273 protein-coding genes and 4 pseudogenes (2 of these 277 only partly in view) are annotated in these 215396 nt (G+C 69.8%); 104 read left to right on the top strand and 173 right to left on the bottom strand.

Translation table 11 applies throughout. The features are described from left to right. Both ACZ31C_RS15800 and ACZ31C_RS15795 read left to right on the top strand, forming a co-directional pair. Nucleotides 1–505, top strand: partial view of a DedA family protein gene (locus ACZ31C_RS15800; RefSeq protein WP_465795900.1) — the final stretch only. It extends 866 nt beyond the left edge of the window; 505 of the gene's 1371 nt are visible here — the last part of the coding sequence; its start codon lies off the left edge, out of view; it ends in the stop codon at nucleotides 503–505. A 102-nt stretch (nucleotides 506–607) separates the two neighbouring features. Next, nucleotides 608–1498, top strand: coding sequence for a transglycosylase SLT domain-containing protein (locus tag ACZ31C_RS15795; protein ID WP_465795899.1), 891 nt, complete (start codon nucleotides 608–610; stop codon nucleotides 1496–1498). On the opposite strand, the gene ACZ31C_RS15790 is transcribed toward ACZ31C_RS15795, so the two are convergent. After that, the gene (locus ACZ31C_RS15790) at nucleotides 1444–3573 is read right to left on the bottom strand and encodes an MMPL family transporter (RefSeq protein WP_465795898.1); all 2130 of its coding nucleotides are present in this window, start codon (nucleotides 3571–3573) and stop codon (nucleotides 1444–1446) included. The genes ACZ31C_RS15795 and ACZ31C_RS15790 overlap by 55 nt on opposite strands. 189 nt (nucleotides 3574–3762) lie before the next feature. Between ACZ31C_RS15790 and ACZ31C_RS15785 the strand changes: the two genes are divergently transcribed. From ACZ31C_RS15785 to ACZ31C_RS15775, 3 genes are all read left to right on the top strand, one after another. Next, a complete protein-coding gene (locus ACZ31C_RS15785) occupies nucleotides 3763–4278 on the top strand; it encodes a MarR family winged helix-turn-helix transcriptional regulator (RefSeq protein ID WP_396743300.1) in 516 nt (171 codons plus the stop codon). A 4-nt stretch (nucleotides 4279–4282) separates the two neighbouring features. Continuing rightward, nucleotides 4283–5950, top strand: a complete 1668-nt coding sequence (locus tag ACZ31C_RS15780; RefSeq protein WP_465795897.1) for a CocE/NonD family hydrolase — start codon at nucleotides 4283–4285, stop codon at nucleotides 5948–5950. A 164-nt stretch (nucleotides 5951–6114) separates the two neighbouring features. Then, a complete protein-coding gene (locus ACZ31C_RS15775; protein ID WP_465795896.1) occupies nucleotides 6115–7011 on the top strand; it encodes a hypothetical protein in 897 nt (298 codons plus the stop codon). A 64-nt stretch (nucleotides 7012–7075) separates the two neighbouring features. On the opposite strand, the gene ACZ31C_RS15770 is transcribed toward ACZ31C_RS15775, so the two are convergent. Beyond that, entirely contained in the window at nucleotides 7076–7279 is a 204-nt protein-coding gene (locus ACZ31C_RS15770; protein ID WP_111219891.1) for a cold-shock protein, read from the bottom strand. Nucleotides 7280–7516: 237 nt separating this feature from the next. Between ACZ31C_RS15770 and ACZ31C_RS15765 the strand changes: the two genes are divergently transcribed. Next, the gene (locus ACZ31C_RS15765; RefSeq protein WP_396742854.1) at nucleotides 7517–8125 is read left to right on the top strand and encodes a DedA family protein; all 609 of its coding nucleotides are present in this window, start codon (nucleotides 7517–7519) and stop codon (nucleotides 8123–8125) included. Between the two features lie 61 nt (nucleotides 8126–8186). Here ACZ31C_RS15765 and ACZ31C_RS15760 read toward each other — a convergent pair. Further along, nucleotides 8187–8375 (bottom strand): annotated as a pseudogene (locus ACZ31C_RS15760) (MBL fold metallo-hydrolase); the annotation flags it as partial. A gap of 33 nt (nucleotides 8376–8408) precedes the next feature. On the opposite strand from ACZ31C_RS15760, the gene ACZ31C_RS15755 reads away from it, so the two are divergent. Further along, nucleotides 8409–9917 (top strand): recombinase family protein, encoded by a 1509-nt coding sequence (locus ACZ31C_RS15755; protein ID WP_465795895.1) that lies wholly within the window; start codon nucleotides 8409–8411, stop codon nucleotides 9915–9917. Here ACZ31C_RS15755 and ACZ31C_RS15750 read toward each other — a convergent pair. From ACZ31C_RS15750 to ACZ31C_RS15605, 30 genes are all read right to left on the bottom strand, one after another. Continuing rightward, on the bottom strand, nucleotides 9914–10468 hold the full coding sequence (locus tag ACZ31C_RS15750) for a hypothetical protein (RefSeq protein WP_465795894.1): 555 nt from the start codon (nucleotides 10466–10468) through the stop codon (nucleotides 9914–9916). The two genes, ACZ31C_RS15755 and ACZ31C_RS15750, sit on opposite strands and share 4 nt — an antisense overlap. 51 nt (nucleotides 10469–10519) lie before the next feature. After that, on the bottom strand, nucleotides 10520–11329 hold the full coding sequence (locus ACZ31C_RS15745) for a hypothetical protein (RefSeq protein WP_465795893.1): 810 nt from the start codon (nucleotides 11327–11329) through the stop codon (nucleotides 10520–10522). Between the two features lie 329 nt (nucleotides 11330–11658). Beyond that, nucleotides 11659–12084 (bottom strand): GntR family transcriptional regulator, encoded by a 426-nt coding sequence (locus tag ACZ31C_RS15740; RefSeq protein ID WP_465795892.1) that lies wholly within the window; start codon nucleotides 12082–12084, stop codon nucleotides 11659–11661. Between the two features lie 202 nt (nucleotides 12085–12286). Next, nucleotides 12287–12649, bottom strand: coding sequence for an HIT family protein (locus tag ACZ31C_RS15735; protein WP_465795891.1), 363 nt, complete (start codon nucleotides 12647–12649; stop codon nucleotides 12287–12289). Next, a complete protein-coding gene (locus ACZ31C_RS15730; protein ID WP_465795890.1) occupies nucleotides 12646–13035 on the bottom strand; it encodes a DUF7736 domain-containing protein in 390 nt (129 codons plus the stop codon). Before ACZ31C_RS15730 ends, ACZ31C_RS15735 begins: the two co-directional genes overlap by 4 nt. A 56-nt stretch (nucleotides 13036–13091) precedes the next feature. Then, nucleotides 13092–13352 carry a hypothetical protein gene (locus tag ACZ31C_RS15725; protein ID WP_465795889.1) on the bottom strand — a complete coding sequence of 87 codons (261 nt, stop codon included), beginning with the start codon at nucleotides 13350–13352 and terminating at the stop codon, nucleotides 13092–13094. Between the two features lie 24 nt (nucleotides 13353–13376). Next, nucleotides 13377–13727 carry a hypothetical protein gene (locus tag ACZ31C_RS15720; protein ID WP_465795888.1) on the bottom strand — a complete coding sequence of 117 codons (351 nt, stop codon included), beginning with the start codon at nucleotides 13725–13727 and terminating at the stop codon, nucleotides 13377–13379. A gap of 76 nt (nucleotides 13728–13803) precedes the next feature. Next, the gene (locus tag ACZ31C_RS15715) at nucleotides 13804–14313 is read right to left on the bottom strand and encodes a hypothetical protein (RefSeq protein ID WP_465795887.1); all 510 of its coding nucleotides are present in this window, start codon (nucleotides 14311–14313) and stop codon (nucleotides 13804–13806) included. Beyond that, on the bottom strand, nucleotides 14310–14678 hold the full coding sequence (locus ACZ31C_RS15710; RefSeq protein WP_465795886.1) for a hypothetical protein: 369 nt from the start codon (nucleotides 14676–14678) through the stop codon (nucleotides 14310–14312). The genes ACZ31C_RS15715 and ACZ31C_RS15710 overlap by 4 nt, the downstream gene beginning before the upstream one ends. A 16-nt stretch (nucleotides 14679–14694) precedes the next feature. Then, the gene (locus ACZ31C_RS15705) at nucleotides 14695–14904 is read right to left on the bottom strand and encodes a hypothetical protein (protein ID WP_465795885.1); all 210 of its coding nucleotides are present in this window, start codon (nucleotides 14902–14904) and stop codon (nucleotides 14695–14697) included. 206 nt (nucleotides 14905–15110) lie between these two features. Continuing rightward, nucleotides 15111–15386: a hypothetical protein gene (locus tag ACZ31C_RS15700; protein WP_465795884.1), complete on the bottom strand. Its 276-nt coding sequence runs from the start codon at nucleotides 15384–15386 to the stop codon at nucleotides 15111–15113. Nucleotides 15387–16138: 752 nt separating this feature from the next. Continuing rightward, on the bottom strand, nucleotides 16139–16468 hold the full coding sequence (locus ACZ31C_RS15695; protein WP_465795883.1) for a DUF433 domain-containing protein: 330 nt from the start codon (nucleotides 16466–16468) through the stop codon (nucleotides 16139–16141). Nucleotides 16469–16493: 25 nt separating this feature from the next. Beyond that, on the bottom strand, nucleotides 16494–16892 hold the full coding sequence (locus ACZ31C_RS15690) for a hypothetical protein (protein WP_465795882.1): 399 nt from the start codon (nucleotides 16890–16892) through the stop codon (nucleotides 16494–16496). Between the two features lie 14 nt (nucleotides 16893–16906). Beyond that, on the bottom strand, nucleotides 16907–17197 hold the full coding sequence (locus ACZ31C_RS15685; protein ID WP_465795881.1) for a hypothetical protein: 291 nt from the start codon (nucleotides 17195–17197) through the stop codon (nucleotides 16907–16909). Further along, entirely contained in the window at nucleotides 17190–17732 is a 543-nt protein-coding gene (locus ACZ31C_RS15680; protein ID WP_465795880.1) for a Panacea domain-containing protein, read from the bottom strand. The genes ACZ31C_RS15685 and ACZ31C_RS15680 overlap by 8 nt, the downstream gene beginning before the upstream one ends. A 4-nt stretch (nucleotides 17733–17736) precedes the next feature. Then, the gene (locus tag ACZ31C_RS15675) at nucleotides 17737–17994 is read right to left on the bottom strand and encodes a hypothetical protein (protein WP_465795879.1); all 258 of its coding nucleotides are present in this window, start codon (nucleotides 17992–17994) and stop codon (nucleotides 17737–17739) included. A gap of 83 nt (nucleotides 17995–18077) precedes the next feature. Further along, the gene (locus tag ACZ31C_RS15670; RefSeq protein ID WP_465795878.1) at nucleotides 18078–18545 is read right to left on the bottom strand and encodes a hypothetical protein; all 468 of its coding nucleotides are present in this window, start codon (nucleotides 18543–18545) and stop codon (nucleotides 18078–18080) included. Nucleotides 18546–18588: 43 nt separating this feature from the next. Continuing rightward, nucleotides 18589–18996, bottom strand: coding sequence for a hypothetical protein (locus tag ACZ31C_RS15665; RefSeq protein WP_465795877.1), 408 nt, complete (start codon nucleotides 18994–18996; stop codon nucleotides 18589–18591). Between the two features lie 417 nt (nucleotides 18997–19413). After that, complete coding sequence (locus tag ACZ31C_RS15660; RefSeq protein ID WP_465795876.1) at nucleotides 19414–19737, bottom strand: hypothetical protein; 324 nt, start codon at nucleotides 19735–19737, stop codon at nucleotides 19414–19416. Between the two features lie 8 nt (nucleotides 19738–19745). Further along, complete coding sequence (locus ACZ31C_RS15655) at nucleotides 19746–19991, bottom strand: hypothetical protein (RefSeq protein WP_465795875.1); 246 nt, start codon at nucleotides 19989–19991, stop codon at nucleotides 19746–19748. Next, nucleotides 19988–20179: a hypothetical protein gene (locus tag ACZ31C_RS15650; protein ID WP_465795874.1), complete on the bottom strand. Its 192-nt coding sequence runs from the start codon at nucleotides 20177–20179 to the stop codon at nucleotides 19988–19990. The genes ACZ31C_RS15655 and ACZ31C_RS15650 overlap by 4 nt, the downstream gene beginning before the upstream one ends. Continuing rightward, on the bottom strand, nucleotides 20176–20625 hold the full coding sequence (locus tag ACZ31C_RS15645) for a hypothetical protein (RefSeq protein ID WP_465795873.1): 450 nt from the start codon (nucleotides 20623–20625) through the stop codon (nucleotides 20176–20178). The genes ACZ31C_RS15650 and ACZ31C_RS15645 overlap by 4 nt, the downstream gene beginning before the upstream one ends. Further along, nucleotides 20622–20891 (bottom strand): hypothetical protein, encoded by a 270-nt coding sequence (locus ACZ31C_RS15640; RefSeq protein WP_465795872.1) that lies wholly within the window; start codon nucleotides 20889–20891, stop codon nucleotides 20622–20624. The genes ACZ31C_RS15645 and ACZ31C_RS15640 overlap by 4 nt, the downstream gene beginning before the upstream one ends. Continuing rightward, nucleotides 20888–21256: a hypothetical protein gene (locus tag ACZ31C_RS15635; protein ID WP_465795871.1), complete on the bottom strand. Its 369-nt coding sequence runs from the start codon at nucleotides 21254–21256 to the stop codon at nucleotides 20888–20890. Before ACZ31C_RS15635 ends, ACZ31C_RS15640 begins: the two co-directional genes overlap by 4 nt. Further along, on the bottom strand, nucleotides 21253–21582 hold the full coding sequence (locus ACZ31C_RS15630; RefSeq protein ID WP_465795870.1) for an early set domain-containing protein: 330 nt from the start codon (nucleotides 21580–21582) through the stop codon (nucleotides 21253–21255). Before ACZ31C_RS15630 ends, ACZ31C_RS15635 begins: the two co-directional genes overlap by 4 nt. Before the next feature lie 25 nt (nucleotides 21583–21607). Continuing rightward, the gene (locus ACZ31C_RS15625; protein WP_465795869.1) at nucleotides 21608–21805 is read right to left on the bottom strand and encodes a hypothetical protein; all 198 of its coding nucleotides are present in this window, start codon (nucleotides 21803–21805) and stop codon (nucleotides 21608–21610) included. Continuing rightward, entirely contained in the window at nucleotides 21802–22755 is a 954-nt protein-coding gene (locus ACZ31C_RS15620; RefSeq protein ID WP_465795868.1) for a hypothetical protein, read from the bottom strand. Before ACZ31C_RS15620 ends, ACZ31C_RS15625 begins: the two co-directional genes overlap by 4 nt. A gap of 84 nt (nucleotides 22756–22839) precedes the next feature. Then, nucleotides 22840–23430, bottom strand: a complete 591-nt coding sequence (locus ACZ31C_RS15615; RefSeq protein WP_465795867.1) for a PDDEXK family nuclease — start codon at nucleotides 23428–23430, stop codon at nucleotides 22840–22842. Between the two features lie 8 nt (nucleotides 23431–23438). Continuing rightward, nucleotides 23439–24788, bottom strand: coding sequence for a hypothetical protein (locus tag ACZ31C_RS15610; RefSeq protein WP_465795866.1), 1350 nt, complete (start codon nucleotides 24786–24788; stop codon nucleotides 23439–23441). Nucleotides 24789–24921: 133 nt separating this feature from the next. Continuing rightward, complete coding sequence (locus tag ACZ31C_RS15605) at nucleotides 24922–25182, bottom strand: hypothetical protein (RefSeq protein WP_465795865.1); 261 nt, start codon at nucleotides 25180–25182, stop codon at nucleotides 24922–24924. 133 nt (nucleotides 25183–25315) lie between these two features. Here ACZ31C_RS15605 and ACZ31C_RS15600 point away from each other — a divergent pair, with 133 nt between their 5' ends. The 15 genes from ACZ31C_RS15600 to ACZ31C_RS15530 all read left to right on the top strand — a co-directional run bounded on the left by ACZ31C_RS15600 (nucleotide 25316) and on the right by ACZ31C_RS15530 (nucleotide 29610). Further along, nucleotides 25316–25807 carry a hypothetical protein gene (locus ACZ31C_RS15600; RefSeq protein WP_465795864.1) on the top strand — a complete coding sequence of 164 codons (492 nt, stop codon included), beginning with the start codon at nucleotides 25316–25318 and terminating at the stop codon, nucleotides 25805–25807. Continuing rightward, nucleotides 25804–26088: a hypothetical protein gene (locus ACZ31C_RS15595; protein ID WP_465795863.1), complete on the top strand. Its 285-nt coding sequence runs from the start codon at nucleotides 25804–25806 to the stop codon at nucleotides 26086–26088. The genes ACZ31C_RS15600 and ACZ31C_RS15595 overlap by 4 nt, the downstream gene beginning before the upstream one ends. Next, the gene (locus tag ACZ31C_RS15590; RefSeq protein ID WP_465795862.1) at nucleotides 26088–26411 is read left to right on the top strand and encodes a hypothetical protein; all 324 of its coding nucleotides are present in this window, start codon (nucleotides 26088–26090) and stop codon (nucleotides 26409–26411) included. Before ACZ31C_RS15595 ends, ACZ31C_RS15590 begins: the two co-directional genes overlap by 1 nt. Next, nucleotides 26411–26710 (top strand): hypothetical protein, encoded by a 300-nt coding sequence (locus ACZ31C_RS15585; protein ID WP_465795861.1) that lies wholly within the window; start codon nucleotides 26411–26413, stop codon nucleotides 26708–26710. The genes ACZ31C_RS15590 and ACZ31C_RS15585 overlap by 1 nt, the downstream gene beginning before the upstream one ends. A 133-nt stretch (nucleotides 26711–26843) precedes the next feature. After that, a complete protein-coding gene (locus ACZ31C_RS15580; RefSeq protein WP_465795860.1) occupies nucleotides 26844–26999 on the top strand; it encodes a hypothetical protein in 156 nt (51 codons plus the stop codon). 1 nt (nucleotide 27000) lies between these two features. Beyond that, entirely contained in the window at nucleotides 27001–27141 is a 141-nt protein-coding gene (locus ACZ31C_RS15575; protein ID WP_465795859.1) for a hypothetical protein, read from the top strand. A gap of 97 nt (nucleotides 27142–27238) precedes the next feature. Then, nucleotides 27239–27412, top strand: coding sequence for a hypothetical protein (locus tag ACZ31C_RS15570; protein WP_465795858.1), 174 nt, complete (start codon nucleotides 27239–27241; stop codon nucleotides 27410–27412). Nucleotides 27413–27502: 90 nt separating this feature from the next. Beyond that, the gene (locus ACZ31C_RS15565) at nucleotides 27503–27703 is read left to right on the top strand and encodes a hypothetical protein (protein ID WP_465795857.1); all 201 of its coding nucleotides are present in this window, start codon (nucleotides 27503–27505) and stop codon (nucleotides 27701–27703) included. Next, nucleotides 27703–28002: a hypothetical protein gene (locus ACZ31C_RS15560; RefSeq protein WP_465795856.1), complete on the top strand. Its 300-nt coding sequence runs from the start codon at nucleotides 27703–27705 to the stop codon at nucleotides 28000–28002. The genes ACZ31C_RS15565 and ACZ31C_RS15560 overlap by 1 nt, the downstream gene beginning before the upstream one ends. Next, nucleotides 27999–28253 carry a hypothetical protein gene (locus ACZ31C_RS15555; RefSeq protein ID WP_465795855.1) on the top strand — a complete coding sequence of 85 codons (255 nt, stop codon included), beginning with the start codon at nucleotides 27999–28001 and terminating at the stop codon, nucleotides 28251–28253. Before ACZ31C_RS15560 ends, ACZ31C_RS15555 begins: the two co-directional genes overlap by 4 nt. A gap of 95 nt (nucleotides 28254–28348) precedes the next feature. Next, on the top strand, nucleotides 28349–28480 hold the full coding sequence (locus ACZ31C_RS15550; protein WP_465795854.1) for a hypothetical protein: 132 nt from the start codon (nucleotides 28349–28351) through the stop codon (nucleotides 28478–28480). Nucleotides 28481–28606: 126 nt separating this feature from the next. Continuing rightward, nucleotides 28607–28777 (top strand): hypothetical protein, encoded by a 171-nt coding sequence (locus tag ACZ31C_RS15545; RefSeq protein ID WP_465795853.1) that lies wholly within the window; start codon nucleotides 28607–28609, stop codon nucleotides 28775–28777. Then, complete coding sequence (locus ACZ31C_RS15540; protein WP_465795852.1) at nucleotides 28774–28932, top strand: hypothetical protein; 159 nt, start codon at nucleotides 28774–28776, stop codon at nucleotides 28930–28932. The genes ACZ31C_RS15545 and ACZ31C_RS15540 overlap by 4 nt, the downstream gene beginning before the upstream one ends. A 151-nt stretch (nucleotides 28933–29083) precedes the next feature. Further along, complete coding sequence (locus ACZ31C_RS15535; RefSeq protein ID WP_465795851.1) at nucleotides 29084–29377, top strand: hypothetical protein; 294 nt, start codon at nucleotides 29084–29086, stop codon at nucleotides 29375–29377. Next, entirely contained in the window at nucleotides 29374–29610 is a 237-nt protein-coding gene (locus ACZ31C_RS15530) for a hypothetical protein (RefSeq protein ID WP_465795850.1), read from the top strand. Before ACZ31C_RS15535 ends, ACZ31C_RS15530 begins: the two co-directional genes overlap by 4 nt. Here the strand turns inward: ACZ31C_RS15530 and ACZ31C_RS15525 are convergent. Further along, nucleotides 29607–29837 carry a hypothetical protein gene (locus ACZ31C_RS15525; protein WP_465795849.1) on the bottom strand — a complete coding sequence of 77 codons (231 nt, stop codon included), beginning with the start codon at nucleotides 29835–29837 and terminating at the stop codon, nucleotides 29607–29609. The genes ACZ31C_RS15530 and ACZ31C_RS15525 overlap by 4 nt on opposite strands. 79 nt (nucleotides 29838–29916) lie before the next feature. Here ACZ31C_RS15525 and ACZ31C_RS15520 point away from each other — a divergent pair, with 79 nt between their 5' ends. The 10 genes from ACZ31C_RS15520 to ACZ31C_RS15475 all read left to right on the top strand — a co-directional run bounded on the left by ACZ31C_RS15520 (nucleotide 29917) and on the right by ACZ31C_RS15475 (nucleotide 33530). Beyond that, entirely contained in the window at nucleotides 29917–30228 is a 312-nt protein-coding gene (locus ACZ31C_RS15520; protein ID WP_465795848.1) for a hypothetical protein, read from the top strand. A gap of 30 nt (nucleotides 30229–30258) precedes the next feature. After that, nucleotides 30259–30489 (top strand): hypothetical protein, encoded by a 231-nt coding sequence (locus ACZ31C_RS15515; protein ID WP_465795847.1) that lies wholly within the window; start codon nucleotides 30259–30261, stop codon nucleotides 30487–30489. Nucleotides 30490–30588: 99 nt separating this feature from the next. Continuing rightward, a complete protein-coding gene (locus tag ACZ31C_RS15510; protein ID WP_465795846.1) occupies nucleotides 30589–30858 on the top strand; it encodes a hypothetical protein in 270 nt (89 codons plus the stop codon). A gap of 20 nt (nucleotides 30859–30878) precedes the next feature. After that, a complete protein-coding gene (locus ACZ31C_RS15505) occupies nucleotides 30879–31109 on the top strand; it encodes a hypothetical protein (protein WP_465795845.1) in 231 nt (76 codons plus the stop codon). A 21-nt stretch (nucleotides 31110–31130) separates the two neighbouring features. After that, a complete protein-coding gene (locus ACZ31C_RS15500) occupies nucleotides 31131–31346 on the top strand; it encodes a hypothetical protein (RefSeq protein ID WP_465795844.1) in 216 nt (71 codons plus the stop codon). A 96-nt stretch (nucleotides 31347–31442) separates the two neighbouring features. Next, nucleotides 31443–31577, top strand: a complete 135-nt coding sequence (locus ACZ31C_RS15495) for a hypothetical protein (RefSeq protein WP_465795843.1) — start codon at nucleotides 31443–31445, stop codon at nucleotides 31575–31577. Beyond that, nucleotides 31577–32194 carry a hypothetical protein gene (locus ACZ31C_RS15490; protein WP_465795842.1) on the top strand — a complete coding sequence of 206 codons (618 nt, stop codon included), beginning with the start codon at nucleotides 31577–31579 and terminating at the stop codon, nucleotides 32192–32194. Before ACZ31C_RS15495 ends, ACZ31C_RS15490 begins: the two co-directional genes overlap by 1 nt. 30 nt (nucleotides 32195–32224) lie before the next feature. After that, nucleotides 32225–32506 carry a hypothetical protein gene (locus ACZ31C_RS15485; RefSeq protein ID WP_465795841.1) on the top strand — a complete coding sequence of 94 codons (282 nt, stop codon included), beginning with the start codon at nucleotides 32225–32227 and terminating at the stop codon, nucleotides 32504–32506. A gap of 1 nt (nucleotide 32507) precedes the next feature. Beyond that, on the top strand, nucleotides 32508–33194 hold the full coding sequence (locus ACZ31C_RS15480; protein ID WP_465795840.1) for a hypothetical protein: 687 nt from the start codon (nucleotides 32508–32510) through the stop codon (nucleotides 33192–33194). An 84-nt stretch (nucleotides 33195–33278) separates the two neighbouring features. Continuing rightward, the gene (locus ACZ31C_RS15475) at nucleotides 33279–33530 is read left to right on the top strand and encodes a hypothetical protein (RefSeq protein WP_465795839.1); all 252 of its coding nucleotides are present in this window, start codon (nucleotides 33279–33281) and stop codon (nucleotides 33528–33530) included. 749 nt (nucleotides 33531–34279) lie between these two features. Here ACZ31C_RS15475 and ACZ31C_RS15470 read toward each other — a convergent pair. The 3 genes from ACZ31C_RS15470 to ACZ31C_RS15460 all read right to left on the bottom strand — a co-directional run bounded on the left by ACZ31C_RS15470 (nucleotide 34280) and on the right by ACZ31C_RS15460 (nucleotide 35788). Next, a complete protein-coding gene (locus ACZ31C_RS15470) occupies nucleotides 34280–34723 on the bottom strand; it encodes a DUF2690 domain-containing protein (RefSeq protein ID WP_465795838.1) in 444 nt (147 codons plus the stop codon). 268 nt (nucleotides 34724–34991) lie between these two features. Further along, nucleotides 34992–35189, bottom strand: coding sequence for a hypothetical protein (locus ACZ31C_RS15465; protein ID WP_465795837.1), 198 nt, complete (start codon nucleotides 35187–35189; stop codon nucleotides 34992–34994). A gap of 92 nt (nucleotides 35190–35281) precedes the next feature. Beyond that, complete coding sequence (locus ACZ31C_RS15460) at nucleotides 35282–35788, bottom strand: hypothetical protein (protein ID WP_465795836.1); 507 nt, start codon at nucleotides 35786–35788, stop codon at nucleotides 35282–35284. Between the two features lie 73 nt (nucleotides 35789–35861). On the opposite strand from ACZ31C_RS15460, the gene ACZ31C_RS15455 reads away from it, so the two are divergent. Next, a complete protein-coding gene (locus ACZ31C_RS15455) occupies nucleotides 35862–36719 on the top strand; it encodes a hypothetical protein (protein WP_465795835.1) in 858 nt (285 codons plus the stop codon). 114 nt (nucleotides 36720–36833) lie between these two features. Here ACZ31C_RS15455 and ACZ31C_RS15450 read toward each other — a convergent pair whose 3' ends face one another. Further along, on the bottom strand, nucleotides 36834–37985 hold the full coding sequence (locus ACZ31C_RS15450; protein WP_465795834.1) for a helix-turn-helix domain-containing protein: 1152 nt from the start codon (nucleotides 37983–37985) through the stop codon (nucleotides 36834–36836). Between the two features lie 63 nt (nucleotides 37986–38048). Beyond that, complete coding sequence (locus tag ACZ31C_RS15445; RefSeq protein ID WP_465795833.1) at nucleotides 38049–38312, bottom strand: hypothetical protein; 264 nt, start codon at nucleotides 38310–38312, stop codon at nucleotides 38049–38051. On the opposite strand from ACZ31C_RS15445, the gene ACZ31C_RS15440 reads away from it, so the two are divergent. From ACZ31C_RS15440 to ACZ31C_RS15395, 10 genes are all read left to right on the top strand, one after another. Next, nucleotides 38284–40134 carry a hypothetical protein gene (locus ACZ31C_RS15440; protein WP_465795832.1) on the top strand — a complete coding sequence of 617 codons (1851 nt, stop codon included), beginning with the start codon at nucleotides 38284–38286 and terminating at the stop codon, nucleotides 40132–40134. The genes ACZ31C_RS15445 and ACZ31C_RS15440 overlap by 29 nt on opposite strands. Further along, entirely contained in the window at nucleotides 40127–40357 is a 231-nt protein-coding gene (locus ACZ31C_RS15435) for a hypothetical protein (protein WP_465795831.1), read from the top strand. Before ACZ31C_RS15440 ends, ACZ31C_RS15435 begins: the two co-directional genes overlap by 8 nt. Nucleotides 40358–40360: 3 nt before the next feature. After that, nucleotides 40361–40654, top strand: coding sequence for a hypothetical protein (locus ACZ31C_RS15430; protein ID WP_465795830.1), 294 nt, complete (start codon nucleotides 40361–40363; stop codon nucleotides 40652–40654). Nucleotides 40655–40685: 31 nt separating this feature from the next. Further along, complete coding sequence (locus ACZ31C_RS15425) at nucleotides 40686–40943, top strand: hypothetical protein (RefSeq protein ID WP_465795829.1); 258 nt, start codon at nucleotides 40686–40688, stop codon at nucleotides 40941–40943. Between the two features lies 1 nt (nucleotide 40944). Further along, nucleotides 40945–41157: a hypothetical protein gene (locus ACZ31C_RS15420; protein WP_465795828.1), complete on the top strand. Its 213-nt coding sequence runs from the start codon at nucleotides 40945–40947 to the stop codon at nucleotides 41155–41157. A gap of 251 nt (nucleotides 41158–41408) precedes the next feature. Further along, complete coding sequence (locus tag ACZ31C_RS15415) at nucleotides 41409–41576, top strand: hypothetical protein (protein ID WP_465795827.1); 168 nt, start codon at nucleotides 41409–41411, stop codon at nucleotides 41574–41576. A 21-nt stretch (nucleotides 41577–41597) separates the two neighbouring features. After that, nucleotides 41598–41978 (top strand): hypothetical protein, encoded by a 381-nt coding sequence (locus ACZ31C_RS15410; RefSeq protein WP_465795826.1) that lies wholly within the window; start codon nucleotides 41598–41600, stop codon nucleotides 41976–41978. 3 nt (nucleotides 41979–41981) lie between these two features. Further along, complete coding sequence (locus tag ACZ31C_RS15405; RefSeq protein ID WP_465795825.1) at nucleotides 41982–43757, top strand: hypothetical protein; 1776 nt, start codon at nucleotides 41982–41984, stop codon at nucleotides 43755–43757. A 190-nt stretch (nucleotides 43758–43947) separates the two neighbouring features. Further along, nucleotides 43948–46299, top strand: a complete 2352-nt coding sequence (locus tag ACZ31C_RS15400; protein WP_465795824.1) for a P-loop NTPase family protein — start codon at nucleotides 43948–43950, stop codon at nucleotides 46297–46299. Continuing rightward, nucleotides 46292–46996 (top strand): hypothetical protein, encoded by a 705-nt coding sequence (locus ACZ31C_RS15395; RefSeq protein ID WP_465795823.1) that lies wholly within the window; start codon nucleotides 46292–46294, stop codon nucleotides 46994–46996. The genes ACZ31C_RS15400 and ACZ31C_RS15395 overlap by 8 nt, the downstream gene beginning before the upstream one ends. A gap of 72 nt (nucleotides 46997–47068) precedes the next feature. Here ACZ31C_RS15395 and ACZ31C_RS15390 read toward each other — a convergent pair whose 3' ends face one another. Continuing rightward, on the bottom strand, nucleotides 47069–47338 hold the full coding sequence (locus ACZ31C_RS15390; protein ID WP_465795822.1) for a hypothetical protein: 270 nt from the start codon (nucleotides 47336–47338) through the stop codon (nucleotides 47069–47071). Nucleotides 47339–47450: 112 nt separating this feature from the next. On the opposite strand from ACZ31C_RS15390, the gene ACZ31C_RS15385 reads away from it, so the two are divergent. Beyond that, nucleotides 47451–47726, top strand: a complete 276-nt coding sequence (locus ACZ31C_RS15385) for a hypothetical protein (protein ID WP_465795821.1) — start codon at nucleotides 47451–47453, stop codon at nucleotides 47724–47726. Nucleotides 47727–47787: 61 nt separating this feature from the next. Here ACZ31C_RS15385 and ACZ31C_RS15380 read toward each other — a convergent pair whose 3' ends face one another. From ACZ31C_RS15380 to ACZ31C_RS15370, 3 genes and pseudogenes are all read right to left on the bottom strand, one after another. Further along, on the bottom strand, nucleotides 47788–48339 hold the full coding sequence (locus ACZ31C_RS15380; protein ID WP_465795820.1) for a GNAT family N-acetyltransferase: 552 nt from the start codon (nucleotides 48337–48339) through the stop codon (nucleotides 47788–47790). 10 nt (nucleotides 48340–48349) lie between these two features. Beyond that, entirely contained in the window at nucleotides 48350–49321 is a 972-nt protein-coding gene (locus ACZ31C_RS15375) for a hypothetical protein (RefSeq protein WP_465795953.1), read from the bottom strand. 63 nt (nucleotides 49322–49384) lie between these two features. Then, nucleotides 49385–49567 (bottom strand): annotated as a pseudogene (locus ACZ31C_RS15370) (helix-turn-helix domain-containing protein); the annotation flags it as partial. 312 nt (nucleotides 49568–49879) lie between these two features. On the opposite strand from ACZ31C_RS15370, the gene ACZ31C_RS15365 reads away from it, so the two are divergent. The 7 genes from ACZ31C_RS15365 to ACZ31C_RS15335 all read left to right on the top strand — a co-directional run bounded on the left by ACZ31C_RS15365 (nucleotide 49880) and on the right by ACZ31C_RS15335 (nucleotide 52841). Further along, nucleotides 49880–50137 (top strand): hypothetical protein, encoded by a 258-nt coding sequence (locus tag ACZ31C_RS15365; protein ID WP_465795819.1) that lies wholly within the window; start codon nucleotides 49880–49882, stop codon nucleotides 50135–50137. A gap of 237 nt (nucleotides 50138–50374) precedes the next feature. After that, a complete protein-coding gene (locus ACZ31C_RS15360) occupies nucleotides 50375–50575 on the top strand; it encodes a DUF397 domain-containing protein (RefSeq protein ID WP_465795818.1) in 201 nt (66 codons plus the stop codon). Nucleotides 50576–50702: 127 nt separating this feature from the next. Further along, complete coding sequence (locus ACZ31C_RS15355) at nucleotides 50703–51275, top strand: type II toxin-antitoxin system Phd/YefM family antitoxin (protein ID WP_465795817.1); 573 nt, start codon at nucleotides 50703–50705, stop codon at nucleotides 51273–51275. A 3-nt stretch (nucleotides 51276–51278) separates the two neighbouring features. Further along, nucleotides 51279–51494: a hypothetical protein gene (locus ACZ31C_RS15350; protein ID WP_465795816.1), complete on the top strand. Its 216-nt coding sequence runs from the start codon at nucleotides 51279–51281 to the stop codon at nucleotides 51492–51494. 121 nt (nucleotides 51495–51615) lie between these two features. After that, nucleotides 51616–51837 (top strand): hypothetical protein, encoded by a 222-nt coding sequence (locus ACZ31C_RS15345; RefSeq protein WP_465795815.1) that lies wholly within the window; start codon nucleotides 51616–51618, stop codon nucleotides 51835–51837. A 34-nt stretch (nucleotides 51838–51871) separates the two neighbouring features. Further along, nucleotides 51872–52441, top strand: a complete 570-nt coding sequence (locus tag ACZ31C_RS15340) for a hypothetical protein (RefSeq protein WP_465795814.1) — start codon at nucleotides 51872–51874, stop codon at nucleotides 52439–52441. Next, complete coding sequence (locus tag ACZ31C_RS15335) at nucleotides 52377–52841, top strand: hypothetical protein (RefSeq protein WP_465795813.1); 465 nt, start codon at nucleotides 52377–52379, stop codon at nucleotides 52839–52841. Before ACZ31C_RS15340 ends, ACZ31C_RS15335 begins: the two co-directional genes overlap by 65 nt. Before the next feature lie 166 nt (nucleotides 52842–53007). On the opposite strand, the gene ACZ31C_RS15330 is transcribed toward ACZ31C_RS15335, so the two are convergent. Next, nucleotides 53008–53490 carry a helix-turn-helix domain-containing protein gene (locus ACZ31C_RS15330; protein ID WP_465795812.1) on the bottom strand — a complete coding sequence of 161 codons (483 nt, stop codon included), beginning with the start codon at nucleotides 53488–53490 and terminating at the stop codon, nucleotides 53008–53010. Nucleotides 53491–53588: 98 nt separating this feature from the next. On the opposite strand from ACZ31C_RS15330, the gene ACZ31C_RS15325 reads away from it, so the two are divergent. Continuing rightward, nucleotides 53589–54359, top strand: coding sequence for a MerR family transcriptional regulator (locus ACZ31C_RS15325; protein WP_465795811.1), 771 nt, complete (start codon nucleotides 53589–53591; stop codon nucleotides 54357–54359). Between the two features lie 672 nt (nucleotides 54360–55031). On the opposite strand, the gene ACZ31C_RS15320 is transcribed toward ACZ31C_RS15325, so the two are convergent. From ACZ31C_RS15320 to ACZ31C_RS15310, 3 genes are read right to left on the bottom strand one after another with little or no spacing between them, the layout of a single operon-like run. Next, on the bottom strand, nucleotides 55032–55178 hold the full coding sequence (locus tag ACZ31C_RS15320; RefSeq protein WP_465795810.1) for a hypothetical protein: 147 nt from the start codon (nucleotides 55176–55178) through the stop codon (nucleotides 55032–55034). Between the two features lies 1 nt (nucleotide 55179). Continuing rightward, entirely contained in the window at nucleotides 55180–55596 is a 417-nt protein-coding gene (locus ACZ31C_RS15315; RefSeq protein ID WP_465795809.1) for a hypothetical protein, read from the bottom strand. A 2-nt stretch (nucleotides 55597–55598) separates the two neighbouring features. Next, on the bottom strand, nucleotides 55599–55865 hold the full coding sequence (locus ACZ31C_RS15310) for a hypothetical protein (RefSeq protein WP_465795808.1): 267 nt from the start codon (nucleotides 55863–55865) through the stop codon (nucleotides 55599–55601). A gap of 91 nt (nucleotides 55866–55956) precedes the next feature. On the opposite strand from ACZ31C_RS15310, the gene ACZ31C_RS15305 reads away from it, so the two are divergent. Beyond that, nucleotides 55957–56238: a hypothetical protein gene (locus tag ACZ31C_RS15305; protein WP_465795807.1), complete on the top strand. Its 282-nt coding sequence runs from the start codon at nucleotides 55957–55959 to the stop codon at nucleotides 56236–56238. Here the strand turns inward: ACZ31C_RS15305 and ACZ31C_RS15300 are convergent. From ACZ31C_RS15300 to ACZ31C_RS15030, 55 genes and pseudogenes are all read right to left on the bottom strand, one after another. Further along, complete coding sequence (locus ACZ31C_RS15300) at nucleotides 56235–56630, bottom strand: hypothetical protein (protein WP_465795806.1); 396 nt, start codon at nucleotides 56628–56630, stop codon at nucleotides 56235–56237. The two genes, ACZ31C_RS15305 and ACZ31C_RS15300, sit on opposite strands and share 4 nt — an antisense overlap. Next, on the bottom strand, nucleotides 56630–57088 hold the full coding sequence (locus ACZ31C_RS15295; protein WP_465795805.1) for a hypothetical protein: 459 nt from the start codon (nucleotides 57086–57088) through the stop codon (nucleotides 56630–56632). The genes ACZ31C_RS15300 and ACZ31C_RS15295 overlap by 1 nt, the downstream gene beginning before the upstream one ends. A gap of 1 nt (nucleotide 57089) precedes the next feature. Beyond that, entirely contained in the window at nucleotides 57090–58121 is a 1032-nt protein-coding gene (locus ACZ31C_RS15290; protein ID WP_465795804.1) for a peptidoglycan-binding domain-containing protein, read from the bottom strand. After that, on the bottom strand, nucleotides 58118–58375 hold the full coding sequence (locus tag ACZ31C_RS15285; protein WP_465795803.1) for a hypothetical protein: 258 nt from the start codon (nucleotides 58373–58375) through the stop codon (nucleotides 58118–58120). Before ACZ31C_RS15285 ends, ACZ31C_RS15290 begins: the two co-directional genes overlap by 4 nt. Nucleotides 58376–58436: 61 nt before the next feature. Continuing rightward, entirely contained in the window at nucleotides 58437–60374 is a 1938-nt protein-coding gene (locus ACZ31C_RS15280; RefSeq protein WP_465795802.1) for an alkaline phosphatase D family protein, read from the bottom strand. Nucleotides 60375–60416: 42 nt separating this feature from the next. Then, entirely contained in the window at nucleotides 60417–61097 is a 681-nt protein-coding gene (locus tag ACZ31C_RS15275) for a hypothetical protein (RefSeq protein ID WP_465795801.1), read from the bottom strand. Nucleotides 61098–61107: 10 nt separating this feature from the next. Continuing rightward, nucleotides 61108–62055: a hypothetical protein gene (locus tag ACZ31C_RS15270; protein WP_465795800.1), complete on the bottom strand. Its 948-nt coding sequence runs from the start codon at nucleotides 62053–62055 to the stop codon at nucleotides 61108–61110. Nucleotides 62056–62073: 18 nt separating this feature from the next. Next, the gene (locus tag ACZ31C_RS15265) at nucleotides 62074–63264 is read right to left on the bottom strand and encodes a Gp37-like protein (protein ID WP_465795799.1); all 1191 of its coding nucleotides are present in this window, start codon (nucleotides 63262–63264) and stop codon (nucleotides 62074–62076) included. 1 nt (nucleotide 63265) lies between these two features. Beyond that, nucleotides 63266–64111, bottom strand: coding sequence for a phage distal tail protein (locus ACZ31C_RS15260; protein WP_465795798.1), 846 nt, complete (start codon nucleotides 64109–64111; stop codon nucleotides 63266–63268). A gap of 158 nt (nucleotides 64112–64269) precedes the next feature. Continuing rightward, complete coding sequence (locus ACZ31C_RS15255) at nucleotides 64270–68148, bottom strand: hypothetical protein (protein WP_465795797.1); 3879 nt, start codon at nucleotides 68146–68148, stop codon at nucleotides 64270–64272. 27 nt (nucleotides 68149–68175) lie between these two features. Then, on the bottom strand, nucleotides 68176–68577 hold the full coding sequence (locus tag ACZ31C_RS15250; protein ID WP_465795796.1) for a hypothetical protein: 402 nt from the start codon (nucleotides 68575–68577) through the stop codon (nucleotides 68176–68178). Nucleotides 68578–68609: 32 nt separating this feature from the next. Beyond that, the gene (locus tag ACZ31C_RS15245; RefSeq protein ID WP_465795795.1) at nucleotides 68610–69167 is read right to left on the bottom strand and encodes a hypothetical protein; all 558 of its coding nucleotides are present in this window, start codon (nucleotides 69165–69167) and stop codon (nucleotides 68610–68612) included. A 109-nt stretch (nucleotides 69168–69276) separates the two neighbouring features. Continuing rightward, nucleotides 69277–69792, bottom strand: a complete 516-nt coding sequence (locus tag ACZ31C_RS15240) for a phage tail tube protein (protein ID WP_465795794.1) — start codon at nucleotides 69790–69792, stop codon at nucleotides 69277–69279. Then, entirely contained in the window at nucleotides 69789–70118 is a 330-nt protein-coding gene (locus tag ACZ31C_RS15235) for a hypothetical protein (RefSeq protein WP_465795793.1), read from the bottom strand. The genes ACZ31C_RS15240 and ACZ31C_RS15235 overlap by 4 nt, the downstream gene beginning before the upstream one ends. Nucleotides 70119–70129: 11 nt before the next feature. Continuing rightward, nucleotides 70130–70582: a hypothetical protein gene (locus ACZ31C_RS15230; protein WP_465795792.1), complete on the bottom strand. Its 453-nt coding sequence runs from the start codon at nucleotides 70580–70582 to the stop codon at nucleotides 70130–70132. 21 nt (nucleotides 70583–70603) lie between these two features. Next, the gene (locus tag ACZ31C_RS15225) at nucleotides 70604–70975 is read right to left on the bottom strand and encodes an HK97-gp10 family putative phage morphogenesis protein (RefSeq protein ID WP_465795791.1); all 372 of its coding nucleotides are present in this window, start codon (nucleotides 70973–70975) and stop codon (nucleotides 70604–70606) included. Next, nucleotides 70975–71412, bottom strand: coding sequence for a DUF6093 family protein (locus tag ACZ31C_RS15220; protein ID WP_465795790.1), 438 nt, complete (start codon nucleotides 71410–71412; stop codon nucleotides 70975–70977). The genes ACZ31C_RS15225 and ACZ31C_RS15220 overlap by 1 nt, the downstream gene beginning before the upstream one ends. 4 nt (nucleotides 71413–71416) lie before the next feature. Beyond that, entirely contained in the window at nucleotides 71417–72052 is a 636-nt protein-coding gene (locus tag ACZ31C_RS15215) for a hypothetical protein (protein WP_465795789.1), read from the bottom strand. Beyond that, entirely contained in the window at nucleotides 72049–73485 is a 1437-nt protein-coding gene (locus ACZ31C_RS15210; protein ID WP_465795788.1) for a hypothetical protein, read from the bottom strand. The genes ACZ31C_RS15215 and ACZ31C_RS15210 overlap by 4 nt, the downstream gene beginning before the upstream one ends. A gap of 26 nt (nucleotides 73486–73511) precedes the next feature. Next, entirely contained in the window at nucleotides 73512–73898 is a 387-nt protein-coding gene (locus ACZ31C_RS15205) for a phage tail fiber protein (RefSeq protein WP_465795787.1), read from the bottom strand. 224 nt (nucleotides 73899–74122) lie between these two features. After that, a complete protein-coding gene (locus tag ACZ31C_RS15200) occupies nucleotides 74123–74419 on the bottom strand; it encodes a hypothetical protein (protein ID WP_465795786.1) in 297 nt (98 codons plus the stop codon). 80 nt (nucleotides 74420–74499) lie between these two features. Next, a complete protein-coding gene (locus ACZ31C_RS15195; protein WP_465795785.1) occupies nucleotides 74500–74766 on the bottom strand; it encodes a hypothetical protein in 267 nt (88 codons plus the stop codon). 339 nt (nucleotides 74767–75105) lie between these two features. Continuing rightward, entirely contained in the window at nucleotides 75106–75498 is a 393-nt protein-coding gene (locus ACZ31C_RS15190) for a hypothetical protein (protein WP_465795784.1), read from the bottom strand. Nucleotides 75499–75584: 86 nt separating this feature from the next. Next, complete coding sequence (locus ACZ31C_RS15185) at nucleotides 75585–76823, bottom strand: phage major capsid protein (protein ID WP_465795783.1); 1239 nt, start codon at nucleotides 76821–76823, stop codon at nucleotides 75585–75587. Nucleotides 76824–76837: 14 nt separating this feature from the next. Next, nucleotides 76838–77194 carry a DUF2190 family protein gene (locus ACZ31C_RS15180; protein ID WP_465795782.1) on the bottom strand — a complete coding sequence of 119 codons (357 nt, stop codon included), beginning with the start codon at nucleotides 77192–77194 and terminating at the stop codon, nucleotides 76838–76840. A 2-nt stretch (nucleotides 77195–77196) separates the two neighbouring features. Beyond that, nucleotides 77197–79155, bottom strand: a complete 1959-nt coding sequence (locus ACZ31C_RS15175) for a hypothetical protein (protein WP_465795781.1) — start codon at nucleotides 79153–79155, stop codon at nucleotides 77197–77199. Between the two features lie 7 nt (nucleotides 79156–79162). Then, a complete protein-coding gene (locus tag ACZ31C_RS15170; RefSeq protein WP_465795780.1) occupies nucleotides 79163–80224 on the bottom strand; it encodes a hypothetical protein in 1062 nt (353 codons plus the stop codon). Between the two features lie 206 nt (nucleotides 80225–80430). Further along, nucleotides 80431–80754, bottom strand: a complete 324-nt coding sequence (locus ACZ31C_RS15165; RefSeq protein WP_465795779.1) for a hypothetical protein — start codon at nucleotides 80752–80754, stop codon at nucleotides 80431–80433. Between the two features lie 79 nt (nucleotides 80755–80833). Further along, nucleotides 80834–82540 (bottom strand): hypothetical protein, encoded by a 1707-nt coding sequence (locus ACZ31C_RS15160; RefSeq protein WP_465795778.1) that lies wholly within the window; start codon nucleotides 82538–82540, stop codon nucleotides 80834–80836. A 30-nt stretch (nucleotides 82541–82570) separates the two neighbouring features. After that, nucleotides 82571–84097 (bottom strand): phage terminase large subunit, encoded by a 1527-nt coding sequence (terL, locus tag ACZ31C_RS15155; RefSeq protein WP_465795777.1) that lies wholly within the window; start codon nucleotides 84095–84097, stop codon nucleotides 82571–82573. Between the two features lie 69 nt (nucleotides 84098–84166). Next, on the bottom strand, nucleotides 84167–84787 hold the full coding sequence (locus ACZ31C_RS15150; protein ID WP_465795776.1) for a hypothetical protein: 621 nt from the start codon (nucleotides 84785–84787) through the stop codon (nucleotides 84167–84169). A gap of 34 nt (nucleotides 84788–84821) precedes the next feature. Beyond that, nucleotides 84822–85046: a hypothetical protein gene (locus ACZ31C_RS15145; protein WP_465795775.1), complete on the bottom strand. Its 225-nt coding sequence runs from the start codon at nucleotides 85044–85046 to the stop codon at nucleotides 84822–84824. A 177-nt stretch (nucleotides 85047–85223) separates the two neighbouring features. Continuing rightward, nucleotides 85224–85478 carry a hypothetical protein gene (locus tag ACZ31C_RS15140; RefSeq protein ID WP_465795774.1) on the bottom strand — a complete coding sequence of 85 codons (255 nt, stop codon included), beginning with the start codon at nucleotides 85476–85478 and terminating at the stop codon, nucleotides 85224–85226. Between the two features lie 127 nt (nucleotides 85479–85605). Beyond that, entirely contained in the window at nucleotides 85606–86334 is a 729-nt protein-coding gene (locus ACZ31C_RS15135) for a hypothetical protein (protein ID WP_465795773.1), read from the bottom strand. A gap of 216 nt (nucleotides 86335–86550) precedes the next feature. After that, nucleotides 86551–87138 (bottom strand): hypothetical protein, encoded by a 588-nt coding sequence (locus ACZ31C_RS15130; RefSeq protein ID WP_465795772.1) that lies wholly within the window; start codon nucleotides 87136–87138, stop codon nucleotides 86551–86553. A gap of 58 nt (nucleotides 87139–87196) precedes the next feature. After that, nucleotides 87197–87424 carry a hypothetical protein gene (locus ACZ31C_RS15125; RefSeq protein ID WP_465795771.1) on the bottom strand — a complete coding sequence of 76 codons (228 nt, stop codon included), beginning with the start codon at nucleotides 87422–87424 and terminating at the stop codon, nucleotides 87197–87199. Then, nucleotides 87424–88266, bottom strand: a complete 843-nt coding sequence (locus ACZ31C_RS15120; protein ID WP_465795770.1) for a hypothetical protein — start codon at nucleotides 88264–88266, stop codon at nucleotides 87424–87426. Before ACZ31C_RS15120 ends, ACZ31C_RS15125 begins: the two co-directional genes overlap by 1 nt. Continuing rightward, a complete protein-coding gene (locus ACZ31C_RS15115) occupies nucleotides 88263–88553 on the bottom strand; it encodes a hypothetical protein (RefSeq protein ID WP_465795769.1) in 291 nt (96 codons plus the stop codon). The genes ACZ31C_RS15120 and ACZ31C_RS15115 overlap by 4 nt, the downstream gene beginning before the upstream one ends. After that, nucleotides 88550–88951, bottom strand: coding sequence for a DUF6221 family protein (locus ACZ31C_RS15110; protein WP_465795768.1), 402 nt, complete (start codon nucleotides 88949–88951; stop codon nucleotides 88550–88552). Before ACZ31C_RS15110 ends, ACZ31C_RS15115 begins: the two co-directional genes overlap by 4 nt. Further along, nucleotides 88948–89139 (bottom strand): hypothetical protein, encoded by a 192-nt coding sequence (locus ACZ31C_RS15105; protein WP_465795767.1) that lies wholly within the window; start codon nucleotides 89137–89139, stop codon nucleotides 88948–88950. The genes ACZ31C_RS15110 and ACZ31C_RS15105 overlap by 4 nt, the downstream gene beginning before the upstream one ends. A 293-nt stretch (nucleotides 89140–89432) precedes the next feature. Further along, nucleotides 89433–89564: a hypothetical protein gene (locus tag ACZ31C_RS15100; RefSeq protein WP_465795766.1), complete on the bottom strand. Its 132-nt coding sequence runs from the start codon at nucleotides 89562–89564 to the stop codon at nucleotides 89433–89435. Further along, a complete protein-coding gene (locus ACZ31C_RS15095) occupies nucleotides 89561–90199 on the bottom strand; it encodes a hypothetical protein (RefSeq protein ID WP_465795765.1) in 639 nt (212 codons plus the stop codon). The genes ACZ31C_RS15100 and ACZ31C_RS15095 overlap by 4 nt, the downstream gene beginning before the upstream one ends. Beyond that, on the bottom strand, nucleotides 90196–90663 hold the full coding sequence (locus tag ACZ31C_RS15090) for a hypothetical protein (RefSeq protein ID WP_465795764.1): 468 nt from the start codon (nucleotides 90661–90663) through the stop codon (nucleotides 90196–90198). Before ACZ31C_RS15090 ends, ACZ31C_RS15095 begins: the two co-directional genes overlap by 4 nt. Before the next feature lie 10 nt (nucleotides 90664–90673). Next, nucleotides 90674–91276: a hypothetical protein gene (locus ACZ31C_RS15085; protein ID WP_465795763.1), complete on the bottom strand. Its 603-nt coding sequence runs from the start codon at nucleotides 91274–91276 to the stop codon at nucleotides 90674–90676. After that, entirely contained in the window at nucleotides 91273–92316 is a 1044-nt protein-coding gene (locus ACZ31C_RS15080; RefSeq protein ID WP_465795762.1) for a hypothetical protein, read from the bottom strand. The genes ACZ31C_RS15085 and ACZ31C_RS15080 overlap by 4 nt, the downstream gene beginning before the upstream one ends. Then, nucleotides 92309–92809 carry a hypothetical protein gene (locus ACZ31C_RS15075; protein ID WP_465795761.1) on the bottom strand — a complete coding sequence of 167 codons (501 nt, stop codon included), beginning with the start codon at nucleotides 92807–92809 and terminating at the stop codon, nucleotides 92309–92311. The genes ACZ31C_RS15080 and ACZ31C_RS15075 overlap by 8 nt, the downstream gene beginning before the upstream one ends. Further along, a complete protein-coding gene (locus tag ACZ31C_RS15070; protein ID WP_465795760.1) occupies nucleotides 92806–93051 on the bottom strand; it encodes a hypothetical protein in 246 nt (81 codons plus the stop codon). The genes ACZ31C_RS15075 and ACZ31C_RS15070 overlap by 4 nt, the downstream gene beginning before the upstream one ends. After that, nucleotides 93044–93364, bottom strand: a complete 321-nt coding sequence (locus ACZ31C_RS15065) for a hypothetical protein (RefSeq protein ID WP_465795759.1) — start codon at nucleotides 93362–93364, stop codon at nucleotides 93044–93046. Before ACZ31C_RS15065 ends, ACZ31C_RS15070 begins: the two co-directional genes overlap by 8 nt. Further along, nucleotides 93361–93528, bottom strand: coding sequence for a hypothetical protein (locus ACZ31C_RS15060; protein WP_465795758.1), 168 nt, complete (start codon nucleotides 93526–93528; stop codon nucleotides 93361–93363). The genes ACZ31C_RS15065 and ACZ31C_RS15060 overlap by 4 nt, the downstream gene beginning before the upstream one ends. Nucleotides 93529–93618: 90 nt before the next feature. Further along, nucleotides 93619–94554 carry a replicative DNA helicase gene (locus ACZ31C_RS15055; protein WP_465795952.1) on the bottom strand — a complete coding sequence of 312 codons (936 nt, stop codon included), beginning with the start codon at nucleotides 94552–94554 and terminating at the stop codon, nucleotides 93619–93621. 69 nt (nucleotides 94555–94623) lie between these two features. Then, nucleotides 94624–94917: pseudogene (locus ACZ31C_RS15050) on the bottom strand (DnaB-like helicase N-terminal domain-containing protein); the annotation flags it as partial. Between the two features lie 71 nt (nucleotides 94918–94988). Then, entirely contained in the window at nucleotides 94989–96053 is a 1065-nt protein-coding gene (locus ACZ31C_RS15045; RefSeq protein ID WP_465795757.1) for a hypothetical protein, read from the bottom strand. Beyond that, nucleotides 96050–96352 carry a hypothetical protein gene (locus ACZ31C_RS15040; protein ID WP_465795756.1) on the bottom strand — a complete coding sequence of 101 codons (303 nt, stop codon included), beginning with the start codon at nucleotides 96350–96352 and terminating at the stop codon, nucleotides 96050–96052. Before ACZ31C_RS15040 ends, ACZ31C_RS15045 begins: the two co-directional genes overlap by 4 nt. Beyond that, on the bottom strand, nucleotides 96349–96768 hold the full coding sequence (locus ACZ31C_RS15035; RefSeq protein WP_465795755.1) for a hypothetical protein: 420 nt from the start codon (nucleotides 96766–96768) through the stop codon (nucleotides 96349–96351). Before ACZ31C_RS15035 ends, ACZ31C_RS15040 begins: the two co-directional genes overlap by 4 nt. Continuing rightward, nucleotides 96765–97247 carry a hypothetical protein gene (locus ACZ31C_RS15030; RefSeq protein ID WP_465795754.1) on the bottom strand — a complete coding sequence of 161 codons (483 nt, stop codon included), beginning with the start codon at nucleotides 97245–97247 and terminating at the stop codon, nucleotides 96765–96767. Before ACZ31C_RS15030 ends, ACZ31C_RS15035 begins: the two co-directional genes overlap by 4 nt. Before the next feature lie 115 nt (nucleotides 97248–97362). Between ACZ31C_RS15030 and ACZ31C_RS15025 the strand changes: the two genes are divergently transcribed. Further along, nucleotides 97363–97620, top strand: coding sequence for a helix-turn-helix transcriptional regulator (locus ACZ31C_RS15025; protein WP_465795753.1), 258 nt, complete (start codon nucleotides 97363–97365; stop codon nucleotides 97618–97620). A 153-nt stretch (nucleotides 97621–97773) separates the two neighbouring features. Here ACZ31C_RS15025 and ACZ31C_RS15020 read toward each other — a convergent pair whose 3' ends face one another. The 23 genes from ACZ31C_RS15020 to ACZ31C_RS14910 form a co-directional block, all read right to left on the bottom strand. Next, a complete protein-coding gene (locus tag ACZ31C_RS15020) occupies nucleotides 97774–98619 on the bottom strand; it encodes a hypothetical protein (RefSeq protein WP_465795752.1) in 846 nt (281 codons plus the stop codon). Then, nucleotides 98619–99761 (bottom strand): DNA polymerase III subunit beta, encoded by a 1143-nt coding sequence (dnaN, locus tag ACZ31C_RS15015; RefSeq protein WP_465795751.1) that lies wholly within the window; start codon nucleotides 99759–99761, stop codon nucleotides 98619–98621. The genes ACZ31C_RS15020 and dnaN overlap by 1 nt, the downstream gene beginning before the upstream one ends. Then, the gene (gene dcd / locus ACZ31C_RS15010) at nucleotides 99758–100357 is read right to left on the bottom strand and encodes a dCTP deaminase (RefSeq protein WP_465795750.1); all 600 of its coding nucleotides are present in this window, start codon (nucleotides 100355–100357) and stop codon (nucleotides 99758–99760) included. The genes dnaN and dcd overlap by 4 nt, the downstream gene beginning before the upstream one ends. Continuing rightward, a complete protein-coding gene (thyX, locus tag ACZ31C_RS15005) occupies nucleotides 100357–101064 on the bottom strand; it encodes an FAD-dependent thymidylate synthase (RefSeq protein ID WP_465795749.1) in 708 nt (235 codons plus the stop codon). Before thyX ends, dcd begins: the two co-directional genes overlap by 1 nt. Continuing rightward, complete coding sequence (locus tag ACZ31C_RS15000) at nucleotides 101061–101531, bottom strand: hypothetical protein (RefSeq protein WP_465795748.1); 471 nt, start codon at nucleotides 101529–101531, stop codon at nucleotides 101061–101063. The genes thyX and ACZ31C_RS15000 overlap by 4 nt, the downstream gene beginning before the upstream one ends. Continuing rightward, entirely contained in the window at nucleotides 101531–101797 is a 267-nt protein-coding gene (locus ACZ31C_RS14995; protein WP_465795747.1) for a hypothetical protein, read from the bottom strand. Before ACZ31C_RS14995 ends, ACZ31C_RS15000 begins: the two co-directional genes overlap by 1 nt. A 59-nt stretch (nucleotides 101798–101856) precedes the next feature. Then, the gene (locus tag ACZ31C_RS14990; RefSeq protein ID WP_465795746.1) at nucleotides 101857–102132 is read right to left on the bottom strand and encodes a WhiB family transcriptional regulator; all 276 of its coding nucleotides are present in this window, start codon (nucleotides 102130–102132) and stop codon (nucleotides 101857–101859) included. Nucleotides 102133–102152: 20 nt separating this feature from the next. Further along, the gene (locus ACZ31C_RS14985) at nucleotides 102153–102515 is read right to left on the bottom strand and encodes a DUF4326 domain-containing protein (protein WP_465795745.1); all 363 of its coding nucleotides are present in this window, start codon (nucleotides 102513–102515) and stop codon (nucleotides 102153–102155) included. Beyond that, nucleotides 102512–102838, bottom strand: coding sequence for a hypothetical protein (locus ACZ31C_RS14980; RefSeq protein ID WP_465795744.1), 327 nt, complete (start codon nucleotides 102836–102838; stop codon nucleotides 102512–102514). Before ACZ31C_RS14980 ends, ACZ31C_RS14985 begins: the two co-directional genes overlap by 4 nt. Continuing rightward, complete coding sequence (locus tag ACZ31C_RS14975) at nucleotides 102835–103407, bottom strand: hypothetical protein (RefSeq protein ID WP_465795743.1); 573 nt, start codon at nucleotides 103405–103407, stop codon at nucleotides 102835–102837. The genes ACZ31C_RS14980 and ACZ31C_RS14975 overlap by 4 nt, the downstream gene beginning before the upstream one ends. Further along, nucleotides 103404–103595 (bottom strand): hypothetical protein, encoded by a 192-nt coding sequence (locus ACZ31C_RS14970; protein ID WP_465795742.1) that lies wholly within the window; start codon nucleotides 103593–103595, stop codon nucleotides 103404–103406. Before ACZ31C_RS14970 ends, ACZ31C_RS14975 begins: the two co-directional genes overlap by 4 nt. Further along, the gene (locus ACZ31C_RS14965; protein WP_465795741.1) at nucleotides 103588–104109 is read right to left on the bottom strand and encodes a hypothetical protein; all 522 of its coding nucleotides are present in this window, start codon (nucleotides 104107–104109) and stop codon (nucleotides 103588–103590) included. Before ACZ31C_RS14965 ends, ACZ31C_RS14970 begins: the two co-directional genes overlap by 8 nt. Next, nucleotides 104106–104576, bottom strand: coding sequence for an ASCH domain-containing protein (locus ACZ31C_RS14960; protein ID WP_465795740.1), 471 nt, complete (start codon nucleotides 104574–104576; stop codon nucleotides 104106–104108). Before ACZ31C_RS14960 ends, ACZ31C_RS14965 begins: the two co-directional genes overlap by 4 nt. After that, on the bottom strand, nucleotides 104573–104785 hold the full coding sequence (locus tag ACZ31C_RS14955; RefSeq protein WP_465795739.1) for a hypothetical protein: 213 nt from the start codon (nucleotides 104783–104785) through the stop codon (nucleotides 104573–104575). Before ACZ31C_RS14955 ends, ACZ31C_RS14960 begins: the two co-directional genes overlap by 4 nt. Continuing rightward, the gene (locus tag ACZ31C_RS14950) at nucleotides 104782–105042 is read right to left on the bottom strand and encodes a hypothetical protein (RefSeq protein WP_465795738.1); all 261 of its coding nucleotides are present in this window, start codon (nucleotides 105040–105042) and stop codon (nucleotides 104782–104784) included. The genes ACZ31C_RS14955 and ACZ31C_RS14950 overlap by 4 nt, the downstream gene beginning before the upstream one ends. Continuing rightward, a complete protein-coding gene (locus ACZ31C_RS14945; protein WP_465795737.1) occupies nucleotides 105039–105416 on the bottom strand; it encodes a hypothetical protein in 378 nt (125 codons plus the stop codon). Before ACZ31C_RS14945 ends, ACZ31C_RS14950 begins: the two co-directional genes overlap by 4 nt. Further along, a complete protein-coding gene (locus ACZ31C_RS14940; protein ID WP_465795736.1) occupies nucleotides 105413–105901 on the bottom strand; it encodes a hypothetical protein in 489 nt (162 codons plus the stop codon). Before ACZ31C_RS14940 ends, ACZ31C_RS14945 begins: the two co-directional genes overlap by 4 nt. A gap of 259 nt (nucleotides 105902–106160) precedes the next feature. Next, on the bottom strand, nucleotides 106161–106415 hold the full coding sequence (locus ACZ31C_RS14935; protein ID WP_465795735.1) for a hypothetical protein: 255 nt from the start codon (nucleotides 106413–106415) through the stop codon (nucleotides 106161–106163). Continuing rightward, a complete protein-coding gene (locus ACZ31C_RS14930) occupies nucleotides 106412–106771 on the bottom strand; it encodes a hypothetical protein (RefSeq protein WP_465795734.1) in 360 nt (119 codons plus the stop codon). The genes ACZ31C_RS14935 and ACZ31C_RS14930 overlap by 4 nt, the downstream gene beginning before the upstream one ends. Beyond that, nucleotides 106771–107556, bottom strand: a complete 786-nt coding sequence (locus tag ACZ31C_RS14925) for a hypothetical protein (protein WP_465795733.1) — start codon at nucleotides 107554–107556, stop codon at nucleotides 106771–106773. The genes ACZ31C_RS14930 and ACZ31C_RS14925 overlap by 1 nt, the downstream gene beginning before the upstream one ends. Nucleotides 107557–107697: 141 nt before the next feature. Then, nucleotides 107698–107931: a hypothetical protein gene (locus ACZ31C_RS14920; RefSeq protein WP_465795732.1), complete on the bottom strand. Its 234-nt coding sequence runs from the start codon at nucleotides 107929–107931 to the stop codon at nucleotides 107698–107700. Continuing rightward, the gene (locus ACZ31C_RS14915; RefSeq protein WP_465795731.1) at nucleotides 107928–108191 is read right to left on the bottom strand and encodes a hypothetical protein; all 264 of its coding nucleotides are present in this window, start codon (nucleotides 108189–108191) and stop codon (nucleotides 107928–107930) included. Before ACZ31C_RS14915 ends, ACZ31C_RS14920 begins: the two co-directional genes overlap by 4 nt. Then, the gene (locus tag ACZ31C_RS14910) at nucleotides 108188–108571 is read right to left on the bottom strand and encodes a hypothetical protein (RefSeq protein ID WP_465795730.1); all 384 of its coding nucleotides are present in this window, start codon (nucleotides 108569–108571) and stop codon (nucleotides 108188–108190) included. The genes ACZ31C_RS14915 and ACZ31C_RS14910 overlap by 4 nt, the downstream gene beginning before the upstream one ends. A gap of 219 nt (nucleotides 108572–108790) precedes the next feature. Here ACZ31C_RS14910 and ACZ31C_RS14905 point away from each other — a divergent pair, with 219 nt between their 5' ends. Further along, nucleotides 108791–108982 carry a hypothetical protein gene (locus ACZ31C_RS14905; protein WP_465795729.1) on the top strand — a complete coding sequence of 64 codons (192 nt, stop codon included), beginning with the start codon at nucleotides 108791–108793 and terminating at the stop codon, nucleotides 108980–108982. Here ACZ31C_RS14905 and ACZ31C_RS14900 read toward each other — a convergent pair whose 3' ends face one another. The 13 genes from ACZ31C_RS14900 to ACZ31C_RS14840 form a co-directional block, all read right to left on the bottom strand. Continuing rightward, nucleotides 108983–109252 carry a hypothetical protein gene (locus ACZ31C_RS14900; protein WP_465795728.1) on the bottom strand — a complete coding sequence of 90 codons (270 nt, stop codon included), beginning with the start codon at nucleotides 109250–109252 and terminating at the stop codon, nucleotides 108983–108985. Continuing rightward, nucleotides 109249–109533: a hypothetical protein gene (locus tag ACZ31C_RS14895; protein WP_465795727.1), complete on the bottom strand. Its 285-nt coding sequence runs from the start codon at nucleotides 109531–109533 to the stop codon at nucleotides 109249–109251. Before ACZ31C_RS14895 ends, ACZ31C_RS14900 begins: the two co-directional genes overlap by 4 nt. Next, entirely contained in the window at nucleotides 109517–109747 is a 231-nt protein-coding gene (locus tag ACZ31C_RS14890) for a hypothetical protein (RefSeq protein WP_465795726.1), read from the bottom strand. The genes ACZ31C_RS14895 and ACZ31C_RS14890 overlap by 17 nt, the downstream gene beginning before the upstream one ends. Further along, nucleotides 109744–110241, bottom strand: coding sequence for a hypothetical protein (locus tag ACZ31C_RS14885; protein ID WP_465795725.1), 498 nt, complete (start codon nucleotides 110239–110241; stop codon nucleotides 109744–109746). Before ACZ31C_RS14885 ends, ACZ31C_RS14890 begins: the two co-directional genes overlap by 4 nt. After that, on the bottom strand, nucleotides 110238–110516 hold the full coding sequence (locus ACZ31C_RS14880) for a hypothetical protein (protein WP_465795724.1): 279 nt from the start codon (nucleotides 110514–110516) through the stop codon (nucleotides 110238–110240). The genes ACZ31C_RS14885 and ACZ31C_RS14880 overlap by 4 nt, the downstream gene beginning before the upstream one ends. Nucleotides 110517–110559: 43 nt before the next feature. Beyond that, nucleotides 110560–110928 carry a hypothetical protein gene (locus ACZ31C_RS14875; RefSeq protein ID WP_465795723.1) on the bottom strand — a complete coding sequence of 123 codons (369 nt, stop codon included), beginning with the start codon at nucleotides 110926–110928 and terminating at the stop codon, nucleotides 110560–110562. A gap of 172 nt (nucleotides 110929–111100) precedes the next feature. Next, nucleotides 111101–111886 carry a DNA-methyltransferase gene (locus tag ACZ31C_RS14870; RefSeq protein ID WP_465795722.1) on the bottom strand — a complete coding sequence of 262 codons (786 nt, stop codon included), beginning with the start codon at nucleotides 111884–111886 and terminating at the stop codon, nucleotides 111101–111103. Then, entirely contained in the window at nucleotides 111883–112086 is a 204-nt protein-coding gene (locus ACZ31C_RS14865; protein WP_465795721.1) for a hypothetical protein, read from the bottom strand. The genes ACZ31C_RS14870 and ACZ31C_RS14865 overlap by 4 nt, the downstream gene beginning before the upstream one ends. Continuing rightward, nucleotides 112083–113237 (bottom strand): DNA cytosine methyltransferase, encoded by a 1155-nt coding sequence (locus ACZ31C_RS14860; protein ID WP_465795720.1) that lies wholly within the window; start codon nucleotides 113235–113237, stop codon nucleotides 112083–112085. Before ACZ31C_RS14860 ends, ACZ31C_RS14865 begins: the two co-directional genes overlap by 4 nt. Continuing rightward, complete coding sequence (locus ACZ31C_RS14855; protein WP_465795719.1) at nucleotides 113234–113497, bottom strand: hypothetical protein; 264 nt, start codon at nucleotides 113495–113497, stop codon at nucleotides 113234–113236. The genes ACZ31C_RS14860 and ACZ31C_RS14855 overlap by 4 nt, the downstream gene beginning before the upstream one ends. A gap of 80 nt (nucleotides 113498–113577) precedes the next feature. Beyond that, nucleotides 113578–113769: a hypothetical protein gene (locus tag ACZ31C_RS14850; protein WP_465795718.1), complete on the bottom strand. Its 192-nt coding sequence runs from the start codon at nucleotides 113767–113769 to the stop codon at nucleotides 113578–113580. Beyond that, on the bottom strand, nucleotides 113766–113966 hold the full coding sequence (locus tag ACZ31C_RS14845; RefSeq protein WP_465795717.1) for a hypothetical protein: 201 nt from the start codon (nucleotides 113964–113966) through the stop codon (nucleotides 113766–113768). The genes ACZ31C_RS14850 and ACZ31C_RS14845 overlap by 4 nt, the downstream gene beginning before the upstream one ends. Continuing rightward, nucleotides 113966–114475 (bottom strand): hypothetical protein, encoded by a 510-nt coding sequence (locus ACZ31C_RS14840; protein WP_465795716.1) that lies wholly within the window; start codon nucleotides 114473–114475, stop codon nucleotides 113966–113968. The genes ACZ31C_RS14845 and ACZ31C_RS14840 overlap by 1 nt, the downstream gene beginning before the upstream one ends. Before the next feature lie 206 nt (nucleotides 114476–114681). Here ACZ31C_RS14840 and ACZ31C_RS14835 point away from each other — a divergent pair, with 206 nt between their 5' ends. Then, nucleotides 114682–115101 carry a helix-turn-helix domain-containing protein gene (locus ACZ31C_RS14835; RefSeq protein ID WP_465795715.1) on the top strand — a complete coding sequence of 140 codons (420 nt, stop codon included), beginning with the start codon at nucleotides 114682–114684 and terminating at the stop codon, nucleotides 115099–115101. 12 nt (nucleotides 115102–115113) lie between these two features. Here ACZ31C_RS14835 and ACZ31C_RS14830 read toward each other — a convergent pair whose 3' ends face one another. Both ACZ31C_RS14830 and ACZ31C_RS14825 read right to left on the bottom strand, forming a co-directional pair. Beyond that, entirely contained in the window at nucleotides 115114–115764 is a 651-nt protein-coding gene (locus ACZ31C_RS14830; RefSeq protein WP_465795714.1) for an MBL fold metallo-hydrolase, read from the bottom strand. Between the two features lie 7 nt (nucleotides 115765–115771). Beyond that, nucleotides 115772–116488: a maleylpyruvate isomerase family mycothiol-dependent enzyme gene (locus tag ACZ31C_RS14825; RefSeq protein WP_465795713.1), complete on the bottom strand. Its 717-nt coding sequence runs from the start codon at nucleotides 116486–116488 to the stop codon at nucleotides 115772–115774. A gap of 121 nt (nucleotides 116489–116609) precedes the next feature. Here ACZ31C_RS14825 and rsgA point away from each other — a divergent pair, with 121 nt between their 5' ends. The 3 genes from rsgA to ACZ31C_RS14810 all read left to right on the top strand — a co-directional run bounded on the left by rsgA (nucleotide 116610) and on the right by ACZ31C_RS14810 (nucleotide 121390). Next, nucleotides 116610–117635, top strand: coding sequence for a ribosome small subunit-dependent GTPase A (rsgA, locus tag ACZ31C_RS14820; RefSeq protein WP_465795712.1), 1026 nt, complete (start codon nucleotides 116610–116612; stop codon nucleotides 117633–117635). A 131-nt stretch (nucleotides 117636–117766) separates the two neighbouring features. Continuing rightward, nucleotides 117767–120748, top strand: coding sequence for an excinuclease ABC subunit UvrA (gene uvrA / locus ACZ31C_RS14815; RefSeq protein ID WP_465795711.1), 2982 nt, complete (start codon nucleotides 117767–117769; stop codon nucleotides 120746–120748). Between the two features lie 156 nt (nucleotides 120749–120904). Then, nucleotides 120905–121390 (top strand): Rieske (2Fe-2S) protein, encoded by a 486-nt coding sequence (locus ACZ31C_RS14810; RefSeq protein ID WP_396742869.1) that lies wholly within the window; start codon nucleotides 120905–120907, stop codon nucleotides 121388–121390. A gap of 60 nt (nucleotides 121391–121450) precedes the next feature. Here ACZ31C_RS14810 and ACZ31C_RS14805 read toward each other — a convergent pair whose 3' ends face one another. Beyond that, nucleotides 121451–124705, bottom strand: a complete 3255-nt coding sequence (locus tag ACZ31C_RS14805; protein WP_465795710.1) for a penicillin acylase family protein — start codon at nucleotides 124703–124705, stop codon at nucleotides 121451–121453. Between the two features lie 195 nt (nucleotides 124706–124900). Here ACZ31C_RS14805 and uvrC point away from each other — a divergent pair, with 195 nt between their 5' ends. Beyond that, a complete protein-coding gene (uvrC, locus tag ACZ31C_RS14800; protein ID WP_465795709.1) occupies nucleotides 124901–126949 on the top strand; it encodes an excinuclease ABC subunit UvrC in 2049 nt (682 codons plus the stop codon). A 450-nt stretch (nucleotides 126950–127399) separates the two neighbouring features. On the opposite strand, the gene recQ is transcribed toward uvrC, so the two are convergent. Together recQ and ACZ31C_RS14790 are read right to left on the bottom strand one after the other, a co-directional pair. Then, nucleotides 127400–129280: a DNA helicase RecQ gene (recQ, locus tag ACZ31C_RS14795; RefSeq protein ID WP_465795708.1), complete on the bottom strand. Its 1881-nt coding sequence runs from the start codon at nucleotides 129278–129280 to the stop codon at nucleotides 127400–127402. 181 nt (nucleotides 129281–129461) lie between these two features. Further along, on the bottom strand, nucleotides 129462–130115 hold the full coding sequence (locus ACZ31C_RS14790) for a hypothetical protein (protein WP_465795707.1): 654 nt from the start codon (nucleotides 130113–130115) through the stop codon (nucleotides 129462–129464). Between the two features lie 291 nt (nucleotides 130116–130406). Between ACZ31C_RS14790 and rapZ the strand changes: the two genes are divergently transcribed. The 8 genes from rapZ (at nucleotide 130407) to ACZ31C_RS14750 (ending at nucleotide 137466) form a co-directional block, all read left to right on the top strand. Further along, entirely contained in the window at nucleotides 130407–131282 is an 876-nt protein-coding gene (gene rapZ / locus ACZ31C_RS14785) for an RNase adapter RapZ (RefSeq protein ID WP_396743303.1), read from the top strand. Continuing rightward, nucleotides 131279–132256 (top strand): gluconeogenesis factor YvcK family protein, encoded by a 978-nt coding sequence (locus ACZ31C_RS14780; RefSeq protein WP_465795706.1) that lies wholly within the window; start codon nucleotides 131279–131281, stop codon nucleotides 132254–132256. Before rapZ ends, ACZ31C_RS14780 begins: the two co-directional genes overlap by 4 nt. A 54-nt stretch (nucleotides 132257–132310) precedes the next feature. Next, nucleotides 132311–133291 (top strand): DNA-binding protein WhiA, encoded by a 981-nt coding sequence (whiA, locus tag ACZ31C_RS14775; RefSeq protein WP_350696532.1) that lies wholly within the window; start codon nucleotides 132311–132313, stop codon nucleotides 133289–133291. Nucleotides 133292–133624: 333 nt separating this feature from the next. Beyond that, nucleotides 133625–134629, top strand: coding sequence for a type I glyceraldehyde-3-phosphate dehydrogenase (gap, locus tag ACZ31C_RS14770; protein ID WP_350696533.1), 1005 nt, complete (start codon nucleotides 133625–133627; stop codon nucleotides 134627–134629). Next, nucleotides 134626–135834 (top strand): phosphoglycerate kinase, encoded by a 1209-nt coding sequence (locus tag ACZ31C_RS14765; protein WP_465795705.1) that lies wholly within the window; start codon nucleotides 134626–134628, stop codon nucleotides 135832–135834. The genes gap and ACZ31C_RS14765 overlap by 4 nt, the downstream gene beginning before the upstream one ends. Nucleotides 135835–135837: 3 nt before the next feature. Continuing rightward, nucleotides 135838–136629, top strand: coding sequence for a triose-phosphate isomerase (gene tpiA / locus ACZ31C_RS14760; protein ID WP_350696535.1), 792 nt, complete (start codon nucleotides 135838–135840; stop codon nucleotides 136627–136629). Nucleotides 136630–136724: 95 nt separating this feature from the next. After that, nucleotides 136725–136985, top strand: a complete 261-nt coding sequence (gene secG, locus ACZ31C_RS14755) for a preprotein translocase subunit SecG (RefSeq protein ID WP_131052175.1) — start codon at nucleotides 136725–136727, stop codon at nucleotides 136983–136985. A gap of 136 nt (nucleotides 136986–137121) precedes the next feature. After that, a complete protein-coding gene (locus ACZ31C_RS14750) occupies nucleotides 137122–137466 on the top strand; it encodes an RNA polymerase-binding protein RbpA (protein WP_465795704.1) in 345 nt (114 codons plus the stop codon). A gap of 101 nt (nucleotides 137467–137567) precedes the next feature. Here the strand turns inward: ACZ31C_RS14750 and pgl are convergent, their stop codons facing one another. The 6 genes from pgl to tkt are packed head-to-tail and all read right to left on the bottom strand — an operon-like array spanning nucleotide 137568 to nucleotide 145993. Further along, entirely contained in the window at nucleotides 137568–138332 is a 765-nt protein-coding gene (pgl, locus tag ACZ31C_RS14745; protein WP_465795703.1) for a 6-phosphogluconolactonase, read from the bottom strand. Nucleotides 138333–138388: 56 nt separating this feature from the next. Then, nucleotides 138389–139405 carry a glucose-6-phosphate dehydrogenase assembly protein OpcA gene (locus ACZ31C_RS14740; RefSeq protein ID WP_396742906.1) on the bottom strand — a complete coding sequence of 339 codons (1017 nt, stop codon included), beginning with the start codon at nucleotides 139403–139405 and terminating at the stop codon, nucleotides 138389–138391. A 31-nt stretch (nucleotides 139406–139436) separates the two neighbouring features. Further along, nucleotides 139437–140951, bottom strand: coding sequence for a glucose-6-phosphate dehydrogenase (gene zwf / locus ACZ31C_RS14735; RefSeq protein ID WP_465795702.1), 1515 nt, complete (start codon nucleotides 140949–140951; stop codon nucleotides 139437–139439). Between the two features lie 37 nt (nucleotides 140952–140988). Beyond that, the gene (locus ACZ31C_RS14730) at nucleotides 140989–142611 is read right to left on the bottom strand and encodes a glucose-6-phosphate isomerase (RefSeq protein ID WP_465795701.1); all 1623 of its coding nucleotides are present in this window, start codon (nucleotides 142609–142611) and stop codon (nucleotides 140989–140991) included. 48 nt (nucleotides 142612–142659) lie between these two features. Further along, nucleotides 142660–143841: a transaldolase gene (tal, locus tag ACZ31C_RS14725; protein WP_465795700.1), complete on the bottom strand. Its 1182-nt coding sequence runs from the start codon at nucleotides 143839–143841 to the stop codon at nucleotides 142660–142662. A gap of 13 nt (nucleotides 143842–143854) precedes the next feature. After that, a complete protein-coding gene (gene tkt / locus ACZ31C_RS14720) occupies nucleotides 143855–145993 on the bottom strand; it encodes a transketolase (protein ID WP_465795699.1) in 2139 nt (712 codons plus the stop codon). A 268-nt stretch (nucleotides 145994–146261) separates the two neighbouring features. On the opposite strand from tkt, the gene ACZ31C_RS14715 reads away from it, so the two are divergent. The 3 genes from ACZ31C_RS14715 to ACZ31C_RS14705 all read left to right on the top strand — a co-directional run bounded on the left by ACZ31C_RS14715 (nucleotide 146262) and on the right by ACZ31C_RS14705 (nucleotide 148798). Beyond that, complete coding sequence (locus ACZ31C_RS14715; protein ID WP_396742921.1) at nucleotides 146262–147218, top strand: heme o synthase; 957 nt, start codon at nucleotides 146262–146264, stop codon at nucleotides 147216–147218. A 300-nt stretch (nucleotides 147219–147518) separates the two neighbouring features. Beyond that, a complete protein-coding gene (locus ACZ31C_RS14710; protein WP_396742924.1) occupies nucleotides 147519–147854 on the top strand; it encodes a hypothetical protein in 336 nt (111 codons plus the stop codon). Between the two features lie 32 nt (nucleotides 147855–147886). Next, nucleotides 147887–148798, top strand: coding sequence for an ATP-grasp domain-containing protein (locus ACZ31C_RS14705; protein WP_465795698.1), 912 nt, complete (start codon nucleotides 147887–147889; stop codon nucleotides 148796–148798). A 50-nt stretch (nucleotides 148799–148848) separates the two neighbouring features. Here ACZ31C_RS14705 and ACZ31C_RS14700 read toward each other — a convergent pair whose 3' ends face one another. After that, complete coding sequence (locus ACZ31C_RS14700) at nucleotides 148849–149820, bottom strand: COX15/CtaA family protein (RefSeq protein WP_465795697.1); 972 nt, start codon at nucleotides 149818–149820, stop codon at nucleotides 148849–148851. A 98-nt stretch (nucleotides 149821–149918) separates the two neighbouring features. Between ACZ31C_RS14700 and ACZ31C_RS14695 the strand changes: the two genes are divergently transcribed. From ACZ31C_RS14695 to ACZ31C_RS14660, 8 genes are all read left to right on the top strand, one after another. Then, a complete protein-coding gene (locus tag ACZ31C_RS14695) occupies nucleotides 149919–150713 on the top strand; it encodes a helix-turn-helix transcriptional regulator (protein WP_465795696.1) in 795 nt (264 codons plus the stop codon). Next, nucleotides 150710–152140, top strand: a complete 1431-nt coding sequence (gene sufB / locus ACZ31C_RS14690) for a Fe-S cluster assembly protein SufB (protein WP_117227176.1) — start codon at nucleotides 150710–150712, stop codon at nucleotides 152138–152140. The genes ACZ31C_RS14695 and sufB overlap by 4 nt, the downstream gene beginning before the upstream one ends. An 81-nt stretch (nucleotides 152141–152221) precedes the next feature. Beyond that, entirely contained in the window at nucleotides 152222–153367 is a 1146-nt protein-coding gene (sufD, locus tag ACZ31C_RS14685; protein WP_465795695.1) for a Fe-S cluster assembly protein SufD, read from the top strand. Further along, nucleotides 153367–153693 carry a non-heme iron oxygenase ferredoxin subunit gene (locus tag ACZ31C_RS14680; RefSeq protein ID WP_465795694.1) on the top strand — a complete coding sequence of 109 codons (327 nt, stop codon included), beginning with the start codon at nucleotides 153367–153369 and terminating at the stop codon, nucleotides 153691–153693. Before sufD ends, ACZ31C_RS14680 begins: the two co-directional genes overlap by 1 nt. Continuing rightward, on the top strand, nucleotides 153693–154466 hold the full coding sequence (gene sufC, locus ACZ31C_RS14675) for a Fe-S cluster assembly ATPase SufC (RefSeq protein WP_131054272.1): 774 nt from the start codon (nucleotides 153693–153695) through the stop codon (nucleotides 154464–154466). The genes ACZ31C_RS14680 and sufC overlap by 1 nt, the downstream gene beginning before the upstream one ends. A 25-nt stretch (nucleotides 154467–154491) precedes the next feature. Beyond that, nucleotides 154492–155796 carry a cysteine desulfurase gene (locus tag ACZ31C_RS14670; protein ID WP_465795693.1) on the top strand — a complete coding sequence of 435 codons (1305 nt, stop codon included), beginning with the start codon at nucleotides 154492–154494 and terminating at the stop codon, nucleotides 155794–155796. Between the two features lie 39 nt (nucleotides 155797–155835). Beyond that, nucleotides 155836–156312: a Fe-S cluster assembly sulfur transfer protein SufU gene (gene sufU, locus ACZ31C_RS14665; RefSeq protein ID WP_396692822.1), complete on the top strand. Its 477-nt coding sequence runs from the start codon at nucleotides 155836–155838 to the stop codon at nucleotides 156310–156312. After that, nucleotides 156309–156710, top strand: a complete 402-nt coding sequence (locus ACZ31C_RS14660) for a metal-sulfur cluster assembly factor (protein ID WP_465795691.1) — start codon at nucleotides 156309–156311, stop codon at nucleotides 156708–156710. Before sufU ends, ACZ31C_RS14660 begins: the two co-directional genes overlap by 4 nt. Nucleotides 156711–156848: 138 nt before the next feature. Here the strand turns inward: ACZ31C_RS14660 and ACZ31C_RS14655 are convergent, their stop codons facing one another. Then, the gene (locus tag ACZ31C_RS14655; protein WP_465795690.1) at nucleotides 156849–158717 is read right to left on the bottom strand and encodes a S8 family peptidase; all 1869 of its coding nucleotides are present in this window, start codon (nucleotides 158715–158717) and stop codon (nucleotides 156849–156851) included. A gap of 569 nt (nucleotides 158718–159286) precedes the next feature. Here ACZ31C_RS14655 and ACZ31C_RS14650 point away from each other — a divergent pair. The 3 genes from ACZ31C_RS14650 (at nucleotide 159287) to ACZ31C_RS14640 (ending at nucleotide 164935) form a co-directional block, all read left to right on the top strand. Then, nucleotides 159287–159967, top strand: coding sequence for a LysE family transporter (locus ACZ31C_RS14650; protein WP_465795689.1), 681 nt, complete (start codon nucleotides 159287–159289; stop codon nucleotides 159965–159967). 314 nt (nucleotides 159968–160281) lie between these two features. Further along, the gene (locus ACZ31C_RS14645) at nucleotides 160282–163887 is read left to right on the top strand and encodes a M12 family metallo-peptidase (protein WP_465795688.1); all 3606 of its coding nucleotides are present in this window, start codon (nucleotides 160282–160284) and stop codon (nucleotides 163885–163887) included. A 172-nt stretch (nucleotides 163888–164059) separates the two neighbouring features. After that, a complete protein-coding gene (locus ACZ31C_RS14640; protein WP_465795687.1) occupies nucleotides 164060–164935 on the top strand; it encodes a sulfurtransferase in 876 nt (291 codons plus the stop codon). Between the two features lie 99 nt (nucleotides 164936–165034). Here ACZ31C_RS14640 and ACZ31C_RS14635 read toward each other — a convergent pair whose 3' ends face one another. The 7 genes from ACZ31C_RS14635 to ACZ31C_RS14605 are packed head-to-tail and all read right to left on the bottom strand — an operon-like array spanning nucleotide 165035 to nucleotide 171421. Then, a complete protein-coding gene (locus ACZ31C_RS14635) occupies nucleotides 165035–166519 on the bottom strand; it encodes a mannitol dehydrogenase family protein (protein ID WP_465795686.1) in 1485 nt (494 codons plus the stop codon). Continuing rightward, nucleotides 166516–167451, bottom strand: a complete 936-nt coding sequence (locus ACZ31C_RS14630; protein ID WP_465795685.1) for a PfkB family carbohydrate kinase — start codon at nucleotides 167449–167451, stop codon at nucleotides 166516–166518. The genes ACZ31C_RS14635 and ACZ31C_RS14630 overlap by 4 nt, the downstream gene beginning before the upstream one ends. Next, entirely contained in the window at nucleotides 167448–167999 is a 552-nt protein-coding gene (locus ACZ31C_RS14625) for an SIS domain-containing protein (protein ID WP_465795684.1), read from the bottom strand. Before ACZ31C_RS14625 ends, ACZ31C_RS14630 begins: the two co-directional genes overlap by 4 nt. Next, the gene (locus ACZ31C_RS14620) at nucleotides 167957–168604 is read right to left on the bottom strand and encodes an orotidine 5'-phosphate decarboxylase / HUMPS family protein (RefSeq protein ID WP_465795683.1); all 648 of its coding nucleotides are present in this window, start codon (nucleotides 168602–168604) and stop codon (nucleotides 167957–167959) included. Before ACZ31C_RS14620 ends, ACZ31C_RS14625 begins: the two co-directional genes overlap by 43 nt. 3 nt (nucleotides 168605–168607) lie before the next feature. Beyond that, entirely contained in the window at nucleotides 168608–169378 is a 771-nt protein-coding gene (locus ACZ31C_RS14615; protein ID WP_465795682.1) for an ATP-binding cassette domain-containing protein, read from the bottom strand. Then, nucleotides 169371–170396 carry an ABC transporter permease gene (locus tag ACZ31C_RS14610; protein WP_465795681.1) on the bottom strand — a complete coding sequence of 342 codons (1026 nt, stop codon included), beginning with the start codon at nucleotides 170394–170396 and terminating at the stop codon, nucleotides 169371–169373. The genes ACZ31C_RS14615 and ACZ31C_RS14610 overlap by 8 nt, the downstream gene beginning before the upstream one ends. A gap of 38 nt (nucleotides 170397–170434) precedes the next feature. Beyond that, nucleotides 170435–171421, bottom strand: a complete 987-nt coding sequence (locus tag ACZ31C_RS14605) for an ABC transporter substrate-binding protein (RefSeq protein ID WP_465795680.1) — start codon at nucleotides 171419–171421, stop codon at nucleotides 170435–170437. Nucleotides 171422–171694: 273 nt separating this feature from the next. On the opposite strand from ACZ31C_RS14605, the gene ACZ31C_RS14600 reads away from it, so the two are divergent. The 3 genes from ACZ31C_RS14600 to ACZ31C_RS14590 all read left to right on the top strand — a co-directional run bounded on the left by ACZ31C_RS14600 (nucleotide 171695) and on the right by ACZ31C_RS14590 (nucleotide 174100). Next, entirely contained in the window at nucleotides 171695–172741 is a 1047-nt protein-coding gene (locus ACZ31C_RS14600; RefSeq protein ID WP_465795679.1) for a LacI family DNA-binding transcriptional regulator, read from the top strand. After that, complete coding sequence (locus tag ACZ31C_RS14595) at nucleotides 172722–173369, top strand: nucleoside/nucleotide kinase family protein (RefSeq protein ID WP_465795678.1); 648 nt, start codon at nucleotides 172722–172724, stop codon at nucleotides 173367–173369. The genes ACZ31C_RS14600 and ACZ31C_RS14595 overlap by 20 nt, the downstream gene beginning before the upstream one ends. A gap of 68 nt (nucleotides 173370–173437) precedes the next feature. Further along, complete coding sequence (locus ACZ31C_RS14590; RefSeq protein WP_465795677.1) at nucleotides 173438–174100, top strand: acVLRF1 family peptidyl-tRNA hydrolase; 663 nt, start codon at nucleotides 173438–173440, stop codon at nucleotides 174098–174100. Between the two features lie 79 nt (nucleotides 174101–174179). On the opposite strand, the gene ypfJ is transcribed toward ACZ31C_RS14590, so the two are convergent. Then, nucleotides 174180–175088 carry a KPN_02809 family neutral zinc metallopeptidase gene (ypfJ, locus tag ACZ31C_RS14585; protein WP_465795676.1) on the bottom strand — a complete coding sequence of 303 codons (909 nt, stop codon included), beginning with the start codon at nucleotides 175086–175088 and terminating at the stop codon, nucleotides 174180–174182. 231 nt (nucleotides 175089–175319) lie between these two features. Between ypfJ and ACZ31C_RS14580 the strand changes: the two genes are divergently transcribed. After that, the gene (locus ACZ31C_RS14580; protein WP_465795951.1) at nucleotides 175320–176924 is read left to right on the top strand and encodes an ABC-F family ATP-binding cassette domain-containing protein; all 1605 of its coding nucleotides are present in this window, start codon (nucleotides 175320–175322) and stop codon (nucleotides 176922–176924) included. 73 nt (nucleotides 176925–176997) lie between these two features. Here the strand turns inward: ACZ31C_RS14580 and ACZ31C_RS14575 are convergent, their stop codons facing one another. Next, nucleotides 176998–177285 carry a cadmium resistance transporter gene (locus ACZ31C_RS14575; protein WP_465795675.1) on the bottom strand — a complete coding sequence of 96 codons (288 nt, stop codon included), beginning with the start codon at nucleotides 177283–177285 and terminating at the stop codon, nucleotides 176998–177000. Nucleotides 177286–177657: 372 nt separating this feature from the next. Between ACZ31C_RS14575 and ACZ31C_RS14570 the strand changes: the two genes are divergently transcribed. The 3 genes from ACZ31C_RS14570 to ACZ31C_RS14560 all read left to right on the top strand — a co-directional run bounded on the left by ACZ31C_RS14570 (nucleotide 177658) and on the right by ACZ31C_RS14560 (nucleotide 180786). Then, the gene (locus ACZ31C_RS14570) at nucleotides 177658–177885 is read left to right on the top strand and encodes a helix-turn-helix domain-containing protein (protein ID WP_007072022.1); all 228 of its coding nucleotides are present in this window, start codon (nucleotides 177658–177660) and stop codon (nucleotides 177883–177885) included. Between the two features lie 46 nt (nucleotides 177886–177931). Then, nucleotides 177932–178699: an enoyl-CoA hydratase/isomerase family protein gene (locus tag ACZ31C_RS14565; RefSeq protein ID WP_396742991.1), complete on the top strand. Its 768-nt coding sequence runs from the start codon at nucleotides 177932–177934 to the stop codon at nucleotides 178697–178699. 110 nt (nucleotides 178700–178809) lie between these two features. Next, nucleotides 178810–180786: an ABC transporter ATP-binding protein gene (locus ACZ31C_RS14560; RefSeq protein WP_396743309.1), complete on the top strand. Its 1977-nt coding sequence runs from the start codon at nucleotides 178810–178812 to the stop codon at nucleotides 180784–180786. Between the two features lie 6 nt (nucleotides 180787–180792). On the opposite strand, the gene mug is transcribed toward ACZ31C_RS14560, so the two are convergent. From mug to ACZ31C_RS14530, 6 genes are all read right to left on the bottom strand, one after another. Further along, a complete protein-coding gene (gene mug, locus ACZ31C_RS14555; RefSeq protein WP_465795674.1) occupies nucleotides 180793–181350 on the bottom strand; it encodes a G/U mismatch-specific DNA glycosylase in 558 nt (185 codons plus the stop codon). A 146-nt stretch (nucleotides 181351–181496) separates the two neighbouring features. Next, complete coding sequence (locus ACZ31C_RS14550) at nucleotides 181497–182258, bottom strand: SDR family oxidoreductase (RefSeq protein ID WP_465795673.1); 762 nt, start codon at nucleotides 182256–182258, stop codon at nucleotides 181497–181499. A 119-nt stretch (nucleotides 182259–182377) separates the two neighbouring features. Continuing rightward, nucleotides 182378–182845 (bottom strand): SCO6045 C-terminal-like domain-containing protein, encoded by a 468-nt coding sequence (locus ACZ31C_RS14545; RefSeq protein WP_465795672.1) that lies wholly within the window; start codon nucleotides 182843–182845, stop codon nucleotides 182378–182380. Continuing rightward, nucleotides 182842–183657: an MbnB/TglH/ChrH family RiPP precursor modification enzyme gene (locus ACZ31C_RS14540; protein WP_465795671.1), complete on the bottom strand. Its 816-nt coding sequence runs from the start codon at nucleotides 183655–183657 to the stop codon at nucleotides 182842–182844. The genes ACZ31C_RS14545 and ACZ31C_RS14540 overlap by 4 nt, the downstream gene beginning before the upstream one ends. Next, nucleotides 183654–184577, bottom strand: a complete 924-nt coding sequence (locus tag ACZ31C_RS14535) for a TIGR04222 domain-containing membrane protein (RefSeq protein WP_465795670.1) — start codon at nucleotides 184575–184577, stop codon at nucleotides 183654–183656. Before ACZ31C_RS14535 ends, ACZ31C_RS14540 begins: the two co-directional genes overlap by 4 nt. Before the next feature lie 102 nt (nucleotides 184578–184679). Beyond that, the gene (locus ACZ31C_RS14530; RefSeq protein WP_350696601.1) at nucleotides 184680–185252 is read right to left on the bottom strand and encodes a TetR/AcrR family transcriptional regulator; all 573 of its coding nucleotides are present in this window, start codon (nucleotides 185250–185252) and stop codon (nucleotides 184680–184682) included. A gap of 147 nt (nucleotides 185253–185399) precedes the next feature. Here ACZ31C_RS14530 and ACZ31C_RS14525 point away from each other — a divergent pair, with 147 nt between their 5' ends. Together ACZ31C_RS14525 and ACZ31C_RS14520 are read left to right on the top strand one after the other, a co-directional pair. Then, entirely contained in the window at nucleotides 185400–186074 is a 675-nt protein-coding gene (locus tag ACZ31C_RS14525; protein ID WP_350696602.1) for an HAD family hydrolase, read from the top strand. A gap of 158 nt (nucleotides 186075–186232) precedes the next feature. Continuing rightward, nucleotides 186233–187159 carry an RIO1 family regulatory kinase/ATPase domain-containing protein gene (locus ACZ31C_RS14520; protein ID WP_465795669.1) on the top strand — a complete coding sequence of 309 codons (927 nt, stop codon included), beginning with the start codon at nucleotides 186233–186235 and terminating at the stop codon, nucleotides 187157–187159. 82 nt (nucleotides 187160–187241) lie between these two features. On the opposite strand, the gene ACZ31C_RS14515 is transcribed toward ACZ31C_RS14520, so the two are convergent. Further along, on the bottom strand, nucleotides 187242–187490 hold the full coding sequence (locus ACZ31C_RS14515; protein WP_350696606.1) for a DUF2630 family protein: 249 nt from the start codon (nucleotides 187488–187490) through the stop codon (nucleotides 187242–187244). Between the two features lie 481 nt (nucleotides 187491–187971). On the opposite strand from ACZ31C_RS14515, the gene ACZ31C_RS14510 reads away from it, so the two are divergent. From ACZ31C_RS14510 to ACZ31C_RS14480, 7 genes are all read left to right on the top strand, one after another. Beyond that, entirely contained in the window at nucleotides 187972–189309 is a 1338-nt protein-coding gene (locus ACZ31C_RS14510; RefSeq protein WP_465795950.1) for a cytochrome P450, read from the top strand. A gap of 41 nt (nucleotides 189310–189350) precedes the next feature. Then, nucleotides 189351–190208, top strand: coding sequence for a terpene synthase family protein (locus ACZ31C_RS14505; RefSeq protein WP_465795949.1), 858 nt, complete (start codon nucleotides 189351–189353; stop codon nucleotides 190206–190208). Beyond that, a complete protein-coding gene (locus ACZ31C_RS14500) occupies nucleotides 190205–191827 on the top strand; it encodes a prenyltransferase/squalene oxidase repeat-containing protein (protein ID WP_465795668.1) in 1623 nt (540 codons plus the stop codon). Before ACZ31C_RS14505 ends, ACZ31C_RS14500 begins: the two co-directional genes overlap by 4 nt. Before the next feature lie 95 nt (nucleotides 191828–191922). After that, nucleotides 191923–194433 (top strand): sensor histidine kinase, encoded by a 2511-nt coding sequence (locus ACZ31C_RS14495; protein WP_465795667.1) that lies wholly within the window; start codon nucleotides 191923–191925, stop codon nucleotides 194431–194433. Nucleotides 194434–194480: 47 nt separating this feature from the next. Then, entirely contained in the window at nucleotides 194481–194942 is a 462-nt protein-coding gene (locus ACZ31C_RS14490; RefSeq protein ID WP_350696613.1) for a roadblock/LC7 domain-containing protein, read from the top strand. Between the two features lie 4 nt (nucleotides 194943–194946). Continuing rightward, nucleotides 194947–195333, top strand: coding sequence for a DUF742 domain-containing protein (locus tag ACZ31C_RS14485; protein ID WP_350696614.1), 387 nt, complete (start codon nucleotides 194947–194949; stop codon nucleotides 195331–195333). Further along, a complete protein-coding gene (locus ACZ31C_RS14480) occupies nucleotides 195314–195919 on the top strand; it encodes a GTP-binding protein (RefSeq protein ID WP_396743019.1) in 606 nt (201 codons plus the stop codon). The genes ACZ31C_RS14485 and ACZ31C_RS14480 overlap by 20 nt, the downstream gene beginning before the upstream one ends. 81 nt (nucleotides 195920–196000) lie before the next feature. Here ACZ31C_RS14480 and ACZ31C_RS14475 read toward each other — a convergent pair whose 3' ends face one another. Both ACZ31C_RS14475 and ACZ31C_RS14470 read right to left on the bottom strand, forming a co-directional pair. Continuing rightward, entirely contained in the window at nucleotides 196001–198856 is a 2856-nt protein-coding gene (locus ACZ31C_RS14475; protein WP_465795666.1) for an aconitate hydratase, read from the bottom strand. A 323-nt stretch (nucleotides 198857–199179) separates the two neighbouring features. Beyond that, the gene (locus ACZ31C_RS14470; protein WP_465795665.1) at nucleotides 199180–199839 is read right to left on the bottom strand and encodes a C39 family peptidase; all 660 of its coding nucleotides are present in this window, start codon (nucleotides 199837–199839) and stop codon (nucleotides 199180–199182) included. A gap of 426 nt (nucleotides 199840–200265) precedes the next feature. Here ACZ31C_RS14470 and ACZ31C_RS14465 point away from each other — a divergent pair, with 426 nt between their 5' ends. Continuing rightward, nucleotides 200266–201939, top strand: coding sequence for a right-handed parallel beta-helix repeat-containing protein (locus ACZ31C_RS14465; protein WP_465795664.1), 1674 nt, complete (start codon nucleotides 200266–200268; stop codon nucleotides 201937–201939). A gap of 8 nt (nucleotides 201940–201947) precedes the next feature. Here ACZ31C_RS14465 and ACZ31C_RS14460 read toward each other — a convergent pair whose 3' ends face one another. Then, entirely contained in the window at nucleotides 201948–202148 is a 201-nt protein-coding gene (locus ACZ31C_RS14460; RefSeq protein WP_350696808.1) for a hypothetical protein, read from the bottom strand. Between ACZ31C_RS14460 and ACZ31C_RS14455 the strand changes: the two genes are divergently transcribed. From ACZ31C_RS14455 to pulA, 5 genes and pseudogenes are all read left to right on the top strand, one after another. Then, the gene (locus tag ACZ31C_RS14455) at nucleotides 202147–202821 is read left to right on the top strand and encodes a hypothetical protein (RefSeq protein WP_396743031.1); all 675 of its coding nucleotides are present in this window, start codon (nucleotides 202147–202149) and stop codon (nucleotides 202819–202821) included. The genes ACZ31C_RS14460 and ACZ31C_RS14455 overlap by 2 nt on opposite strands. Nucleotides 202822–202858: 37 nt before the next feature. Further along, nucleotides 202859–203248, top strand: coding sequence for a hypothetical protein (locus ACZ31C_RS14450; protein ID WP_465795663.1), 390 nt, complete (start codon nucleotides 202859–202861; stop codon nucleotides 203246–203248). Between the two features lie 199 nt (nucleotides 203249–203447). Further along, nucleotides 203448–204116, top strand: a complete 669-nt coding sequence (locus tag ACZ31C_RS14445; RefSeq protein WP_465795662.1) for a hypothetical protein — start codon at nucleotides 203448–203450, stop codon at nucleotides 204114–204116. A gap of 173 nt (nucleotides 204117–204289) precedes the next feature. Further along, a complete protein-coding gene (locus ACZ31C_RS14440) occupies nucleotides 204290–204925 on the top strand; it encodes a cellulose binding domain-containing protein (protein ID WP_465795661.1) in 636 nt (211 codons plus the stop codon). Nucleotides 204926–205069: 144 nt separating this feature from the next. Then, nucleotides 205070–210566 (top strand): annotated as a pseudogene (gene pulA / locus ACZ31C_RS14435) (pullulanase-type alpha-1,6-glucosidase). Between the two features lie 73 nt (nucleotides 210567–210639). Here the strand turns inward: pulA and ACZ31C_RS14430 are convergent. The 3 genes from ACZ31C_RS14430 to ACZ31C_RS14420 form a co-directional block, all read right to left on the bottom strand. After that, nucleotides 210640–212322 (bottom strand): hypothetical protein, encoded by a 1683-nt coding sequence (locus tag ACZ31C_RS14430; RefSeq protein ID WP_465795660.1) that lies wholly within the window; start codon nucleotides 212320–212322, stop codon nucleotides 210640–210642. Nucleotides 212323–212635: 313 nt separating this feature from the next. After that, nucleotides 212636–214369: a right-handed parallel beta-helix repeat-containing protein gene (locus ACZ31C_RS14425; RefSeq protein ID WP_465795659.1), complete on the bottom strand. Its 1734-nt coding sequence runs from the start codon at nucleotides 214367–214369 to the stop codon at nucleotides 212636–212638. 290 nt (nucleotides 214370–214659) lie between these two features. Next, nucleotides 214660–215396, bottom strand: partial view of an aminopeptidase P family protein gene (locus ACZ31C_RS14420; protein WP_465795658.1) — the 3' portion only. It continues 745 nt past the right edge of the window; 737 of the gene's 1482 nt are visible here — the last part of the coding sequence; the start codon falls outside the window, past its right edge — the gene reads right to left on this strand; the stop codon is at nucleotides 214660–214662.

The raw sequence follows: 215396 nt of genomic DNA, 5'->3' as shown, positions 1-215396 counted from the left end.
GCCGGACGCGGTGGAGGCGACGCAGGCGGCGGTGTCGGTGCTGCGCGGCTCGTCGCTGATCGTGGTGGTCGCGGTGGTGGCGCTGGTGCAGGCGTGGCGGCACCGGCCGTGGCAGGCGGACCTGCTCAGTGTGGTCGGCACGGTCGGCGCGTTCGTGCCGTTGGTGGTGCTGGCGGTGGTGGCCGACCTGGCCGCCGGAGGTCGGACGGTGCTGTTCTCCACGCAGAACGTGGTGGTCACCGCCAGTCTGTGCACGCTGGCCTGGTTGCTGTCGCGGGGGGCGCGGTGGCCGTTGGCGGTGGCGGCCTGGACGGTCGCGGCGGTCGGGGTGGTCGCCATCGGCGGGGCGCGGCTCTATCTGGGGATGAGCACGGCCAGCGGGACGGTGGGCGCGGTGTTGCTGGGCGCGGCGTGGCCGGCGGTGTTCATGGTGGCGTGGGCCACTCGGGACCGGGCGGTGACCGCCGGGTCGCGGGGCGATCCGGGCTACGGCTCGGCGGTGTAGCCGAGAGGGGGGTTGACCTGGGCGGGGTGGATGTGCGGGCCCCGAATCACGACCTGTGGCTGTTAGGGTGCGGCGGGCTCGTCACTGCCGAAGGGGGTCGACATGGGACGGAGCGTCACCAGGCTGGGCGCCGCGCTGCTCGCCGGAGTGTTGTTGGCGACCGGGGGAGGTTGCGCCAGAGTGGACGCTCCCGCGACGGAGGTGCCCGCGCCGGTCGCGTTCCCGGCGGAGGCGGCGGATCCGACGCCGGCCACCGAGTCGGAGGCGCCGGACGAGGCCAGTCCCACGCCGAAGGCGGTCCAGTCGATGGGGGCCGCGCCCCGGTCCGCTGCCGCGCCGTCGCCGACGGCGAGCGTGCGGCCGACACCGCGACGGAGCGCCCCGGCACCCCGGGCGGTGCCGAAGCCGCCGACGGAGACCAACGTGCCGCCGAAGCCGCCGAAGCCCGCGCCCAGTGGCTGCCGGCCCACGTACAAGGGCGAGCAGGCCAGCCGGGCGCAGGCCAAGGCGGCGCTGACCGACGCGGCAGGCCGGACCTACTGGCCGACCTCCGCGCCGGACATCCGTGTCCCGCTGAACCTGATGATGGCGACCGCCTGGCAGGAGAGCGGGTGGCAGTCCAACATCGTCGCCTGCGACGAGGGCATCGGCCTGATGCAGGTGATGCCGGACACCGCGACCTGGATGAACCAGCGGTTCGGGCAGAGCTACGACGTGTGGGACTACCGGGACAACGCCTACCTCGGCGGCACCTATCTGGCGTGGCTCACCAAGTACATCGGCGACATGTACTTCGACGCCGACTACCGGCTGGACGCGAGCCTGTGCACCTCGGGCGTACTGGACTCCTGTCTGCTCAACGCGGTGATCGCCGCGTACAACTTCGGTCACGGGGCGGTGGCCCGGCCGGGAGAGCCGTTGGCGATCCCCAATCCGGGTTACGTGCGCAACGTGCGGGCGCTCATGTCGGAGTGCGTCTGCCTGGGGTTCTGATCGCGGGTGATCCGGCCCGGCCACCAGAACTTCTCGCCGAGCAGGAACGCCAGCGCCGGCACGACGACCGTGCGGACGAGCAGGGTGTCCAGCAGGACGCCGAGGCAGACGATGATGCCGATCTGGGTCAGCGTGATCAGTGGCAGCACGCCGAGCAGCGCGAAGACGGCGGCGAGCAGGATGCCGGCGCTGGTGATGACGCCGCCGGTGGCGCGGAGCGCGGAGAGCATGCCCTCGCGGGTGCCGGTGGCGCGGGCGTCCTCCCGAGCCCGGGTGACCAGGAAGATGTTGTAGTCCACGCCGAGCGCGACGAGGAAGACGAAGGCCAGCAGCGGCACCGTGGTGTCCAGTGCCGGGAAGCCCAGGACGTGGTCGAAGAGCAGCCACGCGCCGCCGAGGCTGGCGAAGTACGAGGCGACCACGGTGACCACCAGCAGCACCGGCGCGATGATGCCGCGCAGCAGCAGGACGAGCACGGCGCCGACCAGCAGCAGGATCAGCGGCAGGATCACCCGTAGGTCCCGGTTGTCGGCGGCGGCGGAGTCGTAGTCGCCGGCGAGGCTACCGCCCACCAGGGCACCCGAGACGTCGTCGACGCCGGCCGGGGCCGGGGGCGCCGAGTCGGGTACGGCGGCGACGGCGTCGCGCAGCGCGGCCAGGGTGCGGTTCGCAGCGGCGGTGCCGGGTTCGGCGTCGAGGACGACGTCGATCTGGGCGACGGCCTCTCCGGCGGGGCCGGGTCGGGCGGAGGCGACCCCGTCGACGGTGGAGGCGGCCTCGGTGACGGCCGGTACGGCGCCCGGGTTGGTCATCACGGCGACGGGTTGAGTGGTGCCGGCGGGGAAGGCGCGGCCGAGAGTCTGCGCGCCGGCCACCGCCTCCGGCTCGACCCGGAACTGCTCGGTCTCGGACAGGCCGGTGCGCAGGCCCAGTCCGCCCAGGGCGAGCGCGGCCAGCAGCAGGGTGGCCAGTGCCGCGACGGGCACCGGGCGGCGGATCACGGCGGCGCCGAGGCGGCCCCAGATCCGGCCCTCGCGGCCGACGCTGCCGACCTCGGGCACCAGCGGCCAGAACAGGCGGCGGCCGCCGAGCACCAGGGCGGCGGGCAGCACCAGCAGCGCCGAGGCCATCGCGAGCAGGATGCCGGTGGCGCAGGCCACGGCGAGGGCACGGTTGAGTTCCCGTTCGCTGAGCAGCAGCGTGAGTACGCCGAGCATGACGGTGCCGCCGCTGGCCAGGATCGGTTCGGCGGTGCGGCGCAGGGCCTTGCGCATCGCGACGAAGCGGTCCTCCTCGCGGCGCAGTTCCTCGCGGTAGCGGGCGATGAGCAGCAGGGCGTAGTTGGTGGCGGCACCGAAGACGAGGACGCTGGCGATGCCGGTGACGGCGCCACCGGCGAAGTTGATGCCGACCGCCGGGATGATGGTGTCCAGGGCGCGCAGGGTGATCTGTTCGGTGGCCGCCACGATGGTCAGCGGGACCAGCCAGAGCAGCGGGCTGCGGTAGGTGACCAGCAGCAGGACCGCGACGACGGCGGCGGTGAAGGCCAGCAGGGTGAGGTCGGCGCCCTCGAAGACCTTGGTGAGGTCGGCGGTGAAGGCGGGCCCGCCGGTGACCTCGACGGTCAGCTCCCCGGGCAGTGCGGTGAGTGCCTCGCGCAGCTCGGCCACCTGTGCGGTGACCGCGTCCTGGCCGCCGGCGGTGGACATCGGCACGACGACCAGGGCGACCGTGCCGTCGGGGGAGACCTGGAGCGGGACGACCTGGCCGCCGACGGCGACCTCGCTGAGCCCGGTGGTGCCGTTGGTGATCGCGGCCCGGTCGGCGTCGGTCAGCGGGGCGTCGTCGTCGCGGCTGACCACGACCACGGCGGCGGCGACGTCGCTCTGGGGTAGTTCGTCCTGGAGTAGCTCGACCTGGGTCGACTCCCAGCTCTCGGACAGCCCGGTGGCGGAGACCGGTGCCGGGTTGTCGGGGGTGGGCAGGGCGAAGACGATCGCGCCGAAGACGACCGTCAGTAGAACGGTGAGCCAGGCTGCGCGGCGGCTACGCGCGACGCGGGTTAACACGGACATCCGTAAGGGCCCCTCGAAACAGGTCTCTCGACAGCCAGATATCTAGACAGTCGAGAGTTTTACCCATCAAGATAGATGTGGCAACTACTGGCGGGGTGAGAATCTCGACATCGGTGGGGAACGTCCGGCTGGGTATGCTCCGACGCGGGCGTTCGGGAGGGGAAGCGGCGCGACGTGGCGGCTCAGGGGATGTACCGGCGGCGGGATACCCGCCGGGACCTGCTGATCGCCGAGATCACCGCGGAGTTGCGCCGTTACGGCGTGGACGCCCAGCACGTGGGGCACGCCTTCGCCGGGCAGCACGGCCTCAACGTCACCGACCTGCAGGCGCTGATCGCGGTGATGGACGCCGAGCTGGCCGATGCGCCGATCACGCCCGGGCGGCTCGGCGAACACCTCGGCATCTCCTCCGGATCGGTCACCGCCCTGATCGACCGGCTGGAACGGGGCGGGCACATCCGGCGCGACCGCGATCCCACCGACCGGCGCAAGATCCTGCTGCGCTACGCCGACCGTGGCGCCGCGCTGGCGATGGACTTCTTCCGACCGCTGGGCGAGCGCACCGACCGGGTGATGAGCGGCTTCCGCGACGACGAGCTGGAGGTGGTGTACCGCTTCATCTCGGCCATGGGCACGTCGCTGCGGGAACACCGGGACACGGTCCGCGGCGCCCGACCCGAGTCGCCCCGACGCCGGACGGACTGAGCCGATGTGGGATCGGCTGACGTCGGCGCTCGTCGGGGCCGCGCTGCGACTGCCGCCGGCGCGTACCCGTCGGGTCACCGTCACCCGGGACATTCCGGTGCGGGCCCGCGACGGGGTGATCCTGCGCACCGACCACTACCGCCCCGACCTGGCGGACGCGGCCACCGTGCTGATCCGTACCCCGTACGGGCGGGGCGGGCCGATGCGGCTGCTCTGCCGGCTCGCCGCCGAGCGTGGATTCCACGTGGTCATCCAGTCCTGCCGGGGCACCTTCGGTTCCGGCGGGTCCTTCGACCCGTTCGTGTTCGAGCGCGACGACGGGCTGGACACCCTCGACTGGCTGCGCCGCCAGCCCTGGTGGCGTGGTGCGTTCGGCATGTTCGGCGCGAGCTATCAGGGTTTCGTGCAGTGGGCGCTGGCCGCCGACGCGGGTCCGGAGCTGCGGGCGATGGTCGCCGTGGCCACCGCCTCCACCACCCGCGACTCCACCTACGCGGGTGAGTCGTTCGCCCTGGACACGGTGCTGACCTGGGTGGAGCTGCTCCAGGCGCAGACCGTGCCGTGGCTGGCCCGGCAGTGGGAGCTCAAACGGGGTCAACCCCGGCTGGCCGCCGCCCTGGCGCACCTGCCGCTGGTCGAGGCGGACCGGATCGCCACCGGGGTCACCGTGCCGTTCTTCCAGCAGTGGCTGGAGCACCACACCCCGCAGGCCGACTACTGGCGTACCCGGGTCTTCGACGACCGGCTCGACCGGGTGCGGGCCCCGGTGGCGATGGTCAGCGGGTGCCACGACATCTTCCTGCCCGCCCAGTTGCGCGACTACGCGGCCCTGCGCGCCACCGGCGCCCGGCCGAGGCTGGTGGTGGGGCCGTGGACCCACGGCAGTCCCGGCCTGTTCGTGGCCGCGCTGCGCGAGGGGTTGGGCTGGCTCGACGAGCACCTCAACGACCGCAGCGCCGAGCCGGTCGGCGGCGCGCCGGTGCGGGTGCACCTGGGCGGTGCTGGTGGCGGCTGGCGTGACCTGCCCGACTGGCCACCACCGGCCCGGGCCGTCCGGTGGCACCTGCACCCGGGCTTCGCGCTGCGCACCTCGGCGCCGGTGCCGTCAGCGCCGGACGGCTTCTGGTACGACCCGGCCGACCCGACGCCCTCGCTGGGCGGCCCGCTGCTGGTGGCCCAGCGCGCCGGGCCGTTCGACAACCGTCCGGTCGAGGCCCGTCCCGACGTGCTGACCTTCACCACCGACCCGCTGACGTACGCGGTCGAGGTGATCGGTCCGGTGCGGGCGGAGATCCACCTGCGGAGCGAGCTGGCCCACCTGGACGTCTTCGTGCGACTGTGCGACGTGGACCGGCGGGGCCGTTCCTGGAACGTGTGCGACGGGCTGGTACGCGTCGACCCGCAACGGTTCCGGCCGGACGCCACCGGCGCGGTCGCGGTGCCGGTGGAGATGTGGCCGGCCGCCCACCGCTTCGCCCCCGGGCACCGGTTGCGGTTGCAGGTCTCCGGCGGGGCCCATCCCCGGTACGCGCGCAACCCGGGCACCGGTGAACCACTCGGCGCTGCCATCACTCTCCGTGGTGGACGCCGGGAGATCATCCACGACCCGGAGCATCCGTCCGCAGTGGTCCTATCGGTCGTCCACTCTGCCTCACAGCCTTCTCCAAGCTGAAACAAAGCGGCTCTGAGCTGGGCATTCGTCCAGAAGTGGGGCTATGGTGGGAGTACGCCCGGCGCTGTGCAACCACTGGCCGGGAGCGCTTGTGCAGCCTTCCTACCGCGCACGCGGTGTCACTGCCGTGCCCGGCCCCCGACGAATCAGCAGAGGGGGGAACCATGACGCGGGCACCGGCGAACCTGATGGCCGTCCGCAGCTTGCTGCTCAAGCACCTCAACCGCGATCCGAACCGGGTACGCGACGAGGACCTGGAACCCAACGAGGTCGGCATCGTCGGCGACGCCAACCACCGCGGGGGGTACCACACCGGATCGGACCGAGTCGTCGCGAACGACTACTCGGTGGTCGAGTCACCCCGGGACCGCAACGGTCTGACCCTGGACGCGGCCGCGCTGGACGTGGGCATGTTCCGGGTCAGCAGCGGCGGTCGCCACCACGACCTGGCCACGTTCTCGACCTGGTGTGTGGCCCAGTGCGCCGCCAACACGGCGGACACCCGGGACATCCGCGAGATCATCTACTCACCGGACGGCAAGGTGGTGCGGCGGTGGGACCGACTGGGGCGGCGCAGCACCGGCGACCGTTCCCACCTGTGGCACACCCACTTCAGCTTCTTCCGAGACTCGATCAAGGCGGGACGTGACCAGACGCCGCTGTTCCGCCGCTACCTGACCACCATCGGACTCATCACGCCCGAGCAGGAGGAGATGGACATGACCCCCGAGGAGCACAACTGGCTCAAGACCGTTCACCGCAACCTCACCGTCCTGGACGGGCGCAACCCGATCGGGCAGACGTACACCCGCACGACCATGGGTGAGGACCACACCGACCCGAAGTTCAAGGTCGGGCACCCGACGCTGCGGAGCCTGGGCGCGCAGTTGACCGCGTTGCAGACGGCGGTGGAGTCGTTGGCCAACCGCGACTTCACCGACGAGCAGGCGATCATCACCGGCGTGTTGGCCGGGCTCACCCCCGAGGAGATCGCGGCGGCGATCCCGCCGACCGTGGCCGAGCAGGTCGTGCAGGAACTGGGCCGGCGGCTGGCCGCCTGAGGCGAGGCACCGGTGCACGTGAGGCGGCGGCCGGTCGTGCCGGCCGCCGCCACCCCGGCACGGGTCACATCGGTCGGACGTTGTCCGCCTGCGGCCCCTTCTGCCCCTGGGTCACGTCGAACTCGACCTTCTGGCCCTCGGTCAGCTCCCGGTAGCCACTGCTCGCGATGGCCGAGTAGTGGACGAAGACGTCTGGGCCTCCACCATCCTGTTCGATGAAGCCGAAGCCCTTTTCCGAGTTGAACCACTTTACGGTGCCGGTTGCCATGCGTCTCTCTCCCTGTTCCAGGCGGGCGACCGCCGGCTCCACGCCGGTGGCCGCCCGATACCTTCCCGACAGTAACCGGTGAATAGCGGATTTGCGGGGCGAAGCGCCTCAGGGAGTCGTCGGCGGGGCGATCCAGGCGGTGGAGAACCGGATCAGGGATGACCCGGAGCACACCAGCCGCAGTGTGGGGAGGAATCCTGATGTCCACACCCAGGGTCAGGCAATAGCGTACGGGGCATGGCGAACCAGCTGGCCCAGGTCGGAGAACTTCCCGTCGCCCTGTTGATGGCGGTGCTCGGGGTGGTCATGCTCTTCGACGCGGTCCCGCTGTTCGGTGTCCTCGTCCCCGGCGACGTGGCGATCCTCGCCGCCGTGGCGGTCGGCAGCCCGACCACGGGGCTGGCGACCTTCGTCGCCGTGGTCACCGGATGCCTCGCCGGATGGTCGCTGACTTTCCTCGTCGGCCGGCGGTGGGGCGCGGACCTGCGTCGCAGCCGCTTCGGTGGCTGGGTCGGGGAGAGCCGCTGGGCCACCGCGGAGGTCATCCTGCGTCGCAACGGCGGCCGGCTGGTGCTGGTCGCCCCGTTCCTGCCGGTGTTCAATGCGCTGCTGCCGCTGGCGGCCGGCGGCCTGAACATGTCGTATCCGCGCTTCCTCGGCTTCGCCTCGCTCGGCGCGGGCGCGTGGGCCGGGCTCTATCTGGCGGTGGGCACCGCGTCGCGCTCGCTGGTCGGGCTGCTGCCCGGTGGCGCCAGCCCGATGCTGGTCACCATGGTCGGCGGCCTCCTGCTGGCCGCCCTGGTGCTGGTCGGCGTGCGGCGCCGGCTGCGCGAGGTCACACCCTGAGCTGCGGACACCGGTCCGGATTCGACGACTGCGCATCGCACCCGGACCGGCGTCGGCGGGTTCACCAGCCCCGGGCGCGCCACTCCGCCAGGTGCGGGCGTTCCGCGCCGAGCGTCGAGTCCCGGCCGTGGCCCGGATAGAACCAGGTCTCGTCCGGCAGCCGGTCGAACAGCTTGTGCTCCACATCGTCGATGAGCGCCGCGAACCGCTCCGGGTCCTGGTCGGTGTTCCCGACACCACCCGGGAATAGCGGGGGCACTCAGAGTGCATTACTCTCCCACCCGTGGCGGCATTCGAGGACTACCTGTACGCGCGCATCAGCCAAGACGAACTGGGCTTGGAAAAAGGGGTCACCCGGCAGCTACGGGAAGCCCGCGACTATTCGGAGAAGACCGGCGGAACAGTGGCCGGCGAATACTCCGACAACGACATTTCCGCCACCAAAGCCCCGCCCCGGCCCGGCTTCGACGGGCTCATGGCCGCCGTCACCGCCCCCAACCTGGACGGGGTGCAGCGCCGCATCGTGCTCGTGCACACCTCCCGGCTGTGGCGTAACCGGGTCGAACGGGCCCACGGCATCGAACTGGGCGGCCGACACGCCCTCATCGTTCGGCCAGTCAACGGTGTCGAACTGGACCTGCGGACCGCGCAGGGGCGGATGCTGGCGGAGATGCTGGGCGCCCAGGACACGGGCGAGTCTGAGACGAAAGCGGAACGCATCCAGTCGGCGGCCCGTGAACGCGCCGAGGAAGGCCGCGCCAACGCGTACGTGCTGTACGGCTGGCGGCGCGTGTACGAGCACGACAACCGGGGGCGGGTCATCGGATCCCGCGATGAGGAAGACCCAGAGCAAGCCGACGTGGTGCGCGACATTGTGAAACGGCTCCTGGCTGGCGACACACTCCTGGGTATCACCGACGATCTGAACCGGCGGGGTGTGCCTGCCCCGCGTGCAGGGTGGGTCCGGAAGGGGCGTGCGAACGGTCAAACCCCGGACGGGCAGCGGTGGGGCAAGACGAGCGTGAAGAAGGTGGCGGTGCGGCCCGCAAACATCGGGTTGCGGATCTTTCACCGGGGTCGCCCGGATGAGCAGATGCTGCCCGCTAGGTGGCCCAGCATCGTCGACCCGGACGATCATGAGCGGGTGGTGGCGCTGCTGTCGGACCCGGCACGCGGGCAGCTCAAACCGGCAGCCCGGTCGCATCTGCTGACGTGGGGGATTGGCGAGTGCGGTGTGTGCGGGGCGCACCTGCGGACGTCGTGGAAAGGCAACCAGAAGTTTGGGCAGAAGCAGCTTCTGTACCTGTGTGAGCGACGCGGCTGCGTGGGCCGTAACGAGGCGTCCGTGGATGCGCGAGTGGATGCGGTGATGGTGGCCCTGCTGTCCCGCCCGGACGTGCTCGGCTTGTTGGAGGGGTCACAGTCGAGGCAGGTGGAGTTGCTGTCGCGGGCGGAGGCGTTGCGGGCACGCATGGCATCGGCTGCGGCGGCGTTCGCGGAGGGCGAGATGACCGCCGAGCAAGTGCGGATCATCAACGGCCGCCTGCGCCCGCAGATTGAGGCGGCGGAAGCGGAAGCCCGGCAGCATCAGCCGTCGCCGCATCTGTCGCTGGTGGTGGCGTCGGTGGGGGAGCAGGCAGCGCAGCGGTGGGCCGGGTACACGGTGACGCAGAAGCGGGCGATCATGGAGGCGTTCGGGGTGCGGGTCATCATCGACCGGGCAAAGAAAGGTCCGGGGTTTGATCCACAGTCTGTGCGGATCATTCCCCGGACCTCGGATGCTGCTGTCTAGCCGCTGCGTTTTCCTGTCCCTGGCCGTTGCGGTAACTGGATCACTGATCCGTCGCTGCCGTCGCCTCGGTCGCCAGCAGAGCGGATGCCCCACTCGTCGCGGGCGTCGTCGGCCTTCCCCGCCCAGTAGCGTTGCCGGTCGGCGCGGTCCCGGGCGGCGAAGATCCGCTCGACCGTCTGGGTGATGATTTCTGGCTGGGCGGTGACGGCGTCCCGGATTGCCTTGATGATCAGATCGTTGCGGTAGGCGTCGATCTGGTCTTGTGCGGCGGTGCGGGCCAGGTCGCCGCGTACCCGCATGTAGCCGACGACGAGGGCGACGCTGACGAGCACGAGCACGCCGAAGGTCATGGCGTGTACGCCGAGGGCGACTCCCATGCCGGCGCGGTGGCGGCTGGTGACGGCGTGGATGGTGAAGGCCGCGACGTCGAATGTGGTGAGGACTGCGGCGGTTGTGGCGGCGGCGGCCATCCCTCGTGGGGGTGTGGCAATGGCGCGTGCGTTGAGCAGTTTCTCGATGTGCTGGGTTTGCTTGTCTTCGAGGCTGGTCATTGGGGTTCTCCCGTGAGGCTGGTGGTCGGTCGGCGTGGGTGCGCGGGCCGGTCAGCCTGACGGGGGTTGTGGTGGTGGCGTTCTGCCTCCGGGTCTCTGGTCGGTGCTGGGGGTGGCGGTGCTGCGGTCTCGGCGGGTGCTGCTGCTGTCGGCGCCGATTCCGTCCAGGGTTTGGATGTTGCTGGCGGCGGCTGGTGCGCGGTTGCAGTCGCCGAGGTCGGGACCGTCGACCGGTTCCGGCTGCCCGCCGACGGCGGTTGCGGTGCGGGCGGCACGGATGGTGTCGGGCCGCTCAACCTGTGCGCGCGGTTTCGCGGCCGGCGGGGTGGCGGTGATGGTGAGGTGTGGGGCGCCCGAGCTGGTTGCACGTGGGGGTTGCTCGGCCAGCTCGGGCGCCGTTTTGGGGCCGCTGCCGTAGGCGGGCGGCGGGGTGGTGTCGACCGGGTCGGCGGGTGTGTCGACGTCGACCGGGTCTGCCGGTTCGGCGGGGACGTCCGGCGTGGTGTCGGGGGCCGGCAGGTCGGTGACCGTGTCTAGCGCCCCGTCGGTGATGTCGGTGACCTGGTCGACGGCATCTCCGACGATGGGCAGCGGCTCCACGACCTTGTCCACCGTGTCGGTGACGGTGTCGACGGTGCCGCCCACTGTCTTGTCCACGGTGTCTGTCACTGCTTTGACGGTGTCGCGGACGGGTGTGGGCCGGTCGGCGGCTGGACTGCCGGTGACGGTGTCGACGATGGTGCTGATGGTGCCGCCGGCTGGTTCGGTGTCGTCGGCTCGGGCGGGCTGGTCTGCGCCGATGGCTATGGCGGTGCCGGCGATACCGGCGGCGGCGTAGAGGAGTAGGCGGGTGAGGCGCATTGATCGGTCCCCCCATGGATCGACGCGGATGCGTTACCTGCTGTTCACGTTCTGGGATGCTTTACATTGGCTGATTGTTGCCAGTGGGCGAATCCCGTGTAGGTGTGTAGTGGGCTGGCCTGCTGTCGGCGTTCGATCGCCTGTTCGGTTGACCCCTGTTTGGGGGTCATGCCCCGCTTTGGGCGCAGACCATCGACCGGCTTGATCAATGGGCCGGGTTGAGTATCCGACCGTGCACGCCATCGACGCAGCGAGCAACTTCTACTTGTCACGACATGCGGGATCTGCAAAGTTCCCGGCAACCCGTAGCCTCTGGCGAGGATCGCTCGTTAACCTGCGCCGACGGCAGGGCCGGGCAGAAACCACCGATCCCCCGGCAGTAGCTCCGGCTCGACGGCATCAGTCCGCCACACCACCCACACCGGGATGCCCTCATCAACGTGCACGTTCATGCGTAGCCGGTCGGGGGCGGTGGGGGTGCGGCATTCGATCCTGACCGCGTCGGTGAGGTCGATGGGCTGCTTCTCGAAAACGCGCCGCACCCGCGTAGCCTGCCCCTGCCGTGTGACAACGAGCCCTTCGCTGCGCAAGGTTGCTACCGCCGCACGCACGAGGGTGCGGGACACGGGGTGGGTTTCTTGCAGGTAGCGGTCTGCGGGGAAGGCGCTGCCGGGTTTGAGCTGGCCTTCGAGGATTTGGGCGCGCAGCAGGTCGGCCAGCTCGTGTGAGCTGATCGGCGGCTGCGGGCGGACCACATCCGGTAGTCAACGGCAGGGCTTGGGTGGTGTTGTCGGCCACCATGTCACGACAAGTTGATGACAGTCGATGTGCTGTGGATGTGTTGCGGCCCGCACCGACGGGGTGGGTGCGGGCCGCTGTGGGTGCGCCTCGTCTGGGGGGATTGGCGGGGCGCGGGGTTGATTCTACGCCTGTCGATTGCTGTCCGTGATCCTGGCGTCACTTCACGGCAGGCTGCCCGTGTCGATCGCTGGCATCCGAATGCCACGGCAGCGCCAGCCCGTCGCCCTGCGTTCGAGGCGCGATGTGCCAGTGCAGGTGCATCACGCTCTGCGTCGCGGCAGCCCCAACGTTGGCGATCAGGTTGCACGGGTGTGGGGCAATCTCGGCTGCCCGCGCCACCGTCGCGGCCGTGACCTCGGGCCGTTCCAGGGCGTCCCGCACATGCGCAGCCGGAATGACGAGCACATGCCCGTCCACGACCGGGCCGAGCGGCACGATCGCCACGGCGTCAGGCCAGCGGCGTACGACGGCGGCCGGGCTCGTCCCGTCCACGATCCGGCAGAACACGCAGTCGCTCACGGGCCGTCCTCGCTGGGGACCACCACGGGAACGACGATGCCGCCCGGCTTCATCATCTGCATCTCGGTGATCGGGTCGATGCGGGTGTGGTCGTTGGCCGCCAGCGGGGTCACCTCGCGGTGCGTGCCGTACTGGTCTGTCTGCTCGGCGAGCCAACGCCAGATGTGCGCCTCGTCGTTGAACTCGGCGGGCGGCACGATCGCGGCTAGGTCGGGATGTTGGCGTGCCAGTTCCGGCTTGCACTCTTCGGCGGCTCGGGGAAGTTGGTGGGTGAACAGGTTGTCGCCGGTCATGTGGTTGAGGATGCGGTACACGCCGTCGATGTGGTCGGGGGAGACGAGGCGGCCGGTGGTGATGGTCAGGATGTCGCCGAGGTGAAATCGCATCGGTCGGTCCTCTCGGGTTGGGCGGCCCGGGACGGACGCCCCGGGCCGACAGCGGGTCAGTGCGATTCGGCCTCGTGGTCGAGTGCAGCGGCCACCAGCTCGGCGAGCGTCAGCCCGGTCTGGTCGCCTTCCAGGTCTCGGGCGATCACTCCGAGGTGGCCCGCGACGTCGCCGTGCTGGCGGGGGCAGAGCCACGCGATGACCGGCTTGTCGCGGTGCGCCATGTAGGTGATGACCTTGTACTCGTCGAGCAGGCCGGGGGTGTCGTCGTCGCCGAGGAGGTGGTGGCGCTGCTCGGCGGTGAGGGTGTCGGGCATGGTGCTCTCCTTCGGTCGGGTCGGTCAGCTGGTCCAGCGGGTGACCGGGAACGCGCCCGGCGTAGACGGGTCGGCGCTGCTCAGGTGCCAGTCGGCGTCGCTCGGCCCGGTGTTGACCACCCAGATGTGCGACATAGCGTCAGTGACGTCGGCGAGGGTGGAGAACGCGAACGGGTAGCGCTCGCCGTAGAACTCCCGGGCGTGCCTGCGTAGCGCGGCGACCATCCGGTGCGTGCCGACGTGGCCGAGGGCGATCACGTCGCCGTCCTCGCCGATGTCGGCCATCGGGACGCCGTAGTAGGTGCCGAGCATGTCGAGCGGAGGCGTGGTGCCGATGGGCAGGTCCCAGGGTGCGGGTGCGGTGATCGTGGGCATGGTGTTCTCCTTCGGGGGTCGGTCTGGTCGGCTACCGCTCGCCCCGGACACCGGTTCCGGAACGGCGGTACGCAGGTCAGGCCGTGCGGGCGTGCTCCCACGCCGCGTCGTCGTCCACGAACGGCTCCGGTGGCAGCGGCTCCACGAAGGTGCGGCCCCGGTCGTAGTGCGGGATCGAGTCGCCGCCCCGACGCGGCACCAGAACCCGCTCCCACGCCTGATGCTGGTCCCCGCGCTTGTCGTAGTAGTAGCCGTCGTCGTCCGAATCCTCGTCGTCGTCCGTCGAGTTGGGGCCAGTGATGCCCAGCTCCTTCATGTCGGCGTCGCTGAGGTCGCTGTAGGTGCACTCCACCGACGCGGTCACCTCGTAGGCGTCGGGGTGGTCGAGGTGGCTGTAGGCGGCGCGGATCTCGTCGAGGCAGGCGACCATGCGCTGCTGCCAGTCGACGGGCATGGACTGCATGAGCGCGCGGGGGAGCACGAGGTAGTTGGAGTAGGTCAGCTCGAACCAGGCGTGGACGGGGCCGTCGAGGCGTGCGTTCTGCTCATCGGCGGAGATGGCGGGTGCGGTCTGGGTGTCGGTCATGCGTTGCCTTCGATCGGCTTGGGTCGAGTGAGAGACGCGATTGTGTTGAGCGCCCTGAACAGGCTGGCGATGTCGTCGGGCGTCATGGCCGCCAACTGCTCGACAGTGACCCGCCGGTTGAAGCTCAACCCGACCACCGGGTCTGGGTGATCGGCAGGCTTGCGCTCGCGGCGCTGCACGGCGGGACGTTCGGCGAGAGGCGTTATCCGGGCCAACAGGGCGGCGGCGCGCGTCCGATACGAGTCCCGCGCCAACTCCGATCCGGCACTGTCAGGCCAGTCGAATACGTCGGATCCCTCGAAGTAGGCGAGGTTGCTTGCGGCGCGCTCGATGCGGTTGTCGGGATGGTCTGCGGCGTCGGTCATGTGGTTCCCCTTCGGATCAGGCGGTGGCACGCAGGTGCGGGGGCCACGTCCGGTAGCGGTCGAACAGGGCCTGGTCGACCGGCGCTTCCAGCAGCTCGTTGGCCTTGTCGACGGTCAGGCCGTTCGCGGTCAGACCGGCAAGAGCGCGCTCGTGGGTGAAGTGGCCGGATGCGTGGTGCACGACGATGGACTCATTGCACTCGCCGAGCAGGTCGGACAGGAACATGGGCGGCTCCGTTCGGTCAGTTGGTGGGTTCGCTGGTTGTGCTGATCGGGTCGCGAACGAAGAAGTTCTTCGTGGCTCGCCACTGCAACCAGACCTCGTGGTCTGGGTTCCGTCGGGCGTGACGGCGTCCTCGCGCACTCAGGTCACTCACGGCGGGAGATGTGATGTCTCCGCAGGTGCCGCAGACGAGCTTGTGATCGATCTCGTCAACAGCCGTGACGATGCGAACCAACTGTCAGTCCTCCGGGTCGCAGATCGTGCAGTCGACAGCCGCCGTCGTTGGATGGGCGATGCACACCATCAGCGTTTCGATCGACGGCCGGGCTGGTGCGTGGGCGGCAAGGATGCCGGTCCATGGCCGTGTAGCCGTGCGGGTCGGTGGAGGTGTCCACGTATTCGGCGAACGCGCTGTCGACGAACACGGCGTAGCGGGTGCCAGCCGCGCCGCAGGCGTCCTGATGAGCGAAAGGCTGCCGACTCATCGGTACCTCCACTTACACAGGGCCAAAGTCGGCCGGGTAAGAGTTCGTCGTGGGCGAATCCGGACCGGCCCACGGCTGTCCGGCGTCTGCCAGCTCTGGCCTCCCAGCCAGTCGGGGTGCCCCACTACGTCGAGCTGCGTACCGGCTGGTAGCAGTCCCCAGGTTCGGCTCCATCGGGCGCCGACGACCGTGACCGTCAGGCCGGTCACGAAGCGGCTATGCCGCTTGATGCGGACGGGAAGTCGCCACTGGCCGGGGCGGGCGGATGTCCGCCAGAGCTTGTTTTTCACACCGCCTCCCTAGACGATTAAAGTGGATGCCACTTATGGTATCGCAGGGAGGTGAGAAGTGGAAGCCACAACATGGCAGACTGATCCGATGTCAGACCGACACCGCGATCCCGGCGTCACCGCACGCCCACCGCAAGAGGTAAAAGACGCTGCTATCAGCACACTTGCGGCCCAGGGGTGGACAGTGTCGGACGCGGTCATCGCCGCACTTGCCTGGATCATCAGCGATCCACATGGCGCGTTAGCGCAGCTCTCGCCGCATCGGCCACCACCCAAGAAGACCGGCCGCCCCCGCAAGCGGCGAGACGACTCGGCTCCCGACTAGCTCTGGACGCGACGAAGCCCGACACCGTGATGGTGTCGGGCTTCGTTCACGCTGGACGGCCCGCAGGCTGGGCGAGTCAAACGCTCAGCGCGGGCCGCACATCGACTATAAGCGTGCCGTCAAAACAGCAAGAGCAGCTACGCCACGCGGTCTCGGGCCGGCGGGTCAGGGATCGTGTCAATGGGGGCCGCCTGGTCGCGGCCGGCGAGCTTCACCCACCCACCCAACGTCGGATGCGCCAGCTCAGCCCACGCCTTCCACCGCCTGCGGTATTCGCCCTGCGAGCCCTCAAACCAGCAGCACAGCAGCACCTCATGCCGGGTCATGCCGTAGTCGTCGGCAACAACCTGAACAGGCTCGCCGGCCCATACTGCCCCGGCAACGTGAACGGTGCCGACACCACGAATGTGCGGGCGACCCCACGCCACAGCCGGGTCGACCAGGATGACGGGACGGGTGCTGCTCACACCGCTAGTGTGTCACCGGCCGCCGTCAAAGCAGTGACCCGAAAATCTCGGCCCCGTCGGTGCACACGATCCTGACTCCGCCCGGCTTCGAGCTGCCACCCCACTGGGCGTACGTTTCGACGCTCTTGACGCCGTCGTGGCCGGCGCCGGTAATGGCTTGGGCGAGCGCGTCAGCCCACTCAGCCGGCGTGCGCGGCGATGCTTCCACCACGGGCGCAGACACGGGACTGTCATCCCAGTCGCGCGGGATCGACTTCGGGTCGCCGAGGATCGTGCCGCCCTGCACAAGCTGCAACCGCACCTGGCCGATGCTCAGGCCGACAGGTTTCGGTCCCCCGCCAGGCGACCAGCGGACCACCTGACCGGCCCACGGCTGCGATGCGAGGACGGCGGCTATCCAGCCCTCCGCGTAGCGAACCTTCACCAACTACACCCCCGTCAGGTCGGCAACGACAACGGCATGATCGATTTGCAGGACACGGTGCGCGTCGACTCTTCGACCATGTACGAGCACACCATCACAGTCTCATCCCGCAACGACAGCGGCACATGCCCCCACCACAGGTTCGGGAAGCCGTCCTCGCGCTTCACACCTTGGTAGGGGTCTTCGAAGCGGGACAGCACCCACGCCGTAACCAGGTTGATCAAATCCTGGTCGGGGTTTTCGGTGGTGATCCACAGGTCAAGGTGCTGTTCGAAGTTGCGGAGCTGCCAGAGGGCGTCAGACACCGCTGCTGATTCTCGCCCGCAGGGACTCGATGCTGTCCACCTCGACGGGCTGGTGGGTGGCGGCGGCCTCGATCAGCCAGTTGCGGACCTGCGCAGTGTCGAGTGGCGGGCCGTCTGCGGCTGCGCCGTCGGTTTGGAAGTAGCCCTTGATCCAGTCGCGGCGGATGGGGGCGCTGCCGCCGGGTGCGCGGGTGGCGTCGGCCCACTGCCACGGGGTTTCGCTGTGGGTGAGCCGTTCAAGGTCGTTGCCGGTGAGTTTGCCGTACCGGGACACCACGTAGCCGATCGTGTTCAGTTCGGCTTCCCCAAGACCCACGTCGATGGCGGGGATATTGCCGTCGCGTTCCTGCCGCCACAGAGTGCCGACAACTGGGCCCATGTCCCAGGCGGAGATCGTCTCGTCGAACAGGGGCCGGTCGAATGCGGCTAGGTGGTGGCCTTGGCAGTAGTAGAGCAGTTTGTGCAGCTTTTTGGTGCCCAGGCCGGGTAGCCGGCGGCGAAGTTCGGCGGCGATGGTGTGGGCGGATGCGGGCATGGTGTCAGTCTACGGCCGGGTGCGACATCAGGCAGCCGTCGAAACGGCCACAGTTAGGGTCGGTGACGGGCTGTGACCTGCGATTTTTCGGAGGCGTTTGCGGCCACACCAGCACCACGTGCACCACCGGCTCCCCGGCGGCGTTCTTGCGCTTGCGGCGGGCAGCTTGGCGGGCGCGACGCAGAACGGTGCCTCGCTGCTGCTGCCACAGCCAGCCGGGCACGAGGTACGAGAATTCGTCGGCGTCGCTCGCGGTAGCCATACGCCCATTGTGCCGTCACTGAACGTCACACGTCTATGTGGTTGTGGTGCGCCGCTGCGACAGGCCGCGCCGTGCAAACGACCTCAGTCGTCCGGCCTCAACCCGCTTTCGGCCCGCACCGCCCGGTCGACGCCATCCGCAGCCTCCTGTAGCCGCACCAGCGCCCCACAGTCCGGCATCACCGGATTGGTCGGATCCACGTGCTCGCTGATGTACCAGTCGAGGTGCCTCACCGCGTCCAGGTACTCCTGCCACGCCCGCCGCGTCTTCGCATCACAGAGCAGGCGCACCCTGGCGTCGACTGTCGCCAAATCCTGCGGCGGACCGTAGCCGACCGGATCGTGCTCGTCGGCCCCATTGTCGATGCGGTCGATTCGGCGCCGCGACCTGGCGAGGTGCAGGAACATGTCGGTGTGCACGGCGAGGCGGGCGTTGTGGAGGAGCGCGTCCTGCTGGTTGCGGCGTTGCAGTCTGGCGCTGAGGTAGGCGCCGAGGGTGGTGCCGCCGAGGGTGCCGGCAATCGCCAGGGCGGTTGATATGTCCGGGTTCACCGACTCATGGTGGCAGCCCGACGCCAGCACACCTAACGACAGATCAGCGCTGGATCCGCATCGTCCGCACCTGCACGCCCGGCCGAACCAAGGTCGTGTCGCCGACCTGAAACCAGCCGCCCCACATGCCGCCACCGTGATACTCGCCCATGCACGAGCAGTCGCAGTCGTCGCCGGCAGCTTCCCGGCAGCGGGTGTCGCAGCGTTGCGTGGTCGAAAACTCGACCTCGGCGTCGACCTGCCCGAACCGGTCCAGCAGATGCTCAACGAGGGTGTTGAAGTGGTTGCGGGCGATCAACCACTGCCGAGACGGCTTGTCGTAGATGGGTTGGATGCGGGCGCCCAAGGTGGCGTGCAGCCAGGCCCGGTTGGAGCCGCCTTCGTACGGCATCCACAGGCGCATTCGGGCGGGTTTCAGCGGCCGGTAGATGGTGGGGGTACGACCGGGCATGGGTGGGCTCCTCACAGGCCAGGGGGGAGGGGTTGCGGGCCTTATGCGCCAGCAGGCTGCCGGGTGTTCACGGTCGGATTGTTTCGGCCCCTAGGAAGTTTCGTCCGCAGGCGCACCGGTAGCCGTCCCACTCGCGATCCCAAGACGTGAAGTGCAGTCCGACACGGCAGGCGAACCGGCGCATCCTCGCCACCAGGCCAGGTGGTCGGACGGGTTCACCTTCGCGGGACAACGGCCGGTGCAGGTGGGGCTTGGCGCAGCACACGTCCCAGCCGGAATGATCTGGGCAGCATTCGACGTCACCGGAGGTGGGGCAGTAGTAGGGGCGGCAGCCGTTCTCGGTGCGTAGCTGTTCGGCGCGGACGAGCGCCCGAAGGATCTCGGCGTCTTCGTTGGTGTGGCGGGTGGGTGTCTCGGTCATTCCTCGTCTGCCTTCCGGTGGGGGTCGTTGCGAAGGACAACTGCCCGACGCTCGATGGGCGCGGGGTCGTCCGGATCGGGCGCGGCAATCAGGACGGCATCGACGCCGGAGGGCAGCGCGGTAGAGGTGACGATCTGAATCAGCGGTGCTCCGTTGGTGTTCCGCACGATGCCGCCCGGATCTACGGTCATGCCGGGAGTCTCGGGTGGCGGCGCCTCGTAGACCACGCCGCCGACGATGGCGCGGGCAGGCTTGACGCGGACGGACATCGGACTGTCGACCGACTGCTCGATGAGACGGCGGATAGGGGAGTCGGACACTTCGCCTCCTAGATGGTGAACACGTCTTCGTCGCCCAACATGCCGTGCGACCACCGCTGGTACAGGCGGTCAACGACCGGGGTGGGCAGGGCGGTGGTGGTGATGACGATCGCGTCCTCGTCTGATCCGGTGTTGGCCTGCTCGATGTGCAGTGTGCCGCCGGATAGTTCGTGTACGAAGCGGGCGAGCTGGTTGAGGTCGGGTTGCTGCCGGTAGTCCCAGGAGAGGATCGCGGCGCGCTGACGCCCTGTCATCGGGCGGCCTCTGCACGCAGCCGGTCGACCTCGCGCTGATGGTCGGCGGCAATCGACTGGAAGTACCGGTGCGCGGCTGCTGCTGCCGCGCGTCGGCGGCGGTGCAGCACACTCGCGGTGACGACCGAGCCGATCGCCAGCCCAGCGATGAGTGTGTAGGCAAGAGCAGCCAACATCCAGGTGGTCATCGGGTTTCCTCCATCGAATCGGGTGCACGCATCTCGGCGGCGTCGAGGGCGGCGTTGACTGCCGCCCGGAACGACTCGACGCGGGCATGAGACGCCGTGTCCCCGTCGATATGCCGCTCACGTGCGTCGGCAGTCACATACTCGTCCAGGGGGTAGGGGAACTTGGTGACGCAGTAGGCGCGGGCTGCCGCCAGGATCAGCTTCTCCCGTTCCACCACCTTGGGGTGCTGTTCGGCGACGTGTTCGTGGGCGGCGTCTTCCACAACGGGTTCGCTGCCGGTGGTGCGCCAGGCGCATTCCTGGTCGCTGTTGCCGTCGGTGCAGATGGCTTCGTACCAGCCTTCGCGGACGCTGTCGGTGTCTTCGTGGATGAGGACGAGGTCTTCTACGGCGTGACTGACAGCCCAGTAGGTGTAACGGGCCAACGGTGCGGCGGTGTCGCTCACAGGTGCCTCCGCTCGGGCTTGTCGTGCGGGTTCAGGATCCGCCCCAGCTCGGCCCACTCCAACGCCTTCGCGTGGTGGGTGACGCGTAGTTCGGTGACCTCGAAGTCGCGTTGCAGCCGGTCGCAGACGGCGGCCAGGTCGGTGTTGCACGCCCACGAGGTGGCTACGTCGCCGATTCGGGTGATGGTCCAGGTGGGTTCGTTGTCGCAGATTTCGCAGCGGAACGCGTAGCCGTGGCCGCGCTTCGCGGTGGTCGGGTCGGTCATGGTGTCCTCCGGGTGGTTGGGTTAGTTCGGGGTGTGGCGTTCTCCGGCTCGGGAGTCGGGGAGGTCGGGTTAGCGGCCACCCAGCGGGTGTGCGCCGCCTCCAACTCGTCGGCGAGACCGCGCTCATCGGCGCACACCCGCCGCAGGTACTCCTCGCGCGTCAGGTTCAGCACGCGGCAGGTGACGGCGGCTGCCACATCGTCACGCACCTCCGTGTCAGTCCAACCCCACGACTTGGCGGTGCCAGCAACAGACGGGTCGGCTTCGAGGATGGCCGCAAGGATGCGGCGGTCGATGTCGGGCAGGCCGACGTAGTGGAGTGCTTCCTGCGCGCCGGTGATGTCGTCCGGGTCAACGGCGGTCACTGCTGGCCCTCCGTCTCGGGGCAGGTGCACACCGATCGCGGCGAACGGCCCGTGAGCATCGCTCGTGCCGGCGGGTGCGTTTGGCCGGGCTCCGGCTGTACCACCACAGTGAGGGTGCCGTCATCATCGCGGGTCAGGTCGTAGTCGACGCCGGGCATGTCCAGTTCGGCGCGTAGTCGGTCGGCGCGAACATGCTGGTTGGGTTCGGCGGCGATGCTGTGGATGGTGGCGCGCCGGCTGGGGGTAGAGAGCAGGAAGGCGATGTCGGCGGCTTGGGTGTGTGCCCGGCCGTGGGGAGTGGTGTAGTCGATCAGCAGATTGGTCATAGCTACCTCCGGTTCGCTGGTTGGGTCAGCCGCGTGAGACGGCCGGTGCGGTCAGGGTTCGGGCCAGTGGAAGCGCCAGCAACACGGCAGCCGAGGCGCGTTCACGGTCCCACCCGTACAGGCCGGACGTGACCAGCACTGTCACCGCATCTGATGGCCCGTACTCGGCAACCACCAGGGCAGCCGTTTCAATGTCGTCGGCGGGAACGTCGATGGCGGTCACTGCTGGCCCTCCGTCCACGGGGAACCGTGCGAGACGGCGGCAACAACCGCATCCTTGCGGGCAACAACACCTGTGCCCTGGCAATGCCAGCACGGGGCCGGCGTCAACGCCTCCGTGATCGTGTCCAGGATCGACGCCAACTCGGCATCCCAACGCGCCTTCGCATCGGCCCGGTTACGGCCCGAGATCACATCCGGCACCTGCACCGACACCTCAAGCCGCTTCGTCTCCGTCACAGTCCGACCACGCTTCAACTTCTGCCCGTTACGGCCCGTGTCCCGCACAAACCGGGTGGTGTGCGGCTCGTACGCAACCTCCGTCGACACCCGAACCACTGTCGGCCGTTCCCGATCGATGCGGGCACCATCCAGGAAACCGGAGCCCACCACCGGCAACGCACCGGCCGCGTCGGCGACAGCCTGCCGGAACCCTTCCAGGTGGCCGGGAAACAGGTGATGCAGGGCGTGGTGCTGCCGCAGCTCGTCACGCAGGTTCGGCACCCACCGCAGACCATCCTCAGGCGGCGGTGCGCCCGCGTCATCGGCAACGATCATGTCGGCGGCAGGGAACAAGCGGACGATCGGCGGCCCGTTCTCCCACACAGCCCGGTACAGGGCGTCGGCGGTGCCTTCGTCCAGGTCGAGCGTGTCCAGCCCGTCCGGCGGCAGCTCGACGGGCAGTTTCGGCGACGCCATCTCGGGGTCACGCAGCCGGTAGCCGACGTTCGTGGACGGGCCCGGCTGGGTGGCAGTCAGATCCTGCACCGGGCCGGGGGCCTTGTGCCATCCGCCAAGCCGACTGCTGGACGGGTTGACGGGGGTGAGCGTGTCACCGGCGGCGGCAGTCCAGGTGACACTGCGGGTTGCGGCGTCGAACGGGTAGCGGGGCAGCAGGTAGTAGGTGGTGTCGGCGTCAGTGAGAGCGACTATCTGGTGTGGCTGGTCGGTCATGGGTTCCTCCGGTTCACAGTTTCTCGTCGTAGTCGGCTTCGCGGCCAGCGAAGATGCGCCCAAGTTGACCGCCTCGCGCCGTGCTCAACCCGATTCGCCGTGCTCGAAGCGGGCGGATCGTGCGGCCCGGTAAGCGGCGTCAACGACAGGAGTCAGGGCAAGATCGTCGGAGTCGGCTGCCTCAGTGAACGAGTTCCTGACCCACGCTGTCTCATCCTCGGACAGCCGCAGGGTCGATTCGAGCGGCCACAAGGCGACTGGTCCGACGCCCCATAGGGTGCTCCGCTTCGTGAAGAACACGCTCTGCACTGCCAGCGTCGCGCCGATGGCACCCACCTTGGCGTGGCCGTACGCGCGGCCCGGCTCGGGGATGGGGCCAAGGAAGAGAATGCCGGGCCGAATCTGGTTCGTGTTCTTGGCGGGCAGTTCGGTGGCCGCTACAAGGGTTCGTTGGAAGTCTCGGTGGCTGAGGGTTCCTTTAACTTCTGCCCACTGGTCGAAGTCGGGCAGGTAGAAGTCGGGCAGGTATCGGTCGCCGGTGGACAGCTCGTAGCCCTCATGTTCGTACTGCCAGCGGATGCCGAGGTGGTCGAGGAAGACTCCCCAGCGTGCTTCGAGCCGGGACCGGAAGCGGCAGCCGGCGTAGTGGGTTTCGATGGCCTTCGGGGTGTTCATATGGCTGGTCATACCTTCGTGTCCCAGTCGATGTTCGGGTTGTGGGAGTCGGTGAGGAGTAGTCGACCGTCGGGGCGGCGGGTGTAGCCGATGGGTGTTTCCTGGCTGTGCTGTTGGCGGCGGCGTTCCCACTGCGCGGTGCGGGCACCGTCGGGCATGTTGACGCGGGTTCCGTCCGGGCTGCGCTGACTGGTGCGGGGCTGTTCGTTGTCGACAGCGATCCGGTCACCTCGGCATCCTGCGCAGCGGCGCGACGGGTGGCCGGGGTGGATGCGGCATCTGCCCCGCCCGTCGTTAGTGCAGTGGTAGCAAGGGTTGACCTTGAGTGCGTCGCCTTCGTACATGCTGCGCGTCTCCACCCGGCCCGTGTCACCGCAGGTTGAGCAGAGCGGACCGGCAGCAACACCACTGTCGTCGTCGAATTCCACAGGGGCGGATGCAAGTTCCTTCATCCGCCCGATCAGCCCGGCGGCAACTGAGTCAAGGCCGGCAAGGTCGCTGGCTAGGGCGTCCGCTACGGACCGCTCCGGCCATCCCTTAGCGAGCACCGTGACGACGTGGCTGACGAGGCGGTGCGCTTCAACGATGGTCATGTCGTGGCGGTAGGGGTCAACGAGGCGGGCAGCGGTGGCCATGAGGGCGAGGTCTGCTCTGGTTTTCGAATCATCCATCCCTCCCTCCTCCTGCTTGTTGAAGCGCGGCGAGGAGTCAGGTTCGACGGTGGGGGAGGAGGAGGAGGGTTGGTTTTCTTTTACGGGTTGGTGCTGGGTAGGTATAGCGGAACCAGTTACCCCGTAACTCTGCTCTGGATTACCCCGCAACTCTGCATCACGGGGAACCAGTTCCCCCGTAACTTCGTCCGCCTCCCCGGTTGTTACGGGTGCGGCAGGCCCCCGCAACTTGGTCGCCTTACGGGGGCGTGATTCCCCCGTACGGTTGCGGCTGTTGGCCTCCTTCACTGCGGCGATGGCAGCGAGGATCTCGTCCTCGGACCGCACTCGCAGTCCGGTCGGCGGGGTGACTGGCACCGTCAGGCGGTACTCGTCGCCGACGTGGGTCCGCTCGGCGACAGGGCCACGGCCGCGCCGTACCAGTTGCAGCAGCCCGACCTTACGTAGAGCTGCGAGCACGTTCTTGGCGGTCTTGTAGTCGACCTCGCAGATGACCGCGATTCGCGCGGGGCCTGCCTTGATGGAGGTCCCGTCCTGGTTGGCCCAGTAGGACAAGCGGAACGCGACGCCCTTGATCGTGCGACCAGCGACGCCACTAATGCAGTCGCTGTCGCCGATGTCGATGCTGCTCAGGTATCGAACCCACTCGTAGGTGCCGACGGGGCGCGTGTTGATGTCGGAGGTCACTGGCTGACCTCCCGGGCCCGTCGCACGGGAGTTACGGGGTACGCCGTACCCTGTTGCATGGGCGGAGCTACCTCTCCGTCAAGTCGTCCCTGGGGCTGTCGTTGCGAGCGCGGACCCAGGGGCGCACCTGTCTCTAGGGGTTGTCGGTCACCTGTTCGGCTTGCTCGGCTGCCGCCTTGCGTGCCTTGCGGGTTAGGTCGTAGACGACCTGCGCCGACGTGTCGATGTCTACGGCGATCTGCGCCGGCTTCCTTCCGGCGTCCAACTCGCGTTGGAGTCGCTGTCCGCGTCGCAGCCCCCAGTACTGCATCTGGTCGCGGTGGTGGGCGATCTTCTCTTGGATCAGACGATCCGCCTCCTTCACAGGAAGGGCGTCGTAGTCGGGTTCCTTCATGAGATCAAAGAGTACCGGTTAAGCCGTACCCTTGACAAGTTGTCGGGCCACCCTTTAAAGTCGAGGCACAAGGCAATACGGCGTCGCGAAGTGCTCGCAACACTGACGCCCCAATCGGGAGGTAGCCCGAACCATGTCGAACGCTGTCATCAGCGCGCCCGGTGAGGCCCAACGCCGCACCTACGGCAACTACGAGGTCATCCTCAACCTGCCCGTCGACGGCGGCTTCTCCATCGGCGTCCGCGCCGCCGGAAGCCCCCACCGCTACGACGAACTGTCCTTCGTCATCGCCGACGTGGACACCGCCAACCTCGTGCACCGCGTCATCCGCGACGGGGCCGTGAACGGCGTCAGCCCCGAAGGCATCCGCGAAGCGTTGGACGAGGCGCTCCGCCAGGAACTGTTCATCGTCCAGGTCCGCCACGACTCCGAGTCCCGCAGCCGCGTCGAACACATCAACGCCCTGCTCGACCGCTTGGAGTCGCCCGCCGACACCGCGAAGGTCGCCGAGCTGGTGGACTCGCTGCGCCACCCCAACCGGCCCCGCAACTTCCGGGAGCTGCGCGACGCGCACGCCGCCGGGCTGGCCGCCGACCGGGACGCACGCCGGCAGGTGGCCCGATGACGCCGCAGACCACCGCGCACCCCGCCTGGTGCCAGCCCAACACCTGCGTCATCGACGGACTCGACATCACCCACCGGCACCCCATCGGCTCCATCGCCGACGTGAAGGTGTGGGTGCAGCGGTCCGACACCACCCGCGACGACGGAAGCCACCAGTACGGCTACACGGCGGTGCACGTCACCTCCGACGGCAAGCAGTCCCTCACCCGCCACCTGGACACGCTGCGTGCCCTGCTGACGGCTGCCGAACTGTTCGCCGACCAGTTCGAGGGGGTGCGCTGATGACCGCCCCGACGGCGACCACCACGTTCTTCATGCCGCAGGACCCCGACTGGTGCACCGAATGCCGCACCCCCGACCCGGGAGTCGTCGACCACTACTCCCGAGTATGGAAGGGCTCCGACCACTACGACGACGCCACCTGGACTGTGCAGGTCACCCAGCGGGTGCAGCAGGGACCGGACGGCACTGTGATCGAGGGCCTGGCCGTCATCGACGTGACCGGTGTGGAGGGCACGTACGCGTCCACTGCTGATCTGGTGCGGGCGTTGCTGCTGGCCCAGCAGGTCGCCGACCGCATCAACGCTTCCCGGCGGGGTGCGTGATGACGGATCTGACTGCCCGCATTCTCGGCGACGTCGACCAGGGTCGGGTGATCCTGCTGCCCGGCGGCGCGTTCACCGTCACCAGCGACACCAGCGACACCAGCGTTGAGCCCCACGAGTACCCCGACTACATCGCCACCCTGCGGCAGATGCTCGACCAGTCGTGGGTGATGGAGTCGCACCGGCGTCGTGCCGGCGGCTGGGTGCTGCGCCTGACGTCGGTGGGGGAGCACATGCTGCGGCACGCCAACCCGAACCGGTACACGTCCCGGCATGCGGTTGAGGTGGTGGCGCAGTGAACCAGTCGCAGCCCCGCCCCGTCCACAGCTCCCCGAATGCCACCGCAGGTCCGGCCCGGATTCTCGGTGCCGCTGTCCGCTCCGACGCGCCGATGAACAGCCCGTACCGGCCGCGCCGCGTCTGGACTGTCCGGTGACCGCCATCCGCCGGCTGCTCGGCCTGCACGGCGTCCACCGGCCCGGCGTCACCCGCCCACTGCCCGCATGGCCTGCCCCGCAGGATCCGTGGGCGGCAGGGGAGGCCCGCTGCCCCATGACCGACACGATGCTGCTTCCGCTGGTGGCCTGACATGGCCGCCGAGGTGCGCAGCCTGAACGCCCAACGCGACAAGACGCAGCGGGCCAAAGACGAGCAGAACATCGCGGTCGCGGACGAATTCCACCGCACCGGGTTCAACAGCCGCCCCTCGGCCAGCAAGCCCAGCAAGTAGCAGCACTGGGCGGCCCCGCGCCCCGAGTCGTGTCGGGGCCGCCCACGAAGCGCCACCCAATCCACGTCGTGCAACACCCTGACCAGGGAGAAGTCTCATGTTCAAGAACGCGACCGCCCGCCGTATCGCCCGCGCCCAGCGCACCACCGTCGCTGTCGTCGCCGACATGGATGGCGAGCAGGGCACCGTGTTCCGTCCGGCGAAGCGTCCGAACCGGGGCCACATCAACCGGGCCGCGATCCACGCCTCCCAGATGGGCCTGACGGTCTGACCTGAGTGAGCCTGTCGGGCTGAGGTGTTTCGGCATCCCAGCCCGGCGGGGTCAATCACAGGCCAACCCAGCAACCAGCCGGAGGAAACCATGGACAACACCGTCGAGGTCACCGTCACCGCCGTCGTCAACGGCGTCACCTACACCAAGTCGGCCACCGCCGGCAGCAGTGCCAGCAACCCGTTCCGGCTCGCCGACAACGTCATCAGCAGCGTCGCCCAGGACACCAGGAACGCCATGGAGGACGCCAAGTTCGGGTGGGACCGGATGGCGCGGCGGGAGGGCCGGTGATGGTCCGCCTCGACCTCGCCGGGCGGATCCGTCTCCGGCAGCAGCACGGCTGGACCGTCGTCCACGGCGGCCCCGCCCACATGACCGTGTACCAGCAGATCCTGTGGCTGCTCCGCGCGGTAATCCCGGTCGTCGTCACCATGACCCCCGACCAGCACGCACTGTGGTCCGCCATCGCCGTCCACGGAAGCCTCACCAGCGCCCGCCGTCGTGACCTTCTCGACAAGCTGGGGCCGCAGATCGGCGCCGACGATCACGACATGCAGGTGGTCGCCTACCTGCTCGGCACCGACCGGTGAACCCGCAACTGTGGTCGTGGCTGCTCACCGCCGTCGGCGTGTTCGGCCTCTACCTCGCCGGCCGTAAATCCCCGTGGGGGTGGGCTGTCGGCATCGGCGCCCAAGTGCTGTGGCTCGCCTATGCGGTCCACACCCGCCAGTGGGGGTTTCTCGTCTCCTGCGCCGCCTACTCGTGGGTGTACACCCGCAACTTCCGGCAGTGGCGTGCCGAGCTGGCAGCCCCGAAGCCCGACCCTTCCACCGTCCGCTGACCTGTACGTGAGCCGGGCGGGCCGGACCTTGCATCACCGGCCCGCAACGGGTCACCGCAGCCGCGACGACCAACCCCACCCCGAAGGAGCCCCGCATGGCGAAGCCCAGCAGCAGCGACCAGGCCGCGACGGTCGGGCAGACGATCCGCGCCACCGGTGACCTGTCCCCGTCGAGGCGCACCACTGCCGTCGACCAGGCACTCAACAGCAGCACCCGCCGCAAGTAGCGGAGGTGGGGTGCGGGCCACGCCCTGAACAAGCCGCCCGCACCCCACCCGATCCCCAGTCACGAGGACCATCCCCACACGGCGATCAGAACGCCGGGGGTGGCCGCCACCCGAAGGAGAACGGCCATGGCCAGTTTCGCAGACGAGCACAGCAAATGGCAGCAGGCGCAGAACGACGCCGCCAGCAGCGGTTCCCGCACCACCGCCGCCGAAGCCGAGCGGCTACGGCAGCAGCTCACCCGACACCCGGCAGTCCAGGCCGCCCGCAAGCAGACCGACGCGAGGCCGGTCCGGTGAGCACCCCCGACGCCACCGATCGAGCTGCTGTCGTGTTCGGGGCGATGGCTGCCGGCGCGTCCGGTAAGCCGTCCAGCTACAACCGGCAGGACCGCACCTGGACCACCCACCACGGGCGTACCAGCGGCGGGCAGTCGAAGCCCGACACGAAGTGACCGCAGACGAAGGCGAGGCGGGGGCGGCCACCTGCGGTCGTCCCCGCCGTCTCGTCCAACCCGAACCGGTCCCGCACGTGTGCGTGTGCGGCACCGACCGCGACCGCAGTCCCTGCCCCCGAAACTGCCCCACCCGACAGGAGGTCAGCCAGTGAACGAGCAGATTGCCGCCATCTTCGAACCCGCCCTCAACCAGCTCGACGAACTCGCCGCGACCGTCACCAGCAGGCCGTACGTGCGCGACATCAACCAGTACATGCTCGACGTCGGTGTGGCGGCCTGCGGTCCGCCGCTACTGCAAGATGCGCGGGGCGGGCGGCGGATCATCGAGTTCCGTAACAGGTCGCGGATCTGCTGCCTGGACGGGCAGGCCGCCCAGGTTTTGCGCGACTGGGGGTATGGGCCGATGGCGGAGATGCTCGGCCTGTTCGGGCGGACGCGGTGACCGCGCCAGCTTCGGCCCGCGCCAGCCCTGTCGTTCCGTCGGGCCGTGACCGTGCCGACCAGGCCGCCCACATTCGCCGGCTGTTGGACGCCAACACGCCCGTCACCGTCGAGATCAACGGTTGCGGGCGCGGCTGGTGGGTGATCGGTGTGGGGGACGGCACGTACGAGGTGGTGCGGGATGGGGTGGCGATGACGGCGGTGTGGGCTGACGTGCCAGTCGGCGCCGTCTAGGGCTGCTTCTTGCGGGGCCGCCCGCGAGGCGTTGACGGCTTGAACGCGGCCAGCCGCTTGAGCATGGCTTCGGGGTTCTTGTTGACGAGTTCCATGCAGGCGGACACGAACTCGGTCATGGTCCAGCCTTGCTCGTCGAGGGTCTTCTTGGTGCGTTCTTGCAGGTCGTCGTCGGGGCGGATGCCCATGGGCTTGTTGCGGTGGCGGTCGCTGCGGGTGTCGGTCATGGGTCAAGTCTGCCATGTGGCTTGCCACTAATCCACGGGCGGGCTAATATATGGATAGCCACTTTATGAAGGAGTCGAGATGACCACCACCAGCCCCCTCATCCCGGCCCCCACCACCCCCGAAGTCGGCGACCACTACATCCGCAACTTCACCATCAACCCCCACCCCTACCGCCCGGACCTGCCCTCCGGCACCTACCTCGCCCGCATCACCCTCACCGTCGCCCACGACGGCGCACCCCACCGCATTTGGGTGTGGCGGGCCGACATCATCGACCCCGCCTACGCGGGCCGGAAGCGCACCTTCCACGTGTGGATCCGCTTCGAGTTTCTGATTCCCGGCGAGCCGGTTGACGGGCCGGCCGCCGACACTTTCGGCCTTGCCCGCTGACATCGACACCAGCAGACAGGAGCACCCGCCATGACCAGCCCGGCCGATTCCGAGAACGCCCTCACCGCACTCCGTGACCGCCTCAACCGGCAGCGCACCATCGACCAACTCAACCCCGGCGACAAGGTTCAGCTGCCATCCGGTGCCATGTTCACCTTCGAGTCCGCCAAGATTCGCGGCAACTACGCCGCTGTTCGTTTCGTCGGGGTGGGGAATCCGGTGCCGATGCCCGCCGACACCACGCTCTACCTCGCCGACTAGTTCGGTGCCGGCGGTCGGCCATGTGTAGGCCGCGAGCCCGGGTGTCATGCCCGGACCGGCGACCAACCCCAAACCCCACCAGCAGCAGAGGATGCCAACGTGAACGAGATGCCCGCACTGCTCAACGAGGTTGAGATTCAGTGGTCCGGAGTCGACTCCACCACCCCCAACGGCTGCACCCTCGCCACCGCCGTACACCTCGGCATCCCCACCACCTACGTCATCCGCGACGGGCAGATCATCGGCCGGATCGTGATCGACGGCGATCGGCAGCACGGATACGCCGGAGGTCGTTTGGCGGGCGGCTACTTCCTCGGGCAGGGCGATGCGCAGACCCTCGCCGAGCGCATCGCCAACCACAACCGCTGACCAGCAGACAGGAGCATCCGATGACCGCCACCTCAGTCACCGAACACGGCAACAGCATCGAAGTGCGGGTCGGTTTGCACACCTGGATGCTCGACCGTGACCGCCTCGAAACGGCCTACATCCTGCGCTACGACCACCCGAACAGGCTTTACCTGGCGTGGGCGTTGCGTGACGAGCACGGGTTTGCTCGGGATGCGATCACGTACGCGGTCGCCGCCGACGCCTTACACCTCGCCAACATCAGCATCTGACCAGCAGACAGGAGTTCCGGCATGCCCGCCAAGCGCAAGAAGTGGAAGGTCACCTACATCGGCAGCGACGCCGTTGACCAGTTCACCTCCGAGAAGGCCACCCACGAGTGGCTGCGATCCCTCGCCAACGCTCCCGACAGTGGAAGCCAGCGCGTGCAGGTGTGGGTGGATCAGGGCGACGGCCGGTGGCAACTCCACGACGAGGAAGACCTGTCCGAGTGGGCTGCGAAGCCTTGACCCGATCCAGCCTCCGCATCGTGCCGTGAGGGTGCCGCATCGACTGCGGCCGGAGGCACCACACCAACCCGACCAGCCACCCGAAGGAGCCCGGCAATGCCTGACACCTACTTCGACGACGCCGGCAACGAGATCTGCGACCAGTGCAGCGAAGAACTCGGCTACTGCACCTGCGACTGCCACAACTGCGGGGACAACATCCACGAATGCGCCTGCGGGGAGAACGACTGATGGCCTTTCAGCCGAAGACCGCGAAGGATCTGCCCGCCGGAGCCGAAGTGCAGACGTTCTGGACCACCTGGACCAAACAGGGTGTCGACGTGTGGACCAACGGCCTGGACGACACGATGACCGACGCCGAGATTGACGGCCTGCTCGGCAACGGCGGGATGCTCACCCGTGTACCGGTCGGCCCGCAGGCGAAGCGGGAAGCCGCCGAACAGCTCGCCGTGCAGGTGCCGCCCGTGAACACGTACACCCTGCAACTGCCCTACGGCCGCATCAACCAGGCCATCCGCGACGCCCTCAATCTGCCCGTCGACCACAACCACGGTTGGTGGATCATTGCCGCCCCCACCCGCAACGCCGCCATCTACGCCCTGCGCGAGCGCGCCTTCCCCGACATGTCCACGGCACAGACGGGGGTGATGCAGGAGAAGGGTGAAGTGGTTGAGGTTCTGCGGGCGGCCGGGCTGCTGGATGACACGACTGCACTGGTGATGCCCCTCACCGGGTCGCCGAAGCCGGTTGCGGTGGTGGAGAAGGGTGGCACGGTGCGGCGGTTGGGTGTCCTGTCGTGGAAGGGCCTCGGATTCACGTTCAACCCCGAGGAAGTCAACCGTGGCTGACCGTTCCGCCGCCATCACCGGGGCACGGCCGTGAGCGACCCCACCGTCACCCTGCCGTACGCGGCCACACTCGCCACCACCGGAACCACCACCGTTCATGTGGCCCGCACCGACAGCCAGCACACCATGTGCGACCGCGTCCACACCCGCACCCTGCCCGGCCGCGACCCGAACCAGATCACCTGCCGCACCTGCAAGGCCGCGTACGGGCGGGCCAGGTGGGGGGACGGGGACTGGTGGCCGCCAGTCAGCCGTGCCGAGCTGGCGGAGGCCGGTTTTCTGCTGCCCGCCACCGACCGGAAGGAACACTGACATGCCGACACCTGACCGGATCCTCACCATGCGGGACTGCACCGCCATGGCCGCCCTCGACACCATGCCCCACCTGGTCACGCGGGTACGCAACCTGCTCTCCCACGGCCGGCGCATGACCGTCACCCAGCGGTACACGTACGTCGACCGGCCGCCCGAGGTGACCGCCGGCCTCACCATCGACACGCAGGCACGCAACGGCGGCATCGTCGAAGGCCGCAGCGACGACGGCCACCACTTCGGGGTGCTGCTGCGTCCCGGCATCAAGTCCGGGTTCGGGTTTTCTGCCTACACCTCCGACCAGAACGCCACCGAAGTCGAGGTGTGGAAGCGGTATCACGCCGCCGAATCGACCAGCGACGACCCGTTCATGCGGCGCCGCCGCATGACGCTCGTCGAGGTTACTGGTGGGCTGCCGGGTGACGGTCCGGCCCGAGACGACCAGCTCGTGATCCGGGATTGGAATGACTCCGGCGTGTGTGATGAGCGGGTGATCGTGTTCGACGGTGGGCCGCGTGACGGCGAATACCGGGCGGGCCGCTGGCTGTACGGCAACGCGCTGGGGCCGGCACACGCTGCGGCGAGGTTGGAGGCGTGGGACCGGGGCAAAGCGTCGGACGAGGACGTGACGTTGTGGACTGCGCGTGCCGCCGAACTGATGGCTGAGATCGCCAACGAGGGGCGTTGACGCGCTCTGCTACCTGTACGGCTTGGACGCCCTGCTGTGGCGTGCTGCTGTGCGCCTGTTTCCCGACCGGAAGGAGCACCCCTGATGCCCGTGAACATCGACCGCATCCGCAACAAGATGAACGTGGAGCCGACCAGCCGCGACAAAGGACTCACCCTCACGGTGAAGGTGACCGCCTACGACAACGGGATGGTGCAGGTGGATGGTGTGCCGATCAATGCTGGCCCTGAGTATGACCAGGGGGAGGGCTGGTTGGTGGCGGCTGAGGTGGTGGTGGCGACGTTGGCGGAGTTGCGTCGTCAGGCGGTGCGGAGGCAGGCGGAACGTCGGGGGTAGGTGAGCAGGAGGGAAGCCCGTCACTATCACGGTGGCGGGCTTCGTCGTACCTGAAACCGAGACCCGGACCGGCGCGAGCAAATGCATCCCCCCAACGACGGATGCCTAACAACGCCGCAGTTCCGTAACCTGAGACCAGCAGCAAGACAAGCCCCTCTATGCAGGCAATCTCGCGCCGATGCCGAAAGATGCGGCAGTCGACGCCAGTCGCAGCCTGCCCGCCTCAACCGCGACGTCGCCTTACGTGCGAGCAGCCGAACCCTCACCTGAGGGCCGTCTGACCTGTAGGCGCGTGCGCCGTAGAGACCCAGGTCGAGCTAAGTTCCCTGGCTCCCTAGGCGACCCACCAAGTAGCGCATGCGGCTACCGCAGTGCGCCTGTACGCGCGTGCGCAACGCACCCCACTGATGTCCCGTGCCTGCCGTAGGAGGTGATGCCGTGATGGCTGCTTCTACGTAAACAACCCTGCCGTCGTGTGGGGCTGGCACAGGTATGCGTGACCTCGGCATGAGCCGGGGTCACTTCGCGTCGAGAGGAGACCGCCTTGGCCAAACGACCGCTCCACCGCCCCCGCCGCAAGCCTCGCCCGTCCCGCTGGGAGCAGTGGACGCCCCCAGCCGTTCGGGTCGGCGCCGAAGTCGTGGCACTGCTGATCCGAGTCATCTCCGGCGGGTAGCCGACGCAGGAGGGCCGCCCACCATTGCGGTTGGGCGGCCCCCTGCCGTTTCAGTCAGACGCAGCTCCGCCCGTCAGCACGCCACCTGCCAGTTCGACGACGCGTACCACGCCCCGCTCGGGTAGTACAGGGTCGCATTGAGCTCCACACACACGCCCGGCGGCGCATACACCTGCATGCCGTAGCTGAACCCGGTGCCGTGGTCGTTCTCCGTCCAATGCTGACCCGTCGCCGCGTAGATAATCTTGCTGGTGTTCCCGCCGGCAGGATTGCCCGTGACCCGCACCCAGTTGGTTTGGCAGATTCGCGAATACCACAACTGGACCTGCGCGACGGACACGGCACTGCCGTTCAGGATGGGGTAAGTCCGGTACGGGAACGAGTCGGCCGAGCATCCGCTGTGGTACGGGTCGGTGCCGTAATGCTGCGGACCGGCCTGCGCCGGTGCAGCCACCAACCCCACCGACACCAACACCACCGCAACAGTGGCCGCGACATGCCTGATCAGTCTGCGCATTGGGCTCCCTTCACCCTGGATGTTCGTCCACGGTGAAGCACTGCCGGCGTCGATGGGTGCGGTGTGTCGGATACCGTGCCGCCGTCACACCCCTGCAACGCCCCAGCCCTACCATGTGGGCCGCCCACCAGCAGCAGGCGGCCCACATGTTTGCTGACGAGCGACCGAATCAAACGTGTCTAAGCGGCGGCCCTCTGGTTGAGGTACGGCAACGGGCCGTCACGCAGCAGCCGATCCTCAGCCTCCCGCCACGGCAGGAGGAGCCCGCCTACTCGCAGCGGTCCTCGGCACCCCGACCAAACTGCTCACAGCAGTCCGGTCGATGCCGATACACCCGCACCTGCCCGCCCCGCCGCGAATCCAACTCGGCGGTCCGCTCGTACAGGCAGGCACGCCACACCACTGTTCCGCCGGCACCGTCCACGACCTGGCCGTCGCCGGGGCCGTCCCGCAGCAGCACCCTCATCGCAGGGACGCTACCCGCGCGGACCGGCGGTGGGCAGGAGAAAGCCCCGGACGGTTGTCCGGTCCGGGGCTGGATTCTTCGAGGGTCTGGGACTATGCCACCTGCGGCCACTGCCCCCACCGCTCGTCCGGAGGCGAGCCGAACACGTCATCGAACGGTCGCGGCATGCCCGCCGGGAACGAGACGTATCCGCCAGCCTCGCCTAGTGAGGACAGCCGACAGAACTGCAACACCTCTGCCGGCGTTGCCACCCCCATGTTCGCGAACACGTAGTAGATCGGAAGGTCCCGCTCAGCCCACATCCGCACGTGCGCCCTCAGTGCCTTCCTTGACACGGTGTAGGTGTGGGCACCCTCGCCGCGCATGGAGCACTTCCCGTCGACCAGCACAACGGTCGAACCTTGGCACGCCACTAGATCGGGATCCCATCGCATCTGCGATTCGGTGGTGCCGAGCGCCCGGCGGATCGGCTCGGGCAGTACGCCCTGCCCGTAGGGGGCGACCGTCCAGAGCCGCAGTTCGAGTTCACGGATTATGCGACTTTCATGGTCGTCGCCCACCGCCTTGCGTGCCACCCACGTACTTCTACTGTCGCTCAACGCCGCTCCCCACGCCTGCCGTGTAGTACGTTCGATCCAACCCGTCGTGCTACACGGTAGGAGAACGGCCGTCATGGGTGTAGTGCCAGACCCGTACCAATTTCGTCCCACGCTCTGGCCCGGCGGCCTGATCGAGCCGTTTCCGCTCTGGCCAGTTCAGGGCGTGGCGGTCGATGGCGAATGGATTCGCTGGCCGGATCAGTGGGGCATGCCCGACAGGGAGAATCCGGTACACCTGCCGGTCGACTTCTGCATAAGGGAGTTTCTGTCCGCGCGCCCGGATGACATAGATGTCGTAGCCGGGTGGATGAGCAGGTACGGCCGCCTGATGTCGTTGCAACGCGATGATCTTCCCGCGATGATCGCCTACGACGTTGCAACCGTTCCGGCAGATCCACCACTTACTTGTGGGGACAGGCTGTCAGCACCCTGGCCGTTGCCGGCTCTTGTCAAGTTCAACGGCTCCGGAGGATTTCATCGGGAAACAATCAAGGCTTGGCTTGCCAACGCACAAGAAGTTGTGCGCACCTGGCTTGCATCCCAGTCCCCCGGTGGGCTTGAAGCGTGCGCCCTGGCCCGGACGGGAGAGCCTGACCTGATCCACTACCAAGCCCCCATCGACATCGATCGGCTAGTTGACACGATGAACGCCGCACTCCGGCCGCTAAGCGTTCGCATCACTGGTGGTCTCGAATCTGAACTGCCGACCTTCGGCACCATTAACACCAATGTGTTCGTGCAGATCTACAACTACATGACCGAACAGTTCTCGCTGAAACGGTGCGCCAACCAGAACTGCGGGCGGCAGTTCATCCGGCAGCGGGGCAGAGCCAAGTATGGGCAACATCGTGCGAGCGGCGTTGTCTACTGTTCGCGAGAGTGCGCGCGGGCTCAGGCCCAACGCGAGCTGCGTCGCCGCCGAACGCCCTAGCCGACACACGAAAGCCCGGCCGGCAATCCGGTCCGGGGCTTCGTCCTGACCGGCAATGCCTTGCGCCGCAATCGCGACCGGGGACCCGCCTCCCGGCGAGCTGGCAACACCAACCTATGCGGCGGCAGTGAGTGCGTCCACCACCCGGCCCGGCGCACCCACCCGACGCGCCACCCCAACAACCCCCGCAACCTCGGCCCGCACCCGCGCAGACCCCGCCACCCCCACCAACGGACGTAGCTCACCAGCCGCAGCCACCACACCCGACCAATCCCCAGCCCCCACCAGATACGAGGCGTGCCGCGACAGATACACCGCCCGATCGCGGCGCTGCACCAGCGGCAGCACCTCCACCGCCCGCCCCGACCACACCACCGCCTCCCGATGCTCACCCAACGCGGCGAGGCCGCCGCCCTGGTGCAGCATCAGTTCGGCCGGCGACACCCACCACGCCCACGCCGGCTCACCCACCCGACCCCCACTATCCAGCAAGGCCCGTGCCCGCGACAGCTCGTGCAGCCCCTCCGACGAACCCAACGACGCCAACGCCCGGCCCCTGCGCAGCCGGTGCATGGCCTCCACCCGGCCACCAGACGGCGCCAACGCCAGGCCGCGATCGGCAAGAGCCAGCGCTTCCGCATACCGGCCCGACTCCTGCGCCAACAGGGCCAGCAAGTTGAGCTGCAACCCTTCCGTCGCCGAATCGCCCGCCAACTGCGACAGCAGCAGCGCGTCCGTCATCAGACGGCGGCCCACCTCCGGCCTGCCGGCGTCGTAGGCAAGCCAACCGGCGACCTCACCCAACTCGCCCACCGCCGCGTGCAGATCCGCGCGGTGCGCGTCAGGGAACCGGCCGGCAGCAAGGGCTTCGTGGGCTCGCCGGAAGGTGCTGCCAGCCCGGCGCCACAGCCCGTCCGCACCGCACGCGATGTCCTCCGACACCAGTGCGCCGATCTGGCCCCGCAGCGCCTCCACATCGGCGGCCGACAGCACTGGGGGAGTGGGCTCACGGCGAGGCACATTCACCAACGCGGCCAGCCCGCCGCCAGCACCCAACACGCGGTCCAAGACTTCCGCCACCTCCGGCGACGGATTCCGCTCACCCCGCTCAAGTCGGGCCACATAGCCCGGATTCAGAAACGCCCGCCCGGCCAGATCCCGCTGCGACCACCCAAGCTGTTCACGTCGATCTCTCATGCCTCTACCGAACGCGTTCACAGGGCCTCCCGGTGGCCGGATCCTGCTGCCTGTCGCCTCATCCAGCATGCAGGCAGCAGCAGATCGTGTCACCGCAGGGTCGCGGCGGGTGACGCTGGCAAGGTGAACGATCTACGACGAAGCGGGCGGCTCACCCTCGCCCAAGTTCCGCCGCCGCAAAGCCTCAAAGGCGGCATCCCTCTCCGCACCCCGACGCATCGCCAGCACCTTGTTCAGCTCGTCGATCGACGACTTCTCAATGCGCCGATGCCCGCCAGCCGTGTAGGTGACACGCAGCAGCCCTCGGTCGGCAAAATCCCGGATCGCTGTAGCGCCGTGCCGGGGGCGAATCAACCTGACCGCCCCGGTGGGCGACACGAAGTCGTCGTCTTCCACCGACCCACCTTCTCCGCAGTTCCGCTGCCTCCGGATCTTCCAGAGTGAGCCCAGTTTTGCAGACGGGTGTGGGGGGTGGCGAGGAAGCCGGGGCGGAGGGGTAACCATCATCCCCTCATCTTCCACTAACTCCGCTAGTTTCGAAAACTCCGGAACTTGTGCCATGATGGGTGGGCGCACAAAGGTGCCCGTCCATGAACTGAGGAGGTGTCGGCCGGTGAACATGCAGCCCGTCACGTACATCGACCCCGGAGTGCAGGTGTCCAACACGCCCTACACCCCGGCCACACGCGACTGGCTCGACACCGCCACCGACGCCACCGCCACCTGGCTCAACAACCCCGACAACACCATGACCGCCGTCGCCATCGCCCTCGGCGCACTCCTCGCCGTCAAACTCCTACGGCGCCGCCGCAAGCCCACCACCCACAACGCCGACGACATCACCGCCACCGACCGGGCACTCACCCGCATCAGCGCCGGCATCGCCACCATCGTCGTCGCCCTCGGCATGTGGCAGTTCTTCACCGACGTCATCAACATCCACTGGTCGCTGCGGCTCGTCCTATTCGCCTTCATCGAAATCGGCATCGTCGACGCCGCACGCCGCGCCACCCGCCACCTCTACCGACACGGCGACCTCGGCCGCGCCCACCGGGCCGTGTTCTTCCTCGCCGGCATCTCCGCCAGCCTGTCCGCCGTCCACGCAGACAGCGTCGACCTGCGGCTGTTCCGCATCGCCGCCGCCGTCGTCGCCTCCTACATGTGGTACGAGAGCCTCATCGAGCAGCGGGACATCCTGCACCACCGCAACCCCGGCGTGTACCCGCCACCCACCAGCCGTGGCATCCCCTGGAAGCGCATCGCCGTCACCCTCGGCTTCGCCGAACCGACCAGCATCAGCGTGTCCGAAGTCGCCACCCTGCGCCGTATGGACAAGTTGTCCCGACTCCTCAACCACTTCCACAACACCCGCGACGCCAACCCGAAGCCGGGCCGCATCAAGCGCCTCTACATCGCGTGGCTGGGGTGGCGGGTGATGCGGCAGACGCAGGCCGCCTGCAAGTGGATCGACCTCGCTGAGAATCCGGAGATTCGGGCGCGGCTGCTGCGCCGCCTGTCGATCGTGCGCGGCATCGTTGACGCCACCCGCCCTGACGCCGTCACCGGTGACGCCTGGGCGGAGGTGACGCAGATCCAGACGGGTGACGCCGACCGACACCGTCACATCATCGACGTCGAACCGACGCAGACGCCCGCCACTGACGCCACCCCACCGGCCGTCACCCGCAGCGCCGACGGTGACGCGCCGACACCGAACGATCCACCCGTCACCCGGCAGACGCAGACGCCCGTCAGCGACACTGACGATGTCTTCCTCGTCCACCCCGACGGTCACCTCATCGACCCTCGTCCTGCCACCAAGCCCGTCACCGACACCCGCCGCACTGACGCCACCAAGCGCCCTGGCGCCGACGTAGCCGTCGTTCGCCCCCTCGGCCGCGACCTGCTCGACGAACGCGTCCGCGACTGGACCGTCGAGCAGGCCCGCGACTACGCCGCTAACAAGGCGCGCCAAGTGGTCGCCGGGGGTGGCACCAAAAAGGAGGGCATGCAGGTGTTCCTGCTGCTCTGCCTCGCCCTCAGCATCGACCCGCCCGGCACGTGGATGGCCGAAGCCGTCGATGGAGCCCAGTCGGCGGCCCGCACGAACAAGCCGAAGTGGCTTGCTGAACTGGCCGTCGCTGACGCCGAGCAGATCCTCCTCGCCGAACACCGACGCATCGTCGCCGAACTGACGGCAGGTGACGGCCGTGACTGACGCCAACAGCTACCCCGTCATCCCGGCCCGCTGGGACCGTCACCCCGCCGTCACCCTGCACCACCTGACGGCTGACGGAGTCGACGCTGACGCCGTCCTCGACGGAGGACTGACGCTCCGCAGGGTTCGCCGTCACACCGCCCGCACCGTCACCCGTGACGCCCACGCCGCCATGCGCGGCATCCGTCACCACATTGCCCACGACCGTCACTGGGAGGACTGACCGATGACCACTGACACCCTGCCCGCCAACACCGTCCAGGCCGCCGCCACACCCGTCACCCTCGACGGCGGACAAGTACGCCGCGACTGGCGGCACGTCGGCGCCGAAACCGCCGGAAGCTTCCTCGCCATCACCTCGGCCGGCGCCCTCTACAGCGCCTGGGCTGACCTGATGGCCGCCGCGTGGACGCTCGCCGCACTCACCGGCGTCGCAGCCATCGCCTGCCTCGTGTTCCTGATCCTCATGCGCCGCGAAGGCCGCCTGTGGACGTACGCGATCACCGACGACACCGCCTGACCAGCACAAACACCGAGAAAGGGAAGACCAGATGCCGAAGTGGTTCGAGTTGCGAGCGTTCCGAGGTGACCGGCCCATCCGCACTGCCGGCCGCATCCTCGACGCCCTCGACCTCGACAACCCGGAGGGCACGAAAGACCTGCTCACGCGGCATCTGCTCGCCGTCGCCGAACGTGACGGCACCCACCGCCGTGACGCCCACCTGTACCACCTGGACGTGCACCAGATCCGAGGCGAACGCGTCGACCGGGAGCCGTTTTTCCAGTTCAGCATCCCCGTGGAGGCGTGACATGTCGGTCAAGTCTCGGCGGGCGGCAGCCACCAACCGGGCCGCCTGGAACAGCAGCCGAATCGCCTCCACCACATCCCCGTACGAGCGTCTACGGCACTCCCTGGAATGGGTGATGTCGGAGGCACGGACCCTCCCGAAAGCCGACGTCGAGGGCGTCGTGGACGAGATCACGCGAGTTGCCCGCGACCTGAACGAAAGGAGCCGACCGTGACTGAGAGTGTTATGACACTGCAAGATGTCAGTGCCGTCGGCGGAGTCGACAGCCCGCGCGCGTCTGCGCGCGGGAGAGTCAAGCCGAGTGTAACCCGTCGTGACCGTGTGCGGCGACTCGGGGCTGCCCGGCCGGTGGTTTACGCGCGTCGTGTCGGCCGGGTCATGTACCTGGACGCCGCCGATTCGTGGATTGTCCGCGAGTCCACGCCGTCGATTCGGGTGGTGTGGTCCACCGACTACAGCGCCGCCATGCCTGCCGAGTTTGTGCCGTACCGGCGGTGGTGCCGCGCCTACCGCTACCCGGCCGTGGTCTTCGCCGCCCTTCTCGACGGCGTGAAGTGGCACCTGATCCACCCCGTGCGCGGACCCCTGTTCATCACCGCCACCAGCGTCGGCGTCGCCGTCGCCATCCGCTAACCCCTTGAAGGAGGGACCATCATGATGAAGTTTCTCGCGTGGGCCGGTTTCATCATCGCCATCATCGGTGGCGTCGGACTGGTCGGCGTCGGACTCTCCGGCGCAGTCATGGTCATCGCCGTGCTCGGCGCGATGACCATCATCGGCATCGACATCGCCAAGGACCGCAAGCCCGACCAGCACGCCTACATCGGTGCGTTCGTGGTGCCGTCCCTGCTCGTTTCCATCGGCGGCGCTTTCCCGAACTGGCTCGGCGACAAGTTCGAGGACCTGTGGGGCTGGGCGTCAAGGCACATGGGCGACTGGGTGGGCACCACCACCATCGGGCTGGCACTCACCGCCGTGGCGATCTCGTTCATCGTTTCGACGCGCACCGACGCGTCGTCGCGGCTGGGCCGGTAGCCGATGATCGAGCTGATTCTGGGGGCGATGGTCGTGTCCCTGTGGGCCATGACCATTCCCGGTGTCGTCGCCGACGCCGTCACCACCCTCAAGGCCGCGAAGGCAGGCGAGTGGGGTCTGATCGACAAGCAGCGCGACCGTAAGGCCGCCCAGGCTAAAGCCCGCCGTGAGGCGTTGGCGAAGGCGTGGCAGGCCACCCGCGCCCGCCGCCACCGTCAGGCGGGCGGCACCGGCGACTACCGGCCCGGCGTGGGCGCCTACCTGTCGGACGTGTACCACGGGCTGTGTGAAGACCAGTTGGAGAAGCGGCAGGCGAAGCGGGCTGCCCGCCCGCCGGTCGGCCCGGACGGTCGGCGTGCCCCGATGTCTCGTGTCGACGAGGCGGTGGAGCGGGTGGTGCAGGCCAGCCGTGAGAAGCGGGGCATGGCCGGCAGGGCGTGGCACGCCCTCATCGACCCGGTAGGCGAGAACCGGCAGCCGCAGCCGCCGGCCCCGGTCGTGGCCGACGAAAAGCCGGCAGCCGATGCACCCCGAATCGCCTGCCCCGTGTGCGGCGACACCCTCACCGAGCGGGACGGAACGTGGGTGCACCCGCCCGAGTCGACCTGCCACACGACGCGGCGGGCGGACGGCGGCCACCACGTGCCGCAGCAGGTGAAGGCCGCCGCCAGTGACCTGTACCGCCACAACCGGGCCAACGGCTACAGCGGTGCCCTCGGTGAGACGCAGACCGGTCGGGACCTTGCCGCCAAGTTCGGCGACCAGTACCCGCCGCACGTGTACGAGCAGGCCGCCGCCGACGCCACCCACAACCCGGCGCCGCCCGAAGGGTGGATGCCGCAGCACGCCGACATCGTCAATACGGCCCGCGCCGCCCTCGAAGACATCGACCCGGCAGGACACCGACGACCCAACGACATCGCCGCCGTGGAAGCCACCATCCGCCAGAAGTACCCGAACGTGCACCCGGAGGCTGTCGGCGAACTGGTGACTGTCGCCGCCGACGGCAACGACCTGCGCCGCCAGGCCGGGCGCCCCGGCCTGTGTGTGCGCTGCCGATCCAGCCGGCCGCAACCCGACTCGCGGCACTGCCAAGGATGCGTCGAAACCATGCAGTCCCTGACCAACGCCGTCGGCGCCGCCTGGTTCCAGACCGCCCCCGACGGCCACTACCAGCCCGGCAGTGACGCCGGCGTCACCGCCCTCGTAGCCGCACACAACAGCAGCGGCTGGACCGACGAAGAGATCACCGCCGAAGTGCAGGCCGCACGGCAGCGCGAAACCAGCCGCACCAGCAGCAACCGCGACAACGGAGGAACCGCCATGAGCACCGACACCATCGACCTGCTGGCCTACAACCAGGCCGTCGCCGAACACGAAGCCGCCGTCACCAAGCTGCGCGAGCAGCAGGCGCAGGCCACCGCATTCGAGCAGCACATCATCGCCGTCGCCGCAGCCATCGAAGCCATGGACGGCAACCGCACGGCGGTCGCCGATGCTCTCGCCCCGCTCGCCGAAGGACTCGAAGCCTCCCGCTACGGGGCCGACGCCACCCAGGGTGCAGCAGAGGCCACCACCACCCTCACCGCCGGCACCATCGCCGAGGTGCAGGAGCACATCGAGGCCGCCCGTGACCGCAACCAGCGATGGCAGGCCGAGTTGGCGGCGTCCGTCGAGGGTGTGCAGGCGTCGATGCAGCACATCAAGTCCCAGTTCGGGGAGGCTGCCGCGACGGTGCAGGAGACCGGCATCAACGCGCAGGCGTTGGAGGAGCGCTGAGGTTCCGGCGCCATCGGTGCGGGCCGGGGGTTCCGACTCCCGGCCCGTGCCGTGACCGCCGGAATCCGGCTGGACCGAGGGGATGTGACTGCTGATGACGACTACTGAGGTGAGGCCGGTTCCGTTGCCGCCCCGGCCGCAGACGGGTGGGCGGGCGCCTTCACTGGATGGTGTGGCGGGGTGGGCGCAGTTGTGGCTCGACGAAGACGGCACACCCCGGCAGACGCCGTATCCGGTGCCGGTCGATGCCAAAGGAAAGCGCACCGCCCATGTGCGCCACGCGTGCCGGGGCAAGATTCAGGTCGGCACCGAGGTTCAGCCCTGCGACCGGGTGGAGTGGCTGCTGCCGGACGCGCCGAAGGTGTTCTGCCGCGACCACGGCTGCCCGCTGGAAACCGAAACCGGCAGCGAGCGGAAGGCCGGGCTGCCGTGGCGGAAGGTGTGGGATGTAGCCGACGAGCGGATCCGGGTCGCCGCCGGAACCCTGACGGTCGGCGCCGTCGGTGTAGTTGACGACCGTATCGACCTGCCGTGGTGGGGTGACCTCGCCGAGTGGACAATCCTGCCGGGCGGAGCGGTGTGGGCCGCCTACGAAGGTGTGCGGCGTTGGCTGCTGCACTGTGACGCCAAGAACGGCAGCTACGACCCCGACGATCAGGTTGCCGGCCGTCGCCGCCGCAAGCGTGCCGAACGGCGTGCCCGCGTTGCCGCCTACACGACGGCTGCCGCAGTCGCCTGGATGCGGGCCGGTGACGTCGTCGACTGGACTTCCAGCCCCACCCGGTTCGTGGTGGGTGCTGCCGCCCTCGCCGGTCTGGGTGTCATCTGCTCACGCCCCTACCGCCGCCACATCGACCGGCAGGCCACGGCAAGCGTGCCGCCGGCCGTCGAGACCACCGCAGAGCCGCAGATCATCAACCCGGCGCTGCCGCCCGGCATGATCGCCGCCCACAAGTGGAACGAACACACCCCCCACGGGGTCATCCCCAACACGATCCTGATGCCCGAGTCGTACCGGCCTGTCGTCGGCGGCTGGGCCATCACCATCCGCGCCACCAAACCCGGCGCCATCTCCATCGACATGCTCACCGGCATCAACACCCGTAAGGATCTGCTGCGGGCCATCGCCGGCACGTTCGACCTGCCTGCGAGGGTGTTCAACTTCGTGGAGCAGGAGTCGCCGAACGAGCTGCTGATGTTGGTGCAGCCCAATCCGCCGCTCGCCGAAGGCAAAGTGTGGGCGGGCCCCGACTCGATCGACGTCGACAAGGGCGTTGCCCTCACCGGAACGTTCATCGACGGCAGCGACATGTTCGAGCCGTACTACAAGTACGGGTGGGGCGCCCCGTCGAAGATCGTCACCGGCACCACCGGTTCCGGCAAGTCGGAGAACCTGCGTAAGCAGCTCATCATCGAACGCTACTTCGCTTACGTCGACCCGCAGACGGGGAAGAAGCGGGGCCTGTTCGCGTCGTTCCTGCACGACTTCAAACAGTTCGAGTCGTACGGCGAGTTCCGGCGTGCACTGCCCGCTGTCGGCTGCACCGTCGAAGACGCCTACATCATGCGGGATGCTCTCATCCGGGAGATGGAACGCCGCTACGCCATGCTCGCCTCCCACCAGTGGCGTGACCGTAAAGGCCGGCTACGCGAGGGCGGCATCAAGTGGGATCCGCGCATCCACGGGCCGATCCTGTCGTGGGTGATCGACGAGTTCCACGAGATCGCCAAAGACACCGCGTTCATCGCCCCCCTGGAACTGCTGGCCAGGAAGATGCGGGCCTGCGGCATCCGCATCACCATCGGCACCCACATGGGCACCCTCGGAGACACCGGTTCGCGGGGCTTCCGGGACATGCTCGCTGGCGGGTACGCCCTGCTCGGCCGCACCACCGACAGTCTCACGTCTGTGGTGACGGGCGGACAGTTGTCGGCTGACCCGCGCCAGTTGCCGAAGCTGCCCGGCATGTGTCTGGTCGCTGACGGGGAGCAGCAGACGATGCACGCCCGCCAGTCGTACATTCCGGCTGACGAGGAAGCGCCGATCAACGTGTACGACCTGCTGTTCGACGACGACAACAACCCGATCGGTTTCCCGGCCGAACTACCGCCGGAGACGCTGGCCGCGTTTGGCCCGGCGTGGGTGGAGTGGGCGCAGGCGGGCGCGCAGTTGGGTGGACGTCCTGCCGGGGTGTGGACGGCGGACAAGGTGGCGGAGGCTGCGGGCGGCAAGCCGGCAGCGTCCGGGCCGGCGGGTGGAGCCGATGCGTCGGCGGCGTCGGCGAAGGAGGCGATCATGTCGATTCTGTTCGTCAACGGCGACACCCCGATGGACATTGACGCGGTCGACAAGGCGTTGCAGCCGTTCCGGGCGCGGGGGGTGCGGTGTGGGGTGTCGATGGCCCGGCAGACGTTGAGTGGGCTTGTTGATGAGGGTTTCGCGTTCAAGCCGACGGGCCACAAGTTCTACCAGATCGTGCCGGAGGTGCGGCAGCGGCTGATTGAGGAGGCCGACGAGCAGGCGGGTGAGGACGGTGAGTGACCTGAGGGCCCGCCGTCCGGCGGTGGGGGAGGTGCGGCGCCGCAGTGTCGTGTACGGCATCCCCACCCTGCCCGTCGACAAGGCCACCGGCCGCGTCATTCCCGGCAGGCCGCCGATCGTCGGCTACATCGGCAAAAGTGTGCAGACGGTGTGGCAGCGCCAGCAGCAGCACCGCGCCGACCAGCCGTTCTCCGACATCATCTGCGGCGGTTCGTGGGTGATCGAAGAGGGCTACTGGACTGACGCCGAGCTGGCCGCGAAAGAGGAGTGGTGGATCCGCAACGGGGTTGCCCTGGTGAACGGGCAGCGCCCGCAGCGGCCCGTTTACAACCACGAGCACAACACTGGTAACCCGGACCGGATTGAGGTGTGGCGGGCACGGGAGCATCGGCAGACGCGCGAGCCCGGTTGGGAGCCGGCCAACCCGAGGATCCCCCAACAGCGGAGCCGGGCGGCACGGAGGCCAGCACGTCGCGCCCCGGTGTGGCTGTCCCGCTGGTGGCGCCGCAACCGGTGGCCGGTGGTCGGCTGGGCGGCGCTGTGGGTGCTGCTGGTGGCGGGTGTGTGGTGGGCGGGTTCCGGCTCGTGGCAGGGGTGGGATGAGCCGCGCAATGCGGTGGTGCTGGGCTCGCTGGCCTGGGTGGTGTCGTGGTGGGTGTCGCGGCCGAAGAAGCGGAGACGTCGCCGCCGCCGGTAGTCGAGTGTGTTGAAGCCCCCGCCACACCGGACGGGGGCTTCGTTGTGGACGGTGCAGGAAAGCGCGTTCCTGTCAGCTTCGGGACGGGTGCCGCTTGGTTCCTTGGGCGATCTGGGAGGCGCGGGCGTAGTGAATGCCAAACAGGTCGCCGACAGCCTCCCAGGTGCGGCCGGTTTTGGCGTCGCGGACAACGTTGGCGCGGAGTGCGGCGAGGTTGCGCTGTAGGTCGGGGACGGCTTCGAGGGCTGCGGTGAGGGCTTTGAACTGGGCTGCGGGGTCGTTGCCGGCTTGGGTGAGTTGCTGGGTGAGGTTGGCGATGGCTGGGGGGATGTGGTCGGTCATGGGTTCAGGTTAGTGGGTGGGTGGCAAAGTTTCTAGTGGGGACCCCTTGCGTTTTCTAGTGGGGGTGCACTAGGCTATTGATACAAGGCAGGGGAGAGGAAGGGAAAACGAGATGATGACCATCGAGCGAATCGCCACCGAGATCCGTCGTGCCTACGGCACCCACACCAGCCAGTACGGCCGAGGCACCTGGATGAGCATGCTGAACCTCACCCACCGCACCGACCTCACCCCCCAGCAGATCGCCGAAGGCGTCATCCACCTCTACAAGACCGACCCGCGAGTCTCCCTCGTCCCCGAGTCCAACCAGAAGGCCCTCACCAAGGAAGACATCGCCGCCGCAGTCCGGTTCGGTGGCCAGTGGGTGCACCTCATCGCCTGGAACTGACCACCACGAAGCACCCCACCCTCTCTCTTCGGGGTGGGGTGCTTCGCTGTCTCCGGAACGCCTACAGGGAAGCGCTTTCCTCCCCCTCGTTCAGTCGCAGCACCAGCACATCCATGGCCGGCATCGTGCGCGGCCTGACCCGCCCATGCTGCTCGAACCCCAACCGCTCATACAGCCTGCGGGCAGGCGCGGCCGGGTTCGCCGCCAACACCGCCCACGGCTCGCGCCGGGTTTGCAGCAGCATCCGCAGCAGCAGATGCCGCCCCACACCCTTGCTGCGATAGTCGGGCAGCACCATCCACTCCACGACGAAGAACTTCACAGCGTCCCGCAGCTCGGCCGGCGGCTCGTCCGCGTCCGGCTCCATCCACTGCCCCGACCTCATGGTGTGCCCGTACACGGCACCCACCAGCACGCCCGCATCCCGTGCCGTGGCGAGCGCGAAGCCCGGCTGCCGCAGATGGTCCCGCCACCAACGCCCGAACTGGCGCACGTGCTCCGGCCCCTCGTTGTACGGCGGCTCGGCGTACACAGCCGCGTACAGGTCACGCATGTCGTCGGTGTGCGAGACAGCGGCTTCCGCGTCGTCGAGCGTCCACAAGAGTTCGGCCATGCGCGGGAGCCTAACCGCCTGGCAGGGCTGCGAGCCGATCGCGCAGATCAGTGACCTCGGTGCGGCGCCGCTCCCGCTCCGGCACCACGGACACCACCGATCGGGCCACCTGATACAGCAGAGCCGTGTGATCGTGCGCCGGCAGCGCGTCCAGCACGTCGGCGGCGTAACGCAACCCGTCACCCACATGCCCGCCCTGAATAAGGCAGGACGCGCGGTGCATGTCCATCTGCGCCCGCTCCCTACCCAGCTCGGCCGGGTACAAGGCCAAAGCGCGGTCCTGCGCCGTCATCGCCTGGTCGACGTCGCCGATGTGCGTGTAGACGAACGACTCGGTGTGCCGCAGCCGCACCTCCGGCCAGCCGAACATCGAATCGGCGTCGGCCACCACCTCGGCAGGCATCCGGTCCGTCATCGCCGCTGTAGCCGCCAGCGCCGCACGCGCCTCCACCGGCCTGCCCGCCACCGCCAAAGCTTGCGCCCGGCCCGACAGCACACCCACATGGCCGACCGACACGCGGGCGCCTGCGATCGTCACCGCCTCATCAGCCCGCGACAGGATCTCCGCGACCGGCCTGCCCTCGTACGTGCCGTTGACGGTCTCCCAGTCCCGCACCCACACCCGGCAGTCCACATCCCGCGACTGATCCGCATGCGCACGCGCGGTACGCCACCAGCGGCGAGCCATCCCATGCTGGCCGGCGGCCGACAAGCCCATTGCCATGATGGCTGACAGGTGGGCTGCGGCCCGCATCAAATCCCGGTCGGCAGGGGATGCGGCAATCTGGTGAGACAGCACCATCAGGTCGGCCCGCAGCTGCTCGGCCAGGTCGGCGGCGGGCAGGGTGTAGAAGTCGCGTCCGTAGTCGGCGACAATGCGCGCCCACTCGTCTGCCTGTACTCGGCCCGCCGCGTCGAGACTGTGGCGTAGCGCCTCCAAGCCGACCAGTGGGGCGACGGGGGCGACCGCCAGCGCACCCATCGCACCGAGGAGGGTACGTCGGTTCATGTCGGGGCCTGCCTGCTCGCTGCGCCACGCGTCCACCAGCGCACCGTCGGCGTTGAGTGCCCGGTCGCAGCGACGCACAACCGTCTCTGACGGTCGGCATTCGCCCCTCTCGACCCGCCCCAGGTAGGAGTGGTCGACGTGCGCGACGGCGGCGAGTCCGCGCAGTCCGAGCCCGGCGGCTTCACGATGCCGTCTCAGTGTGGAACCAAAACCGCCCATTTCGCCCCCCAGCGTCGTGGCCTGCGGTGTGGCGCCACGCTCCACACCTGCCGTCATGGCAGCTTATCGGCCATCCTCAACTTGTCGGGACAAGTGCAAGATGCCGACATCGGGAATGTCGCGGTGGCTCGTAGACGGGGGGTCGCGGGCTGCCGCCAGCACGGACCCACCGAGTGTGGTGGCCGGAGGTGGCACCAGCCTCCGGCCACCACCCCAAACCGAGGGGGATGCGATGAGCCGAAATCAGCGGTGGTTGCCGCCGCGCCACACCGCACCCCACAACCGGCCCCCAGCCAGCAGGTGGGGGCGGGCATGAGAATCAGCCTCACCGTGCCCGACGGGGCCATCGTGTACCTGCGGGCAGGCGAGTGGTACAGCCCCGCCGGAGAACCCGCCAAGGAAGACGTGCTCGTGCGCTTGCGGGCCGTCGGCCGAGACATGCACGGCGGCCTTGTTGCCGCCGACGGCCACGACTGCAACCCCCACCAGCCCGACTGTGGACGCGACCACTGCTGGGAGGCGCAGGTACTGGTGCCCGCGCTCCGGGCGAACCTGGAAGGTGCTTCGTGAGCCGCCTCGACGAGCCGATTGAACCGGGCAGTGTCCAGTTCTCGGCGCAGATGACCGTGAGTGCCCACGACCAGGGCCGCCGCTGCCACATCGAATGCCCCGGCGACGGCTGCGGCCAGTATGCGTGGGCGCGCGACCAGCTACAGCAGGGACGGCCGGTTTCGGGACCGCCGTCGGCTGGATAGACCACCCCAGTTGGGTTGCCCGCCTTGTCGGGCTGAGCAATGAGGAGCACAGATGACGGTGCAGCGTGGGTGGTTCAAGTCCTCGAAGTCGGGGCCGAACTGCGACAACTGCGTGGAGATCAATGCGGATGCGCCCGACGTGGTGGGGGTGCGGGACTCGAAGGACAAGGCGGGTCCGATGCTTGCGTTCGCGCCGCTCGACTTCGCCGCGTTCGTGGATGCTGCCCGGAGGGGTGAGCTGGCCTCGGTCTGATCTTTCTGCCGCCACCCGAAGGAACCGGCCCCACCATCACGGTGGGGCCGGTTCTGTCTGTGTGCGCCCATCGGAAACCTTAAGGTTTTGCTTGACTGGTGCACGTGGAGACCTTAAGGTTTTCAGTGTGAGCAGCAAGGAATTCGGAATCGAAGACGCCCGCAAGAAGCTCGGCGACCTCATCACCGCAGCCCAACAAGGCGACGACATCATCATCACCCGCAACGGCAAACCCGCCGCCCGCATCGCCGCACACCGGGAGCCCCCCATGGCCGTCACCTACACACCCGACACCCACCCCCGCTGGACCCTCAAAACCACCGCACTCACCATGGACGAATGGGCCCGCTACGGCGAACCCGCCCGCTGCACCGACATCAACTGCGAACTCGCCGACCGCTGCCGCAAAACGCACGTCCCCGAGCCGCTGCCCCCCGCAAGCCGCTGCACCATCTACCTCGACGGTCAGCGCATCATCAGCCGCGTACGTCCCTCCGGCACCCCCCGCTACACGATGCAGTGGGTCGCCGATGACCTCGCCAACTACGCGGACGAGAACACCGTCGGCGAGCAGGCGTACGAGATTCAGCACCAGATCCGCCAGGCATGGCCGGAGGCCCCCGAGGGGCAAGCGCGGGCGTTGGGAATGCACATCCGCGAGCAGTACGAGTCGCTGCCCAGCCGCTACCCGGGGGCGTGACCGATGCCCCGAAACGGCTTGGACTGGCCGCCCGTCTACATCGACCCTGAGGGTGAGCCGCACGGCTGGGATGAGGTGGCCGAACCGGACGCGGACGCGGAACAGTCGACCGGTGACACGATCACCTACCGCGAGTTGGCGTACGAAATCTGCGACAACTGGGGCGGCATCGAAGACTTCCTCGACAATCAGTGGCTTCGTCAGGGCGGACGGCCGTAGTCGACCAGGAGACGAGACCGGCCTGCCATTGCGGCGGTGCCGGTCTCGTCTTCGTGTAGACAGTTCTACGTGAGACGTGTAGACGGCCCAGCAGGACCAGCGGGGTGCGGCCCTGTCTGCCGTGGTGCAGTACCTGCTGGGCGACACGACTCCCGAGGATGCACAGCGGGCGCTGATTGAGGCTCGACGGCGAGAGCGTGAAGCGTTCGCTGCCGCCACCTGGATCGGGGTGATGCTGGTCCGCGACAACCCGCCTCAAGGGCGACGGGGGTACAAGAAGACGGCTGCCGAGCGGGCCGGCATCGACCGGATGAGCCTACTCAAGGCTCTCGGCGAACGATGAACCGCGACTAGCGTCGGCGGAAAGGTGTGTAGCGATGGCTGCCGTTCAGTTGGTGAATGTGGAGGTGGGTCATCCTCGCTATGAGGAACTGATCGATCAGATTCGGTCCGATCCTGACCTGCTTGCCCGCATGTGGGTTGATGCCGAACACCGCCTGGACGAACAGGCGGGTAAGACGTGGACGATCGCCACCGTGCATCACGGCGGCCGGTGGGTGCCGGCAGCGTGGGCGTGCGCGATTGAGGACGGCGGCGTGCTGCGCTGCTGCGACAACTACGAGCACCCCAACTGGCGGGGCCACGGCCTGTACGCCGCCGCGTACGCGCACCGGCACGCCACCATCGTCCAGCCGTCCAACCTCCCGGCCATCACCTACCTGTTCGCACAGCCCATCGCCCTACATAAGGCCGACGGCTGGTACCAGACCGGGCAGCACGGTGTGTCCACAGCGGCAGGCGTTCCCCACGAGTGGTGGGAGCTGCGTCGGGAACCCGACGGCCATCTAGCGGGGCGGCAGGCGGTCAGTACGGTCGGCGGGCATGACTCGCCCCCACTGCGCAGCAGCGCTGATCCTTGCCGCCCTACTCGCCACCACCGCATGTAGCAGCAGCGACGCAGACGAGCAAGCCGCGCCCGCGCCCGCCACCAGCTCGGCACGTCCAGCAGCCGTCGAAGTCGAGTGCGTCAACATCGGACGCGCCTACACGGCATGGCAGAACGCCGGCATGCCGACAACAGCCGACGAATGGGCCGACGCCACCGACGGGCAACGGACTGCGGCGCTCGAAGACGGCAAGGCGCTTTTGGAGGCTGTGTCCGGCTACGACAGTCAGCCGACGAAAGCTCTGGCGACCGCCGTCGCAAAGTTCAACGCCGACCTTGCCTTGCTGAACGTGGAGTTGGGTCTCGACGTGTTCGAGGGGGAGTCGCATACGAAGGTGGCAAGCGCCCAGCAGCAGGTGGACATCGCTTACCGGACGTGGAAGACGCAGGTGTGTTCCTGATCCGGGCACAGCAATGCCGCCCCCACCAGCCGTGATGGCAGGGCTCGTTTGCTCCCATGCCGTCCATGTCAACCCCCGCCTACGCGGGGAGCATTACCGGATCGGTAGTGACAGTGGATCACCCCCGCATGCGCGGGGAAAGCGGCCAGGCTAGCAGGCCGGTGTGTCAGGCGGCGGTGAGCGCGGCCAGGGTGGCGCGGCTGGCCGGGCGGGGAAGGCACGCGCTGTGCGCCCAGCGGTAGACGGTGGAGGCGGTGACGCCCACCATCTCGGCGATCTGGCGGACGCTGCGGCCGGCGCTGCGGAGATGGGCGACCATGCTCGCGACGGTGGTGAGTTCCTGCCGGCGGGGGTCGGCTTCCACCTGCTCGGTGGCGGGCTCAACGGGGACGGGTGCCGGGGTGCGGCGACCGAACCGGCGCGCCTTGGGGCGGCGGGGGCATCCGGCGGCGATCCAGGCGTCGCGGGCGGCGTTGAGTTCACGGCGGGTGGCGGTGGCGGCCCGGCTGTGGTCGTCGTCGTCGAGCATGGCGGCTTCGTCGGCGGCGGCGCGGTACCAGTCGGCGATGTCGAGGGCAGCGGTGGGGGCCTGCGTGCCGCCGAGGGTGACGTAGGGGTGGTCCTCGCCGTTGATGGTCAGGTACAGCATGTCCGCCTCCGTGTGCCGTGGTGTGCACTCAGAATAGACCATGCAGCGCAGCGTTGCAATGTCTTGACAACATCACAGCTATGCGTTGTAGTTGTGGCATGGACGTGACGCAGATCCTCACCGACCGCCCCACCACCGTCACCACCGACGACGACATCACCATCCACCTCGACTGGGACGCCACCTACAGCCGCACCGACCGTTACGGCACCCACCTCGAACGCGGCCTCATCATCCGCGTCACCAGCGACCCCATCGCCAACGGCGACGACCCCGCCACCGCCGCCCCGCTCACCGTCGGGCAGGCACAGCTCACCGGCGGCCCCTACGGCGACGCGCCCCTGGCCATCCTCGGCGTCGCTGACGACGAGATCAGCACCGCCGTCGCGCTCGTCACCAGCACCGCCCGCCTGCTGGTGCTGTACCGCGTCTCCCGTGACCGCTATGCCGAGCGTCGCCGTGAACTGCTCGCCGACGTGGCCCGCCGCTACGCCACCGCGCCCGACTGGCAGCATCACCTGCTGCTCGACCAGCGGGCCACGCAGATCCGCCGCGCCCTGGCCGAAGGGCTGCTCAACCACGACGAGATCGCCGACGCCGCTGGCATCGACCTGACGCAGCAGCCGCACGCGATCAAGGTCCACGTGGATGCGGCGGCCGACATCGGCGGTGTGGTCTTCTACATCGGTGGGGCGGACATGGCGCACCTGCTGGGTGTGTCTGAGTCGACGCTGCGCTCCTACAGCAGCCGGGGGCAGGTGCCACCGCCGGACATTGAGATGGGCGGTCGTCCGGGCTGGGAGTTGCACCGGGCGTCGCAGATCGCCCGCACCCGGCCCGGTCAGGGGCACCGCGCCGATCTGCGATGAGCGTTCTAGGCTCCTGCCGATACGGCAAAATCGCCCCACCCCGGCCGTGAAGCCAAGGTGGGGCGGTGTCGTTTCCGCAGGTGGCGGGTATATGCATGGGTGTGGATCGTGAGCATTGGCGGGTGCTCGCGGCACGGCACGGCCGAGACGACGACGAGCCCCGCCGCTGCCGCGACTGCAACGCCTACTGGCCGTGTCATTACCGGCTGCGCGCCGATGTCGAGCTGGGCGACCGCGTTTGGCCGCACCCCGCCACCACAGCGGCAGGCTAGGCGGCCCGACGCTCCCCGCCCGCCATGCGACGGCTACGGGCAACCACCTCGGTTGCCAGACGTCGCACACCCCGAGCCCGATCCGCCGCCACCGCCGCAGTGCGCTCCGGCGACGGACGGCGGACAGCCTCCACCGCCGCGAAGACGAAGTCCCGCCACATTGCGCCTCTCATCAGAGTCCCCCTCACCTGCACGTCACGACCAGCGTCCATCCGCAAACCGCAAGGTGACAGGGCCCGTGTAGGCCATGGTCGAAGCATCCGGACACTTGCGACCGCCGATCATCGACGGCCGGAAACGAAAGGGTGGGCCGCCCCGCCCACCTGCCCGCTGTGGCGGCAGAGCAGGAGACGGAGCGGCCCAGTGGCGTCGCCGCTGGGGAGCAGACAGGGACGCCCGATCAGGAGGCGGCAGGCACCAGCCACACCGCCGCAATCACACACGCGATCGCGAGCCAACCGAAGTCGACCCGGGCGGCCACGCCGAACGCTTTGAGCAGCGCAAACACCACCGCCGCGATCAGCAGCACCACAACCAGTGCAGCCATGTCAGGCCGCCGGCAGGTCTTCGGCCCGAATGTCCCCGGCCACCACCGTGCCGTCGATCGTGCGCGGGGCGTTGACCGGCGTCGACTGCGGGCGGATCACCAGCACCGTCATCAGCGCCACCGACGCGGCAGCCAGCAAACCCACCTGCTGCTGCGACAGGCTGAACCCGAACGTGCCCGCCAGCGTCGCACCCGTGGTGATCAGACCGACGAACAGCGTCGGGGCGACCGGTCGCACCTTCACCGCAGTCCACAGCGCAGCGGCGGCGGTGAGCACCGCGATGATCCCGCCAGCCTGCTCGGTGGACAGGAAGGTCGGCAGGAAGCCGATCAGGGTGGCCAGAACCGCCGCCACGGCGTTGATCAGAACTGCGGGCTCCCGGCCGAAAATGGGCCGGGAGATGTCGATGTCAGTCATGGCTACCTCTTCGAGGTCGAGTCGAGTGCCGCCCGAACGAAGCAGTCCTTCGCTTCGAGCAGCTTGCGAAGTCCGGCGGTCAGCTCGGGACCGTCCGGCAGTACGGCGACCATCTCCGTCATCAGGTCGCAGGCGGGCTGGGACACCTCAGCCAGATGCGGCGGCAGGTGCGACCACGCGAAGTAGCGGGCAAGGCCGAGGGTTTCGGGATGCCGGCCCTCGTGCACCGATTCGATCCATTCGCGGGTTCCCTCTGCGGGATCACCCATGGCCCCTCCTGGGGGTGTCAGTTGAAGAAGAAGGCCCACGAGTTGAACTCGGGGCCAGGATTGGTGAAGAAGACGCGGCTAGGCTCACGTCATGCCAGGTCAGCCGCAGGTCAGACAGCACTCGTGGCTGTACCTGCCCGGCGACGACATCCCCGCCGCCACCGTCCGCGTCGAACAGCGCATGGACGGATCAGGTCGGTGGATCGTGCTGCACAGTGTGCCCGCCGACGCCCCCACCCAGCGCACCGAGCGCGACGGCCAGGACAGCGCCTACGCCGAAGCGCAGCGGCTACGAGACTGGATCGACGGGCTCTACCGCGACCAACACAACATCACCGGCCGGTGGGCCATCCACGAACGCGAGCCCTACTAGCCAAGCCCCCGACCGTTCTGCACCGGCACCGACTGCACCATCTCCCGCAACTCAGGAGACGCCGTCGGATCCGCCAAAATCACCTCACGCATTCGCACCATCAGCCGCACCACATCCCGCAACTGATCCCGGATCCGCTCCAGCTCGCTATTCGCCGCCGACGCCTTCTTGCGCGCCGACGACACCTCCGTCTCAAGCTCAGACACCCGGGCCTTCAACGGCTCCACCAACGTCAACGCCGTGTCAGTCAGCACGTCCGCCGCATCGGCCTTGAACTTGCGGCGCTGCAACAGCACCGTCACCAGCGCGGCAAGGCCCCCACCGCCGCCGAGCACCGCCACCACCGCGATGAGGATCTGCACCCACTGCGGGCCCCCCGACGCATCCTGCATCACATGTCCTTCTCCACTAGAAGCGGCACATCGGCGGTCACACCCCGCTCCGCAGCCCGAGCAACCCGCAACAGATCACGGCCAATCTGACCGACACGCCACCATGAGGCGACCGCCACCCCGGCCACGAAAGCGCCTGCCGCCACCGCCTGCATGCCGGAGATCACGAACAGGGCGATCGTGTACATGGTGGTGACGGTGCCGAGGACACTCACGCCCAGCAGTTCCACACCGAGTGCGGTAGACAGGCGGCCCGCCCACGTCACCCCCACCAGGCCCACCACCCCGGCCACCACCAGGCCGACTTCCCATGCGCCTTGTACAAACGACGGCATCGCAGCGGTCACCGACCGGGGGCGGGTGCTGCTGGCGACCAGGATGAGTCCGCAGGCGAGGGCGGCGATCAGGAAGGTGACCTCGAACGGGTGCCGGCCGGAGGTGATCTGAACGGGCCGCATGTCACCCCTTGGCGTCGGGTAGGGCAGACAGCAGCTCGAACACGACCCGCCGGTAGTCGAGATCCGCAACCAGGCGGGCGACGTCGATGTTGGCCGCCAACTGGGCGAGGTCCACCGTGCCCGCGAGCTGCCGGTAGTCCACCGTCGGAGCCGGGACGGCCGGCGGCTTCGGGGCGTGCTGGGCAATGAGTTGCCGCCAGTACGCGTCATCCATGCGCGTCCACGTCGCCGCCAGAACAGCCTTGCCGTCACCCGACCAGCCCGGATTCGTGGCCTTCTCGAACGCCACCACCGCAGCCACCATGTGATCGCCGTACACGCCGTCCGTCGACAGCGCCTCCTCCGTGCCGAACCCCGCCTGACCGGCCTTCTTGCCCGGATTGCGGGTACGGACACCCAGCCGGTTGAAGCGGAACTGTGCATCCCGCACGTTCTCGCCCCGGTCGCCGTAACGCACATGCCTGGACACGTCATCTCCCCCAGTGGATTGCTCGGACCCGATCAGGCCGATAGTGGTCAGGTAGCGGCGGAACAGCGACGTCAGATCGCGGCCCGCCTTGATCGCGTCGCGGAAGAACGAAAAGTGGGTGTGCCAGCGGTGCGACACGTCGCCAGTCGACCGGCGCTTGAGCCGATCCCAACGCTTGACGGTCTTCCCATCCGGGCTGTAGATGATCTCCCGAATGTCGAGGGTGTCCGCCGCTCCCCGCTCACACTCGCCCACACACCACACGCTGAACGTGAACAGGTTGTGGACCTTGCCGTTGCGGTCACGCCACTCGAACCAGCCCACATCCAGTGCGGCAGCATCCAACGTCAGCCCGTTGCGGTCCCGGGGCGACTCGACCACCGAATAGTCGTTCGCCAGCACCCGGTTCGATCCGCAGTGGTAGCCGCCACGGTGTGCGGCGTCGCCGACAATGCCGACTTCGTTCGGTTCCAGATCCTCGTGGCGAACCCGCGTCTCATCGACGTTGAGATGGTCGAGCAGCAGCCGCCGCACGGCCATCAGGTTCTCTGGTGCACGCGTCATGAATGCTCCCTCGGAGTGGCCACGTAGCGGGATGGGTCGTACGGGTCCTGCGCCACCTCGTAGCCGGCGGCGGCGAACGCGCCGAAGATCGGCCCGTCCACCACTCCGACGGACGCGGAGACCGGCCGCAGCTCACCGCCCGGCAGCGTCACCGACCCGGCGAACTCGACCTGATCGACCACGGTCGGCACCCCCTCCACCAGCACCTGAAACCGGATGACGTCACCGCGCCGGTAGACGGCCTGATCGAACACGACCCGCACCGTGACCGGCGGGGTGGTGGATCCTGCATACAGCGGCACGCGCACCCCCAGGTCAGCGCAGATGGATGCCCCAGCGGGCAGGCAGGGCGGCAGCGGCAGGCACCTCAACGGTCATAGACACGCGGACCACATCGTCGGCGGACGTGATGCCGGAGTAGGCGACCGTGATGGACGCCCCCGAGTCCTCAATGTCCAGCCAGCCGTAGGCGCGCAAGTTGGTGTTGTGGACGCCGTAGTAGTAGCCGTGCGTCCACGTCTCGTACGGCTGGCTGCTGCCCTGGTCGAAAGCGGCGCCGCCGACGTTAGGCCAGTAGGTGCCACCGGACGGGCCGCCGGTGCCGTCGTCTGCGTAGAGGGCGTGCCGGTCGCCGGACACGACCAGGACTTTGCCGATCGCGGCACCTTGTGCGGCCACCCAGTCGCGGATTTCGGCCCACTCGGTTTGGTAGGAGCCCCACCGGTCGCCGCCGACGGCGTCACGCCGCCAGTAGATACCCGACATGACGATCTTGAGGGGTTCGGGCTGTTGAAGCTGCGCCCGAAACCACGCCTTCTGCTCGCTGCCCAGCAGCGTCTTCGACGACGACTCGGGGAGGGTGCGATCTGACCGCTGCGACCTCGTGTCCAGTGCGATAAACCGCACCCGGCCGATCACCCACGACTGGTGGATAGCCACCGTGCCAGCCGTTGCCAGCGGATAGTGCGGCACCACCTGCCGGTATGCGGCAGCCAGCACCGGACCTGCTGGTGCGGAGGCGTTGCTGTCGGTGCCGCCCCAGTCATGGTTGTCCCACACGTACGCGGTCGGCACCGTCGACAGCAAAGTCATCATGTTGGGGGTGCCGAGACTCGACTTCCACTGCGCCACCACATCGGCCGCCGTAGTGCCTGCGCCGAAGTCTCTGTAGTGCCAGTCGCCTTCGTGGAGCATGCGGCGGGCTTTGCCGTACGGCCCTTCACGCTCCGCGATCTTGGAGAAGGTGATCGCGTTGCTGTTCGTCTGCTGGCAACTGCCGAAGGCAACCGAGAAGCTGGCCGGGCTGCCCGGTGTCGGATCCGTACGGAACGAACCCCGGCCCGAATCCAGTAGCACCCCATCAGCTTCGATGCCGAAGTAGTGCAGGGTGTCCACCGCCAGCGACCCGCGCGACAGCTTCACGAACCCATCCGCGTCGGGGCTTGCCGCCGACGAGTAGACAGGCGACGACAGGGACTCCGACGTCGACACCACCAGCCGCGCCGACCCGATGTGCGACGTGCCGTACGACACGACCGTGCTGTTGTGGGTGACAGCACCCACCCAGACGTGCCCCACCGTCGGTGTTGGCACCGCAGGCCCTAACCACGCCGTCGTCGAAGCGCCCACGTAGCGGATGTGCATGCTCGTAGACGACGCGGGTGACGCCGATGCGCCCACTATGTAGCGGATCGACGACACCGGGCCGCCCAACACCTGCGCGGTGAACGGCCCCAACACCTCGACCGGGCTGGTGCCGTTGCCCGCGAAAATGCGGACCTCGATCTCGCCGGCCGAGTTGTGTCCGGCCGCCGCCACCTCAATGCGATGGTGCGTGCCCGTGGCGAGAGCCGACGACGCCGACCCGACCGTGCTGTTGGCCGCGTTACGCACCTGCACCGTCGCCGACGACGTCAACTCGACCCGCCACCTCTGCGCCGACCCAGACATGCCGCGCACAATCGCCAGCCCGGTGGCCGGCGCTGTCGCGAAGTCCAAGCCGATCGACGCGTAGAGGACGGCGGAGGTACCAGACGGCACGAGCGCGGTAGCCCACTCCACATACGCGGGCTGGCCCGCAGACGCGCCCACGGTGACGTTGGCGCCGCCACCCGACGCGATCGTCAGAGTGTTGCCAGCGCCGACGGAGACCGCATCAAACGGGGTGCCGGCATCCCCGTTTCCGGAGGACGCCGCCGACACTGCCGCGCCTGACGTCTGGCCCGTCGCGAACGTGTTCAGGATCGTCGGCACAGCCAGCCCCTCCCCGTCGTGGTGATTGCGGGTCGCATAGGACTAGCTGCTGGTCACGACGATCTGCACGACCAGATTCGCGGCGCCCGTTCCGGCGGAGTCGACATCGACCGTCAGGTAGTCGTTGATGCCCAGTTCCGTCACCTCAGCGAGCGTGTTTTTGCCGCTGGTGGTCTGACCCGTGCCGATCGCCGGACGGTTGACTTGCGTCGGATAGATGGTGGTGCCGTTGCGGTTCACGTCGATGATCACGCTTCCAGCCGATGGGCCAGTGCCCGCAGACACCCGCACCCCCGCGATCCGCATAGGCGCACTGGTGTCGTTGTACAGCCTGTGCACGCCGACGCCAGCAGTAACCGCGCCCGACACAGACAGAGGCGGCAGCAGCACCCCCGGATCCACCGTGATGTCGGCCGCGTTGACAGTCACCATCACCGCGCGAGGCCCAGTACCCGCCTGAGCCCACATCACCGTCACACCGTCAGGGCCCCGAAACTGCGGGATCTGACCCGGGGCGCTCGTTTCGCTGGCCGACGACGACGTCACCGCCGCGATCGGATCCCCGCCCATGTCCAACAGATCCGTGTACTGGGATCCGCCAGTCTGCGCGTTCCAAAACGTGATCTCGACACCGTCCGCCAGGCGGGCAAGCTTGTCGGTGCCGTCGACTGTCGCAGTGCCGAAAGCCCAGTCGGCCAGGCCACCACCAAAGACGTACCGCACAGCAGCCCTCCTAGTCCTGAACCCACGTGTCGACGCACGACACGGCTCGACCCACGGCGATGCCGTTGTGGTAGGCGATCGAAATGTCGCCGTTGGCGCGGACCGTGACCCGACCCGACTGGCCGTTTAAGTTGATGGATGCAGACGGAAACCGCTGGCGGGTCGGGGCTAGGCCGGACGGCAGGCTGCACATGATCTGTTCGGATCCGGCCGCCACGTTGGAGGTCTCCCTGAAAACGTCGAGTTCCAGGTAGATGGCGCCGTTGAATCTGCGAGCCCGAGCAACACCGGTGGTGCGCAGCGACCAGTTGGTGCGCAGCGAGCACGACAGCCAGCCGGTGTCCTCACGCACCACCTGCCAGGCATCTCCGGTCGACACCAGATATCGGCCGGCGGGGTGTTCCCACACCACACGGCCCGGCTCGTGCGGCGGGCGGGTCGTCGCCGTGCACCGGTACTGGCCGTCGGAGCCGACATACCAGGCGCGGGGCACACATTGGGCAGGTGTGGTGTTGGCGGTCGTCGCACTGTAGGGAACCGTCACCTCAGCCAACGGCAACTCCCACACACCGGTGGCGGTGTTGACGCCGTAGGTGGGAGTCGGCGCCACCGGTGACGCAACAGCCGTGCCCTTGATGACCGCAGGTGCGACAGTCCACGGGTTCCGGGACATGCGTAGCACGATCAGGTCGATGCGGCTCGTTCCGGCCGTGGAGTTGGCGTCGAGTGGCACTGACACTTCGTCGTCGCCCGAATGCCATCGCAGCCCACGCAGCAGCACAGTCCGATTCGCGCGGATTTTGACGCCGCGTAGGGTGCTGTCGGCGTACACCAGCGCCGGATCCGTCGGGAAACCGTAGACGCCATCAGTGGTGTACGTGTGGGCGAGGTCTTCATACTCGCGTGGCGTGAGCGCCCGCGAGTTGTAGGCGGTGGTGGGGAATGCGTAGCCGGCCACACCACACCTCCGATCCTGCTAGAGGGGGATCTCGACCAGGGCGCCGCGCCGCGAGAGGGCACGCAGAATGTCGCGCTGCACGGCAGCGGCAGGGTTGAGCATTTGAGCGGAGTTGGCACCGATGACCGGGCGGATCGTCTCCCCCTGCTCCGGGTCAACCTCGATCTCGACAGCGGCAACAATGTCCGGAACGTCCGGCAGGCCGGGCACCACCTCAACCGCGACCAGAGCGCCAAGCGGATAGTCGTCGCCGAACCGCTGGCCTTCCACGTCCGCAGCGACCACAGCGAGGCGCTGCACCTCGGCGGCGTTGGCGATCTCCTCATCAACCAGCGCGTTCAGTTCGGTGATGTTGTCCGCCCCGGACGCGTCCACGAACGTCTCAATCCGCCACCAGTCGCCCGGCGTGCCACGCTCCACAATCAGCCGGTTGACTCCGGCGTCCTTGCCGCCGCCAATACCGACCGTGGCCCGGGGTGCTTCCGGATCGTGTTTGATCGACAGAACGTTGCCCATGCTGCGCGAAAACCAGATCTTGCCGGTCAGGTCGGTCGGCTCATACACCTGAAATTCGATGTCGTCACCGACTTGCTGGGTGCGGAACCCGACCCGTGTCGACGAGATGGCGGCGATGCCGCGAAGGTCGTCGGTGACCGGCTGGAAGCGGGTAGACCACGTGACGGAGCCGCCGACACCAGCGGTGGTGCCGAGAACCAGCCGGGGAATGCGGCGTGCGACGAGTGCCCCTGGGCCGCCGTTGTCGCCGACCAGCGAACGCATCAGCACCTCAGGTGTGCCAGTGGCCGTCCATTTGGCGACTGTCTGCGCGGTGGCTGCCTGCGCAGGGTTCGGGTAGGAGATGCGGCCAGCGATGAGGGCCAGGTCGTCGGCGAATCGGATGGTGATGTCGCCGTTGCCGTCGTAGCCGTCGCGTTCCGCCTCGTAGTCGGTCGGCGTGTACTCGATTGGCCCGGCGAGCAGGATCGTCCCGTTGCGTTCGATCACTGCCCGCGACATGGGGGTGCGTGCCGCAGCCACCAGTTCGGGATGTGCGGGGCAGGTGAACTCGCCGCTGCTGACTTCGTTGTGGCGCAAAGTCACGGAGATGGCAGACCAGTCATCTACCTGCTGGGAGATCGGTGCCAAGTTGTGGTCGGTGATCCAGATCGTGTATTCGGCGGCGACCGGCGCCGGCCCGTGTACGCCCATGTCAGGCGGTTTCGTAGCGCGGATAGAACGACATGCTGATGCGTGTTTCTGGCCCAGCCCCGGCCACGGTGAAGTCGATGTCGTTCACCCCCGGCTCCAACCGCCACAACGTCGACCCAGGTCGGGCGAGCGCACCGTTGATTGCCGCCCCGGAACTGTCAGCTACCCGGCCAGGTCGAGTCGTGATCGTGATCCACTCGCCGGCAGACAGCGTCTGGTTGACCGTGAACGTTCTACCGAGCGTGTTGTTCGTTGCGACCAGTTGCGTGGCGGGACCGTCCAGGCGCCACGTCGGCCACGCCTCCACCTCGCCCGGGTTGAACATCTGCGTTGCGCCGATCACGTCACCGGACGAGATGTTCGGGAATGGGTCCAGGAAGTCGCCGGACTCGCCAGTCGACCGCTCTAGCGGTATCGGCTGCGAATCCCGCCAAAACCCGTCCGGGCACAGCAGGGTCAGCGTCGGCGTGTCGTAGGTGTGGCCCTGGCCCGGTTCGCCGTCCCAGCCGCTTTGGTAGTAGGCCAGGATCTCCCGTGCTGTGCCGTCGGGGCGGCGCAGCCTGAACAGGCCCGGACCCTGCCTGCGGGTGAGGGCGAACGCTGCTGCGACCTGCCGCCACCTGGTTTGGAACTCCATGTGGGTGCGGCCCCGAACCCGCACCGGCCACACCAGGGTTCGCTGCTGGGAGCGGACCCCGATGACGGTGACGCCGCCGCGAGGGTCCGGGCGGGTGATCAGATTGACTGGTGTGATGCCGTATCCCGACACCGCGTTCATGGTGAAGAACTCGCGGCCCGGGGCGTTCAACACCCACTCGCGGCCGGTGGGGTCGATCCAGATCGGCACGTACTCGCCTGGGTCGACAACCTCGGGTCGAACTACCGGCGGCGGTGGAGGCGGTGGAGGTGGGGTGACGGGCGGGGTGGTGGTGGTTGCGCCGGTGTACAACGGCATCCGCCACCACCACCCTCACCGACCCGAGTGGATGGATGGACGGGCTGCGGTCAGCCCTTGCGGCCGGTGCGGGACCTACTGTCGAGCTGCCGCAGCATCGACTGGAAGTCGGCGAGCGTCATCCTCTGCTGGCCGCCGTACACGTTGAGGGTGTTCGTGTTAGTGGTCGACACGTCCCCCTTGCCGGACGGCACATACCGGCCGCCGTACCAGCCTGCGCCGACGCGCAGCAGATCCTCGCCGCGCCGACGGTCCCCGATGCGGGGAACGAATATCTCCCCGCCAGTGGACGGTTCGGCGAACCCGTACATGGTGCGGATCCCGGAGAACAGGCCGCCCTGCGTCATCTTTCGCGGCTGCCCGCCCGGCCCGTACACCCCACCGATCAGGTTAGGCGTGAGGACGATCTTGCCGTACTCCTTGAGCAGGCCGTCGATCTGAGCTTTCGGCATCCCGGATTGCGTGAGCACCTGCCGCAGTTGAGCAACGTACTGCTCGTACACGGCCGTGGCGGTCTTCTTGTTGCCGGTCTGTTCCAGCACCGCCTGCGCTGCGCGCTCCGCCGACTTCAAGAACCCAAACAACTCGGTCAGGTTCTCGCGGCCGGTCACATCCTTGATGTCCAAGGTCGGCTTCACCAGACTGAAATGGTCGACCAACTTTGCTAGAGACTCCTCGGCCGCAATCCGGCCTTCCATCGCCGCGACGTTCTTCTCCGACGAGGGGAGTGCCTTGGTTGGCTTGTCCGGCACGTCGTAGGTGGGCCGCTGCGACATGGACGCCATCAGCTTCTTGATGGTCGCCGCGTTCACGCCCTGCTGCTTGAGGGTTGCCCGTAGCCGCTTGATGTGCGAGTCGTAGGCAGCATTGGCTTTCGTGATACTGCCGGTCTCCTCATACTTCGCCTCCGCCGCCGCCTGCGCGGCCCGGATCGCCGACGTCAGTGCGCCCCGGTTCTCCCGGCCCTTCGCCGTGGACAGGCTGAACGATCGCCCGTTCTCCTTGAGGCTCTTGTTGAGGTCGATGACGGCGTCGCGGGCACGAATGTACGTGTCCACCGTGTCCAGCCGGCTCCCACGCTCACGCGGAGCCGGACCCGGCGGGGGTGGAGCAATCGACACCAGACCCGACCGGGCTGCGGTCGTCGACATGACCCCACCGGCTGCCATCGGCACCACGGCAGCCTTGTTCCATGCCGCTGCTTCGCTGAGGATCGACAGGTTGCGTTGCCGGTTACCGCGCCTCGGGATGTACGCCTCACCGCCCGTCTCGGGCTCCGCGAACTGCATCAACGGCGGATTCGACGCCGGGTAGATGCCGGCCTGCATGATGCCGCCGTCCGCCATCGCAGTCGGCGTCCACACGCCACCCCACCGGTTGTTGCCCTTGAGTACACGTCCTCCGGGCATCCGCAGGTCCCCGGTCGACGTCCACCGGACGGTGCCCGTCACGTAGATGTGCTTGGACTTGAGGGCGTCGATGCGGGACTTGAGGACCCGAACCGCAGCCTCAGCCTCCGACGTGGTGGCATAGAACGGCACCGTTTTGCTGGGCGGGATCCGCTTGAACGCCTCATGGAAACTGTTGACCTTGCCCGTGGCCTCCGGCAAACCCGGCGTCGTCACCGGCACAGCCTTCAAATCGGGCATCGCCGAGTACTTGCCGATCAGCACATCGATCTGCTCGGCCGTCAGCTTCTTCTCGCCCAGCATCTTGCGCAGCCGACCAATGTACGAGTCGTAGACGCCGCTGGCCTGCTCGATCGACCCAGTCTCGTCGTAGGTTGCCTGCGCGGACTTCGCCGCCGCCTGCACCAGATCGAGCGTCAGTTGAAGGTTCTCGCGGCCCTTCTCGTTGTTGGTGTTGAACTCTCCGGTCCGCTTGTTGAGGGCCAGTCCGTTCTCCTTCAACGCGGCACTCAGCCGGTCAACCGCGTCTTCGGCCCGAATTTCTGCCTCAGCGGCGTCAATCGCGGCCTGGTTCAACTCCTCGAAGATGCCGATCAGGTCACGGCCGTTACGAACCGCGTCACGCATGCCACCCGACAGCAGCTTCGTACGAGCCTCAAGCTCAGCCACCGACCCGGCACCGTTGTGGGCCGCGTTCTGTAGCCGCTCAAGCTCAGACCACGTGGACGGCAGCAACTTCGCCAGTTCGGCCGTCGACAGCCCCGACTCGGCCAGCACCTTCTGCCATGCCTGAGTGACACCAGCCGTGTTGTTGGTGGTGCGCGCGTACTGGCTCATCGCCGCATCCAGTTTTTGGAACCGCTCCACCGAGCCGGTGAAACTGCCGCCCTGGAAAATCTCGTTCAGGCTCTTGACGTGCGGGAAGATCGACTCGAAGGCGCGGGCAGTCTTCGCGAAGAACCCGTCACCGGCAGCCCCGGCGGCCTTGTTCAAGCCGTCCAGGTTGTCGCCGAACGCCCTCGTGAGTTCGCCGCCGACCTCGCCGGTTTCGGCGTACCGCTTTACCGCCTCCGTCAACCGGTCCACGTTCGCTGCGGCCGGCTCGAACTGCTCCATCACCACACCGAGCAGTTGCAGCGCCAACAGTGCCGTCATGGCCCTGCCGGCACCAGCGGCCAAGGTTGTCAGACCGCGACCGGCGGTCGCCCCCGCCCCGCCGAGTGCCGTCAGCTTCGCGGCAGTGCCAGTCGCGGCCACGCCCAGCGCCGCAACGGCGGTCGTCGTCTTCTGCACCACCGCACCGAGTGCGACAGCGGCAATCACCGTCGACTGCACACCATCCGGCAGCGCCTGGAACAGGTCGAACACGACCCGCAAAGCCTGCGAACCGGCGGCGAGAATGTCGAACATGGTGGCGAGGCCGTCGCGGGTGGCCGGGTCTGCGAGAGCGTCGCGGGCGATCGTGCCGAGCGGCCCGAGCACATCGGCCATGCCCTCGTAGGCTGCCGTCAGCGTGTCGACGATCCCGGCCACATCGGCAGCCGACCGGCCGCTCTTGATGTACGCGTCGAGCGTCGAAGCGGCTTCCACGATGGAGCCGTTCTGCCGGTTGACGGCGCCAACAACCTGGCCGGTGATGGCGAGGATGTCGCCGACGATGGACAGCAGCGCCCCACCGGACTCAACGCCGGTGCGGAAGAACTCGTCCAGCGAACCCGTCCGGCGGGCTTTCTGGGCGGCGGCGTTCATCTTGTCGATGCCGCCCGCAAGCCGGTCACCGATCAGCCGCACCAGCGGGTCCGCTGACATCATCAGGATCGACCACGACCGGGCGAGTGCCTGCGTCCGCACCGCCAACTGGTCCACGAACCGGGCCGTCGACTGCGATGCAACCCCAACACCGGCAAGGAAGGTCGTGTCGGCGGCGGCGTCCGTGAGGGCAGTCCACGTGCGGTCCCATGCCCTGCCGAGAATCACGGCCTCGGTGGTGAGACGTGGCAACGTGGTGGTCGCCAACCGGTTGAAGTTGCCCGACGCCGACCCAAGTGCAGCGTCCTGGATCGACTGCTGAAACGCCAACAACTCCGGCTTCAACCGGCCCATCTCGTTGACGAGGGCACGAGCCGACGGGGACAGACGGCCGAACGGGTCATCGTTGTCGAAGATCTCGTCCAGGGCGTCGCCGACACCCAGGGTGGCGACCTTGAGGGTTCCCAGCGAAGCGGCAACCCCGGTCAGCATGCCCGGCAGAACACTCGCGCCCGTTGCCGTCGCCGCAAGCAGCGGAGGCAGCAGTTTGAGTGATCCGCCAGCCGCAGCAGCGCCACCGGCCACCAGCAGCAGACCGGTGGACGCCTTCCGGCCGTAGTCGGATGCGGCGTTCGCCGCCTTCGTCAAGTCGGCGGCGGTCCGTTTCGACGTGCCGCCGAGGGCTTCCTGAGACTCCCGCAGGCGGCGCGTCATCCGCTCGGCCTCAGTCGCGCCACTGGTGTAGTCGCGGACCAGCAGCCGCAGACGCACAGACACAGTCCGGTCCGCCACGAGGGGTCACCCCCTCGGTGTCAGAGCCTGCCTCGGCGGCCGATCAACCAGCGCGGCAGTGTGAATCACATATCCGGCCGTGTCAGGGGACTTCTTGTTCCACGCCTCTTCCGCCTTGACAAGCACCTTGCAGCTGAAACACTCAGTCGGCAGCTCGGCCACATACATGCGCTTCGACAGCTTGTTCTCGGGGTCGTTGTCGGGATTCGCGCACTCGGCAAGTGGTTGCCCACACTTGCGGCACAGGCTGGACTCGTACCAGTCCAAGGCGAGCATCCACGCGCGTTCACGCGCATCCCACTCCGGCTCGCGGCGCGTCACCCACCGCTTCGGGCGTCCCGATTCGTCCCAGTCGACGACCTCAGTCGACTCGGCAGGCTCCCACCCGTCGAACCGGCGCAGCGACACACCCAGGGTGCGGGCAGCGGTCAGCTTCCGCCTCAGATCGGGGTGGCTGCTGATCCGCTCAGCAAGAAAGGGACATCCTCCTCCACCTGGTTCAGCATCCAGGCGGCGTTCGCGAGCTTGTTGAACTGGGCATCCGACAGCTTCTTGTCGAGCTTCTCCCAGCGGTCTCCGGTCATCGGCGGCTCGGCAATCGACTGCTGCACCAGTGCGGGGAAGAAGTCCGTCGAGTTGACGCCGATCGAGTCGCGCGGGTCGCGGCGCCCGTCCTTGTCTCGGCGCGGCGGATGCTTCGAGAACAACTCAGCCCACGCCTGGCGGTCCAGCGCCACCAGCTTGAACGGGACGGTCTGGGCGCGCATCTTCTCGGCCAACTCGTCCAGCACCGACTGTTCCGGGTCGGGGTCCGACTTCGGCGTTCGGTTCGCCATCCGGTCGTCGCCGTCCAGGCGCCCGTCGTTGTCGGCGTACGTGGCACGCTCGTCGATGCGGGCCTTCACCGACTCATACTCGGCGCGCAGTTTTCCGTTCAGACAGAGCGGCACCACCGTTTCGCGTGGCGACGCCTCATCCAGTAGAAGGTCAAAATCCATGATTGCTCCCCAGCAGGTCACTTACGAAGGTGGGGGCGAGCCGAACCGCGACACCCATGCACGGCCCGGCCCGCCCCCGATCAGGAGGAAGAGGGAAGAGAAGGCGGGATCAGGCGCCGCCGGTCACCACTTCGACGTCACGGCGCACCGGCCCGGTGATGAACGCCTTCTGCACGATTCGGTGCACGCCGTTGCGGGTGGGGGCCTGCTTGCGCTGGATGCCCATCTCCACCGGGATGACGTCCACGATGTCGTCGGCGGCGAAAGCGTCCTCCGAGTCGACGGCCCAGCGGGTCACCAGGTATCCGGCGGTGCCGGCGGGCAGGCCGATGCGGGCGGCGTCGTCGGTGGGGGAGGTCGGGTTGAACACGTACGTCAGTTCGAGGGTGTCGGTGAAGTCGCCGCGCGCCTCGAAAATCTGCTTCGAGCACAGGCGCGGGTCTTCCACCGTGTTCTCGCTGGTTTCGGCCGCGTAGCCGTCACCCGTCAGGTAGCACGACAGGTCGATCGACGACACGGCGTTGATCTCCGTGAGCGTCGGCGCGGCCGTGTTCGCGATGGCGGTCACGAACCGGACTGCGACGGTGCCGTTGGTGGTCACCGCCGTGGGCATGGGCTGCGTCACTTCTGGGCCCCCCTCTGGGTCTTGCCAGCCGAAGCCGGGGCCTCAACGTCGGTGGTGGTGTCGGTGTCGCCGGCCGTGGTCACGTCGCTGGCGCGGTCCGGCGTGCTGCTGTTGCCGGCCAGGTCGGTGCTGTGCTTCGGGCGGCGGGGGCGACCCGTGTAGTTCTTGTCGTAGCCCTCGACGGGCTTCATGCCGGGCCGCAGCGCGGTTTCCAGCACGTCATACCGGTGGCCTGTGGAGGTGTCCTCCACCCACACGTACGGGGTCCGGTTGGGGGTGGTGCGGGCTGCCCGCCGCCCCCCGCCGAGACGATCGTTCTCAGGCACGGTGATTCCTCTCAGGAGTTGGTGAGCGGGCTGCTGTGCAGCAGGAAAAGCAGGGCCGTCGTGTACACCTGCCGGCCGTCGTGGCTGCGCGGTGTCGGATCCGCCGCCGGTGGGGCGACGGACGCTTCGGGGTCTTGCTCGATGTCGCCGCAACGCCGGCCAGGAATCGCCGGCCGCTTGCGGTGTAGGGCGCGCCGGGCACGATCAGCAGCGCCGATTACGTCCAGAGGCGTGAGGGCGACGCAGGTGATTTGGGTGCGGGTCCACACGTCGCCGCCGTCACCGACAAGCCGCTGCAATCCCGGCGTCGCCGGAACACCCCACACGATGTAGTGCGGATAGGTGAGTTCGTCGTCGGGCACTTCGGGCGCACCCATGTGCACGTCGAACGCGGTGCCAGCGCGCAGCATCGCCTCAATGGCTTCCGCATGATCGACGGACGGTTCGACGGAGGGGGCAGTCACCAGACCACCCCCGACCGTCAGCTAGTCGAGCGGATCGGAGATCGCCTCAACGGCGGCGAGGAAGCCGGGCGTCACGACGTCGCGGGACTGATCCATGAACGGCTGCGGTGCCATATGGCGTGTCCCGCCGTTCACGAAATGCCCGTATCGGGCCGTTGGTCCCCATTCGCCTTCCATCGCGCCAGTCGCAGCGGACCCACTGAACTCGTGGCCGATACTCGACTTGAGGTGGCCGGTGAGGACCGGCGAAAACGCCTTAGCGGCGGCCTCGCCCGCCAGCGTCGACCGGCGCACCACCTGCGACCCTTGACCGCCGACGGCGGCGCGTTTCGTGCGTAGCTGCGCGGCGATGACCGTCAGTTCGCCGCCGCCGTCAACCCTGATGTCCACCATCACAACTCCCGACGGTTGATCGGCTGCTCGATGTCGGCACCGGCGACCCGCTGCCACGACAGGCCCGAGCGCGGCACATCCACGAGTCGCAGCCGCACGCCGGCAAGGCTCGGATCGGATACGTCACCGAGAACGTCCACCACATCCCGCACATGCAGGGCTGGCGCGTCGGCGGGCATCCGCAGCAGGTAGGCGCCCAAGGCAACCACCCGGTCTGCTTGCGCTTGCGGTGTCCCGCCGGGGTTGGCGCGCAGCGATGCGTCGCCCTCCCACAGCGTCTTGTCGGCATCGAACGAGGTGACCCCGGTCGTCTTGTCGCGGGTGCCGCCCTCGACGGGTCGGGATAGCCGTACCCGTACCGTCATTGAGCCCTCCACCACCGGCCGGTGATGTGCTTCGAAGCGGCGGTGGATGAGTGGCGAGTTCGGCAGTGGCATGACGTCACCACCTGCGGTAGGGGGCCTGCGGGTCGTAGTCGATGACGGAGATCGCCCACACGTCCGCGCCGTTGATTTCGTCGTCAGCCTGTTTGCGTAGTGCGGCAGCCGACTCGCGCAGTTCACGGCCTACTGAGGGTCCGTTGGTGGTCAGGTCGTTGGTGCTGATGTGTTTGGCTATCAGCACCTCGGAGCGGGCGATCGTGTCCAACGCCGCAGCGGCAGCCCGCTTCACCGAACCACGTTCAGCGGTCAGCAGCGCCGACAGTTGGGCGTCCTCGAACAGCGGCCCATGCTCGTCTACGTCGGTGATCAGCAGCCGCACCATGCCCACATCCGTGGACGGGTCCAGGGTGATCGGCGGCAACCCCACCAGGCTGCGCGCTACGACGAAGAACCCTTCGACGGCGTCCTCGTGGCTGCCGGATGCGGTGAGCCGCCATGCGTGACGGCCCGCCACCACAGCCGTGTACGAGGCGGTGTGCACGGCCCCGTCGCTGTCCACCGACATGGGGGCACTGCCACCGGACGGCAGCGTCACCGAGCCGGTGACGGTCGCACCCGTGGCAGGCTGTCCGGCCGCGTCAACCAGCGACCACACGGCGACGAACTGCTGCCCTTGCCAGTAGGTGCGGGTCACCGGACCACCACCTCACTGCGCGCCGGGGTCGACACCGTCGAGCGGGCGCCAACGGTCAGCCGGGATCCGGGAGGAACGGTGACTGTGCCGTATGCGGGAGGCGGGCGGTCTGCCGCCACGGTGGCGGTCATCGCTGACGCCGCCGACAAGTCGACCAGGCCGACGGTTGCGGCCACAGTCGACGCTGTCAGGTCTGATGCGGCAGACATCGCCGCTGTAGCGGGACGGCCAGCGGTCGCGGACACGTTCAGGGCAGCGGTCGCCGACCACGCTGCCAGTGCCGGCGTTGTGCGTCCGGCGACAGCAGCGAGCGCCGACATGGCGGTCAGGACTGATGCCCCTGATGCTTCGCCCTCTACCACAGATTCGAGCGCCGACGAGGCGGCGAGCGTCACCAAGCCGTCGACCGTGCGGCCCGCAGCCGCCGTCAGGTCGGATGCGGAGGTCAGGGCTGCCACGCCAGCTGACACGCCTGTGCCGCCGACAGTCAGTGCTGCCACAGCCGACATGTCTGCTGTTGCCGCCCGCACCGGCACCGCCGACGCGGCGAGAGCCGACGCCGCCGACCACGAGGCCGCCCCGCCAGCACCCCGCACACCGGAGGCGGACAGGTTCGTGGCGGCGGACAGGTTAACAACGCCGACGGCGGTGCGCGTCGCGGCGGCAGTCAGGCTGCTCACGGCCGCCAGATCGACCACGCCGGGTGTGGCGCGTGCTGGTGCGGCTGTCAGCGTTGATTCGGCTGATAGTGCGGCAGACGCGGCGTGGTCCACCACTGTGACGGCCGGACCGAGCAGGGCGCTGTCGGACCAGCCGCAGTCATCCAACCGCAGACTGATGTTCGTGGCCGCGTTGGTTTGACCGAACCACACTTCGCGTACGGGCCCGCCCAGGTTGACGCCATTCAGGTCACCGGAGTCCTGCGCGGCTGACGTCGAGTCGCCGTTGAAGATGTAGACGCGGGCTGTGGTGGAGGTGGATCCGCCGGCCGCAACCTCAACCCGCCAGTGTGTGCCCGCAGACAACGCGGTCGACGTCCAGATGGCCGTGTTGGCGGCGTTGTGTAGCGAAACCACACCGGCAGCGGTGACCTGGATCCTGAACCGCTGACCGCCGGAGCCGACGTTCATACCCCGCAGCGGAGACACCGTGCCCGAAACGGATGTCGGGTTGATGTAGAAGCGGAAGAATTGGACGTTCGTCGAATCGCCGGCGTTGACGGACCAGCCGCGCCGCTCCGCACCACCCGTACCGGCGGTCGTGACCTGCATGCACAGGCTGCCGTGCGCCGGGCCTGTAGTCGTGTAGGTGCAGGTGCCGCCCGCGATGGATGCGGTGAGCGTCCACGCGTCCCCTGACACCCCGCCCGAGTTGCCGGTGGTGATTGTGGTGGCGTTCGATCCGCCCTCAAACGAGTTGGTCAGATCGGCCACCGGGGCACCCCCTCAACGGCCGGCAACTATTGGAGCGACACCGAAAGCCCGCCAGCGGCGAACGTCAACGTGTCGCCAGCCCCCAGCGTCTTGCTCGCGGTGAGGGCACCCCACCAGCAGCGGCGCGGCGATCCGGCAGAGTCGTACACCTCCACCCCGACCACGGTCCCGGCAGGCATGCCGGTGAACGAGATCGTCGCAGAGTTGACGGCCGCGCCAGCCGACGCCGCATCCATGGTCAGCGACTGCCGGGCATACGAGCCGCCCACCACCTCCGTGCCAGCAGCCGTCGCCGACCCGTTCGCCGTCACCAACGCCAACCGCATCGGCCCCGTCGGCGCCGTGTACGCGGCAGTGCCGAACGACGCATCCAGCATCCGGTTCGCTTCGGCCTGCACCAGGTTGTTAGCCACCCTGCACCCCTCCTGTCAGATGCGCCCGCAACGCTTCACCAGTCGCCCCACCGGCCCCGGCCAGCACCGTGGCGCAAATCGTGCAGCCGGCGGCGTTGGCGCAGCAGTCCATGTGGCGGGCCACATCCAGCCCGCCCGGCAGGGTGATCACATGCCGGGGATGATCGTCGGTCTGCCCACAGATGGGGCACGTCCTCACCGGATACACAACCGCGCCCCCTCTCTCACTGGCGGGTGGCGATCACGAGGACTTGCGCCGCGCCTGCCGACAGCACACCAGACGCCCGCACTGTCACATCGACGCGGCTGCCGGACGCGATCGACCACGACTGCACACTGAGGGTGGACAGGATGTTGGTGCCGCCCACCACCAGCGCCGACGCCGCAAAGTTGGTGTCGGGCATGGGGGGCCGCAACGTCACCTGCACGGTGGCGGTAGCACCCAGCAGCAGGGCGGGCACGGTGGCCTGCCCAGCAGACACTTTGCCGGCGACCGCTTCGAGTGCGACCACCCGTGACATGTCGGCGGGAGTACCGGCCGCGCCTTGCGCACCCGGATCACCCTTCGGCCCGGTCGCACCGGTGTCGCCCTTGGGCCCGGTCAGGCCGGGCTCCCCGCGCAGGCCGGCAGCCCCGGCATCGCCTTTCGGTCCGGTCGGTCCCGCCGGGCCCGTTTCGCCACGCTCACCACGTTGACCCTGCGGGCCGGCGACACCATCCGGGCCGGGCGGACCAGCAGGCCCCACCTCACCACGCTCGCCGACCGGACCAGCCGACCCGATCGGGCCATCCGGTCCACGATCCCCGGCAGGTCCAGCCGGACCACGCTCACCGACCGGCCCAGACTCGCCGCGATCCCCGACAGCACCAGGCGGACCAGCAGGACCGGCAGGTGGCGGATGGGCAGTCAGATGCGCCTCCACGGCGTCCCGAATCTGCTCCACCGTCCCCGACGTTCCCGCCACACCCGCCGGACCGGGCTCACCCTGAGGGCCGACGGCCGGAGGGTTGACGCGCATCCACTCGCCGACGACAGCACGAACCACCTCTGCGGTGACCTGCGCTGCCGCTGCCGCCAAATCGTCCGGCACCTGCTCGGCACGCAACTTTCCGTCCGGCCCGAGCGTCGCCAACCCTTCGCGCTGCCCTTTCATCGTGGACGGCGTTTCGGCTGGCGGGGTGGATGGTCGGTGGGACACGCTGCCCCCTATTCGGCGTCGATCACACCCGCACGAACGCAGGCGTCGATGATGTCGTTGCGTCCGTCGTCGGGCCCGTACGGCACCTTGGCGATGTTTGCCCAGGCTTGCCACGAGTCGATGCCGGATCCCCGACCGGATCGGGGTGGCGGCGGCGGCAGTTCCTGCCTCGGTTTCGGCTCCGGTTCCGGTTCGGAAGCGGGCGCGGGTTCCTGCACCGGCTTCGACTCGCCGTCGTCGTCGTCCGGTTTGCTGGCAGGCTCCGGCTCGCTCACCGGCACCGCCCGCCCCGGACGCACCTCAGGATCCGGCTCCTGCACCTGCCGAACCTGCGCCGACGCCGGCCTTCCACCTTCCTCCGAAGAGGGGTGGGGGAGCCGGGCATCCAGCAGGTCATACAAGTCGCCCACCACATCAACCAGAGCAGCCAGCCACGGGCCGGACGGCCCAAACGGAGTGCCCAGATTCGGGCGCGCCCGGCCCACGATCAGGCCCCAGTGCCGAGGCTGGCAACCGCCGACTTCGGGTCCATCAGCGTGCCCCCGAGAACCATCCTCACCCGGTACTGGATGGCGTCGTGCTCGAAATCGCCCTCCTCCGGCGCCACCGGCCCGCCGCCGACCCGCATCGCGTTCGGCGACTTAACCCACAGCTCCGGAGTTTCGTGGCCGATCAGGAACCCCAGCTCCATCGCCGGACGGCCCACGTTCGGGTTCGCGAACACATACCAGGCGGTGTTGCCGTTGGTGGTGTTCACGATCGGCAGCCACGGGTTCACCACGACGGACACGCGGTTACGCATCCAGTTGGTGACCCGAAGCTGGTCGCGGCCGGTGCCGTCGCCGCCACCCGTCGCGGCCAGGATCTCCGTCGCGTTGATGATGTTGTTCGCGGCCACCTCCAACGCCGGAGGCACCACGAGGGTGACACCCTCCACGTAGATGGGGCCGCCGTCGGTGTCCTTCTGCTGGCCGAGGGTCTGCATGGCGTACTGCAACCCGGTGATGGACAGCGGCGGGTTGGTGGGGGTGCCCGAGCCGGTGACCGTCGCGTTGATGAGGTTCCGGTTGGTGTTGGAGAAGAACGTGCCGTCGGGGCCGCCCGCGCCGGAGAACAGTTGCGCGGCGAACTTCTCCTCGGTGCGGCGGGCCGCGTTGCCGAGCCGGGTCGGCAGGTCGGTGAGGGCGTCCAGGTCGTCGTTGACCATGGTCTCCCACGACACGGCGATCTGGTCACCGTACTTCGCGACCGCGTACGTGTACGCGTTGTCGGTGACCGACCGCACCTTGTACGGGGCCAACTCCTTGACCTGGTTGAGGGTGGCTTCGCCACCGTCGAGGGTGAACCGCTTGACGGTGCGGAAGTCCCGCACCCGGCCACGCTTCGCGTACGTCGGCCACTGCACCGGCCGGGTCTGGTAGGCGGCCAGAAGCTGCCGGTCGATGATGTCACCGAACAGGACGGTGAAGTCAGCGCGGCTCATCGCCTCCTGGAAGGCGACGGTCGCCCGACGGTCACCCTCGATGGTGCCCCGGTACAGGCGGGTGAGGCCGAGCAGCCGCTTCTGGTAGTCGCGGGACTCCTGGCGGCGCTGCCGCCGGTTGCCGGACAGCAGCATGCCGTCGCCGCCGAAGATGGCGGCGGTGGAGGCACCTTCGGTGCCGGCGTGGTAGGTGTCGAGCTGGCCCAGCGTCGTGGAGCCAGCGTCGAGCAGTGCGGTAGTCATGTGCGCTGGACTCCTCAGTAGCCGACGCGAACGGGAATGGTGGCGGTCGCACCCGAGGACACGGCGGCCATGGCGTAGCCGAACCGGACACCGTTGGTGTTGTCCTTGTTCAGCTTGTGGGGGGTGGCGGCGGAGTCGTAGTAGAGGATGTCGCCGATGGCGACCGCCGCATCGGTGGTGGTCTCGCCCTTCACCGACAGGTCGAACACGCCGTCGAGGGCGACGGTGGTGACGCCGTTGGAGTCCTCGGCGGTCAGTGCGACGCCGGGGATCTGCCCGCAGATGACCGGGTCACCGGACTGCGGGGTGGTCGGGTGGGAGCAGACGAGCGGCAGGGACTCGGTCCACATGTACACGGTGTTCTTCGCCATGATCAGGCACGTCCCTTCGCGGCGATCTTCGCGGCCTCGGCGGCGAGACCCAGCGTGTTGGAGAAGAAGTCGTCCAGTTCGGCGGTGACACCGTCGTCCACGCTGGCCGACTCGTCGGCGCGCTGGCCGATGCCGTACGGCTGGCCGACGCCGGCCGCTTCGAGTGCCTCGGCGCGGGCCTGCCGCACGTAGGTGGCCTCGTCGGCGATCGCGGCGTTGATCCGCTCGGTCAGGGCCGCGCTGTCGACGACACCCTCAGCGGTGGTCGGCACCGCATCGAGGATTCGAGCCGACACACGCGGCCCGATCTGCCCGGCCACGTCGGCGTGCTCGGGGGCACGCAGGGCGGCGGTGACAGCCTCGGTGGCGGCGGCACGGTTCCGCAGCGTCGCGTTCTCGTTCTGCTGGGCGGTGAGCGCCTGCTGCACGGTGGCGAGCTGCTGCGTCACCGGACCGAGAGCCTCGGTGAGCGCGGCGGTCACGAGCGCCTGCACGTCCACACGCGGCTGCGTGGCCTCGGCCGCCGGGGCGGACGGGGTGGTGGCGGTGTCGACGACCGGTGCCGTCCCCGCCTCAACCGGCTGGTCACCGGTCGTGGTACCCGACATGTCGGGTCCTCCTTCGTTGGGTGGGTTGGGTGCGGTCGGCGGGGCGCCGTCCGTCACGTCATCAGGGGTTGCCGCCGAAGCGGCCGTGTCGTCCGCCGGTGGCGTCTCGGCGGGCGGCGGGGGGTCGGCTGGACTGGCTGCGGGTGCCGTCTCCTGCGCCTGGGCGGTCTCCGGCGCGGGCGGCTCATCCCACAGATCCCGCTGAAACAGGGCCGGGGCGTCCTGCTCGACGCGTGCAGTCCACGCCTGCAAGGCGTCACCGATCGCCGCCGACAGGGTGACGCGTTCGTCGCGGGTGAGGCGTCCGTCGCCGTACATGTCGTCGCCGAGTTGGGTGAGCGTCAGATGCAGGCGCGATTCCAGCCACGCCCCGACGTTGCGGGCCTCTTCGGCGGGCACCCTGTTGCCGACGGATTCGAGAACCGACACGATTCCACCCCCTGCCGCTGGCTTGGTGACGAAGTCGACGGAGCGGCCTTCGGGAATCGACTGGACGATGAACCCGGATCGGCCGTCACGTTCACCGTGTTCACCGGTCACCCACGCCCGGATGGACATGCCGATCGTGTCGGCCATGTCGGTGATCGCCTCACGCCACGGCGCGAACAGTCGGGCCTCAGCGGTCAGCGCCTGCTCGGCTTCGTCCCACCGGGCGTCGGAGGTGGTCACGGCTGCGAGGTTGCGGACGCTGCCGGAAGGGCGGGCGGCGTCTTCCTCGTCGGTGGCGTGGTCGACGTAGCAGAGGGTGCCGGCGGGCCACGCTTTCGGGCCGTCGCGGCGCAGCACCTCTGCGGGGTACATGTTTCCGTTGAGGCTCCACCCGGCGCGAATCAGCCGGATCGACAGGCGGCCCTGCTTGGTGACGGTAGCGCCGGACAGGTCGGCTTCGCGGACCGTGATCCGCTCGGTCGGGCTGTTGGCGTCGGCTTCACCTGCGCTGTTGTTGCGCTTGTCCCCGGGCCAGTAGCCCACGACCTGCTTATGCAGCTCGCTGCAATAGCCCTTGGGGTCGCGTATCTTGCCGTCGAGGGCTTTGACGCAGCGAGTCCAATCGCCGGCCGTACCCCAAGCTATGCGGATCGCCCCGGGACCAGATGTCCAATATTTCCGAAGCCGGGCAGCGTTGCCGGCTTCGCTCAGGTCGCCGGTCGGCTCAGCTTCGGTAGCTTCCGGTACGGACTCCGCTGGCGTCTCCGGCTCGGCCGGCTCCGGCGTCTCCACCTCGGGGGCGTCAAGGACGGCCGGCGCAGACTCGGCGACGGTGCGGCGGGTAGCGGCGGCGGCATCGAATGCGGCCTGCGAGTAGCCGGCCAGGCTTGTGGTGATCCGCACAGGGGCGGGCTTGTTCGGCATGGCCGGGTCACCTCCCTGGGTCAGTGCGCCTCTGGTCGGCGATCCGGTTGAGGTCGGACACGGGGCGGGGCGTGTAGCTGTCACGCCATGCGGTGTTGGTGCGCAGCACGGCCAAGTCGTCCCAACCGACGCGGCCCGACTTGAGCAGTGCGAGCCGTCGGCCGCCCATCACCTGCCGCTGCTGGGCGTCGGTGAGGGCATCCCACGCGGCCTGCCGGGCGGGGGTGGCGTCGGCGGGTTCGTCGAGGTTGATGCCGAGTTCGCGCCACGGTCGGACGTGTGGGGCTCTCCCGCACCGGCCTTGCTGGTGATCAAGAGGACCGGGGGTGTCGAGCGGCCACACGGTGTTATGGAGGGCCCAGCAGGACGAACACGTCCGGGCCGCGCCTTTGCCGGTGACGGTGGCGAGCCACACCCAGCCGTCCAGCACGTCGGCGTTGGCGTCGTGCGCGTACCGGGAGGCGGTGCGGTATGCGTCCAGGGTCTCCGTGCGGGCGATGTTCGCTGCCCGAGCGGATCCGCCTTCGAAAGCGCCCTGCACGGCTGCGACCGCACGCCGCGCCGTTTCGATCGGGTTTTCACCCACCTTGACGCCGCGTACCAACTCACGCCGGATGGCTGCCGCAGCACCTGCGCCGAGTGGCCGGGACTGGGCGGTGATGGCCTGCCCCACCCGGCGTCGGATCACGTCGAGGGCGGACGGCAGGATGCGCTGCGCTGCACGCCGCTGCATGTCGTCCCGGTACGCGGCCGGAACCTGCGACGCGATGATGTTCGGTTCACTGTCGACGGTGACGGCGATGGCTAGGCCAGCGGCGGCGGTGACAGCGGTGATGGTGGCTGCGGTGAGCCCGTCGAGTTCAGCGTTGGTGGCGTCGAGGGCAGCCGGCACCTGTTCGATGCGGCCGATCTCAACCGGGTTAGGCCAGCGTCCGTGCTGTGCCGCCCACGCCACGAGCAGGTCGACGGCTTCACGCCAGGTGGGGGCGATGCGTTGCCACGCTTGCGTCCACTGTTCGGCCAGCTCACGGACGGCGTCGTCTGCGTGCCCGCCGACAGCGGTTCGCATGGCCCGGATGAGTTGCAGGGTGCGGGAGGTAACAGCCACCGTCACCCCCAGGTGGATCTACCATGGGAGATGGCTACGCCTGATCGGGATCGACGAACCGCAGTGAGGCCGCTGTACGGTCGGGGGTTTGGCTCCCCCGACCACCTCTACTTCGGGATGTCGGGGTGGCCGATCCGCACGACCGCCCCGACGCGACCCGTAGGCGGTCAGATGCCGCCGCGCTCCCGGTCCGCCACCGAACCCGGCTCCGGCTCGCCCTCCACACCCTCCACGGGGGCGGGCTCCACCACCGGCGGCTCGTAGCCGTCATCGGCAGCCTGAGCGGCCTCACGCAGCGCATCCACGTCCGCCTTGATGGCGTCCACGAGCGCCTGCTGCTCCTCGTTCAGGTCACCGTCCTGCAACTCGCGCACCCGATCCTCCAGGCGCCCGATGGCGTCCCGCAGGTTCGTGGACGACGCGGCCTGAGCCTCCGCGAGCCCGTCGAGGCGCAGCCGCAGGTCACTCATCTCGTCGCTGAACTTGCCCATCCTGATCTCCTGCCTGTGCAGTGCCGTCAACACCTGGGCGATCCCAAGGTGCCGCTGTACATGCCGCCACACGACTCATTCACCCCCGCCTACGTGCCCGTCTGCCCTTGCCGGCCGGTGGTGCGGGGATCGGCAGGGTGAGCTGCTCGACTGCCTCTTCCGTCGGCGGCTCGTCGGGTTCGTCATCGTCGGGGCGCATCGACCCCGGACCGGACGCGGCAGGATCACCCCCGGCACGTGCCGCAGCCGACGGCGCGTTCAGGGGCGGGGGTTGCGGCCACAGAAACTCGCCATCGCCGCCGGTCAGCCGCTCCACAATCTGGTCGACACGTCGCACACCCAAAGCGGTGAGCAGCAGCCGGACGATCACCTCAGGCGGCACCGTGCCAGTACCCGACGCCTCCACGACCGCCGACACAACGTCACGCATGTCCACGTCGTCGAGACGTGGCCACTCAATGTCGATGGTCGTGTCCGTGTTGCCGTCCAGGCGGATGACCTGCTGACCCCAGTCGTCCACCATCACAGTGCCGGTGAGGCGGCCTTTCGGGGCCTGCACCGATGCGGCGATCACATACCGCAGGATGCGGTGCAGTTCGGCGGCCCACACATCCCGGCGTTGGATCATGACCCGCTCGGTGGGGTCATCCAGGGTTTCGGCGGTCGCCCGGTTGCCGGTGATGCCCGGATCGCCGAGCAGCATCGTCACCGGAATGCCGAGCGCGGCGGCCACCATCGCGGCGAGGGGGCGACCCGAGTCGGAGTCCAACGTTGCACCGGACTTGGAGACAGCTTCGAGCTGCACGTCAGGCGGCAGAACGGCCGTGGCCCCGGCGTGGTTGGGTTCACCGGATGCCGGATCCCGCGACGGCGGCGCCGCCAGTCGGGTACGTACGGCGGCGTTCCGGCCGCCCGGCGCGGACGCCTTCCACGCATACCGGGACAGGGACCGCATCAGCCGGGCCCAGTCTTCCAGGAACTCTTTGTACGCCTTCGCCCAGTCGATCGCCGGGTACGCGTCCGGGATGCCCCGGCGCCAGCCGAGCGGCTGATTCACCGCCACATGCAGGACCGGAGACCACCACTCGACCCGCTTGTTGGCGTAGGTGGCGGGCTTCGACGGGGGTCGGTAGTCGATGGCCGGGTACAGCAGCTCGCGGTTTTCCCGCACCGGATTGCCGTGCGCGTCCCGGCCGACATGCGTCCACTTCCGCAGGTAGAACCAGGGGGTGTCGGCGTCCTCCGGGTCGGAGATGATGTCGTGGATTTCGTCGGCCGGCAACACCCGCGTCTGCACCCTGCCCGTCGCCGGACGCGTGAACAACGCCAGGAACACTTCGCCGTCGCAGCCCAGACCGAACGTCTCCAACTGGTCACGGGCGTTCGCGCCGGTCAGGGTCCGCTGATTGCTGGGATCGTCGAGGAACGCGCGGACAACGCCCTGCACATCCTGCTGCCCATCCTCACGGCCATTCGCGCGGGCCGTGATCTCCACACCCTGACCCCACACATACGACGACCGCAGATTCAGGGCGTGACGGATCAGCGGCGACTTGATCGCAAACAGACGACAGATCGCCCGCATCTGCGTCATCGCCTCAGGCGCAAACTCGTGCTCACCCTGAGCGGTCAGGCGAATCCAGCCCGGCTCGTACAAGGCCCGCTGCAAGTCGGCGACCGTCTCTTGCAGCAGCTCGTTGTTGTTAACTTCCTGCTCAAGGCGTTCAAGCACCTTCACAAGCTGCTCTTGCGACACGACCTCAGCGGACGGGGCGACCTCAGTCACGGCAACCTCAGACACCGGCCACCCCCAAGGTCAGACCAGCGAGATGCTGAACCCGTCGTCCTCTTCATCCACATACAGGTCATCGCCGGACAGGATCGGGTTGATCAGCAACCGGTTCAACGCCTGCGACATCGCATCCACCTGGTCATCGTGGGCGGCATTCGGGAACCCGGCCGCCTCCTCGATCAAACCGTCAACCCACGGCGCGATCTCCGGCGCCGGCAGGAACACGTTGCCGGCCTCGATCAACGGCGACACCGCCGCCGCACGCGCCGACTTCGACCCATCCGGCTCCACCGGGATCAATCCCGGCACCGACCGTTTCAGGAAGTTGATGACCGCCGTGCCGTTGGCTTTGTCCTCCACCAACTTCGCTGTCGCCTGAGGCCAGCGCGCCGCCAGCAGCCGTACCGCTTGCAGCGTCTCCACGAACGTCATCCGCCGCGACACCTGATCCAGCAGGAACACGGAGGCTCCCCGGCGGCCCCACACCTGACCACACACGTAGTCGGCGCCGTCAGTTCCCTTGAACGCCATATCCCACGACGCCACCAGCTCGTCGAAGCCGTGCGCCCACCGGGAACCGTCGCCGCGCTCGGTCCACTGCGGGTTGTCGTAGAACTGCCACCAGTCGCGACGCAACATGCCGCCCTCGGGCGGCGACGGACGACCCTGGTAGAGGGCCTGCCAGTCGCGGGAGCCGGCCTGAACCTTCACCTGCTCCCACTCGACAACCGAGCGGGGCAGGCCGGTGTGTTCGTTGATGCGCGCCGACCGCATGTACTCGCCGGGCTGCCGGCCCAGCGGGTCCGTCTCGCCCCGGTCCGGGTTGTGGTCTGCTTGCGCCGGAATGTTGATGACGCGCCAACGGTGGCCGTCTTCCCGGCCGAGTAGCCAGCCGGCGAGGTCGTCTTCATGCCAGCGGGTGAGGATCAGCACCACGGGTGCGCCGGGCGCAAGCCGAGTTGAGCCGGTGGAGGTCCAGAAGCTTTTCGCCTGCCGCCGGTACGCCTCCGACTCGGCGCGTTCCCGGTTCGCCACCGGGTCGTCGATGAATAGCCAGTCGGCGGGACGGCCGGTGATGCCGCCGCTGAGGCCGATCGATCTGACTCCGCCACGGTGGCCGGCGATTTTCCACGACGACACGGAGCCGTTGTCGGGGGCGATGCGTAGGCCGAGGTCGAGGGTTCCGTCGTCGCCTTGGTTGGCGGTGATGAAGCCTCGGATGTCGCGGCCGAACTCGTTGGCGAGGTCGGCGCTGTAGGAGACGACGACGATCCGGCGGTCGGGGTTACGCGTCAGCGCCCACAAAGGTCCGATTTTGGTGACACGGGTCGATTTGCCCTCCTGCGGGGGCATTGAAATGACCAGCCGGTCACACCTGCCAGCCTCCACATCCACCAACGCCGCATCAATCAAATCCAACGCCGGAGTCTGCACCGTCGTCGGATCAACATCCCGCGCCAAATCACCCGGCGACGCCCACACCTTCGCAGGCTTCAACGGCTCGAACATGCGGGCGGCAGCCTCCCACGGAGAAACCGCAGCCACCGTCACAGCCATCACCTAGCCGATCAGTTGACTATCCGGCCGGACCGCAAAGGCAGGCATCCGTCAGCCGAACGGTCAGCCAGCGACCGCCCGCAAATGCCGAGGCACAACCTCACCCACACGCGCCGACTGCTCCGGCGTCAAATTCAGGTCACCCAAAATCCGGCGGATCACCTCAGCCAACAGCGCACCCTGCTGCTCCGCCAACCGCACCTGACGTTCGGCGATACCCGCCGCAACAGCCTTCGCCGCGAACCCGGCAGCCCGATCACGTTCGTCGGCTTCCAACTTGGCGATAGCCCGCACGTATTCGCCGGTCTTCACCGGATCACCCTCAGCGGTCACCGTGTACGTGTCGCCCGTCAGCGCCTTCCGCAGGCTGCCGTCCTTCTCGGCGACGATCAGTTCCAGCTCGGCGGCGTACGCGGCAGCCCGTGTCGCCGACTGCGAAACCAGCCTCAGCAGCAGCTCGCCGGGGTCTACGTGCGTGTCACCCAGACCCCATTCGATGACGGCTTCACGAACAGCTTCCTGGGCGCGAACAGCAACAACCGCCCGGCCCATGTGTTTGCGGCAGGCCGGCGGTTCGGTGCCTCGGACTGCGACGGCGCGGCATGGCTGCCGGTCGCGTTGCCGCAGTTTGGTGCAGCGGGGGGCGTTGTCGCGGCCGGTGGTGTTGGGGTTTGGGTTCGCCATAGGGGATCTTTTCGATGAAGAGGGCCGCCCTTGTCTAGGCGTCGGCGTCGAGTGCGAGGGTGACGGTTTCGGTGGCGACTTCGCCGGGGCCGACCGTGTAGCTGTGGCCGTTGTCGTCGAGCCTGTGTCGGACGATTTCGACTTTGCTTGGGCCGATGGTGACGCTGTAGAGGGCCGCCGGGTCGACGGGGTCTAGGCCGAGGTCGCGGAGGAAGTCGAGCACCTTAGACATGGGAACGCGGTGCGGGTCGCTGCTCACTGCCGCTCCTTCTGCTCGCGTCTGGTCTGTCGAGGCTGTGGTGGACGTGCAGCCATCCGTCGGAGCCGTCGGTACGCACGACGCGTTCGGTGCGGGGCCCGCAGGGGCAGTCGCCGGTGGTGTCGTGGGCGATGAGGTCACTGACGGGGGTGACGTGCAGGTCGTCTGCGTTCACGGCTACGCGAGCACGAGGATTTGCGCTGCCCGTCCGGGGTTGCGCGGGTTCAGTTTCGTGTCGCGAGCCGCATCGAGCACGTCACCGAGGAGGTATTCGAGGTGGCCGCGCCGCCGTCTGCTGGGCCGGGTGGTGAGGTGTCTCTTCTGCCCGTCGGGGGTTACCCAGCCTCGGTCTTGCCAGTTGGCGAAGGTGCTGGGGTGGACTCCGGCGGCTGCGGCGGCTACGGATCGGGGCACGTAGGCGTCGCGGTTCACGTCACCTCCCGCTGGATATGACGAAAGCCCCGAACCGTGACAGGTTCGGGGCTTTCGGCTGATTGTGGGGACACGGGTCCCGGAATGAAGAGTCTCACACCGGTCTGATCTTGGCAAGTAGGGGGGGTCAGGCGTTGACTGCGGCGGCCTGCTGGTGGACGAGTTCGGTCATCTGGTCGCCGGTGTACATGCGTCCGCAGTTGCCGCATTCGGCGAACTCTTCGCCGGGTGCCTGCTGAATGTGGGATGTTTCCCGGCAGTTGGGGCAGTCGACGCCGATCCAGCGTCGGGGGCGGGGTTCGGTTTCGCCGAGGGCGCTGCGGAGGGTGCCGCGCAGGGTGTGGAGTTCGGTGGTGGTGTCGGCGATGCCGGGGTGGTGGGTGCAGGCGTGGTCGATGCGTTCGCCCGCGTAGTTGTCGGTTGAGCCGGCGAGTAGCCACATGGTGAGTTCGCCGACGGTGGGTGGGGGCAGGTGGTGGTGGGGCCAGTGGGTGTCGCGCCAGTCGCGGACGACTTCGTAGAGGCGGGTGGCGACGGATAGGTGCCCGATCTGGTCCCAGGGGTGTTGTCGGGCTTGGGGGGTGGGGTTGGGTGTGCGGGCGATGTTGGTGAGGTCTACGTGGTCGAGGTTGGTGGGGGCCGACTTTTCGGGGGTGCCTGACACGTGGGGTTGGTCGGGTTTGCTCGGGATGTTGGCGACACCGCCCAGCGGGGCGAGGGGGTCGGCCCAGGTGGTGTGGGGGCGGCCTTGGGTGTCGAGTCGCCGGTAGCGGCGTTGGTCGGCTTGGGTCAGTTCGGGGTTGGCGAGGCGTTCGTGGAGTGTCCACAGGTCGTGGATGAGTGTGGCGAGGCGCATGCGGCATCCCTCACAGACCGGGTGTCGGTCGGGGTGGCGGGGTTCGAGGTCGCGCCGAAATGTGGGGCAGAGAATGCAGGCTGTGTCGGTGCTGTTGTTCATGGTGGTCCCCCCGGTCGTTGCTGGTTACGCTGGTGGGGACCTCGCGTGGGCGCGGGGGTAGCGGTGGGTGGCGGTCCGGTCCGGGGAGGGGTCGGGCCGCCACCGTCTTGTGCCCTACATGCCGGCAAGCTTCTCGATCGCTTCGGCGACCTCGAAGATGTCGTGCGGCCTGTGGAGACCTTTCACAGCGTGCACCGTGTATGTGGGCGGGTTGCCGATGGGTACGACTTCACCGGCTGAGGTGACCCCAGTGTCGTAGGTGTCGAGGTCGGGTCGGGCACGGAACTCCTGCTGATTCCACTTGTAGCGGCCGACGATCCAGGCGGGGTCGAGGGCTTCCAGTTTCGGTCGCGGTTCGGCGCGGGTGAGTGCGCCGATGATCCCGCGTGAGTGCCAGCCGACGAGTTTGTAGCGGGGGTGTGGTTCGGGCGCGCGGGGGTTGTTGTCCAGGCGCGTGGCGGCGGCTTTGATTCGCTTTCGGGCGTCTTCGAGGGACTGTGCTTCTGTTTGGCGTTGTGCGTGCCGGTCGTGTAGCTGCTGGCGTTCGCATTCGGTGCACAGGTTGTCGTAGGGGCGTCCGTAGTTGTTGGCGCGGTGGGAGATGCAGAAGGCGCGTTCGTCGTTGATGCATCGTCCGATGGCGGGGATGCCGCATGGGCCGCCGCTGGGGAGGGGTATTTGGCAGGTTGCGGGCGCGGTCATGTCGGCAGCGTAGTAGCGGAGTGATGGGTGTGGGTGTCGGTGATGCGGCTTGGAAGACTCATTGGCGGGCCTGTCCGCTGACCTGGACAATGCTCGGGTGGGCTTCCGTCAGGTGGGCGGCGGCGAGCTGGTCCAGTTCGGGCAGCGTGACGCAGTCCGGGACGCGGATTTCCCAGTGGCACCAAGGGTCTTTGGCTTTCGCGCCGTCGGGCATGTAGTGGTGGAGGTAGAGGCAGCCGTCTCGGTCGGCTTCCACACCGAACGAGCTGCGCTGGTCTTCGGTCACTACGCCACCTCCGCCGTCGCGCCGCGCCATGCTGCCGCGATGTCGTGCCAGGTGAGCGGGGTTTCGGTGCCGAACGCCGCAGTCCCAAGGTTGTCTGGGCTGATACGCAGCAGCCACGCCGTTTCGGCTTTACGGCGAAGCCCGGCCATCGCCTGGTCCCACTGCTCGGCGGGGGTGAGTGCCATCCATGCCTGTTCGGCGGTGTCGAAGCCGTCGGGGTCTTCATCCTGGCTGGGCGGGCTGTCGGGCCATGCGGCGATCTCAGCGTTGGGGAATCCGTCGCACACCGAGTACGACATGACGATGGGTCCGGAGTCGGCGGACCGGGCCAGTTCGGCAACTTCGGCCCAGCCGTTGGGGTGGTCGGCGCGCAGCGGGTAGCGGGCCATATCGCGGCGGAGGAAACCAGCGTCGGCGGCGGCGTCGATCTGGTCGGCGAACCAGGCCCGGTCTGTGCCTTCCACGAAGGCGTGCACCTCGCACTGGCCGGAAATTCGGGCCACTATCCGTGCGGCGGGGGCGCTGTGGGCGATGGCCGTGTTCAAGTCGATGTTGAGCAAAGTCTCAGCGGTCGGCCCGTCTGGCAGGATGGCGTGAAGCCCCCTGTCGTGGGAGACAGCGATGTGGGTGTCTGACCACTGGTCGAATCGGTCGCTGCGCGTGAGATCGCCGGGCCAGTTGACGGCTTTGCGGAGCGGTGAGGGCCGGTCGGGTCTGTCGTGGCCGAACACGGTCCGGCGGTGTTGGGCGGCGGTGTTGCGTACGAGCCTGTCGACGTGGGCGCGTTCGGCGCCGGAGATGTAGCCGGTCTGCTCGCGGGTGTGGAAGGCGATGTAGCTCACCGGGCCTCCTTGATGGTCAGGCGGTGGAGGATTTCGGCGGGCGGCTGCACCAGCAGCGGCACCGTAACCGGACGCCGGGCAACCTCGTTGCCGTGCAGGACTAGGACGCCGCCCCGAACGTTCAACACGTCGGTGATGATGGTGTTGGCCCGATAGTCGACGGTGATGTCAGTGTCGGCGGGGATGCGGGCGGGGTCGAGGTTGTTGGCGCGCAGCCACTCTTGTAGGGCGGGGCGTAGTCCGTAGGTGGGCTGGTTGAACAGCCACACTGCCGTCGGGCCGGTCACTGCGGACCCCACTCCGGGCGGTATCCGGGCTCGCCAGCGAACGCGGCAGCGAGTAGGCGGATGGTGCGGCACGGGTAGTCGCGCCACGTCGCGTCGTAGGCGGGCGGGTCTGCGCAGACAGTGCAGGTGGGCAGGATGCCTGGCCGCTCGGGTGCGTGTTCGGCGAGGATGGCGCGCATGGCGGCCACCAGCGGCAGCACGCGGGCAGGGGAGTGCGCCAGGACGTGCACGAAGACGGGGCCGCCTCGCCCCCAAAACTCGCCGTGCGGATCAGTCCAGACGTTGGGGGTGTCGTTGTATTCGATGTCGTCGAGGCCGGGTGGCGGGTCGGCGGCTTGGGCGGTCTGCTCGATGCGGTCGAGTACCCCACCCAGCCACACCACCAGATCGTGCGTCACGGACGCCAACCCTTCTTCCAGTTCCGTAGTGCGAACGCGAGCAGGATGCGAATCATCTCGGACCGGTTCGGTTCGCCGTCCTCATCCACGATGCTTTCGTCCCGGGCGAGCTGTTCGATGACGTCGACCGCCGACCATGAGGCGAGGAAGTTGACGGCACGCCTACCGCGTTTCCGTCCGGTGGGCACATGTCACCTCCTGGCTCCATTTTAGCTGTTCGAAGCATGTTGCGCATGATCGGTTTCGTGTTCCTGGCTGGCCGATTCGGCGCCATTCTCGGCCGCGTTTTCGGTCTGCCAGTCGAACAGCGACGGACCCTCTTGCGGCGCAGACGTCGGCTTTGGTGGGGCAGGTGAGATGAGGCCGCGCCGCCGGGCACACGTCTCCCCAAGCCCCGGCCCGTACAACCTGCCCGTGGGCACGGGATGGTTGCAGCACGAGCAGCGGGCGGGTGGGCGTCCCGGCAGCAGCGGCATCGTCATCAGGCGATCAGCGCCGCGAGCAGGACGGCAGCCACACCGAGCACCAGCAGTTCGGCGACGTTCAGCCACCGGTCGCGTCGGTCGAACTCGCGGCTGCCGTGGTCGAACACTTCGCGGGATTCGGGGATCACGGGCGGTCCTTCACGGGCGGCTGGCGCTGATCGTGGTGGTCGATGGCCTGCTCTACCGCCTGCCGCGCATCCACCACATCCGGCGTCTGGTCGGCCTGCAAACGCAGAGCATCCAGCAGGACTCGCACCGACGCCACCAGGCCGGCGGGGGTCGCGGCAGGCTTCACGCCGGCAGGGTCATGAGGTGGGCAACGCGGGTCGGTGCGGTGCTGCTCGTTGTCGGATGCCCGGTAGGTGGCGCACTGGTCGTTGGGGTGGCTGTTCTCCGGCTGGCCGCAGTCGTAGCATGGCTGATCGTGCTGCCCTGCGGACGGCGGCATAGACCAGCCGAACGCCTGCCGGTAACGCTCCATGTACTGCTGAACATCGACCGGCGACAGGATGAGCGGCGTCACCTCGAACCGTTCGCCCTTCACCACGGCGACTGCCTCGCGTACCCGCACGGTGTGGATGGCGAGCCACTGGTTGTGCAGCCCGGCGACGTGTTCGGCCACCTCGCGGGTCACCATGTCGACGGCCATCACACCACCATCGGCGGGGGTGCGGCCATCAATGCTGACAGCCCATCCGCCGATCTCGTCGTTGACGACAGCCGTCCACCGGGCGGACAGGACGCGCTCGTTGTAGTCGGTCACGGTGCCGCCTCGATCTTCTCGCCGACCGTCCGTAGCTCCAACACGCGGAAGACGTCGGCGGAGCATCCCGGCTTCGTACGTGCCTGCCGGACAATCCGTGCCGCGTCACCCCGGCTGGCTGGGCAGGACGTCCACCTGTCGCTGGCGAAGTCCGGGTCGGTACCGCGAACCTCCCACTGCTCATCGATGTCGGTATCGAACAGGGCGAGAACTTCGGCGGCGATGCGGGAGCCGAGGTGTTCGGCGTGGGCGACCGCGCCGGCTGTCGTAATGGAGTCTTCGTACTCGCGTTGCGCTACGGCGGCGATCATCTGGTGCAGGTGGTCGCGCAGCGGATCCGTGGAGTCGTCGACGCCGTCGCCGATCGCCTCGTCTAGCACCTCCTGAATGTCGTGGTAGGCACGGCGGTACATGTCGTTTTCGGTGTGGTCGGCGGACTGCTGGTCGGTGGTCGTGTCGGTCATGGAAGCCTCCTCAGGCTGGTAGGGGAAGAGTCGCGGGCCGGTCAGGATGCAGCAGCGCACCCAGACGGGCCGGGGTAGGAATCGTGACCGTGCGGGCCAGCGGGTTGACGTGCACGACAGGCAAGCCGAGACGGTGGGCTTTCACGAGCGCCGAGTAGGTGCCGCCGTCCCGCTTATCCGGACGCCACACCGCCACCACCGCGTGCGAGACGGCCAACATGCCGTCGTTGCGTTCATGCAGCAGCCGCACCACCACCCGCTTGCGGGCGTGCTCGGCGAGGCCGGCGAGATCCCCGTACACCACCTCGTCAGCAGCGAGGCTCCGCAGCCGATGCCATTCGGCCACCGCCTCCGGGTTGCGGTGCCACGGGTCGGGTTGCTGTGGAAATGGGATGTGCGCGACGAACGGCGTGTACGCCCGCGCGAGAGCATCGGCCCACCACATGTCGGAGCCGATCGCCATGCCGGTGATGCCGGTGACCATGCCGTACCCGTCACGCAGCTGCACCTCAACCCTGGCGAGCTGGCCACGGACCCATTGGTGGGCGTCGGCGGGAATGTCCTTCGGGCGGTGGCCGGTCACCATCACCTGCGGCCACACAGGGGCGGTCACAGCAGACCACCCCCGCGCCGACTGCGGTTCTCCCACAACAAGTCGGCAGCCGTCGGCGACAGCGACGCACCACCGCCCGACAGATCACCACCAAGGCAGCCGCCCTCACGGCCCCGATAGCCGCAGTCAACCGACGGCCGGGCATAAGCGCCCTCATTGCCAGCCAACTGCACCCGATGCCAGCACGGCGCATCCTGACGGAACCCCGACGGACCGTGCAGGCCCGTGCAGAACGGCCCTGCGGTGCATTCGATGCGCTGGTCCGTGGGCATGCCGTGCTGCTCGTGAATGAACCTGATGCCGGGGCATGAGGCGATGCGAGCAACATCAGGGTTGTCGGCGAGGCGTCCGCCGCGTTCGTAGTCTTCGGCGGCACCCCAACATTCGGCGCGGCCCGCATGGAAGGTGGGGCCGGGGGCGCCCGGCACAAACCGTGACTCCTCGGGGAACGTGACCGTCTTCTGCCGGGTGGTGATCGGCTCCAAGCAGTGGGCGCACACCCCCGGCTGGGCGGTCGCCATCAGTCGATCCATCTTCCGCATCTGATGCTGGGCGAGCACCTGCCGGTCCCGTTCCTGGCAGGGCCACGGATGTCCGTGGCACGAGCACGCCTGATACGGGTCGGGTAGACGGTTCCACCGGTACCGGTCGGGCCATGATGTGAAGCTGACTTCGCGGGTGCCGTCGTGGAGCCGCTTGAAGCCGCGTTCCTCACCCGGCTTGATGATGAGCGGCCCGTTCAGGTGCCGCAGCACGATGTGGAACGGCCGGCTGCGGATGAGCGCGATCGACTGCTTCTCGGCCGACAGGCGGGCAGCGGAGGCTTCCAGCTTGGCCTTCTGCTCGTCGGTCAGGTCAACGTCGAGGTAGGGGCGAATTTCGTGGACGAGCCACGCCGCGTACCGCCACGCCACCAGGTCGCCGGCCTCGGGACGCGCGCAGCCGGAGGATTCACGCAGGTTGAAGTAGCTTGGCGCCCACTGGTTGGGGTCTTGTGCGCCGTTGTGGTGCAAGCTCGGCAGCGGCGTTTCGTCAGTCATGGGTTCCCGCCGCCTGTCCGGCAAACTCGGCGATCTGCGCCTCAAGTCCGGCGATCTTCTCCGCCGGAGTCAGACCAGCGCACCGCTGCACCGTCAACGCATACCGCTCGCCGCCTGGATGCGTAAGCGTGAACGTGACGAAGTTCGCCGCCCCATCCGTCTGCGCCAGCAGGCCAACCATCCACTGCGCGATCGCTTTCACCCCATCCACGGTGCTGGTGGTGGAGTCGAACGCGTAGGCGAACAGGTCACCCACCTCATCCCGACCCAACGCAACCTCGGCAGTCACACCGGTGGCCTGGTCGCGTCGCCTCCTTTCCTTTCTGGCGGGCTGCGGGGCGCCGGGGTCGTAGATGATGGCCATGCCGCCGTCAGGGTCGTTGGCCAGCGACAGGGTGTGTTCCGGGTAGCAGCGGGCCATGCCGCGCATTGCGGCTAGGGCGGCGTCAAGGGTTCGTCCGGGCAGGATGGTTGCCACAATCTGCCTGGTCATCGGCCCGCCTCCGGGTGATCCGGGCCTGCGGCCAGCCGCGCCCGCTCGTCTTCGCGGATCAGATCCACGATCGCGTCGAAGGTGGCTCGGGCGTACTGGCTGGACGGCTGCAACCCGCACCGTTCGTGGTGGGCGACAGCCAGACGGGTCGCACGGTCCCGGAAGCGGACGGCCTCACCGAACGCACGAAGATCCGGCTTGCGAGGGTGGACGGGGTCGGGGGTGTGCGGCTTCTCAGTCATCGGTCGTCTCCTTCACTGGCCTGGTCGTGACGTGCGCCAGGTGGGCGTCATGCAGCCGCCGGGCGCTGTGCTTCGCTGAACCCGGGCGCGGCGTCCAACCGCACGCGCACCGCAACCGCCACGTGGTGACCTCCCGGCTGCCCCGACCGCGCGTCTGGTCGGTCAGTGTGGCCTTGTGCGCGGTGATGACGTCGCCGTGCTGCGGGCAGCCGTGGGTGTAGATGGCATCGGTCCAGCCGGCGGTGTCCTCTGGTGCGTTCAGCCCGCACAGTTGGGCGTCGCAGTGCCAGATGGTGATGCGGGATCTGGTCACGCCGCCTCCCCGACCGGTTCGGGACGCGCCGGCAATACCACAACCACGGCAAGCCGCAGACGCCGCCAGTACTCGACGTTCGTCGGAAGCTCCCGCACCGGGCCCCGCATCCCCACCAGGGCGACCGCAGCCTGCTTGTGGACGGCGCACACATACCGGGTCATGCCGTCACCCGGCAGGCCAGCCGACACCTCCCAGCAGGCCACAGCACCCGTAGCCAAACCGCAGTAGTCACACGTCATCGGACACCCCCTCTACTCCGGCACAGCCATGTCGACGAAACGGGCCACATGCAGTTGGGCGGCAACGGTCACCGTGTCCGTCGGGCCATGGCGGTTCTTGGCAACAATGAGATCCGCCTCGCCGGCCCGCACGCATTCCTTGTCGTAGTAGTCGTCCCGGTGAATCAAGATCACCTGGTCGGCTTCCTGCTCAAGCTGCCCCGAGTCGCGAAGATCCGAAAGCTGCGGCAGCTTCGCCTGCCGGGCCTCGTTGCCCCGGTTCAGTTGGCACACCGCCACGAACGTGGTCTCCAACTCCCGCGCCAACCCCTTGAACGCCTTCGCCGCGTTGCCCACCTCAATGTCGAGGCGCTCACGGCCCGGGAAGTTGAGACGCTGCACATAGTCGGCGACGATCAACCCCACACTGCCGCGCCGCTGCGTGAACCGCCGCGAATTCGAGGTGATCTGCGCAACCGAGTTTGCCTGGTCGTCCACCTCCAACGGCAGCTTCCGCACCTCATCGCGGGCGGCCCGCAGCTTCACCCAATCCCGCTCGTCGAACCGCGACCGCTGGAACAGGTGCAGCGGAATCCGCGCCCACTGCGACCAGATCCGCCACATCACTTCCCGCTTCGACATCTCCATCGGGAAGACCAGCGCCGGATAGCCGAGCCGGGCGGCGTGCAACGCCCACGACAAGGCCAGCACCGATTTGCCCATTCCGGGTCGACCGGCCGGAATAACCAGCCGGCCCGGATACCATCCGCCCAGGATCGAATCCAGATCCGTGAACCCGGTGCTGATGCCGGGCGGCACCTTCCCGTCCCGCACGTCCTCAAGATGCTGAAACTCGTCGTCGATGAAGTCGTCCACCGCCAACGGATCCGCGTTACTGCGCGACGACGTGGCCGCGTGAATGTCCTGCTGCGCGCGCTCCACCACCACATCCACCGGCGTGGACAGCATCCGCGACGACTGCATGATCCGCACCCCGGACTCGTACACGCGGCGCCGACGAGACCAGTCGCGAACGATGTTGGCGTAGTAGCCGATCGTTCCCGCCGACACCGGAACCCGCGCCAGCAGACTGTGCAGATACTCCAACCCGCCGGCCTGAGCCAGCCCGGTCGTCTCGTCCAACATGCGGCCGACCGCGATGGGGTTCGTGGGCTGCCCGGACGCCCACAACGCCAGCAGCGCAGACCAGATGAGCGGGTGACGCGGGTAGTAGAAGTCGGCGCCTTCCAGCACCTCCATCGCCAGGTCGACTTGGCGGGGCGACGCCATCATCATGCCCAGCACCGTCTGCTCGGCCGACTCGCTGGACATCGGCTTGCTCGGCGTCCAGTCGTGGGGCACGTCGGCGATCTCCACGCGCGGCGACGGCACAGCAGTCACGGTCACGCGTTCACCTCCTTGCGGTCGGCCCCGAGCCGGTCAGCTCGGCACGGGCCGCAGTTGTGGGCCGGATAGTTGGGGTGGGTGGTGCAGCGTTCCTCCCGGCTGTACCGCTTGGGGGCGTTCGACTCGGGCAGGTTCGACTGGCTGCGGTACGGCCCGTTCATCGGCGGGTACTGCTGCGGTGGCGGTGCTTCGTCTTTCCACATCTCGCCGTTCAGCCAGCCGTCAGGGTTCTTGATGTACTGGTACGTGATCCGGTCTCGCTTCATGCGGGCCGCGTACTGCTGCGCAGCTCGGATGATCTCCTCCGGGTCGTGCTTCTGCTTCATCGCCGACGCCCACCGAAGTCGTGCGGTCTTCTTGGAAGTCTTCTTCGGGTAGGCCGACCAGAACTTGAGCCAGTTCGGGTCGTCGTCTGACCCAGGCTTGGGGGTGACAGGCTTAGGTGGGTTGTCGAACAGCACGTTCGATGACGCTTCTTCTTTGGGTTGGGACGGGTCGGGTCGGGACGGGCGATTCGGTACCGACTCGGAACCCCGATCGGTTATGCGATCGGATGACCGATCAGTTGAGCCATCCGAGCCCGCCTTGCAGTACGGGCATTCCGGGTCAGGCTGCCCCCGCTCCACATGCCACCGCCGATGGTTGCCCACCGCACCACCAACCGACTTGGCCTTCGACGCCGCCAACGCTTCCTCGCGGGTGGGCTGGTAGTCGTGCCAGTCGTGGAAGCGGTAGCCGTCTCCCTCCTTGTCCCACAGCCCGGCCGCCACCAGTTCGGCGGTGGCCGCTTCCGGGTTGTCGCACATGCGGGCGGCCTTGCGATGGCTGATGAACCCGTCGGTGAGGTGTTTGGCGCTGTAGGAGCCTGCACGGGTCCACAGGGCGACCGCCGAGTCCGACAGGTCTTCGGCCTTTGGGTGGTCGTAGAACGAGTCGTCGACCTTGAACCAAACCATCAGCGCCTGATCTTTCGTGTCGAGAGGTTCGTGCCCGGTTGTGGGCGGGTGGTGTGCCGGGATGTCGAACAGGACCGCCACCCCGGCATCGAGCGCATAGGTCACTGGCCGTAGTAGCGGTTTGCCCGGCCCGCCTTGACCTCTGCGCGGGTGGCGGCAGCGATGGCGCTCCGAACCGATCGGGGGCTCTTGCCGTTCACCTTGTCGGCAGGGATCACCACTTCGGGCACCTGGCAGCAGCCACAACCTCTGCCGAGCCACCGTGTGGTGTCGGGGATGGCGTACCGGCCAGCGCGGGTGGGGTCCTTGTAGTAGCCGCGCCCGTCGGGCCCCCACCACGCCTTGTGGTGGTTGGACCAGATGAGGTGGTGCACGGCGGGGGCGGAGGTGGCGTCAATGGTCATCGGGTCGCCTCGTTCGGTAGGGCGTCCACGGCGGCGATCAGGGCCTCACCGGCACCGCCGAGGAAGGCGCGCAGGGTGGGTGACGCGGAGACAACCAGGTCGTCGGCGGCGCGGGCGACGGCGAGCATGGCGGCGTTCTCCGCGCGCAGTCGGCGGATCTCGGCGGCCATCTTCGGCATCTCCGTGCGGGAGCGGGCGATGAACTCGGCGTTCTCCCGTGGGCACTCCGAGGCGGACGCCACGTCGTCTTCGATGACGGCGGCAACCTCACGGCGCTTGCCAGCCTTGGAGCGGATGACGATGAGCGGCCAGCCGTCCGGGTTGTCCTTCCGGTGGGGAAACTCGGCGACCTCCCACGGCCCGTCTTCGGCGGCGTTGGCACGCTTCTCGACGGCGTCCAGGTCGATGTCGGTCATTCGGCGGCATCCGGCTGCTCGTTGCGGGCGGCGGTGAAGGCGAGGTCCATGAGCCGGTACTGCTCGACGGCCTGGTGTAGGTCGATGAGCTTCGAGGCGAGGTTGGGGGCGCTGCCGTCGGTTTCCAGCAGTTCGGCCCACGTCTCGGCGGCGTCGATGACGGGCTTCTGGGCGAACAACTGCTCACGCAGCCGGCGGACCTCGGCGATCAGTGCGGGCACGTCCTGACGGGCGGCGGCGATGAAGGTGGCGTCGTCCTCCGGGTCGACATCCGCATAGTCGCCGCCGGAGTCGTGCCGCCAGTCCTCGCGCTCGTCTTCGTCTGCGATCTCGGCGACAGCCTGGATGCAGGTGTACGAGCCACGGCCGGTGACCTCCAGTCCGCGCACGATGTTCGTGCCGTTGCCGACGCCCCACGGGCCGGGGGTGGCGGCGTTGACGCGGGCTTCGATGGCGTCGATGTCGATTTCGGCGGTCATGGTGCCTCCCTGATGTCGGGGCGTTGAGGGTTGGCTAGGGAAGTGCCTAGGTAGGCACATGTACAGTCCTATCAAGGATTGCGGCATTAGACAAGTGCCTAGTAGAGTTGCGCCTATGCTCCTGACCATGGGCCGTCACCTGATGGGCGCACGCGAGATCGAAGACCGACTCGGCGTGTCCCGTCAGCGCGTCTACCAGCTCGTATCGCGCCCCGACTGGCCCGCGCCCTACGACGAACTGGCCATGGGCAAGGTGTGGCGCATCGAAGACGTAGAAGCGTGGATCCGCGACCACCGGCCGGCACTGCACGACGTTGAGGGCGGCCCGACCGTGACCCCGTCGATGCGCGGTCGACGCCGCAAGCGCGGCTAGCCCGACACATCTCGCCTTTCTGAGCCCGACGCCCCCGCAGCGTCGGGCTTTCGTGCTGCCCACCCAGACCAACATTCGCGTTCACCTCCATCAATGCGTGTGTGGGGACGGGGTGGGGCGCGGCCCGCCCTCCCAGCAAGACCGCGCCCCCGATCAAGCAGCTAGCCCGTAGCCAGGTGGCGGCAGGCGATCGAGCGCCTTCACCGCAGTGCCAGACAGCCGCAGACGTTCGGCAATCGCACTACGGGTGAGACCGGCAGCCCGACCAACGTGCACGGCGTGATGACGCTCGTGCGCCGTCAACGGCACAGACTCGCCAGCCAACGCGCGACGGATCGCCACCTCGTCGACCATCCGGTCATCCGGGTTGCTGCCGCCGTCGCTGGGCTGCCCGGCCGGGTCGTCGAGTGCCCCGTCGTCCCACGCCATCGGCGGCGGCCACCCGTTCCGCACACCCGTGTTGCGGGCGCGCACATTCGGGCCCGGCGTCGCGGACAGCCGCTCATACAGGTCGACCACCTGCCGGTGGGTGGTTTCAGCGACCATCGTCTGCCGGTCCCACGCCATCTCCCACACGGCTTGCAGATGCTTGTCGAGATGCCTGCTGATGGCGGTGAGGCTGTACCCGCCCGCGACGAGGGCACGGACGCGGCGGCCTACACCGACGGCGGGCATCATGCCTGCGGGGAGGCTGGCGGCGGGTTGGACAGCGAGTAGGGCGGCGGCGGTGGGTCCGCGTAGGGTCCTGCGGGGTTCGCTGACGGCGGTGTACAGGGTTTTGGTGGCGACACCGGATGCGCGGGCGATGGATGCGAGGGACATGCCGGCGTCGCGGAGCTGCTGGATGTGGTCGAGCACTGTCGCGGCGGGCACTGGCGGCAGCCATTTCCCTTCGGCGATGAGCCGTCGGCGGCGCCGGTCGTAGTGGGAGTCGACGCGGCGGCATCCGGGGCAGCCTGCGGTGTAGCGGCGGTGGGTGGCGCAGTTGAAGCCGGGCATCAGCGGCTCACTCGGATGGGCATGATCAGGTAGCGGTGGCTGCCGTCTCCTCCGGCGGGGGTGATGACGGCCGGCTTGTACGGGTCGACCATGGACAGGACGGCGTCGTGGCTGTCGAGGTTGGTGAGCCCGTCGAGCAGGTATTGCGGGTTGAAGCCGACGGTGATGGGCTGCTCTCCGCTGTAGCTGTTGATGGGCATGGCCTCAGATGCGCGGGCCTCTTCGGTGCCGCCCGCTTCGACGATGAGCGCGTTCTCGCCCGGTGTGAAGGTGAGCAGCACGGGGGTGGTGCGTTCCGCGACGATGGCGACCCGCTTCACGACTTCGGCGAGGCTGCCGGCCGGAATGATGGCGGTGGCGGTGACCTTGTCTTTGTCCGGGAACAGGCTGCGAACCGGCGGATAGTTGGCGCCGTCCAGCAGCCGGGAGGTCATGCGCCGGCCGCCCGCCTCGAACCCGATCATTCCTTCACCGGCAGTGCCCGTGGACAAGGCGAGGGTGATCGGGTCGGATCCGACGGCGAGAGTCTTCGCCACCTCGGCCAGGGTCTTCGCCGGGATGAGTGCCTGCCCGGTCGCGCCTTCCGCCTCCGGCTTCCACGCGAGTTCACGCACCACCAGCCGATACCGGTCGGTGGCGAGCAGCGACATGGTGTCGCCGTCCAGTTCGATGCGAACCCCGGTCATCATCGGCAGCGTTTCGTCCCGGCTGGCGGCGATGGCGGTCTGCGTGACGGCCTGCGCGAACAGGGCGGTGTCGATGGTGCCGACGGGCTGCGGCATGTCGGGCAGGGTCGGGAAGTCTTCGACCGGCATGGTGGGCAGGGTGAAGCGGGCGCTGCCGCACACGAGTTCGAGGTGGACGCCGATGGCCGTCAGGTCGACGGGCTTGTTGGGGAGGGCTTTGCTGATCTCGGCCAGCAGCCGCGCCGACACCAGCACCGTCCCGGGCTCGCCGCCTTCGCCGACCGCAACGCTGGCTTGCGTCGACACCTCATAGTCGAAGCCTTCCGCCGTCAACGTGGTGGCGTCGCAGGTCAGTTTGATGCCGGCGAGCACCGGCACGGAGGGTCGTTGGGGGATGCTGCGGGCCACCCAGCCGGCAATGTCAGCGAGGTCGTCGCGTGGGATGCGAGTCTTCATGCGGTGGCTCCTTCCGTGGGAGCGGTCGTGGTGGGCCAGGTGCGCCAGCCGATGTGGGAGCGGGAGGCGACAGGCCCTCGCGGCTGCTGCTGGTAGTGGGAGCCCAACCCGTCGGCCCCGTACGGCCAGCGGGCGGGCCCAGTGAGCTGGAAGACGCACAGTTGGCCGATGCGCATTCCGGCGTGCAGCAGCAGCGGGCGCGGGGCGTGGTTGACCAGCTCTAAGGTGATGTGTCCGGAGAAGCCGGGGTCGATGAAGCCGGCGGTGATGTGGGTGGCTAGGCCGAGCCGCCCGAGGCTGCTCTTTCCCTCCACGCGTCCCGCGAGGGTGGCGTCTAGGGTGACGTGCTCCACCGTTGAGGCGAGCACCATCTGACCGGGGCCGAGTGGGTAGGTGCCGCCCATGTCGTTCATGTCGACGGGCAGCATCGGGTTGTCGGCGGCCGGGTCGATGACACCGCCGTGCGGCCACGCGAGCAGATGCCGGTCGAGGCGCACGTCGATGGATGATGGTTGGAGTAGGCGCGGTTCGTGCGGTTCGATGATGAGCCGGCGGGAGCCGATGGCGCGGGCAAGGTCTTCGTCGCAGAGCAGCATCACTCACCGGTCCCGAACGGCTCGGCCGGAAAGTCCTGGAACACGTTGGGTGCCAGGTCGCGCAGTTCGGCGAGGACCAGCCCGGCGAAGCGGCGGATCTCGGCGTCGGCAGCCACATGCCAGCGGCGGCGCAGTACGTCACGCCACGCCCGCAGGTTGGCGGTGATGACGAACTGGGTTTCGGTCATGTTCGGCAGCACCGCACGGGCAGCCTCACGGGCCTGCTTACGCTTCATGCCCCCTTCGGTGAGGACGTTCACCATGCCCTCGTAGACGCTGCGAGCGGATGCGGCGACGCTGCCGAGGCCGGCGTTGGCGGCGAAGTGGTCGGCAACAGCGGGGGGTAGCACCATGGCGGCGTTGGCTTCGTCCACGTACCGCTGCGACACGACGGACAGGCTGATGTGCCGGTGACGGCTCAACTCGGTCAGCAGCGAACGCGACACCCCGGTCACGTAGAAGGTGGCGGAGGCGTGCTCGACCACGGATTCGTGCTGCTGGCGAAGAATGTTGGCGAGGTAGCCGGCGTTGGTAGCGGTCTCGGGGCGAGGCTTCGACCACGCCCGGTAGCAGAGACGCCCAGCGGCTTCGGCGAGCGCCTGCCCGCCTTCCGCGTCAGTCGACCAGCCGGTCAGCTTCTCCATCAGGGGGGCGTTGAACGAGGTCCAGCCGATCAGGTGAACGGCGGGCTTAACAAAACCGGTCATGCGGCGACTCCTTCGCTGCCGGCAAGAGAAAACCGGCGATACTCCACGGCCGGCGCGGAGGTGCCGTCTTCGCAGCCGTCTGACGTGCCTTCGCAGGTGGGGCAGATCTGGGAGAGAGCTGCGTGCCGGCGTCGGGCAGACTCGGTGCCGCAAGGCAGGAGCGCATTCGGGTGAAGGATCACGCCGTCACCGCGCGTCGTCTCGCTGAGAATGAAACGGACTGGCCGGGAGGGCGAGGTGCCGAACCGTCGGTACCGGTCGGCAAGCCATTCCCGGCCGGCGTCGGTGATCTGCGGCCCGTCGGCGGTCAGGATCACCCACTTCATGTCGACGGCCTCGTAGACGGCGTCGTCCATGTCGAACCCGTTCCGAATGTTGCGGTACCGGTGGTTGCGGGTGTTGAGCCGGATCGCGCCGGTTTGGATGCCGGCCAGCAGTCGCTCGTGGGTGCGCGCGGCGATGGCCATCACTGCACCTCCGGCGGGGCCAGGAACAGGGGTGCGGTGGGGGCGGGCGGCTGCATCCGCAGCCACGCTTCGGCAGCCTCAGTCAGCCGGGGCACCTGGCCGTCCAAGCGCAGGTAGTAGATGTCTTCGGCGTAGCAGACGGCGTCGGTGAGGTCGGCTCCGTCGAGGGTGCGCCACTGGTGGGCGGTGAGGGTGATGTCGCCTTCCTGGATGCGGCGGAGGGCGTGGGCCAGCGTTTGTGTGCTGACGGGTCGGGTGTTGGTCATGGTCCTGTTCCTGGGGGTGGGGCCCGCCCCGGTGGTGGGGCGGGCCATGCTGGTGGTGGTCATGCTTGATGGGCACACAGAACGCGAAGGCCACCGCGACGCTTCACCGCGCGGCGTTCCTCCTCGGACATACCGCCCCACACACCGGCGTCTTGGCCGGATTCGAGCGCCCATTGCAGGCACTGGTCGGTGACCTCGCAGCGGCGGCAGACGGCCTTGGCCTGCTCGACCTGCAACAGCGCCGGGCCGGAGGTGCCGATCGGGAAGAACAACTCTGGATCTTCGTCGCGGCAGACGGCGCGGTGTCGCCAATCCCCGGCGGGCTGGCTGGACATGCCGTACGCAGACCGGCGGCTCACGCGGACACCGTCTTGCGGGTGCGACGGTTGGCGCGGCGGATGAGGCTGTCGCCGTGGCACAGGTCGCCCGGCTTGCAGGCGCAGGCGAGATCCTTGCCGGCGAGCGTGTCGAGTTCGGCGAGGATCCGAAGTCGGCGGGCCGGTTCGACGTTGACAAACTCGGGTTCGCCGTCGAGCCAGGCGTCGAAGAATGCGACGCAGACTTTGCGGGCGTCGGCGTCGTTGTCGGCGAAGCCTTCCGAGATGCATTCGGTGAGCTTGAACGGGTTGCCCCATCGGCTGGTGCGGTCGACGATGACGGCGTTGTCGGGCCGCTTCCATCCGGCGGTTCGCTTGCGCTGGATCCGCTGTGGGCTCACGCCGCCACCTGCGCCGAGTAGCTGCCGTCCGGGGTCTTCCACTCCGTGTCGTTGCACCAGCGGCACTGCCGGTGGTCGCCGATCGGGGTGCCCGGCTCGCCGTTGTACTCCTGCCAGTGGTGGACGCACGTCTCGTTCAGGTACTGGCGCAAGTCCTTACGCAGCACGTCGAGGGCACTGCCCATGGGGGCGGACACGGCGAGCATGTTTTCCAGCCGCCACAGCCAACGCCGGTCGGTGGGGGTGTTGCAGGGTTCGCCGTCGGGGCCGGCGGTGTTGCGGAGCATGGCGTGGGCGCGGTCACGCCAGTCGGTGGCGGTCACGCGGCCACCTCCACAACGGTCCTCGGCTCCGACACCGGCTGGAACCGTGCCGCGATCCGCAACGCAGCCGCCACCACCGACTCCGGGATACCCGGACCGGCCGCCAAGTCCAGGAAGTCCGCGACCTCACCCGCCGCATCCGGGTGCCACGCCGCCATGTGGGCCACGTCGCCGGCCGTCGGGCGGGTGCAGTCGCCGCAGTACGTCTCTTCCTGGAAGTGGAAGATGATGCCCATGCGGTAGCCGTCGCGGGTGGGGCCGCCGAACAGCATCGGGGAGTTGTCGTGGCCGACGTCGCCGGCCCATCCGTTCGGCTGGCTGCCGGAGGGGGTGGCTTGTGCGGCGAGTTCGCGAATGTGCTGGGCGGCGGTGCGGAGGGTGTGGGAGTTCATGGCGGGCTCCTTCGGGGTGCGGGTGTAGTGCTGCCAGGCGGCGAGCTGGTCGGCGGACCGTTGGGCGGCGGCGGGCAGCTCGACTGAGGCGAAGTGGGGGAAGCCGCGCACAACAGCGGCCTCAGACACGGCGGCCTGACGGTCGCGGACCGCGAACCAGATGCTGTCGGGAGTCATCGGGTGGCTCCGATCGTGTCGTTGACGGCACGCGCCAACGCGGCCGACAAGTCGAGGGCGTCACCGGGGGTGAGCGGTCGGGCGTTGAGGTAGATGCCGCCGTCGTGGATGGCGACGGTGAAGGCGTCAGGGCCGACGGTGAACGGCAGCGGCGCGCGGACGGCCTCCATCTGGGCGAGATCAGGCATCGTCGCCCCCCGACAAGTCGGTGATCGTCAGTTCCAGCACACCCAGCGGACCGAACGGAGCAACACCCAGCGGGGCGCCGATCCGGATGTGCGGGCAGTCCTCGCAGTGCAGGAACCGGGGCGCATCGTCGGGCAGCAACCCCCAACCGGGGTGCTTCTTCGTGCCCGAGGTGAGCGCGTCGATGACGGCTTTGCACGTGGGATGCCAGTTGATGGGGTCACGTCGCCCGCCACGCCCGAACCGCAGCGACACGTCGAACCGGGCACGCTGCACCTCACCGCGCGGCAGGCGGGCGGCCATTGCGGCAGTGGTGGCGAGGTTCCGCCATTGGGTGGTGAGCTGGTGCTTCTTCCGCCATGAACCTTTGTCGCCGTTCATGGTGAGCCAGCCGGCGGCGGGCTTGTTGGGCCATCCGCCGGGCGGTTTGGGCTGTCCCGTCTTGCGGTGGGGGACGTAGATGGTGGGTGCGGGGAGGTGAAGCTTCCAGACGCGGGTGTCGGTCGCGGTGGTCACCGGGTCACCGCCTGGGGGATCTGCCATAGCGCCTGCGCGACGACGGTCTCGGGCGGGGTCCACACCCCGAGCGCACCCCGGCACGGCACCGGACGCGGCAACGGGCGGACATCGGCCAGCACCAGGTGCACCGCCCACCGGACACTGCGCGGCCCCGAATGCCAGTTCTCGCCCCACGGCGAGCAGCAGCCATGCTCGGCCCGGTCGTGCACGTCAACGAGGTTGGCGACGGCGATGACCGCGCCGACACCAGCCGCGATGTGGCTGCCGGGTTCCGGGTCGAGTAGGGCGACCACGCGCGGGTCGGTGTAGGCGTCGGCGGTGACAGCCTGCCCTTCGTGAATGAGCAGGATGCCTCGGTGGCTGGTTCCGGCACCCCGGTTTTCGATGCGCTTGGCGCCCGGCTGGGTGGAGGCGATGCAGGTACTCCACGGCCGGCGGACGGTGATGGCTCGGACGTCGGTCACGGCTTCACCACCTCTGCGTCGGTGTGGCTGCGCTCGGCGGCGTGCCGCGCCAGCATGTCGGTGTAGCTCTCCACCCCGGCGCATTCGTGACCGGCGGAGCGGTCGAACACCTTCTGCGCGTCACCGCGCCCCGTGGACGTCCAGCCGCAGTGCTGGCAGGTGACGCGGGCGGGGCGGCCGGAGCCGAAGAGGAAGAGTCGCTGCTTCATCCGGCCACCGCCGCGTTGACGGTGATGGCCGGGTCGTCGGCCCGGTACAGGCGCACCACCTGCCAGCCCTTCGCAGCAGCCAGCGACAGCACGTCCTCCCACCGGTAGCACTCTTCGTCGCTGACCCCGTACCACTGCTGGCCGCGCTCGTCGAAGTGGGTGTTGTCGCGCTCGAACACGTAGGGAATGAGGGCGTTGGCGGGGTCGAATACGCCGACTAGGGCGCGGTCCGGCGGCTCAGGCATCGGCGCGGTCATCGTCCGCTCACCGTCCTGGCCGGCACATTCCCGGCGCGCTGCGACTCGGCCAGATCCGTGTACGCCTGCGTAAGCGTCAACACGCTCGCCCTGGCTCCCGCATACCGGTCATGCCAGTGCTTCGCGTTCGCCTTCTCGGCAGCCAGATCGGATGCCGGAACCAGCGCACCCGACGTGCCAGCCGACAGGTACGCCACCACGGCGATCACATCCGCCTCGTCGATCTGCACGGAAGGTCCGTCGTTGCCGCCGGGCGGGGCGATCCACGCCGACAGTCGGCCGTCGTCGGTGCGCTCGATGTTCAGGGTGGCGCCGCGACCGTCGGCAACGGTGAGGGCGGTGAACTGGTCACCGTTCACGAGGTGGGCGGTCACGACCGCACCCCCGCCCCGAACGCGCGGGCCACGGCCACCGCCGTCTTCTCCGCCGCATCCATACCCGACCAGCCGTGCTCGTCATGGTTGACGGACGCCACCACCGTGCCGTTGACGTGGATCTCGATGTGCTCGTCATCCGGCCGCTCCACCGACACCGAAGGCGCACCCGCCGCAGCGTTCAGCCCGGCAGCCATCGCCCGAGCCTGCGCGAACCGCACCGCCGCCGACTCGGCCTCGTTGCCCTCGCCGTCGATGTACAGCTCCAACTCGAACACCTGATCCCCGGCCCAGTAGACGCCGTCCGGCAGCCGCAGCCCGCCGTCGTCTTCGATTAGGGCCGCCGAGCCACGGACGACGCCAATACGCACCTCGCCGTCGGCGCCGACGTCTTCGGCGGCGTCCTCGGCGCTCTGGTAAACCCAGCCGTCAACGGACGCCAGGTAGGCGACCCACGGGCTGTTGTTGCTGGTCTGGTTGGTCATGGGGTGACCTCCTCGGTCGTGGGGGAGAGGGAAGAAGAGGCCCGTCGGGCATCCGTGGAGTCGAAATCGGGAAGCGGCTCGACTGTCGACACGTGGAACCTCTGCACAGGAACGGCGGGAGTCCACCGGGTTGGCTTGAACGTCGACCGCACAGCCTTGCCCGCAGACTCGGCGGTAGCGGCCCGTTTGCGGCCCACCTTGGCGAGCGGCTGCCGGGCGCCCGGCAGGGGGGTGCGGCGTGCGAGCGGACCAGAACGCTTCACTTCGCCTCCTCAAGGTCGGTGATGCCGGTGAACCGGCGGACAGACAGCCGGGCACCGGACGCACGCAGCCGGCGGTACTCGGCCACGAGTGCGCGAGCCGATCCGGCGGTGACCAGCGGAGACCGGCGCACACCGAACCGCTCCACGTAGCCGCAGTTGTCACACCGGTAGCTGCGCTCAACCAAGTCGGCGGCGAGCAGCTTCGAGTCGCGCGGGCAGCGCAACGTCTCGTTGTCCAGAAGGTCGGTCACGGCGCCATCCCCGGCCCTCCGAGCGCGATCTCGGCGCGGATCGCCGCCCCGTAGCTGCGCCCCACATCGATGCGGGTTTTGATGGCGTCGAGGCGCCGCCGGAGGTGGCGGACCAGCGCGTCCGCCACCTCCGCGTCCAGACGAACCGTCTCCGTGGAGATCACTGCGAGGTGCTTGCGTGCCTCGATCGAACCTTCGGCGGCCATGAACGCCCGCGAAAAGGCCAAGTCGGCGGCCACGCGCTTCTCGGTGGCGTCACGGTCGGCCATCTCAAGCTGGTCGACGGTGGCGTCCAAGTCGCGGGACAGCTTGGCGAGCTGCTTCGCCACGTCGGTGGCGTTCGCCGGGGCGGACATCAGGCGGACGCCTCAACCGGCGCCGAACGGCGGGGCTGCTGGGTGCGCAACTCCGTGTCGCGGGCCACGATCGCGGCCTTGAGGGTCTTCGCCTGCTCCGGCGACATGGAACCCTCATCCTCGTACTTGTCAACCAGGCCGGCGAGGTTGTCGAGGGCCTCCTTGGTGGTGGCGGTGGCGATGGCCCGCCGCCCCTGCTCCATGCGCTGCTCGGCGGTCATCTCGCTTCCGCGTCCCACCGGTCGGGCGTTCTCCCACTCACCTGCCGTGGGCTGCGACTGGTGCTGGTCTCCGCCGTCGGTGGGGTCGTCCTTGAACTTGGCACCCCACAGGTCGAGGGCGACACCGAACCTCATGCCGGCGTTGCGCAGCGCGTCGCCGATGGCTTCCTTGATGGCGTCGGGGCCTTCTTTGCCGTTGGCGTGTCCGTAGCCAGGTCGGGTGACACCGGCGATGGTGAGGCGAATCCACAGCCCGCCCGCCCGGTCGATGAGCGGGAGGCCGTCGGTGCCGAACGCCATCGGCTCCCAGTTCCATTCGGGGTCGACGGCCAGGAACCGGTCGGTGGTTTCGGCGTGCCCGACGTAATCGAGGTGCAGGTGCGCAGAGGTGATGTTGTTGTTGCACTCCCGGCACCTGACCTTGGTGTGCTGGTCGCAGGTGCGTCCGCTGCGCTGGTTGTCGCGGCACGCCTTGCAGTAGACGCGGGGGAGCTTGCCGATCAGGTCGGCGGGGAACGGTTCGCGGAGCGCCTTGGCAACTTCCGCGTTCATGGTCACGCCCATGGGTGGCTCCTGTCGTTCAGATGCTGGTGGGGAGGCGGGTGGGGCACGGCGGCAGGTAGCAGGGGACAGGCAGGACAGGTCCGGGCGGTGGGATCGGCACACCCGGCTGCGGCTGCGGACGGTCGGTGACAGTCGGGGCGGTCACTGGTGGCCTGCCAGCACCGCGTGGGCCACCCGCAACGCCATCCGCGTGTCACCTGGGCTGTCCACACACCCCAGGTCGCCGTCGGCCGATTCGAGGTCGATAGCGTGGGACTCCACCCAGTCGGCGACCGTCGCATCCACGTCGGGGCGGGCGTACGGGTTCGGGTTGCCGGGGACAGCGGTGGCGCGCAGTCGTGCGGCGGCGGCGCGCAGGATCTCGATGTCGGTCACGCGTCGCCGCCTTCGGGGCAGTCGCCGCAGTCCGGGCCGGTCGCACCCTCCGGACCGCAGTAGCGGCACTGCCCGGCCAGCCACACCGCCCGCTCCCGCTCCAACCCGTCACGCAGCAGCCGGTCCGCGTCGGCGTGGCAGCGCTGCTCGTAGGCGGCGATGAGGGCAAGGTCACCGGGCAGGGTGGGGTGGCCGTCATCCATGCGGGTGAGAGCGTCGGCGGCGGCAGCCACGTTGAAGACAGGAGCCGGGGCGGTCACAGTCGCTCGCCGCCCGTCACATTCCGCATCGTGCGGATGTCTTCCTCACGCGCAGACAGCATCAACTGCCACTGGCCGTCGATCTCGGCGTGCAACTGGACGCGCGGCGCACCACCCTCAGCAGGCACGCCCAGAACGTGCTGGGAGAAGGCGAAACCACGGTGCGGGTACGACACCTGATGGGCGGGGACCGTCTCGACATGCCCGGACATCCAGGTGATCTCGTACTGCTGGATCGGGCCACGGTTGAACCACGTAAGGCCGTCGGCGTCCTGGTGCTCGTCGTCGTGGCCTTTGCCGAGGATGCAGGGCTTGTTCTTGCGCCCGCTGATGTAGAGGTTGCACAGCATGTCGGCGACCGTCAGATCGGTTTCGGGCATGACTCATCGACTCCGGAGGTAGGAGGTTGGGATTGCGCGATGTAGGTGGGCGCTAGTGCTGAGCTGCTGCGCCTGTGAGGTCTGGTTGACCTCCAACAGCCACCACTCTACTCTCATTCCTCAGGACTTTCTAGGTAGTTCCTTAGGAATTTCGGAGGAGTAATGGGCGACATGCAGCGGACCTCAGGAAGTCCGCACGAAGACCTGTACGATCCGGCCGTGGCGACCATCAAGCGACGCACCGTCGAAGACGCCCGCAGAGACCTCGGGCGACTCATCGACGCAGGCGCGGCAGGTGAGCTGGACGAACACAGCCCCGTGTCGAAGCACAGCCGCGTGGGCGTCGTGATCGTCCCGATCGAGTGGTACCGCCGCGCCCGGGAAGCCCTCGGCGAGCCCACCGACCTGTAGCTAGCCACGGTGACCGCCCCGCTGACTCGGCACTACCGACGCCCGCCCCACCGCATACTGCGGCTCCGGCATCGGCTCACCCGTGCACGGATGCCACACACCCTGCGGCACCCCGTACGCGGCACGCACCGCACCCACCTCGGCCACCAGCTCCCGGTAGGCGCGACGGCGGGCAAACCGCAGCCACAACCACACCGCGCCGGCAGCGAACAGCAGCAGCCCGACCCCGTAGCCGACCCAGCCCGGATCGGCGAACTGAAACTCGTTCACCGGTGCAGCACCTTCGTCGGCTCATCCACCGGACGGCGCGGGGCAGGAATCTCCACCCTGATCTGCCGGTCGCCCGACGGCAGCTCGACCGTCTCCGCGCACTCCACCTGACGGCACGACTCCACCACCGGCGGCGGCGCAGACTCCGGTCCGGCCGGCTGCGGGCGGCCAGCCCACACCCCGGCCAGGAACACCCCCGCCGACCACACGACCGCGCTGAGAAAACCGACCAGCGCCACGGCGGGGGACAGAACGAGGTACAGGTCATTCGGCGTCGGCATGGGCGGACTCCTTCACAGGCAGAACAGCAGGGAAAGCGCGGGCGCGGACAGCCACGCGGTGGGCGTAGAAGGCGGCAAGTTCACGGCGCATCCGGGCGTTCTCCCGCACAAGCAGCCGCATCTGCGCCTCAAGGGCACGAATACGCAGCGCCGCATCGACCCGCCCGGTGAGGGTGGGGAAGTAGGCGACAAGCAGACGGGTTAGCCGGTTCACGACGCACCCTCACGCAGCATCGCCGGCAACACAGTCGTCTTCTCAAACCGCAAACCCTCATGCAGCGCCCGCAGGGCCGCATCGTCGTCCCGGAGCTTGCGGTCAAACGGCACCGACAGGGACGCCCGCCCGGCGGCCGGGTAGCCGACCTGCGCAAACGCCTCATCGACGGCAGGCTTATGGTCGGACAACACGACCGGGGCCGACGCCACCAGACGATCCGGCTCGGACGCGGGCTCAGGCTTAGGCCGGGTGGCGCGGTGACGACCGTGAGCCAGATAGCGGCCCGCGCCAGGCATGACGGAAACCCAACCCTCAGCGGCTTCCCGCACCCGGGCCAACAACTGGCCGAACTCGGCATCAACGCGCTCGTTGTCGAGTCGGGCCGCCCGCTGTTCCTCCCACGACCACTTGACGAGCAGGGTGGTCATGGTGGCGACGACGACCGCGATCACGGCGATGTAGGTGCAGAGGAAAGCCTGCTCGAACTTCACGACGTCACCCGCTGCCGTGTCAGTGTTCGCGGGATGCGGTTCGCGCGGTTCTTGTCCGACACGTTGCGTTGCCCCGTGTACGGGCGCGAGTTGGTGGCCGGGGCGCCGGGCGTCGGCAGCACCTGGGTCAGGTCCGCGTACACGTCAGAGGCGCGGACGAGACTGCCGGGGGCAGGCGTGGCGCGTCCGGTGACGGTCGGGACGGCGGCCACCTCCACCGGAGTGTGGTCACGCTGCGTGAAGTGTCCGGTTGCGTTATGCAAGATGCGTCGCATCTGCGAGTAGTACGAAGCCATGCGAAACTCCCCTCGGAACGGGTTAAGCGGTGATGGTGAACGGATGCACAGGTGAGGCGGCATCCGTGCCGTTCGAGTTGCGGTCCAGCGAGGACCAGTCCGGGCGCAGACGGGCGTCATCGGCGAACCGGCCCGCGTGGGCGTCTTCCCACCAGCGGCGCTGCTCGACCAGCAGATGCTCCACATCGGCGGCGGCCTGCTCCGCCTCGGCGCGCCACACGTCGGCCCGACCCTCCGCGTCGACCAGCAGGCCGTGGCCGGTCGCGCGGCCGATCACCCACGACGCCGCCATGCCCATGCCGGCAGCACCCAGCCACCAGCCGGCCACACCGAACAGGACACCCGCCGCGAACGAGACGGCAAGCAGAATGGCGGCGCGACGGCGAGTCACCGGCCACCTCCGGCGGGCACAATCTCGGCTGTCCGGCGCCCCAGCCGCACTGTCTCAAGGCGGGCGAGCCGGGCCAGAAGCCGCAGCGCATCCGGCATCTCACCCGGCCCGATCGGCACCACCAGCGGCGGACGCCCGGCCGTAGCCGACGTGAGAAGCAACACCCGGGGGATCACGCCGCCACTCCCAACGGCAGAACATCCTGAGCTAGCCGACGGGCGGCCATCTCGCAGTAGTGCTCGGACTTCTCAATGCCGATGCCACGGACGCCAGCCTCCTTCGCTGCGACCAGCGTCGTACCGGTGCCGGCGAACGGGTCAAGCACGGACCGGGCACCAGAGGTGTCGATAGCCTTGGCCGGCAGGCCGACGGGAAACGGCGCCGGATGCCCGTAGTCCTCGCGGGCCATACCGAGACGCCACACGTCGCCCGCACCGGACGCCGAGTGGTCGCGCAGCTTGAAGTCGGGCTTGGCGAACAGAAACACCCACTCCGCCACACCGGCGTAGTGGCGGCGGTTGACGCCAATGCCAGTGCCCCGGTCCCAAGTGATGATCTGCCGAAGCGGGAGACCGAACTGGAGGCCGAGTGGAATCCGGACGATGCCGTGTTCGACCCGCTGCTTGTGGTTGTAGTAGATCGCCCCGTCGGACGGGATCAACTCCCACATGAGTCCCAGGCAGTCGCGCTGCCATGCGTCGTACTCGTCCTGCGGCATGGCGTCGTCGTGGTTGGCGTAGCCGTCGCGGAACCGGCCACCCTTGTTGTTGCCGCCGGGCCGGTACATGCCACGCCCGTTGCCGCCTGGGGTGAGACCCATGTTGTATGGCGGTGAGGTGACGATGATCTGGCCGAAGTCGGGGTTGGCGAGGCCGTTGACCCATTCGCCCATAACTTCCTCGGCCTTGCCGTGGTAGAGGGTCACAAGGTCGTCGGCGTAGTAGGGAGCAGTGGTCATCGGGCACCCCCGAACAGCAACGCCAGCCAGCCGTTGCCGATAGCCCACACACCCAGCGCCGTCACGGCGGCAGCGATGACGCCGACACCGATCAGCCAGCGGGTGGTGTGGCGGGCTTCGATGCGGCGCCACTCGGCGTCAGACGCTCGCCGCTCCGACTCGCCGAGGTTGGGGATCGCGTCCGGGTTGAAGGCGCTCACGCCGCCACCCCCAATTCGGCGCCAGTCGGGACCCCAGCGGCGGCGGGAACTCGACCGACAGCGACACCCGGCGGGACGGCGTTGCCGACCTGGAGGAACTGCGATGTCTTGTTGCCGTGCCACGGGTAGTCGGCGGGGAACGACTGGAGGATGGCGGCCTGCTCGACGGTGACGCGGAGGGCGTCCTGCTCGAACTGGCCCTCGCCACCGGCGCGGTCCATGTGGGTTCCGGTGGGCTCGTCGAGTCGGCGGGTGCAGGCGTTCTCGTTGGTGTTGTTCCGCAGTGCCCACTGGCACAGGTCGGCTCGGCCGGTGATCGTGACGGCGGGCTCGGAGTCGAGGCGTTCGGCCCGACCATCCCCGGCCACCGACTGGCCCGAGACGAGGGCCCAGCGGTGCGCCTCGCCGGTGACCGTCGGGGCAGGCTCGTCGCTCTCCCGGTTGCGGCGCTCGCCGTGTTCGGCGATCCAGGCGGGGCTGTCGCGGCGGTTGCGGAAGGTGCCGTCCCAGCCGAGCGCGTCGGCCATCGACACCCACGGCAGGCGGGCACCGAACAGGACACCGGCGGGCGGGTCCTGCTCGTGGGTGGTCTCCGGCTGGTAGACGGGCCGCACCCGGGAGGCGATGAGGATCGCCCGCTTGCGGGTCTGCGGCACCCCGTAGTCGGCGGCGTTGAGGACACCCACCCACACGCTGTAGCCCCAGCCGCGCAGCACGTCGCCGATGTGCCGCCACAGGTCGAGCACCGGGGGCACCTGCTCCAGGCACACCCACTCGGGGCGTAGGTCGCGGATCCAGCGGACCGGCTGGGCGGCGTGGTGGGAGCGCGGGTCGGCCCACCCGCCGCCGGGGTGGTCGGCGCCGGCCGCGTACTCGTCGACGAGCTGGTGCACGCGCGCCTTGTCCTGCTCGCCAGCCCGTTTCCCGGCCATCGACCACGCCTGGCAGGGCGGGGAGGCGATCAGGCCGGTGAATCTGCCGGCGAACGGGGCGGTGGGGTAGGTGGCGATGTCGCAGCGGATGCGGGGGTGACCGGCGCGGACGGCGGTGACGCAGGCGTCGTGCCAAATCTCTAGGCCAACGGTGGTGAGCCCGAGGCGGCGCGCCCCCTCGTCCCAGCCTCCGGCACCGGCATACAGATCGATGATCACGCCGCCACCCCGCGATCCTCGGCCGCATACCGGCGGGCCGCGTCCACGTCGAAGTCGAGCGCGAAGTTCGCGGCCAGCCAGTCCGGGTCGGCCGTCAGATACACGTCGACCAGTTCGGCCGGCGACTTGCACGGCCGGGCGCGGAAGACGCGGCAGAACAGGTCAGGTGCAGCCCACGCGGCGTCATCCGACGGCGACGGCAGCGTGACGGAGGGTGAAGTGTCACCCGAACGGGTGATGTGCAACGATGAGAAAGTCATTCGATCCTGTCCCTTCACTGGATCGGGGTGACGGTCTTCGGGACGCCTGCCGGGTCGCATCCGGTGGGCGTCCAGCCGTCTCAGGTGGTGTTCGTGGCCCGCTTGAGGCGCAGCGCCTGCTCCCGCCCATCGAGCAGCCGGAGCGCTTCCGCCTCATCGGTAGCGATCGTCGGCATCCAGTCGCCGATCCGGTCGACGGTGAAGCCGGGCATGGTGAGCAGTTCGATGGCGGTGCCGGCGGGGCGAGTGATCACGCGCGGGGTGGTGTTCACGCGGCTTGCTTCCGCTGGGCGGGGACGGCGGGCGCGGTGGTGGCGTTGCGCCGGTCGGCCATCGCGTTGGCGGTCGGCAGGATCCGGGCCAGTGCCGCCAGCGTCTCGTCGGTGACCGGCCACACTGCGGCCTCTTCGGCGGCGAGCCGGTCCATCTCGTCCTGTAGGCGAGGATCGGTGAGCGCGTAGTGGGCCATCAGTTATCACCCGTCCGGGAAGTGGCACGTAGCACGGCCTCAGCGGCGACGGTGGCCGCTTCGAGGGCATCCCGTCGGGCGCGGGTCGCGGCGTGCTTGCGGCGGGCCATGTCGGCGTACTGCTCGCTGGTGGCGACGTCCACACGGCGGGCAAGCTCGTCCGGATCGGTGGCGGCCAGGTGTCCATCGGGGTCGATCCGGCGAATCAGCTTTTCGCGCTTCGCGGCACGGGCCTGTTCGAGAAGGGCGTGACGTTGAGCCGAGGGTGGCTTCTCGGGGAACAGCCTGTCCAAGCCAATACCTGTACGCCTGCGTAGACGCAGGGCGTGACGCATGTAGCTGGCATCCGGGCTGTCGAAAAGGCGTTGCAGCGTCCGCAGCGGCACACCCGTGATGGAGGCAACTTCGTCCTCGGTGGTGACGCCGAGCGCGGTCTTCAACAGCTTCCATCGGGGATCTTGCGACACCCTGTGTGTGCCGTGCGCGTGCGGTGTCTGTACCTCATGCATGAGGTACAGAGTGTCATACGTGACGTGCAAGGGGCAACGGGTTGCATCAGTGTCGTCTAGTTGTCTTCATCGATGGGTAACGGCATGATGACAGAAAGCATCCGCTGGTCAGCCAGGCAAAACGGGGAGCACACCCAATGCATTACATGCGAGACGCATCATATGCGAGTGGTTCCGCCAGCACCGACAAGGCATATCGTGACCCCGTGGCGGCAGAAGAAAACGACAGCGGGAAACGCTTCGCGCGTCTACTCCGCGAACACCGAGAACGAGCCCGACTACGACAAGAAGACGTCGCAGAAAAATCAGGCGTCAGCCTATCCACCATTCAACGCTGGGAAGCCGGCTCCGCCCGCAACCCCAAACCCGCCGAAGTGCAAGCCGTGTGCCGCGTACTCGGCCTCTCCACCGTCATAGCCGGCGTTGCCCTCGGCTACCTCGCGCCCGCCGACGTCGAGTACCTACCCCCACCACCACGACCCCAAGACCCCACCATCGAGGAAGCCATCGCCATCCTCGAAGACCCCGACATGCCCGACGCCACCAAGCAGGCAGCCCTGCACTACCTGCGGTATCTGCACAGCACAAGGCCCGACCCCGCAACACGGGATCGGGCCGCCTCCTAGATCACGCCGGGCCTACCAGCCGCGTGCCCTCCACTCGCCCAGGTGCGGACGCTCCGCACCCAGGGTCGAGTCGGCACCATGCCCCGGATAGAACCACGTCTCATCCGGAAGCCGCCCGAAAACCTTCCCTTCCAGGTCGTCCATCACCTGCCGAAACGACTCCGGATCTGTTGTCCTCCCAGGACCCCCAGGAAAGAGGCTGTCGCCGGTGAAGAGGTGCCCGGTGCCGGCCGGGTCGCGGTAGAGCAGCGCCACCGAACCCGGCGTGTGCCCCTTGATGTGAATGACCTCCAGCGTGCAGTCACCCACCGGCACCGTGTCCCCGTCGGCCAGGGTCTGCGCCTCGATCGGCAGCCCCTGGGCGTCGTCGGCGTGCACCAGCGCGCGGGCCCCGGTCTTGGCGACGACCTCCTCCAGCCCCACCCAGTGGTCCATGTGCTGGTGGGTGGTGACCACGGTGCGCAGCCCGCCGTCACCGATCAGCTCCAGCAGCCGGGGCGCCTCGTTGGCGGCGTCGATCAGCACCTGATCACCGGTGTGCCGACAGCGCAGCAGGTACGCGTTGTTGTCCATCGGACCGACCGACACCTTGGTGATGGTCAGGGCGTCGAGTTCGCGTACGGCCGGCGGGCCGCCGGGGGTGACATCTCCGCTGTAGGTCATCGTCTTCCTAGATCCATTCCGGTGGGCGGGGCAGGTCACCGTCGGGGGTGACGGTCAGGGCGGTGCCGGTGCTGCGGCCGGTCAACCAGGCGGCGAGTTCCGACGCCGGACCGGTGACGACGGGCGCCCCCGCGCGCTCGCCCACCACCAGTTCGTGGCCGGCGCCGTCGAAGCGCAGCACCATCGGCGGCGCGTCGTCGCGGCCGGCGAAGCCGTTGGCCACCTCGTGCAGCAGCCGGTGGCCGAAAGTCGGCGACCAGTCCGCCGGTCGGTAACCGGCGGCCAGGTCGACGTGGTGGATCTCCAACTCCCGGAGTCGTCCCCAGACCAGCAGGGCGGCCGGCCAGGGACCCCGTCGGGTCTCGACGGTGGCCGCCCAGGCCGGCACCGGCATCGCGGCGACCGCCTCGGTGAAGCGGTCCGCGCTGCGGCGCAGGTCGTCCAGGTGCTCCTCGGGCGGGCGGGTTGCGCCGGTCTCGATGTCGGCGTCGCGGGTGTCGAGGCTGGCGTACATCGGGATCGGCTCGCCGGTGCGCGCCGAGGTGAGCAGGTTGACGAATCCGTCGGCGTTGCGACAGAGGTGGGCCAGGACGTGGCCGCGGGTCCAGCCGGGCAGCAGCGACGGTGCGGCCAGGTCGTCGGTGTCGAAAGCGGCCGCCGTCCGCAGCAGCCGGGCGGTGGCGTCGGTCACGTCACCGGTCAGTAAAAGGGGATCCGTCGTCACGTTCCGACCCTAGCCGTCCGGGCGTGCCGCGTCGCCGGGGAATTCACTTCCGGCGGGGCGTCGCCGGGCCTACCGTCTGCGGTGACTGACGACGCCGGAGTGGAAGAGGTGGCGGTCGAGCATGAATATCACGTTGACCGCCCTGGGCTGGGACGCCGAGCGGGCGGCGCACCTGCGACGGATCCGTACCGATCATCGTCCGGGCCGGGTGGCCCGGGTCGACCGTGGGGTCTGCACCGTCCTGACCGAGGCGGGGCCGGTGCGCGCCACCTCGGGTGGGGCGGTGCTGGTCGCCGCCGCGGGTGACCCCACCCGGCTGCCCGGTGTGGGTGACTGGGTGCTGCTCGGGCGCTGGCCCGACGCCCGGATCACGGTGGAGGCGGTGCTGCCCCGGCGTACCGCGTTGGTGCGACGCACCGCCGGCAAGGACGCCGCCGGTCACCTGCTGGCCGCCAACCTGGACGTGGCCGCCGTGGTGGAGGCGGTGCACCCGGAGCCGGACGCCGCTAGAGTCGAGCGGCTGCTGGCGCTGGCCCACGAGTCCGGCGCCCGTCCCCTGGTGGTGCTGACCAAGACCGACCTGGCGGCCGACCCGGCCGCGGTGGCGCGGCAGCTCGCGGCACTCGCCCCCGGGGTGCCGGTGCTGCCGGTCAGCGCCGAGCGCGGGACCGGTCTGGACCCGTTGCGCGCCGAGGTCGGCGCCGGTCGCACCCTCGGCCTGCTGGGGCCCTCCGGTGCGGGCAAGTCGAGCCTGGTCAACGCGTTGGCCGGGGCGACGGTGATGCCGACCCAGGCGATCCGGCGGGTGGACGGCAAGGGCCGGCACACCACCACCTGGCGGGCGCTCGTGCCGCTGCCGGGCGGTGGGGCGGTGGTGGACACCCCCGGCGTCCGGGCGGTCGGTCTGCTCGACGGCGCGGCCGGGCTCGACCGGGCCTTCGGCGACATCGCCGCCCTGGCCACCGAGTGCCGGTACGGCGACTGCGGGCACGAGGCCGAGCCGGGCTGCGCCGTGCAGGACGCGCTGCGGGCGGGCGAGCTGACCGCCCGGCGCTGGGAGAGCTGGCGGCGGTTGCACCGCGAGATCGCTCACGAAACCCGGCGGCGCGCCGCCCGGCGGCCCCGCCGTCGGGGCAGATTGTCGTAGGGCGGGTCTACAGTTGCCGGGGCGCTTTTTCGGCGCCGGCACAACCGCTGGGGCACCCCCCCATAACCTCGGGTTCGACCCGAAAGCGGACAGATCTTCCTTCGTCATTCTCACCCGGGAGTACACGGACCGTGGCCGACCGTTTGATCATTCGTGGCGCACGTGAGCACAACCTGCGTGACGTCAGCCTCGACCTGCCCCGGGACGCCCTGATCGTGTTCACCGGGCTGTCCGGGTCGGGCAAGTCGAGCCTGGCCTTCGACACGATCTTCGCCGAGGGGCAGCGCCGTTACGTCGAGTCGCTGTCGTCGTACGCGCGGCAGTTCCTCGGCCAGATGGACAAGCCGGACGTCGACTTCATCGAGGGGCTGAGCCCGGCGGTCTCGATCGACCAGAAGTCGACCTCGCGCAATCCGCGCTCGACCGTCGGCACCATCACCGAGGTCTACGACTACCTGCGGCTGCTCTTCGCCCGGGTCGGCGTGCCGCACTGCCCGGTCTGCGGCGAGCGGATCTCCAAGCAGAGCCCGCAGCAGATCGTCGACCGGGTCCTGGCGATGGCCGAGGGCACCCGCTTCATGGTGCTCGCCCCGGTGGTGCGCGGCCGCAAGGGCGAGTACGTCGACCTCTTCGCCGAGCTGCAGTCCAAGGGGTACGCCCGGGCCCGGGTCGACGGGGTGGTGCACCAGCTCACCGACCCGCCGAAGCTCAAGAAGCAGGAGAAGCACACCATCGAGGTGGTGATCGACCGGCTCAGCGTCAAGCCGAGTGCCAAGCAGCGGCTGACCGACTCGGTCGAGGCCGCGCTCGGGCTCTCCGCCGGGCTGGTGCTGCTGGACTTCGTCGACCTGGCCGAGGACGACCCGGACCGGGAGCGTCGCTACTCCGAGCACCTGGCCTGCCCGAACGACCACCCGCTGGCGATCGAGGACCTGGAGCCCCGGGTCTTCTCCTTCAACGCGCCGTACGGTGCCTGCCCGGAGTGCACCGGCCTGGGCACCAAGAAGGAGGTCGACCCGGAGCTGGTCGTCCCGGACCCGGAGCGCAGCCTGCGCGAGGGCGCGATCCAGCCCTGGGCGACCGGACACAACCTGGAGTACTTTCTGCGGCTGCTGGAGGCGCTCGGCGAGGCCGAGCACTTCACCGTCGACACCCCGTGGCGGGCGCTGCCGTCGCGGGCGCAGAAGACCATCCTGCACGGCTCCGACGACCAGGTGCACGTGCGCTACCGCAACAAGTACGGCCGGGAGCGCTCGTACTACACCGGCTTCGAGGGCGTGGTGCAGTGGATCGAGCGCCGGCACTCCGACACCGAGTCGGAGTGGTCCCGGGACAAGTACGAGGGGTACATGCGTGACGTGCCCTGTGCGGCCTGCGGCGGTGCCCGGCTCAAGCCGGAGGTGCTCGCCGTCACGCTGGCCGGGCGCAGCATCGCCGAGGTGTGCAACCTGTCCGTCGGCGAGTGCGCCGACCTGCTGGCCGGCATCGAGCTGACCGACCGGCAGAAGCTGATCGCCGAGCGGGTGCTCAAGGAGATCAACGCCCGGCTGCGGTTCCTGCTCGACGTCGGTCTGGACTACCTCTCCCTGGACCGGGCCGCCGGCACGCTCTCCGGTGGTGAGGCGCAGCGCATCCGGCTCGCCACCCAGATCGGTTCCGGCCTGGTCGGCGTGCTCTACGTGCTGGACGAGCCGTCGATCGGGCTGCACCAGCGCGACAACCACCGGCTGATCGAGACCCTGGTCCGGCTGCGCGGCCTGGGCAACACGCTGATCGTGGTCGAGCACGACGAGGACACCATCCGCACCGCCGACTGGATCGTGGACATCGGTCCCGGCGCCGGGGAGCACGGCGGGAAGATCGTGCACAGCGGCTCGGTGCCGGAGCTGCTGACGAACCCGGAGTCGATGACCGGGGCGTACCTCTCCGGTCGCCGGGAGATCCCGATCCCGGCAGGGCGTCGCCCGCAGACGCCGGGCCGGGAGCTGGTGGTGCAGGGCGCCCGCGAGCACAACCTGCGCAACCTGACGGTGAGTTTCCCGCTGGGCCAGTTGATCGCCGTCACCGGGGTCAGCGGGTCGGGCAAGTCGACCCTGGTCAACGACATCCTCTACGCGGTGCTGGCCAACCAGATCAACGGTGCCCGGCTGGTGCCCGGTCGGCACACCCGGGTCGGCGGGCTGGAGCACGTGGACAAGGTCGTCGGGGTCGACCAGTCACCGATCGGTCGGACGCCACGCTCGAACCCGGCGACGTACACCGGCGTCTGGGACCACGTGCGCAAGCTGTTCGCCGAGACCACCGAGGCCAAGGTCCGCGGGTACGGGCCGGGCCGGTTCTCGTTCAACGTCAAGGGCGGGCGCTGCGAGGCGTGTTCCGGCGACGGCACCATCAAGATCGAGATGAACTTCCTGCCCGACGTGTACGTGCCGTGCGAGGTCTGCAAGGGCGCCCGATACAACCGGGAGACCCTGGAGGTGCACTACAAGGGCAAGACCGTCTCCGACGTGCTGGAGATGCCGATCGAGGAGGCGGCGGAGTTCTTCTCCGCCATCCCGGCCATCCACCGGCACCTCAAGACGCTCGTCGACGTGGGCCTGGGCTACGTCCGGCTGGGCCAGCCGGCGCCGACGCTCTCCGGCGGTGAGGCGCAGCGCGTCAAGCTCGCCTCCGAGCTGCAGAAGCGGTCCACCGGACGGACGGTGTACGTGCTCGACGAGCCGACCACCGGCCTGCACTTCGAGGACATCCGCAAGCTGCTGCTGGTGCTGGAGGGGCTGGTCGACAAGGGCAACACGGTGATCACCATCGAGCACAACCTCGACGTGATCAAGAGTGCCGACTGGCTGATCGACATGGGCCCGGAGGGCGGCCACCGGGGCGGCACGGTGCTCGCCACCGGCACCCCGGAGGAGGTCGCCGAGGTCACCGAGAGCCACACCGGGCAGTTCCTGCGGAGCGTGCTCAAGCTCGACGGCACGGCCAAGGGAGCGAAGGCGGCCACCGCCCGGGCCGCCAAGGCCAACGGCGCCAAAGCCGGCGGTGCCAAGGCCAACGGTGCGAAGGCGACCGGGGCCACGACGCGCGCTCGCAAGGCGGCCGCCACCCGCTGATCGGCAGGCGCGGCCGTCGCCCGTGACGACGGCCGGGCCACCCGTTGGGGTACGCCCGAGTGGCCGATCGGGTGAACCACCGGGCAGAGTGGTGCGTGTCGTGAGATGTAGCCACGGATCATGCACGGTGGTAGCCGAACAGAGAAGCGAGGCAGCATGAGTGACGAACAGGTGCTGGCCGGACCGGACACGCGTACCCGGCGGAGCCTGCTGACCGGCGTGGGCGCGGTCGGTGCGGCGGTGGTGCTGGCCGGGTGCGGTGGCGGTGACGACTCCGGTGACGGCGCGGCCCCGACCAGCGGCGGCCCGGAGGTCACCAACACCGGTGACCCCGGCGGCGGAGACCGTGAAGGGGCCCAGTCACTGGCCAGGACCGCCGACATCCCGGTCGGCGGGGGAGCGGTCTTCGCCGCGCAGGGCGTGGTGATCACCCAGCCCAGTGCCGGCGAGTTCAAGGGATTCGACCCGATCTGCACGCACCAGGGCTGCCCGGTGTCGAACGTCGACGGCGGGACGATCAACTGCACCTGTCACGGCAGCAAGTTCTCCATCGAGGACGGCTCGGTCAAGGCCGGGCCGGCGACCACCGGCCTGCCGGCCAAGGAGGTCAAGGTCGACGGAGACCAGATCTCGCTGGCCTGACCGGGGCACGTGAGTACGGGCGCGGCCGGGGCGATCTCGCCCCGGCCGCGCCCGTCTGTGTCACTGCGCGTACGCGGACATCTCCCACAGCGAGAAGCCGTACGTAGTGGCTCGGCTGAGCCCGTACACCCGCACGTAACGGGCCTGTTGTGGAGCGAATGTCAGCACGTCGGTGCCACCGTCGCCGGCCGTGGTCGACCAGACCGTCCGCCAGGTGCCGCCGTCGTCGGAGACCTCGACGCGGTACGACCGGGCGTACGCAGACTCCCACGCCAGGACCACCCGGCCGACCTGCCGCACCGAGCCCAGGTCCACCCGCAGCCACTGGTTGTCCGACCAGGAGCTCGCCCAGCGGGTGTTCAGGTCACCGTCGACGGCGCGGGCGGCGCCGTTGCCGAGCTGGCTGCTGGAGGCGGTCACCGGCCGACCGGTGGCCAGGTTGGTCACCGCGTCGCCACGTCGGGCCGGGAACGACACCACCTGCTGGTAGGTGGGGCGGTTCTGCCAGGCGATGGTGGCGTGCTTGATCCCGCCCAGTGGCGACTGGACGATCGCGTCCGCGCACCACTGGTCCCCGGCGGCGCAGGTGGCGTCGCCCGGGTAGGTCTGGGCGGCCGGGGTCGTCGACGCGGTGCGCAGCGTGTCCAGCAGCACCTGACGGCACGTACCCAGGTTGCCGGCGCCGCAGAAGGTCCGCCCGGGGCCTGCGGCGACCGGGTCACCCAGCACCGCCCGCAGGTCCTTGTCGACGTAGCCCCACCAGCCGTACTGGAACGCCGATCCCTTGTGGGTCTGCGCGCTGTTCGCCGAGGACGGCAGGTTCGACACGTCGCCCTGTTGTAGGCCGGACGGCGACTCGTTGATCTGCATCGCGTTGATCACGGACTGGTAGAGGTCGGTGCCGAGCTGGTCGCGGAACATGCCCCGCACCAGCAGCGGCCACCAGGCGTCGAAGGTACGGATCGCCTCGGCGTGCTGGTACACCTTGGAGCCCTTGGCGGTCTCCACTCGCAGCGCGCCCGCCTGCCGCCAGGCCTTGAGTCGGGTGATCTCGGTGGTCAGGGCGCTGTCGGTGACCGGCTGGCTCTCCAGCACCCGGATCAGCTCGCCGAGCACCTCGGCGCCGCGCAGGTCGGTCAGCCCGGCCTTCTGCACCAGCTCGGTCAGAGAGGCGCGGTCGAACTTGCGGCCCGCCGAGATGGCCGCCTTCATCGGCTTGTCCAGCAGGTCGCCCCGGTGTACGGCGCCGAAGCTGAAGTTGCCGTCGGCGGCGCCGAAGTCCTTGGCCTGCTTGTTGTTCCAACTGATGTAGTAGTCCTGGTTGATCGACTGCGGGTGGGCCGCACGCGGCGCGTACCGGGCGGTGCCGGTCGCCGGGTCGAAGTCCTGCCACTCGTAGGCGCGCTCGGCCTTCATCGGCAGGTTCGGGTTGCTGCCGGCCGCCCGCACCGGGTTGAGCCCGGAGTTGAAGTACGCCGACTGGGTGGAGTTGACGTAGAACCAGTTGAAGGCGTACTCGACGTTGTGCGCGGAGGTGAGGAACGCCTCGGCGGAGCCCATCTGGGTCGGGTCGTTGAACATCTGGAAACCGATGGCCGAGTCGGCCTCGCGACCGTAGGTGGAGCGAAGCTGGGTGAACGCGTGCGGCACGCCGCCCACCGTGCCACGCCACCCCACCAGGCCCAGCTTGGTACGCCAGGCGACCAGCTTGTACGACCCGGCGGCGGTGCCGTCGGCGACGGTCGGGGTCCACCGGTTGACCCGGGACAGCTCCTCCATCGCCAGGCACTGGCCCCGGAACAGGTAGTGGTTGCTGGACAGCGTCGGCGTACCGCCGCCGGGGACGCAGAGCGGCACCGCGTACGTGTCGGTGATGTCGTGGATCGAGGAGGTGGCGCTCCACGCGTAGTCCTGACCCCGGCCGAGCAGGACATAGAGGTTGAGTCCGGCGAAGGCGGCGCCTCGGGCGCTGATGCCCGGTCCCTGCAACTCCTGCACCATCAGCAGTTGCGGGGAGAAGTAGCCGGTCTGCGGCCCGAAGACGGCGATCGGATGCCCGGTGGCCGAGTGGGCGGCGGAGACCACGGCCGCGTTGGACATGCCCCGGTGCGCCGGGTCGATGGTCAGCCCGGAGAGCGCGGCGGCCAGCTCGGAGCTGCGGTTCGAGGTGGTGGCGGCGGTGGCGGAGCCGGTCGGGTCGGTGAAGATCGGCTCGACCCGGGCCGACCCGGCGTCCGGCAGGACCACGCTGGACGCGTTCGGTGAGGCGTCACCGTACGGGAAGCTCTGCCCGTCGTGCAGGGTCAACACCGTCTCCGGGTCGTTCTGCCCCCGGAAGGCGTTCCACACCCGGTCGCCCTCGGTCGGGCCGAACTTGGCCCGGGAAGCGATGCGGACCAGCGCCGACTGCATCTCGGTGCCGCCACCACCGCCGAACAGGCCGCCGACCACCCCGGCGATGGCGATCAGGTCGGTCATCACGAACGGCTTCGGCCCACCGGCGTTGGTGATCGCGTCGAGGTGACCGGTCAGCACGTACTCGCCGGGGCAGTTGCGGTTGGCCATGCAGGTCTGGATGTAGGCGTTGACCCCGGCGACGTACTCCTGCACGTCGGCGTAGAGCTGCTCGCCGCGCGCCCCGCCCTTGCCGCGCAGCGCGTTCACCTGGGCCTGCAGGTCCGCCTCCGTGTACGGGGAGGTACGCCACACGCTCTGCTCCAGCGCCCGGTTGCCGGGTGCGCCACCGGCGAACGGGGTCAGCGTGCCCCGTCCGACGTGCCGCAGCAGGTCCATCGTGAAGAGTCGGTCCTCGGCTCCGGCGTAGCCGGCGCCGTACATGGTGCCGCCCCGGGTGGTGCCGGTGATGTGCGGGACGCCGTTGGTGCGGTCGCGCACGATGCGGACGTCGGAGCGCGGGGAGTAGTCGCGTTCGACCTGGCTGGGGGCGACGCCGAAGGAGGCGTCCCGGAAGAACGTGCTGACCTGGTCCTCGCGCAGCCCGGCGTAGCCGTAAACCAGGTTGGCGTACGTGTCGAGCTGGTCGGCGGAGTGCCGGGGCAGAGTGCCGAACGCCTGGTTGCCCAGGACCTCGACGAGGGTGGCGTTGCCGTTCTGGCCGGGCGGCAGGATCTCGGAGCACTCGCCGAGGCAGTAGTCGTTGCCGGCGAAGGCGCTGGCGACGTTCACGGCGAGGGTGCCGGCGTCGGGGACGGGGGTGGCGGTGGCGGGGGACGACACGCCGACGAGCGCGGTGGCGACAGCGAGGGCGGCGGTCGCACCGGCGAGCAGCCGGCGGGTGGCGGTGTGACCAGGCATGGCGATCCTCTGTGGACGGGGGACCATCGGGCGGGATCATTACGTGAAGAACATTCGGTTACTGGATGGTAGGCGTCGGCACCCGAGATTGGAAGGCGTCAATCGCGACTCCCCGGTACGCCGGACCCACGCGGACGCAGAAGAGGCCAAGTGGGGATGATCAGGGCTGTCGGGGGTGGCGACTAGTCTCGGAGTGTGGCTGATCCGTCGACCTACCGTCCCGCGCCGGGCACCATCCCCGAGGCGCCGGGGGTCTACCGCTTCTACGACGGCACCGGCCGGGTGATCTACGTCGGCAAGGCGCGGAACCTGCGCAGCCGACTCAACTCCTACTTCGGCGACCTGTGGGGCCTGCACCAGCGCACCCAGCAGATGGTCACCACCGCCGAGTCGGTGGACTGGGTCACCGTCGGCACCGAGGTCGAGGCGCTCCAGCTCGAATACCTCTGGATCAAGCAGTACGACCCGAGGTTCAACGTCCGCTACCGCGACGACAAGTCGTACCCGTACCTGGCGGTCACCCTCGACGAGGAGTACCCACGGCTGCAGGTGATGCGGGGCAGCAAGCGCAAGGGCGTGCGCTACTTCGGGCCGTACTCGCACGCCTGGGCGATCCGCGAGACGCTCGACCTGCTGCTACGGGTCTTCCCGGCGCGGACCTGCTCCGCCGGGGTGTTCAAACGGGCCGGGCAGGTCGGCCGGCCCTGCCTGCTCGGCTACATCGGCAAGTGCTCGGCACCCTGCGTCGGCAGCGTCACCGCCGAGCGGCACCGCGAGATCGTCGACGACTTCTGCGACTTCATGGCCGGACGCACCGACTCCATGGTGCGCAAGCTGGAACGCGAGATGACCGAGGCCAGCGAGGCGCTGGAGTTCGAGCGGGCGGCCCGGCTGCGCGACGACGTCGCCGCGTTGCGCCGGGCGATGGAGAAGCAGACCGTGGTGCTCGGCGACGGCACCGACGCCGACGTGGTCGCGTTCGCCGACGACCCGCTGGAAGCCGCGGTACAGGTCTTCCATGTACGCGGCGGCCGGGTACGCGGTCAGCGTGGCTGGGTGGTGGAGAAGACCGAGGACCTCAGCACCGGCGACCTGGTGCACCACTTCTGCACCCAGGTCTACGGCGGCGAGCAGGGCGAGACCGACGTCCCGCGCGAGCTGTTGGTGCCGGAGCTGCCCGCCGACGCCGAGGCCCTCGCCGACTGGCTCTCCCAGCACCGGGGCAGCCGGGTGACGCTGCGGGTGCCGCAGCGCGGCGACAAGCGCACCCTGATGGAGACGGTCGGGCGCAACGCGAAGGACGCGCTGGCCCGACACAAGCTCAAGCGGGCCGGCGACCTCACCACGCGCGGCAAGGCGCTCGACGAGATCAGCGACGCGCTCGACATGCGTACCGCGCCGTTGCGCATCGAGTGCTTCGACATCTCGCAGATCCAGGGCACCGACGTGGTGGCCAGCATGGTCGTCTTCGAGGACGGCCTGCCCCGCAAGAGCGAGTACCGCCGGTTCATCATCCGGGGTGCCACCGACGACCTCTCCGCGATGTCCGAGGTGCTGCGCCGCCGCTTCGCCCGCTACCTCGACGCCCGCGCCGAGACCGGCGAGGCGGGCGTGGAGTCCGCCAGCGACCTGGCTGCTGCTGCCGACCTGGCTGCCCCCGCTGCCCCGGCCGCTGCCGACCTTCCCGCCTCCGCTGAGGCGACGCGCGACGGTGCGAACATGGGCGAGGACGAGCCGAAGGTGGGTGTGCTGGTCGACCCGACCACCGGACGGCCGCGCAAGTTCGCGTACCCGCCGCAGTTGGTCGTGGTCGACGGCGGCGCACCGCAGGTGGCCGCCGCCGCCCAGACACTCGCCGAGTTGGGCATCGACGACGTGGCGCTGTGCGGCCTGGCCAAGCGACTGGAGGAGGTCTGGCTGCCCGACGACGACTTCCCGGTCATCCTGCCGCGCACCTCGGAGGGGCTCTACCTGCTCCAACGGGTACGCGACGAGGCCCACCGCTTCGCCATCACCTTCCACCGGCAGCGCCGCTCGAAGCGGATGACCACCTCCGCGCTGGACAGCGTCCCCGGCCTCGGCGAGATACGCCGCAAGGCGCTGCTGCGCCACTTCGGCTCCCTCAAGCGCCTCTCGGCCGCCACGGTGGACGAGATCACCGAGGTCCCCGGCATCGGCCGGCGCACCGCCGAGGCGATCCTCACCGCCCTCGGCGCCACCGACAGTCCGGCAGCCACCGACTGATCCGCACGGTCAGCTCCGACTCGACCGCCTCATCGACCCACGCGGCAGCCTCAATGGGCTTCGTCGCCACCTCGTCGGCTTCCGTGCGGTCTCGGTCGTGGTCAGGTTCCGCCCGACCTGGTCGAGCACCAGGCTGGTCGGCGTGAGCGCGACCTTGTCGGCGGGGTCGATGCGCGTCGCGCGGGGGGCTGCCAGGTCAGGTGACGCGACTATCGAGCTGACTGCACCGACGGATCGCCTTTCCCGAGAGCGCAAACGGTTCAGCTCGAAAGGCGCTGACCTGGAAGGTGACTGCATCGACTGACAACCCTTCCGAGAGCACGGCCGGTTCCGCTCGAAGGCGTTGACCTGGTTGGGGGAGGGACACCGCCCGCCGGACACGCCGACATCGCCGCTTCGGCCGAGCGCCGAGTGGCACAGCCGCCGAGCAGCGCCCGGCCGAGCAGCGGGTCAGGCCGGGTCGGCGAGCACCCCGAGGATCTGCTCGCCGTACTTGGCCAGCTTGTTCTCGCCGACACCGCTGATCCGCGACAACTCGGCCAGCGACGACGGAGCATCGGCGGCGATCTGCCGCAACGTGGCGTCGTGGAAGATGACGTAGGCGGGTACGCCCTGCTCCTTGGCACTGGCCGCGCGCCAGGCGCGCAGGCGCTCGAACGTACCGGCTGCTTCGGCCGGCAGTTCCGCGACCACGGTGGCCGCGCCCCGGGGCTTGGCCACCTTCGCCGGGCGGGCCGGCTCCCGGCGCATCATCACGGTGCGCCGCCGGCCGAGCACCTCGGCGCTGGCGTCGGTGAGCGCCAGGGTGCCGTAGTCGCCCTCGACGGCGAGCAGGCCCTCGGCGAGCAACTGGCGCACCACGCCCCGCCACTCCGCCTCGCTGAGGTCGTCGCCGATGCCGAAGACGGTGAGCGAGTCGTGCCGGTGCTGGACGATCTTGTCGGTGCTCTTACCCAGCAGGATGTCGATGCAGTGCCCGGCGCCGAACCGCTGGTTGCGTTCCCGGTCCAGCCGGAACACCGTGGAGAGCAGCTTCTGCGCGGCGACCGTGCCGTCCCAGGACTCCGGCGGGGCCAGGCAGGTGTCGCAGTTGCCGCAGTCACCGTCCAGGCGCTGCCCGAAGTAGTCGAGCAACTGCACCCGTCGGCAGCGGACCGTTTCGCAGAGCGCCAGCATCGCGTCGAGGTGCGCGGCGAGGTTGCGTCGGTGGGCCAGGTCGCCCTCGGAGGTGTCGATCATCTTGCGTTGCTGGACGACGTCCTGGAGCCCGTACGCCAACCAGGCGGTCGACGGTAGCCCGTCCCGGCCGGCACGACCGGTCTCCTGGTAGTAACCCTCGACCGACTTGGGCAGGTCGAGGTGGGCGACGAAGCGGACGTCCGGCTTGTCGATGCCCATGCCGAAGGCGATCGTCGCCACCATCACCACGCCGTCGGCGCGCAGGAACCGCTGCTGGTTGGCGGCGCGGGTCGCCGCGTCCAGACCAGCGTGGTACGGCAGCGCGTCGATACCGTTGGCGGTGAGGAACTCGGCCGTCTTCTCCACCGAGGCGCGCGACAGGCAGTAGACGATGCCGGCCTCGCCCGGGTGCTCGTCGCGCAGCAGGGCGAGCAGTTGCTTGCGCGCCTCCCGCTTCGGCACGATCCGGTACTGGATGTTCGGCCGGTCGAAGCTGGCCACGAAGTGCCGCGCCTCGGTCAGGTTGAGTCGGGTGGCGATCTCCGTACGGGTGGCGCTGGTCGCGGTGGCGGTCAGCGCGATCCGGGGTACGCCCGGCCAGCGCTCGTGCAGCATCGACAGGTTGAGGTAGTCCGGCCGGAAGTCATGGCCCCACTGCGACACGCAGTGCGCCTCGTCGATGGCGAAGAGACTGATCCGCCCCCGGTCCAGCAGGCTCAGCGTGGCACGACTGGCCAGCGCCTCCGGGGCGAGATAGAGCAGGTCGATCTCCCCGGCGACGAATTCCGCCTCGACCAGCCGACGGGTGTCCAGATCCAGCGTGGAGTTCAGGAAACCGGCGCGTACCCCGACGGCGGTCAACGCGTCGACCTGGTCCTGCATCAACGCGATCAACGGCGAGATCACCACCGCGACACCGTCACGGACCAGCGCCGGGATCTGGTAGCACAGCGACTTGCCGCCACCGGTCGGCATCAGCACCAACGCGTCACCACCGGCCGCCACGTGCTCGATGACCTCCTGCTGGAAGCCACGGAACGCGTCGTACCCGAAGACCCGCCGCAGCACGTCGAGCGCCGCTGTCACCTTCTCGGCGACAGGCGCATCGGAGGTGGCCAGGTCGGTGACGCTCACGTCGGCGGGAGAGACCATCCGAGGATTCTACGAGCCACACCGGTCGGCGTTCGTGACCACGCGGCGCGACTGATCGGGCGGCACTCGGATCGTGGCAGCGCAGCTGCTCTCGCCCCGGCGTGTCGGCTAGCTGCGGTGCCACGTTGAAGCTGGTTCGCTGGTCTGACCACCGCAGGGCGGGGCGGACGGGGCTCGGGGTTCAGTAGGTCGGTGGGACCGGGATGCGCTTGGCCCAGCGCACCTCGCCGTCGGCGTCGACGTAGCAGAAGGCCACCACCAGGTGGGTCGGGTCCTCCAGCGGCGAGGCATCGGGATCGAGACGGAACACCGCGATCAGGCTGCCGTCGCCGGTCGCGCGGGTGCCGATCGCGCCGACGTGCGGTGCGCTTCCCTGCGTACCGTCCGGCTCCTCGCGGGCGGCGGTGTCGGCCAGCCAGTCGTACCGGGCGGCCAGCACCTCGTACGCGTCGGACCAGTTGAATCCGGCGTCGCCGGCGGCGTCGGAGCCGCCCTCGGGGCGCAGCACCCGAGGCGGTGATTGCCGGTCGTCGAGCAGCATGACCTGGTAGGAGCCCTTGCGTGGCGGCCCGGACCAGCGCAGTCGCAGCACCACCGACTGCCGGTCGGGGTCGCCGCGGACGCGGTCGGTCGCGTGTGGCCAGCCGAGCGCGGCAGCGGTGCGCCCCACCCGGTCCGGCTCCGGCAGACGGGCCTCGACGGTCACCGCGACCTGGTCGCCGCCGTGTGCCCACTCACGTTCGCGTTCGACGAAACGATCCACCGTGGCCAGCACCGCGATCGTGACCGAGACAAGGGCCACCACCCAGCGCAGCCGCGCCCCGTGCCTCCCCATTTCCGGAGGATAGCGGCCTCGGGCGTCACGTGCCGTCAGTCAGCCGACACGAGCCGTGTTAGGAAGGGGCCCTTTCTAACGCCTGGTGTATAGCAGGGGACCCCTCCTTACACTCCCAGGCCGGCTGGTGGACGGTGCGGCGGTGCGCTCCGTCGGGTCGGGAGCGGCGAGCTAGAGTCGGCGCTTGACCATGCCCGGTCGGCTCCGACCGCGGCGCCACGGCTTGGGGGTTGATGGGTGGGCGAGGCGCACACGACCGGTCACCACGGCGGCGTATCCGGTGAGTCCGGGATGGTGGCCGGCGAGACGGACACCACCCTGGTCGTGGTCACCGGCCTCTCCGGTGGCGGGCGCAGCACCGTGGCCCGGGCTCTGGAGAACGTCGGCTTCTACGTGGTGGACAACCTGCCGCAGGCGCTGTTGCTGGACATGGCCGAGCTGGCGGTGAAGGCCGGTGGGGCCGCCCGGCGTACCGCGATGGTGCTGGACGTGCGCTCGCGTGCCTTCTCCACCGACCTGGCCGAGGCGATCCGGGAGCTGAAGGAGCGTGGCTACGCCCCCCGGGTGGTCTTCGTCGACGCCGACGACGAGGTGCTGATCCGGCGCTTCGAGAGCGTGCGGCGCTCGCATCCGTTGCAGGGCGACGGACGGCTCGCCGACGGCATCGCCGTCGAGCGGGGACTGCTGGAGGAGGCCCGCGACCAGGCCGACGTGATCATCGACACCAGCCACCTCAACGTCAACCAGCTCCGCCGACGCGTCGAGGAGCTGTTCGGCGCGGAGGACGCGCGGCGGCTGCGACTGACCGTGATCTCCTTCGGCTTCAAGTACGGCCTGCCGCCGGACGCCGACTTCGTGATGGACGCCCGGTTCCTGCCCAACCCGTTCTGGGTGCCCGAACTGCGTGAGCACACCGGTCGGGAGGAAGCGGTCAGCGCGTACGTGCTGAGCCAGGCCGGCGCCGACGCGTTCGTCGACGGGTACGCGGACCTGGTCGGCGCCACCACCTCGGGGTTCGAGCGGGAGGGCAAGCGGTACCTGACCGTGGCGGTCGGCTGCACCGGCGGCAAGCACCGCAGTGTGGCGATCGCCGAGGAACTGGCGGCCCGGCTGCGTCGTGCCGGGCTTGCCGCCAACGCACAGCACCGGGATCTGGGGCGGGAATGACGGTCCGGGTGGTGGCCTTCGGGGGCGGGCACGGCCTGTCCGTGTCGTTACGGGCGTTACGTCGCTGCGCCCCCGGACTCGATCTCGACATCACGGCGGTGGTGACCGTCGGCGACGACGGCGGCTCCAGTGGGCGGCTGCGCGCCGAGCGGGGCGGGCTGCCCCCCGGTGACCTCCGGCAGGCGCTGGTCGCGCTGGCCGGCGACCATCCGGCGACCCGGCGCAGCGCCGGCCTGTTCCAGCACCGGTTCGGCCCGGCGACGCGCGGCCTGCCCGGTAAGGGCGACGGGCTGGGTGGGCACGCGGTGGGCAACCTGGTGATCGCCGGGTTGATGGAGCAGCTCGGCGACCCGGTGGCGGCCCTGGAGCACGCCGGGGCGATGCTCGGCACGGTCGGGCGGGTGCTGCCGATGTCCTGCGAGCCGGTCGACATCGAGGCCCGGGTACGCGCCGCGGACCCCGGCCGCCCGGACGAGGTGTGCACGGTACGCGGTCAGCACCAGGTGGCGATCACCACCGGCCGGGTCGAGTCGGTGCGACTGACCCCGCAGGCGCCGGCGGCGTGCCCGCAGGCGGTCGCCGCGATCGGTGCCGCCGACTGGCTGATCTTCGGTCCGGGAAGCTGGTACACGAGCGTCCTGCCGCACCTGCTGGTGCCGCAGTTGGCCGCGGCGATCCTGGCCAGCCCGGCCCGCCGCCTGGTCACCCTCAACCTGGCCGCCGAGAAGGAGACCCTCGGCCTCTCCGTCGCCGATCACCTGGCGGCGCTGCGTTGGTATCTGCCGGAGTTGACGGTCGACGTGGTGCTCGCCGACGCCAAGGCGGTCGGTGCCCCCGAACCGGTCGACCGTGCGGCAGAATCCCTGGGAGCCCGACTGGTCCTCGCTCCCGTCGCGGTCGATGACGGCACTCCCCGACATGATCCGGCCGCCCTGGGCGCCGCACTGGTGCCCGTACTGGGCGCCGATCGTTAGACACGTACGTAATCTCCGGCGACACGCCGGAACGGGTCCGTGAGGGGACGCACAATGGCGATGACGGCTGCGGTCAAGGACGAGCTGAGTCGGGTCGACGTGCCCAAGCCCTGCTGCCGGCGGGCGGAGATGGCCGCGCTGCTGCGGTTCGCCGGTGGGCTGCACATCGTCTCCGGGCGGGTGGTGGTGGAGGCCGAACTCGACACCGGCGCGGTGGCCCGTCGGTTGCGGCGGGAGATCGCCGAGGTCTACGGCTACTCGAGCGAGATCCACGTACTGGCCTCCGGTGGGCTGCGCAAGGGCAGCCACTTCATCGTCCGGGTGGTCAAGGATGGCGAGGCCCTGGCCCGGCAGACCGGCCTGCTGGACGTGCGGGGCCGGCCGGTACGGGGGCTGCCGCCGCACGTGGTGGCCGCCAACGTCTGCTGCGCGGTGTCCGCGTGGCGGGGGGCGTTCATGGCGCACGGCTCGCTGACCGAGCCGGGCCGTTCCAGTGCGTTGGAGATCACCTGCCCGGGCCCGGAGTCGGCGCTGGCGCTGGTCGGTGCCGCCCGCCGGATCGGCATCACCGCCAAGCAGCGGGAGGTGCGCGGCGTCGACCGGGTGGTGGTCAAGGACGGTGACGCGATCGCCGCGCTGCTGACCCGGGTCGGTGCCCATTCCAGCGTGCTGGCCTGGGAGGAGCGTCGGGTCCGCCGCGAGGTGCGGGCCACGGCGAACCGGCTGGCCAACTTCGACGACGCCAACCTGCGGCGTTCGGCGCGGGCGGCGGTGGCCGCCGCCGCCCGGGTGACCCGGGCCCTGGAGATCCTCGCCGACGACGCGCCCGAGCACCTGACCTCGGCCGGCCGGCTGCGGCTGGAGCACCGGCAGGCGTCGCTGGAGGAGTTGGGCGCGCTGGCCGATCCGCCGTTGACCAAGGACGCCATCGCCGGGCGGATCCGCCGGCTGCTGGCGCTGGCCGACAAGCGGGCCCGCGACCTGGGCATCCCGGATACCGAAGCGGCCGTCACGCCCGACATGCTCGTGGTCTGATAGGACGGTGGGTCGTCCCGGCGCGGGCGGGCCGGCGAGGCACGCCCTCGTCGCCGCGCGTCGTCGAGGCGGTGCGGCGTCCGGCGGCGCGGGTGAGGGAAACCACCCGGCGCGGCGCGGCTCGCCGCGCTCGGATATGGTCGCTGCGTACGGCAAGGGGGCCGGCACCGGCGCTCCCCGCCGTACCCACCGCCTCGGGGCGGTCAGGTCCCTCGGACCGCGGCGGGGTGGCCGAGATGAACCGTCAACGGCCGGCTCCAACGGTCGGCGCACACCACTTCGCCGGCCGAGGGTCTCCACGCCGGCGAACCAGAACGCGAGGAGATGGGACCTGTGACCATCCGGGTTGGCATCAACGGCTTCGGCCGTATCGGCCGTAACTTCTTCCGGGCAGTGCTGGCGTCCGGCGCTGACGTCGAGGTCGTGGCCGTCAACGACCTGACCGACAACGCGACGCTCGCTCACCTGCTCAAGTACGACAGCATTCTGGGTCGCCTCCCGCACGAGGTCAAGGCCACCGCCGACGAGATCACCGTCGGTGGCAAGACCATCAAGGCGTACGCCGAGCGTGACCCGGCCGCGCTGCCGTGGGGCGACCTGAACGTCGACGTCGTCATCGAGTCGACCGGGTTCTTCACCGACGCCACCAAGGCGAAGGCGCACGTCGACGGTGGGGCCAAGAAGGTCATCATCTCGGCACCGGCCAAGAACGAAGACGTCACCGTGGTGATGGGTGTCAACCAGGACCAGTACGACCCGGCCAAGCACACCATCATCTCGAACGCCTCCTGCACCACCAACTGCCTCGCGCCGATGGCGAAGGTGCTGCACGACACGTTCGGCATCGAGCAGGGTCTGATGACCACGATCCACGCGTACACCCAGGACCAGAACCTGCAGGACGCGCCGCACTCGGACCTGCGTCGGGCCCGGGCCGCCGCGCTGAACATCGTGCCGACCTCGACCGGTGCCGCGAAGGCGATCGGCCTGGTGCTGCCGGAGCTCAAGGGCAAGCTGGACGGGTACGCGCTGCGGGTGCCGATCCCCACCGGCTCGGCCACCGACCTCACCGTGACCGTCGGTCGGGAGACCACGGTGGACGAGGTCAACGCCGCGCTGAAGGCCGCCGCCGACGGTCCGCTCAAGGGCATCCTGGTCTACAACGAGGACCCGATCGTGTCGGCCGACATCGTCACCGACCCGGCGTCCTGCATCTTCGACGCGCCGCTGACCAAGGTGATCGGCAACCAGGTCAAGGTCGTCGGCTGGTACGACAACGAGTGGGGCTACTCGAACCGTCTGGTCGACCTGGTCAAGCTGGTGGGTAAGTCCCTGTGAGTGCGACCATCCGCAACCTCGACGACCTGCTCGCCGAGGGGGTGTCGGGTCGGCGCGTGCTGGTGCGCGCCGACCTGAACGTCCCGCTCGACAAGCAGACCGGGGCCATCACGGACGACGGTCGCATCCGCGCGGTGCTGCCGACGCTGGGCGCGCTGGTCTCGGCCGGCGCGAAGGTGGTCGTCTGCTCCCACCTCGGTCGCCCGAAGGGCGCGCCGGACCCGCAGTTCAGCCTCACCCCGGTCGCCGGCCGACTCGGTGAGCTGCTCGGCGCGCCGGTGCACTTCGCCACCGACACGGTCGGCGAGTCGGCCCAGGCCACCGTGGCGGCGCTCGCCGACGGCGAGGTCGCGCTGCTGGAGAACCTGCGCTTCAACAAGGGCGAGACCAGCAAGGACGACGCCGAGCGCGGTGCCTTCGCCGACCAGCTCGCCGCCCTCGGCGACGCGTACGTCGACGACGCGTTCGGTGCGGTGCACCGCAAGCACGCCAGCGTGTACGACGTACCGGCGCGGCTGCCGCACGTCGCGGGTCGCCTGGTGCTGCGCGAGGTGGAGGTGCTCTCCACGCTCACCGAGTCGCCGGAGCGGCCGTACGTGGTGGTGCTGGGCGGTTCCAAGGTCTCCGACAAGCTCGCCGTGATCGAGGCGCTGCTGCCGACCGTGGACCGGCTGCTCATCGGTGGCGGCATGTGCTTCACGTTCCTCAAGGCGCAGGGCCACGAGGTGGGTACCTCGCTGCTCGAGAAGGACATGGTCGAGACCTGCCGCAACCTGCTGGAGCGCGGCGCGGGCAAGATCATGCTCCCGGTCGACGTGGTGGCCGCGGACGCCTTCGCCCCGGACGCCGCGCACGACGTGGTGCCGGCCGACGGCATCCCCAGCCACCGGGTCGGGCTCGACATCGGTCCGGAGACCGTGGCCGGCTTCGCCGCCGCGCTGCGGACCGGCACCCGGACGATCTTCTGGAACGGCCCGATGGGCGTGTTCGAGATGGCCGCGTTCGCGGGCGGCACCCGGGGGGTCGCCGAGGCGATCGCCGAGTCCGAGGCGTTCAGCGTGGTCGGTGGCGGCGACTCGGCGGCGGCGGTGCGGTCGCTCGGCCTGGACGAGAAGTCCTTCGGCCACATCTCCACCGGCGGCGGCGCCTCCCTGGAGTACCTGGAGGGCAAGACCCTCCCCGGCATCGCGGCCCTGGAGAACTGACTGATGGCAAGTGCTCCCCGCCGGCCGCTGATGGCCGGCAACTGGAAGATGAACCTCAACCACCTCGAGGCGAACCTGCTGGTGCAGAAGCTGGCGGCCAGCCTCACCGAGAAGCAGCTGACCGACGTGGAGACGGTGGTCCTGCCGCCCTTCACCGACCTGCGCACGGTGCAGACCGTGGTGGAGGGCGACAAGCTGCTCATCGGCTACGGCGGTCAGGACCTCTCGGCGCACGCCTCCGGCGCGTACACCGGTGAGATCGCCGGGTCGATGCTGGCGAAGCTGGGCTGCACCTACGTGGTGATCGGGCACTCCGAGCGGCGTGCCTACCACGACGAGGACGACGCGCTGGTCAACGCCAAGGTGCAGGCCGCGCTGGCCAACGGGCTCACCCCGATCCTCTGCGTGGGGGAGGGGCTGGACGTCCGCGAGCAGGGCGGGCACGTGGCGCACTGCGCCGACCAGCTCGACGCGGCCCTCAAGGGGCTCACCGCCGAGCAGGTCACCAAGGTCGTGGTCGCGTACGAGCCGGTCTGGGCGATCGGCACCGGCAAGACGGCGACCCCGGACGATGCCCAGGAGGTGTGCGGCGCGGTGCGGTCCCGGCTCGCCAAGACCTTCGACCAGGCCACCGCGGACCAGGTCAGGGTGCTCTACGGCGGTTCGGTGAAGTCGTCGAACGTGGCCGCGATCATGGCGCAGCCGGACGTGGACGGTGCCCTGGTGGGCGGCGCCAGCCTGGACGCCGAGGAGTTCGCGAAGATCTGCCGGTTCCCGGAGCACATCACCGGCTGATCGCTCGCTATCCTTGACTCCGCCCGTCCGCCGGTCGGTGCCGCCGTGCCCGACCTGTCCGGGCGAGGATCGTAACGAGAGGACTGACCCCCGCCATGCCGATCTGGTTCGCCTACACGTTGATCGTGTTGCTGGTCATCACGAGCGTTCTGCTCGTCCTGCTGATTCTGCTGCACCGGGGCAAGGGCGGTGGGATGTCCAGCATGTTCGGCGGTGGGGTCAGTTCCAGCCTGGCCGGGTCGTCGGTCGCCGAGAAGAACCTCGACCGCTACACCGTCCTGGTGGGCATCGTGTGGTTCGCCTGCATCGTCGGGCTCGGGCTCTGGCTCCGGCTCGAAGTCGGCACGGGGGTCTGAGCCGCCTCTCCAGTCGTACAATCTGCGCGCGGTCCGTCACTCGACGGGCCGCGCGCAGTCCGTTTCACCCGCTGCACCGCGTCGCCCGCCGTCCACCCCTCGACGGCGGTCCCCTCCGACGACAGGAGCGAGCGCCGTGTCGAACGGCCAATTCATCCGGGGCGCCCGGGTCGGGTCCGCGCCCCCACGCCATCCCGAACGCCATCAGCCGGTCCCGTGCCGGTCGGTGAGCTACTGGTGCCGTAACGGGCACCGCACCGACATCCGGCTGGCGGCCGAGGTGCAGGCCCCGCCCACCTGGGACTGCCCGCGTTGCGGTTTGCCGGCCGGTCCGGACGCCCACGATCCGCCCGGCCGGGTGCGGGCCGAGCCCTACAAGAGCCACCTGGCGTACGTGAAGGAGCGGCGTACCGAGGCCGAGGGGGAGGCGATCCTCGCCGAGGCCCTCGCGGCCCTGCGTCGCCGACGCGGCTCCCGCTGAATCCCGCTGCCTGCCGCAGGCACAGGGCTCGCGCTGGAAGTGTTAGGAAGGGTCCCCTGCTATGCACCAGGCGTTAGCAGGGGACCCTTCCTTACATCGGGTCAGCGCAGGCTGCGGAAGCGGGCGGGGAGGTCGGCGGCAGCGGCGCGGTCCAGCAGCCAGAGAGTGCGGCTGGTGCCCTGGACGCCGGCCGCCGGCACCTGCACCGGCCCGGCGCCGGCCAGCGCCATACCGACCGCCTGGGCCTTGTCGGAGCCACCGGCCACCAACCAGACCTCCTCGGCGGTGTTGATGGTCGGCAGGGTCAGGGTGATCCGCACCGGCGGCGGCTTGGGGCTGCCCCGCACCGCACTGACCGGACGACTCTCGTAGTGCACCGGGTGCTCGGGGAAGACCGAGGCGACGTGCCCGTCCTCGCCCACACCGAGCATCAGCACGTCGAAGTGGGGCAGGACGGCGGTGCCGGGCCGGGCGGCCCGGGCCAACTCGGCCGCGTAGCGGGCGGCGGCCTCCTCCGGGTCGGCGCCCGCGTCCGACGGCGGCATCGGGTGGATCCGGTCCGGGTCGACCGGCAGCGCGTCGAGCAGCGCGGCGCGGGCCTGCGTCTCGTTGCGGTCCGGATCGCCGGCCGGCAGGAACCGTTCGTCGCCCCACCAGAAGTCCACCCGGGACCAGTCCACCGCGTCCTTGGCCGGCAGGGCGCCGACCGCGCGGTAGACCGCCGCCGCGATCCGTCCGCCGGTGAGCACCACCGCCGCCTGGCCCCGTTCGGCCTGGGCGTCGAGCAGCTTCACCACCAACCGCGCCGCGACCGCCTGCGCCAGCAGATCCGCGTCCGCGTGTACGGCGACACTCGCCTCAGTCATGCTGTCCTTCCGCGACCGCGCGGCGGTCGGTGTCGTGGGATTCCCGGGCCGGACGGTCAGGAACCGGTGCTGGTGGAGCTGTGCGCCGTGACGCCCGCCTCGGCGCGCTGCGCGGTGCTCGGATCCTTCCAGACGTGCACCCGCTGGCCGGAGCGCCGGTCCAGGTTGGTCAACCCGGCGAAGGCGCCGAGCGTCTCGGCGTACACCTGGTCGGGGCCGAGCCGGCGCAACTCCTCGGCCAACTCGTCGCCGAGCGGCCGACGCACCAGCGGCAGCACCCGGTCCTCCTGGCCGGTCCGCCGGAAGACGGCCATGCTGTCGTCCCGGGTCAGCGTCAACTCGTCGCCGTTGGCGCAGCGCAGTTGCACCTCGCGCATCCGGGGGAACTCCTTGGTCCGCTCCCAGCGGGGCTTGATGCCCAGCCGACTGCGTAGCCAGCCACGCATCAGCGCGGCCGTCGGGTCGGTCGGCGGTGCGACCACCGCCGCCTCGGTGAGCTGCGCCTCGGTGGTGTCGAAGGCCCCGGCGACCAGGGTGCGCCACGGGGTGATCCGGGTCCAGGCGAGGTCGGTGTCGCCGGGGGCGTAGTCGCGGGCCCGCAGCCGCAGCGCCTCGATCGGGTCGGGGGCCTGGGCGGAGTCGGTGATCCGCCGGTCGGCGACCACGCCGAGGAAGTCGGTGGCGATCTCGTCCGGCGGCTCCCCGTGCCACCAGGTGACCACCGGTACGTCCGGCACCAGCAGCGGCATCACGACCGACTCGGCGTGCAACGCCAGCCGGCCGTACATCCGCATCACCACGGCCTCGCACGGGCCCAGTCGACCGCCGACGACGATCTCGGCGTCGAGGCGGTTGCGGTCACGGTCGACGTCGGAGCGGACCACCACCAGCAGCCGGCACGGGTGCGCGGCGGCGGCGATGGTGGCCGCCGCCTCCGCGTCGCGGACCCGCTTCTCGTCCACCACCACGATCAGGGTCAGGGCCATGCCGCTGGCCACGCCACCGGCACTGCGTCGTTCGGCGGCGAGCGCCTTCACCACCTCGTTGCCGGTGGTGTCCCACAATCCGATCAACGGAGCCTCCTGGTTCGCTCGCGGTGCCCGGTCACGCCCGCCGCCAGGCGCGGCCTTCGCGGGCCAGCATCTCGTCGGCGGCTCGGGGACCCCACTCACCGGACCGGTAGGGCTCGGGCTTGGTGCCCTCCCATGCCTCCACCAGCGGGTCCACCACCGCCCAGCTCTGTTCCACCTCGGCGGCGTCGGGGAACAGCGTGCGGTCGCCGATCAGCACGTCCAGGACCAGACGTTCGTACGCCTCGGGGCTGGACTCGGTGAACGCCTCGCCGTACTGGAAGTCCATCGCGATGTCGCGGACCTCCATCGTGGTCCCCGGCACCTTGGAACCGAACTTGAGCACCACGCCCTCGTCCGGCTGGACCCGGATGACGAGCTGGTTGTTGCCGAGCATCTCCATGTCGGCCGGGTTGAACGGCAGGTGCGGGGCCCGCTTGAACATCACCGCGACCTCGGTGACCCGTCGGGGCAGCCGCTTGCCGGCGCGGATGTAGAACGGCACCTCGGCCCAGCGGCGGTTCTGGATGCCTAGCCGTACCGCGACGTACGTCTCGGTGGTCGAGGTCTGCGGGACCCCGTCCTCCTCCAGGTATCCCTTGGCCCGCTGGCCGCCGACCCAGCCGGGCAGGTACTGCCCGCGTACGGTGCCGTCGGCGACGTCGTGCGGCAGGGTGATCGCCTTGAGTACCTTCAGCTTCTCGGCCCGGATCTCGTCGGCGTCGAAGCTGGTCGGCTCCTCCATCGCGACCAGGGCGAGCAGTTGCAGCAGGTGGTTCTGGAGCACGTCGCGGGCGGTGCCGACGGAGTCGTAGAACCCGGCCCGCGAGCCGATGCCGACGTCCTCGGCCATGGTGATCTGCACCGAGTCGACGTACTGCGAGTTCCACAGTGGCTCGAAGAGGCTGTTCGCGAACCGCAGGGCGAGGATGTTCTGGACCGTCTCCTTGCCCAGGTAGTGGTCGATGCGGAAGACGTCCTGCCGGGTGAACACGTCGTCGACCAGGTCGTTGAGGGCCTTGGCCGAGGGCAGGTCGTGCCCGAACGGCTTCTCCACCACGACCCGCCGCCAACCGCCGCACTTCTCGTTGTCGGCCATGCCGGTGCGGGCGAGTTGCTTGAGCACCACCGGGAAGGCGGCCGGGGGGATGGAGAAGTAGAACGCCGCGTTGCCGTGGATGCCGTGGCTGTCGCGCAGCCCCTCCAGGCAGGAGGCGAGGTTGTCGAACGCGGTGTCGTCGTCGAACGAGCCGCCGACGAACTTGATGTTGTGCTCCAGCCGCGACCAGACCTCCTCCCGCCACGGGGTGCGGGCGTGTGTCTTGGCCGCCTCGCGGGCCAGCGACGCGAAGTCGCCGTCGCGCCAGTCCCGCCGCGCGAAGCCGACGACCACGAAACCGGGTGGCAGCAACCCCCGGTTGGCGAGGTCGTAGACCGCGGGCAGCAACTTCTTCTGGGCCAGGTCACCGGTGACTCCGAAGATCACCAGAGCGCAGGGCTCCGGGATCCGCGGCAGCCGCCGGTCCTGCGGGTCGCGCAGCGGGTTCACGCCGCCTCCTCGCTCCGCTCGTCCACGTCGTCCATCGTCATGCCCGCAGCGACCCGACCGCGTCGATCAACCGGGTCAGGCCCGCCGACCGCTCGGTCAGGTGCAGGTGCAGCAGCGGGCGTCCACGACCGGCCAGGGCGCGCCGGTCGCCGGCGGCCTGGGCCGCCTGTCGTTCCCCGAAGGTGTACGGCTTGCCGGGCACCGGCAGATCAACTGTGACCGTACCGGTTATCTGAAGAAAGCTACCCGCCTGCGGACCGCCCTTGTGGTACTGACCGGTGGAGTGCAGGTAGCGGGGTCCCCAACCGAAGGTGACCGGTCGTCGGGTCAGCGCGGCCAGCAGCGGGCGCAGCCGTGCGGCGGCGGCCTCGGCGTGCGGGTCGAGATAGGCGGTGACCGCCAGGTATCCGTCATCGTCGAGGCCGGCCAGCAGATGGCGCAGGGCGTCGGGCAGGTCGCCCGGGGTGCCGGGCGGTGCGTACACCTCGATCGCGCCGGTGGTGGACGACGGTGTCGGCACCGGCGGCGGGTCGGCCAGGATCGCCTCGGTGTGCCGGGCGGACTCGGCGGCGTCGGGCCGGTCGAACGGGTCGACGCCGAGCACGGTGGCGGCGACGGCGGCGGCGTACTCCCAGGCCAGGAAGTGGGCGCCGAGCGGGCCGTTGACCGCCACGTCGGGCGTGGTGCCACCGGCGGGCACCGCCGGAGCGGCGAGCGCGCCGCCGTAGCTGACGGTGAGGACGTCCGGCCCGGTCAGGCCGGGGTCGTCCGGTGACCCGAGCACCACCGGCAGGATGCCCTGACCCTCCTTGCCGGTGGCACCGGCGAGCAGGTGCTCCACCCAGTCGCCCAGTCCCTCGACGCCGGTACCGTCGCCGACCAGCGCGACCGTGTCGCGCCCGGTCGTCGCGGCGGCGGCCAGCGCGGCGCCGAGCGCCAGGGCGGGATTGTCCTGCGGGCGTGGCAGCGAGCCCGCGAACGCGTCGGCCTGGTCGAGCAGGTCGGCCACCGGTACACCGGCCAGCGCGCAGGGCACCAGCCCGTACGCGCTCAGCGCCGAGGAGCGTCCGGTCACCGGCGGGTCGGCCGGCACGGTGATCGCCTCCCACTCGGCGGCGGCGGTCGCCAGCGGCGAACCCGGCTCGGTTACCACCACGAAGTGCCGACCCGCTTCGGCCTCGCTCAGCCCCGCGTCGAGGAACGCCTGCCGGTAGGCGCGTCGGTGGTCGTCCATCTCCGGCGTGGCCTCGGCGGCGCCGGTCAGCACCACGACGGTGCGTGCCAGCCGGTCGTCCAGGGCGGTCCGGACCCGGCCGGGGTCGGTGGTGTCGAGCACGGTCAGCGGATGACCGGTGGTGCGGGCGACGGCCTGCGCCGCCAGCGGGGTGCCGCCCGTGCCGAGCAGCACCACGTGGTCGAGGTCGGCCAGTTCCGCCGCCAGTTCGGCGAGGCGGGGGAGCAGGTCGTCCCCGCCGCCGGGCCGACCGGCCGCCGCCGGAAGGTCCCACAGGGGTGGGTCCTGGGCGGCCAGCCGGGCCGGCACGTCGGCGTCGAGCAGGGCCTGTCGGGTGGAGGCCGGCGTGCCGTCGTCCACGGCCCGCGCGCCGTGCACGGTCAGACCTCCCGCCGACTCGGCGGGTGCGGCCAACAGGTCACCCACGCCGCCACCCCGGTGGGGCGGCGGCGTGGGAGACGCCTGGTCGCAGGGTCACGCATTGCCTCCGGCGCGCACGGCGGCGTCGGCGTTCTCGCTGGCGGCGTCGCTCGGGTGGCCGCTGCCCTGTCCGGCGGCGGCGAGCGACTTGCGGACGCCGTCGAGCAGTTCGCCCCAGCTCGCCTCGAACTTCTCGACGCCCTCGCGCTCCAGCGTGTCGATCACGTCGGCCAGGTCCACCCCGACCGCACCGAGGTCGGCGAAGACCTGCCGAGCGTCGTCGTACGCGCCGGTGACGGTGTCCGGACGGGTCTGGCCGTGCTCGGCGTACGCGTGGATGACCGACTCCGGCATGGTGTTGACCGTGCCCGGCGCGATCAGCTCCTCGACGTAGATGACGTCCCGGTAGTCCGGGTTCTTCGTCGAGGTGGAGGCCCACAGCGGGCGCTGCGGGTGCGCCCCGGCGGCGGCCAGCGCCTGCCACCGGTCGCCGGAGAAGACCTCGGCGTACCGCTCGTAGGCCAGTCGGGCGTTGGCCACGGCCGCCTTGCCGCGCAGGGCCTTGGCCTGCTCCGAGCCGATCTTCTCCAGTCGCTTGTCCACCTCGCTGTCGACCCGGGAGACGAAGAACGAGGCCACCGACGTGATCGTGGACAGGTCGTGCCCGTTCGCCTCGGCCTGCTCCAGGCCGGCGAGGAACGCCTCCATCACCTGCGAGTAGCGGTCCAACCCGAAGATCAGCGTGACGTTGACGCTGATCCCCTCGGCGAGCGCGGCGGTGATCGCCGGCAGGCCGGCCTCGGTCGCCGGGATCTTGATGAACAGGTTGGGCCGGTCGACCAGCCACCACAGCGCCTTGGCCTCGGCGACCGTCTTGGTGCTCTCGTGGGCCAGACGCGGGTCCACCTCGATGGAGACCCGGCCGTCGACGCCACCGCTGGCGTCGTACGACGGCCGCATCACGTCGCAGGCCCACCGCACGTCGTACGTGGTGAGCATGCGGACGGCCTCTTCCACCTCGACGCCCCGGGTGGCCAGGTCACGAAGCTGCCAGTCGTACTCGTCGGCGTCGCTCAACGCCTTCGCGAAGATCGTCGGGTTGGTGGTCACCCCGACGACGTGCTTCTCCCGGCGGAGCTGGTCGAGCCCGCCGGAGCTCAGTCGTACCCGGGAAAGGTCGTCGAGCCACACCGCCACCTGCGCGGCGGAGAGCTCACCCAGCCTGTCGGTCGTCATTCACGCGCCTCCCTCAGTTGCCGGTCGTGAAACCGGTGATGTCACCGACCCGGGTCAGCGCCGCGTGCGCCGCGGCGACGATCCGGTCGGGGGTGAAGCCGAACTGTTCGAAGAGCACGGAGTGCGGTGCGCTCGCGCCGTAGTGCTCCAGGCTGACGCTCTCGCCGCAGTCGCCGACGATGGCGCGCCAGGACATCCCGATGCCCGCCTCCACGCTCACCCGGGCCTTTACCCCGCGCGGCAGCACCGACTCGCGGTACGCCTCGTCCTGCGCGAAGAACCACTCCTGGCAGGGCATCGAGACGACCCGGGTGGGGGTGCCGTCAGCCTCCAGCCGCTCCCGCGCGGTCAGGCAGAGCTGCACCTCGGAACCGGTGCCGACGATGATCACCTGAGGCTTGCCGTTGGACGCCTCGGCCAGCACGTAGCCGCCCTTGGCTACGCCCTCGGCCCCGCCGAGCTGCGAGCGGTCCAGCGTGGGCAGCGCCTGCCGGCTCAGCGCCAGCGCGGTCGGCCGGTCGGTGTGCTCCAGCGCCTGCCGCCACGCCCACGCCGTCTCGTTGGCGTCGGCCGGCCGGACCACGTCCAGGCCGGGGATGGCCCGCAGCGCGGTCAGGTGCTCCACCGGCTGGTGGGTCGGACCGTCCTCGCCGAGACCGATCGAGTCGTGCGTCCAGACGTAGACCACCGGCAGCTTCATCAGCGCGGCCAGTCGGACGGCGGGGCGCATGTAGTCGCTGAACACCAGGAACGTGCCGCCGTACGGGCGGGTGCCGCCGTGCAGGGCGATGCCGTTGAGGATGGCGCCCATGGCGTGCTCGCGGATGCCGAAGTGCAGCGTCCGACCGTACTCGTGACCGGGGAACTCCTTGGTCGCGAACTGGCTGGGCACGAAGGAGGGCTCACCCTTCATCGTGGTGTTGTTGCTCTCCGCCAGGTCGGCGGAGCCGCCCCAGAGCTCGGGCAGCACCGGCGCGAGCGCGGCGAGCACCTTGCCGGAGGCGGCCCGGGTGGCGACGCCCTTGGCGTCGGCGGGGAACTCCGGCAGCGCGTCGGCCCAGCCGTCGGGCAGGATCCGCCCGGCCATCCGGTCGTACAGCGCGCGGCGCTCCGGGTTGGCCTCGGACCAGGTGCCGAAGGCGGTGTTCCACTCCTGCTCGGCGGCGTCGCCGCGGCCGAGCGTCTGGCGGGTGTGGGCGAGCACCTCCTCGGTGACCTCGAACGACGCGGTCGGGTCGAAGCCGAGGATGTCCTTGGTGGCGGCCACCTCGTCGGCGCCCAGCGCCGAGCCGTGGATCTTGCCGGTGTTCTGCTTGTTCGGTGCGGGCCAGCCGATGATGGTGCGCAGCCGCACGAACGACGGGCGACCGGTCTCGGCCTTGGCGGCCAGCAGCGCCTGGTACAGCTCGTCGACGTTCTCGTGGTAGTCGCCCTGGTCGGCGTCGCCGGTCCGCCAGTCGACCGTCAGCACGTGCCAGCCGTACGCCTCGTAGCGGGCCGCGACGTCCTCGCTCAACGCGATCCGGGTGTCGTCCTCGATCGAGATCTCGTTGTCGTCGTAGATCACGCAGAGGTTGCCCAGCTGCTGGTGCCCGGCGAGCGCGCTGGCCTCGTGGGTGATGCCCTCCTCGATGTCACCGTCCGAGGCGATGCACCAGATGTGGTGGTCGAAGACGGACTCGCCCGCCTCGGCCTCCGGGTCGAACAGGCCACGCTCCCGGCGCGCCGCCATCGCCATGCCGACGGCGTTGCCCAGGCCCTGCCCGAGCGGGCCGGTGGTGGTCTCGACGCCCGGGGTGTGCCCGTGCTCGGGGTGACCCGGAGTGAGCGAGCCCCACTGCCGCAGCGACTTGAGGTCCTCCAGGCTCAGCGGGTAGCCGGCGAGGAAGAGCTGGATGTAGAGCGTCAGGCTGGAGTGGCCGGCGGAGAGCACGAAGCGGTCCCGGCCGGGCCAGTTCGGGTCGGCGGGGTTGTGTCGCATCACCCGGTTGAACAGCAGGTACGCCGCGGGGGCGAGGCTCATCGCGGTGCCCGGGTGGCCATTGCCGGATTTCTCCACGGCATCCATGGCCAGGACGCGGACGGTGTCCACGGCACGGCGGTCGAGGTCGGACCAGTCAAGTGCGGGGTGCGCAGGTCGGTTGGCAGCCACGGTGGTTTTGTGCTCCTCGGCGAGATGGGCGGAACCCTCACAGGTGACCCTATCGAGCGCGGCTAAACGTGCGCCCGAGGATCTCAGCATGCTGGTCTGTACGTTTCCGTTCCGCCCGACGGTTCAGTCGTGGGTGTGACGGCCCGCACCGTTACCGGGTCGCCCGGGCAGCCAAAACGACAACGCGTAGTGTGTGGGTCGGTGTGCGGACCCGAGACGGGTCCCCGCCGTCGTGACCTCCCCTGCCGAAGCCGGAAGGTGGCAATCCGTGAGCATGATCACCGAGCGCCCCGTCAGCAACCCTGCCGGGCAGACGCCGGTGCGCGCGACGGAGGAGGTGCCGGTCCGCTCGCGTGACCTGCGGGCGGTGGTGGCGGCGTACGTGACGCTGACCAAGCCGCGGATCGTGGAGTTGCTGCTGGTCACCACGGTGCCGGCGATGATGCTCGCGCACGGCGGGATGCCGTCGCTGTGGCTGGTCGCGGTGGTGCTGGTCGGCGGGTCACTCGCCGCCGGTGCGGCCAGCGTCCTGAACTGCTACATCGACCGGGACATCGACCAGCTGATGCGGCGCACCAAGCGTCGGCCGCTGCCGGCGCACACGGTGACGCCGCGTAACGCACTGGTCTTCGGTCTGGTGCTGGCGGTGGTCTCGGTCGCGCTGATGGCGGTGTTCACCAACCTGCTCGCCGCGGGGCTGACGCTGGCCGCCATCGTCTACTACGACGTGATCTACACGCTCTGGCTGAAGCGGACCACGGCGGCGAACACCTTCTGGGGCGGCGCGTGCGGGGCGGCTCCGGTGCTGATCGGTTGGGCGGCGGTGACCGGGACGCTGTCGCCGATCGCCTGGGCGCTGTTCGCGGTGGTCTTCTTCTGGCAGATGCCGCACTTCTACCCGCTGGCCATGAAGTACAAGGACGACTACGCCCGGGCGGGCATCCCGATGCTGCCGGTGGTGGCGTCGGTGCGGCGGGTCAACACCGAGATCATCCTGTTCGCCTGGCTCACGGTGCTCACCTCGCTGGCCGTCTGGGCGCTGGGCCTGAGCGCGATCTATGGCGTGCCGACGCTGGTGGTGGGCGCGATCTTCCTGGTCGAGGCACACAAGCTGGCCGGCCGGGCCAGCCGGGGCGAGCCGGTCAAGCCGATGCGGCTGTTCCACTGGTCCACCACGTACCTGACCATCGTCTTCGCCGCCGCCGCGCTCGACGCCCTGATCTGACGCAAGGAAGGGCCCCTTCTTAACGCCTGGTGCATAGGAAGGGTCCCTTCCTAACAATCGGGCTAGGCGAACGAATGCGATTTGTCTGCTTTGTCGCACTATCGACACCCGCTGCGGGATCGGTCTCATCCGAGCGCGCCTGATGGGATTGATGGCGTTATGCGGAGCCGATTAGGGTGATTCGCCCGGATAAAAACGGGCAAAGCTCCTGGTCACTGTCTTAAACCAGCAGGTAATCGGTATCACAAAAGCTTCCCGGTTCTCGCCCTTTCGCTTGCATCTCTGCTTAGGCTTCGCGTTATGGCAGATGGTTCCGATACGACGCTGACGGCTGATCAGACCGCCTCCGGCGCGGCCCCGAGCGGGCTGGTCGCGGGTATCAAGTCGTTCGCCGCCGGACACGGCGGGGCGAAGGCGGTCATCGAGTACGTCGGCAAGCGTGGGGCGCGGATCGTCCTGGTGGGTTCGGACGGTGCGTGGGGCGACCAGTTCGCGGAGGACACCGGGGTTGCCCGGGATGCCTGCGCGGCGGCCGGTGTCGCCGTGGAGAATGCCTGGGAGCGGGAGTTGATGGACCAGATGCGGCCCAGCAACGACCTCTGGCGTTCGATGGCCCGCCGCACCATGGCCCGCTAGATAAACTCGCACCACAGATAGATAGAGATAGATTGACTAACCACCACCAGTCGACCCGGGGGAAACCCCGGGTCGCTCTCGTCACCTGCACCGAACTGTCCGACCTGGAGCCGGACGACCGCCTCGTGATCGGCCCGCTCGCCGACCGCGGGATCACCGCCGAGCCGGTCGTCTGGGACGACCCGGCCGTCGACTGGTCCGCCTACGGCCTGTCAATGCTCCGTTCGCCCTGGGACTACTCGTCCCGCCGCGACGAGTTCGTCGCCTGGGCGGCGCGGGTGCCCCGGCTGGCCAACCCGGCCGACGTGGTGCGCTGGAACACCGACAAGCGCTACCTCGACGAGCTGTCCGCCGCCGGTGTGCCGACGGTGCCCACCGCCTGGGTGGTGCCCGGCGAGCAGTGGCGACCACCGGCCGACACCGGCGAGTACGTCGTCAAGCCCTCGGTCAGCGCGGGCAGCCAGGACACCGGGCGCTACGACCTGGCCGACCCGGAGCACCGGGACCTCGCCGTGGCCCACGTGCGCCGACTGGGTGGCGCCGGCCGGGTCGCGATGATCCAGCCGTACCTGAGCGCGGTGGACTCGGCCGGCGAGACCGCGCTGCTCTACTTCGCCGGTCCGGACGGGCCGACGTTCAGCCACGCCATCCGCAAGGGCCCGATGCTCGCCGGGCCCGATTCCGGGGTGGGCGGCCTGTACAAGGCCGAGGAGATCAGCTCGCGCGCCGCCGGTGCCGACGAGCTCGCGGTGGCGCAGCGGACCCTCGCGGCCGTGCCCGGCGGGCCGGAGCGCCTGCTCTACGCCCGGGTGGACCTGATCCCCGGCCCGGACGGGGCGCCGGTGCTGGTGGAGCTGGAGCTGACCGAGCCGTCGCTGTTCCTGGGATACGCCGACGGTGCCGCCGATCGCCTCGCGGACGCGATTCTCGCCCGGATGGGCTGATCGTCCGAGTTGCGGCCGTTGACGTGCCGGCGGAACCGCTCGGGCACCGCTCAGGCGTGTGCGGGCACCGGCTGCTCGGCCGCGACGGCGCTCTCGTCCGGCGTCGGCTGCACCGGGCGACGTTCCCGGATCGACCAGAGCACCGCCAGTGTCGACAGCCAGACCAGGCAGGAACCGAGCATGTGCGCGCCGACCAGCAGCACCGGCAGGTTGGTCAGGTACTGCACGAAGCCGATCACACCCTGGGACAGTTCGACCGCGAGCAGCACCCCGGCGGCGCGCACGGCGCGGGCCGGCGCACCGACCGCGCGCAGCGCCAGCCAGAGGCCGACGGTCAGGCCGATCAGCAGGAAGACCAGGTCGGCGTGCACCTGGGAGATGGTCTGCGGATCGAGGCCGTTGCGGACGGCGTTCGCATCGCCCGCGTGTGGGCCGCTGCCGGTGACCGCCACGCCGACCACGATCACTGCGGCGCTGACCACCACGGTCATCCAGGTCAACGTCCGCAGCGCGGAGGGCACCACCGGCACCTTCGGCCCGTCCGGCTCGCGCACCCGACGCCAGAGGGCGTACGCGACGAGCAGCAGCACCATCGAGACCACGAAGTGGATGCCGACGACCGAGGGGTGCAACTGGGTGCGGACGGTGATCCCGCCGATCACCGCCTGCGCCACGATGCCGAGCACCACTCCCAGGGCCAGCGGCACCGTGCCCCGGCGACGCGGTCGGTGCGCCAGCGCGGCCAGCAGCGTGGCGCCCGCGATCAGCACCAGCGCGAAGGTGAGCAGCCGGTTGCCGAACTCGATCACCCCGTGCACGCCCATCTCGGCCGTGGTGGTGTACGAGTCGTCGGTGCACCGGGGCCAGGTGGGGCAGCCGAGGCCCGAGGCGGTGAGCCGGACCGCCCCGCCGGTGACGACGATCACCGTGTTCGCGACGATGTTGGCGTACGCGAGTCGGCGCAGCAGGGTGGTGGAGACCGAGAACCGGGCGGGTCGCTTCACGAAGCGAATCCTACGCACCGTAGTTGACGCCGATCGGGTGACTCCGCCCGCTCGGTGGTTCGGATCACCGGACCCCGCGTTTGCAGGCGCCCGGCGAATTACGTAACGTGGGCGTTGTGAAAAAGGCGGCAGGGTCTCCCGGGCACCCGCCGGCAGCCGGTTCGGCCGCCGGTGGCCCGGTGTCGCCCGCCACGGCACTGCCGCCCACCTCGGAAGTGGCGCCCGCCGCCGACCTGTCGACCCGGGACCGGGTGACCCAGCTGCTGCTGGAGCGTCGCGCCGCCACCGCCGCCCAGCTCGGCGACGCGCTGGGGCTCAGCCCGGCGGCGATCCGCCGACACCTGGACGCGATGCTCGCCGATGGCGACGTGGTGGCCCGCGAGCAGACCGTACGCGGTCACCGCGGGCGGGGCCGCCCGGCCAAGGTGTTCCTGCTGACCGACGCCGCCCGTAGCCGCTGCGGCACCCACCACTACGACAACATGGCCACCGCGGCGCTGCGGTGGATCGCCCGTACCGGCGGCTCCCGCGCGGTGGAGGACTTCGCCGCCGAGCAGGTGGCCGCGCTGGAGGCCCGCTGTCGGGCCGCCCTGAGCGACGCCGGGGACGATCCGATGGCCCGTGCCGAGGCACTCGCCGCGGCGTTGACCGCCGAGGGATACGCTGCCAGTGCGTCCACGATCGCTTCCGGCGGCCAGCTCTGCCAGCACCACTGCCCGGTGGCACACGTGGCCGCCGAGTTCCCTGCGTTGTGCGAGGCCGAGACCACGGTGATCTCTCGCCTGGTCGGCACCCACGTGCAGCGCCTGGCCACCATCGCGCACGGCGACGGGGTGTGCACCACGCACATTCCGGGTTCGTCGCCTGCCCAGTCCGGTAAGACCGTCACCACTGTGAGGACAGATAGATGACCGAGCAGATCGTCCAGCCCCTGACCCAGGAGGAGCAGCTCGCCGCTCTGGGCAACTACGAGTACGGCTGGGCCGACCCGGACGTCGCCGGGGCGGTCGCCCAGCGTGGCCTCAGCGAGGCGGTGGTGCGGGACATCTCGGCCAAGAAGAACGAGCCCGCGTGGATGCTCGACCTGCGGCTCAAGGGCCTGCGGCTGTTCGGCCGTAAGCCGATGCCGGCCTGGGGCGCCGACCTCACCGGGATCGACTTCGACAACATCAAGTACTTCGTGCGCTCCACCGAGAAGCAGGCCGCCAGCTGGGAGGACCTGCCGGAGGACATCAAGAACACCTACGACAAGCTGGGCATCCCGGAGGCGGAGAAGCAGCGCCTCGTCGCCGGTGTGGCCGCCCAGTACGAGTCCGAGGTGGTCTACCACAAGATCCGTGAGGACCTGGAGGAGCAGGGTGTCCTCTTCCTGGACACCGACACCGCCCTCAAGGAGCACGAGGACGTCTTCAAGGAGTACTTCGGTACGGTGATCCCGGTCGGCGACAACAAGTTCGCCGCCCTGAACACCTCCGTCTGGTCCGGCGGCTCGTTCATCTACGTGCCGAAGGGCGTGCACGTGGAGATCCCGCTGCAGGCGTACTTCCGGATCAACACCGAGAACATGGGCCAGTTCGAGCGGACGCTGATCATCGTCGACGAGGGCGCGTACGTGCACTACGTCGAGGGCTGCACCGCGCCGATCTACTCCTCGGACTCGCTGCACAGCGCCGTGGTGGAGATCATCGTCAAGAAGAACGCCCGGTGCCGCTACACGACCATCCAGAACTGGTCGAACAACGTCTACAACCTGGTCACCAAGCGCGCGGTGTGCCACGAGGGCGCGACCATGGAGTGGATCGACGGCAACATCGGCTCCAAGGTGACCATGAAGTACCCGGCGGTCTACATGACCGGCGAGCACGCCAAGGGCGAGGTGCTCTCGGTGGCGATGGCCGGCGAGGGCCAGCACCAGGACGCCGGTGCCAAGATGGTGCACGCCGCACCGCACACCAGCAGCACGATCGTGTCGAAGTCGATCGCCCGGGGCGGCGGCCGGACCTCGTACCGGGGTCTGGTGCAGGTCCTGGAGGGCTCGCACAGCAGCGCCAGCACGGTCAAGTGCGACGCCCTGCTGGTGGACACCATCTCCCGCTCGGACACCTACCCGTACGTCGACATCCGCGAGGACGACGTGTCGATGGGGCACGAGGCGACCGTCTCCAAGGTCAGCGAGGACCAGCTCTTCTACCTGATGAGCCGGGGTCTGAGCGAGGACGAGGCGATGGCGATGATCGTGCGCGGCTTCATCGAGCCGATCGCCAAGGAACTGCCGATGGAGTACGCCCTGGAGCTCAACCGCCTGATCGAGCTGCAGATGGAGGGCGCGGTCGGCTGACCCCGCCCACCGGCGGGCCGGCTCGTGTCGGCCCGCCACCCGCACCACAGACCGTCGTCGTGAGAACAGACCAAGGACGAGATGACTACCCAGGCTTCCGCGCCGCCGCCGAGCACCAAGTCGCAGGCGCTGCGCTCGTACGACGTCGCCGACTTCCCGGCCCTGACCGGCCTGGAGGAGGAGTGGCGCTTCACCCCGCTCAAGCGGCTGCGCGGGCTGGTCGGTGACGACCGCACCGCGACCGGCACGGTCCGGCACGAGTACGCCGAGCTGCCCGAGGGCGTGACGGTGGAGCACGTGGACCGGGACGACGAGCGGGTCGGCAGCGTGCTCACCCCGTTCGACCGGGTCAGCGCGCTGGCGTACGGCGGTGCCGGGCAGGCGCTGCTGGTGCGGGTCGCCCGGGAGGCGGTGCCGGCCGAGCCGGTGACCGTGCGGGTGGTCGGCGAGAGCGCCGAGGGCGTGGCCTTCGGGCACACCGTCGTGCAGGTGGAGCGCTTCGCCGAGGCGACCCTGGTGCTGGAGCACGTCGGCTCGGCGACGCTGGCCGACAACGTCGAGGTGACCGTGGCCGACGGTGCGAAGCTGACCCTCGTCACCGTCTCCGACTGGGCCGACGACGCGGTGCAGGCGCAGCACCTCAAGGTGAAGCTGGGCCGGGACGCGCGCGTGGTGCACGTCCAGGCCACGCTCGGCGGCGACCTGGTGCGCCAGTTCACCACCGTCGAGTACACCGACCGGGGCGGCGAGGCCGAGCTGTACGGCGTCTACTTCGCCGACTCGGGCCAGCACCTGGAGCACCGCCAGCTCGTCGACCACACCGTGCCGGACTGCCGCAGCTACGTCGGCTACCGGGGAGCGTTGCAGGGTGACAGCGCCCGGACGGTCTGGGTCGGCGACGTGCTGATCCGCGCCGAGGCGACCGGCACCGACACGTACGAGATCAACCGGAACCTGCTGCTCACCGACGGCGCCCGGGCCGACTCCGTGCCGAACCTGGAGATCGAGACCGGCGAGATCGCCGGTGCCGGGCACGCCAGCGCCACCGGCCGCTTCGACGACGAGCAGTTGTTCTACCTGATGGCCCGGGGCATCCCGGAGGCCGAGGCCCGCCGCCTGGTGGTGCGCGGCTTCTTCGCCGAGCTGCTCAACAAGATCCCGGTCGAGGAGCTGCGCGAGCGGCTCGGGGAGACGATCGAGGCCCGCCTGACCAAGGCCGGCGCCTGATGATCCGTGTCTGCGCCGTCGAGGACGTGCCGAAGGGCACCGCGATCAGCGCCGACGTCGACGGCACCACGATCGCGCTCGTGCACGCCGAGGACGAGGTGTTCTACGCCGTGCACGACGAGTGCTCGCACGCCGCCGTGGCCCTCTCCGAGGGGGAGGTGTCCGGCTGCACCCTGGAGTGCTGGCTGCACGGTTCCCGCTTCGACCTGCGTACCGGCGAGCCGAGCGGGCTGCCGGCGACCGAACCCGTACCCGTCTATCCCGTCGAAGTCCGCGACGGCGACATCTACGTCAGCCTGACGCCGAGTAATGGAGTGACCCGATAATGAGCACCCTGGAGATCCGTGACCTGCAGGTGTCGGTCAAGCTGCCCGAGGGTGAGCTCAAGCCGATCCTGGCCGGTGTCGACCTGACCGTGCGCTCCGGTGAGACGCACGCGATCATGGGCCCGAACGGCTCCGGCAAGTCGACCCTCGCGTACTCGATCGCCGGTCACCCGAAGTACGAGATCACCGGCGGGTCGGTCACCCTCGACGGCGTCGACGTGCTGGAGCTCTCGGTCGACGAGCGGGCCCGCGCCGGTCTGTTCCTCGCCATGCAGTACCCGGTCGAGGTGCCCGGCGTGTCGGTGGCGAACTTCCTGCGGACCGCCAAGACCGCGCTGGACGGCGAGGCACCGAAGCTGCGGACCTGGGGCGGCGAGCTGCGGGGCGCCATGGAGCGTCTGCACATGGACCCGGCCTTCGCCCAGCGCAACGTCAACGAGGGCTTCTCCGGTGGTGAGAAGAAGCGGCACGAGATCGTGCAGCTCGAACTGCTCAAGCCGAAGATCGCCATCCTCGACGAGACCGACTCCGGCCTCGACGTGGACGCGCTGCGCGTGGTGAGCGAGGGCGTCAACCGGGTCCGCGACACCGGTGACACCGGCCTGCTGCTGATCACCCACTACACCCGCATCCTGCGCTACATCAAGCCCGACTACGTGCACGTCTTCGTGGCCGGCCGGATCGTCGAGGAAGGCGGCCCGGAGCTGGCCGACAAGCTCGAGGAAGAGGGCTACGAGCGGTACGTCGCCGGGGCCGGTTCGGCGCGGGCCTGAGCCGAGGGAAGGGCCGGTCACGACGATGACCACCATCGCGATCCCGTCCGGGATGCCGCAGTACGACGACGTGCCCGGCTACGACGTGGCGGCGGTCCGCGCCGATTTCCCGATCCTCGATCGGGAGGTCAACGGGCATCCGCTGGTCTACCTGGACAGCGCCAACACCTCGCACAAGCCGCGCCAGGTGCTCGCCGTGCTGGACGAGCACTACCGCCGGCACAACGCCAACGTGTCCCGATCGGTGCACACCCTGGGCACCGAGGCCACCGAGGCGTACGAGGGGGCCCGGGCGAGGATCGCCGCGTTCGTCAACGCGCCGAGCGCGGACGAGGTGGTGTTCACCAAGAACTCCACCGAGGCGATCAACATCGTCGCGTACGCCTTCTCCAACGCCTCCCTGCGCGCCGACGCCGACCCGCGGTTCCGGCTCGGGCCCGGTGACGAGGTGGTGATCTCCGAGATGGAGCACCACTCGAACATCGTGCCGTGGCAGTTGCTCTGCGAACGGACCGGCGCGACGCTGCGCTGGTTCCCGGTCACCGACAACGGCCGGCTGGACGAGTCGGGGCTGGCGGATCTGGTCAACGAGCGGACGAAGATCGTCTCGCTGGTGCACATGTCCAACATCCTCGGCACGGTCAACGCCACCTCGCGGATCACCGCGCGGGTGCGCGAGGTGGGTGCGCTGCTGATGCTGGACTGCTCGCAGTCAGTGCCGCACATGCCGATCGACGTGGTCGACCTGGACGCCGACTTCATCGTCTTCACCGGGCACAAGATGTGCGGCCCGACCGGCATCGGGGTGCTGTGGGGGCGGGCCGAGCTGCTGGCGGCGATGCCGCCGGTCTTCGGCGGTGGCTCGATGATCGAGACGGTGTCGATGGACGGCTCGACGTACGCGCCGCCGCCGGCCCGCTTCGAGGCGGGTACGCCGCCGATCGCCGAGGCGGTGGCGCTGGGTGCCGCCGTGGACTACCTGACCGGCCTCGGCATGCGGGCGATCCAGTGGCACGAGAAGCAGCTCACCGCGTACGCGTTGGACGCTCTGGCCACCGTGCCGGGCCTGCGGATCTTCGGTCCGGAGGTGCCGGTGGGTCGGGGTGGCACGATCTCGTTCGCCCTGGCCGACGTGCACCCGCACGACGTGGGCCAGGTGCTCGACTCGCTCGGCGTGCAGGTGCGGGTGGGCCACCACTGCGCCCGCCCGGTCTGCCGGCGCTTCGGGGTCCCGGCGACGACGCGGGCCTCGTTCTACCTCTACACCACCACCGAGGAGATCGACGCCCTGGTGGCGGGTCTGGAACAGGTGCGGAAGGTGTTCCGATGAGCCGGGCGACGTCCGGCGACTCGACGGGAGGTCGGCCCGATGCAGCTTGAGTCGCTCTACCAGGAGATCATCCTGGATCACTACAAGCACCCGCACGGCCGTGGCCTGCGGGACGCCGCCGACCCGGCGGCGCAGGTCGGCGAGGCGCACCACGTCAACCCGACCTGCGGCGACGAGGTGACCGTCCGGGTGGCCACCGACGGCACCGTGCTGCACGACGTGTCGTACGACGGCATGGGCTGCTCGATCAGCCAGGCGTCGGCGAGCGTGCTGCACGAGCTGCTGACCGGTCGGGACACGGCGGCGGCGTTCGAGGTACACGAGGCGTTCGTGGCGCTGTTGTCCAGCCGTGGCCAGGTCACGGCGGACGAGGAGGTGCTCGGCGACGGGGTGGCGTTCGAGGGTGTCGCCCGCTATCCCGCCCGGGTCAAGTGCGCGCTGTTGCCGTGGATGGCGTTCAAGGACGCCGCGGCACGCGCCGGTGTGGGCGCGAGCCCGACGGAGGTGAAGGCATGACCGAGGAAACCAGCACGCCGAAGAACGGGGCCGTGGCCACCGAGGCTGCCGCGCCGGTCGCGGCGACCGGCGGCAAGGCCGCCGTCGCCGACATCGAGGAGGCGATGAAGGACGTCGTCGACCCGGAGTTGGGCATCAACGTGGTCGACCTGGGTCTGGTGTACGGCGTGCACGTCGACGACGACAACGTCGCGACCCTGGACATGACGTTGACCTCGGCGGCCTGCCCGCTGACCGACGTGATCGAGGATCAGACCCGCCAGGCGCTGACCACCGGTCCGGGTGGCGGCCTGGTCGGCGACATCCGGATCAACTGGGTCTGGCTGCCCCCGTGGGGGCCGGACAAGATCACCGACGAGGGGCGCGACCAGCTCCGCTCGCTCGGCTTCAACGTCTGAGCTGACGCAACGGCGCCCGGAGCCCGGCCGATGGCCGGAACTCCGGGCGCTGTCGTGTGCGCCGTGGGTGTCCGGGGCGACGGTGCGCCCCGGCCGCTGCGACGGCGGGCGGTGTGACCCGTCCGCCGTCGCGTCAGGTCACAGGGTCAGCGTCCAACTGTCCAGGTAGCCGGTGTCGGCGCTGGCGGAGTCCTGGACCCGCAGCTTCCAGGTGCCGTCGGCGGCCTTGCCGGACAGGTCGCGGGTGTAGGTCTGGAAGATGTTGTCGGCGCTGCTGCCGGTGCGGTTGTGCAGCACGTGGGCGGTGCCGTCCGGGGCGATCAGCGAGACGGTCAGGTCACCGATCCAGGTGTGGAAGATGCGTACCTCGACGGTGCTGGTGGCACTGGCGGCGCGCCCGCACCCGTGGATGACGATGGTGCTCTCGACGGTGCTGTTGTCGTTGATCGGGTAGTCGGTGGCGTTGCCCTGGGTGCAGCCGGGCGGGCCGTTGACGGTGAGCGTGAAGGTGGCGCCCTGGGTGGTCTCCGGCCCGGTGCCGAGCACGGTCACCGCATAGAGACCGGGCACGGTGCCGGCGTCGGCGCTCAGGGTCAGCGTGGCGGTGCCGCCGGAGGTGACGGTGGTCGGGCTGAAGCTCGCGGTCACCCCGGTCGGGAGGCCGCTGACGCTGAGCGCGACGCTGTGCGGCGTACCGACCGTGGTGGTGGTGCCGACCGTGGTCGTGGTCGAGCTGCCCGGGTCGACGGTGCCGCTGCCCGGGGCGAGGGTGAGGGCGAAGTCCTGGGTGGGCGGCACGATGTTGCCGGTGTAGAGCAGCTTGTTCGGCGATCCGACGCCCGGGTTGGTGACCACGTTGTTGGTGGCGTCGGCGACCAGCAGGTCGCGGATCTGCTGCGGGCTGTAGCCGGGGTTGGCGGCCACGGCCAGGGCGGCGGCGCCGGCCACGTGCGGGGCGGCCATCGAGGTGCCGTTGATGGTGTTGGTGGCGGTGTCGCTGCCGATCCAGGCCGAGGTGATCGCGCTACCCGGGGCGAAGACGTCCAGGCAGGTGCCGAAGTTGGAGTAGCTGGCGCGGGCGTCGGTGCTGGTGGTCGCGCCGACGGTGATCGCCTCCGGGGTGCTGGCCGGCGTGTAGTTGCAGGCGTTGGCGCTGCTGTTGCCGGCGGCGACCGCGTACACGACGCCGTCGGCGATGGACCGGGCGACCGCGTCGTTGGTGGCCTGGTCGCGGCCACCGCCGAGGCTCATGTTCGCCACCGCCGGCTCGCCCGGCTGGTGATCCGCGGTGACCCAGTCGATGCCCGCGATGACCTGCGCGTAGGTGCCGCCGCCGCTGTTGTCCAGCACCCGTACGCCGACCAGGGTCACGCCCTTGGCCACGCCGTACGCGGTGCCGCCGACCGTGCCGGCGACGTGCGTGCCGTGACCGTTGCCGTCGTCGGCGCTGCCGCCGTCGATGGCGTCGAAGCCGGAGACGGCCCGCCCGCCGAAGTCGGTGTGGGAGAAGCGGATGCCGGTGTCGATGATGTACGCGGTGACGCCGGTGCCGTCGTTGGGGTAGGCGTAGCTGTTGTTCAGCGGCAGCGCCCGCTGGTCGATGCGGTCCAGGCCCCAGGACGGGGTGGGGGACTGGGTGTCGGCGATGCTGACGGTGCGGTTCTGCTGGACGTACTCGACGGAGGGGTGGGCCGCCAGCCGCTTGGCCGCCCGCTCGGTCAGTCGGGCCTCGAAGCCGCGCAGCGCGTCCTGGTAGGTGCGGGCGATGCTGCCGCCGTGCCGCCCGGCGAGGGTCTTGGCGGTGGCCCCGACCTGCGCCCGGCTCACCGCCGAGTCCTTGAGCACGACGATGTACGAGTCGGCGACGGCGGCGGCGTCGCCGGCGTGCACGATCGGACCCTGCGCGGGGGCCGCCTGGACGGGTGCGGCGACCGCCACCAGGGTGAGTGTCGCCGCGGCGGTGAGGGCGAGGCGCCAGGGACGCCGGGACGGCTGGGAGAGGAGCATCTCCCGCCTCCTTTCGATGCGCAGTCGGCCCGTTTGTGACGGGCCGACCGGTGACCGTGGAGCGGACTGACACAGATCGTAGGACCTCAACGCATCGATGTTGAGAGATATAATTCGCCCCGCGAATCGCGTAGCATGGTGGATTTCGGCATCCACGATCATGAATCATTTAGTCGAAACAAGCCGGAAACGTGGGCCATCGGTAGGTGGCGGACGGTGTCCGTTGTGGATGCTCGTTAACGTCCTGTGGTCAGGACGAACTTCGGCTGGCGAGCCGGGTGTGTCCGCTACTGACCCACATGATTCGACCGAGAACGATTGTCGACCGGCAATTCGTTGCGGGGGATGTTCGCAATTCGGTCCCATTGACGAGACGCGTGGACAGGCGGCCTGCGGCTCGTCAGCCGGGGCTGCGGTGGGAGCCGCGGTAAATGCGTGGCACCGGCCGTGCGTGGGGCGCAGGATGGCGGCGTGCGGACGTACCCGATGATGCCCTGCCCGGTTGCCGTGCCCGTCGCCACGGGCCGACAGCCGGTCGCGCCCGGGTCCCCGCCACCTGACCCGCCGTCGTGACCGGCGCGTTCCTGGCCGGCGTGGTCGCCGGCTACGGCGTCGCCGTGCCGGTCGGTGCCATCGCGGTCCTCATCGTGGGGCTCACCGCGCGCACCTCGTTCCGGGTCGGTGCCTGCGCCGCGCTGGGGGTGGCCACCGCTGATGGTCTCTACGCCGCAGTCGCGGCGTTCGGTGGCTCGGCCGCAGTCGCGGCATTCGGCGGCGCGGTCGTGGTCGGCTGGCTCACTCCGCTCGCCACGCCACTGCGGCTGGTCGCCGTCGCGGTGCTGCTCGCCCTCGCCGCGCACGGCGCGTGGCGGGCGCTGCGCGCCGCCGGCCCGACCCGGCCCGCGCTGGACGCCGACGGCCGTCCGGCCCCCGGCGTCGTGCGGCGAGGGCTGGACACACCACTGCGGGCGTACGCCGGGATCCTCGCGCTGACTCTGCTCAACCCCGCCACCGTCGTCTACTTCACCGCGTTGGTGCTCGGTCGTGGTGGCCAGGGCGGGTCCGGAGCCGGCGCGGCGACGCTGTTCACCCTCGGGGTGTTCCTCGCCTCGGCCAGTTGGCAACTGGTGATCGCCGCCGGCGGCACGCTGCTCGGCCGGACGCTCACCGGCGCGCGGGGTCGGTTGGTCACGGCCCTGCTGTCGAGCGCCATCATCGCGGCACTCGCCATCGCACTGCTGCTCGACTGAGGCTCCGGAACGGACCGTCGACTGTGTGACGATCTTGTGAAAGTCGCGTTGCGCTGAGCGTGGACGACCCTCTCCCAGAGGATCTTCCTCTGTTCGGCTGATGTTCGTCCTCCGCCGTCCGTTTAGGGTCTGGCCCATCCATCGATCATCCGTGCTGCCCGTCGACCCGGACGGCGCGGTGGGTCGCACCCCCTCATCACCAGGGAGACGAGTTGAGGAGCTTCCTCACCCCTCGACCGGGCGGACGGTCCGGACACACCCGGTCACACCGACCCCGCCTGGCCGCCACGCTGGCCGTGGCATTGGTGGCGACGATGTCACCGGTCCTGCTCACCTCCGCCCCGGCCGCTGCCGCCCCCTCGGCCGACGGCCCGTGGCGCAAGGTGGACGGCACGCCCGCCGCCACCAAGTCGGGCCGTCCGGCGGCCATCGAGGCGGCGCACCTGTCCGCCTACACACTGGACCGTGCGGGCATGCAGCGCCTGCTGGAGAGGGCACCGGCGGAGCAGCGCCGCGCCGCGAGCCAGCCGCAGCAGGTGGTGTCCCTGCCCGCCCCCGACGGCACCTTCCAGCGGTTCGCACTGGTGGAGTCGCCGGTGATGGAGCCGGAGTTGGCCGCCGCCCACCCGGAGATCAGCACGTACGCCGGCACGGGCCTGGACGACCCGACCGCGACGATCCGGGCCGACCTCACCCCGCTGGGCTTCCACGCCTCGGTCCGATCCGCCGACGGGGCGTGGTACATCGACCCCTACTACCACCGCGACCAGAGCCTGTACGCCAGCTACTTCGCCCGCGACCTGACGAACCAGAACGGTGAGTTCGTCGAGCGCGAGGACGTCGAGTCGGCGGCGCACCACCTGCACGACGAGATCGAGGAGGCGCACGACGAGCCGGTCGCCGGCCCGCTGGTGACGCTGCGCACCTACCGTCTCGCATTCGTGACCGATCCGTCGTACGCCACCTTCTTCGGGGTGGAGAACGTGACCGCCGCGAAGGTCACGCTGATCAACCGGGTGAACCAGATCTACGAGGACGAGACCGCGATCCGGCTCGTCCTGGTCAACGACACCGAGAAGACGAACCTGAACACCCCGGCGCTGGCCACCGAGCCGAACGGCCCCTGCGGCAGTGCCGGCTGCTACACCCCGGCACAGCTCACCGGGTGCAGCAGCGGCCTGCTCAACCGCAACCGGATCGTGCTCGGCCAACTCGTCGGCGCGGGCAACTACGACGTCGGCCACATCGGTCTCGGACTGAGCGGCGGCGGTATCGCCGGCCTCGGCGTGGTCGGCGGCGACGGCAAGGCGCGCGGCTGCACCGGCCTGCCCAACCCGATCGGCGACTACTTCGCGGTCGACTACGTGGCACACGAGATCGGGCACCAGTTCGCCGGCAACCACACCTTCAACGGCAACCAGTGGAACTGCTCGGGCGGCAACCGCAGCGCCGCCAACTCGTACGAGCCGGGCAGCGGCTCGTCCATCATGGCGTACGCGGGCATCTGCCAGCAGGACAACCTCCAGCCGCACACCGACCCGTACTGGTCGCACCGGACCTACACCGAGATCACGAACTTCGTCACGTCGAGCCGGCCGGCGATCAACGAGGTGCAGACCGTCTCGTTGCGTGACTTCGACACCGCCGGTGACTCGTTCACCCTCGGCTACGGGGACGCGACCTCGGCGCCGATCGTGCGTGGGGTCAACTACACCACCGCCGGGATCAAGGCCGCCGTCGAGTCGATCGCGGGCTGGCCGGCGGGTGCGACGGTCACCGTGGCCGCCTTCGGGGGCAGCGGCACGCTCAACGACACCGGCTTCCAGGTCACCTTCGGCGGCACCCTGGCCGCCACCGACGTGGCCCCGCTGACCCTGGGCGACCTCACCGGGGCCACCGGTTTCGTCGGCGAGACCGCCAAGGGCGGAGCCGTGGACAACGGTGGCCACCTGGTCGAACAGACCACCAACCACGCCCCGGTGGTCACCGTGCCGGACGGTCTCACCATCCCGGTGCGTACGCCGTTCGCGCTCACCGGCAGCGCCACCGACGTCGACGGCGACACGCTCACCTACCTGTGGGAGCAGAACGACCGGGGCGGCAGCGCCGGCACCGCGCTGATGAACAACACCAAGACCAACGGGCCGCTGTTCCGGGTCTTCGGCGAGCCGGCGTGGGTGTCGCCCGAGGACGCCCTGAAGTACCACTCGCCGGGCCAGAACGCGGTCACCACCAACTCGACCAGGGTCTTCCCGGACCTCGCGCAGGTGCTGGTCGGCAACACCAACGCCCGTACGGGCGCCTGCCCGACCCCGCCGGCACCGCCGGCCAGCGGCAGCGCCTCCAACGTCCCGCCGGAGCTCCTGGACTGCTACTCGGAGTTCCTGCCCACCCGGGACTGGGTCGGTGTGAACAACGACCGGACGCTGAACTTCAAGCTCACCGCCCGGGACGGTCGGCCGGGCGGCGGCGGCATCGGCAGCGCCGACGTCGCCCTGACGCTGGCCCCGGATGCGGGACCGTTCCTGGTCACCTCGCAGGCCGGCACCGCCGTGCTCGACGGTGGTACGGCCCAGACCGTCACCTGGGACGTCGCCGGCACCGACGTGGCGCCGGTGAACGTCGGCCAGGTGAAGATCACGCTCTCCGTCAACGGCGGCGAGACCTTCCCGTACGTGCTGGCCGAGAGCACGCCGAACACGGGTGGCGCGACGGTGACCCTGCCGAACGTGGCGACCGCCGAGGCGCGGATCAAGATCGAGGCGGTCGGGAACGTCTTCTTCGCCGTCAACGACGCCGAGTTCGGCATCCGCTCCGCCCCCGAGGTGTCCACCGACGCTCCGGCGGGCGGGGTCGGCGTGCAGTACAGCGACGCGCTCTCGCCGACGGTGACGGTCCGGGCGACCGACGCCGACGGTGCCGGGTCGGCGCTGACCGCGAACGCCACCGGCCTGCCGACCGGTCTGGCGCTCACCGTGGCCGGCACCTCCGGGCCGGACACCCGCCCCGGCACCCGGAGCTGGACCGTCACCGGCACCACCTCGGCGGCCCCGGGCACGTACCCGGTCACCGTCACGGTGACCGACGGCACCGGGCTGGTCGGCAGCACCACGTTCACCGTCACCGTCACCCCGGAGAACGCGGCCGTGACCTGGGCCGGGGACACCCTGGTCAGCACCGCGACCGCCGGTGCCGCCGGTCGCGTCCTGCTGCGGGCCGTACTGCGGGACAGTTCCGTGCTGCCGTCGTCGGCCGACACCACCGGCGGCGACCTGCGTACCGCCACGGTGACCTTCACCGCGGGTGGGGCCACGCTCTGTACCGCTCGCGTGGACCTGGTCGCCACCGCCACCACCACCGGCACGGCGGCCTGCACGGCGACCCTGCCGGCGGGCGCGCACACGGTGACCGCCACGGTCGGCGGCAACTACACCGGGAACACCACCGCCACGGTGACGGTCGCCCGTTCCGACGGCGGATTCCTCACCGGTGGCGGTCACCTCACCGTCACCCGGTCGGCCGGCACCCACCCGGCGGACCGGGCGTCGAAGGTCTCGGTGAACCTGAACGCGAAGCCGGCCACCGCGAAGAAGGCGGCGTCGGGCCACGCGGAGATCACGTACCGCTCCGGCGGCACCGACTACAAGGTCCGGACCACCGCGATCGACGGTCTCGGCATCACCTCGGCCGGTAGGTCCGCGTCGGTGCGATACCAGGCCGGTCTCTACGACGGCCGGGGCAAGCTGGTGACCGCCGGGCTGACGCTGGCGGTGACGGTGACGGACCGGGGCGCTCCCGGACGTCACGACACCGTCGGGATCACCCTCTGGCAGGGCGGCACCCTGGTCTTCTCGTCCGACTGGACGGGAGCCGGGACCGGCGAGGTGGCGCTGACCGGCGGCAACCTCACCGTGCACTGATCGGCGGGCAGGCCGGGGAGGCATGTCCTCTCCGGCCTGCCGTCCGTCGATGGTTACCACCCCAGACGGCGGGTGAGCTCCACCACTCGTCGGAATATCCGCAGGTAGGGACCGTATTGTCGCGAGGGTAATCCCGATTGCCTAGATAGGAAATCCGGCGACAGGAGGACTCATGGCACCCACCCTCGACCTGCCCACCCCGCTCGTGTCCACCGAGTGGCTCGCCCAGCACCTCGACCACCCGAACCTGCGGATCCTCGACGCGACCGTGCACCTGGCCCCGCCGAGCGAGGCCGGCCAGGACTGGTCCCAGACCTCCGGTCGTCCCGAATACCTGACCGCGCACATCCCGTCGGCGGCGTTCGCCGACATCATCGACGACCTCTCCGAGCCGGACGGCGGCTGGTTCACCAGGCCCTCCCCGGAGCGCTTCGCCGAGGCGGCGGGCCGCCTCGGCATCGGTCCGGACACGGCGGTCGTGGTCTACGCGGCCAACGTCTTCTGGGCCACCCGGGTGTGGTGGCTGCTGCTCGCCAACGGCTTCGACAACGTGGCCGTCCTGGACGGCGGATTCGGCAAGTGGACCGCCGAGGGCCGCGCGACCCGGTCCGGCGAGGAGAGCAACCCGCCCGCCCAGTTCGTCGGTACGCCCCGTCCGGAGCTGTTCGCCGATCTGGACGAGGTCAAGCAGGTGGTGGAGAAAGGCAGCGGGGCCTGCCTGATCAACTCGCTGTCGCCGGAGGACCACCACGCCACCGAGACGATCAACTACGCTCGCCCCGGCCGGATCCCCGGCAGCCGCAACGTCTTCGTCGCCGCGCTGCTCGACCCGACCGACGGCACCTTCCGGTCGGTGCCGGAACTGCGGGAGATCTTCCAGGAGGTGCAGGCCCAGCCGGGCCGGAAGGTCACCTACTGCGGCGGAGGCATCGCCGCCACCGGCGACGCCCTGGCACTGCGCCTGATCGGGGAGACCGACGTGGCGGTGTACGACGGCTCGCTGCGCGAGTGGACCAGCGACCCCTCGCTGCCCGTCGAGGTTGGCTGAGCACGCCCCACCCCCATACGCCTTCCGGCTCGCCGCGCTGTCGCGCTGGCGGGCCGGAAGGCTGGCAGGTCCCGGTTCAGTGGGACGGCGTCGACCGGCTCAGCGGGACGGTGCCGCCACGATCTGCCGGAGGGCTGCCCGGACGCCGTCGGCCCGGATCAGCCGCAGCGCCTCGACGTAGGCCTCGACGAACCGGGGGGAGTCCGCGAGGGCGCCGAAGAGCGAGCGGTCCGCGATGAACGCGGTCGGAGTGTCCCCGTTGCGCCGCGCGGCCGCCATCAGGCTCTCCCGACGCGGATCCACCACGTCGATGGGCCGGCCCTGCTCGTCGGTGCCCTCGGCGTACCGGGCCCAGGCCGCCACGACGGCGGCGCAGATGCCCACCGGCCCGCCGTCGGCGAGTTGCGCGGTCACCACGGGTAGCAGGAACTTCGGGATTCGGTCCGAGGTGTCGGCGCAGATCCGGGTCAGCGGGTCCTGGATCTCCGGGTTGGAGAAGCGCTCGACGACGGTGCGGCCGTACGCCCGGAAGTCGACCCCGGCGATGGGCTTGAGCGTCGGTACGGCCTCCTCGTCGATGTAGCGCAGCAGCAGCGCCTGGACGTCCGGGTCGGTGATGGCCTCGTGCACGTACCGGTGCCCCAGCAGGAAACCGAAGTAGCAGAGCGCCTGGTGGGTACCGTTCGCCAGCCGCAGCTTCATCAGCTCGTACGGCTCGACGTCCCCGACGATGTCCACACCGACGTCCTCCAGCGGCGGGCGGCCGGCGACGAACGTGTCCTCCAGCACCCACTGGTGGAACGGCTCGGCGGTGACCGGCCACCGGTCCCGGTAGCCGAAGGTCCGCTCCAGGTAGGCCCGGTCGGCGTCCACCGTCGCCGGTGTCACCCGGTCGACCATGGAGTTCGGGAAGGACACCTGCTGCTCCATCCACCGCGCCAGCTCGGGGTCCTTCATCGCGGCGAAGCCCAGGAACGCCGCGCGCGACACCTTGCCGTTCTCCTGGATGTTGTCGCAGGACATGACGGTCAGCCCACCCAGGCCACGGTCACGTCGCAGGCGCATCGCCTGGAGCACCAACCCGAACGGCGTCGCGTTCGGCACGGCGGCGTCCAGGTCCGCCCGGATCGGGGCGGAGTCGCCGGTGAACTCGCCGGTCACCTGGTCGATCCCGTACCCGCCCTCGGTGATGGTCAGTGACACCACGCGGGTGGCCGCGTCGGCGATGCGCTCCACGACGCCGGTCGGGTCCTGCGGGGCGTACCCGGTGCTGAGCAGCGAGCCGATCACCCGGTTGCGCCGGCTGCCGTCCGGCTCCTTCACCGTCAGCGTGTAGAGGTGGTCCTGCGCGGCGAGCCGGTTGCGGGTGCCCTCGTCGGCGGGCCGTACACCCACGCCGTGCACCGCCCAGTCCATGCCCTGCCCCCGGCGCATGAGTTCGTCGAGGTACATCGCCTGGTGCGAGCGGTGGAAGTGCCCGACACCGAAGTGCACGATTGCGCCGCGTAGTGCCGTCCGGTCGTACCTGGGTGCCTCGACCTCGCTGGGCAGCGAAGTCAGGCTCGCGTTGCTCAGTTCCTTCATCGCTCTTTCCGTTCTGTGGGCCGCAGCGCGGCCAGGTTGCCGCCGGAGATCCGGCAGATGTCGGCCGCGAGGTCCATCGCCTCGCGAGCCAGGTCGCGCCACCGTGTCGCGTCCAGGTCGACGCCGTCCTCGGCGAACCCGCACACCAGACGGGCGAGGGTCGCGTCTCCCGCGCCCATGGTGTCGACGACCGGTCCGGGTCGGGCCGGTACGGGTGCGGTCGCCACGACCCCGTCAGCCGTGTGCACCGACATGCCGTCGGCGGCCCGGGTCAGCACGACCACCCGTACCCCCGAACGCAGCAGCTCGGCCACGAACTGCCCGGGGTCCTCGACGCGCAGGTCGGCGATGTCCTGCAGGCTCAGCTTCACCACGTCGGCGACGGCGGCGAGCCGCCGGAGTCCCGACCGGTAGGCCGAGACGTCCCGCACCAGCGTGGGCCGCACGTTGGGGTCGACCACGAAGGTCCGCCCGGTTCGGCGGACGACGTCGACGAGCGCCTCCACCTGGTCGAGGTCGTCCATCGGGTACGAGTTGACGACCAGGACTGCGCCGTCGCCCATGGTCGCCACGTCCCCCGCCGGGTACGCGTACCGCCGATTGTGGATCGCCTCGGAGAACTCGTAGGCCGGCTCTCCCGCCACCCGCCGGGACGTCGCCGTCCCGGTCGGCAGCGCGCAGGCCAGCGGCACCAGGTCGACATGCTCGGCGATGATCGCGGCCCGCAACCACTCGCCGAGGCCGTCGGCGGAGACCGGTGACACCAGTGTCGCCGGTGTCCCGAGCCGCCGGACGCCGACGGCGAGGTTGAGCCCGGCGCCGCCGGGAACGCGGGTACGGGTCCCGTCCTCGTTCTCGATGATGTCGACCAGGAGGTCGCCCACCACGACCACGCCGGACGGTGCTGTCCCGGCTCCGGTCGACGTGGTCACTGGAGATTGGTGTGGTTGTGGCTCATCGTGCCGGCCGGGTCCGGCAGCCCCCGCATCAGCTCCAGCACGACGGAGTCGAGCAGGATCAGCGCCGACTGCTCGAAGAGCGTCCCGCCGAACTGCCGACTGGCGTCCGCCGGCAGGACGACGGAACCGTGCGCGAGGTCCCGCAGCGGGCTCTTCCGCTGGTGGGTCACCAGCAGCACCTTCGCGCCCTCCGACCGGGCGATCCGCGCGAAGCCGACGCTGACCGGGGTCCGCCCGCTGCCCGACACGATCACCAGGGTGTCGCCCGACCGCACCGACGGCGCGGTGGCCTCGCCGACGAAGTGTGCCGTCAGGCCGAGGTGCATGAACCGCATCGCGGCCATCTGTGCGGCGAGCCCGGAGCGGCCCTGACCGGAGAGGAACAGGCGGCCGCCGGCCACGTCGTCGAAGCAGGAGACGAACCGGTCGTACTCGTCCACGGGCAGCGCGGCGAGGACGGACCTCAGCTCGGTTCCGCTCAGGTGCCAGGAGTCGACAGGTCGACCTGTGCTCTGATCCATGCCGCTTCTCCTTCCGGGTCGGTGGCCTCGGTGACTCCCGAGCCGATCACGGCGATGTCGGGGGCGACCTCCAGGGCGCGGGCCAGGTTGGCGCGCCCGATTCCGCCGGCCAGGGAGACGCGGAATCCGCGCGCCCGGCGCTGGGCCACCCGGTCGATGTGGTCCTCGTTGCCGAGGCCGGCCCGCCGGGCGTCGGACGGGGCGTGCAGGGCCAGCCAGACGTCCTGCGGTGCACGGCCGTCCAGCAGCGGTTCCACGTCCAGCTCACCGTCGAGGATGGTGTCGAGCACCACCTCCCGCCCGTACCGCCGGGCGACCTCGTCGGTGTCGCGTCGGGTGGCGGGGGAGGCGTGCGCGAGCACGGTCATCATCGCGGCCCCGGCGGCGAATACCATCTCGGCCTCCAGGCTCCCGCCGTCGACCGTCTTGGTGTCGGCGAGCACCGGCGTGTCCGCGCCGAGTTCCCGGGCGGTGCTGATGGCGGCGAGCCCGAAGCGTTTGAGTACGGGCGTGCCGACCTCGATGATGTCGAAGTACCGGCCGACGCGCGGGATGAGCGCGAAGTGCTCCGGCGCGTCGATGGCGAGTTGCAGTCGGATTGCCACGGCCTAGCCCTTCGGCTCGGGAGTGTGCAGGCCGGTGATCACCTTGAGCAGCGAGTCCGGGGTGAACGACGACGTCGGCTCGTCGGCCACCACCCGGCCGAGGCGCAGCACGACGATGCGGTCGGTCACCTGGAGCACGTGCGGCAGCGTGTGCGAGATGAAGATGACGCCCAGACCGCGTTCCCGCGCTCCCTCGATCACCTTCAGCACCTCGCCCGACTGCCGGGCGCCGAGGTGGTTGGTGGGCTCGTCCAGGATGATCACCTTGCGGGCCCAGGCGACGGCGCGGCCGATGGCCACGGCCTGCCGCTGCCCACCGGAGAGCTGGTTGACGTTGCGCCGTACGCCGGTGGTCAGGCCGATCCCGGCCCGCTCCAACTCCTCGTGCGCGACGCGGGCCATGGCCTTGTTGTCGAGGAATCCGAGCTTGCCGAGCAGCCCCGGCCGTCGGCGTTCCCGGCCGAGGAAGACGTTGCCGCTGATGGTGAGGTCGGGGCAGAGGCCGGAGTCCTGGTAGAGCGTCTCGATGCCCGCCTGGAGCGCGTCGTGCGGCGACTTCCACTCCTGCGCCACGCCGTCGAGGTAGACGCTGCCGGTGTCCGGTCGGTGCGCGCCGGAGAGCACCTTCACCAGGGTCGACTTGCCGGCCCCGTTGTCGCCGACCAACCCGACGATCTCACCGGCCCGCAGGGACAGGTTGACGTCGGTCAGCGCCCGGACGCTGCCGTAGGACTTGGTGACCTCGCGGGCCTCGTAGATGGGTGCGTCAGCCACGGCCGGCTCCCCTCCTGGTACGGACGTTGATCTGTTGGACGCCGACCGCCACGGCGATCAGGACGCCGATGACCACCTGCTGCCAGTTCGGTGCGACGCCGATCAGGATCAGGCCGCTCAGCACCGCCGTCGTGATGAGCGCGCCGAGCACGGTGCCGGACATCCGCCCGATGCCGCCGGCCAGGCTGGTGCCGCCGATGACCGCTGCGGCGATCGCGGCCAGCTCCTGGCCCTGGCCCGAGGTGGGCGAGCCCGAGCCGAGCCGGAAGTAGACGAACAGCCCGGCCAGCCCGGCCATCAACCCGGCCAGCATGTACACCTTCAGCAGGTGCCGCTCGACGTTGATCCCGGCACCCCGGGCGGCGAAGCCGTTCGACCCCACCGCGTACGTCCAGCGGCCGAACCGGGTGAAGCTGAGTGTCAGCCAGGCGACCGCCAGCACGGCGAGCACGACGATCAGCGGGATGGTCAGCAGGTTCAGGTACTGCGTGTTGCCGAGCCGGATCACCTCGGCGGGGCCGCCGGCGATCTGGACGCCGCCGGTCAGCACCAGGGTCAGACCGGCGGCGGCACCCATGGTGGCCAGCGTGGCGATGAACGGTGCCAGCTTGGCCCGGGTGATGAGCAGCCCGTTGACCAGGCCGACCGCGAGACCGGTGGCGAGGGCCACCACCACGCCGACGGCGATCGTCGTGGCGGTGGCCGTACCACCCTCGTTCAGGGATCTCATCGTCATCGCACAGGCCACGCCGCTCAATCCGAGCGTGGACCCGACCGACAGGTCGATGCCGCCGGTGATGATGACGTACGTCTGCCCGATCGCCAGCAGGATGACCGGAGCCCAGTCCTGAAGGATGTTGGCGAAGGCGAACCGGCTGAAGAACAGCGGGTTCATCGCCGTGAAGAAGAGCACCATGGCGACGAGGACGCCGAGCAGGATCACGTCCTGCCGCAGCAGTGTCGCCATCAGGCGGCTGGCGCGCGTCTCGCTCGCCGCCTGTGTGGTGTCGGCCGTCATGGTGCTCCTCCTCCTGAGATCCGCATTCCCTGGTCCGGCTACTGGGTCGGGTACTGGTACTGCTCGGTCTCGGCCAGGTTCTCGTTGGTCATCACCACGTTCGTCATCACGACGTCCTTCTCGATGCCGTCGACGTTCTGGTCGCGGATCGTGTCCACCAGGTTCTGCAGGGCGAGCGCGGCCTGGTCGCCGGGCTTCTGGGCGACGAGGGCGCTGTAGATGCCCGCCTTGAGGTCGGCCACCTGGTTCTCGTAGGCGTCGTAGCCGATGAGCTTGACCTGCTCGGCCTTGCCCGCGTTGCGCAGCGCGGCCACGGTGCCGGAGCCGGAGGTGCCGTCCACGGCGAAGATGCCCTTGAGATCGGGGTGCTTCAGCAGGATCGTGTTGACCGCGGAGGTCGCCCTGGCCGGCTGGCTGTTGGCGTACTCCTTGCCGACGAGGGTGATGCCCGGGTACTTCTTCAGCTCCTCGGTGAAGCCCTCTTCGCGGAGCTGGTTGGTGGTCGCCGTCGGCGAGCCGGACATCAGGAAGACCTCACCGGACTCCCCGATCTGCTCGGCCAGGGTCTGGGCCGCCTGCCGGCCGCCCTCGCGGTTGTCACCGGTGATCGCCGAGGTCAGGTAGCTCTGGTCGGTGACGGTGGTGTCGACGGTGACGACCGGGATGTTCGCCGACTGTGCCTTGGTGACGCTGGGCTGCAACGCGTCCGGGTCGGTGGGGACGAGGACGAGCCCGTCTACCTGCTGCGTGAGCATCGAGTCGACGAACGGGATCTGCGACTGCGGCGAGTACTCGTCCGGCGCGCCCTGCCACAGCAGCCTGATGCCCAGCTCCTGCGCCTTCGCCTCGGCACCGACCTGCATGGCCTTGAAGAACGGGTCGGAGGCGATGCCCGGGACGAACCCGATGGTCAGCTGCTCCTCGCCGCCGCCGTCCGCGGCGGAGTCGTTGCCACAGGCGGCCACCGAGAAGGCGAGCGTGCCGGCCATGGCTACACCGATAACTGTCCGGAATGTCCTCTTCATGCCACCAGATCCTTGTCGACTAGTCAGACCAACCTCAGGGGGAGTTCCGCTCCCGTCGTCCTGCCGGGCCGTGTTGCGTCGTCGGGCATCCCCACCAGCACTTCGTTGGATGCGCAACCGCTTGCGCACCTCGAAGATGGCGGAACTTTACCCCCGCGCAACCGCTTGCGCAAGGGCTTGCTTTTGGTTAGATTGAGCTCCTTCTCGCCGTGGTCCCGGCAGCCGCAGGACTGGGTGCGAGCCGGGGGAAAGGGTGCAAAACGAGTGGCGACGATGGCCGAGGTAGCGCGGATCGCCGGAGTGTCGACGACGACCGTGTCCCATGTGCTCAACAAGACGCGCAAGGTCGCCCCGGAGACCGAGGAACTTGTGCGCAAGGCGCTGGAGTCGACCGGTTACCGGCACAATCTCGCCGCCCGGGCCCTGGCCACCCAGTCCACGGACACCATCGGGCTGGCGATGTCCGTGGTCACCAACCCGTACTTCGCCGCGCTCATCCGGGACATCGAGCGGCACCTGCGCCGGGCCGGGTACACCCTGATCCTGGCCGACACCAACGACGACCCCGAGGTCGAGTTGGACGTGATCAACCACCTGCTGGCGCGGCGGGTGAGCGGCCTCATCGTGAACCCGCTCGAAGGCAACGGCGAACTCACCCAGTGTCTGCAGAAGCTGCTCGACGAGCAGTTGCCGACCATCTTCCTGGACCGGCGGTCGACGCTGCCGGGCGACCAGGTCTACTCCGAGTGTCTGGACTCGATCCACCACCTCACGGCCCACCTGGCGGCCCAGGGGCACCACCGGATCGGCTACGTCCGGGGCGCCGTGCGGGAGATGTCGGCCCAGGACCGGCTCGCCGGCTACCGCCGGGCCGTCGCGGAACTGGGGCTGGCGGACGACCCGGCCCTGGTCATCGCCGGTGAGTCCGACGAGCGCATCGCGGAGCAGCGCCTGGTCGAACACCTCGCCTCGGACGAACCGGCCACCGCCCTGGTCGTCTCGAACAACCAGATGACCCTCGGCGCGCTCCGCGCCATCCGGCGTGCCGGGCTGAAGGTGCCGCACGACATCGCCCTGGTCTGCTACGACGACTTCGAATGGGCCGACCTGTTCGACCCGCAGATCTCGGCGATGGCGCAGGACGCCGCCCGACTCGCCTCGACCGCCGTCGAACTCCTGCTCGCCCGGATCCGGCGACCGGACCGAGCGCCGCAGTCCGTGGTGGTGCCGGCCACCTTCCGACACCGCGACTCGTGCGGCTGCGGACGCGGCACCCACCAGGCACCGGAGAGCGTGGACAGTGTCCTGGCCGCCGGCTGACACCCTCACGCTCGCCGCGCTCGCCGACCGCGCCCGGGCGATGTCGACGGGCGCCGACCGTACGCTCATCGGCATCGTCGGTCCGCCCGGCGCCGGCAAGAGCACCGTCGCGGAGGCCCTCGTCCGTCAGCTCGGCCCGGACGCCGTCCTGGTGCCGATGGACGGCTTCCACCTGAGCAACGAGGTCCTCGACTCACTCGGCCGCACCGACCGCAAGGGCGCTGCGGACACCTTCGACGCGGACGGCTACCTCGCCCTGCTCCGTCGACTACGCGACCAGACCGACGAGGTCGTCTACGCGCCGACGTTCCGCCGAGACATCGAGGAGCCGATCGGCTCCAGCATCGCGGTGCCCCGCACCACCCCGATCGTCGTCACCGAAGGCAACTACCTGCTGCTCGACTCGCATCCGTGGAAGTTCGTCCGCGACCTGCTCGACACCACCTGGTATCTGGAGGTGGCCGAAGAGGTCCGTCTCGAACGACTCGTCGCCCGTCACGTCGCCTTCGGCAAGACGCCCGACGCGGCCCGCGCCTGGGCGCAGGGCAGCGACCAGGCCAACGCGGCCGTGATCGCCGAATCCAGCCGCTCCGCCGACCTGCTGGTCCACCTCGCGCCGAGCGACTGAGGATCCTCGCCCGCCGACCTGCTCCCGCCCGGCGGTGTCGTCTCGTCCGCCTGCCGTAAGGTCGGGTGATGAGCAGCCGACCCGCCGCCGGGGGAGGCCGATGGGTCGAGATCGACCCGGGCCGGACCGAACGCTGGGTGGCCGGCTTCGCCGACCGGCACGGCCAACCCGCCACCACCGCGCAGGAGTACGGGCTGCTGCTCTGCGCCCCGGACGGCGCCACCGCCGAACTGCACACCCCGCCGGGCTCGCCCGTCGCCACGGACCTGGATGCCTTCGTGGCGGAGGCCGTCGCACCGCGCCGGATCGGGCTGTTGCTGGCGCGCAAGGGCGCGGTGGCGGTCGGGGTCGCCGAGGGGGAGAAGCTGCCGGTGCACAAGGTCGACACGCGGTACGTCCAGGGGCGTACCGCCGCCGGCGGCTGGTCGCAGCAGCGATTCGCCCGACGGCGCGACAACCAGGCCAAGGCCGCGCTCGCCGACGCCGTCGACCTGGCGGTCCGGCTGCTGCTGCCCCAGGCCGAACGACTGGACGCGGTGGTCGCCGGCGGTGACCGCCGGGCCGTGGACACCGTGCTGGCCGACCGCCGGCTCGCCCCACTGGCCGCGCTGCGCGCCGACCGGCTGCTCGACGTACCCGAGCCTCGGCACGCGGTGCTGCTGGCCGCGATCGGAGCCGCCCGCGCGGTGCACATCCTGATCCGCGAAACGGACCGCGACCCGGCCACCTGAGCTTCGCCACGTCGGACACGGACGGGCCCCGGTCGATGCCCTTCCCCGAAGGCGTCGACCGGGGCCCGTTAGCACCGCGTCAGATCGCGCCGCTGAAGGTGTCGCAGGAGGCCGGGGTGCCGGTCTCGTAGCCGCGGCTGAACCAGCGCTTGCGGTCGGCCGAGGAGCCGTGCGTGAACTCCTCCGGGTTGACCGGCCGGTCGGCGCGCCGGGAGATGGCGTCGTCTCCGATGGCCTCGGCGGTGTCGATGGCCTCGGCGATGTCCTGCTCGGTGATGCTGGTGAAGATCTTCTGACCGCGATCGTCGGCGGTGCCGGTGGCGTTCTTGGCCCAGGCGCCGGCGAAGCAGTCGGCCTGCAACTCCAGGCGGACCGACAGGTCGTTGGCGTTGCCCGGGTCCCGCTGCTGCTGGCGGCGGACCTGCTCGTTGGTGCCGAGCAGGTTCTGGACGTGGTGGCCGTACTCGTGGGCCAGCACGTACGGCTGGGCGAACTCGCCGGTGGCGCCGAGCTGCCGGGCGAGCACCTCGTAGAAGGAGAGGTCGATGTAGACCAGCGAGTCGGCCGGGCAGTAGAACGGGCCGACGCCCGAGTCGGCCTGACCGCACGCGGTGCTGACGGCCTGGTCGAAGAAGACGGTACGGGTCGGCCGGTACTGCTCGCCGAACGCCTCCGGCAGGGCGGTACGCCAGTACGCCTGGATCGAGTTGACGTAGAGGCTGTTGCGGCAGTCGAGCTGCTCCAACGCGTCCGGGGCCTCGCAGCGCTGCTCCAACGCGGTGTTGTCGCCCTGCTCGCCGCCGGTCATGGCGTTCAGCCCGAAGCCGCCACCCACCAGCGCCACCAGCACGGCGATGATGATCCCGACGATGCCGCCGCGGCCTCCGCCGATCGGGATGGGGATGCCCAGCCCGCCGCCGCCTCCACCGCCGCCTCGCCGGTCCTCCACCTGGCTGGTGTCGATACGCGCGTTCTCGTTCAGCTCCATGATGACCCCGATCAGTCAGTGGCTCGCGGGCCGGAACCGGTCCGGACGGCGAATCGGTACCCGACGATCTTGGTCGGTAATCCGCGTTCGCCGTTCACCGGGGCCCGGTACAATCGACCCGTGCTGCTCTGCGAAGGCTGAACGCCCCGCGCCGACGGGTCACCATGATCCGCCGGCGCTTTCGTGTGCCCTGAGTCAGCCCTGCGGATCCCCGAGAGCGAGTACCCCGACATGATCACTGCCAGCGGCCTGGAACTGCGCGCCGGCGCCCGGATCCTGCTGTCCGACACCACGCTGCGGGTGCAGCCGGGGGATCGGATCGGCCTGGTCGGCCGCAACGGCGCCGGCAAGACCACCACCCTGAAGGTGCTCGCCGGTGAGGGGCAGCCGTACGCCGGACAGATCGACCGGCGCAGCGCCGTCGGCTACCTGCCACAGGACCCGCGTACCGGCGACCTGGAGGTCACCGGCCGCGACCGGGTGCTCTCCGCCCGTGGCCTGGACGCGCTGATGTCGCAGATGAAGGACCTGGAGAACCAGCTCGCCGACGGCGGCGACGAGAAGCTGGTTCGCCGGTACGGCGCGTTGGAGGACCAGTTCGCCGCGCTCGGCGGATACGCGGCCGAGGCCGAGGCGGCCCGGATCTGTGCCAACCTGGGGCTTCCCGACCGGGCCCTCGCGCAGACCATCGGCACTCTCTCCGGTGGCCAGCGCCGCCGCATCGAGCTGGCCCGGATCCTGTTCCGCGACGCGGCCGACAACGGCGGCGGGATCCTGCTGCTCGACGAGCCCACCAACCACCTCGACGCCGACTCGATCACCTGGCTGCGCAGCTTCCTCGCCAACCACAAGGGCGGGCTGGTGGTGATCTCGCACGACGGGTCGCTGCTGGAGTCGGTGGTCAACAAGGTCTGGTTCCTCGACGCCACCCGTTCCGTGGTCGACGTCTACAACCTGGGCTGGAAGGCGTACCTGGAGGCGCGGGAGACCGACGAGCGGCGGCGGCGTCGGGAGCGGGCCAACGCCGAGAAGAAGGCCGGCGCCCTGATGGCCCAGGCGGACAAGATGCGGGCGAAGGCCACCAAGACGGTGGCCGCGCAGAACATGGCCCGGCGGGCCGAACGCCTGATGTCGGGCCTGGAGGAGGTCCGCGTCGGCGACAAGGTGGCCAAGGTGCGTTTCCCCGCCCCGGCGCCGTGCGGCAAGACTCCGCTGACCGCGTCCGGCCTCTCCAAGTCGTACGGGTCGTTGGAGATCTTCACCGACGTGGACGTGGCGGTGGACCGGGGTTCCCGGGTGGCCATCCTCGGGCTCAACGGTGCCGGCAAGACCACGCTGCTGCGGATGCTCGGCGGGCTGCTGGAGCCGGACACCGGCGAGGTGCGGCCCGGGCACGGGCTGCGGCTGGGCTACTACGCGCAGGAGCACGAGACGCTGGACGTCGAGCGGACCGTGCTGGAGAACATGCGGGCCGCCTCGACCGAGCAGACCGACACCGAGCTGCGCAAGATCCTCGGTGCGTTCCTCTTCTCCGGCGAGGACGTGGACAAGCCCGCCGGGGTGCTCTCCGGTGGTGAGAAGACCCGGCTGGCGCTGTCGACCCTGGTCTGCTCCGGGGCGAACGTGCTGCTGCTCGACGAGCCGACCAACAACCTCGACCCGGTCAGTCGGGAGCAGGTGCTCGACGCGATCGCCAACTACCCGGGCGCGATCGTCCTGGTCACCCACGACCCGGGCGCGGTGCTGGCGCTCAAGCCGGACCGGGCCATCCTGCTGCCCGACGGCGACGAGGACGCCTGGAGCGACGACCTGCTCGAACTGGTCGAGCTGGCCTGACCCGGTGTAAGGAAGGGTCCCCTACTAACGCCTGGTGTATAGGAAGGGACCCCTCCTCACACGCGCGCCGGGATCAGCGGGCGAGGTCGAGCAGGTGCCCGACGACGCCGAGGGCGATCGGCAGCAGCCCGAGCAGGCCGGTCCACTCGTCGGGTACCACCAGGAGTCCGGCCGCGACCACGGCACTGGCCAGCACCAGGGCGCCGATGCCCAGGTACTGGCCGGTGACGATCTGCCCGACGCGGGGACGGCCGGTGGTGCGGGCGGCGACGAAGAACACCGTCAGGATGACGATGTCGTCGATGTTGGTCGCGGCGAAGACCACCGTGGCGACGGTTGCGGTGCCGAGCAGGTCGAGCATGGCCGGCAGCGTACGGGCAAGCAGGCCGATCGGAGCGCGACGGAGGGCGAGGCGGTTCAGTCCGGTCGGGGAGCCCGGGCCTCGGGGCGCCGGATGGTGGCCACGGTCGATGCCTTTGGTGAGGAGATGGTGGCGGAACGTGGTGTCGACGGTGCCGTGCGTGCGGGCGGCGGCCGGCCGCCGAAAGCCAGCTCCGGGCCGTTGACGCGCCTGGCGCCGCGACCGCGTGCCGATGGTCGTCACCTATCGGGAAGCTGACATTGCATAGCGTGTCGGTTGGCGAATAGTTGATATCTGGCGCATGATCGTTCGAGGCGGTCTAATAGGTGGGACCGTATCCGAACCGCACAGTCTGGGACGTGAGGACACAGCATGGCAGCCACTGGCACAGCCACCAGCACTGAGAAGGGTCGCCGGATCGTCGGAGCCGAGCGTCAGACGCTCGCCAAGGACCTCGTCAAGCGGTACACCGGAGGAGAGAGCATCCGTGCTCTCGCGGCCTCGACCGGCCGATCCTACGGGTTCATTCACCGCGTGCTCACCGAGTCCGGGGTGCAGCTGCGGCAGCGCGGCGGTGCCCGGCGCCGCAAGAAGGCGTGACCCGCCCGTCAGCGTCGTACACCACCACCGTGACCCGGGCCGCCCGGTGACCACCGAGGCGACCGGGGTCCGGCTGGAATGTGACGGGCCGATCGCCACGGTCACCCTGTGTCGGCCCGACGTGCTCAACGCGCAGACCCCGTCGATGTGGCGCGCGATGAGCGACTTTTCCCGGGACCTGCCCGGTGACGTACGTGTCGTGGTCGTCCGGGGCGAGGGGCGGGCGTTCTCCGCCGGCCTCGACCTGGCGGTCGTGGGCGCCACCGGGCCGGGCTCGTTCGCCGAGCTGGCCGCACTGCCGGAAGCGGAGTGCGCCGACCAGATCGCCGCCCTGCAGAGCGGCTTCACCTGGCTGCATCGTCCGGACGTCATCTCCGTCGCGGCCGTGCAGGGGCATGCCATCGGCGCCGGCTTCCAGCTCGCCCTCGCCTGCGACCTGCGGGTGCTGGCGCAGGACGCGAAGCTGTCGATGGCCGAGGTCACGCTGGGCCTGGTCCCGGACCTGGCCGGCACGAAGCGACTGGTGGAGTTGGTCGGCTACGCCCGTGCGCTGGAGATCTGCACCACCGGTCGGCGGATGGACGCCGCCGAGGCGGACCGGCTCGGCCTGGCCACCCTGGTGGTGCCGAACGCGGAGCTGGACGACGCGGTACGTGATCTCACCGCCGGGCTGCTCGCGCACCAGCGTGACGCCGTGGTGGAGATCAAGGCACTGCTCGCCGGTGCGTCCGGACGGACGCACGCCGAGCAGCAGCGAGCCGAGCGGGAGGCACAGACCCGGCGGATCCGCGATCTTGCCGGGTACACAGAATAGTAAGGACCGTTCGGGAAGATCCGGGTTACTCACGAGGTTGTCGTAGCTGTCGGGACAATTGACCCGACGGCGTACTGAGGCCCTTCCCGGAGGTGTGTGTGTCCAACCCGATGGCCGCCGGCGGCATGGGCGGTTGGAGCATGCTGCGGTCGATGCGCAACGGTGACGAGATCTCCAGTCACCGGTTGCAGCGTGGCGTCGCCCGGCGGATCGTGGCGTTCGCCCGTCCGTACCGGCGCGACATCGTCGTTTTCCTGCTGACCGTGATCGTCGCGGCGGTGATCGGGGTGGCCACCCCGTTGCTCGCCGGTCAGGTCATCGACGCGATCACCCGGGGCGGCGACGAGGCCGGCGCGCTGGTCATCCGGCTCGCGTTCTTCATCGCCGGCCTGGCCGTCGCCGACGCGATGCTCTCCCTCGCGCAGCGCTGGTATTCGGCGCGCATCGGCGAGGGCATCATCCTCGACCTGCGGACCCGGGTCTACGACCACGTGCAGCGGATGCCGTTGCAGTTCTTCACCCGCACCCAGACCGGTGCGCTGGTCAGCCGGCTCAACAACGACGTGATGGGGGCCCAGCGGGCCTTCACCTCGACGCTCTCCGGCGTGGTCAGCAACGTGATCCAACTGCTGCTCACCGCCGCCGTGATGCTCACCCTCTCCTGGCAGATCACCGCGTTGTCGCTGGTGCTGCTGCCGGTGTTCATCATCCCGGCCCGGCGGGTCGGCCGGCGGCTGGCCGAGATCACCCGCGAGTCGTACAACCTCGACGCCAAGATGAACGCGACCATGACCGAGCGGTTCGGGGTCGCGGGCGCGCTGCTGGTGAAGCTCTTCGGTCGCCCCGACGCCGAGGCCGGGCGGTTCGCCGCCCGCGCCGAGCGGGTCCGCGACATCGGCATCACCTCCGCGATGTACTCGCGGACGTTCTTCGTGGCGATGCTGCTGGTCGCCTCGCTGGCCCAGGCGCTCACCTACGGGCTCGGCGGGTGGCTGGCGGTCACCGGCGAGGTCAGCGCCGGTACGGTCGTGACGCTCGCGTTGCTGCTCACCCGGCTCTACGGTCCGCTCACCGCGCTGAGCAACGTCCGGGTCGACGTGATGAGCGCGCTGGTCTCGTTCGACCGGGTCTTCGAGGTGCTCGACCTGGACCCGGCGATCAAGGAGCGGTCCGACGCCGTCCCGGTGCCCCGGGACGCCGGCCGGGTCGAGTTCCGTGACGTGCGCTTCCGCTACCCGAGCGCCGCCGAGATCTCCCTCGCGTCGCTGGAGGAGGTCGCCACGCTGGACCGTACGGTCAACGAGCCGGTGCTCAAGGGCGTCTCCTTCCGGGTCGAGCCCGGGCAGATGGTCGCCCTGGTCGGGCCCTCCGGCGCGGGCAAGTCCACGCTGTCCATGCTGATCTCCCGCATCTACGACGTCACCGACGGCCAGGTGCTGGTCGGCGGCGTCGACGTGCGGGACGCCACGCTCGAATCGCTGCGGGACGAGATCGGCGTGGTGACCCAGGATTCGCACCTGTTCCACGAGACGATCGCGGAGAACCTGCGGTACGCCAAGCCGGACGCCACCGACGACGAGCTGTGGGCGGCGCTGGCCGGTGCACAGGTCGCCGACCTCGTCCGGGCGCTGCCCGACGGGCTGGACACCACCGTCGGCGAGCGCGGCTACCGCTTCTCCGGTGGTGAGAAGCAGCGCATCGCGATCGCCCGGCTGCTGCTCAAGGCACCCTCGATCGTGATCCTCGACGAGGCGACCGCGCACCTCGACTCGGAGAGCGAGGCGGCCGTGCAGCGGGCACTGTCGGTGGCGCTGACCGGGCGTACCGCGCTGGTGATCGCGCACCGGCTCTCCACGGTCCGCGACGCCGACCAGATCCTCGTCCTCGACGAGGGCCGCATCGTCGAGCGCGGTCGGCACGACGAACTGGTCGCCGTCGGTGGCCTCTACGCCGAGCTGTACCGCACCCAGTTCGCGGTGGCCGACTCGCCGACCCCGCACACCGACCAGGCCATGGTGGAGCCGGTGATCATTCCGTCGCGGGAGTACCTCGCCGACGAGGCGATGCCGCCGGCCGCCGCCAACTGACGGCGGTCACTCCCCGGTCGTCGCCTCGCGCAGTTCGGCGAAGGCGGCACCGAGCGTCTGCGGGGTGTAGTGCGCGTTCAGACCGCTGGGGTTCGGCAGCACCCAGAGGTGGGCGCCGGCCAGCGGCTCGGGCTGCCGGCCGAAGGTGGCCTTCGGCCGCGCAAAGCCGATCCGGTACGCGGTCACCCCGACCACGGCCACCCAGCGCGGCCGGTACGCGGCGACCTTGCCGGTCAGCTCCCGTGCCCCGTCGACGAGTTCGGCGGCGGACAGTTCGTCGGCGCGGGCGCTGGCCCGGGCCACCACGTTGGTGATGCCCAGCCCGAGCCCGGGCAACTCGTCCTGCTCGCTGGGGTGCATCAGGCGCGGGGTGAACCCGCCCCGGTGCAGCGCCGGCCAGAACCGGTTGCCGGGGCGGGCGAAGTGCCATCCGGTCGCGGCCGACCACAGCCCGGGGTTGATCCCGACGAACAGCACGTCCAACCCGGGCACGATGACGTCCGGCAGCAGTCGGTCCACGGCCGCCGCCAACTCCTCCCGGGTCGGCCGGTACCCCCGATCCACGCCGTCGGTCCGCGCAGCGTCGCCTTCCGGTCGCTTGGTCGCCGGCCGCGCAGCGCCGCCTTCCGGTCGCCCGGTCGCTGCACGGGCGGGGCTGCCTTTCGGTCGCCTGGTCGCCGGACGGTCAGCGCCGCCCGTCGGTTGCCTGGTCACAGGCCGCGCAGCGCGCCGCCGTCGACGGGGATGGTGACCCCGGTCAGGTAGCTCGCGGCCGGGGAGAGCACGAACGCGGCCACCCTCCCGAACTCGTCGGGGTCGCCGATGCGGCGCAGGGGGATGCCGGCCTCGGCTTCGGCGCGGGCCTGTTCGGGGTCGCCGCTGGCGGCGAAGAGTTCCCGGTTCCGGTCGGTCATGATCCGCCCCGGCAGCAACCCGACCACCCGTACGCCACGGGGGCCGTACTCGTCGGCGACGTCCTTGGCGACCCCGGCCAGACCGGGGCGCAGGCCGTTGGAGATGCCCAGCCCGGTGACCGGGCCCCGCGCCGAGGTGGACAGCACGAGCGCGATGGCGCCTCCGTCGGGCAGTGCCCCGGCCACCGTCCGTACCGTCCGTACGCTGCCCAGGAAGATGGTCTCGAAGGCGCGTCGCCACTGCTCGTCGTCGACTGAGGCGGCGCTGCCGGGGGGCGGTCCACCGACCGAGACCAGGGCGCCGTCGAGTCGGCCGAAGTGCTGGTGCGCGGCCTGCACCAGCCGTTCGGGCGTGTCCGGGTCGGTGAGGTCGGCGGTGATGCCGACGGCGTGCTCCGGCCCGCCGAGTTCGGCGGTGGCGGCGGCCACCGCGTCGGCGTTCCGGGCCGAGAGCACCACCCGGGCGCCGTCGGCGACCAGGCTCCGCGCCGTGGCGTGACCGAGGCCGCGCGAGGCGCCGGTGAGCACGTACACCCGGTCGGTGAGTCCTAGATCCATGCCACCGATCCTGCCGCAGCCGGTGCGCGTCCGGCACCTCCGGGTCCGTCCACCGCGCCGACCCCTGATGTTAGGAGGGGACCCCTGCTATACCGCAGGCGTTAGAAAGGGTCCCTTCCTTACATCCGCAGGAGCCGTACGCGGCCGGCTAGTTGGACCGCGACGGCGCGGTCGACGCGCGCGAGCGCGGGTGCCCGGCGGGGGCGTGGCGCCCGAGCGCCGTCGTAGCGCAGGGTGGCTTCGCGGACGGCGAGTTCCTCGGCACCCAGCGGTGGCAGTTCGGCACGGTCGCGCAGCGCGCGGGCCAGGTCCCAGCCGTCGCGCAGGCCACCGCCGGTGGGCCGGTCGGCGGCCCAGGTGAGGAAGGTCGACGGCCAGCGTGGGCCGAGGGCGGCGGTGAGCAGCGGCCAGTGGCGGGCGACCTCGCCGGCCCGCTTGCGCAGCAGCGCCGCGCGGGCGGCGGCCAGCGGTGCGGGCGCGAACCCCGGGGGCGGTGGGCCGCCGGCCACCAGCGCGGCCACCAGTCGCGCCTGTCGCTCGGCCAGCGTGTCGCCCGGCGCAGGCAGCTCGTCGGGGTCGACGCTCACGTCACCACCGGCAAGCCGCTGGCGGTGGCGATGGCGTCCAACTCGGCGCGCAGGTCGGCGGCGGGCGGGTAGTGCCCGTCGCGTTCCAGCATGACCGCCGGTGGCCGGTGTCGCGCGCACACCTCGGCGAGCAGGTCGAGGACGTCCTGGCCGACCGGGTCGGTGTGGGTGTCGTGATAGAAGCCGCCGTGGTCGGCGCCGCCGGCGACGTGCACGTACGCGACGCGGTCCAACGGCAGCCGATCCAACAGGGCCAGCGGGTCGGTGCCCCGGTTACGGGCGTTGGCGTGCACGTTGGCGATGTCGAGCAGCAGCAGCGCGTCGGTGCGGTCCAGGATCTCGGTGAGGAACGTGGCCTCGTCGAGTTCGTCGTCCGGCCAGTCGAACAGCGCGGCGATCGGCTCCAGCGCGATCGGCACCGGCAGGTCGGCCCGGGCCCGGGCGACGTTGGCGCAGACCACGTCGACCGCCTCGCGGGTGCGGGGCAGCGGCAGCAGATGCCCGGCCTCCAGGCCACCGGCCCGGACGAAGGCGATGTGTTCGCTGACCAGGGGGGCCGCCAACAGTTCGGCGACCGCCGCCAGGTGGCCGACCCGGGCCGGATCGACCGGCTCGGTGCCGCCGAGGGAGAGCCGTACCCCGTGCGGCACCACGGTCACGCCGCGTCGACGCAGCTCGACCAGCCCGTCGGGTGGGTCGGCGGGGGACACGCCCTCGGCGACCACCTCGACGAAGCGCAGGCCGGGCAGGTCGGCGACGAATCCGGCGATCTCCGGTCGCCAGCCGATGCCCACCCCGTGCGGGCCGGTCATCCGCCGCATCCTCCACCGCCGCCGCACCCGCCGCCGCCTCCACCACCGCAGCCACCGCCGCTGTCGCTCGCGCCTGCGGTGCTGCCACCGCCGCAGGCGGCGGTGCCGCCGGTGCCGGTGGCCGCCTGGCGCTGGAGCTCGGCCTGCTGGGCGAAGGTGGGGTCCATGGCCCAGATCGTGGCGCTGCCGTAGAGGGCCACCGCCATCGCGGTGCCGGCGGCGCCGTAGGTGGCGTACGACGGGTTGCTGCGCGGTGCCAGGTGGTGGTTGCGCATGCGGAGCAGCCGCAGCGCCGCGTCGGCGGCCTTGGTCCGTCGGGGTACCAGGGCGAACAACAGGGTGGCCACCACGCTGAGTGCGAGGACGACGGCCACGAGATACCAGACCGGTCGCCCGTTGGCCGCGCCGGCGAAGATGCGCGCGATGCCGACCGCCGACAGCACGGCCATCAGCAGCGGGCCGATCCGCAGGGCCGCCCGCTGCTCCGGGGTGACCAGCAGTCCGTGCCGGTCCAGGCCGTCCCGCAGCTCGGTGAGGGCCCGGCTCACCCACTCGGTCGTGATGACCTGCCGGGCGGGGCAGCGCTGGCTGGCAGCGTGGTGGACGGCGCGGTCGAGCGGGGTCGCGCCGGGAGGCAGGGGAGCGTCGGCGGTCAGCCGGTGGTGCTTGTCGACCCCGATCACGCCCTGTCCCCGCAGCGCGCCGATGGCGGTCCAGACCGCCAGGTTCTCGCCGCCGTTGAGGAAGGCGAGCTGCTGCGGGCCGAGTTGGTCGGCGGGGGGCGCGGAGCGGCCGGACAGCACCGCCCGGCGGTGGATCAGGGTGCCGACGACGAGGACGAGCGCCGCCGCCAGATAGAGAAACAGGAAGGTGCGGCTGGGAATGCCCCAGGTGTGGAAGTCCGCCGCGGGATCCGTCATGGCCTGCTCCTGTCGCGCGAAGGGAACGCAGACTCATTGTGGAGCGCGGACGCCACCGTGCCGAGGCCGGGACAGCCGGGTTATCGGGCCGTTACCGACTGTTCAGCGGCGACGGACGGCCTCCTCGACCAGATCGAGGACGGGGCCGAGGTCGCCAGCGGGTCGTCCCATCGCCAGGTGCAGGACCAGGCCGTCGTAGGCGAGTTCGAGGAAGCGGGCCAGCACGTCGATGGGTACGTCCTCGCGCAGCACTCCGGCCTCGCGTTGCCGGGACAGGCGGTCCCGGGTGGCCTCGGCGATGGCCGCCGAGCGCTCGGCCCACCGCTTGGCGAAGGCCGGGTCGGTCCGCAGCCGTCGGGAGACCTCCAGTTGGCTGCCGAGCCATCCGGTGGTGTCCGGGGAGACCGCGCGGGCGAGCAGGTCCCGCATGACCTGGACCAGACCGTTGCGGGCGACGGTCTCCACCATCGTCGCCGCGTCGTCCTCGGCGACGGCCAGGAAGAGCGAGTCCTTGTCCCGGAAGTGGTGGAAGATGGCCCCTCGGGACAGCCCGGTCGCCTCTTCGAGTCGGCGCACGGTGGCGCCCTCGTAGCCGTGCCGAGCGAAGCAGGCGCGCGCGGCGGTGAGGATCTCGTGTCGACGGGCGTCGAGCTGGTCCTGACTTACTCTGGGCACGTCACGATCGTGTCAGCTCACCCGGGGTAACGCAAACCGTACGTACGGCTTGGAAATCGGGTTCTGGTCGGGGTCAGTGCCGGTACGACATCACCGCGTAACCTCCGGCCCTGTCGGGCGGGTACCGGATTCCCGTAAGGTGCCCGAGTGCCACTGCTCCTGCTGGATCTGGACAACACCCTGCTCGACCGGGCCGGGCCGTTCCGCACCTGGGCAGAGCGCTTCCTCGACGGCATCGGTGCGCCCGCGCACGACATCGAATGGCTGTTGTCGATAGACGCCGACGGGCTGACCGACCGATGGGACGTCGCGGACGCCATCCGGGACCGCTACCGCCTGCGGATCCCCTCCATCGATCTGGTCGAGGAGCTGCACGAGGGCATCGTCGAGTTCACCCGGCTCGATCCGCTGGTCGCCTGCGCGCTGCGGATCGCCGACGACGCCGGCTGGATGCCGGTGGTGGTCACCAACGGCACGGTCCGCCTACAGGACACCAAGATCCGGCGTACCGGCCTGGACCGGTACGTGGCCGACTGGGTGATCTCCGAGGAGGCCGGGGTCAGCAAGCCCAACCCCCGGATCTTCGCGCTGGCCGCGCAACGGGCCCGGATGCCGTTGCGCGGCGCCTGGGTGATCGGCGACGGCCCGGAGGCCGACATCGGTGGCGCCACCGCGGTCGGGCTGCCCAGCGTCTGGCTGCACCGGGGTCGGCCCTGGACGGACGCCCGGTTCGCCCCGACGGTCACCGTCGACACGGTGATCGCCGCCATCGCCGCGATCATGGGCGCCACGGGCGGCGCGGCGGGGCGTACCCGCGCCTGAGGTCGAAAACGGGTTGCCCCGGCGGGGCGACGCGACGAGCATGGTCCGCGCATCGTGCTGCCGGGCGTGCGCCCGGTCGAGGAGAGGAGGTCGGTCATGGCCGTTCTCGCAGGTCAATTCCTGCCTCCATCCACCTCGAACAAGGGACGACCAGCGCAGTGCGCGATCACGACTCCTCGGTGCCGGAGCGCCGAGCCCGCGGCAAGCGCCGCTTCGACGACGACGAACCACACTTCCTGAAGCGCGGGCGGCCGTCCGGCCCCGCCCCGACCGATCCGGACGACGAGCCCGACCCGGAGACCGGTGAGGTCTGGTCCTCCTGGGACGACGCGGTGCACGGCCCGCAACCCCATCCGGCGTGGCTGGTCACCGAACTGGCCGCCAAGGACACCGAACTCGGGGTGCTCAAGACCGGCAAGGAGGCCGACGTCCACCTGGTCCGCCGGGCCGTACCGGAGACCGATCGGGCCTGCCTGCTGGCGGCGAAGCGCTACCGCGATCCCCGACACCGGCTCTTCCACCGCGACGCCGGATATCTCGAAGGACGGCGGGTCCGCCGGTCCCGGGAGATGCGCGCGATGACCGGGCGGACCGCGTTCGGCCGGCAGATGGTCGCCGGGCAGTGGGCGGCGGCCGAGTTCGCCGCGCTGGCCCGGCTCTGGGAGATCGGCGAACGGTTCGGCACGGTCGCCGTGCCGTACCCGGTCCAGTTGCGCGGCACCGAGCTGATGCTGGAGTTCCTCGGCGACCCGGACCAGGGGCGGGCCGCGCCCCGGCTGGCCGAGTTGCGTCCCGAGGCGGGCGAGCTGCGCAGGCTGTGGGAGCAGCTCGTCGACGCGCTGGTGGTGCTGGCCCGCGCCGGGTACGCACACGGTGACCTGTCGCCGTACAACCTGCTGGTGCACCAGGGGCGGCTGGTCCTGATCGACCTGCCGCAGGTGGTCGACGTGGTGGCGAACCCACAGGGGCGGGAATTCCTGGCCCGGGACGTGCGGGTCGTCGCCACCTGGTTCACCGCCCGGGGCCTGCCGCAGGAGCCGGACGCCCTGACCGATCTGCTGGCCCGCGAGGCCGGTCTGCGCTGACGGTCCGGGCGCTGACGTCGGTCGGTCCCGGACGACGGGCTCCGGGTGGCGGTTCCGCCGCCGCCCGGAGCCCGGCGGGTGCCTACTGGAGGTACCGCTCGACCTCGGGCACCGGGCGTGCGCCCTGGGCGTCGGGATCGCCGTGTGCCTGCCGCGCGGCGCGTCGACGGCGGAGCAGGTCCCAGCACTGGTCGAGGGACTCCTCCAGCTCACGCAGCCGGGCACGGGCCTCGTCGTCGGTGCCCGCCTCGTGGGCCTGCGCCTCGGCGCGCAGCCGGTGCTCCTCGTCGACCAGATCGGAGATCCGGCTCAGGATGGTCGTGTCGTCCATGCCCTGAGCCTGGCACAGCGGGCCCGGCCGCGCCCGGGTTCTTCGCGGCGGGACCGCGCCGAGGGCGCTGCCCGCCCGGTCGACCGATTGCTGTCACGGGTTCCGTACCCCCGATATGAGCAGGGATGACGAAGATCACCTGAGAGGGTCGGCGGGTCCGGGAGTGCCTCGCGTCGGCGTGGGTCGGCACTCGGGGCGAGGCCGCGCGGACCGGTGTTGATCAGGCGCGATGAGCGGTGGAGGGGAGTACGGGAAGAGTGTGGTGTCCCTCGTGCACCTGACTGGTACGCCACGTCTCCGTTGTGGACGGCGGGAATGTCGAGCACGAAGATTTCTCGGTGCGTGACTAGTGAGGAGTGCTACGGCAATGTCATGCTCATCGCAATCGTGGCAATTCGAAGAGTAACGCCCCTCACCCCCGGGGCCCGCCCAACTGGGAGCCGACGACGTGAACTGCGCCCGAACCCGGAGACCGGCATCGATCCCGCTGCGGTACACGCTACCGAACCTGTTGCGTGATCCGGCCCGCGCCCTCGTCGAGTTCGGCGAACGCTCCGCAGGTGAGGTCGTCCGGCTCAACCTCGGCTCGCTGCGCCCGTACCTGGTCACCCACCCCGAGCACCTGCAACAGGTCCTGCGCGAGCGCTCCGGCAACTACGTGCGCGCCGGCGACGGTCTGCAGTGGCGCCCGCTGAAGCGGCTGTTCGGCGAGGGCATCCTCAGCGACGGCGAACACTGGGCCGACAGCCGGCAGATCCTCCAGCCGCTGTTCACCGCCCGCCGCATCGACGCGATGGTCGACCGCCTCGCCCTCGCCATCGAGGAGGCCGTCGACGAGCTGGCCGAGCCGGCGCGTACCGGTCGACCGGTCAACATGGGCACGGTGCAGGCCCGCATCGTCTGCTCGGCGATCATGCGGGTCTTCTTCGCGGACCGGATCTCGGTGCCCGACGCGATGCGGATCATGCAGGCGCAGGACGACATCGCCCGCTCGGTGATGCCTCGCATCCTGATGCCGTGGGCACCGCTGGCCGCGCCCATGCCCGGTGACCGGACGTTCCGCCGGGCCGTACAGCTCATCGACGACCTGCTGCTGCCGACCGTGCGGGCCGCCCGCCACGAGACCACCGAGGACGCCGACGACATCATCAGCACGTTGTGGCGGGGCCGCACCGAGGGCGGTGGCCGACTCGACGAGCAGCAGGTCCGCAACGACACGGTGGCGATGGTGGCCACCACCACCGAGACCACGATCAGCGTCCTCACCTGGCTGTGGCCGCACATCGAGCGCAACCCCGAGATCGCCGCCCGGCTCTACGCCGAGATCGACGAGGTGGTCGGCGGCCAGCCGGTACGCCAGGAACACCTGCGCGACCTGCGCTACACCCGGCAGGTGCTCGACGAGCTGCTCCGGCTCTATCCGATCGGCTGGCTCTTCCCCCGCAACGCGGTCGAGGAGGACGTCATCGGTGGGGTCCGGATCCCGGCCGGCTCCACTGTGGTGGTCAGCCCGCTGATCACCCACCGCATGTCGATGTTCTGGGAGCGACCCGACGTCTTCGACCCGGACCGGTTCCGGCCCGAACAGGCCCGACAGCGGCACCGGTACGCGCACTTCCCGTTCGGCGGCGGCCCGCACCAGTGCCTGGGCATGCACCTGTTCTATCTGGAGGCGACGCTGATCGTGGCCGGCCTGCTGAGCCGGTTCCGGTTCCGGCTGTGCCGTCCGGCCGTACCCGGCATCAAGGTGGCCGCCGCGTTGCGTCCCCTGGAACCGGTCGAGGTGGTCCTGCGGCCCGCGCAGGGTGTCGCGGCGTGAGTTCCCGGACCGAGGTATCGCCGGTCGGCTCCGGCGACCAGATGACCGACGCCACCGAACAGGGCCGGATCTGCGCCCTCGCCGCGAAGGGCCAGCGCGACCTGGCGGCGGTCGCCGCCGCGTACCCCGAGCTGTTCCCGGCCCGGCCCTTCGACGCCACGCTGTTCGGCAACGTGGCGATGGCGATCGCCTTCGGCGCGCCCTGGTGCGACCTCGACCGGCTCCGGGTCACCAACCGGGCGGTGCTGTGGGGCTTCGCCGTGGACTGGCTGGTGGACCACGAGGCCCGCTCGCGCGACGAGATCGACCGGCTGACCGCCCGTTGCCTTGCGGTGGTCGACGGCGGGACGCCCGAGGAGGGCGACCAGCTCGGTGCCTTCCTCGCCGAGCTGCGCGACGAACTCGCCACGGTGCCCGCCTTCGCCGCGCACCGCGAGCGCTGGCGGGAGGAGACCCGCAAGGTGCTCGCCGCGATGGCCCGGGAGTGGGACTGGAAGCAGTCGCCGGACACCCGGCCCGGGTTCGCGGAGTACCTGGACAACGCCGCCAACCTGGCCTGCACCGTGGTCAACGTCGTGCACTGGATCCACACGGACGATCCGGCCACCCTGGCGCACCTCGACGCGCTGCTGGCCGCGAGCGACCAGGTGCAGCGGATCCTACGCCTGGTCAACGACCTCGGCACGTACGAGCGCGACCTGCGCTGGGGTGACCTCAACGCGCTGCTGCTGGTGTCCCGCGCCGAGGTGGAGAAGCGGATCGCCGAGCTGGTCGCGCAGGCCCGGGACCAGCTCGCGACGCTTCGCGTCGACTGCCCGGTGGCGGCCGACTACCTGGCCCGGCAGATCGGCTTCAGCAGCGGCTTCTACCGGTCCACCGACTTCTGGGGCACGCCGTGACGGCCGCAGGCGTCACCGGGCCACCGGAGACGGCGCAGCGCGTCACCGACGCGGCCGCCGACCTGGTCGCGGACCTGGACCGGGAACCGGCCGGGCAGGTGAGTGCCTCGGTCTACGAGACGGGTCGCCTGGTCGCCGACGCCCCGTGGCTCGGTGGCCACGGCCGGCGGTTGGCGTACCTGCTCGGTCAGCAGGGACCGGACGGCGGCTGGGGCCTGCCCGGCGGGTACGGTCTGGTGCCGACGGCGAGCGCGGTGGAGGCCCTGGTCGCGGTCCTTGCCCGGGACGAGCCGGCCGACCGTTCCGGCCCGACGCGGTCGGACCTGGTGGACGCCGCCGCTCGCGGGCTGACCGCGCTGACCCGGCGGCTGGGAGCCGGCGCGCCGTTGCCGGACACCCCGGCGGCCGACCTGATCGTGCCGGCGTTGACCGGTCGCATCGACACGCACCTGACCCGGCTACGCGACCGGGGCGCCCCGGCACTGCCCGGCCTGCATCCGTCGCCCCGGGTGGACCGGCGGCGCCTCGACGCGGTCTCCGCGTTGCTCGCCACCGACCGGCCGATGCCGCGCAAGCTGTGGCACGCCTACGAGGTGTTGGGGCCGAACGCCGCGACCCGCGAGGAGGTCCGCCCGATCGACGGTGCCGTGGGCGCCTCACCAGCCGCCACGGCCGGGTGGCTCAACCACCGGCGTGCGCCGGACCGGGCCGCGCGGGCGTACCTGGACGAGGTGGTGGCCCGGCACGACGGCCCGGTGCCGTGTTGCACCCCGATCAGCGTCTTCGAGCGGTCCTGGACGCTCGGCACGCTGATCCGGGCGGGGATACCGGTCCGACCGTCGCCGGCGGTGGTGGCCGGATTGGCCGCCGCGCTCGGACCGGACGGCGCGGCGACCGGGCCGGGGCTGCCGGCCGACGCGGACACCACCTCGGCCGCCCTGTACGCCCTGGCCCGGCTGGGCCGGCCGGTCGACCCGACCAGTCTGTTCCGCTACGACCTCGGCAGTCACTTCTGCACCTGGCGTGGGGAGGACGGCGACTCGATCACCACCAACGCGCATGTGCTGGAGGCGCTGGGCTGGCATGCCCGGCACACCCGCGAGGGCGCGAACCGGTACGGCGCCCGGGTGGCCGCCCTCGGTGGCTGGTTGCGCGAGGTGCAGCAGCCGGACGGCCACTGGACGGACCGTTGGCACGCCTCGCCCTACTACGCCACCTCCTGCGCGGCCCTGGCGCTGGCCGCTCACGCACCGCCGGAGGCCGCTGGGGAGGCCGTCGACCGGGCCGTCGGCTGGGTGCTCGCCACCCAGCGCGACGACGGCGGCTGGGGACGCTGGTCGACCACCACCGAGGAGACGGCGTACGCGGTGCAGGTCCTGCTCGGGGCGGGCGACCGGCGGCCCGAGGTGGTGCAGGCCGCTGCCCGGGCGCTGGCACATCTGCAGGTCGACGCCGTCGGTGACCCTCCACTGTGGCATGACAAGGACCTCTACACGCCGGTCCTGGTGGTCCGCGCGGCGGTGCTCGCGGCACGGCGTCTGGCGCTCGAATCCGGCGCGGCAGGCGGTGGCGGTGAGGGCGCCGAAGCCTCCCACCAGGGCATGATCACGAGCGCTTGAGTTGCTACGGTGACGCTGTTAGCGTGCGCCGGGGTCGGTGCGTGTGTGGCCCGCCTGACTGACCGATCAACTCGCTCCGGGCCAGGGACGGTGTAATGGGTTCCCGCAGTTCGAATCTGCGTACCAAGGTCGTGGCCCTGTTGGCCTCGCTGGTGGCACTCTGGAGCTTCACCGCCTGGGTGACCGTCCGCGAGGGCGTCAACCTGGTCGGCGTACAGGCGCTCGACGTGCGGGTGTTCGATCCCACCGAGCCACTGCTGTTGCAGCTGCAGCTGGAACGCCGGACCTCGCTGGCGTACCTCGGCCGGCCCGAGGACCGCAGGCGTGGTGAGCTCGTGCAGGTGCGTCAGCGCACCGACGAGCTGGCCGCCGAGTTCAAGGAGTCGGCCGGGCACTGGCAGGTCGGCCTGCTCGGTAGCGACGGCCTGCACCAGCGGATCGGTGAGCTGAACCGTGGGCTCACCGCGTTGTCGGACACCCGGGCGGCCGTGGACGGCCGCAACATCGGCCGCAGCGAGGCCGGCGGGGCGTTCACCCAGGTGATCGAGTCGATCTATCAGGTCTACGACGAGCTGGGCAACCTCGACGACGACCAGGTCGCCGAGGACACCGTCCAACTGATTCAGCTCAACCGGGCCCGGGAACTGCTGTCCCAGGAGGACGCCCTGCTCGCCGGGGTGCTGGCCGCCGGTCGGATCACCTCGAGCGAGCGAGCGGAGTTCACCCGGGTCGTCGGCGCCCGCCAGTTCGTCGCGGACCAGGCGGTCGTCCGGCTGCCGCAGGCGGACCAGACGCGCTACCAGCAGATGTCCGCCGGCCCGAACTTCCGTCGACTGGCCGACCTGGAGAACCAGGTCATGCTAGCCGGAAACAGCACCCGGGTGCCGTTCAGTGCCGAGGCGTGGACCGATGCCACGAGCCCGGCGTTGATCGAGATCGGCGACGTCGTGCTGGCCGGTGGTGACGACGTGGTCGAACGGGCGACCCCCGTCGCCGTCGGCGTCATCATCCGGTTGGTGCTCGCCGCCGGTCTCGGTCTGCTCGCCGTCATCGCCTCGGTGGTCGTCTCGGTCACCACTGCCCGTGCGTTGGTGCAGCAGTTGCAGCGCCTGCGGGACGCCGCGTTCCAGCTCGCCAACGAGCGGCTGCCCAGCGTGGTGGATCGGCTCGGCCGTGGCGAGCAGGTGGACGTGGCCAAGGAGGCGCCGCCGCTGCAGTTCGGTGACGACGAGATCGGTCAGGTGGGCAAGGCGTTCAACGTGGTGCAGGAGACGGCCGTCCGGACCGCGGTGGAGCAGGCGGAACTGCGCCGCGCGGTGCGCGACGTCTTCCTCAGCCTGGCCCGGCGTACCCAGGCCCTGGTGCACCGCCAGCTCACCCTGCTCGACTCGATGGAGCGCCGGGAGCAGGACGCGGAGGAGTTGGAGGACCTGTTCCGCGTCGACCACCTGGCCACCCGGATGCGGCGCAACGCGGAAAACCTGATCGTGCTCTCCGGCTCCACGCCCGGCCGGGCCTGGCGCCGCAACGTGCCGATGGTGGACGTGGTCCGTGGCGCGGTCGGTGAGGTCGAGGACTACACCCGGGTCCAGGTGCTCCCGATCAGCGGGGTGTCGCTGGCCGGGCGGGCCGTCGGTGACGTCATCCATCTGCTCGCCGAACTGATCGAGAACGGGCTGTCGTTCTCGCCGCCGCACACCACCGTCGAGGTGCGGGGACAACTGGTCGCCAACGGGTTCGCCATCGAGATCGAGGACCGTGGCCTCGGCATGACCGAGGAGGACCTGGCCGCCGCCAACCACCGCATCACCGACCGCTCCGAACTCAACCTCGCCGACGCGTCCCGGTTGGGTCTCTACGTGGTGAGCCGGCTGACCGACCGGCACGGGGTGCGGGTACACCTCAAGGAGTCGCCGTACGGCGGGACGACCGCGGTGGTGCTGGTCCCGAGCGACCTGATCACCGTGGACGGCGCACAGCCGGCGGTCCCGCCGCCGGCCACGCGGACCGAGGCTCCGGCGCTGCCCGCCGGCGACGAGCGGTCACCTGCACCGGTGGCGGTGGCCTCGCCGACCGCAGCGCGGGAAGCCGCCGCCGGACCGGTCGCGCAGCCCTCGGTGGAGTCCGTCGAGGAGACCACCGTCCTGCCGACCAGGTCCCGCCGCCGGCCCGGTCAGTCCGCCCTGGACGGCCCGACCATCCCGATCGAGGTGCCGGTGACCTCCGCGCCGGGCGAGGGCCCGGCCCGGCCGCCGCGCCCGCCGGCCGACGCGGTGGTAGCGCCCGGTGCGCCGACGGGCCCGCCCGTTCCGGCGGCGACCCCGCCCGAGCCGGGTACGCCGACGGTGGCCGAGTCCGACCTGGGGCGTACCGAGTCGGGCCTGCCGGTCCGGGTGCGACAGGCCAGTCTCGCCCCGGCGCTGCGCAACGAGCCCGAGGCGGCCGACGACGGCGAAGACGTGATCCGCGAACCAGAACAGGTTCGGCGCATGATGAGTTCGTACCAGACGGGCACCCGGCGCGGACGCTCCGACGCCGCTAGGTTGCTCGATGGCGGCCGGCGTGCCGAGGACGGTTCCGACGGCGCCGACCAACCGGCGACCTGATCCGCGTCGCTGGCCCGTTGGCCCGGGTCAGCGCTGGTCAGGCCCAGATGAGCACGGCGAAGAGCCGGGGAGAAGAGGACGACGAAGTGGCGCAGAAGACGGCTTCGAGTGCCGACCTGACGTGGTTGCTGGATGACCTCGTCGGCCGGGTCAAGCAGGCCGAACATGCGGTGGCGCTGTCCGCCGACGGTCTGCTGATGGCCTCGTCGCAGGGGCTCAGCCGCGACGACGGCGAGCACCTGGCAGCGATGGCGGCCGGTATCCAGAGCCTGGCCCGCGGTGCGGGCAAGCGGTTCGGTGGCGGGCAGGTCCAGCAGACGATCATCGAGATGCAGTCCTCCTTCCTGTTCGTCACAGCCGCCGGCCGTAACGCCTGTCTCGCGGTGCTGGCCTCCGAGGACGCCGACGTGGGTCTGATCGCGTACGAGATGGCGATGCTGGTCACCAGGGTCGGCAAGTACGTCGCGTCGCCGTCCCGGTCCGCCGAGCAGACCGGCGGGGAGAAGTAGCCGGATGACGGTGCAGGGAGAGTCCGCGGACCACCAGTGGGTGGACGACCATGCCGGTCCGGTTGTCCGTCCCTACGCGGTGACCGGCGGCCGGGCCCGTCCGGTCACCGGCACGTTCGACCTGATCTCCCTGGTGACGGCGACCCGCTCGGACGTCTCTCCGGAGATCGGTCTCGGCCCGGAACACCTGGCGATCGTCGGCCTCTGTCAGCGGATTCAGTCCGTGGCCGAGATCGCGGCACATCTGGACCTGCCGGTGGGCACCGTGCGGGTCCTGCTCGGCGATCTGGTGGCACGCAGCCTGGTGCAGATCCGCGAGCCGCACACCACCGTCGGCATACCCGACCACAGCATTTTCGAGGCGGTTATCAATGGACTACGGGCACTCTGAGCGGCCGCCGGGAGCGGTCGCCCTGCCCACAGCGATCAAGATCCTGGTCGCCGGCGGCTTCGGGGTCGGCAAGACCACGCTGGTCGGGGCGGTCAGTGAAACACGCCCGCTGCGGACCGAGGAGGTGCTGACCGAGACGGGGGTCGGCATCGACGACCTCTCCGGCGTCGAGGCGAAGCAGACCACCACGGTGGCGATGGACTTCGGCCGGATCACGGTCAGCGAGGACCTGGTGCTGTACCTGTTCGGCACGCCCGGCCAGGACCGGTTCTGGTTCGTCTGGGACGAACTGGCGCTCGGTGCCATCGGCGCGGTGGTGCTGGCGGACACCCGTCGGCTCGCCGACTGTTTCCCCTCTATCGACTACTTCGAGGGGCGGGGCACGCCGTTCCTGGTCGCGGTGAACTGTTTCGAGGGGTCACGGTCGTACCGTCTCGACGAGGTGCAGGCCGCGCTGAACCTCGACCCCGAGGTGCCGGTGTTGCTCTGCGACGCCCGCAACCGGGAGTCGGTCAAAGAGGTGCTGATCACCGTGGTGGAGCACGCGATGAAGATCCGGGAGGCCCGTGGCCGCGCCGTCGAGTGACGGTGTGTCCAGCGCCCTCGGCCGGACGAACGAAGGGCTCCCTCCCCGGTCGGGGAGGGAGCCCTTCGGCAGTTCGTCGCCTCAGCTGGCGATCATGCGCCGCAGCACGTACTGCAGGATGCCGCCGTGCCGGTAGTAGTCCGCCTCACCCGGGGTGTCGATCCGCACCACCGCGTCGAACTCCACGCCGCTGTCCGTGCTGACTCGCACGGTACGCGGGATCGAGCCGTCGTTGAGGGCGGTGACACCGGTGACGGTGAACGTCTCGGTGCCGGTCAGCCCCAGCGAGTCGGCGCTCTCGCCGGTCGGGAACTGCAACGGCAGCACACCCATGCCGATCAGGTTCGAGCGGTGGATCCGCTCGTACGACTCGGCGATGACCGCCCTGACGCCCAGCAGCATGGTGCCCTTGGCCGCCCAGTCCCGCGACGAGCCCGAGCCGTACTCCTTGCCGGCCAGGATGACCAGCGGGATGCCGGCCTCCTGGTAGGCCACCGAGGCGTCGTAGATCGAGGTCTTCTCGCCGGTCAGGTGGTTGACGGTGAAGCCGCCCTCCACCCCTGGGACGAGCTGGTTACGCAGCCGGATGTTGGCGAAGGTGCCCCGGATCATCACCTCGTGGTTGCCCCGACGCGAGCCGTACGAGTTGAACTCGTGGCGCGGCACGCCGTGCCCGGCCAGGTACTCACCGGCGGGGGAGTCGGCCTTGATGGAGCCGGCCGGGGAGATGTGGTCGGTGGTCACCGAGTCACCGAGCTTGGCAAGTACCCGCGCCGGACCGATGTCGAGAACAGGCGCCGGCAGGGGCCGCATGCCCTCGAAGTACGGGGGCTTGCGCACGTAGGTGGACTCGCCGTCCCAGGCGAAGGTGTCCCCGGTCGGCGTCGGCAGCGACTGCCAGCGCTCGTCGCCGGCGAAGACGTCGGCGTACGCGGAGCTGAACCCGCCGGCGCCGATCGCCGAGGCGATGACGTCCTGGATCTCGGCGCTGCTCGGCCAGATGTCGCGCAGGTAGACCGGCTGGCCTGCGCTGTCCTCGCCGATCGGCTCGTTGGCCAGGTCGATGTCCATCGTGCCGGCGAGGGCGTACGCCACCACCAGCGGCGGGGACGCCAGGTAGTTCATCTTGACGTCGGGGTTGATCCGGCCCTCGAAGTTGCGGTTGCCGGAGAGCACCGACACCACGGCGAGGTCGGCCTCATTCACCGCGGCGGAGACCTCCTCCGGCAGCGGACCGGAGTTGCCGATGCAGGTGGTGCAGCCGTAGCCGACCAGGTGGAAGCCGAGCTTCTCCAGGTAGGGGGTGAGGCCGGCCCGCTCGTAGTAGTCCATGACGACCTTCGAGCCCGGCGCGAGGGTGGTCTTCACCCACGGCTTGCGGTTCAGGCCCTTGTCCACGGCGTTGCGGGCGAGCAGCGCCGCGCCGATCATCACCTGCGGGTTGGAGGTGTTGGTGCAGGAGGTGATGGCGGCGATCACCACCGCGCCGTGGTCCAGCTCGTACTCGTTGCCGTCGGTGCCGGTGACCCGGATCGGGTTGCTGGCCCGCCCGCCGGAGCCGACGGCGGCGGTCACCAGGTCACGCGGGGCGTCGGCCGGGTCGTTGACCTCGTTGGCCGGGGCGTCGCTGGCCGGGAAGGACTCGGCGCTGGCCTCGTCGGCCGGGCCCGCCGTGTCGAACGGCTTGTCCTGCTGCGGCACGCCGGGGCGGCGGCCCGGGTCGCCACCGGTCTCGTCGGCCGCGACGTAGTCGGTGAGCGCGGCGCGGAACAGCGTCTTGGCGCTACCCAGCGGCACCCGGTCCTGGGGACGCTTGGGTCCGGCGAGCGAGGGCTCGATGGTGCCCAGGTCCAGTTCCAGGTGCTCGGAGTACTGCGGCTCGGCAGACGGGTCGTGCCAGAGGCCCTGCTCCTTGGCGTACGCCTCGACCAGCGCGACCTGCTGCGGGTCCCGGCCGGTCAGCTCCAGGTAGCGGACGGTTTCCGCGTCGATCGGGAAGATCGCGACGGTGGAGCCGTACTCCGGGGACATGTTGCCGATGGTGGCCCGGTTGGCCAGCGGCACGGCGCTCACGCCGGGGCCGTAGAACTCGACGAACTTGCCGACCACGCCGTGCTTACGCAGCATCTCGGTGATGGTCAGCACCAGGTCGGTGGCGGTGGTGCCGGCCGGCATCTCGCCGGAGAGCTTGAAGCCGACCACGCGGGGGATCAGCATGCTGACCGGCTGGCCCAGCATGGCCGCCTCGGCCTCGATGCCGCCGACGCCCCAGCCGAGCACGCCCAGGCCGTTGACCATCGTGGTGTGCGAGTCGGTGCCGACCACGGTGTCCGGGTACGCCTGGCCGCCGCGCTCCATGATCGTGCGGGCCAGGTACTCGATGTTGACCTGGTGCACGATGCCGGTGCCGGGCGGCACCACCTTGAACTCGTTGAACGCGGTCTGCCCCCAGCGCAGGAACTGGTAGCGCTCCTTGTTGCGGGCGTACTCCAGCTCGACGTTGCGCTCGAAGGCGTCCTCACGGCCGAACAGGTCGGCGATCACCGAGTGGTCGATGACCAGCTCGGCGGGGGCGAGCGGGTTCACCTTGGTGGGGTCGCCGCCGAGGTCGCGGACGGCCTCACGCATGGTGGCCAGGTCGACCACGCACGGTACGCCGGTGAAGTCCTGCATCAGCACCCGGGCCGGGGTGAACTGGATCTCCACGTTGGGATCCGCGGTCGGGTCCCACCCGCCGAGCTGGCGGATGTGTTCGGCGGTGATGTTCGCGCCGTCCTCGGTCCGCAGCAGGTTCTCCAGCAGGATCTTCAGGCTGTAGGGGAGCCGTTCGTGGCCCTCCACCTGGCTGATCTTGAAAATCTCGTAGCTCGCGTCTCCGACGCGTAGCTGGGTCTTCGCACCGAAGGTGTCGAGGCTCGCCACGTCGTACTCCTTCACACCAGCGACCGTGAGTAGTCCTGAGCAGTCTGTCGCACCGGCCGGAGGGCCGCCGTGGTTAGGCAACACTTACCGCCGATACGCGCTGTCAACAAAACCGTACGTCCGTCTTGCTATGAGTGCAACCCTGCGTCACGGAGTGGACGTGACACGGGCGTCGGCGCGGTCTTGGGTGCCGGCGTCGGCGCAGGCGCGGGTGTGGGCGCGGTGCGCTGGGTGTTAGGAGGGGTCCCTTGCTATGCACGGGGCGTTGGTAGGGGTCCCTTCCTTGCATGCCACGACGGCCGGCCCCCGGTGTGGGGGCCGGCCGTGGTGTGGTGGTGTCAGGAGGTGGTGGCGTAGCCGCGGGTGGCGATCCAGTTGGCGAGGTCGTTGATGTGGAGGTCGTAGCGGGCTTGGTTGGGGTTGGCGGAGTCGGCGATGGTGACGGTGTCGCCGTTGTTGGTGTAGCCGGTGACGCTGATGTAGTGGCCGCCTTCGAAGCTGTGGGTGGTGCCGGTGGTGTCGGTGGTGGTGCCGGCGATGTTGGCGACGACGGCGTGGCCGTTGTCGATGGTGCGGACGATGTCGTGGCGGAGCTTGTCGGTCTGGCGGCTGTCGGCGGTGGGGGTGTTGATTTCTACGGACTTGTAGGCGTTGGTGCCGGTTTCGCGGTTGAGGACGGGGGTGATGTCGTTGATGGAGTCGGTGCCGTTCTCGGTGGTGCCCATTTCCTTGGCCATGGTGTGGACGTCGATGTTCTTGCCCTGGACGCTGAGGGCGTTGCGGGCGGCGGCGGGGCCGCAGTAGTAGAAGTTGGGCTGGGCTTCGTAGCGGACGTCGAGCTGACGCTCGCTGTGGCCCTTACGGTCGGCCTGCACGACGGCGGCGGCCTGGACGCCCGGGGTGGCCTGGGCGGCGATCGCGGGTGCGGCGATGCCTCCGGCGGTGGCGGCGGCAGCGGCGATGGTCAGAGCGGTCTTGCGCAGCATGGTGGTACGCATGATGATCTGAACCTTTCGTCGGGGGTGTGCGGCGATCTCCCGTGGGGGACGGGTGTGCCGCGGGGGATGTCCCGGGATCGTCGGCGTCCGCGCGGTGGGGACTGCTACGACGTCCGGGCCAGGTGTAACGCCGGGGAGTGCGGGGTCATTCCGACCCGGGTTCCCGGGGGGTGCGGCGCCGGGGGAGGCGTCGCGGTCATGCCATGTACAACCCCCGGCCCGGGCCGATGATTCCGCGATCGGGGCGGCCACGGCGAGGTGACGGTCGGCGACGAACCGGACAGACGGGCATAAGATTCCGGGACGGACGCATCGCCGTCGCCGTGCGCGCGCAGACCTCCGACATCGCGCAGGCCGCGTTTCCGGGACATCAGAGCGGGAAAGCGCCCGGCTCGTGGGCAGGCCGTCGACTTCAGGGGAGCGCCCGTGTGGCAGGAGAGCCGGTACATCGCCGCCCGGGAGCGACTGTCCCCGGTCGCCGGGGCGCCGCTCTGGTGCGACGCGCACGAATTCGGCCTCCGGGGCGACGGCGTCACCAACGACCAACCGGCGTTGTCCGCGCTGGTCGACCGGCTCGGTGGGGGGTACGCCGCCGACGGCCGGGCCCGGGTCATCTACTGCCCGCCGGGGATCTACTCGATCCGGGACGCCGGCACCGTCTGGCGCAGCGGTGTCTCCCTGATCGGCGCGGGGCCGGGCGCGACCCGGTTCCTGCTGAGCAACGAGGGCAACCGTGCCGACCCGACGCCGCTGGCCTTCTGGACCACCGTGCAGCACGGCGCGGACCGCGACCGGCACATCGCCGACTGCACCTTCGCCGACTTCGAGATCGACGGCTCGGGTGTGGCCATGGCCGAGTACAACTACCTCGCCAAGGGACTCGGTCTCCAGTACGTGGTGCGGGGTGTGTTCCGCAACCTCTACATCCACCACACAGGCGCCACCGGGCTGGGGTGTGACTTCCTCCAGGACAGCCTGATCGACGGCGTCGTGGTGGTCGGCTGCGGCCGGCTGGACAACGGCGAGGAGATGGGTGGCGCGGGCATCGGCATCGGGATCGGCGGCTGGGGCGAGGTGGAACGCTGCACGATCGCCAACTGCACCACCCTCGGCAACGGCACCAACGGGATCTTCCTGGAGTTGCAGAAGTCCTACTGGACGCCCCCGCGCGGGTACCGCATCATCGGCTGCCACAGCCAGGCCAACCGGTTCGGCATCTCCGACTGGGGTGCCGACGGGCTGATCGTCTCGGCCTGCACCATCACCGGGAACCTGGAGGCCGGCTTCGACGTATCCGCCAACGGCACGGCGGGCATCGCCGGTCGGGGCGGGATCCTCAGCGACTGCGTGATCGACCGCAACGTCCGCGACGGGATCAGCATGGGCAACACCCCCGGGCCGTACGCCATCCGGGGCAACCGGATCAGCGGCAACGGTTGGTACGGCTATCACCAGCACGATCTGGGCGCCGGCTACCAGGGCCCGTCGTCGGACGTGGTGATCAGCGACAACGAGTTCTGGGAGAACGGTCTGGACGCGATCCGGATCGACCGGCCGATGGTCGACGCGGCCATCGTGGACAACCGGATCCGCAACAACGGTCGGCAGTGCGCCCCGGCGTCGACCGGCTCCGGTGAGTCGGTGCGCTACGCCCGTCGGGCGGTGACCGACCGGTCGGCGAACTGGCCGACCAACGGGCACCGGGGCAAGGTGCTGCGGGTGGGCTCCCGGGTGGCGGTGGTGGTCGGCAACAGCGACACCGACCTGGACCTGGCCGAACTGCGACCGGACGCGGCGACCGCGTGGAACGAGGACGTCCCGGCACCAGGTACGGCCTACGAGTTGCCGGCGGCGGCGCCGGTGCGGGCCGGCATCGTGGTCAACGCGCACTTCGACTCGGCGTCGGTGCGCGGCAACCGGATCTGGGACAGCAGCGAGGAGCCGACCCAGACGCACGGGCTGTGGATCACCGAGCGGGGCTCCTGTGTGTCCTGCCGAGTCGAGGAGAACGACCTCGCCGGCAACGCCGAGAGCGCGCTGCGGCTGGACAGTCCGCCGGTGGGCGGTCGCTGGGACCGCAACCACGTCGAGATCGACTGAGCGGGTTCTCAGCCCGCGTCGTCGGGCGCGGCGGCCTCGGCGTGGCGGTCGCGCAGCCGGGCCCGGATCTCCTCCGGGGTGTACGCGCGCCGTCGCCGTTCCGCCCGGGCGATGACCACGCCGGAGGCCGCGACCCCGGCCAGACCGGCCAACCCGAGGACCTTCCACCACCGCATCCGTTGCCGCATCCGCATAGGGTAGTCCTTCATGAGCATCAGCCTGGACGAGGCGGTGGAGCTGACGCGTACCGGTGACGTGTGGGTCTTCCGCGGCCGCAGCGTGCCCGACCGCGCCATCCAGTCGATCACCAACAGCCCGGTCAACCACGTGGGCATGGCGGTCGTGCTGGACGACATGCCGCCGCTGATGTGGCACGCCGAGTTGGGTCGGTCGCTGCCGGACATGTGGACCGGCGCCCATCAGCGTGGGGTGCAACTGCACGACCTGCGCGACGCGGTCTGCGTCTGGGCCAACCGGTACGGCCAGCGGGCCTGGCTGCGTCAGCTCGACCCACCGGTGGACGCCGAGATGGAGCGGTCGGTGCTGCGGACCATCGCCCGGCTGGACGGCACGCCGTTCCCGTCGACGGCGCAACTCGCCTGGCGGTGGATGCGGGGACGGGTGCCGGCGGTGCGGTTGCCGGTGCCACGGCGGCAGCGGGCGAGTACCGACCGCGAGCGGACCCTGGAGCGCGAACGGACCCTGGAGACGGCGTACTGCGCCGAGGTCGTCGCGGTCACCTACGAGGCGATGGGCCTGCTGCCGCCGGGCAAGCGGCCGAACTGGTACGACCCGGGCCGGTTCTGGAGCGGTGACGACCTCGGCCTGCAGGGCGGTGCCCGGCTGGGCAGCGAGATCGAGGTACGGATCCCGGAGCGCTGAGGTTTCGCCGACCGGCGTGGCGGCAATTGCATGCGACGTGAATGCTTCCACCGATCTCGACACGCTCACCGAGTTCTTCGACCGGTACGGCGTGGCCCTGACCGTCGGCGACCTGCCCGCGATCGCCGGTTGCTACGCCCTGCCGGGGTTGGTGGTCGCCGACACCTACAGCTTCTCGTTCACCTCGCCGGCGGCGGTGGCGCTGTCCTTCGTGGGCGCAGCTACCGACTACGCCGAGCGTGAGCTGGTCGCCGCGCACGCCGACATCGAGGAGGTGCAGCAGGTCTCCGCGCTGCTGACCGAGGTGGCGGTGCGGTGGGAGTTCCTGGACAGCCAGGGCCGGCAGGTGCCCGGCGAGCGGTACCGCTACCTGCTGCGGGCCGCCACGGAGGGTCCGGTCATCTGCACCGTCATCCGTACCGGCTGACCTCGCGGCGCGGGCCGTCGTGCCCGGCCGTCCCGGGGACCTGGCCCGGCGGGTCGGACGACCCGCCCCCACCCGTTTCGCTCCCCGCTGCCGCCGTGACTAGGCTGTCGCGTCGGTGCGACGAGGGGGGACCTCAATGGCAGTGCGGCCGTCGGGTGCCGAGACCACGGAGACGGCCCGTCGGCGGGCCCTTCCGCGGATGATCGCTTCGGCCCCCTGGGTGGTGGTCTCGGTCGGTGTCGGCGTGCTGGCGGTGCTGCTGGTGGTCGCGGCGCTGGCCTTTCGGGGCCCGGAGCAGCCGTCGTCGTGGAAGCCCGGGCCGGCGATGGCGCTGCCAACACCGTCCACATCGGACCCGGCCACGTCTGCCCCGTCCGGTCCGGAACGGCTCAGCCCGGCGCCGGATGGCGCCGCCACGTCCGCCACGCCAGGATCGTCGGCGCTGCCGACCCCACCGTCGCGGACCGCCTCCCCGGCCGGGCGGTCGGAGGCCAGCCGGTCGCCGAGCGGACCGACGCCCGCCCCGTCGGTGTCACCCGCCGCGCCGGGTGCGCTCACCGCCAGCTATCGGGTGAGCGGTGCGGTCGAACCGGACTCCTTCCGCGCGCAGGTGGTGGTGCGCAACGGCACCGCCGAGTCGCGCGACTGGCAGGTCGAGTTGCGCTTCACCGGCGACGTGACCGGGATCCGCGCCTCCAGCGGACCGGGCGTCTCGGTAAGCATCAAGGGCGGTGGATGGTACCTGCTCAGCGGGACGGTGCAGCTTGCCGCCGGAGCACAGCAGACGGTGGATCTGCGGTTCAGCCGCACCGGCGGTGGCGAGTACCCCGCCCACTGTGTGGTCAACGGTTCCTCGTGCGCCCTGTGATGACCGTACTGTTAGGACGGTTCGGTGTATCCCTGGGGACTTTTCCCTTTCGCTGAAGATCGTTACGCTTGCCCGGCTGCCCGCTGAGGAGATTCATGTCCGGTATGCGTCGCGCTCCGCGTCATCTCTCACCATCGCCCGGTCCCACCGTCGCGTCCTCGCCCTGGATCCTGATGTCGATCGGCCTGCTCGCCATGGTGATGCTGTTCGTCATCGCGATCGGGGCGTACCGGGGACCGGGCCCGGAGTTCGATCCTGGGCCCCAGGGGCCGGCGGCCGCCCCACCCATCCCCGAGCGGGCGTCCTCGGCCGGACGGGAGGCGGCGAGTCCGCCGGCGCCGGCGGTGCCCGGGCTCTCGCCGCGAAAGACCGACCCGCCGAGCGAGGCCGGCATCACCTCGCCGGAGCCGTCGCCGCCGACTGTGTCGACCCCACAGGCGCCGCCGGTGGTGCCGTCGCCGCCGCGTAGCAGCGCCCCGCCGGTGGCCAAGCCCGCACCGATCGAGGCGCAGTACCGGGTGATGGACACCTTCCAGGGCGGCTTCATCGCTGAGGTGTTGATCCGCAACACGTCGCGCAGCGACCTGGGGTGGGTGGCGCGGGTCGAGTACGCGGGCGGTCGGGTGGTGACCGCGTGGCTGGAAGGGGTGCCGCAGGGCACGTTCGACGGGCGTCGGGGCACGCTGACCTATCGCAGTGGTCCCCACCTGTCGGCGGGTGCCTCGGTGGCGCTGCGCTTCCACATCGAGTTCGCCGATCCCTCGCCGAGGAACTGCTCCGTCTCGGGGAGGGCCTGTAGTCGTCGGTGACCCCCGGACCGCCGGTCGCGGGCCGCCACCGATCTCATCCTTGCGCAAGAGACTGCTCTGTTGCCGCCATGTTTGCAAGGTATTGCAGAATGTTTCGGCAAGGGCTAGCGTGCGGGCCAATCAGCAGCCAGAGGAAGGCCGTCGATGAAACCCCCGCCGCTGTCGCGTAAGGCCCTGCTCGCGTTCGTCTTCCTGCTCACCCTGACGCTGGCCGGCGCGCCGGTCGCGGTTCCCGAGAGCGCCACCGCCGCCGGTCGCTCGACCACCGGGGCGCCCAGTGCCACCGGCGCCGTCACCTGGCCCACCGAGCCGTCCGCAGCCGCCCTGCTGGCGGCGGGCACCGACGAGCGGGCGACGGCGGAGCAGTTCTACTTCGTGCTGCCGGACCGGTTCGACAACGGCGACCCACGCAACGACCGGGGCGGCCTCACCGGTGACCGCCTCAGCACCGGCTACGACCCGACGGACAAGGGCTTCTATCAGGGCGGCGACCTCAAGGGACTGATCGAGCGGCTCGACTACATCGAGGGGCTGGGCACCACCGCCATCTGGCTCGCCCCGGTCTTCGCCAACCGTCCGGTGCAGGGCGAGGGCGACGACGCGTCGGCCGGCTACCACGGCTACTGGATCACCGACTTCACCCAGGTCGACCCGCACTTCGGCACCGCCGCCGACCTCAAGCGCCTGGTCCAGTCGGCGCACCGGCGCGGCATCAAGGTCTTTCTCGACGTGATCGTCAACCACACCGCCGACGTCATCAGCTACGCCGAGAACCGGCAGACCTATGTGGACAAGGCGACCACGCCGTACCGGGACGCGCAGGGGCGGCCCTTCGAGGACCGCAACTTCGCCGACGGATCGCGGCCCTTCCCCGAGGTGAACACCCGGTCCTTCCCGTACACCCCGACCTTCCGGACCCCGGCGGACGCGACGGTGAAGGTGCCGTCCTGGCTCAACGACCCGACCATGTACCACAACCGGGGCGACTCCACCTTCGTCGGCGAGAACAGCGAGTACGGTGACTTCGTCGGTCTCGACGACCTGTGGACCGAGCGACCCGAGGTGGTCCGCGGCATGACGAAGATCTACGCCGACTGGGTGCGCGCAACCGGCGTGGACGGCTTCCGACTGGACACCGTCAAGCACGTCAACATGGACTTCTGGCCGCAGTTCAGCCAGGGCGTCACGCAGGCCGCGGCCCGCGCCGGCAAGCCGGACTTCTTCATGTTCGGCGAGGTGTACAGCGCCGACCCGGAGATCGCCTCCAGCTACGTCCGGCAGGGTGGACTGCCGGCCACTCTGGACTTCGGCTTCCAGGAGGCGGCGCGTGGCTTCACCGCCGCCGACGGCTCCGCCACCACGCTGGCCGACCTGTACGCCCGCGACGACCTCTACGCCGTACGGGACACCGACGCCGGGCGGCTGCCCACCTTCCTCGGCAACCACGACATGGGGCGGATCGGCTCGTTCATCGTCAACGGCGACACCGACCCGGCCACCCACCTGCGCCGCGATCAGCTCGCCCACGAGCTGATGTTCCTCACCCGTGGTCAGCCGGTCGTCTACTCCGGCGACGAGCAGGGCTTCACCGGCGCGGGCGGGGACAAGGACGCCCGGCAGCCGATGTTCGCCTCCCGCACCGCCGACTACCTCGACGACGACCTGCTGGGCACCGACCGGACCCACGCCCAGGACCAGTTCGACCGGACGCATCCGCTGTACCGGACCATCGCCGGGCTGGGCGACCTGCGCCGGGCACACCCGGCGCTGCGCGACGGTGTGCAGGTGACGCGCCACGCCGCCGACGGCCCGGGTGTCTTCGCCTTCTCCCGGTTCGACCCGCGCGACCGCACCGAGTACGTGGTGACGGTGAACAACGCGCCGACCGCGCAGACTGTCACCGTGGACACCTGGTCGGCCGGCGCCACCTTCACCGCCGTCTACGGCGCCACCGGTCGGCGGGCGACCGCCGGTGACGGCACCCTGACCGTGACCGTGCCCCCGCTGTCGGCGGTGGTGCACCGGGCCGGTCGGCCCGTCGCGCTGCCCGCCGCCAAGCCGGGCCTGACCATCACCACCCCGACGGGTACGCCGGTGGCCACCCGGGCCGAGGTGACCGCACAGGTCAGCGGGGACCCGCTGGCCACCGTCACGATGGCGGCCCGGGTGGCGGGCGGCACGTGGACCTTGCTCGGCTCCGCGCACCGGGCGCCGTACACCGTGCACCACGACCTGACCGGGCTGGCCGCCGGCACGAAGATCGAGTACAAGGCGGCGGTCCGGGACGCCCGGGGCCGTACCGCCACCGCCCGCTCCACCGCCACCGTGGGCACCCCACCGACCGGCTCGTCCCGCGACTGGCTGGTGGTGCACCACCACCGCCCGGACGGCGACTACGACGACTGGGGCCTGTACGCCTGGGGCGACATCGATCCGGCGTACGCCACCGAGTGGCCGCAGGGTCGCCCGTTCGACGGCACCGACTCGTACGGGCGGTTCGCCTGGGTGAAGCTCAAGCCGGGGGCGAAGTCGGTCGGCTTCCTGGTGGTCGACGCGGACGGCAAAGGACGTCGAGAACGACCGGACGGTGGACGTGACGCGCACCGGTGAGGTCTGGGTCAAACAGGGTGACCCGGCCACCTATCCGAGCCGGGAGGAGGCTGCCGGGACACCGGCACCGCCGGTCGAGGAGGGCGTGGCGGTGATCCACTACCACCGGCCGGACGGTGACTACGACGGCTGGGGACTGCACCTGTGGGACGGCGCGGCCACGCCCACCGACTGGGCCCGGCCGATGCCGCCGACCCGGGTCGACTCGTACGGCGCCGAGTTCCGGGTGCCGCTGGCCGAGGGAGCGACCGGGCTGAGCTACATCATCCACTCCGGGGACACCAAGGACCTGCCGCAGGACCAGCGGCTCGACTTCGCCGAGGCAGGGCGGGAGGTCTGGCTGCTCGCGGCGACACCGGGTCGGCTGCTGCCGCCGACGACCACCGGCGACGGCGGCGGCGACACCGACATCACCCGGCAGGCGGCGCACTGGATCGACCGGGGCACCGTCGCCTGGCGGACCGGTCCCACCGACGGTCGAGCGTACGCGCTGGTGACCGCACCCGCCGGTGGGATACGCGTGGTCGACGGCGAGCTGGTCGGCACGTACACCTCGATGCCGTTGACCGCGCGCCGCAACGGGCTCACCGAGGCGCAGCGCGACCGGTTCCCGCACCTGTGGGACCGGCGCGCCTTCACCCTGGACAAGCGGGACCTGGCCAAGGTGCCGGCGGCCCTGCGCGGGCAGGTGCTGGTGACCGAGCGGGCCGCCGACGGCACGCTGCTCGGTGCCACCGGCGTGCAGCTCCCCGGGGTGCTCGACGACGTCTACGCCCCGGCCACCACCGCCCGCCTGGGCGCCACCTTCACCGGCGGCGTGCCGTCCCTGGCGGTGTGGGCGCCGACCGCGCGGACGGTGTCGCTGGAGCTGTTCGACTCGCCCACCGCCACGCCGCGCGTGGTGGCGATGCGCCGCGACGACCGCACCGGCGTGTGGTCGGTGCGCGGGGCGCGGGACTGGACCGGCCGCTACTACCGGTACCGGGTACAGGCGTGGCAGCCGACGGCCCAGCAGGTGGTGACCGCCTCGGTGACCGACCCGTACTCGGTGGCGCTGGCGGCGGACTCCACGCACAGCCTCATCGCCGACCTGACCGACCCGAAGCTGGCGCCGGCGGGCTGGTCGACGCTGCGCAAGCCGAGTGCGGTGGCGCCGGCCAAGGTGCAGATCTCCGAGCTGTCCGTGCGGGACTTCTCGATCGCCGACAGCACCGTGCCGGCCGAGCGTCGCGGCACCTTCCTCGCCTTCACCGACCCGGGCACCGCCGGGATGCGGCACCTGAGGTCGATCGGTGCCGCCGGGGTGACCCACCTGCACCTGCTGCCCGTGTTCGACTTCGCCACCATTCCGGAACGGCGTGTCGACCAGCGTCAGCCCGACTGCGACCTGGCCGCCGCAGCGTCGGACTCCGAACGCCAGCAGGAGTGCGTCGCGGCGGTGAAGGACACCGACGGCTACAACTGGGGGTACGACCCGCTGCACTACACCGTCCCCGAGGGCGGGTACGCCGTCGACCCCGACGGCACACGCCGGACCGTCGAGTTCCGGCAGATGGTGGCCGGGGTCAACGGCGCGGGCCTGCGGGTGGTGCTGGACGTGGTCTACAACCACACCTCGGCCGCCGGCACCGACCCGCGTTCGGTGCTCGACCAGATCGTCCCGGGCTACTACCACCGGCTGCTCGACGACGGCGCGGTGGCCACCTCCACCTGCTGCGCCAACACCGCACCCGAGCACGCCATGATGGGCAAGCTGGTGGTCGACTCGCTGGTCACCTGGGCCAGGGAGTACAAGGTCGACGGGTTCCGCTTCGACCTGATGGGCCACCACCCGAAGGCCAACATCCTGGCCGCCCGCACCGCGCTGGACCGGCTGACCGTGGCCCGCGACGGCGTGGACGGCAAGAAGATCCTGCTCTACGGCGAGGGCTGGAACTTCGGCGAGGTGGCCGACGACGCGCGGTTCGTGCAGGCGACCCAGGCCAACATGGCCGGCACCGGGATCGGCACGTTCAACGACCGGCTGCGCGACGCGGTGCGCGGTGGCGGCCCGTTCGACGAGAACCCCCGCCACCAGGGCTTCGCCTCCGGTCTGTTCACCGACCCCAACGGCGACCCGGTCAACGGCTCGGCGGCCGAGCAGCGTACCCGGCTGCTGCACCAACACGACCTGGTCAAGGTGGGCCTGACCGGCAACCTGCGCGGCTACCGGTTCACCGACTCCGGCGGCCGGGAGGTGACCGGGGCGCAGGTGGACTACAACGGTTCGCCGGCCGGGTACACCGACGCGCCGGGCGAGGCGATCACCTACGTCGACGCGCACGACAACGAGATCCTGTACGACGCGTTGGCCTACAAGCTGCCGCAGGGCACCTCGGCCACGGACCGGGCCCGGATGCAGGTGCTGGCGCTGAGCACGGTGGTGATGGGTCAGGGCGCCGGGTTCGTGACCACCGGCACCGAGCGGCTGCGGTCGAAGTCGCTGGACCGCAACTCGTACAACTCGGGGGACTGGTTCAACCAGATCCGCTGGGACTGCTCGCAGGGCAACGGGTTCGGCATCGGGCTTCCGCCGGCCGAGGACAACCGGGACAAGTGGTCGTACGCCCGACCGCTGCTGGCGGATCCGGCGTTGGTCCCGGACTGCGCGGCGATCGCGCTGACCGACGCCCGGTACGCCGAACTGCTGCGGATCCGGGCCTCCACGCCGGTCTTCGGGCTGCCCACCGCGCGGGAGGTGCAACGGCGGGTCGCCTTCCCGCTCTCCGGTCCGGGGGAGACGCCCGGGGTGCTCACCATGACCCTGGACGCGCGTGGCCTGGGCGGGCCGTGGCGGTCGGTGACGGTGGTCTTCAACGGCACCCCGCAGGCGGCGACGCAGCGGGTCGACGCGCTGCGTGGGGCGGACGTGTCGGTGCATCCGGTGCTGCGTTCCTCGGCCGACCCGGTGCTGCGTGCCGCCGCGTTCGCGCGTTCCAGCGGCACGTTCCAGGTGCCGGCGCGCAGCGTGGCGGTGTTCGTCCAGCGGTAACACGTGGTCCGGCCCCGCCGGTCCGATCCGTGGATCGGTCCGACGGGGCCGGGCCGTCACCTCGGCGTGAGGATCAGCCGAAGCAGTTCGGAATCGCGGTGATGCTGCCGGCGCAGTTGGTCGGCTTGTTGGCGGTGATCGCGGACTTGTCATCCACGTCCACCTGACCGATGAAGCTGAACACACCGCCGGCGGTGAGGGTGGCGAAGTTGTGCGACACCTTCGTCTTCTCCAGGTCGATCTCGCCGGAGACGGTGAAGATGCCTCCACCGACACCCAGCGGGCCGACGGCCCGGTTGCCGCTGATCTCGCTGTTGCGGAAGGTCGCCTCGCCGGTGCCGTTGAAGACACCGCCACCGAAGAAGCCGGCCTTGTTCTCGACGATCTTGCTGTCCGAGACGTTGGCGATCGCCCGGAAGCCGAGCGCCAGGCCGCCGCCGACACCGACGGTGGTGTTCTTGGCGAGCTCGACGTGCGCCAGTTCCAGGGTGCTGTCGTCGCCCGCCGCGGTCACGCCGCCGCCGGCCAGGACCGCCGTGTTGTGCAGGATCTTCGAGTGCTGCACGGTGGTGTTGCCCTCGATGTCGAGCAGGCCACCGCCGAAGCCGAGCACCTCGTTGCCGGTGATCTCGGTCTTCTCGAGCAACGCGGTCCCGCCGTCGATGTCCTCGCGGAAGATGAAGGCGGCACCGTTGGCGACACCACCGCCGCCGATGATCGCGTCGTTGTTGATGATCCTCGACTCGGCCACCCGCAGCACGCTGGCGTTGAAGATGCCGCCGCCGTACAGGAACGCGGTGTTGTCGGCCACGACGCTACGGTGCAGGTCTGCCTTGCCGAAGTTGGCCAGGCCGCCACCGACGCCACCGGCCTGGTTGGCGACGATGTGCGTGTCGGAGAACGACGCGGTGCCGCCGGGCTGCACGAGCACGCCGCCACCGTCGTTGGACTCCGGCTCCAGCAGCACCGAGGGCGCGGCCTTGGCCTGTGCGGCCTTGAGCGCGGCACCCTTCGGTGCGGCCTGCAGCAGCGGCAGGTACTCCTTCTTGGCCTCGGCGGCCTTGGTCGCCTCCACCGAGTTGGAGAACCGCGACCACACGGCCTCGGGGGTGTCCCCGTTGATCGGCAGTGCCCGGGTCTGGCCGTTCTTGATGGTCAGGCCCTTGACGGTCAGGTTCCCGCCGCGACCCACGTTGAGGATGCGGAACTCCTCGGCCGTGGCGTCCCGGACGATCTTGGTGTCGTGCCCCTTGAGGACGACGTTCTCGGTGATGACCGGCAGGCCGTTGGGGCCGGTGCCGTCGCCGTAGTCGGAACGGGTCAGCGTGTAGGTGCACCCCTTGGCGAGGTTGAGCACGCCGCCGTGGTTGTCGTTGGCGAAGACGAGGGCCTGGATCAGCTTGTCGGAGTCGCAGGGCACCTCCTTCTCGTGGTCCTTGCGGTCGTCGCCGCGGTCCTTGTACTCGTCGCCACCGCGGTCCTTGCGCTGGTCGTCGCGCTGGTCGCCACCGCGGTCCCGCTTCTTGCCCTCGTGCCCCTCGGCGGCACCCGGGCCCCGGTCGCTGTCCGAGCTGACCTGCTGCGCGGTGGACCAGCGCAGACCGTCGGCGCTGACCGCGCCGGCGCCGATTCCGACGGCGGCGATGCTGACCACACCGGTGAGACCGGCGACGCCGCTGGCGAGCCAGAAAGCGCGACGCCGCTTCGGCGCCACCTCCGGCTCCGCGGCGTTGTTCTTAGCTTGGTAGTTGGACATCGGAGCTCTCTGCCCTCTCGTCGTACCAGACAGGGTCGTCACACGCGGGTGAGCTTCCCCTGCTACAAATCGGTTGTAGCTCCCACATGCACCGTATGAGAGTGTTCCTCGCTTCGCGCCCATATCCGAGATAACCCCACATTCGGTACGGGCTGCGCGGGAGTGATGGAAGGGTGCGATACGGGCCGGCCCGGTGCGATCAGCCGCTGACGGGCCCGAGCAGGTGGTAGACGACCCGGGCTCCTCCGCCGTGCGGCGGAGGAGCCCGTCTATGTGGTCGTGCTCTGGATTTACCTGTACGCAGAAGGAACGATCAGCCGAAGCAGCGGTCCGGCACGACCGGGCTGCCGACGCAGTTGGTCGGCCGGTTGGCCGTCACCGCCGAGCTGCGGTCGATCTCCACGCCGCCGTTGTTGGTCCAGATGCCACCGGGCGGCAGCACCGAGAAGTTGGCCTGGACCGTGGAGCCTTCCAACCGGACCTGGCCGCCCTCGTTGTAGATGCCGCCGGCCACCGAGTTCTGGCCGACCACCCGGTTGGCCACGATCGCGGTGTTCCGCACGACGGCGGTGCCGCCGTAGGTGGTCAGTCCGCCACCGTTGCGCTCGGCGACGTTCTCGGTGATCTCGCTGTGCTCGATCACCGCCGTGCTCTCCGGGCCGACCCCCAGCCCGCCGGAGGTGTCGTCGGCGGAGTTCCGGGCCACCAGGGCCTTCTCCAACGCGAGCTGTCCGTCGCCGAGGGCGAGCAGACCGCCGCCGTCCTCGCCGCTGTGGTTACCGACGATCCTGGTCTCGGTCAACGTCGCGGTGCCCCGGTAGGTGAGCACGCCACCCGCGTTGTCGATGGCCCGGTTGCGCTCGATCGTGCTCTTCCAGACCCAGAGCGTGCCACCGCCGCCGGGGAACCCAAGACCGGGGACACCGTTGCCGATGCCACCGCCGTCGACCGCGCTGTTGTCGGTGATCGTGGCCTCCTCGACCCGGAACACCCCCGCGTTGAACACGCCGCCGCCGACCCCGCCGGCGCTGCTGGTCGCCACCCGGCTGTGTGCCACCCGGGCGGTGCCGAAGTTGGCGATCGCGCCGCCGTTGCCGCCGGCGTGGTGCAGCAGGAACTCGCTGTGCTCGACGTCGGCCCGGCCACCCCGCTGCACGAGCAGGCCGGCGCCGTCGCCCGGCGCGACGTCGACGAGTGTGGCGTCGCCACCGGCACCTCGGGCGGCCTCGGCGGCCGAGGCGCTCGTGGCGGCGGGGACCTTCGTGGCGGCTTTGGCGGCGGGGACCTTCGTTGGCGTGGCCGCCTTCGCGCCTGCCTTCGCGTTCGTGCCCGCCCCTGCCTTCGCCGGCTTCGCGACGGCCTTGGCAGAGAGATCGACCCTCGCCCTCGACGCCGCGATCGGGTCGGCCTGGGTCAGCCCACCCTTGACGACGACGTTCTTCAGGGTCAGGTGACCGCTGCGGCCCACGTTGAGAATCCGGAACGGCTCGGCGTTCGCCGCCCGGACGATCGTGGTGTCGCGCCCGGAGAGCGTGACCGCCTGGGTGATCACCGGCAGCCCGTTGCGGCCGGTGCCGTCGCCCACGTCGGAGCGGGTCAGCTCGTAGGTGCACCCCTTGGCCAGCTCCAGCGTGCCGCCGCGGTTGTCGTTGGCGTACTCGATGGCCTGGATCAGCTTGTCGCTGTCGCAGGGCACCTCGCGTCCCCGATCCTTGTCGTCGCGGCGCTGCTCGCCGGAGGACGCCTCATGGCCCTTGCGGTCCGCGCCCTGCTCCTCGCCGCTCCGGGTGGCCTTGTCGTCGGTCCGGCCGTCCGCCTCGGCGGTCGGACCGGGAGCCTCCGGTCTCGGTGCGGCCGCCGGTTGGGCGTCCGAGGTGCTGTTCCGGTCGCCGGACTTCTGGTCCCGGGCGGCCACGCCGCCCAGAGCGGCCAGTCCGACCACCCCGGTGAGGCCGGCGACTCCGGCGGCCACCCATATCTTGCGTCGTCGTCGACCTGGCGGGACCGGAGGCGGCCCACCGTACGAAGTCAACTCGTCATTGGACATCAGAGCCTTCCGCCCTTTCCTCCTACCAGACTGACCCGCACCCGTACGAAGCAGCGCGAGTAGCTACAAACAGCCTGTAGCCTCTGATGACTACCGTATGAGAAGCATCTTCGCGAGGATGACTAATACGAAAAAAACCCATAACTGCCCCAGTTCGGGCGTACAGCTGCCAATCAGGGGGAGTGGCACCGAAAGCGCCGGGCACCACCGCGACATGACGAAGGGCGGGCCCTTCGCAGCGGCGAGCGTTCGCCCACTGGAAAGGCCCGCCCTCCGGCGGGTCGTACGGGTCAGCCCGGCAGGCGGGGTCCCGCCTCGCGCTGCTCGGCCAGCCAGGTCTCCACCTCGTCGGCCCGACGCGGCAGGCCGGCCGACAGGTTCACCGCACCGGCGGCGGTGACCAGCACGTCGTCCTCGATCCGGATGCCGACGCCGCGCAACTCCTCCGGCACCAGCTCGTCCTCCGGCTGGAAGTACAGCCCCGGCTCGACGGTGAGCACGTAGCCCTCGCCCAGCTCCCCGTCCCGGTACTTCTCCTTGCGGGCGTGGGAGCAGTCGTGCACGTCGATGCCGAGCATGTGCCCGAAGCCGTGCAGCGTCCACCGCCGGTACACGGTCGACTTCTCGTCCATCGCCTCGTCCACGCTCACCGGCAGCAGCCCCAGCTCGGCCAGCCCCTCGGCGAGCACCCGCATGCAGGTCAGGTGGACGTCCTTGAACTTCACGCCGGGCTTGATGAACTCGATGCCGGCCTGCTGCGAGGCGTACACGATGTCGTAGACCTGGCGTTGCAACGGGGTGAACCGGCCGTCGACCGGCAGCACCCGGGTCACGTCGGCGGTGTAGAGGTGGTGCCCCTCCACGCCCATGTCCATCAGTAGCAGCTCACCCGGACGGGTGACGCCGTGGTTGTGCACCCAGTGCAGGATCGTGGCGTGCTCGCCGGCGCCGACGATCGAGCCGTACCCGACGTCGTTGCCGTCGTGCCGGGCGCGCAGCGCGAAGACGCCCTCCAGCAGTCGCTCCG

Source organism: Micromonospora sp. NPDC023869, assembly GCF_055559695.1.
This window is presented reverse-complemented; position numbering and strand designations above follow the sequence as displayed.

What these genes read in the sequence shown, in the direction of transcription:
- ACZ31C_RS15795 (WP_465795899.1), top strand. Translation starts at nt 608, where the DNA reads ATGGGACGGAGCGTCACCAGGCTGGGCGCCGCGCTGCTCGCCGGAGTG.
- ACZ31C_RS15790 (WP_465795898.1), bottom strand. Translation starts at nt 3,573, where the DNA reads ATGTCCGTGTTAACCCGCGTCGCGCGTAGCCGCCGCGCAGCCTGGCTC.
- ACZ31C_RS15785 (WP_396743300.1), top strand. Translation starts at nt 3,763, where the DNA reads ATGTACCGGCGGCGGGATACCCGCCGGGACCTGCTGATCGCCGAGATC.
- ACZ31C_RS15780 (WP_465795897.1), top strand. Translation starts at nt 4,283, where the DNA reads ATGTGGGATCGGCTGACGTCGGCGCTCGTCGGGGCCGCGCTGCGACTG.
- ACZ31C_RS15775 (WP_465795896.1), top strand. Translation starts at nt 6,115, where the DNA reads ATGACGCGGGCACCGGCGAACCTGATGGCCGTCCGCAGCTTGCTGCTC.
- ACZ31C_RS15770 (WP_111219891.1), bottom strand. Translation starts at nt 7,279, where the DNA reads ATGGCAACCGGCACCGTAAAGTGGTTCAACTCGGAAAAGGGCTTCGGC.
- ACZ31C_RS15765 (WP_396742854.1), top strand. Translation starts at nt 7,517, where the DNA reads ATGGCGAACCAGCTGGCCCAGGTCGGAGAACTTCCCGTCGCCCTGTTG.
- ACZ31C_RS15750 (WP_465795894.1), bottom strand. Translation starts at nt 10,468, where the DNA reads ATGACCAGCCTCGAAGACAAGCAAACCCAGCACATCGAGAAACTGCTC.
- ACZ31C_RS15745 (WP_465795893.1), bottom strand. Translation starts at nt 11,329, where the DNA reads ATGCGCCTCACCCGCCTACTCCTCTACGCCGCCGCCGGTATCGCCGGC.
- ACZ31C_RS15730 (WP_465795890.1), bottom strand. Translation starts at nt 13,035, where the DNA reads ATGCGATTTCACCTCGGCGACATCCTGACCATCACCACCGGCCGCCTC.
- ACZ31C_RS15725 (WP_465795889.1), bottom strand. Translation starts at nt 13,352, where the DNA reads ATGCCCGACACCCTCACCGCCGAGCAGCGCCACCACCTCCTCGGCGAC.
- ACZ31C_RS15720 (WP_465795888.1), bottom strand. Translation starts at nt 13,727, where the DNA reads ATGCCCACGATCACCGCACCCGCACCCTGGGACCTGCCCATCGGCACC.
- ACZ31C_RS15715 (WP_465795887.1), bottom strand. Translation starts at nt 14,313, where the DNA reads ATGACCGACACCCAGACCGCACCCGCCATCTCCGCCGATGAGCAGAAC.
- ACZ31C_RS15710 (WP_465795886.1), bottom strand. Translation starts at nt 14,678, where the DNA reads ATGACCGACGCCGCAGACCATCCCGACAACCGCATCGAGCGCGCCGCA.
- ACZ31C_RS15705 (WP_465795885.1), bottom strand. Translation starts at nt 14,904, where the DNA reads ATGTTCCTGTCCGACCTGCTCGGCGAGTGCAATGAGTCCATCGTCGTG.
- ACZ31C_RS15700 (WP_465795884.1), bottom strand. Translation starts at nt 15,386, where the DNA reads ATGAGTCGGCAGCCTTTCGCTCATCAGGACGCCTGCGGCGCGGCTGGC.
- ACZ31C_RS15680 (WP_465795880.1), bottom strand. Translation starts at nt 17,732, where the DNA reads ATGCCCGCATCCGCCCACACCATCGCCGCCGAACTTCGCCGCCGGCTA.
- ACZ31C_RS15675 (WP_465795879.1), bottom strand. Translation starts at nt 17,994, where the DNA reads ATGGCTACCGCGAGCGACGCCGACGAATTCTCGTACCTCGTGCCCGGC.
- ACZ31C_RS15665 (WP_465795877.1), bottom strand. Translation starts at nt 18,996, where the DNA reads ATGCCCGGTCGTACCCCCACCATCTACCGGCCGCTGAAACCCGCCCGA.
- ACZ31C_RS15655 (WP_465795875.1), bottom strand. Translation starts at nt 19,991, where the DNA reads ATGACAGGGCGTCAGCGCGCCGCGATCCTCTCCTGGGACTACCGGCAG.
- ACZ31C_RS15650 (WP_465795874.1), bottom strand. Translation starts at nt 20,179, where the DNA reads ATGACCACCTGGATGTTGGCTGCTCTTGCCTACACACTCATCGCTGGG.
- ACZ31C_RS15640 (WP_465795872.1), bottom strand. Translation starts at nt 20,891, where the DNA reads ATGACCGACCCGACCACCGCGAAGCGCGGCCACGGCTACGCGTTCCGC.
- ACZ31C_RS15630 (WP_465795870.1), bottom strand. Translation starts at nt 21,582, where the DNA reads ATGACCAATCTGCTGATCGACTACACCACTCCCCACGGCCGGGCACAC.
- ACZ31C_RS15620 (WP_465795868.1), bottom strand. Translation starts at nt 22,755, where the DNA reads ATGACCGACCAGCCACACCAGATAGTCGCTCTCACTGACGCCGACACC.
- ACZ31C_RS15615 (WP_465795867.1), bottom strand. Translation starts at nt 23,430, where the DNA reads ATGAACACCCCGAAGGCCATCGAAACCCACTACGCCGGCTGCCGCTTC.
- ACZ31C_RS15605 (WP_465795865.1), bottom strand. Translation starts at nt 25,182, where the DNA reads ATGAAGGAACCCGACTACGACGCCCTTCCTGTGAAGGAGGCGGATCGT.
- ACZ31C_RS15600 (WP_465795864.1), top strand. Translation starts at nt 25,316, where the DNA reads ATGTCGAACGCTGTCATCAGCGCGCCCGGTGAGGCCCAACGCCGCACC.
- ACZ31C_RS15595 (WP_465795863.1), top strand. Translation starts at nt 25,804, where the DNA reads ATGACGCCGCAGACCACCGCGCACCCCGCCTGGTGCCAGCCCAACACC.
- ACZ31C_RS15590 (WP_465795862.1), top strand. Translation starts at nt 26,088, where the DNA reads ATGACCGCCCCGACGGCGACCACCACGTTCTTCATGCCGCAGGACCCC.
- ACZ31C_RS15585 (WP_465795861.1), top strand. Translation starts at nt 26,411, where the DNA reads ATGACGGATCTGACTGCCCGCATTCTCGGCGACGTCGACCAGGGTCGG.
- ACZ31C_RS15575 (WP_465795859.1), top strand. Translation starts at nt 27,001, where the DNA reads ATGGCCGCCGAGGTGCGCAGCCTGAACGCCCAACGCGACAAGACGCAG.
- ACZ31C_RS15570 (WP_465795858.1), top strand. Translation starts at nt 27,239, where the DNA reads ATGTTCAAGAACGCGACCGCCCGCCGTATCGCCCGCGCCCAGCGCACC.
- ACZ31C_RS15565 (WP_465795857.1), top strand. Translation starts at nt 27,503, where the DNA reads ATGGACAACACCGTCGAGGTCACCGTCACCGCCGTCGTCAACGGCGTC.
- ACZ31C_RS15560 (WP_465795856.1), top strand. Translation starts at nt 27,703, where the DNA reads ATGGTCCGCCTCGACCTCGCCGGGCGGATCCGTCTCCGGCAGCAGCAC.
- ACZ31C_RS15550 (WP_465795854.1), top strand. Translation starts at nt 28,349, where the DNA reads ATGGCGAAGCCCAGCAGCAGCGACCAGGCCGCGACGGTCGGGCAGACG.
- ACZ31C_RS15545 (WP_465795853.1), top strand. Translation starts at nt 28,607, where the DNA reads ATGGCCAGTTTCGCAGACGAGCACAGCAAATGGCAGCAGGCGCAGAAC.
- ACZ31C_RS15525 (WP_465795849.1), bottom strand. Translation starts at nt 29,837, where the DNA reads ATGACCGACACCCGCAGCGACCGCCACCGCAACAAGCCCATGGGCATC.
- ACZ31C_RS15520 (WP_465795848.1), top strand. Translation starts at nt 29,917, where the DNA reads ATGACCACCACCAGCCCCCTCATCCCGGCCCCCACCACCCCCGAAGTC.
- ACZ31C_RS15515 (WP_465795847.1), top strand. Translation starts at nt 30,259, where the DNA reads ATGACCAGCCCGGCCGATTCCGAGAACGCCCTCACCGCACTCCGTGAC.
- ACZ31C_RS15505 (WP_465795845.1), top strand. Translation starts at nt 30,879, where the DNA reads ATGACCGCCACCTCAGTCACCGAACACGGCAACAGCATCGAAGTGCGG.
- ACZ31C_RS15500 (WP_465795844.1), top strand. Translation starts at nt 31,131, where the DNA reads ATGCCCGCCAAGCGCAAGAAGTGGAAGGTCACCTACATCGGCAGCGAC.
- ACZ31C_RS15495 (WP_465795843.1), top strand. Translation starts at nt 31,443, where the DNA reads ATGCCTGACACCTACTTCGACGACGCCGGCAACGAGATCTGCGACCAG.
- ACZ31C_RS15490 (WP_465795842.1), top strand. Translation starts at nt 31,577, where the DNA reads ATGGCCTTTCAGCCGAAGACCGCGAAGGATCTGCCCGCCGGAGCCGAA.
- ACZ31C_RS15480 (WP_465795840.1), top strand. Translation starts at nt 32,508, where the DNA reads ATGCCGACACCTGACCGGATCCTCACCATGCGGGACTGCACCGCCATG.
- ACZ31C_RS15475 (WP_465795839.1), top strand. Translation starts at nt 33,279, where the DNA reads ATGCCCGTGAACATCGACCGCATCCGCAACAAGATGAACGTGGAGCCG.
- ACZ31C_RS15470 (WP_465795838.1), bottom strand. Translation starts at nt 34,723, where the DNA reads ATGCGCAGACTGATCAGGCATGTCGCGGCCACTGTTGCGGTGGTGTTG.
- ACZ31C_RS15465 (WP_465795837.1), bottom strand. Translation starts at nt 35,189, where the DNA reads ATGAGGGTGCTGCTGCGGGACGGCCCCGGCGACGGCCAGGTCGTGGAC.
- ACZ31C_RS15455 (WP_465795835.1), top strand. Translation starts at nt 35,862, where the DNA reads ATGGGTGTAGTGCCAGACCCGTACCAATTTCGTCCCACGCTCTGGCCC.
- ACZ31C_RS15450 (WP_465795834.1), bottom strand. Translation starts at nt 37,985, where the DNA reads ATGCTGGATGAGGCGACAGGCAGCAGGATCCGGCCACCGGGAGGCCCT.
- ACZ31C_RS15430 (WP_465795830.1), top strand. Translation starts at nt 40,361, where the DNA reads ATGACCACTGACACCCTGCCCGCCAACACCGTCCAGGCCGCCGCCACA.
- ACZ31C_RS15425 (WP_465795829.1), top strand. Translation starts at nt 40,686, where the DNA reads ATGCCGAAGTGGTTCGAGTTGCGAGCGTTCCGAGGTGACCGGCCCATC.
- ACZ31C_RS15420 (WP_465795828.1), top strand. Translation starts at nt 40,945, where the DNA reads ATGTCGGTCAAGTCTCGGCGGGCGGCAGCCACCAACCGGGCCGCCTGG.
- ACZ31C_RS15415 (WP_465795827.1), top strand. Translation starts at nt 41,409, where the DNA reads ATGCCTGCCGAGTTTGTGCCGTACCGGCGGTGGTGCCGCGCCTACCGC.
- ACZ31C_RS15410 (WP_465795826.1), top strand. Translation starts at nt 41,598, where the DNA reads ATGATGAAGTTTCTCGCGTGGGCCGGTTTCATCATCGCCATCATCGGT.
- ACZ31C_RS15405 (WP_465795825.1), top strand. Translation starts at nt 41,982, where the DNA reads ATGATCGAGCTGATTCTGGGGGCGATGGTCGTGTCCCTGTGGGCCATG.
- ACZ31C_RS15390 (WP_465795822.1), bottom strand. Translation starts at nt 47,338, where the DNA reads ATGACCGACCACATCCCCCCAGCCATCGCCAACCTCACCCAGCAACTC.
- ACZ31C_RS15385 (WP_465795821.1), top strand. Translation starts at nt 47,451, where the DNA reads ATGATGACCATCGAGCGAATCGCCACCGAGATCCGTCGTGCCTACGGC.
- ACZ31C_RS15380 (WP_465795820.1), bottom strand. Translation starts at nt 48,339, where the DNA reads ATGGCCGAACTCTTGTGGACGCTCGACGACGCGGAAGCCGCTGTCTCG.
- ACZ31C_RS15375 (WP_465795953.1), bottom strand. Translation starts at nt 49,321, where the DNA reads ATGGGTGCGCTGGCGGTCGCCCCCGTCGCCCCACTGGTCGGCTTGGAG.
- ACZ31C_RS15365 (WP_465795819.1), top strand. Translation starts at nt 49,880, where the DNA reads ATGAGAATCAGCCTCACCGTGCCCGACGGGGCCATCGTGTACCTGCGG.
- ACZ31C_RS15360 (WP_465795818.1), top strand. Translation starts at nt 50,375, where the DNA reads ATGACGGTGCAGCGTGGGTGGTTCAAGTCCTCGAAGTCGGGGCCGAAC.
- ACZ31C_RS15350 (WP_465795816.1), top strand. Translation starts at nt 51,279, where the DNA reads ATGCCCCGAAACGGCTTGGACTGGCCGCCCGTCTACATCGACCCTGAG.
- ACZ31C_RS15340 (WP_465795814.1), top strand. Translation starts at nt 51,872, where the DNA reads ATGGCTGCCGTTCAGTTGGTGAATGTGGAGGTGGGTCATCCTCGCTAT.
- ACZ31C_RS15335 (WP_465795813.1), top strand. Translation starts at nt 52,377, where the DNA reads ATGACTCGCCCCCACTGCGCAGCAGCGCTGATCCTTGCCGCCCTACTC.
- ACZ31C_RS15330 (WP_465795812.1), bottom strand. Translation starts at nt 53,490, where the DNA reads ATGCTGTACCTGACCATCAACGGCGAGGACCACCCCTACGTCACCCTC.
- ACZ31C_RS15325 (WP_465795811.1), top strand. Translation starts at nt 53,589, where the DNA reads ATGGACGTGACGCAGATCCTCACCGACCGCCCCACCACCGTCACCACC.
- ACZ31C_RS15320 (WP_465795810.1), bottom strand. Translation starts at nt 55,178, where the DNA reads ATGGCTGCACTGGTTGTGGTGCTGCTGATCGCGGCGGTGGTGTTTGCG.
- ACZ31C_RS15315 (WP_465795809.1), bottom strand. Translation starts at nt 55,596, where the DNA reads ATGACTGACATCGACATCTCCCGGCCCATTTTCGGCCGGGAGCCCGCA.
- ACZ31C_RS15310 (WP_465795808.1), bottom strand. Translation starts at nt 55,865, where the DNA reads ATGGGTGATCCCGCAGAGGGAACCCGCGAATGGATCGAATCGGTGCAC.
- ACZ31C_RS15305 (WP_465795807.1), top strand. Translation starts at nt 55,957, where the DNA reads ATGCCAGGTCAGCCGCAGGTCAGACAGCACTCGTGGCTGTACCTGCCC.
- ACZ31C_RS15300 (WP_465795806.1), bottom strand. Translation starts at nt 56,630, where the DNA reads ATGCAGGATGCGTCGGGGGGCCCGCAGTGGGTGCAGATCCTCATCGCG.
- ACZ31C_RS15295 (WP_465795805.1), bottom strand. Translation starts at nt 57,088, where the DNA reads ATGCGGCCCGTTCAGATCACCTCCGGCCGGCACCCGTTCGAGGTCACC.
- ACZ31C_RS15290 (WP_465795804.1), bottom strand. Translation starts at nt 58,121, where the DNA reads ATGACGCGTGCACCAGAGAACCTGATGGCCGTGCGGCGGCTGCTGCTC.
- ACZ31C_RS15265 (WP_465795799.1), bottom strand. Translation starts at nt 63,264, where the DNA reads ATGGGCGTACACGGGCCGGCGCCGGTCGCCGCCGAATACACGATCTGG.
- ACZ31C_RS15245 (WP_465795795.1), bottom strand. Translation starts at nt 69,167, where the DNA reads ATGGATTTTGACCTTCTACTGGATGAGGCGTCGCCACGCGAAACGGTG.
- ACZ31C_RS15225 (WP_465795791.1), bottom strand. Translation starts at nt 70,975, where the DNA reads ATGGTGGACATCAGGGTTGACGGCGGCGGCGAACTGACGGTCATCGCC.
- ACZ31C_RS15220 (WP_465795790.1), bottom strand. Translation starts at nt 71,412, where the DNA reads ATGCCACTGCCGAACTCGCCACTCATCCACCGCCGCTTCGAAGCACAT.
- ACZ31C_RS15200 (WP_465795786.1), bottom strand. Translation starts at nt 74,419, where the DNA reads ATGTCACGGGTGGTCGCACTCGAAGCGGTCGCCGGCAAAGTGTCTGCT.
- ACZ31C_RS15185 (WP_465795783.1), bottom strand. Translation starts at nt 76,823, where the DNA reads ATGACTACCGCACTGCTCGACGCTGGCTCCACGACGCTGGGCCAGCTC.
- ACZ31C_RS15180 (WP_465795782.1), bottom strand. Translation starts at nt 77,194, where the DNA reads ATGGCGAAGAACACCGTGTACATGTGGACCGAGTCCCTGCCGCTCGTC.
- ACZ31C_RS15175 (WP_465795781.1), bottom strand. Translation starts at nt 79,155, where the DNA reads ATGCCGAACAAGCCCGCCCCTGTGCGGATCACCACAAGCCTGGCCGGC.
- ACZ31C_RS15170 (WP_465795780.1), bottom strand. Translation starts at nt 80,224, where the DNA reads ATGCGAACCGCTGTCGGCGGGCACGCAGACGACGCCGTCCGTGAGCTG.
- ACZ31C_RS15165 (WP_465795779.1), bottom strand. Translation starts at nt 80,754, where the DNA reads ATGGGCAAGTTCAGCGACGAGATGAGTGACCTGCGGCTGCGCCTCGAC.
- ACZ31C_RS15150 (WP_465795776.1), bottom strand. Translation starts at nt 84,787, where the DNA reads ATGGCGAACCCAAACCCCAACACCACCGGCCGCGACAACGCCCCCCGC.
- ACZ31C_RS15135 (WP_465795773.1), bottom strand. Translation starts at nt 86,334, where the DNA reads ATGCGCCTCGCCACACTCATCCACGACCTGTGGACACTCCACGAACGC.
- ACZ31C_RS15130 (WP_465795772.1), bottom strand. Translation starts at nt 87,138, where the DNA reads ATGACCGCGCCCGCAACCTGCCAAATACCCCTCCCCAGCGGCGGCCCA.
- ACZ31C_RS15090 (WP_465795764.1), bottom strand. Translation starts at nt 90,663, where the DNA reads ATGACCGACACGACCACCGACCAGCAGTCCGCCGACCACACCGAAAAC.
- ACZ31C_RS15080 (WP_465795762.1), bottom strand. Translation starts at nt 92,316, where the DNA reads ATGACTGACGAAACGCCGCTGCCGAGCTTGCACCACAACGGCGCACAA.
- ACZ31C_RS15075 (WP_465795761.1), bottom strand. Translation starts at nt 92,809, where the DNA reads ATGACCAGGCAGATTGTGGCAACCATCCTGCCCGGACGAACCCTTGAC.
- ACZ31C_RS15070 (WP_465795760.1), bottom strand. Translation starts at nt 93,051, where the DNA reads ATGACTGAGAAGCCGCACACCCCCGACCCCGTCCACCCTCGCAAGCCG.
- ACZ31C_RS15060 (WP_465795758.1), bottom strand. Translation starts at nt 93,528, where the DNA reads ATGACCCGGTATGTGTGCGCCGTCCACAAGCAGGCTGCGGTCGCCCTG.
- ACZ31C_RS15055 (WP_465795952.1), bottom strand. Translation starts at nt 94,554, where the DNA reads ATGCTGTCCACGCCGGTGGATGTGGTGGTGGAGCGCGCGCAGCAGGAC.
- ACZ31C_RS15040 (WP_465795756.1), bottom strand. Translation starts at nt 96,352, where the DNA reads ATGACCATTGACGCCACCTCCGCCCCCGCCGTGCACCACCTCATCTGG.
- ACZ31C_RS15035 (WP_465795755.1), bottom strand. Translation starts at nt 96,768, where the DNA reads ATGACCGACATCGACCTGGACGCCGTCGAGAAGCGTGCCAACGCCGCC.
- ACZ31C_RS15030 (WP_465795754.1), bottom strand. Translation starts at nt 97,247, where the DNA reads ATGACCGCCGAAATCGACATCGACGCCATCGAAGCCCGCGTCAACGCC.
- ACZ31C_RS15025 (WP_465795753.1), top strand. Translation starts at nt 97,363, where the DNA reads ATGCTCCTGACCATGGGCCGTCACCTGATGGGCGCACGCGAGATCGAA.
- ACZ31C_RS15020 (WP_465795752.1), bottom strand. Translation starts at nt 98,619, where the DNA reads ATGCCCGGCTTCAACTGCGCCACCCACCGCCGCTACACCGCAGGCTGC.
- dnaN (WP_465795751.1), bottom strand. Translation starts at nt 99,761, where the DNA reads ATGAAGACTCGCATCCCACGCGACGACCTCGCTGACATTGCCGGCTGG.
- dcd (WP_465795750.1), bottom strand. Translation starts at nt 100,357, where the DNA reads ATGCTGCTCTGCGACGAAGACCTTGCCCGCGCCATCGGCTCCCGCCGG.
- thyX (WP_465795749.1), bottom strand. Translation starts at nt 101,064, where the DNA reads ATGACCGGTTTTGTTAAGCCCGCCGTTCACCTGATCGGCTGGACCTCG.
- ACZ31C_RS15000 (WP_465795748.1), bottom strand. Translation starts at nt 101,531, where the DNA reads ATGGCCATCGCCGCGCGCACCCACGAGCGACTGCTGGCCGGCATCCAA.
- ACZ31C_RS14995 (WP_465795747.1), bottom strand. Translation starts at nt 101,797, where the DNA reads ATGACCAACACCCGACCCGTCAGCACACAAACGCTGGCCCACGCCCTC.
- ACZ31C_RS14990 (WP_465795746.1), bottom strand. Translation starts at nt 102,132, where the DNA reads ATGTCCAGCCAGCCCGCCGGGGATTGGCGACACCGCGCCGTCTGCCGC.
- ACZ31C_RS14975 (WP_465795743.1), bottom strand. Translation starts at nt 103,407, where the DNA reads ATGACTCCCGACAGCATCTGGTTCGCGGTCCGCGACCGTCAGGCCGCC.
- ACZ31C_RS14970 (WP_465795742.1), bottom strand. Translation starts at nt 103,595, where the DNA reads ATGCCTGATCTCGCCCAGATGGAGGCCGTCCGCGCGCCGCTGCCGTTC.
- ACZ31C_RS14955 (WP_465795739.1), bottom strand. Translation starts at nt 104,785, where the DNA reads ATGAAGCAGCGACTCTTCCTCTTCGGCTCCGGCCGCCCCGCCCGCGTC.
- ACZ31C_RS14950 (WP_465795738.1), bottom strand. Translation starts at nt 105,042, where the DNA reads ATGACCGCGCCGATGCCTGAGCCGCCGGACCGCGCCCTAGTCGGCGTA.
- ACZ31C_RS14940 (WP_465795736.1), bottom strand. Translation starts at nt 105,901, where the DNA reads ATGACCAACCAGACCAGCAACAACAGCCCGTGGGTCGCCTACCTGGCG.
- ACZ31C_RS14930 (WP_465795734.1), bottom strand. Translation starts at nt 106,771, where the DNA reads ATGTCCGCCCCGGCGAACGCCACCGACGTGGCGAAGCAGCTCGCCAAG.
- ACZ31C_RS14925 (WP_465795733.1), bottom strand. Translation starts at nt 107,556, where the DNA reads ATGGGCGTGACCATGAACGCGGAAGTTGCCAAGGCGCTCCGCGAACCG.
- ACZ31C_RS14910 (WP_465795730.1), bottom strand. Translation starts at nt 108,571, where the DNA reads ATGCCCGAAACCGATCTGACGGTCGCCGACATGCTGTGCAACCTCTAC.
- ACZ31C_RS14895 (WP_465795727.1), bottom strand. Translation starts at nt 109,533, where the DNA reads ATGCCGACGCCGAATGACCTGTACCTCGTTCTGTCCCCCGCCGTGGCG.
- ACZ31C_RS14880 (WP_465795724.1), bottom strand. Translation starts at nt 110,516, where the DNA reads ATGCGACGCATCTTGCATAACGCAACCGGACACTTCACGCAGCGTGAC.
- ACZ31C_RS14870 (WP_465795722.1), bottom strand. Translation starts at nt 111,886, where the DNA reads ATGACCACTGCTCCCTACTACGCCGACGACCTTGTGACCCTCTACCAC.
- ACZ31C_RS14855 (WP_465795719.1), bottom strand. Translation starts at nt 113,497, where the DNA reads ATGACTTTCTCATCGTTGCACATCACCCGTTCGGGTGACACTTCACCC.
- ACZ31C_RS14845 (WP_465795717.1), bottom strand. Translation starts at nt 113,966, where the DNA reads ATGGCCCACTACGCGCTCACCGATCCTCGCCTACAGGACGAGATGGAC.
- ACZ31C_RS14840 (WP_465795716.1), bottom strand. Translation starts at nt 114,475, where the DNA reads ATGCATGAGGTACAGACACCGCACGCGCACGGCACACACAGGGTGTCG.
- ACZ31C_RS14830 (WP_465795714.1), bottom strand. Translation starts at nt 115,764, where the DNA reads ATGACCTACAGCGGAGATGTCACCCCCGGCGGCCCGCCGGCCGTACGC.
- rsgA (WP_465795712.1), top strand. Translation starts at nt 116,610, where the DNA reads ATGAATATCACGTTGACCGCCCTGGGCTGGGACGCCGAGCGGGCGGCG.
- ACZ31C_RS14810 (WP_396742869.1), top strand. Translation starts at nt 120,905, where the DNA reads ATGAGTGACGAACAGGTGCTGGCCGGACCGGACACGCGTACCCGGCGG.
- ACZ31C_RS14805 (WP_465795710.1), bottom strand. Translation starts at nt 124,705, where the DNA reads ATGCCTGGTCACACCGCCACCCGCCGGCTGCTCGCCGGTGCGACCGCC.
- recQ (WP_465795708.1), bottom strand. Translation starts at nt 129,280, where the DNA reads ATGGTCTCTCCCGCCGACGTGAGCGTCACCGACCTGGCCACCTCCGAT.
- ACZ31C_RS14790 (WP_465795707.1), bottom strand. Translation starts at nt 130,115, where the DNA reads ATGGGGAGGCACGGGGCGCGGCTGCGCTGGGTGGTGGCCCTTGTCTCG.
- rapZ (WP_396743303.1), top strand. Translation starts at nt 130,407, where the DNA reads ATGGTGGCCGGCGAGACGGACACCACCCTGGTCGTGGTCACCGGCCTC.
- ACZ31C_RS14780 (WP_465795706.1), top strand. Translation starts at nt 131,279, where the DNA reads ATGACGGTCCGGGTGGTGGCCTTCGGGGGCGGGCACGGCCTGTCCGTG.
- whiA (WP_350696532.1), top strand. Translation starts at nt 132,311, where the DNA reads ATGGCGATGACGGCTGCGGTCAAGGACGAGCTGAGTCGGGTCGACGTG.
- tpiA (WP_350696535.1), top strand. Translation starts at nt 135,838, where the DNA reads ATGGCAAGTGCTCCCCGCCGGCCGCTGATGGCCGGCAACTGGAAGATG.
- secG (WP_131052175.1), top strand. Translation starts at nt 136,725, where the DNA reads ATGCCGATCTGGTTCGCCTACACGTTGATCGTGTTGCTGGTCATCACG.
- pgl (WP_465795703.1), bottom strand. Translation starts at nt 138,332, where the DNA reads ATGACTGAGGCGAGTGTCGCCGTACACGCGGACGCGGATCTGCTGGCG.
- tal (WP_465795700.1), bottom strand. Translation starts at nt 143,841, where the DNA reads ATGACGACCGACAGGCTGGGTGAGCTCTCCGCCGCGCAGGTGGCGGTG.
- ACZ31C_RS14710 (WP_396742924.1), top strand. Translation starts at nt 147,519, where the DNA reads ATGGCAGATGGTTCCGATACGACGCTGACGGCTGATCAGACCGCCTCC.
- sufB (WP_117227176.1), top strand. Translation starts at nt 150,710, where the DNA reads ATGACCGAGCAGATCGTCCAGCCCCTGACCCAGGAGGAGCAGCTCGCC.
- sufD (WP_465795695.1), top strand. Translation starts at nt 152,222, where the DNA reads ATGACTACCCAGGCTTCCGCGCCGCCGCCGAGCACCAAGTCGCAGGCG.
- ACZ31C_RS14680 (WP_465795694.1), top strand. Translation starts at nt 153,367, where the DNA reads ATGATCCGTGTCTGCGCCGTCGAGGACGTGCCGAAGGGCACCGCGATC.
- sufC (WP_131054272.1), top strand. Translation starts at nt 153,693, where the DNA reads ATGAGCACCCTGGAGATCCGTGACCTGCAGGTGTCGGTCAAGCTGCCC.
- ACZ31C_RS14670 (WP_465795693.1), top strand. Translation starts at nt 154,492, where the DNA reads ATGACCACCATCGCGATCCCGTCCGGGATGCCGCAGTACGACGACGTG.
- sufU (WP_396692822.1), top strand. Translation starts at nt 155,836, where the DNA reads ATGCAGCTTGAGTCGCTCTACCAGGAGATCATCCTGGATCACTACAAG.
- ACZ31C_RS14660 (WP_465795691.1), top strand. Translation starts at nt 156,309, where the DNA reads ATGACCGAGGAAACCAGCACGCCGAAGAACGGGGCCGTGGCCACCGAG.
- ACZ31C_RS14655 (WP_465795690.1), bottom strand. Translation starts at nt 158,717, where the DNA reads ATGCTCCTCTCCCAGCCGTCCCGGCGTCCCTGGCGCCTCGCCCTCACC.
- ACZ31C_RS14645 (WP_465795688.1), top strand. Translation starts at nt 160,282, where the DNA reads ATGTCACCGGTCCTGCTCACCTCCGCCCCGGCCGCTGCCGCCCCCTCG.
- ACZ31C_RS14640 (WP_465795687.1), top strand. Translation starts at nt 164,060, where the DNA reads ATGGCACCCACCCTCGACCTGCCCACCCCGCTCGTGTCCACCGAGTGG.
- ACZ31C_RS14635 (WP_465795686.1), bottom strand. Translation starts at nt 166,519, where the DNA reads ATGAAGGAACTGAGCAACGCGAGCCTGACTTCGCTGCCCAGCGAGGTC.
- ACZ31C_RS14625 (WP_465795684.1), bottom strand. Translation starts at nt 167,999, where the DNA reads ATGGATCAGAGCACAGGTCGACCTGTCGACTCCTGGCACCTGAGCGGA.
- ACZ31C_RS14610 (WP_465795681.1), bottom strand. Translation starts at nt 170,396, where the DNA reads ATGACGGCCGACACCACACAGGCGGCGAGCGAGACGCGCGCCAGCCGC.
- ACZ31C_RS14605 (WP_465795680.1), bottom strand. Translation starts at nt 171,421, where the DNA reads ATGAAGAGGACATTCCGGACAGTTATCGGTGTAGCCATGGCCGGCACG.
- ACZ31C_RS14600 (WP_465795679.1), top strand. Translation starts at nt 171,695, where the DNA reads ATGGCCGAGGTAGCGCGGATCGCCGGAGTGTCGACGACGACCGTGTCC.
- ACZ31C_RS14590 (WP_465795677.1), top strand. Translation starts at nt 173,438, where the DNA reads ATGAGCAGCCGACCCGCCGCCGGGGGAGGCCGATGGGTCGAGATCGAC.
- ypfJ (WP_465795676.1), bottom strand. Translation starts at nt 175,088, where the DNA reads ATGGAGCTGAACGAGAACGCGCGTATCGACACCAGCCAGGTGGAGGAC.
- ACZ31C_RS14580 (WP_465795951.1), top strand. Translation starts at nt 175,320, where the DNA reads ATGATCACTGCCAGCGGCCTGGAACTGCGCGCCGGCGCCCGGATCCTG.
- ACZ31C_RS14575 (WP_465795675.1), bottom strand. Translation starts at nt 177,285, where the DNA reads ATGCTCGACCTGCTCGGCACCGCAACCGTCGCCACGGTGGTCTTCGCC.
- ACZ31C_RS14570 (WP_007072022.1), top strand. Translation starts at nt 177,658, where the DNA reads ATGGCAGCCACTGGCACAGCCACCAGCACTGAGAAGGGTCGCCGGATC.
- ACZ31C_RS14560 (WP_396743309.1), top strand. Translation starts at nt 178,810, where the DNA reads ATGGCCGCCGGCGGCATGGGCGGTTGGAGCATGCTGCGGTCGATGCGC.
- ACZ31C_RS14550 (WP_465795673.1), bottom strand. Translation starts at nt 182,258, where the DNA reads ATGGATCTAGGACTCACCGACCGGGTGTACGTGCTCACCGGCGCCTCG.
- ACZ31C_RS14540 (WP_465795671.1), bottom strand. Translation starts at nt 183,657, where the DNA reads ATGACCGGCCCGCACGGGGTGGGCATCGGCTGGCGACCGGAGATCGCC.
- ACZ31C_RS14535 (WP_465795670.1), bottom strand. Translation starts at nt 184,577, where the DNA reads ATGACGGATCCCGCGGCGGACTTCCACACCTGGGGCATTCCCAGCCGC.
- ACZ31C_RS14515 (WP_350696606.1), bottom strand. Translation starts at nt 187,490, where the DNA reads ATGGACGACACGACCATCCTGAGCCGGATCTCCGATCTGGTCGACGAG.
- ACZ31C_RS14505 (WP_465795949.1), top strand. Translation starts at nt 189,351, where the DNA reads ATGACCGACGCCACCGAACAGGGCCGGATCTGCGCCCTCGCCGCGAAG.
- ACZ31C_RS14495 (WP_465795667.1), top strand. Translation starts at nt 191,923, where the DNA reads ATGGGTTCCCGCAGTTCGAATCTGCGTACCAAGGTCGTGGCCCTGTTG.
- ACZ31C_RS14490 (WP_350696613.1), top strand. Translation starts at nt 194,481, where the DNA reads ATGAGCACGGCGAAGAGCCGGGGAGAAGAGGACGACGAAGTGGCGCAG.
- ACZ31C_RS14485 (WP_350696614.1), top strand. Translation starts at nt 194,947, where the DNA reads ATGACGGTGCAGGGAGAGTCCGCGGACCACCAGTGGGTGGACGACCAT.
- ACZ31C_RS14480 (WP_396743019.1), top strand. Translation starts at nt 195,314, where the DNA reads ATGGACTACGGGCACTCTGAGCGGCCGCCGGGAGCGGTCGCCCTGCCC.
- ACZ31C_RS14470 (WP_465795665.1), bottom strand. Translation starts at nt 199,839, where the DNA reads ATGCGTACCACCATGCTGCGCAAGACCGCTCTGACCATCGCCGCTGCC.
- ACZ31C_RS14455 (WP_396743031.1), top strand. Translation starts at nt 202,147, where the DNA reads ATGAGCATCAGCCTGGACGAGGCGGTGGAGCTGACGCGTACCGGTGAC.
- ACZ31C_RS14460 (WP_350696808.1), bottom strand. Translation starts at nt 202,148, where the DNA reads ATGAAGGACTACCCTATGCGGATGCGGCAACGGATGCGGTGGTGGAAG.
- ACZ31C_RS14445 (WP_465795662.1), top strand. Translation starts at nt 203,448, where the DNA reads ATGATCGCTTCGGCCCCCTGGGTGGTGGTCTCGGTCGGTGTCGGCGTG.
- ACZ31C_RS14440 (WP_465795661.1), top strand. Translation starts at nt 204,290, where the DNA reads ATGTCGATCGGCCTGCTCGCCATGGTGATGCTGTTCGTCATCGCGATC.
- ACZ31C_RS14430 (WP_465795660.1), bottom strand. Translation starts at nt 212,322, where the DNA reads ATGTCCAACTACCAAGCTAAGAACAACGCCGCGGAGCCGGAGGTGGCG.
- ACZ31C_RS14425 (WP_465795659.1), bottom strand. Translation starts at nt 214,369, where the DNA reads ATGTCCAATGACGAGTTGACTTCGTACGGTGGGCCGCCTCCGGTCCCG.